Source organism: Mesorhizobium sp. L2C066B000, assembly GCF_000502335.1.
Classification (GTDB): Bacteria; Pseudomonadota; Alphaproteobacteria; order Rhizobiales; family Rhizobiaceae; genus Mesorhizobium.
Genome location: NZ_AYWZ01000001.1, coordinates 679,156 through 907,079 on the forward strand (window position 1 = coordinate 679,156; position 227,924 = coordinate 907,079).

The window sequence follows — 227,924 nt, forward strand, 5'->3', positions numbered from 1 at the left end:
CGATGCCGAGGGGGTAGCCGATTCGGAGGATATGGAACGAGTAATTGGCCCAATATACGGCGATCGAGATGACTAGGAGGGACGCAAAAGCAGCGAGGACGCAGTTAGCGAGACGAGCAGGTCCCGAAGCCATCGACGTGTTGGAGAAAGAGGGAAAAAGAGCGGCCAGAAGGTTGGCCAAGCACACGCCCGACAAGCCGCTGGCGGCAAAAGTCAGAGCCTGATCCCACTGCGAAGTGAAAGTGCTAATGGGCTCTATTAGCGCAACGCCATATACGAAGTTAGCAATTGCCTTGGCTATGAACCCTACGAAGAGGAACAAAGACAATAAGAAAACGAAAAAAGAGGAGGGGAATGCAAGCGATAGGACGAGAGCGGCGCAACCGGAAGCATAGAACCACAGGATGATAGGCACCGAGGGACCGGGATTGCTCGCTAAAAGCAATGAGCACAGAGGGAGGGCTACGATTGCTCCTGTCGCCAGTGCGAAACCTACGATCCTGGAGGATTGGAATTTTGGCAGAGACTCAGTCATGCTCATGTCTATAGGCCGAAATAAACGTGCGGCCCAAGAGAGACTTTCCTTTTCCCCAATTGGCTTAATGGGCGCGCTGCGGGCCTCGTTGCGCAAAGCGTCAGCCTTATGCTATTGGCCATATGCGGATTGGCTTGGTTCGCCGTAACCGGACACAATCAACGCGATGACACTCGCACATCAAATCCTGAAGAAGCCCCTTCATGAAGGACGACCGATTCGAAGACGAGCCACGCGTGGTCGTGCTCGGAGGGACTGGTTTCGTCGGTGAAGCATTTGCTAGGTGTTGGACTGAGTCATCCGCGGCTCGTCCCAGCCGATATCTTTTGCACAGGTCGCGGCCAAAATGGCTCGGCTTGCGGGGGATTGAACTAAACGACGTCAATCTTGCTAACCCAGCTCAAGTGCTGAGCGCGCTTCGCGGCCATGATGTTCTGGTGAACCTTCTGCGCCCCGATGGCAGCGGCTGGTATCGCGGTGCGATGGAAAGCCTGAAGTCGGTCTTTCGGGAATCCGGGATCTATCGCTGCATCCACGCGAGCAGCATTGATGTCTATGCGGGCGTAAAAGACCACTTCATTGACGAGAGTACGAACCCCCAGCCGCTGTCGCCTTATGAGACCGAACATATTGAAGTGGAATCGGTAATAAGGGCGTCATTCCCCGAGACAATCGTGTTGCGATTGGGGGCGGTGTTTGGCCGCGGTGGCCGCAATCTGGTCAGCTTGGCCGAAGAAATGAGCCAGGCGCCGCAGTGGAAAATCGCGCTTCGCCGCTCACTCTATGGCACCAGACGAATGCACCTTGTGAGCGTCGAGACTGTAGCCCGGACACTGGTTCAATTGTCGCTTGACCAAAAGCGCCTTGGCCCTCAGGTGGTGCTCGTTACGGACGACCACGACCCTAAAAACAATTTTGCCTTCGTTCAGGATAGTCTTGCGGCGGCGTTTCATCGTGACCTACCCAAGATTGGCGCTACAGCGCCGAGATCGTTACTGAGGTTGCTCCTTCGTATGCGAGGCCTGCCGGATCGGAACATTGACCGGCGTTTTTCACACAGAAAGGCCTCCGAGCTCGGGTTGCCTTCCGAGGCATTCGCGGACCGATTGGAGCAATATGCTCAGCATCTGGCCGGCGAGATCGGAAGGCGCGCCGAATGAACATACTTCTCACCACCATATCCCTCGATTCCCAAAAAGGCGGAGGAACCGCAGAACGAACGCGGCGCCTGGCGGCTCACTTAGCGGCGAAGGGATGTCGGTGTGAGATCGCTACCATGCAGGACGGTGACTTGGCGGAAAACCTTCGCCAGCGCGGCATCCGGGTATACGCGACGGGTTCAGTTCGCCTGCGTTTCACGGTGCCGTTTATCAACCCTCTTCGGCTCGTCCAAAGCGTGCGCCGAGCAGATGCTGTGCACATTCTTGGCTATTGGAACCTTCTTTCGGTCGCCACCGCGTTTTTGGCATCGCAGTTCGGCAAGCCCTACGCATTCTCCGCTGCTGGCGAGTTCGTTGGCCTCGAGCACCCGCGCCCGATAGCGCGTCTTTTTCACATCCTCTTTGGAAAGCGGGTAATTCGCCATGCCAGCTTGCTGGTTGCGGTTACTCCGCTAGAGCGAGGCCAAATTCTTGAACGATTTCGGCTTGCAGAAGACCGTGTAGCCGTCGTCCCCAACGGGGTGGAGGAGGATGCCGAGGCCGTCTCCCATTCGCCTTCTAGACTGGAAGCACCTTACATCCTGTTCGTGGGACGTCTTGCCGAGGTGAAGGGCCCAGACCTACTTGTCCAAGCCTTCGCAGATGTGGCGTCGGAATACGGCGATGTACGGTTGGTGATAGCAGGACCTGACTTTGGAATGCGCTCCAGCCTGGAGACCTTCGTCAGCGAGAGGCGACTTGGTGATCGGGTCGTCTTCACGGGGTACCTGGGCGAGATTGAACGAAGCGAACTTTATAGGCGAGCTCTGTTGCTTGCCGTGCCATCGCGCGCCGAGGCTATGTCGCTTGTCGCGCTGGAGGCTGGTGTTGCTGGAACGCCGGTGTTGCTTACCGATCAATGTGGGTTTGACGAAGTTGAGCGCATCGGTGGTGGCCTCGTCGTATCGGCGACTGTGGAGGGGCTCCGAGGTGGCCTCCGGTCGATGTTGGCGGATCGTCATTCTCTCGACGAGAAGGGACGAAGCCTTCAAACCTACGTTCGCGGAGAGTTTACGTGGCCATTGATCGTGGATCGCCTAATTTCACACTTCCGAAGCATGCTCGCGAATCGCCTAGATTAGGAATTTTCTTGTCGGGGCATGACAACGCTTAGGGAAGAAGAAGAAGAAACGAAAAGCAATTTCTTAAAATGAGCACACCAAGACAGAATCTCGATACAACGCCCCGCGTTTCTTTAGTGGTCCCCGCGTACAATGCGATGGGATATATCGGGGAGACCATCGAAAGTCTCTTGATCCAAGACTACCCGAACCTTGAGATCATCGTGGTGGATGACGGCTCCACTGACGGCACAAGCGATGTCGTGGCCAGCTTCGGCGCGAAAGTGAAATCGCACAGGCAAGCCAACGCTGGCCAGAGTGCAGCGATGACGGAAGGATGGGCGATGAGCACCGGGGAGGTGCTTGGCTATGTTAGCGCAGACGACCGTCTTCTCCCTGCCGCTATTCGACGATGTGTCGAGGAGTTGATGGCACGTCCTGAAATCGTGCTCGTTTACCCTGACTTTCACATCATAGACGAACGTTCGGTGTTTCGCTCGACGCTGCGACCTCCAGATTATTCGCGACGCGCTCTCTACGCGAGGCTCCATTGCCTGCCCGGCCCTGGTGCGCTCTTTCGGCGCCGCGCCTATGAAAGAGCTGGAGCTTGGCGTTCGGATCTACGTCAGATACCCGATCTCGATTTTTTCCTCCGGATGGGGTTGGAAGGCAGCTTCTATCATCTGCCGGAGGTGCTCGCTGAATTTAGAATGCATAGCGCATCAACGACCTACAGTTCTGTTTCATTCGAGAGAGGAAACGAACCTCAACTTATGATCGATTCCTTCTTTCTGCGGAAAGACTTACCCGACGACATTCGGAGGTGGGAGCGCGAGACCAGGGCAAACGCCAGTCTTCTTTCAGCAGCGATCCATGGCCGTTCCGGTCGAACAGGAGTTGCCCTGCGCCGGCTCGCCGCGGCTTCCTTGCATCCACCGACGCTGGCGTCGCTGAAGGCACTGAAACATATCTTGCTAATAGCGCGCGGCGCGTTTTCCGCGAAGTAAACCCTGCGCCTATTCAGGATCTAGCGCCAACGAACTCCTTTCCTTACCGAGATGTGCGCCGAGAGCAGACACTGCACACTCGTGGTCGGCGCGTTGACTTAGACCTGAGACTGAAATGGCGCCGATCACGCCCACCGCTCGGACACGAATCGGAAAAGCTCCGCCGGCCAAAACATAGTCAGCCGGATCAAGGCCATATCCTGGCGGAAAGGTCCGGTCGGCACGCTGTTGCTCAAGAGCTAAGCGATACGAACTCTTGTGAAACATTCTGACGCTATTGAGCTTGCGTCGCGCCCATTCCGCAGTGAATTGGGCTGCCCCCGGAAGAGCGGCATAGAACAAACCCCGGTCCCACAATCGGAGCTCCACGACGATGGGTTGCTTCTCGACAAGAGCGTCGGCTCGGATTGCGCAGCCGATCTCAAACGCAATCATTTCGTCGAAACGTTCGAAAATAAGAGCCGTTTCCTGGTCGACGATTCTTGCGATGTCCCGTGCAACTCCTGGATTTGGTTCCATAGGCTCATCTCCATCCAATGCAACTCGCCGTTATATGACATCATTCCGATGCACAATGCCCGCTACAAACGCACGGTCTCGCGACACCTTCATATATTTGAAGCTTGCAGACATTTGTGGGTAAAGCCACGCGACATCCCTTTGACTGTCAAAGAGGCTGTTAAAAGCCCATGGCGATTGCTAGACGTTGTTAACGATCGACCGCATCATAAAATTCGAATCGCACGGCGATGGGCACCCAAACATTCTTTGCAATAGTTTTCGTTGGCAGACAGGGTTCCAGCTATTTGCAGGGCCTAATCGACTCTCACCCGGACGCAACTTGCGAGGGTGAGTTATTCTCTCCCACCGTTCGCTTGCTAGCGGATTTGGTAAGGCGTCGCACGATATCGTATAGAAATTCTCGACAACGAGACGTCGCGGCATATTTGAGTCGAAAGCTGCACAAGAAAAAAAGCGCCGCAATCGGCTTCAAAATGCCGTATCTGTCACTGGTCGAGCATCCAGAAGCTAGAGAAGCGTTTGAGGCGTTTGGATACAAAGTTATCCGCCTCTCACGAGACAATCTCTTGGACCAATACATATCATTCAAGCTAGCACAGATTAACAACGCCTGGAGGTCCGACCGCGGTTCAATGAAGATCACCCATTTTGCGGCCGAACCGGCAGATGTGGCGGAAGCGTTTCAAAAATGGACAGAGTGGGATTCGAGACTCGCGCAGATAGTAGAGACTCTGCCCAACCTGCATGTTACCTACGAAGAGTTGGTCGACGGGTCGGGTGTGTTTCGCTCGCTGGAGTTCCTCAATTTGCGCAAAGTTCCGCTGCATAGCCCTTTCAGGAGGCAGCGGTCCGGTTCTCAATCCGATATCCTCGAGAACTACGCGGAGTTGAAGGACCATTTCGCCCGGACGCAATGGGCTAGGTTTTTCGTTGGATGATCGCTGTTCCGAATTGGAGTACCGAACCCTGCATTGTGTGCCAAGGTCTGCCGCTACGGATGTCGGGTCACTCTTTTCCGCTAACGATTTCACCCTGTCAATTTTGCATCGTTTCAGGCCATGTGGCAACTGAATGAACGGCCGGCAGACCGACCCAATCTCTGCCCCGCTTAGAAGAGCAAATTTGCCTTCCATGTTGAGGGCCAGTGGGGCCGCGGCTGCAGGCCGCGTAGCAATACTGGCGGCAGGGCTAGGCAGTTCGCTTCTTCTCCCCCTCGGCCTATCGCAAGACAAGGTCGGCATATACTTCATCGCTCAGATTCTCACATCTGGGTTCGCAATTCTGGCGATGATGGGTCTTACGTTTACGGCCCCAGCACTCGTTTCAGCCGCTGCAGCTCAAGGCGATTTTGGGCGTGCGCGAGACGTCATCATGAAGATCCAAGGCATCGTAGGCGGATTTGGCCTCCTGGTCGCATGCGCTTTTTGGCTTGCCGATCCATGGATTGCATTCGGGAAAGACGCCGCGATTTGGCACGGGGTCCTGGCGATAGTTGCGTTGCAGGTCCCATGCGCCGCACTTGGAGCTGTGCAAGTGGAATTGCTCAGAGCAGTTCATTCGATCAGGAGTTCAGCCTTTCTTATGGCGTTCCCGAGCACGGTGGTCGCTCTCTTCCTGGCTTTCGCCCTAACGACTCGCCTGCAACCAGATTTGCATCAGGTGCTCCTATGCAGCCTTGCCGGATATGCGATTGCTGCGGGAGTTGGAGCCTTCAGCATTTCTTCGTCTTGCCGACGTTGGAGCGAGTTAGCCAATGAACCCATTGGCACGGGAGCAATCATCCACCGGACCCTGCCCAATCTAGCGACCACCTTAGTGTTGTTTGGGCTGTCTCAGGTGGACATGATCCTATTGGCGCTGTTCAGCAGTCTTGAGGAGATCGCGCAATACGGCATCGCCCTGCGGATTTCGACAGTGCTCATCATGCCGTTGAGCATCGCCAATTCGGCCTTTGCACCCACAGCCGTTCACCTCTGGACGCTTAACGATCACACGGGTCTCCAGAAAGCGCTGCGGCCCTTGGTTTCAGTGGCGACCCTACTAACTTTTCTAATGTATGCCGGCCTTGCAACTCTTGGCTACACCCTGGTCCATCTTTGGAATCCACATTATGAAAATTCTCTCTGGCTCGCACTGATACTAGGTGCCGGCCAACTCGGGCACGTTCTCGGCGGTTCCTCAGGTATTTTGCTAATGGTCCTGGGCGACGAAAGGGTCGCCTTTCGCATCACCCTTGTCACGGGTGTCGCAACTGTTGCTCTATGTTGCCTGGGCATTTTGGCTGGAGGCCCTTTTTGGCTCGCCGCTGCAGCGGCGGTGTGCAACGTGCTCCAAGTCTATTTCTTCGCCAAGCGGGTTCGGGAAAGGTTCAACGTGGACGCGACAGTCTTGGCACTGTTGCGCACGAAACCTGTTCCGCACCCACACGCATAGGCAATATGAACCTTAAGCCGAGAGAACCAAAGCGTCATCTTCATCGCCGATGTTCATCTTCGGACGGCAATTCATTGAAGCGATGAGCGCCCGGTTCATCGCCGACGTGACTCAAGCTCGCCAAGAGAACGATTGCTATGCCGATCACGATAACAAAGCCCAGTATAACCAATACCATCCCATTACATCCCACCCCCGAACGTATACTGGGCGGCTGACAAACTGGCAAGCCGAATACCAACTTGGGGTCGAGCCGACGGTTCCGTTGCGGACTTGGTCAAGCCAGAAGAGAGGCATGCAGTTCACTTGCAGTCACTGCTGGCGCTGGCCCACCCGTAACGTCGATGCTGCGGTCGGCCGACATCAAAGATGTCACAAGCCGTCCCCAACGAGAGACGCGCGCCGGCCGAGACTGTTGCCCAAATCCTGGTCTATTCCCGCGTCAGCGCTGCCCCGCTGGGCCGAATAGAGTCCCGCCGGTCTCAGCGCCAGTACGCACCAAAGCAACACGAATATCGGTCCGAAGCCGCGGCCGTTTGCACCTCGAATGAACTCGACTGATCGGTGGGCTATTCGACAAATCTGATAGTCTCTGCTAATTGTCGGCCATGGGGCTGACTATCATTCTCTGGGCGCTCGGCGCCGTCCTGCTGATCCTGTTCTTCGGAATGCTGCTCAGTGCGCCACGAGGCATCAGCGCACTGGTAGAACACGGTCTTCGTCGAAAACCGCCCGAATCCCCGCTAGCCCGCCTCGTTGAAGAACACCGACGTCATCGCGATCCCCGCGGATCCTGAAGCGTCTGTCCGCTCTCGAACAACGTGCGCAGCCCCGCCTCAGGGTAGCTGATGCGCGGCCGGCGGTCGGCAGCCGACCGTGTACGCTGCACCGCGTTCGGCCCTGTCATGATATCCGCAAGTTCGCCCAGGTTGCCGCGCAGCTGCGCGCGCTTCGTCGCGTCACCGGCCTGTGTAATGAAGCTGGTGCCCAGAGACTTAGCGAAATCGAACAGCTTGCCGACCGGCGACGACGCGCCGAGTTCGGACGTGATCATGCGATTTGCTTCGGTCGGGCTGCCCGCCCCGTGCCGGCGCATGCTGGCCTGGAGGACTTCAAGAAGCTCTGGCATGCTCGCCGAAGCTTGGTTGTTCGGTAGAGCGCGCAGAATGGCGTCGAGCAGAGCGCTACGTTCGTCGTTGCCGGCAACGCTCTTATGAAACTTCGCGCCCGCCGTCTCGCGGCTGCCGCTCTGCGTCTCTGTGTGCGCGGCGGAATAGCGATCGGCGAGGTTCTGCCGGACGAGAGCGGCCGTTGTCTCGGGATCTTCTGCAGCGAGCCGCTTGACGGCATCGGCGTTAGGCGCAGCCCCCCCCGGCGAGGGGATCACGGGGCAAGATGGCTTCGCCCGCAGTCCTGGTGTCAGTTGCCTTCGCCACCTGCCCGACCGGGCCTTGCTCAAGCGGGTCCAACTGGGTGCGACGTAGCGCTTCCTGTTCGGCCAGTGCCTGCGCGATCAGGAACATGCCCGCAATCAGCGACGCCCCCTGCTACGAGGGCGCCCGCGGTCTCGCCAGACGAGGAAGACGGCCACACAGACAGGTGGAACGATGGCGCCCGGCAAGGGCACGGGTAGCGCGACCGCCCTTGGAAGCATCATCATGTTGAGCAAGCGTCAGCAAGCGTCAGCAAGCGTCAGCAAGCCACCCAGATCTCCACGCCCGATGATGTTCGCTGTTTGCGTCCAGACCCGAGCTCGAACAAGATACTTGATCTCGCCCGTGAGACGGATTTCGCGCGTGCGCCGCGCTAGGAGGCGATCAACTTCGGCCGATATGGCAGGGTCTTCCTGCGCTTCGACGTGCTAAAACCATGGACCTTCCTCATTCTGGCGGCAACGGGAAAGTTTGCCAGATTATTTTGAAGATTTGACTGATGGCTGACTTGGCGTCCGTGCCGAGGATTGCGCCTGCATCGAACGCAACGGCCCCCGGTGTTCAAACCCAGGGCTTGTCTGTGGGAATCAATCGGCGCTCCAGGTGGTCAGGTTGTCCTGTTGATCGATGTTATCGCAAGGTTCGTCAGCTTGTTGTTGGTGGCCTTCTCCTCGTCGAGGATCTCGCTGAGCATCTTATGCGCCTCGTCATGCCCCAGTTCCTTTGCCCATTCCCTTAGAGAGCCGTACCGGGAAATCTCGTAGTGCTCGACGGCCTGGCAGGCGGCCAGCAGGCCCGCATCGAGGGCCGTACCTGAGGCTTCCTCCATCAGTCCATCGGCTTCCTTGATCAGCCCCTCAATGGCGTCGCACTTCTCGCCAGAGGCCTTCTTGCCGATTGACTTGAACACCTGCTCCAGCTTTTTGATCTGCCCCTTCGTCTCTGCGAGGTGATCCTCGGCCGCTTTCTTCAGCTTGGGGTCATTCGCGGCTGCGGCCACTTTGGGCAAAGCCTTGGTAATCGCGTTCTCCGCGTAATAAATGTCCTGGAGGGTATGTTCAAAAATATCGGCCAGTGTCTTCATGATGATGCTCCATTTGCCGGAAGCGGCTTCGGAAGAAAGTGCCAGCAAAGCGAATGGTTCCTTCGGCTGGAGGAGGAAGACGTGATGTCCGGTATAAGCGGATATGCTGACCTGACGTCCCCGGAACTTTATTGTCGTTCGGCACGTTTCTCGCCGAACCAATCGAGGTTCAAGCAAAAAGGGGGAAATATGGAAAATCCAGGTGTCGGTTGGGTAGCAGCGATTGTCATCGGCGGTGTCGCCGGCTGGCTTGCCGAGATGTTCATGAAAAGCAACATGGGCGTGCTCATGAACATCATTTTGGGGGTCGTCGGCGCAATCGTCGCCAATGTTCTTCTCGGGCTGCTGGGCGTATCGCTGGCCGGCTGGCTTGGCTATCTTGTCGCCGGCTTCATCGGTGCGTGTATTTTGATTGCCGTGGCGCGAATGGTTAAGCGCTGAGCCTGAATCAACCTTATGCACGCAGTTACATGTGGCTGAGACGCGTGATCCCTAGATCACGCGTCATCTTTCGCATCGGAAAATCGAGGTATCAAGATAGGTCGCGTCGCCGGACCGTTCTGCCTTACATGTGGAGGTGACGGCGAAGCAATCTGATTGTTGCGATTGTTCGGCTTTGATTACACGTCGAAAATCGAGCTAAGAATTGGGATGCTTCCCGACCGTATCAAGCGGGACGTTGCCTAGCATGCGGAGACTAAGCCATTCCGGCACCGCAGTTTCGGGCTCGCAAGAATCAATGCTTACGGCAATGGCACGCTGCGTCTCTTCGGGCGCGCCACCATTTCAAGGACTCAGGAGAACGCCGCAGACTAAGGAGAAGATAGTCTGCGAAAGTTCCTTGTCGTCACCACCAACGTTGAGGCGGTCGTATTCAAATCGCCACTTACCGATTGGTTCAGGGCCAACCGGCTGCCCTCTGGTTGAATGACAACCTGCTCGACCGCTGGGTGGTTGGCAACAGACGCGAATATCTGACCCGTCACAGGTTTCTCCACGCATGACGAGCGACCGCTATGCGCGTCAAGTAGGTCATGAGGCATCCCCTAAGCGGACATGCAACCGCACGGCTGGCGCGACGTTCACGCAGGCGGTGCCGCAGAGAGGGCGGTCGATAGGTCCGATCTGTGAGTCTTGGCTGACACTGCGCTAGCAGGTCCCCGTATCGCTTCTCACGACCGAATTCTTTTCTCATTTTCGGCTCTTCGGCGGCAACAGCGCTATAACGTCAGCAGAAGGAGCATTCTAGCGATGACAATGATCAACTGCGGGCTTATCCACGCCTTACCACCATCGAATCGCCGCGTCTTTAGCCGTCCCGAAGCGGCCAGCTTCGTGGGTGCAAGCGTCGGCTATTTCGACAAACTGGTGCGTGCCGGTATTATGCCACCGCCGTTACCGCTGCCTGGCGTCAAGCGCTGGGATGTTCGCGCTCTCGAGAGGGCGCTTGACGGTCTGAGCGGGATTTCCGAGTCTCAAGATTCCGACAACGAGTGGGATCGGCTCGTCCAATGAAGCATAAGCTGCCGAAGCACGTCAAAGCCTTCATTGATCGAACCGGCCGGCCGCGGCACTACTTCAGACTGTCGAACACTACCCTGCCAGGCCTTCCATACTCGACGGAGTTCATGGATGCTTATGAGGCGGCGCTGAAGGCTTGGGAAGCCGGTAGGGCGGCGCCAACAAGCATGATAGGAGCTGATCGAAGCCAACCCGGCACAATCGGGGCGCTGATCCACTCCTATTACGGCAGTGCAGATTTCAGAAATCTCGCAAAGGCCAGCCAGAAGACCTATCGGAACGCACTCGAACGTATCCGTACTGAATACGGCGTCGGCTCGGTCGCCAGGATCGAGCGCAAGCACGTCCTCAGGATGATGGACAAGAAGGCTGAACACCCTGGCTCGGCCAACGAACTGCTGAAGATGATCAAGCTGCTGATGGGGCGCGCCATCGATATGGGAATACGCAAGGACGATCCGACGATCCGGATACGGCGCCTGAAAATCAAGTCGGGCGGGTTCATCACTTGGGAAGAGGATGACATTGTCGCGTTCTACGCGGCGCACGCTGTCGGCACCCGCGCCCGCCTCGCCCTCGACCTTCTGCTGTTTACGGGCCAGCGACGCTCAGACGTGATTGCCATGGGTCGGCAGCACGTCAAGAACGACGTCCTGTCCATTCGGCAGCAAAAGACCCGCACAGCCGTCTCGATCCCACTTCACTCATACCTCAAAGGCATTCTCGATGCCCGACCTCACGACAATCTCACATTTCTCCTGACGCAATACGAAAAGCCCTTCCAGCCCGAATCTTTCACTAACTGGTTCCGGGTCTGTGTCCGCGAAGCTGGTTTGCGGGAGGATCTGGCAAGCGGCGCCATGGGGCTTTCGCCGCACGGTCTGCGCAAGGCGTGTAGCCGACGGCTCGCCCAAGCCGGCTGCACGCCCCACCAGATCAAGGCAATCACCGGGCACAAAAAGCTCGATGAGATCGTTCGCTACACCGAGGCGGTCGATCAAATGCGCTTGGCGCATGAGGCGATGAATGCCATCGCCGGGCACGGAGCAGGAACAAAAACTGTCAAACCAACCAGGTTGGTTTGACAGTTTGGGTCGTAAGTTGTTGAAAACGTATGGTAGCGAACAGGCTATTCTACACTGAGCCGATACCCAATACCGCGCACCGTCTGCAGCCAGACCGGATTGGACGGATCGCGCTCGATCTTGCGGCGCAGCCGGTTGATCTGAACGTCGATGGTGCGCTCGCCGACTTCCGAATCGTCGCCGACAAGTTCATGGCGCGGGATCGTTTCGCCGGCCCGCGCGGCAAAGATCGCCAGGATCTCCTGCTCGCGGTCGGTCAGCTTCAGCGCCTCGCCGCCCCGCTTCAGCTCGCGCCTGGCGATCTGGAAAGTATAAGGGCCGAAGACCAGCTGCTCGACCTTGGGCGTCGTCGCGGGGCCGCCACGGCGCAGGATGTTGTTTATGCGCAGGATCAGCTCGCGCGGGTCGAAGGGCTTGGGCAGATAGTCGTCGGCGCCGGCCTCGAGCCCGGTGATGCGGCTGTCGGTTTCCGATAGCGCGGTGAGCATCAGGATCGGCACGTTCTTCTCCGCCCGCAGCGCCTTGGTGAGGTCGACGCCGGTCTCTCCGGGCATCATGACGTCGAGGACAAGGAGGTCGAAGTCGAGCCCGGCGAGCTTTCGCCTGGCCTCGCCGGCATTTCCGGCGACTGTGACGCGAAAACCGTTTTCGGTCAGATACTGCTTGAGCAAATTGCGAATGCGGGTGTCGTCGTCGACCACAAGCAGATGCGGCGCGTCATCGTCCGGCGCCGTCGGCTGGTCCACCCTCTCAATGGTCTCCATGGCTTTTCCCTGACATGTTTGCAGGCACAATGTCGATCTGCGCCCTTAGTTCCGGATTGACCATGGCTTCCAGGAATCGTTCGATCAAGGGACGCTCGCTGGCTCCGGAATCTTCCAATGCAGCACGGATGCGGCGTGACTGTGGCCGCGCCAGGGCCAGCGCCAGGGCGCGGCCCTTGGCTGTCGGATAGAGCTCCCGCTGGCGGCGGTCGCGCGGACCCTGCAATTGCACGATATGGTCGGTGTCGATCAGCTGCTTGAGCACCCGCGCCAGGCTCTGCTTGGTGATCTTGAGCACGTCGAGCAGTTCGGCGACCGTCAGTCCGGGCCGGCGGTTGACGAAATGCAGCACACGGTGATGGGCGCGGCCAAAGCCGTAATCGGCCAGGATCTGGTCCGGATCGGAAGTGAAATCGCGATAGGCAAAGAAGAACAGTTCGATGATGGCGAAGTCGATGCCGTCCTCGTCGGTGATCGGCGTCTTGATCGGTTTTCCGGCAGCTCGGCTTCGATCCGTCATCATTTCTCCGTCCATAGAGGGATATTATGTCAGTACTATTGACGTAATTTCCCCGCAATGGTAATTTTTGACAAGCTTTTCGGCTGAATGCGAATGAAAAGGCAAGGGAGTGCCGTTTTTCCGGAACTTCCTGAGTTTGCCAGAGTTCGATTCTCCGCTTACGGTTCAAGGGCCGCCCGACGCGGCTGTCGCGCAACAAAAACAACACCAATGATGTGCGGGTCGCCGCCCGCGGGAGGTTTCCATGGCATCCGTTCCCTTCGACCAACTGGACGGCTTCATCTGGATCAACGGCGAGTTCGTCAAATGGGCCGACGCCAAGATCCACGTGCTGACCCACGGCCTGCACTATGCCAGCGCCGTCTTCGAGGGGGAGCGCGCCTATGGCGGTGCCATCTTCAAGCTCAATGAGCACACCGAGCGTCTGCATGAATCGGCGCGCCTGCTCGGCTTCAATATTCCCTATTCCGTGGCCGAGCTCAATGACGCCTCGACCACGCTTCTGAAGAAGCAGGGTTTCCAGGACGCCTATGTCAGGCCGATCGCCTGGCGCGGCAGCGAACAGATGGGGGTGTCGGCGCAGAACAGCCGCATCAACTGCGCCATCGCCATCTGGCAATGGCCGAGCTATTTCGACCCGGCGCAGAAGCTCAAGGGCATCCGTCTCGATCTGGCGGAATGGCGCCGGCCCGATCCGCGTACCGCGCCGTCGAAGTCGAAAGCCGCCGGCCTCTACATGATCTGCACCATGTCCAAGCATGCCGCCGAGGCCAAGGGCTATGCCGATGCCATGATGCTCGACTGGCGCGGCCAGGTCGCCGAAGCAACGGGCGCCAACATCTTCTTCGTCAAGGATGGCAAGATCCACACGCCGAAGCCCGATTGCTTCCTCGACGGCATCACCCGCCGCACCGTCATCGGCCTCGCCAAGGACCGCGGCCTTGAAGTCGTCGAGCGCGCCATCATGCCTGAGGAACTCGAAGGCTTCGAACAGTGCTTCCTCACCGGAACGGCAGCGGAAGTGACGCCCGTCTCCGAGATCGGTCCCTACCGATTCGAGGTCGGCGAGATCGCCAAGACTTTGATGAACGACTATTCTGCTGCGGTGCAACCTAAGCATGCGATAGCCGCAGAATAACGAAAGTCACAGCTTTTTTCGCAAGCAGGGGCGGTTTTGAGGCCGGCCCCTTTATTTCAGCATCTGTGCATTTGACTTTCGTATAATTCAGCGTCTCATGATGGTGTCGGCCCGGGAGGCTGGCAGCTATGGAGGGACTAGGTACATGGATACGAATACGCTCATTGCGCTCGTTGTGCAGGTAATTGCAGGTGTTGTCGGTGGTCAGGCGGTCGGCGTTGCGCTGAAGAATGCGGCGATGGGCCAGCTGACCAAAATCCTCGGCGGCGCCGTTGGCGGCGTCGGCGGCGCGGCGATCCTCGGCAGCCTGCTCGGCGGTACGGCCGACCCGGCAGCGGCTGCCACGGCAGCGGGCGGATTGGGTGATACGCTGAACCTCAAAAACCTGCTCGGCGGCGCCGGCGGCGGCGCCATCCTGACCGGCATCATCGGTGCGGCCATGGGCGCGATGAAGAAGTAAGCCTCTAGATCATTCACCGTTTCACGGCGAATGATCTAGTTTGTTGTTTTACGCAATTCCGGACGGAAAACCGCTTTACACTTTTCCTGGAATTGCCCGAGACTCAGGCTTCGTCAAATGGGCGGCCGTTGGGCCGCCCATTTCTGTTTTGGGACGGACTGTTTGCCTTTCAGCAGTGGACGGCCTTCGCCCGTGCCTCTACATCACGCTGGAACAGCGAAAGGACAATCATGGGTCAGCTCAATGCCGGCATCGTGCCGGTCACGCCTTTCCAGCAGAACTGCACCATCCTGTTCGACATGGATGACAAGCATGGCGTCGTCGTCGATCCGGGCGGCGACATCGACAAGGTGCTGGCGGTGCTGAAGGACAATGCGATCACCGCCGCTGCGATCTGGATCACCCATGGCCACATCGATCACGCCGGCGGCGCCATGGAGCTGAAGGAAGCACTCGGCATCGAGATCATCGGCCCGCACGAAGCCGACAAGCTATTGCTCGACAATCTCGAGAACCAGGGCCAGCGCTACGGCATTACCGGGGTGCGCAACTGCGTCCCCTACCGGTTTCTCGCAGAGGGCGAGACGGTTTCGTTCGGCTCACATATATTCGAGGTGCTGCATTGCCCCGGCCATGCGCCTGGCCATGTCGTATACTACAACCGCGCGGCGAAGTTCGCTCATGTCGGCGATGTGCTGTTTCGCGGCTCGGTCGGGCGCACCGACCTGCCGGGCGGCGACCATGCTGCGCTGATCGCCTCGATCAAGAACAAGCTTTTGCCGCTCGGTGACGAGATCGGTTTCATCTGCGGCCACGGCCCGGGTGGCCGTTTTGGCGAGGAAAGGCGGACCAATCCCTTCCTGACTTAGCGATGTCTTTCTGCCAACAAAAAAAGCGCTGGCCTTGCGGTCAGCGCTTTTTTTGGGGCAGGGAAGCGTCAATTCGCGACGCAGAAATGCTGCTCACCGTCATTGCCGGTGAACGTGCCGCTGCGGGCATTGAAGCTCCGGTAGCGGTCCGAGCAGTATTCGTACCAGTCGCGGGTCCACGGCTCGGCATAGCGGTCGGCATAGACGACCCGCGGTTCGGCATAGTAACGGCGCACCGGCGCCGGCCGCACTTCGCGGTAGTCGTAATCGTCGTCATAGCTGCTGTAGCGCGGCTGCGGGTTGCTCAGCGCACCGGCGATCAGAGCGCCGGCCGCAAGGCCGACGACACCGGCCGCAAGCGCGTCGCCATTATGATGACGACCATGGCCATGATGCCAGCGGTTCCAGTCCTTGGCATTGGCGGCAGGCAAGGTGGCGAGGGTGGTCGCGGCGAGAGCGGCGCCCAGGATGGCGGTCTTGAAAATGCGATTCATTTTGGTCTCCTTCGTGCCGGCCCGGATAGTTTTCGGGGATGCGGTCCAGCCTAGGGGACGATTAATAGAAGACCGTGGCTGAACGGGGGCTGAACGGAATTGGCTGATACGATCCAGTTCTTGCGGCAAAACCAAGCGCGTACGCAAGGCGCTCCGCCTCGTCAATCTCCGTCCGGACTGTCTTGAGCCGGCTTAGCCGACCGACAGGTTGACGGCCTTCGGACCCTTGCCGCGCTTGTCCGGCTCGGTGTCGAATGTCACTTTCTGTCCATCCTCCAGACCGGAAAGACCCGAAGCCTGCACGGCCGAAATATGAACGAAGACATCCTTCTGCCCGTCGTCGGGCGTAATGAAGCCGAAGCCTTTGGCATGATTGAAGAATTTGACGGTGCCGGTCTGCGGCATGGGAAGCTCCCTTTGATCCCATAAAGTCCAGTTTCGGGCCGGCAAATGCCCGAAGGGAAATTTGTCCTTTATTTTAGCGCTATCGGCAAGAGAAAGTTTTGGCCAGGGCGGCAACGCTGAAGGCTGGTCAAATAGATTGTTGCACCGAAGGCAATTCGCGCCAGACGATTGCTCCGGCGATCAGCCACGCCATGGACCGGTGAGCGTCCTTTGCCTGCGGCGACGGCGGACATGAAAAAGGCGCGACCAGAAACGTCGCGCCTTCGAAACTCTGGACGGCTGACAAAGCCGGTTCAAACACGCTTGAGGTGCTTTTTCGAGCGCCCTGGGGCGCGCGGGCACCGCCGGTTCAGGCCGCGCGGAGGTTGACCGCCTTCGGACCCTTGCCCATGCGGTCGGGTTCAACGTCGAAGGTGACCTTCTGGCCGTCGACGAGGGTACGCAGGCCCGAGGCCTCGATCGCGGAAATGTGGACGAACACATCCTTGGCGCCGCCGTCGGGCGTGATGAAGCCGAAGCCTTTGGTCGCGTTGAAGAATTTAACGGTGCCGGTCTGGGCCATTGGGGAAACTCCTTCACCCGTGTCAGTCTTGTGGTTTGCCCGCCGCCTGGCATCGTGGGCAAGTCCCGGTGGTTGCTTCGGCAGTCCTGCATTTGCGCATGGTAAAACCCCCCGCCGAAAACGGGGCCGTCAGAGATTCACAGTATCGGGGAAAGGTCGTCCAAAACGTTCCGCTCTCCGGGTCGCAAATGCCCGAACACAAAATTTATCGCACGGAAACGTGATCGTTGCAAGATAGCGCCGCGGGCCGCGTCCATCGACGCATCCCAACGAAGGCGCTTCGATAAACCTGGGTTCTTAAGAGATCATCGGCCAGAGCCCGGCCACGCATGGTCCAGCGGTCTGGTCCAGGGCCAGACCAATGCGGGGGCGAGCATCGCATGGCTCCCGCGCCGCAAACGGGGGTTGCATTTGGCAAGGGAATGGCGAGGATCGGCAGGCGCGTTTTGCGCCGGGGACGGGGGGCTCGAGGGAGGCATATTCATGAGATTTCTTGCGACGATCTTCTCGCGCCAGGGTTTTATTATTCTCTTCCTGTCGGGTCTTCTTGCGGCCTGCACCGTCGTCGTCGATGACGGGCCGGGACCACGTCCGCGCCCGCCACGGCCGGAACCGGAATTCTGCACCAGGCAATACGAGCCGGTCTGCGCGCGGCGCGGCGGTGACCGCCAGACCTTCGCCAATGCCTGCCTTGCCGAACGGGAAGGCTACCGCATCGTTCGCGACGGCCCTTGCCGCGACGGCGGCGGTGGTGGCGGTGGTGGCGGCGAAGAGCCGACATTCTGCACGCGCGAATACGCCCCGGTCTGCGCCCGCCGCCATGGCGAGCTGCGCACCTTTCCCAACGCCTGCGAGGCCCGTGCCGCCGACTACCGCGTCGTCGAGGACGGCCCCTGCTGATTTTTCCTTCTCCCCTGTCGGGTGAGTCCGCCGGAGGCGAATTCACCGTCCCACTGGCACGATAAAAGGCGGCGAATGCCGGGACCCTGCGAAGCAGCGGGGACCGGGCGGGTGGACCGGACCACCCTTGGTCCTTCGCAGGCTCAGGGCGTTCGAAACTCGAAAAGCCAACAATCGGCTTTTCGTCTGCTGCGCGGATCGCTTCTCACCCCCAAGGGAGAAGGCAAGGTCGCGGATCGGAGTGGTTGCCTACGCCGAATACGCCCCGTCGGCCGGGCCGGCATAAAGCTCTGCGCCGTCCTCGTCGCAAATGCGCAGACGGTCGGGGATCTGCGGCATGGCGAGGCTGTGGAACAGCGCGGTGGCGCCCTGCAGGGCGGCGCGCAGGTTCGGCGCGTCCAGCGATACCTTGTCGAGCGTGGCTTCGTCGACGTCGCGCGAGCGGCTCGACGAAGAACGTCAAGCAAGCCTCCGTTGCAGAGTTTTGGGCGAGATCGTCAGTCCGAGATCGTCAGTCCATTGCCGGCAGGTGCGCCAGGCGCGCCCTGCCTGGTCAGCCCTTCGACTTCGGCTTCAGGCTGCTCTCTGCCTGCTTGACCGAGGAACCGAACGGGGAGGCGGCCTTGGCCACCACCTTGTCTTTCTTGGGCTTGCGCGTTTCGCGATTGCTGCGCTGCTGACCCTTGGCCATCTGTCTGCTCCTTCGTACGTGCTGGGTGGGTGCGGTGTCAGACTGCCTGGCTGTCGGGGACAGCCGGGGCGTCCGCTACTTCGAGGTTGTCTTCCGTGGTGACCCGCTCATAGGTCTCCTCCTCGCTGCGGATGCGATATTGCGGCGAGCCATCCTTGACCGGCAATCTGCTCTTGATCTGAAACAGCTCGGCGGTCTGCTGGGCGAGCCCGCTGCGGCTCTTCATGCGCACGGTCTGGCCGATGGCGAAGAGGTGCGAGGGCGTATCGGTGCGCGGACGCGCATTCTGCTGGAAGCGGATCATGCTGCGTTCTCCTGGTCGCGCCTCAGCGCTGTTTCGAGTTCGAGGTAGTCGATGGCGACAAGCTGGCTGGTGGCCGGGTTCTTCACCGCCCTTGCCGGCAAATGGATGAAGGTGGCGACGCGACGCCAGGCAAGCCGCGACATGCCCTCGATCAGCTCTTCGTCGTGATCGATGTCATAGTCGCCGGCCGGCAGTTGCCCTTCCAGCCCGCTAAGCACGAAGGGTGCCGCGAAATGGGCGATGGAACGGGTGGTGCGATCCGGCATTGGCTTGGCTCTGGTTCGTCGATGCTTTCCGGCATCAACCGGGAACTCAACCATCGGCGATTGGAATGAGTTTGGCGGGTCGAGTATCTCCGACGCCGCTATATGCCAAGCTTGACCCAAAAAACGATCTCAGATCAATAATCCGAAATTGTTGGTTATTCAAGCTGATTTCCGCCACGGCTCGACCGGTATAAAAAATTTCTCGTATAAACCCCTAATAAATCTGCTATCGTGGAACAATATCAGCCAATTTCTTATTTAGAGAGCATCGGAATAATTATTCCGGTTCCCCTAAGATTATTTTTCACGAAAGGCAAAAATATATGAGATTCATGAAAACGCCGGATCGTCCGACCGCAACAATCGAGCCAATCATCCTCTTCCCCAAGGCAATATCAGTGCGCCTGACGATAAGAAGCGACGAAGCGGCACGGCGCAAGATTGCCGACACCGACGGCACGCTACGGCGGGAGCGCCGGCTCGCCGAGAGCCACCGGCTGATTTGAACGCTACATTTTCCTGGAATTCCTCTAGAGTTTCGAAGAGGTCCGCGCCCTTGGCGAGCCCACTCTTCCCTTGAACCTGCAGCGCCGATGGCCTAGATCGCGGCAAGCGGACAAAACACGGCAGGTTTCCCATCAACAGAGATCAGAGAAGAGCGGCGGGTGCTGGAGCTGGCGGACAGGCGCCGCTGGGCCTCGACCAATATGTGCAGCAGGCGCTGCAGCTGCATCAGGCCGGGCGCCGGCAGGAGGCCGAGACGCTGTACCGGCAGGTGCTGGCGCGCAAGGCCAATCACCCGGCAGCGGCGCATTTCCTGGGCCTGTTGCTGCACCAGACCGGGCGCAGCCCCGAAGGGCTGGAGCTGATCGAGCAGTCTGTGCGTCTGCAGCCGAAGAATCCCGATTTCCTCAACAATCTCGGCACGGTGATGCGCGATCTCGGCCGCGTTGCCGCGTCCGCCGATTTCTTCCGCGGCGCGGTCGATCTCAAGCCCGACCAGCTCGCGGCACGCGACAATCTGGGTTCGGCGTTGAAACAGCTCGGCCAGTTCGAGGCTGCGGAGGACATCTATCGCGGCACAATTGGGCGCAATCCCTTCCATGTCCGCGCCCGCATCGGGCTTGCCGAAACGTTGCAGGAAGCCGGTCGTCTGGATGAGGCGCTGGCGACCTTTCGCGAGGCGCTGACGATCCGGCCCAAGGATGCCGACCTGTTGCATGGGCTCGGCGTCGGGCTGATGGAAAAAGGCAAGCTCGATGAAGCGGCAGACCTGTTTCGGCAGGCGTTGGCGATCACGCCAGGCATGGCAAAGGCCTGGCTGATGCTGACGCAGGTCAAGCGCCAGAAGGAGCGCGACGCCGAACTCGCCGGCATGGAGGCCCAGCATGCCAAGGCGCCGGCCGACAGCCTGGCACGCATGCAGCTGTCCTTCGGTCTCGGCAAGGCCAATGACGATTTGAAGGACTATAACAGGGCCTTCGACTATTTCGCTGAAGGCAATGCGATCCGCCGCAAGGGCATCGATTATGATCCGGTCAGGACGCGGGCCGAATTCGAGGCGATGAAGACGGTGTTCAACGCCGGCTTTTTCGAAAAGCACAAGCCAAGTGCAATCTCCGACGACACGCCGATTTTCGTCGTCGGCATGCCGCGCTCCGGCACCACGCTGGTCGAACAGATCATCGCCAGCCATCCACAAGTCTATGGCGCGGGCGAGCTCAGCATGTTGAAAACCGCGGTCGGCAAGCAATTTCCGCTGACCATGCCGGGAGGTTTCCCCTGGGGACTGGTCGATGTATCCGACGCGGAGTTTGCGGAGGCGGGCCAAGCCTATCTCGACATGCTGCATGAGCGCTATCCCAACTTCAGGCATGTCACCGACAAGATGCCCGGCAACTTCCTGCTCATCGGCTTCATCCATATGATGCTGCCGAAAGCCAAGATCATCCATTGCGCGCGCGATGCGGCGGCGACCTGCCTTTCGATCTACAAAGTGCATTTCCGCGGCGACAACCACCGCTACGGCTATGATCTGGGCGAGCTCGCCGATTTCCACAACATCTACACCGACATCATGGCGCATTGGCACGATGTTCTGCCGGGCGTCGTCCATGACGTGCGTTACGAGGATTTCGTGGCCGACCAGGAGGGACAGACGCGGGCGCTGATCGGGCATCTCGGCCTGTCCTGGGACGACAAGGCGCTGTCGTTCCACGAGACCGACCGCCCGGTGCGCACGGCCTCGGCCGCGCAGGTGCGCCAGCCGATGTATCAGGGCTCGGTCGATCTCTGGAAGCGCTATGGCGACAGGTTGAAGCCGCTGCTGGACAAGCTGGACTGAGCAGCGGCTAAAGCTCGATGAAGGGCTGGAAGCCGCCGAAGATCATGCGCTTCATATCGAAGGGCATGGGCCCCAAATCGGGTGTCAAACGGGGATCGGCCATCACCTTGGCCATTACCGCGTCGCGGCTTTGCCTGGACGAATAGACGGCCCAAGCAAAGACGACGATCTCGTCGTCTTTTGCCTGAACGGCACGCGGAAACGAGGTCAACTCACCATAGGGCACGTCGTCGGCGATACATTCGACATAGGCGAGCGCTCCGTGTTCCTTCCATATCGGGCCTGCGAGGTTGGCCAGCTTCTTGTAGTCATCGATATTTGCCTTCGGCACGGCGAGCACGAAACCATCGACATAGGACATCAGGTTCTCCTTGGAGTATCTCACAAAGCTCCTTACCGGCGTCAGCCGGTGAGGAGCTTTGTCAGCGGTGGTCAGTCTTTCTTCGCCGGCGCGTTCATCGCCCATTCGACCCCGAAGGGATCGCGCATGTTGCCCCACTGGTCGCCCCAGAACATCAGCTGCAGCGGCACTGCGACTTCGCAGCCGGCATCGACCGCGCGCTTCCACCAGTCATCGATCTCGTCGGCGCCGAGATGGAGCTGCATGGTATAGCCCTGCGGCTTGACGGCAGGCATGCCGTTTTCGGGGTAGAAATCGGAAATCATCAGCGTCGAGCCGTTGATGTGGAGATGGATGTGCATGGTGCGGCCCTGCTCATCGGGCGGATAGAAGAACACCTGCTCGGCGCCGAAGGCCTTCTTGTAGAATTCGGCGGCCTTGAAGGCGCCGTCCAGCTGCAGATAGGGGGTCAATCCACCGAGAACTTTCGCGGCCGGCTGAATGGGGGTCTGGTCGGTCATGTCTTGTTCCTCTTTGGGTTTGGTCTGGGCGCTTGGTCTGGCCTTTGCGAACCTCAGGACGAACGAGGCGGCGGCAATCCTACATGTCTGATGCGATTTTTTGGGCCGATGCGATTTTTGGGGTGAAATGAACTTGCGTCGGCGGCGCCCAATCAGAGCGCAATCCTCGGTATGAGCAGGCTAGAAAAGGGGACTGCTTCTCCAACCCGCTGAGACGACAATGATCCTCTATTACCAGACCCATTCGCCCTTTGCGCGCAAGGCGCTCGTCTTCGCCCATGAGGTCGGGCTTGCCGACCGGCTCGAGGTCATTCATCACGAGACCAGCCCGACCTTGCGCAATGCCCGTGTCTACGCCGAAAACCCGCTCGGCAAGGTGCCGGTGCTGCTGCGGCCGGATGCGTCGCCGCTCTTCGATTCCGATGTCATCTGCGCCTATCTCGATACGCTGCATGATGGCCGCAAATTGCTGCCGCAGGACGGCGAAGCGCGCTGGCAGGCGTTGCGGCTGCAGGCGGTCGCCCAAGGCCTGGCGCAGACGGGCATAGGCCTGCGCTGGGAGACGGAAAGGCGGCCCGAACAGTTGCGCTATGCAGCGCTTGCCGAAGGCTACCGGGAAAAAATCGAGGCCAGCTATGACTGGATCGAAAGCGCGCTGGACGACGAGACATCGCTCCATGTCGGCCACATAGCGCTTGCCACCACGCTGTCCTGGATGACGTTCCGCCAGCTGCCGTCCTTTCGCGCGCGGGCGCGGCTGACGCGCTGGTTCGAGGCGTTCGAAAAGCGTCGATCGATGCAGGCGACGCCGCTGTCGGGCGATACGCATGACTGAGCAACGGTCGCCCCGCGGCGGCCTGCATCGATTTTCCCGACCGCATGGTCAGGGCGCCCTGCAGATCCGCGGGCCGTTTTGCGCGTCGATGAGGATTTCCGGCCAGCCGATATCCTTGCGCAGTTCGATCGGCAGGGCCAGAAGCTCGCGCTCGCTGCGATAGCGGGCGCGGTTCTGTGCGTAACGGGCGGCGACGCGGCCTATGGATGACAGAATGGACATGATGCGTTCTCCTCAGATGAAGCCGGCATCATCGTGTCGGCATCCCAAGGACGCAGCAGGTTCAGGCGATCCGACAGAGCGCTGAAAATATTTGCGGGAGATGCGAAAGCATGGGCCGCAACACGGTACGGCCCATGGTGGTAGTTCCTCAGCCCGCCGTTTCAGCCACCGAGCGGAAGAAATCCTCGGGGTCTTCGACTTCGGTCAGCTTCCGCTTGTCGATCAGCCAGAAGCGGTTGCCGATGGCGCGGATGAAGGAACGGTCATGCGAGGCGAGCAGGCAGCTCGCCTGATGTTCCAGCAGTTCCGCTTCCAGCGCTTCCTGGCCGTCTATGTCGAGATGGTTGGTCGGCTCGTCGAGCAGGTAGAAGTTAGGGTTGGCGAGCCTGAGCGCCAGCATCATCAGCCGCGCCTTCTGGCCACCGGACAGCACGCCGATCTTTTTCTCCTGCATCTCGATGACCACGCCGGCGCCGGCAAGCAGCGAGCGGGCGCGTTGCTCGCCGACATCGTAGCGGTGCGAGACCAGGGCCAGCGGCGTGTCGTCGCCACTGATGCCGGCCAGCGCCTGGTCGCTGTAGCCAAGCACCGTCGACGGCGTCACCTTGACGTTCGGCACCGTGTCCGGCTCGGCGATGGCGTTGCGGATCAGATCGACGAAACGCGACTTGCCGACGCCGTTGCGGCCGAGCAGCACGATGCGATCGCCCTGGCAGATGTGGCGCTTGCCGGTCTTGAACAGCAGCATGCCGTCCGGCGTTTCCACTGCGGCGTCATCCAGCGTAATCAGCACCTTGGCATGGGTGCCGCGGTTGGCCAGCCGGATCGCGCCGGCCGATTTCTCGCGATGCGCCGATACCGCGGCGTCTTCCAGCTTCTCCGCCCGTTCCCTGAGTTGCTTGGTCTTCATCGTCAAAAGGTCGCTGCCGGAATTGATGCCGATGTTGTTGAGCTTGGCGGCCTGCTTGCGCAGCTGCTGCGCCACCTTCATGTCGCGCTCGAACCGGCGCGCCGTCGAAGCGTCCAGGTCGTCGAGCGCTTGCCTGGCCTTGGAATAGGGCAGTGCAAACACCGGCGAGTCCTCCGGGCGCAAGAACAGCGTGCGGTTGGTGACGGCGTCGAGAAAGGCGCGGTCGTGACTGGCGATGACCACCGGCACCTCGCGGGGCAGCGCGATCAGCCAGCTTTCCAGCTGGCTGATCTTGGCGAGGTCGAGATGATTGGTCGGCTCGTCGAGCAAAAGCACATCCGGATCGGTGACCCAGACGCGGGCGATCAGCGCCAGCCGCTGCCATCCGCCGCTCAGCGCCTGCATCGGCCGTTCGCGCATCGGCTCGGGCACGTCGAGCGAATCCAGCACCACATCGACGCGCCACATCTCGCTGTCGGCCTGCTCGGCCGGCAAGGCATCGGCCACCACCTGATGGAAGGTGCGGCTAAGAAGGGCAGGCGGAACCGACTGCCCGACATGGCCGACACGCAGGCCGCGCGTGCGAGAAATGTCGCCCGAGGTCGGCTCCAGCGCGCCGGTCAGGCATTTGAGCAAGGTCGACTTGCCGCGGCCATTGGCGGCAACGATGCCGAGCCGGTCGCCGGTGCCGATGGTGAGATCGAGGTTGGAAAACAGCGGCGCACTCATGGTGACACCGAGGGATTTGAGGCTGATCAGGGCCATTGTGATTTCTCTGGTCTCGCCGGAGACAACTCCGGATGCACTTTGACGGTGTGCTTGCCGGCCATCAGGCTCAGCTTTGCGCACCACGAAGGGCAGACCAAAAAATCGAAACGGGAAAAAACCCGTGATGTCCCTGGTCAGCCCTGCAAGCGAACTCGCAGGGCAGAAATCGGGCCACGCTGACGATGGTGATCGATAGACACGCAGCCCTCCTTTCAAGACAAAACTTTGAGTGTGTGGAGCGATTACACCAAAGGCGGGGGTGGAGGCAAGTGGGCGACGGATGCGGCGGTGGTGGAGCGCTCTTCCCTTCTCCCACAAGGGGAGAAGGGAAGAGGTGCTATTTCCCCGGCCGTCCCGTCTTGCCCGGCCGGCGCTTTTCGCGGCGGGCGTCGCCTGGGTCTTCGTAGGAGCCGATGCCGGCGCGCTGGCGAATCATTGGCTTGGCGTCGCGATCCTTCGCGCCTGTCCCGCCGGACATCTCCCCCAGCTGGGGGGAGATTGGCTGGGGCTTGGCCGGCATTTTTCCTTCGACCGGCTTTTCGGTCCGCCGAACCGTCATCTCGTCCAGTGAGTTCTTCTTGAACAGGGGCCTAGTCGCGTCGCCCGGAATGCCGAAGTCGGAGCCGTGCGCCTCTTCGGCCGACTGTTTCTTGAACAGCGAGCGCGATACCGCTCCGGCCGGTGTCGGCATGTCGGTGCCTGGGCCCATGTCGTCGATCGAGGGCTTGGCGAACAGTGGCTTCTTTACCGGCACGGCGCCGTCGGCGCCCATTTCGTCGAGCGCCGGCTTGCGGAAGAGGTTGGACCGGGCAGCCCTGGCCGCCTCTTCAGCCGCGCGTGCGTCGTCGAACTTGCGAAAACGCTCCTGTTCCTCAGCCGTACGGTGCTTGGCCACGCCCTTGTTGTGCTTGCCCTTCTCGCGGCCGGAGACCGGGCTTTCCATGTCGGCGTATTTGGCCAGAGGGTCTTCCGAGATGGACAGTTCCATCTCGCGCAGCCGCTTGATCTCGTCGCGGAAGCGGGCGGCCTTCTCGAAGTCGAGATTGGCGGCGGCGTCGCGCATCTGCTTTTCCATGGCGTCGAGATGAGCCTTGAGATTGTTGCCCATCATCGCACCGGCGCCGTCGGTGAACTGCGAGATATCGGCGCGGACATGGTCCTTCTCGTAGACCGAGTCCAGAATGTCGGAGATGCGCGACTTCACCGATTCCGGGGTGATGCCGTTGGCCGCGTTCCATTCCATCTGCTTTTCGCGGCGGCGGTTGGTCTCGGCCATCGCCCGCTCCATCGAGCCGGTGACCTGGTCGGCATAGAGGATGACCTTGCCGTCGACGTTGCGGGCGGCGCGACCGATGGTCTGGATCAGCGACGTCTCGGAGCGCAGGAAGCCCTCCTTGTCGGCGTCGAGGATGGCGACGAAACCGCATTCAGGAATGTCGAGGCCTTCGCGCAGCAGGTTGATGCCGACCAGCACGTCGAAAGCGCCGAGGCGGAGATCGCGCAGAATCTCGATGCGCTCCAGCGTGTCGATGTCGGAGTGCATGTAGCGAACGCGCACGCCTTGCTCATGCAAATATTCGGTCAGGTCTTCGGCCATGCGCTTGGTCAAAACGGTGACCAGCGTGCGGTAGCCGGCGGCCGTGGTGTCGCGGATTTCGCCGACGACATCGTCGACCTGGCTTTTCGCCGGGCGGACTTCGACCGGCGGATCGATCAGGCCGGTCGGGCGGATGACCTGCTCGGCGAACACGCCGCCGGCCTGTTCCATCTCCCAGGCGCCGGGTGTCGCAGAAACCGCGACGGAGAGCGGACGCATGGCGTCCCATTCCTCGAAGCGCAACGGGCGATTGTCCATGCAGGAGGGCAGGCGAAAACCATACTCCGCCAGTGTCGCCTTGCGCCGAAAGTCGCCACGATACATGCCGCCGATCTGCGGCACGGTGACGTGGCTTTCGTCGATGAAGACCAGCGCATTGTCGGGGATATATTCGAACAAAGTTGGCGGCGGATCGCCCGGCTGGCGTCCCGTGAGATAGCGCGAATAGTTCTCGATGCCGGCGCAGGAGCCGGTGGCTTCCAGCATCTCAAGGTCGAAGCGGCAGCGCTGTTCGAGCCGCTGTGCCTCCAGCAGGCGGCCGGCGCGCTCGAGCTCGACCAGCCGGTACTTGAGCTCCTCCTTGATCGACTTGATCGCCTGGTTGAGCGTTGGACGCGGCGTCACGTAGTGCGAGTTGGCGTAGATCTTGACGCTCTTCAGCTCGCCGGTCTTCTGGCCGGTGAGCGGATCGAATTCGGTGATTGCCTCGATCTCGTCGCCGAACATCGAGATGCGCCAGGCGCGGTCTTCAAGGTGAGCCGGGAAGATTTCGATCGTGTCGCCGCGCACGCGGAACGAGCCGCGCACGAAATTGATGTCCTGGCGCTTGTACTGCTGGGCGACCAGATCCGCGAGCAGAGCCCGCTGGTCGAGCCGGTCGCCGATCTGCATCTGGAAGGTCATCGCCGTGTAGGTCTCGACCGAGCCGATACCGTAGATGCAGGACACCGAGGCGACGATGATGACGTCGTCGCGCTCGAGCAGCGAACGCGTGGCCGAATGCCGCATCCGGTCGATCTGCTCGTTGATCGAGGATTCCTTCTCGATGAAGGTGTCGGTGCGCGGAACGTAGGCTTCCGGCTGGTAGTAGTCGTAGTAGGAGACGAAATACTCGACCGCATTGTCGGGGAAGAATTTCTTGAACTCCGAATAGAGCTGCGCGGCCAGCGTTTTGTTGGGCGCCAGGATCAAAGCAGGGCGCTGCGTCTGCTCGATCACCTTGGCCATGGTGAAGGTTTTGCCGGAGCCGGTGACGCCGAGCAGCACCTGAGTGCGGTCATTGTTGTCGACGCCCTCGACAAGATCCTTGATGGCGGTCGGCTGGTCGCCGGCCGGCTCGAAATCCGACACCATCTTGATGGCGATGCCGCCTTCGGATTTTTCCGGGCGGGCAGGGCGGTGCGGCGTCCACAGCACGCCGTCCTTGTGCAAGGGGTTGCCGGATTCGATCAGCGCCGACAGCGCCGCGACCGTTGCGGTGACGCTGCCCGAGGCCATGGTCTCGGCGTCTTCCAGCGAGATGTCGAGACCGGCGACCGGGTTGAGGCCGGCGGCGGTGCGTTCGCGGGCCGTGGCCGCGCCGCCCATCGAGGTGCCGCGCGAACTGCGGCCGGGCGCAGCGGACCGCTCCGGGATCTTTTTCGCGGACTTTGGCGATCTACCATCGCCCTTACCGGTGAGACGGCCTTCCTTCTCGGCCTCCTGCTCGATCTGCTCGGCCCAGTCGGCAATCGAGCCGCTCAGCGGCGCGCCGGTGAAGTCGGCCTGCGGCGCCTCGGCGAAGCCGCCTCTGTGCAGAGGCTCCGAGGCATCGAGGAAATCGGTCAGCGGGCTGCGCCGCTTCGGCGGCGAAGCGCCGTTGTCACCCGCCGAAGACGGTGTCTTTTTGTCAGGGAGTTTGGCCATGCCCCAAATATGGGCAGAGTCCGCCAAAATGGAAAGAGTGCAGTGGCGAAGGGCGCTAAGCGGGTCGAAGCTCCTGACACAAGGGTGTCAGGAGCTGTGTTACGCGAGCCGGGCCGCCTGCTCAATTGAACCACAGCGCGAAGGTCAAAAACCCACCGCCACCGAACTGGCGCTGGATCTGGTCGAACTCGCCGCTGGTCAAGATCTCACCGCTCTCGAGGTAGGGCGCGATGGCCGGGCCGGTAATCGACAGCACGAGGTCGAAAGGCTTCGGTTCTTCGAAGAAACGCTTCATGTTGATGCCCTGGCCGGTGCTGGCCGTGATGCGGAAATGCGGCAGCAGCTTGCGGCCTTCCAAAAGGTCTTCGGCCATGGTCAGAGTGGCGAGCCAGGCCTCGACCTGCTCCTCGCCGACTTCGAGCCCGGTGAGCGGGTTCTCGCCCTTCTGCTGCGGTCCCGGCAGCCATTCGCGGTCATTGTCGTTCTCGGCGCGGATCGCCTTCCAGTCCTCGCGCGACAGCCGGATCATTTCGAGCAGATGGCGGCGCGCCGCTTGACGGCGCTCGGGCTCGACCACCGGCCAGTTCACGAGGTGAACCATGGAGATGAAATCCGCGATGCGCCATTCCGATGAGAAGATGCTGCTGCGCATGTCGCCGGCGGGAGGCACGAGAATGTCCTGCAGCGGCAGTTTGGCGCGCGGAAACAGCATGTGGAACGAGCCGTCGAACATGGTCCTGAAATCATGCGCCAGCCAGAAATCGGCCTGCGCCATCAGGAATTCGGCATAGCCCTGCAGCCAGAAACCGTCGGCGCGGTCGAAGCGGAATGTGAGCGAGGAAGCGGCGCCGTCCGACGAGATACCGCCGCGCGACAGCGAGGCCATGATGGCGGCCATGCTTTCATCCGGCGCGATGGCGCCGTCTTCGTTGAGATCGATGCCGGCATGGGTGAGGTCGACGACCATGCCGATATCGGCATCGGCGGGTACCGAGCCCAGAGTGGCCGCGGATGTCTCCAGCCGGTCGCGGAAGGCGACCAGGATGGCGCGGAACTGCTCATAGGTCAGCGGTTCGGGATTGGGATTGTCCGGAATCGGCAGCCGCATCAGCGGCAGCATGAAGGATTGCGGGCTTTCGAACCCGTGGCGGTGCAGACCGCCGGCGAGGATTTCCAGCGCGGTGAAGAATTCGCCGGCGCCGGCGGCATAGGCTGACGCCGGATCGCCCTGGGCTGCAGCCTCGAGCGTGGTAAGCGCGGCGTTGCGCTCGGTCACCGTTTTGGCCTCGAACAAAGCGGTTGCCGCTTCGGGCGCGGCGGCGCGGGCCGAAGATAAAGGCACCAACAGGAGGAGGGCGGACGCCAGCAGGCCTGCAAAACGTGTCATCTCATCCCTCCACTATGCGATGCGCAGACATTACACGCATTTGGCGCCGTGTCTGCCGGCGGCAGTGTTTCAAGGACTGACGGTCGACACTTCCCGGGCAGACCGTCTACACAAGCTAACCGATTGGGCAAACGATTGGGCGTCGCGTGTCGAATTATCCGCTTTCCTACAAACTGTCATGGCTGCCGCGCTTCCTGAAACCATCTCTCGGCGGCGATGTCAGGGATTTCGCACCGAGGGCGGCGACGACGATCATCGATCCGCCGCCGGGGCGGAAGGTGCGGCTGGCCTTTGTCGGCGATATTTCGGCGGTGGCCAACCGTAGTGCGCCGGAGTGCGATCCGGAAATCGCAAAGCTCTTGGGCTCAGCCGATCTGGTGATCGGCAATTGCGAAAGTCCGGTCGTCGAGCGGCCGAGCGTGGCGTTTGGCACGCGGCTTGGCACTCACCATGCGATGAGCGAGCGGTTTCTTGCCGCGGCGCTTGCCGCCGTAGGCATCGCGCGTGAAAAGCTCGTGCTGTCGCTGGCCAACAACCATGTGCTCGACCAGGGCGTCGCCGGTTTCGACGAGACGGCTGCGGCGCTGAAGCGGCTTGGCATCCGCACCATCGGCACCGCGAAAAAAGGGCCGGTCGAGCAGGTCAAGGCCGGGCCGCTGACGATCGGCTTTGCCGCCTTCACACTGTGGCGCAATGGTGACGCCGGGCCATTCACCGAGCTTGTCTCGATGCAAGGCGATCCGGCGGCATGGCCGAGAGGCGCGGCCGACAAGAACATCGATCTCACCTGTGCGGTGCCGCACTGGGACTGGGAGTTCCGGCATTTTCCGCAGCCGCAAACGCAAACGCTGGCGAGGTTGCTGGCCGGTCACGGCGTGGGGCTGATTGCCGGGCACCACGCCCATGTCGTGCAGCCGGTGCAATGGGTCGGCAAGACGCTCGTGGCTTACGGGCTTGGCGACTTCCTCGGCACGGCGCTGGCGCGGCAGCCCTGGCCCGGCCGCATCGCCGGCATTTTCGTCGTCGATGTCAGCGCAGATCTCGGCATGCGCGGTGCGATCGCCGGGTACCGGATGCATCCCTTCATGCGGCTGCGCGCAGGCGGGCATGAGCGGCTGGTTCCGGTCGAGGCGCTGACTGGCCGGATGAAGGGCAAGGTCCAGGCCAGGCTGAAGGCGATCTTTGGCGACTGACGACTTTCCCGTTATCATAGGTATAATAGGACTTTGCGAGGGGGCGATGGAAGCAGCTGAGTTCATGCCTGATGAAGCGGTGGTCGCCGGCATCAGGAAGAATATCGAGATCTATGAGGCTGGACGGGCTTCGGCCTGCCGCCAGGTGCGCTGGCGGGTGCCGGTGTTTCTGGGGCTGCTGCTGGTTTTTGTCGTGCTGGTGGCCTGGCTGTTCAACAAGGTCGCCGACTTGAACGAGCAATGGTTCTCGACGCCGCATGTGTTCCTCTATGTCGGCGGTTTCTTCGCGGCGCTGCTGCTGTACTTCCTGGCGATCAGGCCGGCGACGCGGCTGCAGCAATCGTTCCGTGACACGCTGCTGCCGATCATCTTCGGCTTCATCAGGGATGTGCGCTATCAGCACAGCGTGACGCCGAATTCCTTCGACCGGCTGCCGCGCGCCGTGGTCGGCGCCTTCAACCGGCAGAGCTTCGACGACATCGTGTCAGGCCGCTACGAGGATTTTCCGTTCGAGCTCTACGAGGCGGAGTTGCGCCAAGGTTCGGGCAAAGGCTCGTCGACGGTCTTCAAGGGCGTCATCGTTGCGTTCGAGACGATCGCGCCGTTCCCCGGCATATTGGTCGCGACGCGCCGCAGCAACGCGGTGGTCGGTTTCTTCCGCGGCATCTTCGCCGGCAAGATGCAGGAACTGTCCAGCGGCGATCCGCTGCTCGACGGCGACTACGAATTTCGCACCGACAATGTCGCCGCCGCGCAGCCGCTGGTGAGCGGCCGGTTGGCGCAGGCGCTGAAATGGCTGCACGAGACATGGCGCGATGATCCGGCGCGGGTGGCACTTAATGGCAGCGATGGTTTCCTGCTCTTGCCGCAGCCGAAGAATTTCTTCGAACTGCCCGCCATTTCCGTGCCGCTCGATTACACCAAGCACATCGCGCCGATGATCGCCGATATGGGCGCGATCCTGGCAACCGCGGCGCTGGTGCGCAAGATCGGCGCGACGGATGGCGAGGCCTAAAGCGCCGCGCGTCGAAACGAATTCATGCGACGCGCTTCAGGTCTTGTTTTCATGCATATCGTTGCGCCAAAACGGCGGTCCTGTTTGGGCGCATGCATTAGCCAGGCTGCCGCTCGTCAGCAGTCGAAGCCGTAGTTCTGGCGATAATATTCGACGTCTTCTTGCGCCATCGTCTTGAACATCACGCAGACGGTGAAGCTGCCGACCTGGCGACCGTTTCTGGTGTAGCCCCAGTCGGAAATATCGTCCCGCTTGAATTCGAGTTCCTGGCCGGCCACGACATTGTGCACCGCTTGCGGCTCATTGGCCAATGTTCCTGCAAAGCCGGTCGCGGTCTTGTGGAAGGGGATGATCCAGAAATGCTCCGAGGCGTCTCCGTCCCTGACCTCGACCTTCAATTTGTAGCTGGTTGTCCCGGCTGGCGGCGCATCCGACAAGGACAGGAATTCATCGAGGCTGGCGCGCGCCTGCGCAATGGCCGCCGCCATGTCCGGATCGTCCCTGGCGACGCCTACAACCTTGTCGCCGCCCTGGCCGGAATCCTGCGCACCGGCCGGAACCGGCGCCAACGCCAGCACCAGGGACAGCACGGTTCGAACTGCATGCTTCATGAAATGGCGCTCCTGCGTGTCGATGCCTGACACCATCATGCATCTATCTGGAGTTTTCAACGGCAGTGCGACAGCGTGGTATGGTCCGAACGGCAGGCCGCTCACAACCCGCTCGGCACCAGCCCTGCCAGCCAGTTCGCGGACCGCTTGGCAATGCCGACCGTTGCCGACGCGACGCGGCCGAGATCTGTCTTGACCACGGCGTAGCCGTTCCTGGTGCGGTAGAGCACGCCTGTTCCGCCATCGACCACTTGCTCGTAGGCGACGGGCCGTACCGCTGCTGCCTCCATGGCCGTCGTCGGGGAGCCGACGGGAACGCTCGGCCGATGGCTCAGTTCCGGCGGCAACGGGGTTTGGACATTCCGGCTGGCCGGCTTCAGTTCCGGGCGGGATGCGGCCGCCGCCAGTTGCGAAGAAGACGCCGACCCCTTGCTGCGGCAGATGCCAGAGACCAGCGGATAGTCGAAGTTCTTCTGGTGCAGCATCTGGCTTTTCATCGCCGCTTCGCAGTCGGCGATAGTCGCCCACTTCGCCGGCGTCTCGCCGATATATTCGCAAAGCTTGGCGTCGCAGTCGCAGCCGACAATGGTCATGGCGACAAGGGCGGTCTTGATCACGGTCTTGTCCTTCGGATTGCCCCCCGGCAGCCAGTCCTTCCATCGCGCGCGAACAAGGCGGGATTTTGGCCGCGATCACGCGATGAGCCGGGGGATGCGTTTTTCGGGTACGGCTCACTATAGGTTGATTTCGAGACACCCGGTAGCAGATAGGGCGGGAGCGTGATGCATTTGCAGGAAGAAGCCTGAATAAATCTTGTCGGCTATGGCCGCGACAACTGTTTCTTGGCCCGGTTTTCTACTACGATACTCATGGGGCGATACAACAATATAGGAGGGGTTTGTCATGGGAAGAATTGTCCGGTCCGCTGAGCCTGTGCCGAAAAGGGATTCAACGCTCGAGGGCATTCCAGGCGATGCTCCGCTCGGCGTCGACGATGACAAGCAAGAAGATCAAGGATCGAAAGGCGGCGACGGCTATCTCGACCGGGTTGCGAAGTACGTGCCTGCCGAAGTCGTGGCATTTTTCATCTTCGTCAACTCCATCCTGGTCAATGCCACTGAGCAGCCGGTTGCCAAGGCGTTGACCGATGCGGTGGCGGAAGAGACCAAAGGCAATCCGAGGGACATTCCGGGTAAGGTGCAGGCAGCCATCTATAAGATTGAAATGGCCGGTATCAGCGTCTGGACCATTTCATGGATCATGTTGATCGTCGCGCTGGCGATGACGCCGGTGTATCTGAAATCGGTCAGCGATTCAGCCGACAATGCGGAGGCTCCGGGAGCCAACATCGTCATGTCGATGCTCGCCTTCCCATTCTGGGCCTATGCCGTCAACGCGCTGGCCCTCAGGCCATGGCATGACGGTGCGCTGGCCAGCATCATGCTCGCCACCTTCACGCTCATCAGCGGCGCCATACGGCCGGAATATATAAACGCTGGCCTCAATTTGATCCCGGGCATCGGCCCGAAGAAGTAGCTTGGCCCGCCGGGCAGGCCGCGGTGCAGGGCGCGTCTTCAGTCGTAGAGGTGTTCCAGCCTCGCGCCTGCTTCGAACAGCGCCGGCAGCACGATGTGCAGCTTGCGCACGGCGACGATCAGCCCGGTGCGACGGGTGGCCGGATCGATCGGAACGGTTGGCTGAACAGCGCCCGGGCGCCTTCGGGCGGAGCGAAGTCTGCCGCCGAAAGCACGGTGAGCATGATCGCGTCATTGCCACCGATCTCGACGAAGGACACGCCTCTGTCGATCAGGCGCGGGATCATGTCGGTGAATTGCTGATCGCGCATGGTGATGAAGATGGTTCCGTCAGCGCCGAAATCGCGTTCCAGCAAAGTATCGGCTTCTTCACGCGTCGCTTCGCCGACCGGACCTTGGCCCAAAAGACAGTCGGCGCCGGGATTTCTCCCAGCGCCTCCCTGTCAGATCAGGACACGGTCGCGGCAGCAACTTCCGCAAAGTCGTCGCGCCATGCCGGCCTTGATTTTGACGGTCCTGCCAGTCACCGCCCGAGGGCAGTGCCCGTTCCAGACCACGCCGTTCTCCACCCTTGCGAGCTTCGTTCGGCGCGCCATCGAAGGTTTTCGCCGTCCTTCATGGCAGCATCGGTCCGCCGTTGGCGTTCGCACGCTTTCCGCGGCCCCGTAGGTCTCGGCATCCGTCCCTCGAACAAGCAAGCCTGCTCTCGCTTCGGGCCGTACGGGCCTCAGGAAATCCGCCTTTTCGCTTTGCCTTTCGGCGTGGCGATCGGTAGCCGCCTGAGATGGTTAAACTTACGCCGGGTAAGGGTTTTGGGGAATGGGCGTGAGCCTGTGGATAACGGGATTATCGGGGATCGTTTGCCACAAAGCTCGGAATTTCGACTCCAGCTGCATTAGACAGCCCGCCCGCTTTTTGGCGCCTGATCGGCTGTGCCCCTTGCTCCGCCGGCTGGCGCGGGCTTCAATGCCGGCAAGCATCGAGCCTATCGGCTCGGTGCGGGGAGGGTGCGCATTGAAAGTCGGGGTGGTGCTCAATCCGATTGCCGGCGGCGGCCGGCTGAAACGGCATTGGCCGGAGGTCGCCGCATCGCTGAAAAAGCATTTCGGCGAATTCGAGCTGCGCGAGACGCAGGCCGAGGGCGACGCCGAAAGGCTGGCGCTCGACCTCGCGGCAAGCGGCTTCGGGCTGGTGATCGCGGCCGGCGGCGACGGCACCGCCAGCGAGGTGGCCGACGGATTGCTGCAGGCATTCGATGAGAGCGGCCGGACAACCGAACTTGCCTTGCTGCCTTGCGGCACCGGCATCGATTTCGCGCGCGGACTTGGCCTGCCGAAAGAGGTGGATGCGGCGTTGAAGCGGATCGCCGAAGCCAAGGCGCGCAAGGTCGATGCCGGGCGCATCTGCTACATCGACGACCATGGCGCGCTGGCCAGCCGGCACTTCATCAATATCGCCAGCCTCGGCCTGTCCGGCGCCACGGACCGTGCGGTCAATGCCGACAAGCGCAAGGGCAGGATGTCGGCCAAGGCGCTGTTTTTCTGGCGCACCGTGGTCGAGTTCATCCGCTACCGCTTCCAGGACGTCAGGATCACCGTCGACGATGGCACCCCGGTCGAGGCGCGCATGGCGCTGGTGGCGGTCGCCAACGGAAAGTTCTTCGGCGGCGGCATGATGATCGCCCCGGACGCCGAACTCGCCGACGGCCAGTTCGACATCGTCATCCTGCGCGCGGCCGGCAAGCTGAAGCTGATCTGGGATATTCGGCTGCTCTATGGCGGCCGGCACCGCAACCATCCGGCCATCACCATATTGCGTGGCCGGAAAGTGGTGGTCGAACCTATCGGCGATGTCGAGAAGAACGGCGCGCTGGTCGACATAGATGGCGAGTCGCCGGGGCGTATACCCGCGACGTTTGAGATCCTGCCCGGAGCGCTGACGCTGAGATATTGAATCAAGGCGTTGAGGGATTGATTCAGGTGGTTTGAGCGGCGATTCCGGCCAACCGGCCAGGGGCCTGAAATCGCAGGACATATTTACCCGGCTTAGCTTTCCAGCTTGGCTGGGAAACCGGGCGCGCGCAGATCCATGTCGACGGCATCCTCGAGCAGTTTGACGATCTGGGTCGACCAGGCGCCGCCGCCATATTCCTGTTTGCCCATCAGGAAAATCTCACTCACAAGCGGCGCCAGTTGGAGTGGCAGTCTGAACTCCCTGCCCATCGCAAGCGCAAAGCCGAGGTCCTTCAGTGCCAGGTCCATGGTGAAGCCAATGTCGTAGGAGCCGTTGAGGATGAGCTGGCTTTCGGTCGCATGGACGAAGCTGTTGCCGGAGGAGGCGACGATGGCGTGGTAGGATTGCGCGAGGTCGAGGCCGCCTTGCTTGGCCAACATCAGCGCCTCGCCGGCGGCGACGAGATGGATGAAGGCCAGCATGTTGGTGATCACCTTGATCACCGCCGCCGAGCCGACCGGACCCATCAGGAACGACTTTGCGCACATCGCTTCGATGGCCGGACGATGGCGCTCGTAAAGCGCAGCATCGCCGCCGACAAGCGCGGTGATCTTTCCGACCGCGGCCAGATGCACGCCGCCGGTGACCGGGCACTCCAGCGTCTCGATGCCTTTGGCCGCGGCGAGGGCGGCGAGGCGCAGGATCTCGTCGCGGCCGTTGGTCGACATCTCGATCCAGGAGCCGCCCCTGGGCAGACCCTCGAGCAGGCCGCCGGCATTCGCCAGCACCGCTTCGCTGACCTTGGGCGAGGGCAGGCAAGTAATGGCATTGCCGGCCTGTGCCGCCGCTTCGGCCGGGCTGGTCGCGGCCGTGGCGCCGAGCGCCACGAGGCGCTCGACGGCGGCGGGGTCGCGGTCGAAGACGATGACGACAAAACCGTTGCGCAACAGGCTGGCGGCAAGGTTGCCGCCGAGATGGCCAAGGCCGATGAAGGCGTAGCGTTCGCTCACGGCATCAGCGGCGTTTGCATCATCTGCAAATGCAGGTCCTTGCCGGTGTAGGGATGCGCGTCGCAGACCGCTTCGTCCAGCTCGACGCCGAGGCCCGGCTCCTTCGATGGAATGACATTGCCGTCCTGCCATTCGATCTTCTTCTTGAGCAGTGTCGCGTGGAAGCCGTCCCACTGCTTCAGCGATTCCAGGATGAGGAAATTGGGCAGCGTCACCGCCAGCTGGATGTTGGCGGCGCCAACGATCGGCCCACAATAGCAGTGCGGCGCGATCTGGATGTGGTATGCCTCGGCCATGGCGGCGATCTTCTTGGTTTCGAGAATGCCGCCGGAACGGCCAAGGTCCGGTTGCAGGATGGTGGCGGCGCGGTTCTCGATGATTCGGGCGAATTCGAACTTGGTCGTCAACCGCTCGCCGGTGGCGATCGGGATCGACGTGCCTCGCGCCACCTGAGCCATCACTTCGGGCATGTCCGGCGGCACCGGCTCTTCGAACCACAAGGGATCGTAGGGCTCGATGGTGCGTGCCATGCGCAGCGCACCCGACGCGGTGAACTGGCCATGCGTGCCGAACAGAATATCGGCGCGGGTGCCGACGGCTTCGCGGATCGCCTTGACCATGCGGGTGGAGACATCGATGTCGATCAGGCGCGGCTGGTGGCCGTCGAAGGCGGTGTTGGGGCCTGCCGGGTCGAGCTTGACGGCGTTGAACCCCTGCTCGACATATTCGAGCGCGCAGGCGGCCGCCAATTCGGGGTCATTGTAGACGTTCCGGCCGTCCGGCGCGTCCTCCGAATGGACGCTGCCGGTGTGCGGATAGAGATAGGTGTAGGAGCGCAGCGTCTCGTGCACCTGGCCGCCGAGCAGTTTGTAGACCGGCTTGTCGGCTTCCTTGCCAACAATGTCCCAGCAGGCCATTTCCAGCGCCGAGAAACAGCCCATGCCGGTAACGTCGGGGCGCTGGGTAAATCCTGAGGAATAGGCGCGGCGGAAGAAGGTCTCGATGTCATGCGGATCGTGGCCGATCAGGTAACGCTCGGCCATGTCCTCGACCAGCTTCGCCGTTATGTGAGCCGAGAAGGTGGCGTTGTAGGCCTCGCCGTAACCGACGACGCCGCCATCGGTGGTCAGCTTGACGAAGATGAAATACTTGCCGCCGATGCCGGGCGGCGGGTTGCCGACTACCCAGGTCTTGACGTCGGTGATCTTCATTTTTGGTCCTCCAGAACCAGTTCGGCGCCCTTCCATCCGGTCATGACCGAGGCGGCGTTGGTGTTGCCGGTGATGTTGGCGGGAAAGATCGAGGCGTCGATGACACGCAGACCTGCGAGCCCGTGCACTTTCAGGCGCGGGTCGACGACGGCGGCCCCGGCGCCCGGCCCCATGCGGCACGTCGAGACCGGGTGATAGACGGTGCCTGAGCGCTTCCTGAAATCCTGGATCAGGTCGGCATCCGATTGGATCGATGGGCCCGGCAAAACCTCCTCAGTGATGATCTCGGCCATGGCGGGCATCGAGGCGATCTTGCGCACGAATTTCACCGCCGCCAGCATCTCGTCGACATCGGCGTTGGTGGAATAGGCGTTGGCGACGATCCTGGGATAGTCCAGCGGATTGCTGGAGCGGATCATGATCTCGCCGCGGCTGGACGGGCGGCAGTTGGAGAGGCCGATGGAAAAGCCCGGCCACGGATCTGGCGTCAGGATCGGCCGCTCGCCGCTCTTCGGAATGACGGTCGAGAAAGCCTGGAAATAAAGCTGCATGTTGGGGCGCGAAAACGCCGGGTCGGTTCGGAAGAAGCCGCCGCCATGGTTCATCGACAGCGACAGCGGGCCGGAGCGGGTGAGGATGTACTGCATGCCGACCAGCAGCTTGCCCCACCAGGGCCGCAGGATTTGGTTGAGCGTCGGCACGTTTCCCTTGAAGGTATAGTTGATGCCGACATGGTCCTGCAGATGCGCGCCGACATTTTCGTTGGCGTGGACGACCGGGATGCCAAGCCCCTTGAGCAGTGACGAGGGGCCGACGCCGGACAGTTGCAAGAGCTGCGGCGAGTTGATCGAGCCGGCGGACAGGATGACTTCGCGGCCGGCCCGCGCCGTCTTGGTCTCGCCGTTCTGCAGATATTCGATGCCGACGGCTCGCTTGCCCTCGAACAGGATTCTGGTCGCCAGCGCATTGGCTTCGACGCGCACATTCGCGCGCTTCATCGCCGGGCGCAGGAAGGCGCGCGCGGCCGACATGCGGCGGCCATTCCTGGTCGAGATCTGGTAGACGCCGACGCCTTCCTGGGCGGCGCCGTTGAAGTCAGGGTTGAGCGGCAGCCCAGCCTGCTGGCCGGCTGCGAGGTAGCGCCTGGTCAGCGGATGGACGGCGTTCGTCGTGTCGGTGATATGCAGCGGCCCGCCGGTGCCGCGCCATCTGTCGGCGCCGGCCTCATTGTCCTCAAGCGCCTTGAAGCCCGGCAACAGATCGTCATAGCCCCAACCGGGATTTCCGGCATCGCGCCAGTCGTCAAAGTCCTCGCGCGCGCCACGGATCCAGACCATGGCGTTGATCGAGCTGGAGCCGCCAAGCAGCTTGCCGCGCGGCCAATGGTCGACATTGCCGGCAAGGCCGGGGTCCGGCTCGGGCTTGTAGTTCCAGTTGACCGCCGGATCGAAGAAGGTCTTGCCGTAGCCGAGCGGCATCTGGACATAGAAGCGGCGGTCGCTGCCGCCGGCTTCCAGCACCAGCACGGAGTAACGGCCGGAAGCCGACAGCCTGTCGGCGAGAACCGAGCCGGCTGAGCCGGAGCCGACGATGATGAAGTCATAGGTCTGCATGATTGGTGTCGGCGGCTCCGCAAAACTGAGCGCAGCGTATCCGCGACGGCTTGGCCGCGCCCCTGCGGCTTCCGGCATGGCTTGTGAAAAAAGCGACCGTGAGACGCCTGGTCGGAAAAGCCACCATGGAACCGACATTGCGCCGGGAGCCTCGCCCGTCGCGTTGACCTCTTGGGTCCATGACGCTACGGGATCGAGGGCTATCGCTTCAGGGGAATCTCGGATGGTGCATTACGCGGACGGACGGCCGATCGGCGATCTGACCTTGCGTACGCTCGCCATGCCGGCCGATGCAAATGCGGCCGGCGACATCTTTGGCGGCTGGGTGATGGCGCAGATGGATCTTGCCTGCGGCATCCGTGCGGCCGAGCGGGCCAAGGGCCGCGTGGTGACGGCGGCGGTCAAGGAAATGTCCTTCGCCAAGGCGATGAAGATCGGCGACACGCTGTGCATCTACACCCATGTCGAGCGCGTCGGCCGCACCTCCATGACGCTCAAGGTCGAGGCCTGGGCGCAACGCTACCTCTCCGACCTGATGGAGAAGGTCACCCACGCCGATTTCGTCATGGTGGCGCTGGATAGCGACGGCAAGCCGAAGCCGATTCCAACCGAAAGTTGACATCGTCGATTCTGCCAAGCTTGCGCTTATGTAACATCCCCCGCGCGGGCGATGCGCTGCGCGACATCCAATGGTTGCCTTCACATCCGATTCTGCGGGCGGCGGAGGGAAGACAATGCGTCAACACATGCTGAACGGCTGGCTCGTGGCGGCCCTCGTCGCGGTGATCTGCCTGCTTGGCACGACCGCTTATACCGAGATCAGGAAAGAGCTTCCAAGCGTTGCCTGCACGCACGACCGGACCGTCGGCAACGAGCGGACTGCCCAGCGGTCTGCAAGGCTAGAGACGTGCGGCGCAGTGTGTTGCAGCAACCCTGCGTCAAAGGCCTGAGGGCCCGTCAGCGGAAGACCTCGTCAGCCTCAAAATGATGATGCGCCGGCGAACGAAACGCTGCAGCTATGTCGCCATGGCGTGACCAACGATGCAAGGGCGGATCCAGTTAAACCCGGGTACGCGTCGTCGACGGCAAAATCCGTAAACTATTGCTGGGCAACGTTTTTCAGGCGTGCACGCCATCGAATCTTTCACGCGCCGCCTGGACCCGCGAGGTGTTCTTCCGCGCCCATTCGCCGAGCGCGCCGACCGGCACCAGCAGCTCATGGCCGAGCTCCGTCAGCTCATAGTCGACGCGTGGCGGGATGGTCGGGAACACGGTTCGGGTGACGAAGCCGTCGCGCTCAAGACCGCGCAAGGTGGTGGTCAGCATCTTCTGCGAAATGCCGCCGACAGCGGCGCGCAACTCATTGAAACGCAGCGGTCCGCCGCCCAGCTTGCCGACGACCAGAACGGTCCATTTGTCGCCGACGCGCTGCAGGATTTCCGAGACGGCGCGGCAGTCTTCGGTGTTGTGCGGGTGCCTCAGTAACATAACGGTGCCTCCTTGCGCTGCCATTTGTCAGTATCTCATATAGCGCCGGTATCCAAACGATACCAGCTTTTGCATATATGGAGAGCCCCATGTCCAAGCCCAAAATCGCCATCGTCGTCGGTTCGACACGCGCCGCGCGTTTCGCCGATGTGCCCGCCCAGTGGATCGCCAAGATCGCGAAATCTCATGCCGACATCGACGTCGAGACCGTCGACCTGCGCGACTGGCCGCTGCCCTTTTTCGACGAGGTCGCCTCGTCCGCCTGGGCGCCGTCGCAGAACGAAGTTGCCCAGCGCTGGCAAAAGAAGGTCGCCGAATTCGACGGCTTCATCTTCACCGCCGCCGAATACAATCATGGCCCGACGGCCGTGCTGAAGAACGCCATCGATTACGCCGCCAATGAATGGAACAAGAAACCGGCCGGTTTCGTCGGCTATGGCAGCGTCGGCGGCTCGCGCGCTGTCGAACATTTGCGTCTTGCCGCGGTCGAATTGCAGATGGCGCCGGTCAAATCCGCCGTTCACATTGCCTGGAGCGATTTCCTGGCGGTGCGCCAGGGCGAGAAGAAGCTCGAGGAGATCGAGCATCTGAACCAGGCTGCCACGGCGCTGGTCAACGACGTTGCCTGGTGGGCCCGCGTGCTCAAGGCAGCGCGTCAGGCCGACGCGATTGCCGGCGAAGCCCAGGCGGCCTGAGCCTTATCCTCCCAAGGATCGATGATTTTTCCAAAGGGCGGCGTTTGCGCCGCCCTTTTCACGTGAAGAGGCGCTCTCGGCTCCCTTGGCCGGATGGTGGAGTCGGACCGGCAAGGTCGCGCTGATGCCTTGACGATCCCGCGCGAAGGATCGCCGCCTGTCACAGCCAACCGCCGGAAAACCCGGCCCGGCGCAGTCCTGTGGTGATGGCCGGCACGCGGCGCATCAATCGCCACAGGAAGTCGGACCGGTAGTTCTCGATCATCAGGGCGATCGGCCCCTGGTTGATGCCGACATGGTCCGGCGATACCCAACCGCAGGCGCGGCCGTCGTCGGCAGCGATCGTCGGGTTGAAGCTCGCGGTGAAGCCGTAAGGGTTGCCGTCGCGCAGGTCCATCTCGTGGAAATGGCGCAGCGCCGGCAGCACGATTTCCGGCGCAAAAGGCAAGGAGGCGATTGCCGCCCATGGCGACAGCGTGCCGTCATCGGGGCCAAACGGTGCGCCGCGGGCGAGATAACCGAAGAAGCGGCGTCCATCGGCTCGCCGCGCGATCGGACCTGGGCCGTCGCTGGCGGTGACGCCCCAGCAATTCTCGCCATAGCCCGCGAACCCCCTCGGATTGCGGATTGCGTAATCGCGCTGCAGATACGTCGCCTGGCGGCTGTTTTCGAAATAGTCGCTGTCGTGATCGCGCATGAAAGCATCGCGGATGTCGCGAAAATCGATCCAGATATGCGAGAACTGGTGGATGAAAAGCGGGCCGGCATAGCCCATCTCGCGGCCGTAGATTGTCTTCCACTTATAGGTGGACAGCCAGGCTGCGTAGCTCTCGGGCGGCAGCGAGTGGGTCGGCGAACCGAGACCCAGAACGTACAGGATCAGCGCCTCGTCAAATCCTTCCCAGCGGTAGCGCAGAAAGCCTTTTCCAGGCCGCCAGCCATGGGTGACGGTGGCGCCGCCGTTCTGCGCCCAGCGCCAGTCGGCACGGCGGTAGAGCGCATCGGCAAGCTTGCGGATTTCCAGTTCGAGCTCATCGTCCTGGTCGAAATAAGCGCCGGCAGCCAGAACACCGGCAAGCAGAAGTGCGGTATCGATCGTGGACAGTTCGCAATTCCAGACGCGGCGGCCGGTCTTCATGTCGAGGAAATGATAGTAGAAACCCTTGTAGCCGGTGGCATCGGGCTCCGGCCCGTGCGGGGCGTTCCAGAAGAAGCGAAGCGTGGCGAGCGTCCGCTCGATTGCGGCATCGCGCGTCATGAAACCGCGCTCGACACCGACGGGATAGGACGACAAAGCGAGCCCGACAGCGGCTATGCTGGCAGGCGACGTTGGCGTGTTGCGGTCGGCGACCAGGCCGTTGGCAGGGTTGGCCTCGTTGAGAAAATACTCGAAGGACAGGCGCTGGATATCTTGGAGAAGCTCGTCGTTTAGCGCGTGTTCGTTCGATGCATCCATGACAATCGATATAGAGGCTTTGGCTGCTTTTGCCATTCTTCCAGCGGATCAATCATGGGTGAGGGCAGGCTGGCGAAAGGCGCTGCCGACGCACCGAATTCAAATCGAGGGGCTGCGAAGATCGGTTGGACCGCCATATGCACGGCCCTGCCATCTGGCCTGGCCGTCCTCCCCTGATATATCCGGCTGCGATCCATCACATGAGCATGCCCCGTGAAGTCACCCAGCCTGTCAGGCGTCGTTTCCCCCATGACCCCGGTGCTGGTCTGTGCACTTGCGATCTTCCTTCTGTCCGCCATGGATGCGGCGATGAAAATCCTGGTGATCGCCGTCGGTGTCTACAACACGGTGCTGTGGCGAAGCATGCTTGCGAGCGTGGTCGCGGGCACGGCCTGGGCGGCGGGGCCGCGTTCCCTTCCCACGCCTTCCGTGCTGCGGCTACACGCGCTGCGCGCCGTGATCGTGGGCATCGTTCTGCTGTCGTTCTTCTGGGGCCTTGCCAGATTGCCGCTAGCGGATGGGATCGGGCTTAGTTTCGTCGCGCCGCTGTTCGCTCTCCTGCTGGCGGCGCTGCTTTTGGGCGAACGCATACAGCGCCAGGCGATCTGGGCGTCGCTGGCAGGCATCGCCGGCGTCGTCATCATCATGGCCGGACAGTTCGGGCAAGGGAACTATACCGGGGATGCCCTGCTTGGCACGGTGGCGGTGCTCGCATCGACGGTGTTCTACGCCTACAATCTGATCCTCTCGCGGCGGCAGGCGCTGGTGGCCAAACCAGTCGAGATCATGCTGTTCCAGAACCTGTGCGTTGCCGCCGTCCTTCTCCCCGCCGCTCCCTGGCTCGCGGTTGCCCTGCCGGGCAATCTCTGGCTTCCACTGGCCGGGGTGACGGCGCTGTCGCTCTCCGGCCAGTTCCTGATGAGCTGGTCCTACGCGCGCGCCGAAGCGCAATATCTAATCCCGACGGAGTATTCCGCCTTCATCTGGGCGATCGTGTTTGGCTGGCTGTTCTTCGACGAGGCGGCGACCTGGACCACGCTGGCTGGAGCGGCCCTGATCGTGGCCAGTTGCCTGATCGCCTCGCGCTCCAATCCGAAGCTTGCCGAACCGATCGAAGCCGCGGTCTGAGGGCGCTATTCGCTTTGACGGCAGAGCGTCAACGCGCCACTTCGCGATGGCCGCTGGGCAGCCGGGTGGCGATCAGCTTGTCGATGCGGCGGCCATCGAGGTCGACGACCTCGAAACGCCAGCCTTGCGCGTCGACGCATTCGCCGGTCGCCGGCAGATGGTGCATGTGCGACAGCACATAACCGGCGACGGTCTCGTAGTCGCGGTTTTCCGGCAGGTCGATACCGAGAACGTCAGCCATCTCGTCGGCTTGCATGTATCCCGCGAGCAGCCATGAGCCGTCCTCGCGCTTGACGGCGTTTTCCTCGTCGCCGGCATCAAGGTCGGCGCGGAAGACGCCGGTGATGGCCTCGAGAATGTCGGCAGGCGTGACGATCCCTTCGAAATGGCCGTATTCGTCATGCACCAGCGCCATCGGCACGTCGGATTCCTTCAGCTTCTGCAGCACATCCAGCGCGTCGGCCTGATCGTAGACGATGGGGGCGGCGCGCACATGCTTGCGCGGATCGAGTGCGCGGCCGGCGAGCAGGGCGGCCAGCACGTCGCGCGTCTGAACAACGCCAACCATGACGTCGACGCCGCCATCGCCGGCCGGCAGGCGCGAATGCTGGGTCTCCATCAAGAGCTTGCGGATGGCACCCTCATCGGACTGCAAATTGATCCAGTCGACCTCGGTGCGCGGCGTCATCACGGCGCGCACGGCGCGATCGCCGAGCCGCATGACGCCGGCGATCATGCGCCGCTCGTCAGATTCGATGGTGCCGTGGTGCTCGGCCTCGGCGACCAGCATCTTGATCTCTTCGTCGGTGACTTTTTCCTCGCTCTCGCCGCGCTGGCCGAGCACCCACAATATGGCGCGGCCGGAAATGTCGAGCAGGAACACCAGCGGCGCGGAGACGGTGGCTAGGATGGTCATCGCAGGCGCCGCGCGGGCGGCAACACGCTCGGGATCGCGCAGCGCGATCTGCTTGGGCACCAGCTCGCCGACGATCAGCGAGAAATAGGTGATGATGGCGACGACGATCCCGACGCCGAGCGGGTCGGCGATGTTTTCGCGCATGCCGGTCGTGGCCAGGTACACCGAAAGCCTGTCGCCCAGCGTGGCGCCGGAGAAGGCGCCCGACAGCACGCCGACCAGAGTGATGCCGATCTGCACCGACGACAGGAATTTGCCGGGATTGGAGCCGAGCGTCAGCGCACGCCCGGCGCCATTGACGCCGCGGTCGATCATCGCCTTGAGCCGCGCCGGGCGCGACGACACGATGGCGAGCTCGGACATCGACAGAAGGCCGTTCACACAGATGAGGACGACCACGGTGGCGATTTCGACGTATAGCATCAGGGCTCAATAGCATTGCGGCGGGCCGCAGGAAAATAGTCCGCGATGATTTTTGGAAAATGACAGTGGTTCAGGGGAATTGCCTGAGCACCCCGACAACAGCCTTGCCGTCGGTGAAATAGGGATCGCCGCCGCCGTTGCGTCCGGTCCTGGTGGCGCCGATGCCCGGGATGTCGCTCGCCGAGGTCACCATGCCGGCCGCCGACAGGTCGTGGATCACGAGATCGCGCTCGGCGTCGATGTCAGGGGCGATATGGTGGGTGATGGCGCCGGTATCGTGGCTGAGACCAACGCCGCGGTCGAAGCTGGCCGAGCCCATCCAGAGCGTTCGGCCGTCGTCGCCGGTCGCATCGCTGCGCCAGAAGCGGACATGATGGCGCCGGTCGGCGCTCCCGCCGACCGGCTTTTCGAAGGCGAGATCCTGGGCGCGGCCTTCGAACAGCAGCCGGCTGACCGGGGCGTCAGGATAGGGGTGGTCGAACAGCACGCTTTCACCGATTTCGATCGCGGTCTTCAGCGTCACGCCATCGGCCGTATCCCATCCGGCCATGGCGAAGGCATGGACCACCTCTTTTTCGGTACCGACAAGGCCGATATTGATCGGGTCGCCCGGAATGCCTTGCGGCGTGTGTGTCACCATCTCGAAAGTCTGCGTGCGAAAGCCGCGGTCGCGAACCGTCCAGAATTCCGGCGCGGCGACATAGGCGAGGGCCAGCCAGACCGCCAGAAGAGCGGCGAGCCAGGTCAATGCGCGTCGTTGCAGGCTTCGTCGGCTCATGAAAGCGGCTCGATCCGTGCGGTATCTGTGCCTGACGGGCCCTGGAAATCAATGGCCAGCGGCGAGCAGCCGTTCTATCGTCCGGCCATCGTTTTTGCGGGGGGTGAGCAGGAATGGATAAGAAGCCGGTGGGTCGCAGCTCGATGGCATTGACCGCGGACCTTGTCGCAAGGGTCGAGCGTGTCGAACCGGATCCGGGTCCCGAGCCCGGAACAACCGAGCATACAGACGCGGAGTTCGATAGTCTTGTCGAGCAACTTCTGTCGGAGCATCGGCCTGAAGCGCTATGGGTCTTTGCCTACGGGTCGCTGATCTGGAACCCCGAATTTGCCCATGTCGAGCAGCGCCCGGCCACGGCGCCAGGATGGCACCGCTCGTTCTGCCTGACGCTGACCCGTTGGCGCGGAACCCGTGATTTGCCGGCGCTGATGCTGGCGCTCGATCGAGGCGGCAGCTGCAACGGCATCGTCTATCGGCTGCCCGCGGAAGACCATGTCGGGCAACTTGGCCAGTTGATGCGCCGCGAGATCGATGCCAATCCGCCGACTAACGTGCCATGCTGGATCAAGGTCAAGACCAAGGATGGGCCGTTGCGGGCCTTGGCTTTCGTCGCCGCGCCAGACGGCAGGGCCTATGCCGGCCGGCTGCCATTGGAGCAGGTTGCCGACACGCTGGCGCGGGCTGCCGGGCATTGGGGCTCGTCGGCTCAATACCTGTTCCGAACCGTCAGCAAGTTGGAAGAGAGCGGTATCCGCGACAGGAACCTTTGGCGCATCCAGGATCTGGTGGCCCAGCAAATCATCGCTTCCATAGGGAACGCCAATCCCGACTGATTTCTGAACGGTGAACGCCTTAGCGGCAGGCGCGGTAGCCGCTTTTGCGGTTCTTGATGTCGAAATGGAAATGGTTGCGGTGATCGTAATTGTAGCCGGGACCGAGCACGGTGGTGAAATACTGGCAGCCGTCGGCGCGCACATTGTTGAGGAAGCCGCGGGTGCGGAAGGCAAACAGGCCGGGCTTGCGCACGTCGATGTCGTCGCCGTTGTTGAGCTCGATGCTCATGACGTCGAGGGCGTTGCCCTTGCCGTGCTCGGACAGGACACCTTCGCCGGCGATGTTGCGGCAGGAATAGCTCGAGCCCTGGTGGATGGTCTTGACGCCCGAGAAATAGCGCCAGCGGGCGGAGGGAACCAGTTCGTTGCTGGTCCAGGCGGCGAAACTTGCGGCCATGTCGCAGGTCAATGTTGCGGCGGGCTTCATCTGGATGCCGCCGATGGCGGAGACCTTGACCGGCCAGTCTATGCCGCACTGTCCCTCATGGATCGGCTGGACATCGGTGTAGACGACGCGAAGGCGCTTCAGCTCGCCACGGCAATCGGTTTCGCTGGCCGGCATCTGCTGCGGCTCCGACTCCGACATCGGCTCGTCCATGCGCGGATAGGCGGCAGTCATATAGGGATTGGACGGGACGAGCTTCTGCATGCCTTCATATTGCGGCACGGCCGCGGTCTGCGAGCCGACATCGACGGCCGGCTGCAGCGACAGCACGCTGCCAGTGTTGCAAGCCGAAACGGCGGCCAGCGCAAGACCGGCGGCCAGTATCGCTGCGCTTTTTGCCTTCGCGGCGCGAAATATTGCGGCCATGGGCGGAATCCTGTCCTTGATCGGTGGGATTTTAACGATCAAGGGTAAAGGAAAACTCAGCGTTCCCGTTCATGCCTGCGGCCGAAATGCGGCAGCCAGACCATCACCGGCATGACGATCACTGGAGGGCCATTACTGGCAGAAAGTGCCACCATTCCGGCGCGGTTCAAGATCGAGATGGAAATGCAGGGAATGGTCCGGGTCCGCGCCCGGCCCAAGCACGGTCTTGAACGGTCCGCAGGCGGCCTTGCGCACCGCATTGAGGAATTTGCCGTCCTTCTCGGGCGGCGTTGGACCGACTTCGATCTTTCTGCCATCCGACAACGTGAAGCTGGCAATATCGAGCGCGTTGCCGAAGGCATGTTCCGACAGATGGCGCGTGCCGTTGCGCGGCCGGCAAACAAAGGCCGATGCCTGGTTGATCGATTTCAGGTCGGCTCCGAACTCGGCTTTCGCCGCCGGCTGTATGATTTCGGCGGCAAAGCGGGCTGCCGCCTCGGCCATCGGGCAGTTGAGTTCGGTCGCGGGGCCGATGGCGATGGATTTTCCGAGCGACTTCAGCACCAGGGGATAGGGGATCGAGCAGCCGATGTCGGGATTGCTTTCCGCCTTATGCTCCTCGAATTCGACACCAAGGGCCGTCAGCCGCTCGCGACAGGCGACTTCCGCCGCCGGCATTTTTGCATCGGGCACATCGGCCGAGCGCGCATCGGGCAGCATCTTCTTGTCGCCGGCATCGGGTTTTTCAGGTGGTTGCGGAGCAACGGCCAGCGGCTGAGCTTCAGGTTCCGAAGTGTCTGGCTTTTGTGTCGGAATCGGCACCGCGGCCGGCGGCTCGGGCTCGCTTTGCTTATCGGTCGACGGCTTCGGGGCTGACGGTCCGGGCCGCGCCTGCTTTTTAAAACGGGACTTTTCTTCGTTGAATCGATCGTCATTGGACCGGTTGGGCGCGCCAAGGGGGTTCGGACCTTCGGCCTTTTGCTTTTCGATCGGTGCCGCGCCGGTCTTCGGCGCCTCTGAAGGACGCGCCTCGGGCAGCGGGACAACGCGCGAGGGCTGCACCGGAACATCGGGCGAGGGCTCTTTATCCGGGGTCTTTTGTTCCACCTGCTTTGGCGTGATGTGCCGCTGTGGCCTGGGCTTCTGGCGGTGTTTGCTGCGCGGCTTAGGATGCGAGTCGACCCGCGGTGAAAACAACTGCTCCAACCGCTGTGACAGCGGCGTGTAATGCTTCTTGCGCTGTTTGGCGTCGGCTTGCGTCAGCAGCAGAGCCGTGACGACCATGACCAGTGCAACCCTGCATGTTCGGGAAAGTACAAAAGACCCCATCGTCCTCAACGGCGCGAACGCCCGGAGGTTGCCTGCGGCCCATCACGAACGGTAACGACGTCGTTACGCGCCAATCGCTTCCAGCCCTTCTTCCAGCCAGTCGGCCAAAAGCGGCATGCCGAGCAGGTATTTCGCCGTGCGCTTGTTGGCGCGGTCGCGCGCGGCGGCAACCGCATCGGACCATTCCGCTGCGTCATAGTCGCCGCGGCCGACCCAGGCCAGCGCGATCAACTCGGCCGCTTCATCGACGTTGAGGTCGTTGATCAGCTCGCGCAGCTCTTCCTCGGTGAGGTCTTCCGCGCTTTCCTCCGCCAGACCGTCATGGTGGTGATTGGCATGTGATTCACCATCGAGCTCGACCTCATGCTCGGCACCGTCGGCATAGTCTTCGTTGACGGCAGCACTCAGTCCCTTTGCCTTGAGAATGAACAGGCGCACGGTGTCCGGGCCGATCGATAGCTCCCATTCCCGCTCACGGCGCTGTTGCACTCTCGGGCACCCCCGCTGATCACTTCCCGAATGATAGCGGATTTGCAGCGCGCGTCACGTCATGTTCTGATCCCTGGCTCCCGCCTTTGACCGAATTCAGGTTAGGCACGGCCGCACAAATAGTTTCGGCGGCTGCGGGTTTCCGGGATGAAAAGTCTGCATCCCGGCGTTAGCTTTTCATTATCGTCATTTTCCCTCAAGATCGTCATTATCCCTCAAGGAGGCTTCGATGCATAAAAGAGTGTTGATCCAGGCGGCTGCGGCGCTTGTGGCGCTGCAGTTCTTTGCGGTTCCGGTGTTTGCGGCCGGCGGCGGTGGCGGTGGTACCGAGACCACCACCCAGTGCAAGAAGGGGCAGGTCTGGGACAAGAAAAAGCAGAAATGCGTCGCGCCGAAGTACGGCATGCTGGACGACGACAACATCTACGATGCTGGTCACGACCTGGCCATGGCCGGGCGTTATGATGAGGCGATCGCCGTGCTCAGCCTTGCCGCCAACAAGCAGGATCCACGCATCCTCAACTATCTCGGCTATTCGCATCGCCATTCCGGCCGTGTCACCGTCGGCCTCGGCTATTACGAGGAAGCGCTCCGCATCAACCCGGATTACACGCTGGTGCGCGAATATCTCGGCGAGGCCCATCTGCAGATCGGCGATCTGGCCGGCGCCCAGGCGCAGCTGGCCGAGATCGAGAAGCGGACGGGCAAAGATTCGCGCGAATACGGCATGCTGGCCGAACAGATCTACCATTTCATGAGAAGCTGACCCCACCCCAACGGCTTCTCTGGGCCGGCTGCGAGCAATCGCAGCCGGTTTTGTTGTCGCAACTGCAACACGCTGCACATGCCGTGACGGCAATTGCGCAAGTCGGCTCATGATTTTTCAAAAAGCCTGCTTTTTCAGCGTGAAAAACGCGCGAGGATCGCTATATTGGGGAAAATTGCGGTGAAACGGTTCCGTTAGCCCGAGGCTGCCGGACCCGTTTTCTTTTTATACCCATCGACAAGGCTTTCCCCGAAATGCGGGGGTGGCGGCAGGAAAGGTCAGGCATCATGAACAAGGTCCCGATGACAGGCGAGGGGTTCGCGTCATTGAAGGAAGAGCTGCGTTGGCGCCAGCAGGAGGAGCGGCCGCGCATCATCGAGGCGATCTCCGAAGCGCGCTCGCATGGCGACCTGTCCGAAAATGCCGAATATCATGCCGCCAAAGAGGCGCAGAGCCTCAATGAGGGCCGTGTCAACGAACTGGAAGACTATATTGCTCGGGCCGAGGTGATCGACGTCACCAAGCTTAGCGGCGACAAGGTCAAGTTCGGCGCCACGGTGGTGCTGGTCGACGAGGACACCGAGGAAAAGAAGACCTACCAGATTGTCGGCGACCAGGAAGCGGATGTGAAATCGGGCCGTATTTCGATCTCCTCGCCGATCGCGCGCGCGCTGATCGGCAAGGAAGTCGGCGACGCCATCGAGGTCAACGCCCCTGGCGGCGCCAGGGGTTACGAGATCGTCCAGGTGCAGTTCATCTAGCACCCTCAGAATTGCTGGAAGGTCCTATGCCGAAGCTTGGAGCTTAAGGGCTAATAGCTTTTCTGCTTCCGGCACCACCTGTGCCGGCATGAGGCGCTCCCCCGCTGCGGCCAGCAACGTTGAGGCATATTGCCCGCGCGGGCCGGTCAAACCCGGCTCGGTCGCCAGGAACACCGCGACCGTCGGCAGGCCGAAGGCGCTGGCGAGGTGGGTCAGACCGGTGTCGGCGCCGATAACCAGCGTCGAGCGGCCAAGGATCGCGGCAATGTCTGCCAGCGGCGATCTCGGCACCACGATCGTTGACGGCACGGCTTTCGAGATCGCCTTGGCCACCGCCTTCTCACGCTCGTTCGACCAGGTGGTGACCGGCGTCATTCCGCTACCAACCAGCAGGCGAGCCGTTTCGATCCAGTCTTCGGCGGGCCATTTCTTGTCCTCGCGGCTGGTGCCGTGCAGCAGGAAGGCCGTCTTGCCGTCAATGCCGGCCAGGCCGCCGGGAGGCGGCACAATCCCGGATGCGAGCTCCGAAAGATCGGGCTCGTAGCCGAGCGCCAGCCCGAACAGCCGGCGCGTGCGTTCGATGGCGTGCAGGTTGCGCGGCACGGCGTATTTGCGCTGGTAAAACAACGTTGCCGAGGGCTCCCGCGCGCTTGCGCGGTCGAAACCTGCGATTGGTGCCGCTGCCTGTTTCGCCACCAGGGCCGATTTCAGCAGCCCCTGCGCATCGATGACGAGGTCGTACTCGCCTGCTTGCAGAGCGCGGCGCAAGCTTGTCGCCTCCCGCCATGTGCCGGCGTTGAACAGATGCTTGCGCCAGCGCCGGATGGCGACGGTATGGATCTTTGCTATCGCCGGATGCAGCGCGACGATGCCGGCAAAGGCCTCTTCGACGCACCAGTCGAAGGCGATATCGGGGCGCTTGCGGCGTGCATCTTCGACGGCGGGGAAGGTGTGGATGACGTCGCCCATCGAGGAGGTCTTGACGATCAACACCTTCATGCGGCGGCCGGGAGTTCCAGCAACCTGTCCGCCGCCGCTGCCACTCGGGCAACGTCCAGCGTCTTCAGGCAGTTGAGGTGGCCGAGCGGACAGACCTTCCGGTGGCAGGGCGAACAGGACAGATGCAACCAGATCAGTTCGCGCTGTTCAGCCAACGGCGGCGTGTTTTCCGGCGAGGTCGAACCGTAGACGGCAACGACCGGCGTGCCGACGGCGGCCGCGACATGCATCAGCCCGCTGTCGTTGGACACCGCCAGCCTGGCCGCGGCGATCAGGTCGATGGCGTCCTCCAGCCGCGTCTTTCCTGCCAGATCGACGACACCGGGCGCGAGTGCTGCGATCTCGGCGGTGACGTCGCGATCGTTCTTCGAGCCGAACAACGCGACCTTGAATCCTTTCGCCATCATCTCTCTGGCGAGGCCGGCATAGCTTTCGCTAGGCCAGCGTTTGGCCGGACCGAATTCGGCGCCGGGCATCATGGCGACGAATTTTCCCGGCTGAAGTGCGAAGCGAGCGAGCAGCTCTTTCTGATTGCCGGCGTCGACGGTGAGCCGCGGCGGCCGGAAATGTCCGCCTTGGGCGAGGCCAAAATAGGCCTGCGCAGTGCGCCGTTTGAGGGCATCGGGCAGCGGCACGATGTCGGTCAGCAGGCCGTAGCGCATTTCCCGGAGATTGCCGAAGCGGCGGGGGATGCGGGCAAAGAACGGGATCAGCGCCGATTTCCAGCTGCCCGGCAGGACGTAGGCCATGTCGTAGCGGCCGCGCAGCAGGCGGCCGAAGCGGCGGCGAATGATGAATTCGAGCGCACCGGGTTGCAGCGGGAAATCGATCTGCTGGCGAATCTCGGGCATGCGCTTGACCAGCGGGGCCGCCCAGGCCGGGGCAAGCACGTCGATGGCGGCGTTGGGATGGAGCTCCTTCAACGCCGAAAACAGGCACTGCGCCATGACCATATCGCCCACCCAGCGTGGGCCGATCACGAGGATCGTTGGGCTTTCAGCCATTCGACATAGTCTCTGACGCCGGTTTCCACGCTGCGGAATTGCCCATTATAGCCGGCTGCGCGCAAGCGGGACATATCAGCCTGGGTAAAACTCTGGTAGCTGCCCTTGAGGTGATCGGGGAATTCGATGAACTCGATCTCGCCCTTGCCCAGCGTATCGATCACGGTCTCGGCAATGGCGCGGAACGGCTGGGCGCGGCCGGTGCCGCAATTGAAGATGCCGCTCGAGCCGCGCTTCCACAGCCACAGATTGACGTCGGCGACATCGCCGACATGAATGAAGTCGCGGCTTTGTTCGCCGGGGCCGAAGCCGTCATGGGCGCCGAACAGCTTTGGGTTTTCGCCGCGCCCGACCTGGTTGAACAGATGGAAGGCGACCGAGGCCATGGCGCCCTTGTGCGCCTCGCGCGGGCCATAGACGTTGAAGTAGCGCAGGCCGGCGACCTGCGAATGATCGGTGTCGAACACAGTGCGCCTGACATAGTCGTCGAATAGTTTCTTCGAATAGGCGTAGACGTTGAGCGGCCGCTCAAGTGCGGGGTCCTCGCGAAACTCCGAACCGCCGCCGTAGACGGAAGCCGAGGAGGCATAGAGGAACGGTATGCGCAGCGAAAGACAGCCATGCAGCAAGCGCTTTGAGAAGGCGTAGTTCACGTCCATCATGAACTTGCCGTTCCATTCCGTGGTGGTCGAGCAGGCGCCCTGGTGGAAGACGGCCTCGACGCGGCCTAGGTCGCCGGCTTCCAAGGTGGCCAAGAATTCGTCCTTGTCGAGATAGTCGGCTATCTGCAAATCGGCCAGGTTGGCGATCTTGTGGCCGTCGGTGAGGTCGTCGACGACGAGGATGTCATCATGGCCTTCGGCATTGAGTGCGGCGACGATGTTGGAGCCGATCATGCCGGCCCCGCCCGTGACGATGATCATGAATGCCTCTGGTTGCTTGCGATTCCGGTCCTTATAAGGGAGGCCAAGCGTACTGTCGATGAAGCACCACGACGCCATAGTGAGACCGCGAAGCGCCCGCTTTATTCGAGGCCCGCAAGCTAGGGGACAAAAAATGCCGTCGACCGAACTGCTCATTGCGTTTTTCGCCACCACGGCGATCTTTGCCTATATTCCAGGACCGGCCATGCTCTATGCTGCCGCGCAGACCATGGCGCGCGGGCGCTGGTCGGGGCTGACGGCGGCACTTGGCATCCATCTTGGCGGTTATTTCCATGTCTTTGCGGCTGCCGCCGGGCTGTCGGTGCTCTTCCATGCGGTGCCACCGCTCTATATGGCGGTCAAGCTCATCGGCGCGCTCTATCTGGTCTGGCTTGGCGTGTCCTTGTTCCGCAAGCGCGGGGACGGTGACAGGGCGCTGCCGGCGATCGAGCGCAAATCGGCGCGCCGCGCATTTTTCGAGAGCATCACCGTCGAAGTGCTCAATCCGAAGACGGCGATCTTCTTCATGGCGTTCCTGCCACAGTTCATCGATGCCTCGGCGGGGTTCCCGGTGTGGCTGCAATTCGTCGTGCTGGGCACCATCGTCAATTTAATGTTCTCTTCGGCAGATATTGTCTGCGTGTTGCTGGCAGGCATGGTGATCGCCCGGCTGAAGCGCTCCAGCCGTGCGCAGCGCATCATGCAGCGGGCGGGCGGGGCGGTGCTGGTCGGACTGGGCGTCCACGTCGCGCTGCAGAAGAGCTGAGGGCCGCCCTGACGTTGCGCTGCGCGGATTTGCGGTATATCGGCTTCGCCATGAACGATCCGGCCCGTAAATTGACAATTTTCAGGGTGATTGAGATCGGCCTTTCCCTCGCATTGCCAGTGACATGATCAAGCACAATCCGCCTTCGCCCGAACCTTTGCACCGCGCCATTGCCCGCTTTGGCGACGTTGCCGTGCTGGTGGTCGGCGACTTCATCCTCGACCGTTTCGTCAACGGCGTCATCGAGCGCATCTCGCCGGAAGCGCCGATCCCGGTGCTGCACGGGCGCGGCGAGACCTCGACGATGGGCGGCGCAGGCAACGTTGTCGCCAACATCGTCTCGCTGGGTGCCAGCGCTATTCCCATATCGGTGATCGGCACCGATGTGGCCGGCGACAATCTGGTGCGGATGCTTGGCGAGTTCGGCGCCGACACGGTGGGCCTGGCGCAGGAGCGCGGTCGCATGACGTCGTCGAAGAGCCGCTTCAGCGCGCTCAATCAGCAGGTGCTGCGCTTCGATGAGGAAGAGATCAAGCCGCTCGACGACAAGGAACGGGCGGACCTGGTCCGGCATTTCCGCGACGCACTGGCGCGCGCCGACATCGTCATTCTGTCCGACTATGGCAAGGGCATCTTGCTCGACGGCGTCGCCGCCGACCTGATCGCCATCTGCCGCGAGGCGGGAAAACCGGTGCTGGTCGATCCCAAGGGCCGCGACTATGCGCGCTATGCCGGCGCGACCGCCATCACGCCTAACCGCAAGGAGCTTGGCGAAGCTGTCGGTCGCCCGGTTTTCGCCGACGACGAGATCGTCGCGGCGGCACGCCAGCTGATTTCGGCACATGGCTTCGACTTCGTCGTCGCCACCCGCAGCGAAAAGGGCATGAGCGTCGTCGGCGCGGATGAGGCGCGCCACATCGCCACCCAGGCGCGCGAAGTGTTCGACGTTTCGGGCGCCGGCGATACGGTCATCGCGAGCTTCGCGCTGGCTCTGGCCGCGGGCGCCGATCGCGTCATGGCCGCCTCCATCGCCAATGCCGCCGGCGGTGTGGTGGTGGGCAAACGCGGCACCGCGCGGCTGACCGTGGAGGAACTCACCGGCGCGCTGTTCCGCTCGCACGGCCCCACCGCTCACAAGGACGCCATCCTCGACGCCGCATCGGCCGCGCGCATGGTGGCGGCGTGGAAGGACGAGGGCCTGAGCGTCGGCTTCACCAATGGCTGCTTCGATATATTGCATGCCGGCCATGTCAGTCTTCTCCACGCGGCGCGCAGCCAGTGCGACCGGCTGGTGCTCGGCCTCAACAGCGATGCCTCGGTGCGTCGGCTGAAAGGCGCCGGGCGCCCGGTCAACGATCAGCATGATCGTGCCTGCGTGCTCGCCGCCCTGGCCTCGGTCGATGCGGTCGTGGTGTTCGAAGAGGATACGCCGCTGGCGCTGATCGAGGCGCTTCTGCCCGACATTCTGGTCAAGGGCGCCGACTACACGGTCGAAACCGTTGTCGGCGCCGATGTGGTGCAGAAGGCGGGCGGGCGCGTCGTCCTGGTCGACCTTGTCGCCGGCAAGAGCACCACCGGCACGATCGGCAAATTGCGCGCCGGCGGCGGTACCAACTGAGGGATTTCATGTCCGGACTGAATGACTATCTGGTCCGCTCGGCGGCCGCGATCACCGCGACAGTCGAGCGTGACCTGACCGCCGAGATGGAACGTGCTGTGAGTGCGGTCGTCGCGGCGCTTTCCTCGGGCAAGGCGCTGCTGGTCTGCGGCAATGGCGGCTCGGCCAGCGACGCCATCCACATTGCCACCGAACTGGTCGGCCGCTTCCTTAAGGAGCGCAAGGCCTACAATGTGATTGCGCTGCCGGCCAACGCGGGCATGCTGACCGCCTGGGGCAATGACTATGGCTTCGACACCGTGTTTTCGCGCCAGGTCGAAGCGCATGGCGCGGCCGGCGGCGTGCTTCTGGCGATCTCGACCAGCGGCAATTCGCCGAGCATTCTGGCTGCCGCCGAACAGGCGCGCATGATGGGCATGACGGTGGTCAGCCTCACCGGCGACGGCGGCGGCAAACTGAAGCCGCTCACCGACATCCTGCTCAACGTGCCCTCGACCTCGACGCCGATCGTCCAGCAGGGACATCTCTGCCTCTACCACTATCTGTGCGAAGTGGTCGAAGCGCGCCTCAGCGATGGCTGACAGCGGCGCCTCCGGCCCATACCCGCTGGCTGCGCCCGGCCTGTGGGTCGAGCGAGTCGGTTCGCGGGTGTTTCCAGCCAACGCACCGGCGCTGTTCCTCGACCGCGACGGCACCATCAATGTCGATACGGGCTATCCCGACGATCCAGCCAAGATGGCGCTGCGCGACGGCATCGTGCCGGTCATCGCGGCGGCCAACCGGCGCCACATCCCGGTGGTGATCGTCACCAATCAATCCGGCATTGCGCGTGGCTATTTCGGCTGGAAGGAATTTGCCGCCGTCAACGGCCGGGTTCTCGAACTGCTTGCCGACGGCAATGCCTTCGTCGACATGGTTCTGGCCTGCGCCTATCATGAGGCGGGCAATGGACCGCTGGCGGTTGCCGACCATCCGATGCGCAAGCCAAATCCGGGCATGCTGTTCGAGGCGCAGAAGCGTGTTGGCCTCGATCTCAAACGCTCGCTGATCGTCGGCGACAAGCCAGCGGATATGGAAGCCGGACAACGCGCCGGCCTGCCGCGCGGCTGGCTGGTGGATGGCGAGGGAAGTAATGAGCCGGGCTTCGAGGTTCTGCCGCTGCGCAACCCCGATGATCTGGAGCGGCTTTTGAGGGCTGTCGAGTCGCTCGGATCGAGACTGATTTAGCTTTCCGGATCTGTTGCGACGCAATCTCAATGGGTTAGCTTGAGCGTTTCACCGTTTCTGCGAAACGGCGAGCCGATCCATTTCTTTGCTTTGACGCTATTCCCCAGGAAAGCACCACGCTCTTTTGCGGAAAAACTGCAGAGATCAGACATCATTCAAGCAAGAAATTTGCAGATGTCATTCCATCGAAGAACGAGGGGAATTCATTGAAGAAAGCAATCTCTGTTGCCGTTGTCTTGTTGATATTGGCTGTGCTTTCAGCCGTGGGGTATGTCTGGCAAAAACACGGCGTGTATGGGCTCAATGCACTTCTTCGCCGCGGCGGAAGCTACTGGATCGCCGTTGCACCCGACGATGCGCGTCTCTCGCCTGCCATGCAGCTTGCGTTGAAATCGGAAATTCCTGATGTGACCGCTGGAGCCAGCTCATGGAATGAAACCGAGCCTGGATTCCAGGTCAGAGAAATCCCCGTCATGGCGGGCGACCGTGAAATTGACCGGCTCTATCTCAACCGTTTCGATCCAGCCAAATTCCGTTTCGTTGCCCGTAACGAGCCCAGTGGTGCCAAGGACATCGACCAGTGGGAAGCGGCACTCAATCCACAAGGCACAGGCGGCACCGTTCTGATCGTCAATGGCAGTTATTTCGGACTGAAGGGCGAAGCCGACACGCCCTTTGTCAGCATGGGTACGAGGCTCGGGCCGGATGAATACGATGCCAAGGCCGGCGCCTAGTTCGTGAATGCCTCCGGCACGCATGTGGTCGATCTCAATTCACGTGACTGGCGCGCAGTCACGGAGAATGCCGAAAACGCTATGGTTTCCTATCCATTGCTTGTCGGTGAGGACGGCCGCAACAATGTACGCGCAAAGAGCAACTGGTTGGCCAACCGCACCTTTATCGCGGAAGATCGTCAGGGCTGGATCATCGTCGGTTCGACCAAGGACGCTTTCTTCTCGCTGGACCGGCTAGCAAACTTCCTGTTGCAGACCGACCTCGATCTCAAGACGGCGCTAAACCTCGATGGCGGGCCTGTTGCCTGCCTCAGCGTCCGCTCCGGGAACTACCGGTTGAAACACTATGCCAAGTGGGAAGCCCAGGTCGCGGATGGCGACGTCTCACTGCTTCAAGCACCGCTAGATGTGCCCTGGGGATTGCCTGTTGTTCTCACGGTGGAGCGCAGGTAGCAGATCCTGCCCTTGGCAGGGTGGGTCAAAGTACTCCCGATTCCGTAGCTGAAACCGGATGGCATATTCAACCTTGGCCGCTCATGTTCACGCAATCTGACCCGGAATACCCTACGATTTCGGCGCCAGAATTCGCTTTCTGGCTCATATTCGTCGTCAACATAATTGTGATCGGCGCGGCGTTTCTCGCGTCAAAAAACATTTTCCGTCTCAAATGATTGCCGCATGTCATCACATTCGTCTGGCTTGCTTGCTCACCTATTTTGCTAGCCTTTTTAGCTTTGCCGGAGATGTCCCCTGGTGAGAGCCCCGGCCCTGGCGACGGCTTCATTCTTTTGCCGGTTGTCGGAGAGGTAGCCGCGTATCTATTGGGGTGTGTCTTGACGGGCGTCGCACATGCTTTTTCGAAGTTAATCTCGCTTATCAGGCGCTGAACGCCACCAGCCCTTCGTCCTTGACGCGGCGGATGGTCAGCGCGGTGCGCACCGTGTCGACATTGGGGGCCGAGGCCAGTTCTTCAATGACGAAGGTCTGGAACGTGCCGAGATCGCTCGCCACGCAATGCAGCAGGAAGTCGGATTCGCCCGAGACCATCCAGGCGTCGCGCACGATCGGCCAGCCGCGAGTGCGCTCGGCGAAAGCTTTGAGCTCCGCGTCGGCTTGGTGATGCAGGCCGATCAGGCAGAAGGCGACGACATCCATGCCGAGCGCCGGCGCGTTGAGCAAGGCGCGATAGCCTCTGATGATGCCGGTTTCCTCCAGCCGCCGGACACGGCGCAGGCAGGGCGGGGCGGAAATGCCGACACGGCTCGACAGTTCGACATTGGTCATGCGCCCGTCGGCCTGAAGCTCGCGCAGAATCTTCCAGTCGATGGCGTCGAGGTCGGCTTTCAGGGGCATGGCGGTCTCGGCTTAGCGCAAGAGTCTTTCGCGCTCTCGTCCTTAAACGACTTTTGTGTCGATGCCAGCCCTTTGGTCGGGCGATTTCGCAACCGTAACGAAAGCGGCCATTGCGCGAATAAGCCTGTAGGCCGAAGCTTTCCGGGGACGACGGCCTGATCGTCTTGCTGGTGTGGTTGGCAACCCTTACATTGCCAGCAACATTTCACGTCGTTTTCCAAGGCACACCCGATTGTCTGCCCCGCAGAGGCTTTAGATGACCACCAAGCACGCGCCTGTCCTTATCATCGGTTCCGGCCCGGCCGGCTATACCGCCGCAGTCTACGCCGCGCGCGCCATGCTCAAGCCGATGCTCGTAGCAGGCTTGCAGCAGGGCGGGCAGCTGATGATCACCACCGATGTCGAAAACTATCCGGGCTTCGCCGATCCGATCCAGGGCCCGTGGCTGATGGAGCAGATGCTGAAGCAGGCCGAGCATGTCGGCACCGATATCATCAACGACATCATCACCGAGGTTGACCTCAATGTGCGGCCGTTCCGCGCCACGGGCGATTCCGGCACCACCTACACGGCCGACGCGCTGATCATTGCCACCGGCGCGCAGGCGAAATGGCTGGGCATCCCCACCGAACAGACCTTCATGGGCTTCGGCGTGTCGGCCTGCGCCACCTGCGATGGTTTTTTCTATCGCGGCAAGGATGTCGCTGTCATCGGCGGCGGCAATTCGGCGGTGGAGGAGGCGCTCTATCTCTCCAATCTGGGGAAGAGCGTGACCGTCATCCACCGGCGCAACGATTTCCGCGCCGAGCGCATCCTGCGTGAGCGGCTGTTGAAAAAGGACAATGTCCGAGTCATCTGGGACACGATCGTCGACGAGATCACCGGCCGGCCCGGCAAGACGCCGCTGCCGCCTTCGGTCGAAGGGCTGAAGCTCAGAAATGCGGTGACCGGCGAGGTCAGCCATCTCCAGGTGGACGGCGTGTTCGTGGCGATCGGCCATGCGCCGGCGGTGGAATTGTTTGTCGGCAAGCTGAAGCAGAAGCCGAACGGCTATCTGTGGACGGCGCCGAATTCGACCCGCACGGACGTTCCCGGCGTGTTCGCCGCCGGTGACGTGACCGACGATATCTACCGTCAGGCGGTGACCGCCGCCGGGCTCGGCTGCATGGCCGCGCTCGAGGCGGAAAAATACCTGGCCGGCATCGAGGTGCACCGCGAAGCGGCGGAATAATATCTATCAAGACGGCGTCGCAAGCCGTTCAAAAGCCTGATTTTTCATTCAGACGCCAAGAACAGAACGAGGGGAATTCAATGGCGTTGGACTGGGACAAGCTTCGCGTGTTTCACGCAGCGGCGGAGGCTGGGTCGTTTACCCATGCCGCCGAGACTTTGCACCTGTCGCAATCGGCGATTTCACGCCAGGTCAGCGCGCTCGAGCATGACGTCGGGGTGCCGCTTTTCAATCGCCATGCCCGCGGCCTGGTGCTGACCGAGCAGGGCGAAATGCTGTTCCGCACGGCGCATGACGTGCTGATGAAGCTGGAGACCATCAAGTCGAAGCTGACCGAGGCAAAGGACCGGCCCTCCGGCGTGCTGAGGGTAACGACCACCGTCGGGCTCGGCGCCGGCTGGCTGACCGAGCGGGTGCAGGAATTCATCGAGCTCTATCCGGAAATCAGCCTGCAGCTGATCCTGGCCAATGAGGAACTCGACCTCACCATGCGTCAGGCCGACTGCGCGATACGGCTGCGCCAGCCGCAGCAGCCCGACCTTATCCAGCGCCGCCTGTTCACCGTGCATTTCCACCTCTATGCCTCGCCGTCCTATGTCGGCAAGCACGGCAAGCCGACCTCGGTCGCCGATCTGAAGAACCATCGCATTGTCACTTTCGGTGTGCCGGTGCCGTCGCATCTGTCGGAGCTGAACTGGCTGGAAACGATCGGCGATTTCGACGGTGGGCAAAGGGTGCCGACGCTGCAGATCAACGACATCTTGTCGATCAAGCGCGCCGTGCAGGGCGGCGCCGGCATCGCCATGCTGCCCGACTACGTGATCTCCAATGAATCGGATCTGGTGCAGCTTTTGCCGGAGACCGAGGTGCCGTCCTTCGACACCTATTTCGCCTATCCCGATGCAATGAAGAACCAGGCCAAGCTGCACGTCTTCCGCGACTTCATCATCGCCAAAGCGCGCAGCTGGTCATTTTAAACATGGCCTTGGGAGGTGCTGGTCACCCCCGCCACGGCGTCAGCCGTGGCAGCCAGCCGGGAACATTGCGGCGGTAGGTCTCGTATTCGCCACCGTAGCGGCGGGCGAGAGTCGGCTCCTCATAGAACCTGACGAAAGAGCCCATGACGATCGCGCCGATGGCGGCATAGGCAGCGACGCTCCAGCTTGAAAACAGCAACGCCTGGCCGAGGATGATCGACAGCACGGCGACGTACATCGGGTTGCGGACATGGCGGTAGACGCCGCCGATCACCAGTCTCTCGGTGGGTGCTACAGGCGCCGGCGTGCCCAGGCCTTCGAGCGCGAAGCGGGCAAAGGAATGGACGAGCAGGGCGATGGCCGCGACGATCAGGATGGAGCCAGCCGGCACGAAGCCGGGCACCGTCGACAGCGGCAGACGGTAGCGGTCCGTCAGCAGCCAGGGCACCAGCCCGGCCACGACACAAGGTGCGGCGATGAAGAAGACCGCGCTGCCGGCGATCGCCTGGGGTGTCCGCATGTCAGGTCTCCCTTCTTCCGGCCGACCCTTCCCATCCCGCTGCCGCAAAAATAAACGCCTGTTGCCCGATTCAACGTCATTCGGCTTTTTGCCCGCGAGCGCGAGAATCAGCCCGAATTGCGGTTCTGCGAAGGCAACAGCACGGTCGCGCCATTCATTTGGCAACTTTTCGTGGTCCTATGGCCCCTAGACATGGGTTAGACCACAGCCTGTACCTTTTTGCATGCGTGTGTTGCAAAATAGATGCTTGTTTCTTGGGCATGAACAGCACATATATAGATCATCTCCTGGGCGCGTTCTCCTCCCATTAGCGCCCTCGAGTGTTCCCCTCTGGAGGTTAGCCTTAACAGGCACTTCCAATCAAACTCAGCCGGATCTTCATTGATCCGGCTTTTTTGTTTCCGGGCCTGCCGTAGCCAGCGAAAAATCGAGCAAAATCGCCGCGTAACAGTGACATGTAACCTCAGGTAACATGCCGCAGGCGCGATTCATCGTTTAAGCAGATCATAGGACGCGGTGTGGTTCGACCGGGAGATGGGGGCATCACTCGGAAGATCCGGGCTCAGGCGGCTACCGCGTCCGAACCTATTCGTCTGTCAGTGCCGTATGGCGCGGCGGATACGTGCGGCGGACCTGCCGTTTTCCTCCCAAGAAGACGGTCCGCAATAAGAGCGGCGTCCGGATCATCCGGGCGCCGTTTTTTGCGCGGATCATCCTTTGGCCTGTCAGGCAGCCTTGCCGTTGGCGTTCATCGCTTCGTCGGCCAACCGTCCGGTCAGCTCGGCCATGTGATCGAAGGCGCAACGATAGCTGGCGACGCCGGAGGTCGCCGAGCGCAGTTCGATGATCAGGCCGCCGATCTCGGCCTGCGGCATGGTCGCCTCCACGACATCCCATCCCGGCCAGTCAGGCCGCGCGTCGTAGCCAAGGATCTGCCCGCGCCGTTGCGGGATCAGCGCGATGATCTTCGAAGTGGCTTCGGACGGCGTGACGATCTCGACCTTCATGACCGGCTCGAGCAGCACCGGCGAGCAGGCCGCCATGCCTTCCTTCATGGCCAGCTTGGCCGCCATCTGGAAAGCCATGTCGGAGGAATCGACGGCGTGGTAGGAGCCGTCGGAGAGGTTGACGGCGACATCGACGACAGGGAAGCCGAGCGGGCCGGATTTCAGATAATCGCGCACGCCGGTTTCGACCGACTGGATGTAGGTCTTGGGCACGACGCCGCCGGTGATGGTGTCCGAGAACTGAAAGCCGGAGCCGCGCGGCAGCGGCTTGATCTCGATCACCACATCGCCGAACTGGCCATGGCCGCCGGACTGCTTCTTGTGGCGGCCGCGCTGCTGCACCGTCTTTCGGATCGTCTCGCGATAGGGGACGGCAGGCGCATGGCCTTCGACCGGAATCTGATTCTTGCCTTCCAGCCGCTCGCGCACGACCCGCAGATGCATCTCGCCATGGCCGGACAGCACGGTCTCGGCCGAGTCCTGGTTGTGGCGCAAGGTGAGCGAGGGATCTTCCTCGGCCAGGCGCTGGATGGCCGCCGACATTTTGACCTCGTCCTTGCGCTCCTTCGGCCGCAGGGCAAAGGCAAAGACCGGCTGCGGCGGCGTCAGCGTGACCAGCGGCTTGATACCGCCCTTCGTGGAGCTCAACGTCTGGCCGGTCTTGACCTCGTCCAGCTTGCCCAACGCCACCGTGTCGCCGGCCTTGGCAGCGGTGAGCTTGGATTGGTCCTTGCCGAGCATCTTGTAGATGCCGGAGACCTTCGCCGTCTCGCCATTCGACAAATAGAGTTCGGCTGCATCGGCGATCTGGCCGGAGAGTACGCGCGACACGGACAGCTTGCCGCCATGCGCGGTGTGGATGGTCTTCATCACCTGGACCACGGTGTGATTGCCGTCGGGGACGCCGAGCCGTTTGCGCGTCGCCTCGACATCCGGTGCGTCATGGCGGATCGCCTTCAAAAGGCGCAGCACGCCGTTGCCTTTTTCGGCGGTGCCGATAAGCACCGGCGTTATGGCGCCGGCGCGCAGGTCGGCGGACAGATCGTCGAAGACCGCGTCTTTCGGCGGCTCGATCTCCTCCAGCAACTGCTCCATCAACTGGTCGTCATGGTCGGCAAGCGTCTCCAGCATGGAGAAGCGAGCCTCCAGTTCGCGCGCCTTGTCATCAGTTGGAATTTCGGCAACCTGGCTTTCGGCATATTCGCGGTAGATGTAGGCGCGCTCTAGCGCCAGGTCGATCGAACCGATCACCACATTGTCCTTGCGCAGCGGAATCTGGCGCAGCAACAGCGGCGCCGCGCTCGTCGGCTGCAGCATCTTCAGCGTATCGCGTACGCCGGCGATTGCCTTGTCGACCTTGTTGAGGAACAGGATGCGCGGCACGCCGAGATCGTCGAGCTTGCGCATGATGAGCTGCAAGGCTGGGATCTTCTTCTCGTCGGCCTCGGCGACGACCACCGCGAGATCGCAGGCTGCCAGCACCGGCTCGGCCTCGAAGGAGAATTCGATCGATCCGGGACAGTCGACGAAGGTGATCTGCTCGCCCATGAATTCGGTGGTGGCAAAGGTCGCCTCGACGCTCATGGCGTGCGCCCGCGCCTCGGGCGAATGATCGGAAACGGTGCTTCCCGATGAAACGGGATTTTGGCGGGGGATGGCGCCCGTACGGGCGAGGATGGCTTCGAGAAGTGTCGTCTTACCGCTTGCAAAGGGACCGACTATGGCAATGCATTTCGGTCCCGTGCGTCGTCCTCCGGCGCGAGTACCCATGGCTGACCTCCACTCAGGCGTTGCCCTTGGAGTGCGATCAGCAAAAGTGGAAACGGTTTTGCGCCGATCGCACCCTGTCGTGAGCGGCGGCCGGCCTGTTCGACCGTCGCGGGCGGGGTTGTTTTCATTTAGCCACCTGCCCAACCCATCGTCCCACGGGTTAGCCGGCAGGGCAAGGAAAATAGAAATCGCGCCGCCGCCAGACGGACGGAGCGAGAGCCGGGGTCAGAACCGTCGGTAGATTTCAGCGGGCCTGGGTGCGGCGCGCCGGCCTGGCTGCACTTTGCTTCACCACCGTCTCGGCGTAGCGCGACAACAGCGGGTTAAACAGGTCTGGGCGTTCCCAGAACGGTGCATGGCCGGCGCCTGATATGACATGGCATTGTTCCCACAGCGAGCCATAGGCCAGCGTCTCGAAGTAGCTCAGCCGCACCAGCGGGTCATGCTCTCCATTGATCACCGCAACCGGGAACGGGGCGTGTTCCACCACCTGTTTCTGGTCGGCGCCCTTGCCGGCAAACATGGAGCGCGCCACGCCGGCGCGAAGCCGGCCGTCGGTGCGCCTGATGGCTTCGCGGAAAGACGGACTGGCGGCGTCGCCGTAGCACAGAGCCTCAAAACGCTCGATGTCGCGTTCGGAGTAGACCTTCTTAGAGGCGAGCAGCATGTCCCAGTTGGCGTGAAAGCCGCGCAGCATGCCGAGCGGCCCCCGCGACACCGGCGGCGCTCCGGTCAACACCAGGCCGCTGACCGCATGGTGGAAGCTGGCAAGTTCGACCGCCACATGGCCGCCGAGCGACCAGCCGAAGATGATCGCGTGGCCGATGCCCAAAGCGTCGAGAAGCCGGGCTGTGGTCTGGGCGAGGCCGGTAATCGTATAGGCGGTTGCCGGGTCGCGGGCATCGGAGGACTCGCCATGGCCGGGAAGGTCGAAGGCGATCAGCCGATGGGCATCGGCAAGCGGGCTGTCGAACTGACGGGCAAACACGGCGCGCGAACTGCCCGAGCCGTGGATCATGACGATGGGCATGCCGGAACCAGACGACTGGCTGAGGCGCAAGTCGGCCTGCGGCGTGCGGATGGTGCGGTGAGTGATGCTCATGCTGGATTAGACCTTGAGATTTGCCTGACCGCCAACATCGCATCGCTGGCTCTATATGTTCTTTAAACATGTGGTTAAGAAAGGATTTCTAAAGAGATAGCCGGCACGATCGCTGGCTCCATGGCAATCACGCGCGGAATCCCGACAATGGAACCAGTCCTCGATCTTCTTGTCTCGATCTGCAGCATCGCGACGGTTGGCCAATATGTCTGGTCGATGCGGGCTCATTTCCAATCCCAGGCGATGTCGCCAGGCGCCATGGTGATATCGGCGGCGGTCATCGCCACGGCGCTGTTCTTTCTCGCCATCCTTTGGATCCAATCGCAGCCGGTTTCGGCAAAGCTCACCGGGCTCGCCGTCGAACTGGCGAGCTCTGCCCTGTTCTGGTGGGCGATTGTCACGTCGCGCAAGGCGCGGCTGCGCTTCGCCTTCGCACCCGACGATCCGCACAGCCTGCTGATCGACGGCCCCTACGGCCATGTCCGCCACCCCTTCTATACGTCCTACATCATCTTCTGGATCGGCTGGGGGATCGCGACCTGGTCGATCTGGGTGGTGGTGCCGGTCGCCGGGATCGCTATCCTCTATGTGTTTGCGGCGCTGGACGAAGAGAAGAAATTTTCGCGCACGCCGCTGGCCGGAGCCTACGCGGACTATCGCGTGCGTGCCGGCCTGTTCTGGCCCCGGCTGGGGTGGTAGCCGGCACCGGAGCAGGGGAGCTTCTGCCAAACTTAGGGAGCACCAGAGATGAAGATCATTGCCTGCGGCAGCGTGCCGACCATCGTCGCACCGGAGAAGTATTTCACCGGCCGCGTGTTGCAGACGCCCATCATCGAGAAGGAAGCGCCGGCCCGGCTCAGAGCCACGCTGGTCAGCTTCGAGCCCGGTGCGCGCACCCACTGGCACACACATCCGCTGGGGCAGACGCTTTATGTCACTTCGGGCGCCGGCCTTGCGCAGACATGGGACGGGCCGATCCAGGAGATCAAGGCGGGCGACGTGATCTCGTTCGAGCCCGGCGAGAAGCACTGGCACGGCGCGAGTCCGAAGACGGCAATGACCCACGTCGCCATGCAGGAAGCGCTGGACGGCGTCCATGCCGATTGGATGGAAGCGGTCACCGGCGAGCAGTATGGCGGCTGAGGTCTGCTCCTAACAAAAAACCCGGCTCGGAGCCGGGTTTCATGTCTCGGTGCCGCCAGTTCAGATCAACGATGCGGTAAAGCGCTGGATGCGCGTGCAGGCTTCCTCCAGCAGCGTCTCCGACGTGGCGTAGGAGATGCGGAAGTTGGGGCCGAGGCCGAAGGCCGAGCCGAACACCACTGCGACACCCTCGCCTTCGAGCAATTCGGAGCAGAAAGTCTCGTCGGTGTCGATTATCTTGCCGGCTTTGGTCTTCTTGCCAATCAGCTGGGCGCAGGACGGGTAGACATAGAAGGCGCCTTCCGGCGACGGGCAGGTTATGCCGCGCGCCTGGTTGAGCATCGACACGACGAGGTCGCGACGGCCCTGAAAGATCGCCTTGTTCCTGGCGACGAAATCCTGCGGGCCGTTGAGCGCCTCGACCGAGGCCCATTGCGCGATGGTGCAGGCGCCCGAGGTCTGCTGGCCCTGGATCATGTCCATCGCCTTGATCAACTGGACGGGACCCGCGGCATAGCCGATGCGCCAGCCGGTCATGGCGTAGGCTTTTGAGACGCCGTTCATGGTCAGCGTGCGCTCGTAGAGTTTCGGCTCGACCTCGGCGATCGTCCTGAAGACGAAGTCGCCATAGGTCAGGTGTTCGTACATGTCGTCGGTCAGTGTCCAGACATGCGGATGCTTCAAGAGCACGTCGGCCAGCGCGCGCAGCTCGGCTTCCGTGTATGCGGCGCCGGACGGGTTCGACGGCGAGTTCATCAACAGCCATTTGGTCTTCGGCGTGATCGCCTTTTCCAGCACGGCGGGAGTGAGCTTGAAACCATTGTCGATCGAAGTATCGGCGAACACCGAGGTGCCGCCGCAGATCGCCACCATTTCGGGATAGCTGACCCAATAGGGGCGGGGGATGATGACCTCGTCGCCTGGGTTCAGCGTCGCCATGAAGGCGTTGAACAGGATCTGCTTGCCGCCGGTGCCGACAATGGCCTGCTCGGGCTTGTAGTCGAGATTGTTCTCCCGCTTGAATTTTTTCGCGATCGCCTCGCGCAGCGGCGCGATGCCCGAAACCGGCGGGTATTTGGTCTCGCCGCGGCGGATCGCCTCGATCGCCGCATTCTTGATGTTGTCGGGCGTGTCGAAATCCGGTTCGCCAGCGCCGAGGCCGATAATGTCGCGGCCGGCATTTTTCAGCTCGCGGGCTTTCTGCGTCACCGCGATGGTGGCGGAAGGCTTTACGCGGGCAAGGGCGTCGGCAAGAAAGGCCATGACCAGATATCTCCAGAGGGGTCGGCGCAACCGCAAACAGCTGCGGCGCTTCTCATGTCGCATCGACCCGGCAAGTGCAAGCATTGTCGGATGAGCCAGGGGTCAAGGACCTGTGAAGATCGGCTTTTGGAGCGCGTGCATGACCGTTTCGCTCTGCGCTGCGGGCTCGGCAATCGATAGGCTTATCCCCGGCAAGAATAAATTCATCAACGGCCGCTAAAACCTTTGACGGCAGGATCGCCAGCCATTTCGCCTGTCTCGCGGAGCGAGGGACCCTTGTCGCGCAGCACCGGGCTTGCCCACATCATCCGTCACGATGACGGCACCGCTTCAGGTGTCTGGGGTCCCTACACGCTGCAGAGCGCCTTTCAGCCGATCTTCGCCTTCAAGGACGGCAAGCTCTCGATCGCAGCATTCGAGGGGCTGATCCGGCCGTTTCGTGACGGCGAGCCGCAATCGCCGATGAACTTCTTCCGCACCTGTCCGGCCGGCGACCGCCTGCATATCGAGGCGCTGACGCGCACGCTGCATTTGCTCAATGCCGGCGCCTGCCTGCCGCAAGAGGCTTCGATCTTCGTCAATTTCGACCCGTCGGTGTTTACCGAGCGCTCCATCGCCGATAACGCGCTGCGCGACATGCGGCTGGTGCTGCACGAAGCCGGGATCGATCCGCGCCGCATCGTGTGCGAGGTGACCGAGCAGAAGTCGGCGTCGCAGGAAACGCTCTACAGCTTTGTCGAGGCGCTGCGGGCCAATGGCTTTCGCATTGCCGTCGACGACTACGGCGCCGATGAATCCGACATCAACCGCATCAAGGAGCTCAAGCCCGACATCGTCAAATTCGATGCGCACTGGATCACGCAGCTCATGGAATCCGGCGCCGGCTTTGCCCTGCTGACTGCCATGGTGACGAACTTCGAACTACAGGGCATCCGGACGGTGTTCGAAGGCATCGAGGAAGGCTGGCAGCTTGAACTAGCCGAGAAATCCGGCGCATCGATGGTGCAGGGCTTTGTGCTGGCAAAGCCGGAACTGGCGCCGACCAGCTTTCGCGCTTTCGGCAAGGATACGCAGCCGTCTGTCGCGGCGGCCGAGCCTGGCAAGACGCCTGCCGGCCCGACTGCAGCGCCTCCGGCGCGGCCGGGCAGGGTGTTCGGGCGCAGGACCGGGCCATGACCGGGCAGCGCGAGAGGCGTCGCGATATCGGCGAAGCGATCTTTGCCGACGAGGTCGGCATCGAATACGGCGTCTATGGCGCGTTCCGGCTGAAGAGCGCCTACCAGCCGATCTTTGCGCCACGCGGTGGCGCGTTGGCCGCGGTTGCCGTCGAGGCGCTGATCGAACCGCAGCGCGCTTCCATGCCGGTTGCACCGGCCATGTTCTTCGACAGCGTCGCGCCGGGCGACCGCCTGTTTGTCGAGACGATGTGCCGGATGCTGCATCTGAAAAACTTCCGCAACATCGGCGTCGACGGGCTCGACCTGTTCTTCAATTACAATCCGATGATCAACGATCATCTCGGGCGGGCGCTGGCCGAGATCCGGCTGATGACGCGGCATCTCGGCGATCTCGACCTGCATGCCGCCATGCTGGTCTGCGAGATCACCGAACAGGCGGCCGACGATAATGTGCTGGCCCCGCTGGTGCGAGAGATGCGGCGCCACGGCATCCGCATCGCCATCGACGATTTCGGCACCGGCCACTCGACCGCGGAGCGGATGAGCCTACTCCAGCCGGATATCGTGAAGATCGACGGCGGCTGGTTCGCCGAATTCTGCCGCCACGCTGCCGCCGAGCGCTTCTTCCGGCCGCTCGTCTCGTCGCTGCACGATCGCGGCGCCAAGGTGCTGGTGGAAGGCATCGAGCAATCCGTGCATCTGCGCGTCGCGCTGGATGGCGGCGTCGACCTGCTACAGGGGTTCCATCTCGGCCGCCCGGCGCTGGCCGGCACGATCTTCAACCGGGAGCCGCTGCCGATCGAGGCGCTGCTTGGCGCCGACAACAAGGTGGTGCCGCTGCATCTGCGGCGCTGATTTTGTCCTCACGCTTGCCGCCGCTTCGCGGCTCGTTCCGGACGGGACGCCAACGGGCGCGATGCCCGGTTGGGCTTGCGGCCTTCGGCCGTACGCGAATGGCTTGGGACTACTTCAGCAGATGATCGTAGTCGGTGTGAGTGCCGATCCAGAACCAGATCACATCGTCATTGTTGCGAATGGCGACAGCCCGATAACTGTCATCCACTCTGGCCGACCAATAGCGTCCGACCTGTTTGAAATGCAGTGACGGGTCAAAGGGGTCATAACGCAATCTGGCAAAACGCCTATCGGCCTTTGCTCTGATCGATAATGGCAGTTTTTCATAGGCCTCCCAGAATGATGGAGAGGCGACGTGGTTCACAGAGGCCGGGTCCGGCCAGCGCGATGGTCAGCCAAAGCTTGTTCGGCATGCTTATCCAACCGGCCCGATTGCGCGTCCGCTTCGATCTGCCGGTCCCACATGTCCGCCTGAAGCGCCTCGAACCACGCGGCAAAAGCCTTCAGTTCGTCAGGACTCAACTCGGCGACAGATTTTTCGATTTGGTCAAGTTTGGTCATGGGCGAATGGTACCACTATTGGGCCAAAAGTACCACCGGTGGGACCATGGCCGCCTATGACCTCTTAAGTCCAGACAAACAAAAAGGCGGGATAAATCCCGCCTTCCCATTTTCGGTAGCCTGATCGGAGCTTTAAGTCCGGGCCGGCAGCTATCTGCTGATCCAGCTTGTCGGGTCTTTCCGCTCCAGCGCGCTTCTCGCGCGACCGTCAGTACATCCGTGACTTGCCGCGCGCCCCGAACTCTCGTCCGGCGCGCGCTATCGCAAAATCAGGCTGCCTTGCTCAGAGAACCAGCGGACGACTTGCCAGTGCGGCGGTCCTGCTCGATCTCGAAGTTGATTTTCTGGCCTTCGACCAGGGTCGACAGTCCAGCGCGCTCGACAGCGGAGATGTGAACGAAAACGTCCGCACCGCCCGAATCAGGCTGAATGAAGCCGAAGCCCTTGGTGGCATTGAACCACTTGACCGTACCAGTTGCCATATGAATAGTCCTCGCATTTGCTTTGGTTTGACCGAACCGAGGTTCAGCCGGTTTGTATCGAGATTTTGGAGATAGACGTCAGCAAACGCGAAGATCGCGAGGCCCGGATCGATCGGCCGAAATATCAATGGAGCTGATATAGGCGGGTTTCGCACCAAAAACAAGATGGCTCGAAAAATGGCGTTGCGGTGGCGCCGCCCAAAGGCCGCCCCAATCGCATGAAAGCGTCGAGCAATCGGGAAGATCGGGACGCCCGACGGCGTTAGTCCGGTTTTGGGAGACTGTCATGAAAACGGTTGTGAAAACCATTCTGCTTGCCGCCTGCCTGACGCTCGCGGCCGCCGAGGCGCAGGCGATCTCGCGCTACGACCCCACTCGTATGAGCTGCGACAGGGTGCAAGGCACGATCGCCCGCCAGGGCGCGGTCATCCTGCGCTATCAGTCCAGGCGCGTGCCGGGGCTGCCGCTCTTCGACCGCTATGTGCAGAGCCAGCAATTCTGCAATGTCGGCGAGGTCAGGAAGCGCGCCTATGTGCCGAGCGCCGACACCGAATCCTGCCCGGTCTATCTCTGCAAGCGGATCGAGAACGACCATTTTCACCGCCGCTTCCTGCGGCGTCATTAGGGCATATTGATATTCAGGTGAGGCCGGCCTGCGAACGATGGTCTTCTGCGCTTCCGGTGTCCACGTACATTAAGTACGTTCCGCTTCGGTTCTCGAAGACCATAGTTTCTCGGTGCGGCCTGACCTGAATCTCAACATACCCAGCCGGCATACCATTCAAGCTCCTAGAACCCGAACGAGACCTGCGCCGCCGGCGGCGGGCCGACGCGCACGCCTTCCATGGCCAGCATCTTTTCCTTGGTGGCCGAGCCGCCGGGCGCCGAGAAGCCGCCGATCTTGCCGCCCGCGGCTAGAATCCGATGGCAGGGGATGACCAGCGGCACCGGGTTGGCGCCCAGCGCTGCCCCGGTTTCGCGCGGCAGGCCGGCTTGGCCGGCGCGCTTGGCCAGTTCGCCATAGGTGGTGGTTTCGCCGTAATGCAGTTTTCGCGCCGCGTCGTAGATGGCGAGACGGAAGTCGTCGACGCCGTCGAGATCGACCGGCACGCCGGAGAAATCGACGTCCTCGCCTGACGCATACGCCTTGATCGAGGCGATCAGCTCGACCACCCATTGCGGCTGCCCAATGTTCGCAGTCGTATTGGCGGCAACACCGGCATGCCGCATCAGCCGGCGCTCCACTGCTTCGCGGCTCCTTTCGGGCAGGCAGAGCCGGATCAGGCCCTTTTCGCTCCAGGCGATGCCCATGAAGCCGATCACTGTTTCTAACACTGCGTGGCCGGCTGTGATCGAAGATGCCGTTTCCATGATGCGCTCCTTTCCGCAAAGCGGCGAAAACCGGGATACCGACCGGTACATATGCAGAACAATATGGCATCTGAGCCCGGCTCTCGCCACCCGAAAACCACCAGATGGTCCCGATTGCCCACTAGGAATCGCTGGTGTAAGGACTTCTTAACAACCGACAAATCGGACCCGCGCGGCTTGCCAGCAAAATTCAACCTTTTCGCGATCTCTGTGATCGTCGGCGCAGCTGCCCTCAGCGGCTGCCAATCGACCTCGCAGATGAAGGCCACGCCTGCGCTGACCGAAACCGCGACCGCTGCCGGCAGCGATGCCGGCTTTACCGTGCCGCTGCCCGATACGGTTTCGGTGCTGCCGCAATCCTCGGGCATAACACCCGTTCAGTCGGCCGAAGCGACGCCGGCCACGCCAGCGCTCGATGCCGCTGCGCAGCCGGTTGCCGCGACCGCGGCCTTTGCCGGCGCGACGCCCACGGCCCCGGCCGTGCCTGCGGTGATGGCCGCCAATGCCTGGCAGGCGCCTGCGCCCGCCAACGCCGGACAGCCGGTCGCGGCGCAATATACGACCGCCAGCCTTGTCATGCCGGCGACCGCCAAGGGCGGCCAGAACGCCATGCCCGGCGTGCAGCAGGTAGCCTATGTCGTGCCGCAGAACCCTGCTTCCCTGGGCCAGTTCCCCGCCGCGCCCCTCGGTCTCCCGGAAGAAGAGCATGCGACCGGCATGCGCGGCGACGTCGACCGGCTGATCCAGAAATACGCTGCTCTCTACGAGGTGCCGGTCGATCTGGTGCGCCACGTCGTCAACCGCGAAAGCACCTACAATCCCAAGGCTTACAATAACGGCCATTGGGGGCTGATGCAGATCAAGCACGCGACGGCGCGCGGCATGGGCTATGACGGGCCGGCCAAGGGCTTGTTCGACGCCGAAACCAATCTGAAATACGCGGTCAAATATCTGCGTGGCGCCTGGCTGGTGGCGGGTGGCAACGCCAAGAAGGCCGATTGGCTCTACCAGACCGGCTATTATTTCGACGCCAAGCGCAAAGGCCTGCTCGAGGCCACCGGCCTCGGTGTCGACCGCAAGCGCCGCCGGCTGCAGCCCGACGCCTGAGCGCGATGCCTGAACCGCGCCCGCCGGCTCCAAACGACATCCGGCTGCGCAAAATCCTCGACGAGACGCTCGTTGCACCGCACTGGCCGGCCGGCTTTACCATGCGCTGCTTCGAACATGGTGACGCGCAGCCCTTGCATGCGCTTTTGACCGAGGTGTTCGACGACGGCACCGACGGCCCGTTCGACGAATGGTGGCCGCGCATATCCAGCGATGCCGAATTCGACCCGGCGCTGTGTTTCCTGGTCATCGACGCCAAGGGACGGCTGGCGGCGGCAGCGCTGTGCTGGACCAGGGCCTTCGTCAAGGACCTCGCGGTCCATCCCGAAGCGCGCGGCAAAGGCATTGGCGAAGCGCTGATGTGGCAGGCTTTCAACGCCTTTCGCGATCGAGGCGCGGCCCATGTCGACCTCAAGACCAACACGGTCGAGAACGCCGCCGCGCTCAGGCTCTACGAGCGGCTGGGAATGGTGCCTGTCGCCTGGGAAGGGTAAGGGCTTTTTTCTTGCCGCAATTCCCTGGGGAAAAGGCTACGCGCTTTTCCCAGGAAAACCGGTTCCCACTTTTCCTGGAATTGCTCGAGCGCTGTTGAAATCCTTCGGATTGTGAACTGCTTCACATAGGCCGCCGCAACCGGATGCTACCTCACCATCCATGCCTTTCGACCGATGGCGGATCGACGACTGGCAGATGTGGAGGGGCTGCACCGGCATGTGTTCAGCCACTCCTTGGCGGGTCCCAGGCGGGGGTTTGGGGCCCGCCAGTCGTTTTACGGCAGCCCTCAGATATCGGGCGCATTGCCGATCTTCTTTTTGAGCTCAAGCGCCCAGGCGCGGCCCTCGTCGCCGCCCCACAGCAGCCAGGCGATATGGCCGGCCGATGGATTGTCTTCATTGCCGTAATTCTTGCCGCGCTTGTCGACCTCGTGGCGGGCGAAGTAGCTGACCATGCGGCGGATAGTGGATGGCGCCAGCTTTTCGCGGTTCTTGAGTTCCGTCGCCCGCGCCACGCCGATCTCGGTGCCGCCCCGGCCGAATTCTCTTCGCAGCCTCAACCCCTTGGCGGCATTGTCGGCCACCACTTGCGGGCAGCGCAGATCGATCTCTTCATCCTCTTGCATGTGTCTCCCCAGCTCCGGAAATCTAACCTGCAGACGCAATACAGGGAAGTGCAACCGGCTCCCAATGCAGCGCCGTCCATTAGGATCAGCGCGCCATCGGCATCTGCGAGATCCTGTGGGACCTTATGGATTTCACGCCTGAGGGTCGGCCGAACTGGAACGAACAGCTGCAATATGGCGAGGCGTGCTGTCCTGGAGGTTTGTCCGCCAGGGGCTCGGGACGGCTCTTCGGCAGATGGTCGCTGACGAATAGTTCTCCGGACGCAACCCTGCCGCCAACGCCGCGTTTGATTAGCCGAGGGAAATTTTCAAATCGGAGACCTCAGATGAAAACGCTTCTCACCATTGCCGCCGTCGCCTTGTTCGCCGGTGCCCCTGCCGCCCTTGCGGCCAACTCGACTGCGGTCGCGCCTGCCATGGCCGCCAGCAAGGTCGATACCCCAACCTTCGTCAAGACGGTGCCTAGCTCCAACGAATTCGAAATCCAGTCGAGCAAGCTCGCCGAGGAGAAATCCAAGGCGGCTGACGTCAAGAAATTCGCCAAGCAGATGGTCAAGGACCACACCAAAGCCGGCAAGGAGTTCAAGGCGGCGCTGAGCCAGGGCCAGACCACCGGTTCGACCAAAGCCGCGGGGCCGGCCCTGCAGCCGAAGGAGCAGGCAATGCTCGACGAGTTGAAGAGCGCAAGCGGCAAGGATTTTGACGCCAAGTACATCCAGATGCAGACGGACGCGCACAAGGAGGCCGTTGCCCTTTTCAGCACCTATGCCAACTCGGGCGACGACCCGGCGATGAAGGAATTCGCCAAGAAGACGCTGCCGACGCTGCAGATGCACGAGAAGCACGTGAAGAAACTCGCGGCGGCGCATCAGGGTTGAGGGCTGGTGACTAGCCACCAATAGCATTCTACGGCGCCCCCTCTGTCCTGCCGGACATCTCCCCCACGAGTGGGGAGATCAGCAGCGTCGGCGCCGTGCTTTTCTTGCGACGGTGAAAATTGGCGAAGGCTGAGGCGACAGCCAATCTCCCTGCTTGTGGGGGAAATGTCCGGCAGGACAGAGGGGGCGCCGTAGAGTGCGACGGCCGATGCCTGCCGTTGGCAAGGCATTGCGGCAAAGTGGCTCTGTGGCTGCGCCGGCAGTGACATACACTGCCGCCACCAATTCAATGGAGCTCCCATGCCCAAGCTCGACCTGTCCACCGTGCCTGTCCGCAAGGGCTCCGGCTACCCCGCACCCTTCGACGCCCCTTGCGCCGAGCGCACACGCCACCGCCTCGGCGATGCCGGCGGCCTCACCGATTTCGGCGTCAACCTGATGACATTGCCATCAGGCGGCTGGTCGAGCCAGCGGCACTGGCACAGCCATGAGGACGAGCTCGTCTATGTGCTGGAAGGCGAACTGGTGCTGGTCGAGGATGGCGGCGAGACGCTGCTCAAGGCCGGCGACTGCGCGACCTTTGCCAAGAACAGTGGCAACGGCCACCACATGATCAACCGCTCGTCCACAACGGCGCGCTATCTCGAGGTCGGCTCGCGCAATCCGGATGATCTCATCACTTGCTCCGACATCGACATGATGAGCCCGAGTTCGGATGGCAGGTTTCTGCACAAGGACGGGACGCTGTATCCGGGGCAGGGGTGAGGGCTGGACCATGCTTCGGCGCTGGTGTTCGCTGGGTGGGGGGATAAGTTCCTCACGATTAAAGGTGGCGCCGGCCCCCTCATCCGACCGCTTCGCGGCCACCTTCTCCCCGCTGGGGAGAAGAGGGAAGCGCTGGCGCTGACCGGCTCCTCTCCCCTCGGGGAGAGGTCAGCCGAGCGAAGCGGAGGCTGGGTGAGGGGGCCTTGGCGCCAGCTTGGCAAACAAAGGGAGCATCACCGTGAAAAAAGAAGTCATCGAAGTGCCCGTCATGTCGGCCAAGGTGCGGGCGCTCGGGCTGCCCTGCTCGACGGCGGTGAGGGCCAATGGCTTCGTGTTCATCTCGGCGACGCCGCCGGTGGACATGGTGACCGGCGAGATGGTGCGCGGCGACATCGAAACCCAGACCGAGGCGTCGCTGAAGGCGCTGAAGCATTGCCTGAAGCGGCCGGCACCTCGCTGGACAATGTGGTGATGGTGCGCATCTACGCCGTCAATTCCGGCTTCTACAACGCCATCAACCGGGTCTATGCCAGGTACTTTTCCACGAACCCGCCGGCGCGGAGTTTCGTGCCGGTGGCGTCGTGGCCGATGGAGTTCGATATCGAGATCGAGTGTGTGGCGGTGGCGTGAGCTTCCCTGTCGAGTTGAGACTGGTCCAAGACAGCGGTGAGACGCTGCTCGAGGCAAGCTACCGCCGCCTTCGCCGGAAACAGCGGCAACGGCCACCACATGATCAACCGCTCGTCGATGAGGACGCGCTATCTGGAGGTCGGTTCGCGCGACCCCGACGATGTCATCACTTGCTCCGACATCGACATGATAAGCCTAGTCGGCTGGTGGTTCCTGCACAAAGCATGGGATGCCGTATCCGGAGCAGGGGTGAGGGGCTATTCTGAAAGTCTTATTTTCGGATTCGTTGCCGTGGGTCGATAACAACACGTGGATGTAGTAGCGCGTTATATGCTCTAATCGACGGTGAGACTCATCCATACGCTCGCACCAAAGGCCAACTATGCAGCCCCAAATTCGCAAGAAATTATCGGAGGTCGCTGCCGAATACGAACTTGGCGAAAACGGCGATTTGCAAGATAGAGCGTATCGTATGATCGAGTACGCCGTTGGGCGCCACGATTGGTATGAAGATCAGCGTGGTAAGTTGTTTCAAGCCGCTCTAGGCATGCTATCATTTATTGCTGCTGCGGCTGCGATAGTTAATTCGGTTGGAGGATCTAGATATTTTGTTTTCTTTCTTGGCTTGGGCTTGATAGTACTCGGAATTACGGCGTGCCGCCTGATCGTGATGTACACTCACGTTTCTGAGAAAAATCATCCCCATAGAAAAGCCGCTGACATCAAAAGCTGGTACTACAGGTATACGGTTTCCGGCGATGTTATAGACGATCTCGACGATCTGTTCGGGCACGACGACAAGGAGGCGGCGGTTGAAGATGTTCGGAGAAATTTTAGAAATTTCTTGAAAGCTATTTCCGGATCTTTAGATCGTGAAGTCATGCTAAAAGAAGATCTCCAGCAGGTATTCATTTTGTACCTTCTGCAGAATTATCGGCAAACCAATCTGAAGAAGATGTATAGTGTCACAAAAAAGGGAACCGTCACGTCGATGTTTTTCTTCGGTTTGGCGTTGGCGGTTCTGATGTGTTCACCCGCAAAAGAAATAATTAATGACTTACGCAATAACGTCAAAATCGGAAACTGGTGCCTGTTGCAGGGCGATCTCCGAAGTTTTTTTACAAGGCAAGCGGGTTAAAAGATCGCTAGAGATAAGCCCTCTAGTTATATTTATACCATATTCACCGGAAAGATTCACATATTTCGCTGAGCGACGCTATGAGTACGGCGAGTTGCTTGGTATTCGGGGACTAAAGGCGATCGAAAGAACGGCTCGTGTCTATACCTCGGAAAAGAATCGAGTTAGCAAACCTAGCTATCGCAGCCGGCTAGAAAATTTTCCCGACACAGCTTCTAGACCTGTCCCGCTAAATGCCATCAACCAAATCGATAAAATAGTAAGCGAAGTCTCAGCGTTTCCGCGTGCTAGTACCCACGTTTTTACTTTCTTTAGGCCTTCTGACTTATACAATAAAAGATGGCCTGGCTACGTCCCTTGTCCTACAAGCGGAGATTTTAAATATAGAGACGGAAAGTTGTCGCTGAACGTCATGTTTCGATCTTGCGATATATTAAACTTTCTTTACAATGACATATACTATCTTCGTCAGATACAATTTTCCATTCTTAGAAAAGCTAAAGAAGCAGATGGTTCAAAGCTGCCGCCGACGACACAACCAGGCCCGTTGAACCTGTTTCTCTCGCGAGCGTTCATTCAGACCTGGGAGATAACCCCAATCCAGAACTTGGTTGAGGTTATAGATAGTACGAAGGAATTTCTGGCACGTGGTTAGAACCACTAGCTGGCATTCGGCGATGCCCTACGCAAAATACTCCTGCAGTGGCCTCACCTCCAGGCTCCCCGCCTTCAGCGCCGTAATCGCCTCGGCCACCGCCGCGGCGCCCGACAGCGTCGTATAATACGGCACCTTCTGCATCAGCGTGGCGCGGCGCAGGGACTTCGAGTCCGATACCGCCTTCTGGCCATCCGTCGTGTTGAAGACGATCTGGACCTGGCGGTTGCGGATGGCGTCTTCGATGTGGGGCCGGCCCTCCAGCACCTTGTTGATCTTCTGGGCGTCGACCCCATTTTCGGCGAGGAAGCGGGCCGTGCCGGATGTCGCCAGCACCTTGAAGCCCTGGCCGGCGAGGCGCTTGACCGCCGGCAGGATGCCGGCCTTGTCCTCGTCGCGCACCGAGACGAACAGCGTGCCGGAGCGGGGGAGATCGACGCCGGCGCCGAGCTGGCTCTTGGCGAAGGCCAGCGCAAAATCGCGGTCGAGGCCCATGACCTCGCCGGTCGAGCGCATTTCGGGGCCGAGCAATATGTCGACGCCGGGGAAGCGGGCGAAGGGGAAGACGGCTTCCTTGACCGCGATGTGGCCGGGGTTTCTCGGGTCGGGCATCGCGCCGTAATGGGCGAAGGCGTCTTCCAGCTTTTCGCCGGCCATGATGCGTGCGGCAATCTTGGCGATGGGCCGGCCGATGGTCTTGGCGACGAAGGGCACGGTGCGCGATGCGCGCGGGTTGACCTCCAGCACATAGACCGTGCCGTCCTTGATCGCATACTGCACGTTCATCAGGCCGCCGACGTTGAGCGCGCGGGCAAGCGCCGCCGTCTGGCGCTCCAGCTCGTCGACCAGCTCGGAAGGCAGCGAGTGAACAGGGAGCGAGCAGGCGCTATCGCCGGAGTGGATGCCGGCCTCCTCGATGTGCTCCAGAATGCCTGAGACGAATGTCGACTTGCCGTCGCACAGGCAGTCGACATCGACCTCGATGGCGCCCGAGAGATAGGTGTCGAACAAAAGCGGGTTCTTGCCCAAGAGCGTGTTGATCTGGCCGGTCTTGTCGTTGGGGTATTTCTGCTTGATGTCCTCCGGCACCAGGCCGGGCACGGTGTCGAGCAGGTAGCTCTGCAGCATGCCTTCGTCATGGATGATCTGCATGGCGCGGCCGCCGAGCACATAAGAGGGGCGCACCACCAGCGGGAAGCCGAGCTCGCCGGCGACGAGGCGAGCCTGCTCGACCGAATAGGCGATGCCGTTCTTCGGCTGGCTGAGGTTGAGCTTGTGCAAGAGCTTCTGGAAACGGTCGCGGTCTTCGGCGAGATCGATCATGTCGGGTGACGTGCCCAGGATAGGGATGCCGGCCTTCTCCAGCGCATCGGCCAACTTCAGCGGCGTCTGGCCGCCGAACTGGACGATGACGCCGACCAATTCGCCCGAGGCCTGTTCGGCGCGCAGGATCTCCAACACGTCTTCGGCCGTCAGCGGCTCGAAATAGAGCCGATCGGAGGTGTCGTAGTCGGTCGAGACCGTCTCGGGGTTGCAGTTGATCATGATCGCTTCATAGCCGGCGTCGCGCAGAGCGAAGGCGGCATGGCAGCAGCAATAGTCGAACTCGATGCCCTGGCCGATGCGATTGGGACCGCCGCCGAGGATGACGACTTTTTTTCGCGACGACACTTGCGCTTCATTGGCCAGCGCGCCGGCGAAGGGCACTTCATAGGTCGAGTACATATAGGCGGTGGGCGAGGCGAACTCGGCGGCGCAGGTGTCGATGCGCTTATAAACCGGATGAACGTCGAGCTTTTCGCGAACCTTTTGAATCACTTCGGCGTCGGTCTTCGTCAGCGACGCGAGGCGGGCATCGGAGAAGCCCATCGCCTTCAGCATGCGCAGATTGACGGCGTCTTGCGGAATGCCGTGCTCGCGGATGCGGGCTTCCATGGCAACGATGCCGGCGATCTGTTCGAGGAACCACGGGTCGATCTTGCACATTGCGTGCACGTCTTCCAGCGAGGTGCCCATGCGGATCGCCTGCGCCACCATGCGCAGCCGGTCGGGCGTCGGCGTGCCGAGCGCTGCGCGGATGGCGTTGCGGTCGTCGGCGTGGTTGGCAGCTACGGCACCGTGGCCGAGGCCGGGGATCTCGATTTCGTCGAGGCCGGTAAGGCCGGTTTCCAGTCCACGCAAAGCCTTCTGCAGCGATTCCTGGAAGGTGCGGCCGATGGCCATGACTTCGCCGACCGACTTCATGGCGGTGGTCAGCACCGGCTCGGCGCCGGGGAATTTCTCGAAGGCAAAACGCGGGATCTTGGTGACGACGTAATCGATGCTTGGCTCGAAGGAGGCGGGCGTGGCGCCGCCGGTGATGTCGTTCTCCAGCTCGTCCAGCGTGTAGCCGACGGCGAGCTTGGCCGCGATCTTGGCGATGGGGAAGCCGGTCGCCTTCGAAGCCAAGGCGGAACTGCGCGAGACGCGCGGGTTCATCTCGATGACGACCAGCCGACCGTCGGCCGGGTTGACGGCGAACTGCACGTTGGAGCCGCCGGTCTCGACGCCGATCTCGCGCAGCACCGCGATCGAGGCGTTGCGCATCATCTGGTATTCCTTGTCGGTCAAGGTCAGCGCGGGGGCGACGGTGATCGAGTCACCGGTGTGTACGCCCATCGGGTCGATGTTCTCGATCGAGCAGACGATGATGCAATTGTCCGCCTTGTCGCGGACGACCTCCATCTCATACTCCTTCCAGCCGAGCACGCTTTCCTCGATCAGCACTTCGGTGGTCGGCGAGGCGTCGAGGCCGGACTGGACGATGTCGTAGAATTCGGCGCGGTTGTAGGCGATGCCGCCGCCTGTGCCGCCCATGGTGAAGGACGGGCGGATGATGGCGGGCAGGCCGACATGGTCGAGCGCCTGGGCGGCAATCGCCATGCCATGGCTGATGTAGCGCTGCTTGCGGTCGCCTTCGCCGAGGTTCCAGCGGGTTTCCAGCGCGTCGAGCGCGGCATCGAGGTCGGCAGGCGCCTCGGCCTTGACGGCGGCGCGCTCGGCCTCATGCGTCTTGCGGTCGGCGTTCTTAACATCGGTGGCATTGGCAAGCATCGACTTCGGCGTTTCCAGGCCGATCTTCTTCATCGCCTCGCGAAACAGCGCCCGGTCCTCAGCCTTGTCGATCGCCGTGGCGTCGGCGCCGATCATCTCGACATTGTAGCGGTCGAGCACGCCCATGCGGCGCAGCGACAGAGCGGTGTTGAGCGCGGTCTGGCCGCCCATGGTCGGCAGCAGTGCGTCGGGCCGTTCCTTGGCGATGATCTTGGCGACCACCTCAGGCGTGATCGGCTCGATATAGGTGGCGTCGGCCAGTTCCGGGTCGGTCATTATGGTGGCCGGGTTGGAATTGACCAGGATGACCCGGAAGCCTTCCTCCTTCAGCGCCTTGCAGGCCTGTGTGCCGGAATAGTCGAACTCGCAGGCCTGGCCGATGACGATGGGGCCGGCCCCGATGATCAGGATCGACTTGATGTCGGTGCGTCTTGGCATCGTTGTGAGTTCCGTTCGGCGAGCGGCTTGCACGAAAAACCGGGACGGGAAGACCCGGCCGGTTGTGCTTGCGATTCTGGTATCAGGCTAGGAGGGCCTTATAGGGAAGAGTTTTGGGAGATGTAACCCCGAAAATGAGGCCAGGCAGTAGGGATTAGGCAGTAGGGATCAGGCAGTGGGGATTGGGCAGGAGCGAGGTTAAGGCGCCTATTGCCCATTCCCTACTGCCCAACACCTAATCCCCCAGCGCGAGCTGATCCGTAATCTCAAACCGCTCGGCAGCGCCGATGCGGATCATGTTGAGGCTGCCTTCCCTTGTGAAGCGGAAGTCCTTGCCCAAATCCGAGCCGGCCGGCATGCCGGCATTGAAGGAGATGACGCGGGTGCCGCCGTCGGGCCAGGTCACGGTGATATCGGCCTTGTCAGTGCCCTTGTGGACGATGTTGACGGGGCAGCGGGTCATCGGCTGGCCGACATAGCGCGCGCAGGGGATGTCGGCGGTGGCGGGCGGGGGTTCCAGCCGTGCAACGGTTTGCGTAGCGGTCGCAGCTTTGGCCTGGTCTGGCCGTGGCGTCGGGGATAGTACCCCCGGCGCGGACGCTGTATCCGGCGCTGCTCCCGCAGACGCGGCGGCGGCGAGTTCCGGCGTCCCTGTGGCCTCCGTTGCCGGAGCCTCTGTGGCAGGGATTTCGTCCGTCGGCGGACTTTCATTCGCTGCGAAGGCAAGGCCGTAAGCATCCTGCATGGCGGTCCTGCCGATCTCGGCGGCGGACTTCGGCGCGCCTGGNGCTGCGAAGGCAAGGCCGTAAGCATCCTGCATGGCGGTCCTGCCGATCTCGGCGGCGGACTTCGGCGCGCCTGGATCCGTACCGCCAAGGCGCTCCGTCAGGTCGAGTGGAGCCGGCGCGGGTGCAGCCGGGGTGGGTGGAGCCTGAGTGGGTGCAGCCGGAGCGGCAGAGGCGGCGGGTGCAGTCGTCCGGGGCGCTGCGGCCACATCGGCCGGCTGCGTCGGCATGTCGGGCGCGAGCGCCGGGCCGCCGGCTTCAGCGCTGGCGGTCACCTGGGGCGGCACGGCGTCAACTTCGACCACGGTCGGATTGTCGGGGATAAGATAGCGCGCGGGCGCCCAGCCTTTGACCAGTGGATTGTCAATCTCCTCGACCTTGCACCAGCGGTGGCCGTCCACTTCGTTGCAGCCGAAATTCCTGACGCTCGAGCCGATCGGCAGACGCGCCTGGGTTCTGCCCACAGGCGACGGCGTGGCGCGGATGTTGAGGAGATCGCCTGGGCCGAGCTCGGTCACTATGGAAACGATGTCGGCAGGCGCGTCCTCGGCATTGGCCGGCAAGCTCACCAACAACGGGCCCACCACCAACGGACCCGCCAACAACCGGGCTGCCCGCAGGAGCGGAGCGCCAGTCAGTCGATGCAAAATGGTTCGGATTGTGCGCCTCATCATTTGGCCGTGCGCCGATTACCCTTGCGGCAGCAGTCCTGCCGTATGCCAAGGCGGTTTTATAAGGGACGATACGCGGCCATGTAAGTCTGAAAATGCGTCCGATGTTTGGTGCCGCGAGGCGGAAGCAGGGCGCAGCCGTGCGGTCAAGCGGAGCCTTGCCAAGAGGGTTTGGGCATGAAGCCGGTCCTCAGCGCATGCGCCCATTCCGGTCGGCCCGCCTGTGCGGCCTGTCTCGCCGCCGCTTCGTGGTCGTAGTCGACGGCGATGGTCTCGAAACGGTCTGGACCATCGCCATCCAAGGTGAGGATGCCGTAGCGCGCATGCGGGCTGCCTTGCTCCGAAACATGCGCCGGGGGCGTGTCATCTTCATAGGCGGGGGCGCCGACGCTGCCGGGATTGAAGAGCAAGGGGCCGCCGGGGATACGGACCAGTTCCGCGCGGTGGCTGTGGCCGCACAGCACGATGCGGCAGGCCGGGTCCAGCGCCTGCAACCGCCGCTGAATAGCGGCAAGCGGCGCGCGCACCAGTTGGCCATCGACGATCGCGTCGAGCAGGTATTTCTCGTCATGGTCGGGCCGCGCATGGAAAGCGACCACGCCGGGAACAATCTCCAGCGTGAAGGGCAGGGCGAGCAGGGCTTCGCGCTGCGCTGATGTCAGCCGTTCCTGCGCATAGCGGTCTGAAGCCCACATCATATCGTCGGCCGGATCGACCGCGACCCGGCGGTCATGGTTGCCGCGCACCGTCGGCAGGTCGAGCGCTTCGAGCCGCTCGAACGTCTCGCGCGGCCAGAGCGGGCCGGAGACACAGTCGCCAAGGTTGACGGTGAGATCGGCGCCGCCGCGCCGCGCTAGATCGGCGAGCACGGCATCCAGCGCCAGCACATTGCCATGGATGTCGGCGAGAACGGCAATGCGCATGCGGCGGGCTCCTTGGTGCAGCCCGTTGAGGCTTGCGGCCCGTCTTCGTTATCAAGCCCCTGCCTTCATTATCAAGCCCTTGAGATCGTTCGAGACAGCCGGGAGCCCCGCCTATCGCGGAAGCACTCCATCTGCTAGCGTCCACGCCGCTCCAGAGTTCATCCGGGGGAGGACAGGCGATGACCCGCGACCAGATGGTTGCCCACCTTCGCGCCGCCAATGACGTCGCGCGCGAGACTGCCGCGCACGGGCACCATCCTTTCGGCTGCGTGCTCGTCGGCCCCGACGATCGCATCCTGATGCGGCAAGGCAACATCAACACCGTGCGCCACGCCGAAACCGAGCTCTCCCGGCGTGCCGCGGACGCCTATCCGCCGGAATTCCTCTGGTCCTGCACGCTGGTCACAACCGGCGAGCCCTGTGCGATGTGCACGGGAACGCTGTACTGGGCCAATATCGGCCGGCTGGTCTACGGCTTCGAGGAGACCAAGCTTCTCGCGCTGACCGGCAATCACGCAGAGAACCCGACGATGAACCTCTCGTCGCGCACAGTCCTCGGCTCCGGGCAGAAGCCGGTCGAGGTCCACGGACCCTTCCCCGAGATGGACGAAGAGCTCCTCGCCCCGCATATCGGTTTTTGGCAGCGCTAGGACCTTGACTTCTAAACCGGTTAGGCCGGCATTTCGATGTCGTGGCCACCGACGATGGGCAGAGCCGGATCATCTCCGGCCGCCGCAATCACGCTGTCGAGCAGGCCGGGGAAGCGGGCGTCGAGGTCGGCGCGGCGCAGCGTGATCATCCGGTTGGTGCCAGCCACTTCGGCGCGGGTGACGCCGGCCTCGCGCAGTTTGGCCAGGTGATAGCTGAGATTGGTCTTGGAGCCGAGGTCGAGGAACCGGCTGCAGTTCAGCGGCACGCCTTCCTTGCTGGCGAGATAGCGCACGATGGCGAGCCGGGTCGGGTCGCCAAGCACGCCGAGCACAACCGGCAGGCTGATCTGGTCTGTATTGGGGTGCGGCAAAGTCATGGCCCGAAACTAAGCACAGTCGGTGGCGATTTCAACGCGTCCATGTTTCGCGGGCATGCACAGTCCGCTTCGCGATTGGCCCAATGGCTGTCCTGACACAGGGCTGTCAGCAGGCTTCAGCTATTTTCACCTGGCTTCATTGACATCACGCCCTGTTATGTCCAATTGTTCAATAACTTTTGAACTAAGGACACGCCCTATGGACAAGCGCCTCTTTTGGCTTGCGCTCGGATCGTTCACGATCTCGACCGAAGGCTTCGTCATCTCCAGCCTGCTGCCTGACATCGCCACCGACGCCCGCATTTCCATTCCGCTCGCCGGCACGCTGATCACCGCCTTCGCGCTGGCTTACGCCATCGGCACGCCGATCCTGGCAACGCTGACCGGCGAATGGGACCGGCGCCGCGTCATCTTGTGGACGCTGGCGTTCTTCGTCATCGGCAATGTGGTGGCGGCGCTGAGCTCGTCCTTCGAGCTGCTGCTCATTGCCCGCATCATCATGGCGCTGTCGTCAGGCCTGTTTGCCGCTACCGCTCAAGGCACGGCGGTGGCGCTGGTCGATGACCACCACCGGGCGCGGGCCATTGCAGTCGTCGTCGGCGGAACCACGGTGGCGGTTGCGCTGGGTGCACCGCTCGGCGCGCTAGTTGCCACGATAGCCGGCTGGCGCGGGACCTTCTTTGCCATTGCCGGGCTCGGCGCGCTGGTCGGCGCCATCCTGTGGTACCGGCTGCCGCGCGGAATTGTCGGCACCAAGCTGCCGCTCAGGCGGCGCCTGGCTGCGGCGCTGCGCCCCGGCGTCATGCCGATCCTGCTGACCACCGCTCTTGCCCTGATCGGCGCCTTCTCGGTGTTTTCCTATATCGCGCCGCTGGCCATCCAGAGCGGCGGCCTCAGCCCGATTGCGCTGCCCGGCATGCTGCTCGCCTTCGGTGTCGGCGCCGTCATCGGCAACATAGCCGGAGGCCAGGCGGCCGACCGTTTTGGTGCGACGCGCACCGTCGGCTGGTCGCTGGCGCTGAGCGCCGTCATGCTGGTGATGCTCTCGGTCATCCCGACCTTCCTGCCGCAGCATCTCGCCGGGCCGGCATTGATGGCCATGATGGTGCCGTGGGGCATGGTCGGCTGGGCATTTCCGCCGGCGCAGGCCAGCCGCATCATCAAGCTGGCGCCCGACGCCGCCCCGATCGTGCTGTCGCTCAACGCTTCGGCGCTCTATCTCGGCGTGGCGCTGGGTGCTGTGGTCGGCGGCGCCGTGCTGCGCTACGGCGTGCCGGCCGATCTCGGCTTGGTCGCCGCCATCTTCCCGCTGATCGGGCTTGGCGCGGTGCTGGCCGGCCGCTGGGCGGCCCGGCCGGTCGCCATGCCGGCCGAATAGATCTTTGCAAAGGACCGGCGGCCGCTCTTTCAGCTTGAAGGGGCGGCCGCGGGCACGTCGTAGTCCAGCGCCGCGACTTCATCCAGCATAGCGCGCAGATCTGCCGCTCGTTGCGGGCCGACCAGGGCCTCGAAGCGCTGCTGGGCAATGGTCCACAATTTCGTCGTCTCCTCGAGCTTGGCCAGGCCTTGGTCGGTCAGCCGCACCCGCTTGACGCGGCGATCGTCCTTGTCAGCGAAGGTGTCGACATAGCCGTCGCGGATCAGCGGCTTCAGCGTGTGGCCGAGCGCCGAGAGATCCATGACCATCGCTTCGGCTATCGTGCCCATCGCCGGCTCATTGCTGACATGGATCTGGTAGAGCAGGCCGTACTGCGTGCCCTTCAGACCCGAAGGCGAGATTACATCGTCATAGAAGCGGCCGAGCTTGCGCGCGGCGCGCCGCAGCGTGGCGTTGTTGCAAAGGCTGAATCCCGGCAGCACGGTCTTGCTCATCACGACTCCTTGCCGGCAAAACCGCTGCCGGCCTGTCGCAGAAATAGTTTCTGCCGCCTCCGTTGACAAGATAGTGGCATATACCTACTTCCAGGATGGTGGCATATACCACTAATTGGAAGTCAGGGCGGGACGAGGGTCATCGACCTGTCTCGCCGGGCAGAAAAAGGAACAGGACAATGAGTGGACAGGACAACAAGGGTACCGCAGTCGTCACCGGCGCATCGGCCGGCATAGGTGCTGTCTATGCCGACCGGCTGGCCGGGCAAGGCTACGATCTGGTGCTGGTGGCGCGGCGCGCCGACCGGCTGCAGGAACTGGCTGAAAAGCTGCGTTATGCCTACAAGCGCAAGGTCAGCGTGATATCAGCCGACCTCGCCGACGACAATGATGTGCGCCGCGTCGAGCAGGCGATCGCAGCCGACGACAGCGTCACGCTGCTGGTCAACAATGCCGGCATTGGCGGCCAGGCCGTGGTGGCAACGGCCGACGCCGACGAGGCCGAGCGCATGATCAAGGTCAACGTCATCGCCTTGACCCGCCTGACCCGCGCCGTTCTGCCGGGGCTTCTTGCGCGCAACCGCGGCGCCATCGTCAACATCGCCTCTGTGCTCGCCTATGATACCTCGTTCGGCGGCATCTACAGCGGTACCAAGGCCTATGTCGTCAACTTCACCGAGGCCCTGCACCGCGAAGTCGCCGGCACCAATGTGAAGGTGCAGGCGGTGCTGCCGGGCGCGACCCGCACCGATTTCTGGGAGCTCGCCGGTGGCGATATCCACAATCTGCCGAAGGAGATCATCATGTCCGCCGACGATATGGTCGATGCCGCGCTTGTGGGCCTATCCAGGGGCGAAGCCGTCACCGTGCCGGCACTTGCCGACACAGCCAAGCTCGACACCTTCCTCGGCGCAAGGCAAGTCTTCTACGGCAGCCTGCACGCCGACAAGCCGGCGGCGCGTTACGCGGCTTGAGAGTAGCTGGTTCGCTTCGCGAACCAGGACCCCCACCCCGCTCACTTCGTTCGCGGCCCTCCCCACAAGGGGGAGGATAAAGTGCGCGCTCCCCTACCTCCCCTTTGTGGGGAGGTCGGACCGCAGGTCCGGGTGCGGTACTGGCGCCGACCTCTGCGTTTACGCTCCCCGCCACATCGGTATGATCGACGCAGCCAGCACCAGCGCCAGCACGATGTTGAGCGCGCGCCATTGCCATTCGGTCTTGAGCAGCCGTGCCAGCACCATGCCCGCCACGCACCAGATCGACAGCGAGATGGCTGCGGTGAAGCCGAAGGTCGAGCCGAGCAGCAGCGCGAGTTGTCCCGGACCGTCGGCAAGGGCTGCGAACGAGGCCGCCGCACCCAGTCCCATCGCCCAGCCCTTCGGGTTCATCCATTGAATGCCGGCGCCGCCGAAGAAGCTGTTGGGTTTTGCCATCGCCACATCGAGATCAGGCGGCCCGGCGCGGCCGATCTTGATTGCCAGCCAGATGAGATAGAGCGAGCCGATGATTTTCATCGCCAGTTGCAGCGACGGCATGGCCAGCAGCAGACCGGCGAGCCCGGCGGCGGCAGCAGCGGTCACGGTGGCGAGGCCGGCAGCGCTGCCGATCAATAGGGGAACGGAACGGCGAAAGCCGAACTGCGCACCTGAAGCAGTCGACAGGGTGGTGGCGATTCCCGGCGTGACGGTGGCCACGAAGGCAAACAGGATGAGCGGAAAGATGGGCTGCAACATGAGGCGTCCTCCATCGAAGGCCCTACGGTAGACTTCTGCATACTTCAGTAAATGCAATGTTTGCGATGGTTGGCATTAGTAGGTATAATGCCAACCATGATCCGTAACCTCGACACAGCGCTGATCCGCACCTTCGTCACTGTCGCCGACAAGGCCAGCATGACGGCGGCGGCGAACGCGCTGCATCTGACGCAAGGCGCCGTCAGCCAGCAGATCAAAAGGCTGGAGGAGGCGCTGGGCTGCAGCCTGTTCGAGCGCGACCGGCGTGGCTTGCGGCTGACGCGGCCCGGCGAGCGGCTGTTCGGCAAGGGCAAACGGTTGCTTGGCCTCAATGACGAGATCTGGGCCGAGATGGCGGGCACCGAGGTCGCCGGCCAGGTGCGGCTCGGTGTTCCCTATGACCTTGTCGGCACCTTGCTGGCGCCGGTGCTGAAAGCCTATGCCGAGACCTATCCGAAGATCGAGATATCCCTACTCTGCGCCGCCTCGCCGGATCTTGCCGCGGCTCTTGCAGCCGGCACCATCGACCTTGCCGTCATCGAGGAACCGGTCGGCCCGTCCGCCGGTGAGTGCCTGGCCATTGACCGGCTGGTCTGGGTGGGGGCCAAGGGCGGCGTCGCCCGCGCCAAGCGGCCGCTGCCGGTGTCGATCGTCGCCGACACCTGCGCCTTCCGCCCGGTGGTGCTGTCGGCGCTGAACGAGCACGGGCTGGAATGGCGCACCGTGTTCGAGAACGGCAACATCGACGCCACGACCGCGACAGTGCGCTCCGACCTTGCCGTCACCGCCTGGCTGGCCTCCACCGTGCCTGCCGATCTTGACATCCTGGCTTTTGATGCCGGGCTGCCGCCGCTGCCGAATTTTTCCATCAATCTGCATTTGCCGAAGTACGGCACGGCGCCGGCAGCGCAGGAGTTCGCGCGGTATATCCGGGGTGGGTTGGCACGGCGGGCTGTGGCGGCTTGACAGAACTTGCATTTCCTCTCCCCCGTCGATCGGGGGAGAGGAAAGGTGCCAAGCCTGTCCCTGTTACTTCCAGTTCTTACGCCGCTCGAGCTCGGCCTCTGACGGCTTCTGCGTAGCGAACGACCCGACCTTGACCTCACCCCCGCGTTCGTAGGTCGCCATGATGACGCCTGTGGTAGTGGCCTGCGACTTGACCAGCTTGAAAGCGGCGGGCATCGCACCACCATCGAACAGCCGCTTGCCCTTGCCCAGCAGCAGCGGGAAGATCATCAACCGGATCTCGTCGATCAGCCCGTTGGCGAGCAAAGTCTGGATCAGCTCGCTCGAACCCTGGATGAGCAGGTCAGGCCCATCTTCCTTCTTGAGGCGGCGCAACGCCGCGACGATATCTTCTCCAAGCCATTGCGTATTTTCCCAGGTGAGCGAATCCGGCCGATGCGTCGCCACACATTTAGTCGCAGGGTTGAAGGCATCTCCGATGGCATCTTTCTGATACGGCCAGTAAGCGGCGAAGATGTCGTAGGTTCTGCGGCCGAGCAGCAGGGCGAAGGGTTTGGAGAACAATTCCTCTATGGCCACCCCCGCCACCTCGTCGAAGTAGTGGAACGTCCAGCCGCCGAATTCGAAGCCGCCAACCGGGTCTTCTTCCGGGCCGCCTGGCGCCTGCATGACGCCGTCGAGGCTGACGAAGGTGGAAGCGATGATCTTTCGCATTGGATTTTCCTTTTCCAGGATCCGCGCCGTCAGGGCCGGATTTCGATCTAAGGACGGACAGGCCGGCGGCCGCCCGACAGGCGTTGGCAAAAAAACGCTGCCGGCCGACAAGGGTACCTACCGCCGTCGCCCGCCGCCAAGCGCCTGCGACGAAAACCAGACGTCGCCGATGATGGCGGTGGCGGTCCGGTCCGGCGCCCTGTCTGATGTCAGCCAGATCGAACGGCTGCGCGCCGCCTTCTGGAGGTCGGGGATTTTGGCCGCCGAACCGGCCGCCGAGGCGCCGACGCAGGGGATGAACCACGAGCGCATGAAGGGGTCGCAGGCAAAGCCCTTGTCGTTGCGGGTTACCATCACGGCCAGGCCGACGCCCTGGGACGGACGCCAGGGAAAGATCATGCGGCCACCGGGTTTCAGCGCCCGCAGCCAGGCAGCCGGCGGTGCGACGACACCGGCATTGACATAGATGATGTCGGACGGCGGCAGATCGCCGGTGACGGCATCGCCGTGGACGACGCCTACATTGCCGTAGGTTTCGAGATTCTTTGTCGCTCTGGCAGCAAGATCTGCCTCCAGTTCGAAGGCGGTCACCGGGCCGGGCGCAACCAGCCGCGCCAGCAAGGCGGTGTAGTAGCCTGTGCCGGCGCCGATATGGGTGACGGCCTCGTCCAGTCTGGGGGCGATCCTGCCTATCCACATGGCGTGCAGGGAGGGTTCGCCATTGTTGATGCCCTTGTCGGCATCGAGCGCCACCAGCACGTCCTGATAGATGTGAACAGGATCGGCGCTCGGCGTCATGATCTTGCCGTTGCCGGTGGTGAGCGCCCTGCCGGCGACTACCGCCCAGGGTCCGGGACCGAGAAAGGCCTCGCGCGGAACGGTGGCGAACGCCTCTTCGAGGCGCGGATCGGCCGAGCCGGCATTGGCCGCCATCAGCTGCGCGTAAAATTTCCTGGCGTCTTCGACACTTGTCATGATGGCCGGTAAGATAGCGCAAGCCGCCGGTTTGTCGCCGTCTTGAGCAATTCCAGGAAAAGTGTGAGGCGGCTTTCCGCCCGGAATTGCGTCAAAACAAGAGATTGAGCAGTTCGCCGTTTCGGCGAAACGGCGAACTGCTCAAGAAGAAACTCAGCCGACGCCGAAGACGGTGTCGTAGAGCAGCTTGAAGTTGAGCACCAGGATGACCGCCGCGACGACCCAGGCGAGGACCGCCACGCCGCGGGGAATGGCAAGGTTGCCCATCTTCTTCTTGTCGGAGACGAACTGCACCAGCGGGATGACTGCGAAGGGCAACTGCATCGACAGTACCACCTGGCTGAAGACCAGCAACTGGCCGGTGCCCTTTTCGCCATAGAGCGCGGTGACGACCACCACCGGGACGATGGCGATGCCGCGCGTCAGCAGCCGGCGCGCCCATTGCGGAATGCGCAGGCGCAAAAAGCCTTCCATGACGATCTGGCCGGCAAGCGTTGCCGTAACCGTCGAGTTGAGGCCGGAGGCCAGTAGCGCCACCGCAAACAGGATGGAGGCGATGCCGAGGCCGAGCAGTGGCGACAAGAGCTCGAAGGCCTGGCCGATCTCGGCGACATCCTGATGACCGGTGCCATGGAAGGCCACCGCCGAGACGATCAGGATCGAGGAGTTGACGAACAGCGCCAGGACGAGCGCGATGGTCGAGTCCGTCGTCGCCCATTTAATGGCGTCGCGCTTGCCTTTTTCGGTCCGTTCATAGGCGCGTGTCTGTACGATCGAGGAGTGCAGGTAGAGATTGTGCGGCATCACCGTGGCGCCGATGATGCCGATGGCGATGTAGAGCATCGCCGGATTGGTGACGATCTCCGTCGACGGCACGAACATCGAATGCAGGATCGAGCCGACCGGAGGGGCAGCGGCAAAGATCTGGATGGCGAAACAGCCGAAGATGATGATCAGAAGCGCGATGACGAAGGCTTCGAGATAGCGGAAACCCTTGTTCATCAAGAGCAGCACGATGAAGGCGTCGAGCGCCGTCAGCAACGCGCCGCCGATCAGCGGAATGCCGAACAGAAGCTGCAGCGCGATCGCCGTGCCGATCACCTCGGCGAGGTCGCAGGCGATGATGGCGAGTTCGCAGGCGATCCACAGCACGAAACTGACGGGACGCGGATAATAGGCGCGGCAGGCCTGGGCGAGGTCGCGGCCGGTGGCGATGCCAAGCCGGGCGGCAAGCGCCTGCAGCAGGATCGCCATCAGGTTGGACAGCATGATGATGAACAATAGCGTGTAGCCGAACTGGGCGCCGCCGGCGAGGTCGGTGGCCCAGTTGCCCGGATCCATATAGCCGACCGAGACCATGTAGCCCGGTCCCATGAAGGCGAACAGGCGGCGGAACCAGACGCCGGACTGCGGCACCGCAATCGTGGAGTTCACCTCGCGCAGGCTGGGAGGATTGTCCTCCGGCCTGTCAAATCGCCAGGATGATCCCAAGGTTGCGTCGGCTTCGGACATGGAGGGCTTTCCATTGGATGGATTGATGTCTCTCATCCTATCTACGCCAGGGCTCAACATTATGCAATAGGCTATATTTCATTGTATGTGCTTCTCATGAGGCAGCCAAGGGCCCAGAAAGGGGGTGATCGCAAACGCCGGTTGCGCCTGCTATGGAATGCAAATAAACGGCTGGAACAGTTAAGCCCGTGCTATGAATGGCAAAGGGCGATTGATTTGTCGAAAGCCAATTCTTGCCAAAAGGTATGAGGGAACACGTATTGGCACTGAAGCATAAACCGGTTCGACGCGAAGAGCCGCTTCCGGATGCCGATGTCCATTCCGAAGGCTTCAGGCAGCAGCGCCAAGCGCGCCGCAGCGCGCTGGTCGAGGACTATGTCGAGCTGATCGCCGACCTGATCGAGGACGGCAACGAGGCGCGCCAGGTGGATATCGCGGCGCGGCTCGGCGTCGCCCAGCCGACCGTGGCCAAGATGCTGACCAGGCTGTGCGCCGATGGGCTGGTCTCCAGAAAACCGTATCGCGGCGTTTTCCTGACCGATGCCGGCCGCAAGGTTGCGGAAGAAAGCCGCATTCGCCACCAGACGGTCGAAGCGTTTTTGCGTTCGCTCGGCGTCAGCGCCGAGACGGCGCGCATCGATGCCGAGGGCATCGAGCACCATGTCAGCGCCGAGACGCTGGAAGCCTTTCGCAAGGCGATGATAGCGCCGCGCTGAGTCGCGCCGGCGCCGCACCACTGGAACCTCCGCACGTCAGGCTCGTTGCTCCTGACGTTGCGCGTGATTGCTGCGCGCCAAGGAGGAAAACATGGGCGTCGAACAGGCACCGACCGCGAAGGGCAAGCAGGCGGCCGAGGGTTTGAGGCAGACAGCGGCAAAGGACGAACGCAAGACCGAGGCCGAAGCCGGCCAGCCGATGAAGAAGGGCGCCGCGCGTTTCGAGGAACGCTCCAAAAGCTCGGACGGCAAAAGCGCCGGCACCAAGCAGAAGATCTGAGTTCTGTTCGCAAGCGGCAACCTGCCGCTCATTCCTCGGTGTCCTGCACCCAACTGCGCGGATGGCCGTCGACGCGGAACTGGAATATGAAATAGGGCGGAATGCAGGAGCCCTTGCCAGGCTTGGCTGCGGCCAAATCGTCGTAGCCGGCGGTGCAGATATAGTCCTCGCGGCAGGGATGCGCCTTGCCGCAGGCGCGCAGGCCGGCGGTCTTGGTGAATTCCTTGGTGCAGAATTTGTGGTCCTTGCCCGACGCGATGCAGTCGTTGAAACCGGTCTTGGCGAGGCGGCCGCAAGTCGCCTCGTCGGGAAGCTTGTCGCAGCTTGCCTTGCGCAGCATGCCCCCGGGAAAGCCACCGGTCTTCTGCTCGGGGTTGTCGTAGCGTTGGCGCGCCGCGCCATAGCCAGCGAGCTTGATTACCGGTTTCTTGTCGCGCGCCGGATCGATGGCGCAGGCTTTTGCGGTGGCCGGCGACAGGCGGCAATATTTGTCGCTGCCCCAGCTCGACATCTTGATCTCGCCGAACTCGACGGGGTCGCCGACTGCGGTGGCCGCCTCGCTGACGCAGGTGCCGAAGCCCGGATGGATGTCGCTTTCATGGACGCCGGCGCAGCGCAGGCTTTCGCCGCAGCTCCAGTCCTTGAAGCTGGCATCCTCGCCGCTGTAGCAGATCGAGCCCCAGCCATTGTAGAGATCGGTGCCTTTCAGCGCTTCGGCGAGTTTGGCGTCCGGACGGGCGGCGAAGCCGCGGGAGAAATCCGGATGGCCGCCTGTGGCGAAGTCCTCGACGATCGCGCGGCGGCGCGGCAGGTCGGCGAAGAACACCGCCGAGCCGGGGACGAAGACGGCGTTGCGGCGCGGCTCGCTGGCCGGATCGGCGCCGGTGTAATGGAAGCCGGCAATGCCGTGCGTCTGGTGGCAGCCGGTGCAGGTCATTTCGTTGAGACGCAGATTGAAGCCGGCCACCGATTTCACGCTGCGCAGCGTGTTGCCCCTGGCGACATAATTCTTCAGCGCCTCGTCGATATCGCTGTCATCGAGCAGCCCATAGGCGATGTTGTTTTGCGATCTGGCCATGCCGCCGGGTGCGACCGAGACGGCGCTTGTCGCCAGGAACTTGTCGTCGATGACCAGCCGGCCGCGATCGAGGTCGTAGAGGTTGCGGTCGGTCAGCAGCCATTTGGCGAAGGCCGGCCGGTCGGCCAGAACCACTTTCCGGTCGATCTGGTTCTCCATCTTCGATTCCTGGAAGGTGGACGTCGTTGGGTCCCATTTGAAAATCTTGAGGAGATATTCGGCGTGGCCGCCGAAGTCGCGGCGGCTCGAGGCCGACAGCCGGAGAACCTGCATGTTCAGCTCAAGCCGCATGATCTGCGACGAATTCAGCATGGCGTTGGAGAGCGGCCCTTCGTCGGAGCGCAGCCAGGCTGCCAGTTGCTCGGGCGCAAGGTTCTTCTGGCCGGCGGCGAGCCAGCGCTTGGCGATTTCGGCACAGGAAATGGCGGTGGCGCTTGGACGGTCTCTCGAAGCGCGGGGGCGAGCCTCGCCGGGCCTGGCGTTGAAGACCAGACTCATGGTCAGCGGCAGCCGCGACGAGATGCGTTGCGCTGTCTTTCCCTTCGTGGGCTTCTCCGCCACCGAATAGTGGAAGCGGTAGATCAGCCTGATCTCGCCGCATTCGGTGTGGCCGAGATAGCCGCGGTCCATGCGGTTGACGATGCCGGTCAGGTCGAGCGTCGAGCCGTCATCGTCGATGTATTTCGGGTTGAATTTCTGGCTGGTGTCCTTCGACTTGGCCATGGCCGCGACGTAAGGATCGGGGCTATTGGCAGGCTCGTCGGCGATCTCCTGCTTGACGGCGTTGCGGACAGGGGTCAGCGCGCGCACCGAAAACAGGCCGCGATTGTCGACCTCGCGCGTGAGACCCAGCGCCGGGCCGAGCAGGCGGCTGATCGAGAGGCCGCCACGCTCAAGCGCCTGCAATGTCTCGGAATCGGTTACGGCGACGCTGGAATCGAGCGTCACGGCGCGCGCCGGCGACGGGCCGAGGCATAGCACCACCGCCAGCAGCAGAAATCGACCGATCGTCCGCAAGTCCCCGACACCCCCGTTCGAACCGGATGCTACAGCACGCATGCCGCCTGGACCAGAGTGCGAACGCGATGCCGCTGCCACGAAAAATACTGTGACTTGGCGCAACCATTGCGATAATTGTCTGTTGGGTCGGACTGGGCCACGACATCGGCCAGGCCAGCCGAAAATTTGCATACGGGGAGTTGCCATGCTCTGGAAGGGCCGCCGTCAGAGTGACAATGTCGAGGACGAGCGCAGCGACAGCGGCGGCGGTGGTGGTTTCGGCGGCGGCAGCCCTGGCCAGTTCCGCATCCCGATCGGCGGCCGCACCGGCGGCGGCGGCAGCATCCTGCTGGTCGTCCTCGTGGTGCTGGCCGGATGGTATTTCGGCTTCGATCCGTCGCAGATCCTGGGCACTGGCGAGGGCGGCGGCGTGCTGCCGGGTGGCGGTGGCCAGATCACCGACAACAGCGGCGGCCAGGACGACGGCGCTGGCACGCCTGCTTCCGACGAGATGAAGCAGTTCGTGGCGACCGTGCTGGCCGAGACCGAAGAGACCTGGACCGGCATCTTCCAGTCGCAGGGCCTGAAATACGAGGACCCGAAGCTTGTGCTGTTCAGCGGCCAGATCCGCTCGGCCTGCGGCTCCGCCTCGACGGCAGCCGGACCGTTCTATTGTCCCGGCGACCACAAGGTCTACCTCGACACCACCTTCTTCCAGCAGCTCGACCAGCAGTTCGGCGCCTCGGGCGATTTCGCCCAGGCCTATGTGATCGCGCATGAAGTCGGTCACCATGTGCAGAACCTCACCGGCATCCTGCCCAAGTTCAACCAGATGCGGCAGTCGATGGGTGAGGCGGAAGCCAACCAGATGTCGGTGCGCATCGAGCTGCAGGCCGACTGCTTCGCCGGCGTTTGGGCGCATTTCACCGCGCAGAAGGGCATTCTGGAACAGGGCGACATCGAAGAGGCGCTCAACGCCGCCAAGCAGATCGGCGACGATACGCTGCAGAAGAAGATGCAGGGCTATGTCGTTCCGGAAAGCTTCAACCACGGGACGTCGCAGCAAAGGCAGACCTGGCTGGCGCGCGGCTACAAGAGCGGCAAGCTGTCGGATTGCAACACGCTGACCGGTCCGGTTTGAGGCGCTCGCAAGTTCCAGCCGACCGCGGTTCAAAGCGCATCCGTCGGCGGGCCGATTCACCACCGGCAACAGATGTCAGGAGGAGAACGCCTGAGGCGTTCTCCTATTGTTCCAAAGTGACGCCTCGCCTATAACGGGCGCCCGCCCAAGGGCGGTCCCAGGGAGCAGACGCCATCATGATCGACCCCAAAACCGCCAGGCGGGGCCTTGCGCTCGTCTTCACCACGCTGCTGCTCGACATTATCGGCTTCGGCATGATCATGCCGGTGCTGCCGGCCTTTCTCAGGGAGCTTTCTGTCGTCGGCATCAGCGAAGCGGCGATCGAGGGCGGCTGGCTGTTCTTCGTCTATGCCGCGATGCAGTTCTTCTTCGCGCCGATCATGGGCGGGTTGAGCGACCGCTTCGGGCGGCGGCCGATCCTGCTTGCCTCGGTGCTAACATTCTCGATCGACAATCTGATCTGCGCCATCGCCTGGTCCTATCCGATGCTGTTCATCGGCCGCGTGCTGGCCGGCATTTCGGGCGCCAGCTATTCGACGACGTCGGCCTTCATTGCCGACATCTCGAACGACGACAATCGGGCGAAGAATTTCGGTCTGCTCGGCATCGCCTTCGGCGTCGGCTTCGTCATTGGGCCGGTGCTGGGCGGGCTGCTCGGCACGTTCGGGCCGCGGGTGCCGTTTTACTTTGCCGCCGGGCTTGCCTTCGTGAACTTCCTCATCGCCATGTTCTTCCTGCCTGAAACGCTCGATGAAAAGCACCGCCGCCGCTTCGAGTGGAAACGCGCCAACCCGGTCGGCACGCTGCTGCAGATGCGCCAATATCAGGGCATCGGCTGGATCGGGCTCGCCTTCTTCCTGATGACGCTCGGCCACATGATGTATCCGGCGGTGTGGTCGTTCGTGTCCAACTACCGCTATGGCTGGAGCGAGCAGCAGATCGGCTTCTCGCTCGGCGCCTTCGGCCTGTGTGGGGCGATCGTCATGGCGACGGTGCTGCCGCGCGTGATCCCCAAACTTGGCGAGTGGAAGACGGCGGTGATCGGCCTGACCTTCACGGCGGCCAGCGCCTTCGGCTATGCCTTCGCCTCGCAAGGCTGGATGATCTATGCGGTGATCGTCGTCGGCTGCCTGGAAGCACTGGCCGATCCGCCGCTGAGAAGCCTCGCCGCCGCCAAGGTGCCGCCATCGGCGCAAGGCGAATTGCAGGGCGCGATGACGTCGATCTTCTCGATCACCTCGATCATCACGCCGCTGCTGTACACCGCGATCTTTTCCTGGTTCACCGGGCCGAATGCGCCCGTGGTGTTCGGCGGCGCGCCCTATCTGGTTGGCGCGTGCTTCCTGACGCTTGCCGTCATTGTCTTTGTAACGAAAGTTGCGAGGCCGACGGCGGTGAAAAGCGTTGCCACCGGCGCTGCGGAAGATGGAGCCCAGATATGAGCCATGACAGCCGCATAAAGCTGACCAACGACGGTTTGTCGCTGTCGCGGCTGGTGTTCGGCGCTGGCGCCTGCTCGACAGCGCCGCGCGCCCGGACGCCGATCAGGTCGCGCGGCTGATCGGCACTGCGGTCGATCTCGGCCTTACCAGCTTCGACCATGCCGATATTTACGGGCATTACCAGGTGGAAGCTGCCTTTGGCGCCGGCTTGTCGCGCTGGAAGGGCAAGCGCGACAGCATCGAGCTGATCTCGAAATGCGACATCATTCTGGCATCGGCCAACCGGCCTCAGAACCGGCTGAAGCATTACGACACCAGTGCGGCCCATATTGCGGCCTCGGTCGACCGTTCGCTCGCCAATCTCGGCACTGACTATCTCGACCTGTTGCTGCTGCACCGGCCGGATCCGCTGATGGATGCCGACGAGACGGCGGCGGCCCTTGCCGGGCTGGTCAAGTCAGGCAAGGTGAGGGCGGTCGGGGTCTCCAACTTCACGCCGTCGCAGTTCGACCTTCTGGCTTCACGGCTGCCGTTTGCCTTGGCCACCAACCAGATCGAGATGTCGGTGCTGAAAACCAATGCGCTGACCGATGGCAGCCTCGATCACGCGCATAGGCATGGTTATNGACCTTCTGGCTTCGCGGCTGCCATTTGCCTTGGCCACCAATCAGATCGAGATGTCGGTGCTGAAAACCAATGCGCTGACCGATGGCAGCCTCGATCACGCGCATAGGCATGGTTATGCGCCGATGGTCTGGTCACCGCTCGGCGGCGGCTTGCTGTTCACCGGCAAGGAAGGGCGCGAGGCGCGGGTCAGGGCGGCAATCGCGGCGGTGGCTGCCGAGATCGGCGCCGGCGACCTCGCCGCCGTCGCCATCGCCTGGCTGCTGCGTCATCCGGCGCGGCTGGCGCCGGTGCTGGGCACGATGAAGCCCGAGCGGCTGGCCGCCATGGTCAAGGCGCTGGAGATCAGCCTCGACCGCCAGCAATGGTTCGCCATACTGGAGGCCAGCGAAGGCCGGCCGGTGGCGTAAGGTCAGATACTAGGCTTCGATCCATTCGCTGGGCACGTCCAATGCCTTCGACAGCATGGTGCTGGTTTGCGCCGATGGCTTGCGGCGATTGGATTCAAGGTCCGACAGGAAGCCCTGGCTGACTCCGATGGCATCAGCCAACTCGGCCTGCGTCAGCTTGCGCCAGTTGCGCAGCGCCTTGAGCCGGCTGGAACCTCGCAAAATATCCATGGTCACCTCGGCGGGCAGGGGCTTTTCAGTTTTGAACTCGGCCTTCCGCTCATCGTAGATCGCCACATCCGCAGCGTCTTCTCTGGCTTCTTCGGCGGCATGCAGCAATGCCTCGTAGTCAGCCTTCGGGATGACGACCAGTTCTTCCCCGGTTGAAGTCCTTATGATTTGCGGAGCGTTCATGATGTGCTGTCCTATGGCCGGCTGTAGGTCGTCGTTTCGCGCTTGCCGATGTAGATCGCTAGGATTGTCGTGCGATCTTCATCAAATATAACGCGGTAGCGACCGATCCGAAGTCTGTAACCGTCTCGGCCGGCAAGACGTTTTACATCGCCACGCCCGCTGATGGCATAAGTGTTCAAACCTTCAGAGACCTGCTCGCGGACATCGGCCGGCAGGTTGTCGAGATCGCGAGCTGCCGACACCGAGAGGATGATCGTCTTCACTCGCGCAATATCGCAGATTTATCGCTCGAGGTTAAGCGATATTATCACTGGTACATAGAGGGCTCAGGCCCGTTCGGCCAGCAGTTCCTCGCCGCGCTTTTCGCGGATCAGATTGACGAAACGGCGGAACAGATAATGCGAGTCCTGCGGACCGGGCGAAGCCTCGGGGTGATGCTGGACCGAGAACACCGGACGGCCGGTCAGCGCGATGCCGCAGTTCGAGCCATCGAACAGCGAGACATGGGTTTCCTCGACGCCATCTGGCAGCGAGTCGGCATCGACGGCAAAGCCGTGGTTCATCGAGACGATCTCGACCTTGCCGGTGGTGTGATCCTTGACCGGGTGGTTGGCGCCGTGATGGCCCTGGTGCATCTTGGCGGTCTTGCCGCCGAGCGCCAGGGCCAGCATCTGGTGGCCGAGGCAGATGCCGAATACCGGGATGTCGGTCTTCAGCAGGTTCTGGATGACCGGCACGGCGTAGTCGCCGGTGGCTTCCGGGTCGCCGGGCCCGTTGGAGAGGAAGATGCCGTCGGGCTGCATGGCCAGGATCTCTTCCGAGCCGGTGCCGGCCGGAACCACGGTGACCTTGGCGCCGAGGCCGGAAAGCAGGCGAAGGATGTTACGCTTGACGCCGTAGTCGATGGCGACGACGTGCATCGACGGCTCGGCCTGTTCGCCAAAGCCTTCGTTCCACACCCAGGGCGTTTCACTCCAGACCGAGGACTGGCCCGAGGTGACTTCCTTGGCGAGGTCAAGCCCGATCAGGCCCGACCAGGCGGCGGCCCGCCGCTTCAAATCGTCGAGGTCGAAGATGCCGTCGGGCGCGTGCGCAATGACGGCATTGGGCATGCCCTTTTCGCGGATCAGCGCGGTCAGCGCCCGGGTGTCGATGCCCGACAGCGCGACGATGCCGCGCTTCTTCAGCCACTGGTCCAGCCCGGTGTCGGCGCGGTAGTTGGACGGGTTGGTGACATCGGCCTTGAACACCGCGCCAACGGCGCCGGCACGGGCGACCGGGTTCAAGTCCTCGATGTCTTCGTCATTGGTGCCGATGTTGCCGATATGCGGGAAGGTGAAGGTGACGATCTGGCCGGCATAGGACGGGTCGGTGAGAATTTCCTGGTAGCCGGTGAGCGCGGTGTTGAAGCAGACTTCGGCAACGGCGGAACCGGTGGCGCCGAGGCCGCGACCCTCGATGACGGTGCCGTCGGCCAGCACCAGGACGGCGGTCGGCTTTTCGGTTGCCCAAGGCGGGGTCAGTTCGGGGGTCATCTCGGCCATGGCGACGCTCCTGTCACGCTGCGCGCTTCGATGGCGGGCCATCTGCGCAGCAAACGGCGCGGCCGATCTCTCGAGCCTGCGCGCATCAATTCTTTGTCTTGTGCAAGGCCGAGTACATAGGGGAAGGCGCCAGAGCGGTCAATGATGCCCGTGCCAAAAACGGCGAGCATTTGTTTCGTCGAACGATATCAGGGCTTTGGCGCGTTTGCTTTGCGGATGGGCCGCGGTTATTGTCCGCGCCGTTCGAAGGAGAAAGCATCATGCGCGCAAAAATCGCCGAATCCCTGAAAAGCGCGATGAAGGCGCAGGACAAGCACCGGCTGCCGACGCTCAGGCTGATCCAGGCCGCCATCCACGACCGCGACATCGCCAATCGCGGCTCGACCAAGGACCCCGCCAGCGACGAGGAGATCCTGCAGATCCTGGCCAAGATGGTGAAGCAGCGCGAGGAATCGGCCAAGGCGTTCGAGGACGGCAAGCGCCCGGATCTGGCCACGCAGGAGCGTGGCGAGATGGAGATCATCCGCGGCTTCCTGCCGACGCAGCTGGACGACGCCGCCGTAACAGCTGCGGCGCGCGAGGCGATCACTGCTACCGGTGCCGCCAGCCAAAAGGACATGGGCAAGGTGATCGCTGTGCTGAAGCAGAAATATGCCGGCCAGATGGATTTCGGCAAGGCCAGCGGCATCGTCAAAGGCCTGCTGCAGTAGGAGCCGACACCACTTCAATGGCGAAGGAGAGCAGGGGCATTACCTCTGGGCAAGAAACGGTCCGCACCGGCTTAAGCGAGCCAAGCCTTGACCTGCCGGAGAGACCCACCATAATCGAAATCGTCAAACCCACGCTCGAACATCTGCCCTCCTACAAGGCGGCGCTCGAGCGCGGCTGGTCGCCGGACAATGTCCGGCTGATGGAAGCGACGCGCGAGCAACTTGCGGCGATCGACGAGGATCCCGCGGCGTTCCTTGCCAGCCTCGACGATCCCGAGGCCAAAGGAGGCCCGATTACCTTGCCGGACGGCACGACAGTGCCGCGGCTGCCGGGCTTCCGGCGCTGGATCTGGGACGGCGAGGCCGCCGGCTCGATCGGCTTTCGCTGGCAGCCCGGTACGGCCGCACTGCCGTCGCATGTGCTCGGCCATATCGGCTATGCCGTGGTGCCGTGGAAGCGCGGACGAGGCTATGCGACCGAGGCGCTGCGGCTGATGCTGGACGAGGCGAGGGCTGTTGGTTTGCCATATGTCGAGCTCACCACCGACCTCGACAATCCGGCCTCGCAGAAGGTGGTGCTGGCCAATGGCGGCCGTGTGGTCGGTCCGTTCATCAAGGACGCCGCGTATGGCGGCGCCGAGAGTTTGTTGTTCCGGATCGATTTGTAGTCCGACGCTATTCGGCCGGTGCCGGCAGCGGCGGCGCTGCCCGGCTGCGCCCCTCCCAGATGTAGGAGGCAAGTGCCACCACCACCGCCACCAGCATGGCGGCAGCGCCCACAACCGGCAGGCTGCGATAGCCGTAGCCGGCATTGAGCATGGCAGCGCCCAGCGACGCGGCGAGCGCGATGCCGACATTGAAGCCGGAGGGGATGAGCGAGGAGGCGAGGTTGGAGGCGTCCGCCGTCCAGGCCAGGATGCGGGTCTGGATCGGCGTGCCTATGGCGAAGTTGAGGCCACCCCAGATAACGATGGCGATGACCATCGGCACGGGGTAGGGGCTGACGGCATAGATCACGCCCAACATCACCGCCTGCAGCGCAAGCATGGTGATCAGCGACGGCATCAGCTTCCAATCGGAAAGCTTGCCGCCGAGAAACACACCGACGGTGGCGCCGACGCCGTTGAGCAGCAGCACCCAGGGGATCAGGCTCTCGTCGAGATGGGTCACCTCAAGCAGTGTCGGGGTGATGTAGGTGAACAGGCCGAACTGGCCGATCATCAACGTCAGCATCAGGATCAGCGAGGTCCAGACTTGCTGGCGCGCCAGCACGCGAACCTCGCTGCCAAGACTGGCGGATGGCCTTGATGCGCCTGTCGTGCGCGGCAAAAGCGCAGCCATGGCGGCAAAGGCTACCACGCCCAGCGCGCACATCACCCAGAAGGTGGCGCGCCAGCCCCAGAGATTGCCGATTGCGGTGCCGGCCGGCACGCCGATGACATTGGATACGGTGAGGCCGGAGAGGATCACAGCCACGGCCATGCCGCGCTTGTCCTCGGGCACGAGGCCGACAGCCACTACCATGGCGACGCCGAAATAGGCGCCGTGTGCGACGGCGACCGCAATGCGCAAGAGCAGCATCGAGGTAAAATCGGGCGCCAGCGCGCAAGCGGCCTGGCCGATGGTGAAGGCGACGGTCAGGCAAAGCAGCAGCGTCTTGCGGGAAATGCCCTTGGTGGCGAGCGCCAGCAATGGCCCACCAACGGCGATGCCGCCGGCGTAGCCGGAGACGAGATAGCCGGAAGTCGGGATCGAAACGCCAAGGCCGTCGGCCACTTGCGGCAATACACCGGCGATGACGAATTCGGTGGTGCCGAAAGCAAAGGCGGCAATGAACAGGGCAATGAGCGGGAGCATGGCGGAAGCGATCCTCGGATAAGGTCGCCTCAAACCATGGATGGGGTTCGTGGGCAATGCAGAAATTATCGACGCCGCTTTAGGTTTTCTTGATCAGCTTGCCTTCAACCGCGACCCACCCAGCAACCCGCGCTCTTCCAGCACCGGGTAGGCCATCGACGCCAGCAGCGAGTTGATCTGCTTCAGGTCGCGGATGGTGTCGAGGTGGATGGAACTTGTTTCGACGCTCTTGGCGGTGCCGTCGCGCAGGCGCACGAAATGGCTGGCGCTGGTTTCCTTTTCGCGGTCGCGCAGCCGGTCCTTTTCCAGCACCAGCTGGCGGGCGGTCTCAGGGTCGCGCGACACCAGCACGTTGAAAGCAAGCCTGGCATTGGCCAGCACCGAGGTGTGAAAGGCGAGCAGCTCGCTCCAGCCCTCGGGCGTGAACTCCAGCCCGCGCTCGAACTTCTTCTTCACATGCACCAGCATGTTGCGCACGATGATGTCGCCGACCTGCTCGAGCTTGACGCAGGCGCCTATCAGCTCCTGGCAGCGCAGCGCCTCGTCCTCTGTGAGCGAGTTCCTGGTCAATTTGGCCAGATAGAGCTTGATCGCCGCGTGCTTCCTGTCGACGCGGTCGTCAAGGGCGGCCAGCGCCTTGATCTTGTCGCCGTCGGCGCTTTCATACAGCTCGATGATGCGCTTGAGCATGATCTCGACCGTCTCGCAGACGCGCACCACCTCGCGGGTGGCGTTGGCCAGCGCCTGGCTCGGAACGTCGAGCGCGCCGTCGTTGAGGGCGGAGAGTTCGACCACATCGAGCTCTGTAGCCGGCGCTGGCTTGGTGCCCATTGCGACGATCTTCTCAGAGGCACGATAGATCAGGCTGGCAAGCGGCAGGCCGGCGAGCAGGATCAGCACATTGAACAGGATGTGGGCGTTGACGATCTGGTCGGGCACGGTGGCGCCGAGGAAGGCGACCGGCGGCTTCAGCGTCATGAACAGGATCAGCATCATCAGCGAGCCCATGCCGCGCATCAACAGATTGCCGATCGGCACGACGCGCACGCCAGGTTCGGCACTTCGGGTGAGCAGCGGCGCGATGATCGACGAGCCGAGATTGACGCCGAGCACCAGCACGATGCCGAGTTCGGGCGGGATGAAGCCGCGGCCGGCCAGCGTGACCATCAAAAGCACGGCGGCGATCGAGGAGTGGAACAGCCAGGTGACGAGCGCGGCGAGCAGATAGGCGGTGACGTAGTCGCTGGAGAAATATTCGATGATGAGCGGCATCAGCGTGCTCTGGCGCAGGGGCTCCGAGGCTTGGCCGATCATCTCCAGCGACAGTACCAGAAGGCCGATGCCGACCAGGATGCGGCCGAACTGGCGCCAGTCGCGCCGCTCGGTGGCCATGAACATGACCGTGCCGGCGACGAGGCAGATCGGCACCAGCAGCGTCAGATCGAAGGTCAAGAGCTTGACCACCAGCGCCGAGCCGATCTCGGCGCCGCGCACCGCCAATTGGCCCGACATGCCCGAGACGATGCCGGCGCCGGCGAAGGAGCCGACGAGAAGCGTGACGGCGGTCGAGCTCTGCAGTGCGATCGACAGGCCGCAGCCAGCCAGCACCGCCATGATCGGATTGCGCATGGTGGAGCGCAGCCGGTGACGCAGCACGTCGCCATAGGCGCGCTCGACGCCTGTCTTGACCATGCGGGTGGCAAACAGCATCAGCGCCACCGAGCCCGCCAGATGCAGCAGGACGACGGAGCCGCTCACTTCGAAACCCGCACGCAGACAGCTACCGCGACGCGGAGGGCGCGCAGTGCAGGGAGGAAAACGGGGCTGCGAATCATGGTCATGACAGTCCTGAACAATATCCGGAATATTTTAGCCGGATAATAAAATCTTGTCGATTTCAAGAGCCGTCGCGGCGCGACAGGGCGTGTCGGAAAATGGACGGATGCGCAAATGGTTGCATGGCGGATCCCTGGCGATGGGAGCGGATCGTCCGATTTGCCGGACTCCCGGCAATCGCCTTTGCGATGATGTTCAAATATCCAGGATAAGCACAGGATTTCATTATGTAAATGTAAGGCTAGTGTTCAGTTTCGGTTCATCCTTCGGGGGCTATTCCCTAGGCATCGACAACCAAGGAGCCCCGCTATGAAACGTGTTGTTCTTCCCGCCCTCGCTTTCTCGATGCTGGCCGCCACTTCGCTTACCGGCCAGGCCGCACCGGTGAACGCACCGGTCGCACCGCAGTCGAATTACACGCGGGTCGACTGGCAGAGGCCCGGCAAGCATGTCGATGTCAGGAAGCGCGTCGTGAAGAAGACGGTGGTCGTCAAGCGCAGCCATTGGCGCAATGGCCAGAAATATTCCAGCTGGAAGCGGCACCAGCCGATCCGCGATTATGGCCGCTATGGCCTGCATCGCCCCGGCCGCGGCCAGGAATGGATCCGCGTCGGCAACGACTATGTTCTGGTCGGCGTCCTGTCCGGCATCATCTTCGGCGCCGTTGCCGCGCAGTAAGCCCGGCCTCGCCGGCGCAATGCCGAGACTTGAAAGGAGGCGGCCCGAAACGGCCGCCTTTCTTTTGGCTGTAGAAACCGGGCTTTTTGGCTGTGGAAACCGGGTATGGTCCGCAATAGGGGTCGTCGGATTCCGCGCGCATGATTATATGAGGGACAAACGAGTTCCCCAATGCGCTTTCCGCCCGCCTTTCTCGATGAGATACGCGACCGTGTGCCGATTTCATCGGTCATCGGCCAGCGCGTCGCATGGGACAGGAAGAAGACCAACGCCTCGCGCGGCGACTATTGGGCCTGTTGTCCGTTCCATGGCGAAAAGAGCCCCTCCTTCCACTGCGAGGACAAGAAGGGCCGCTATCACTGTTTCGGCTGTTCGGTGTCGGGCGATCATTTCAAGTTCCTGACCGAGCTCGACGGATTAAGCTTTCCCGAAGCGGTCGAGAAGATCGCCGACATGGCCGGCGTGCCGATGCCGGTGCGCGACGAGCGGGAAGAACAGCGTGAGAAGGAACGCGCCAGCCTGACCGATGTCATGGAGATGGCGACTGCCTTCTTCCAGGAGCGGCTGCAAGGACCGGAGGGTGCAAAAGCCCGCGCCTATCTCAGGGATCGCGGGCTGACGCCGGCGACGCAGCAATCGTTCCGGCTGGGCTTTGCGCCCGACAGCCGCAATGCGCTGAAGGAACATCTTGCCGCCAAGGGCGTGCCCAAGGCCGACATCGAGGCCTGCGGGCTGGTGCGTCATGGCGACGACATCCCGGTCTCCTATGACTGGTTCCGCGATCGCATCATGTTCCCGATCCCGGATTCGCGCGGCAAGATCATCGCCTTTGGCGGCCGCGCACTGGCACCCGATGCGCTGGCCAAATACATGAATTCGCCCGACACGGAGCTCTTCCACAAGGGCAACGTGCTCTACAATTTCGCCCGCGCCCGCAAAGCGCTGGCGAAAGGCGGCACGGTGATTGCCGTCGAAGGCTATATGGACGTGATTGCGCTGGCGCAGGCCGGCTTCGAGAATGCCGTGGCGCCGCTCGGCACCGCGCTCACCGAAAACCAACTCGAACTTCTGTGGCGCATGGCGCCTGAGCCGATGCTGTGCTTCGACGGCGACCAGGCCGGGCTGAAGGCGGCGTGGCGCGCCGCGGATCTCGCGCTGCCGTCGGTGCAGGCCGGGCGGTCGGTGCGCTTTGCGCTGTTGCCGGAGGGCAAGGATCCCGACGATCTGGTCAAGGCAGAAGGGCCGGACGCGTTTCGTGCCGTGCTGGCGGAAGCGCGGCCTCTCGCTGATTTGTTGTGGATGCGTGAGACATCCGGTGGCGTCTTCGACACGCCGGAGCGGCGGGCGGGGCTGACAAAGACGCTACGCGAACTGACCAGCCGCATCCGCGATGAGAGCCAGCGCTACCACTACCAGCAGTGGATGCGCGAGCGGGAGCTGACCTTCTTCAGCGCCCAGCGCGAAGTGCGGCAAGGTCGCCAGGACTGGAAACCGGGGCAGGGCAAAACGCCCGCACCCGGCGGACAGTTCGCCAAAGGCAGCGGGGCAGGCGCGCGCGCCGCGATCACCGAAAGCCTCGGCCGCTCCGCCATGGTCAAACGCGGTGGCGAGATGATGTCGGTGCGCGAGGCGACGATCATCGTAGCCCTCGTCAACCATCCGGCGCTGATCGACGAGAACTTCGCCCATGTCGAGTTCCTCGATCTCGCCAACACCGATCTGCAGCGGCTGCACGCCGCCATCCTCGATGCGATGGCGCACGACATGGCCAATGACCGTAGCGCGGTGATCGCCACCATCGAACGTGCCGGCTGCAGCGATATCTGGGGGCGCGCCGTGGCGCTCATCCAACGGGCCAGGCAATGGCCCGCGCTGGAAACCGCAGCGCTTGACGATGCCCGCGACGCCTTCAACCAGGCGCTGCACTTGCAGCGCAGCGCGCGCACCTTACATAAGGAGCTGAAACAGGCGGAAGCAGCGCTCGCCAGCGATCCCACTGACGAAAACTACCGGCACCTCATCGAGATTCAGGCGCAATTCCGTGATGTACAAGCAACGGAAGCGCTGATCGAAGGCTTCGGTGTGTCCTCGGGCAGGGGTGGGCGCGTGTAGGTCGAAACCTGCGCAAGAATGGATGATGTACGTGCTGCGCGTCGAATCGACGCCTCTAAGTCGGGTAATTGATTCGCTTTTTTGATGCGAATCATGCGAGAGGCGCTTGACCTTCTGGCAGAATGACGGAATCAGGACGATTCGAAACCTTAACCCGTGCCGGCGTCGATGGAAATGCACTGACGCGAGGTGCTGATCACTGGACAGGCTGTCAGCCTGCCACAGATATCAGGGTTAATCTGGACTTAATGCATATCGCCCAAAAGTGAAAACCGGTTTTGGGGGCACGATATGAACAAACAAAAGAGTTGATTCGGTTACCGGCCCGGTTAAGCGCCACCAGCGCATGTAGTTTGACCGGTGCGGCAGCTACGCGGCTTCGATGCTCGGCCGCTAGGAGAAGATAAAGACTATGGCGACAAAGGAAAAGGAAGAGGTCGAGACCGAACGTGAAGGCGCCACCGATGGGCCTCTGCTCGACCTTTCCGATGATGCTGTCAAGAAGATGATCAAGGCCGCCAAGAAGCGCGGCTATGTGACTCTCGACGAACTGAACGCGGTGCTGCCGTCGGAAGAGACCGATCCGGATCGCATCGAAGACATCAATGCGATGCTGTCCGACATGGGCATCAACGTGGTCGAGGACGACGATCAGAGCGAGGAGCCCGAGGCCGCCGACAGCAATGCCGACGCCGAGGAAGACGCCAACGAACTGGCCGAGCAGACCGGCACCGCCGTCGCCGCTACGACCACCAAGAAAGAGCCGACCGACCGCACCGATGACCCGGTGCGCATGTATCTGCGCGAGATGGGCTCGGTCGAGCTCCTGTCGCGCGAGGGCGAAATCGCGATCGCCAAGCGCATCGAGGCCGGCCGCGAGACGATGATCGCGGGTCTCTGCGAAAGCCCGCTGACCTTCCAGGCCATTATCATCTGGCGTGACGAGCTCAACGAATCCAAGATCCTGCTGCGCGAGATCATCGACCTCGAAGCCACCTATGCCGGCCCCGAAGCCAAGCAGGCGCCGGTGGTCGAGCGCATCGAGGAGGCGCCCAAGGCCGAGGACAAGCCGAGGCGTGGACGCGACGAGGAAGACGACATCACCAATGTCGGCGCCGACACGCGCGGCCTAGTCGATGACGACGAGGAAGACGAGGACGAGGCGAGCCTGTCGCTGGCGGCGATGGAAGCGGAACTGCGCCCGCAGGTGATGGAGACGCTCGACGTCATCGCCGACACCTACAAGAAGCTGCGCAAGCTGCAGGACCAGCAGGTCGAGAACCGTCTGGCCGCGACCGGCACGCTGTCGCCAAGCCAGGACCGCCGCCTGAAGGAGCTGAAGGACCAGCTGATCAAGGCGGTGAAGTCGCTGTCGCTCAACACGGCGCGCATCGAGGCGCTGGTCGAGCAGCTCTACGACATCAACAAGCGGCTGGTGCAGAACGAAGGCAAGCTGCTGCGCTTGGCCGAAAGCTATGGCGTGCGCCGCGAGGAGTTCCTCAAGGAATATCAGGGCTCCGAGCTCGACCCGAACTGGACGCGCTCGATCGGCAACCTGACCTCGCGCGGCTGGAAGGAATTCACCAAGAACGAGAAGGACGCGATCAAGGATCTGCGTTCGGAAATCCAGAATCTCGCCACCGAGACGGCGATCTCGATCCTGGAATTCCGCAAGATCGTCAACCAGGTGCAGAAGGGCGAGCGCGAAGCCGCTATCGCCAAGAAGGAAATGGTCGAGGCCAACCTGCGCCTCGTCATTTCCATCGCCAAGAAATACACCAATCGCGGCCTGCAGTTCCTCGACCTGATCCAGGAAGGCAATATCGGCTTGATGAAGGCGGTCGACAAATTCGAATACCGCCGCGGCTACAAGTTCTCTACCTATGCGACATGGTGGATCCGGCAGGCGATCACGCGTTCGATTGCCGACCAGGCGCGCACCATCCGCATCCCGGTGCACATGATCGAAACGATCAACAAGATCGTGCGCACGTCGCGCCAGATGCTGCATGAAATCGGCCGCGAGCCGACGCCGGAGGAACTGGCAGAAAAGCTCGCAATGCCGCTCGAAAAAGTGCGCAAGGTGTTGAAGATCGCCAAGGAGCCGATCTCGCTCGAAACCCCTGTGGGTGACGAAGAGGATTCGCATCTGGGCGATTTCATCGAGGACAAGATGGCGATCCTGCCGATCGATGCGGCGATCCAAGCCAATCTGCGCGAGACCACAACGCGGGTGCTCGCCTCGCTGACGCCGCGCGAGGAGCGGGTGCTGCGCATGCGCTTCGGCATCGGCATGAACACCGACCACACGCTGGAAGAAGTCGGCCAGCAGTTCTCGGTGACGCGCGAGCGTATCCGCCAGATCGAAGCCAAGGCGCTGCGCAAGCTCAAGCACCCGAGCCGGAGCCGCAAGCTGAGGAGCTTCCTCGACAGCTGATACCGGCAACAGACCAGCATTCGAAAAGGGCGCCGATGGCGCCCTTTTTGTTGCCCGGGTGAAGGCTCTTGTCGCACATCTCCGTCGGGAGGATACTTGCCTGGTCGGATGCATGTTCTGGGCGAAAAACCGGATGTCCGCCCAGGCTGATGTCCTCAGCCGTGCTCCGTGGCGCCGGAGGGAGGTGTGTGATGACAACCTACATCCTGCTGATGAACTGGACGGAACAGGGCGCCAGAAATATCCGAGAGTCGCCGAAGCGGCTCGATGCCGCCAAGAAGCAACTGGCCGACATGGGCGGCTCGTTCAAGGCGTTTTACCTGACTATGGGCGAATATGACATGGTGGCGATTATCGAGGCGCCCGACGATGCTGTGCTTGCTCGTTTCGCGCTGATGCTGGCAACGGGTGGCAGCGTCAAGACGCGAACGCTCAAGGCTTTCCCGGAATTTGCCTATCGCGAGATCGTCACTTCGCTTGGATAGCGCTGGGCGCGGGTCCGTGCGGCTCGGCGTCATATTGCGGGGCCGTGCCGTCAGGGCGATAGTCGCGCCATGTCCAAGCCTGCGCTGACCGTCTGGTACAACACACGCTGCCCCGTCTGCGATGGCGGCATCACCCGGCAGAAACGGCGGCTGATCGAGGCGATCAAGGCCGGGCGGATCGAATTCCGCGACATCAACCTCGAACCGGCGGCGCTCTCTGGCTACAGCGCCTCGCTGGAGGACATACGCCGCCGGCTGCATGCCACCGATGCCGAAGGCAGGCTGCTGGTCGGCGCCGATGTCGCGGTTGCCGTCTGGCGGGCGACGCCGGGCGAGGGCTGGCTGGCGACGCTCTTCGGCAATCCGGTCGCGCTGCCGCTGACGCGCTTGGCCTATGATCGTTTCGCCGATCTTCTCTATGCCTGGAACCGGCGCAAGGGCCGCTGGTAGCGAGGCAAGGCCCGAAGATATCTGCGGGCCTTACCGTCATGGGCGTTACCGGGACGCCGGCTCGCAAAGCCAGCCGACAATGCGGCGCACCGCCGGCAGCACCATGAGCAACGTTGGGAACGCTACCAGCCAGGACAGGCCCCAGGCAGTGAGCCAGACAGCCGGCAAATCAGGTCGCAGTCCAAGGCTTTTCAGCGTCGATATGAACGAGACGATGAAGGTCATCAGCAGCGACAGCACCAGCGGACTGACGATCGCGGCATAGCGCGCCGGCAGCTTGCCGCGCTTACGGGTCGTGGTCATTTTTGGATTTTCCTGAAACATCCGGTCCGTCGCATTTGGCATCCATTGCGCCGGGTTTCCGGCGGAACTGCCCGGAAAGACCGGGGTGGATGCGTTGCTTGACGTCAGACGCTTACGGAGAGGTTTTGGCCCTCACGCGCTTTCTAGCTGCCGGCGGCGGCGAAATCAACCTTCTGGCGCCGCCTTTAGATGCATCGTAAGATATATCTTGACTCGTCGGCGGGGTAAGCCTAATTAAGATGTATCGTAAGATATAACTCAAGGAGCAATTCATGCACAGACATCATCCCTTTGGCGAGCGCGCCGAGCGCGCATTCCTGCACATGGCAGGCAAATTTGGTGGAAGAGGGGGCGGCGGCTTTGGTCCGTTCGGCCACGGCGGACGTGGCGGTGGACGCGGCGGCCCGGGCGACATGTTTCGTGCCGGGCGCATGCTGGCCGACGGCGATCTCAAGCTGATCACGCTGTCGCTGCTGGCCGAGGCGCCTCGCCACGGCTACGACATCATCAAGGCGCTGGAAGAGCGCACCAGCGGCATCTACAGCCCGAGCCCGGGCGTCGTCTATCCGACGCTGACCTTCCTGGAAGAGGCCGGCTATGCGGCTTCAGCCGCCGACGGCAACAAGAAGGTGTTTTCGATCACCGAGGCGGGCCAGGCGCATCTCGCCGAGAACCGCGAGATGATCGACGGCGTGCTGGAGCATCTCGAGCGCTTCGGCCGCAAGATGGCGAAAGCGCGGGACTGGTTCGGCTGGAACGACGACGGCGAGGAAGGCGGACGGCGTGGTGGACGGGGTCGCTCGGATGCCCGCGAGGAGTTCCGCGCCGTGCGCCACCGGCTGCGTGCCGCGCTCGGCGATCTCGTCGACGCGCCGGCTGAAAAGCAGGCCGAGGCGATTGCAGTCCTGGAAGCCGCCGCTGAAGCCCTGGAAGCGCTATCGCGCGGTTGACCCCTGGCGAGAACGCTTGCCCGTTCGACTGAGGAACGGTACTGAAAATCATCCTGCACCGCGAGACGTGGTGCAGGATGATTGCCGTTGGAGGAAGCCCCATGTCTTTTCTGAAGCGTCTTTTCGGTGGTGGCGGCGAGGGGGGCGAGCCCAAGAGCGCAGCACCGGCAAAGCAGGTTGAGCACAAGGGATTTTTGATCAGCGCCACGCCCTACAAGGCGGAGGGGGGCCAATACCAGACCTGCGGCGTGGTTTCGAAGGAAGTCGACGGCGTGATGAAGGAACACAAATTCATCCGCGCCGATCGCTTTGCCGGACTGGACGACGCCGTCGACATCTCGATCAAGAAGGGCATGCAGTTGGTCGACGAGCAAGGCGAGAAGATCTTTGGGTAGGGCCTGCGGTGGCCAACATTTGCACCGGTTGTTTATCTTTTCCGCCGATTTCCGCTCGATAATTTTTCGGCCTATGGCTCCGGCATCCCACTCATCTTTTTGAAACATTCGTCAAACGACAGATTACGACAGAGGTCGCGAAGAACGCCTGCGGGCACTTGTTGTGTGGCATCGGGCCGTGAGAATGTTTTCGCGGGCTCATTTGAGCCAGAAAGCGCGGCAGCAAGTTTAACAAGCACAAAGATGATCATAACCCATACCCACCCGGAAATAGGTGATTGACGCGCCGAACCGGTGGCTTGGCTCGATGGTGCGATCGTTTCGGGCTCAGGGTCCTGTTGCGGCGCGGACGCCATACGATATTGGGGTGCCGTCTCAGGATCGATTAGCGCGTGCAACCAGTCAAGCTGTTGACGCTCCCAATAGTTTGATCCGCGATTGTGTGTCCAGCCAAAGCGTTCGTCAAGCAAGTCAAGCAAGCGCTGCATCATCCAGGGCTTGGCCGACGGACGCTGCCGCTCGCCGAAGCCTGATTGTTCGCAAACATAGGTCCGCATGCGGGTTTCAAACTCTTGAATGTCATCAATCGTCTGTAGGAGCTCGCCATCCAGAATTGCCAGCCAGCTGTCTATTCTCTGCCATTTTCTTGGTTCGGTGATAAGCGACTCGACAGCTTTCATGGCGCGAAGGGCAGGCGCTTCGGTGGCAATTGAAGCCGTGCGGGCTGGAGCCGCTTCTTTCGGTGCATCTGGTTCGATATTTTCGATAAGGAGCGTCTCCATATCATCTTCCATGGCCCGCAAAGCGCGTGCTTCGAGGATAGCGGGAAGCGGACTCTCGTTGGACAGTGGCACGTTCTTCAACGCGGGCGTGTCGGTGTCTTCGGCAATTTGTGTCTCGTCAGGGGAAGTAATTTTCTTGAAATACTCCCGCCGGTTGACCTGATCGCGCGCCTGCTCGAATGCGTGACGCAATGCAATGAAGCTGTCGCGATCCTCATCGACGTTGATTAGTTTGAGCTTTGTAGCGTAGGCGCGCTTGATCTCGCGTTCGGTGACGTCTTCCCGGTCGGATATTCCGAGCATGGAAAACGCATCAATAAACATCGTACTTCTCTAACGCTTCGAGTTTTCCCGTGATTTGGGATCGCACTGCGGCGATTTCCTTGGGATGTTGCCGGGCAAGGATTGCCTCGAATTCCCCAAGCCATGCCGACAACATCTTGCGTTGCGGCCCCAAGGCATTTTCAAAAGCTTTCGTGATGCGCGCGACGAGCGCCGCGTTAAACGCTTCTTCGCGTGGATGGATTTTGATCCGTTCAAGTTCTGCCAGGCGTTGCAGAATGTCTTTTTGCGAAAGAGCGCCCGGATTGCCTTCTATGACAAGTCGATGAGCCTTGCCATTGGTGACGACCGTTGCGATGACTTCAAGCACTCCGGACGTATCGTAGGTAAAGCGAACATCGACCGCTTCATTTGCGTTGCGGTTGACGGGAACAGGAACGCTCAATGTACCTATCTTCACATTGTCGCGTACCAGCGGCGCCTCGCCCTGAAAGACATTGAGTTCCACTTTCTGCTGACCAGGAACTACAGTATTGAAACGCTCAACCCGGCTCGCTGGAATAACCGTGTTGCGCTCGATGATTGGAGCAAAATATCCGGGCAGGGTTTGGCTATTCGGTCCGACTTGATGATTTGTCTCGATACCCAAGGTGAAGGGTGAAACATCGGTCATGACGATGTCGTCGAGCGCCTGATGCCGGGAAGCAAGCCCGGCCTGTACCGCCGCGCCCAAGGCCACGACATGATCTGGGTCGAGATCATGTTCCGGAAAACGCTTGAAAAGCTTGGTTATTGTAGACTTGATGATTGGCATTCTCGTTGCACCGCCAACGAGAATGATCCGGTCGATCTGGTCGTTGCTTAGGTTTGCGTCGCGCATCGCGCGCTGTAAAGGGGCCTTCATCCGGTTGACTAACTGCGTCGTTGCCTCCTCAAAACGATCTGCAGAGACGGAAAGATGCTTCTGTTCGCTGTCCAGGACATATCGGATATCGGCGTCTTTGCTGGTTGAAAGCTTGTGCTTTGCTTCGTCAGCCAGCGCACGCAGCCGTGACAGATCTCCCTTTCCCAAATCTTCACGGCCAAGATCCTTGCCCAACAACGCCACAAGGATATCCGTGAAGTCTTCTCCGCCCAGAAATGCGTCCCCGGCCGACGCTCGCACCTCCATGACGCCAGAAAACATCTCCAGAATTGAAACGTCGAATGTGCCGCCGCCAAGATCCACGACAAGAAAGGTGCTTTCATCGTCCTTGCGATGCAGGCCATAAGCCAAGGCCGCCGCGGTCGGTTCATTGATCAGCCGGCTTACCTTAAGACCTGCGAGTTGTGCGGCAGCGATCGTTGCCTTGCGTTGCACATCGTTGAAGTAGGCCGGCACGGAAATAACCGCATCGTCAATAGGGTGCTGGAAATGCGCCTCGGCGTCCGCTTTCAAGGAGCGCAGAATGAACGCGGACAACTCTTCCGGTCGAAATGCCTTGCGGCCGAGACGAACCATGTGATCCGTGCCCATATAACGCTTGAATCGTGCCGTGCTTATATCGGGATTGGACACGAGCCTGTCCTTGGCTGCCTGGCCGACCAGCAAGTCACCATTGTCGCTAAGCCCCACGGCAGAAGGCGTCAGAAAAGCGCCGATAGCATTGGGGATCAATATGGGGCCTTCTTCGGTAAAATGAGCTACCAACGAATTGGTCGTGCCAAGGTCAATGCCGAGAATTGGGAACTCAGACAAACAAGTCTCCATGAGCGGTTAAGACGTATGTGACTTGCGCATACTGTACTTGGCATAAAACTCAAAATGGAACTTATCTGAATGATAAAACCCATGTGAAGAAAATTCACCCGACAACGCGTACACGGTTACGTGGCGATCTCGCGGCGCGTTTCACTACATGCGCTACTCCGTTCCGGTCGACATTCGTGCAACAACAAAAGAGGCAGGCGCCGGAGCGCCTGCCTTTTTTAATGCAGGTGGGAAGGGCCTGCGCTTACGCCGCTGCAGCAACCTGCTGGCTCGCAGCCACCACGGCATCGACCTTGGCCGTCGCATTGGCGAGCGCGGCGGTCACGGCGTCGGGACCCATGCCGACGCCTTCGATCCGGATGACGTCGACGTCGGTCATGCCGAGAAAGCCGAGCACGCCGCGCAGATAGGGGATGGCGTGATCGAACTGCACGGCCGCACCTTCGGAATAGATGCCGCCCGAGGCGAGTACGATATAGACCTTCTTGCCGGTGACGAGGCCCTTGGGACCACCCTCGCCATAAGAGAAGCTCTTGCCGGAGCGGGAGATGTGATCGACCCAGGACTTCAGGGTCGAGGAGATGTTGAAGTTGATGAAGCCGGTGGCCAGGATCACGGTGTCGGCTGCGAACAGTTCGTCAAGCACGATGTCGGAGACGCCGACGACTTCGGCCTGGCGCGGCGTGCGGGCTTCAACGGGGGTGTAGATGCCGGTCGCATAATCGGTGTCGATGTGCGGCAGCGGGTTGGCCACGAGGTCGCGTACGACGAGCGTATTCGACGGGTCGGCGGCGACGAGCTTTTCAGCGAATTCGGTAGCGATACGGGTCGAGTGCGAGGCAGCGCCGCGCGGGCTCGAGGTTACAAGCAGGATAGACATAGCGGTTCTCTCCAGTGGGAATTGATTTCTCCCGCCTGATATGGGCCTACCGACCCATTCAAAAAACTGGTATATTTTCTATACGATCCATCCATAAAGTAGGTATGCCGTGCAACCCAATCCGACGCTCGACCAATTGCAGATCCTGGTTGCGGTCGCCGACACCGGCAGCTTCTCAGCCGCCGGCCGCAAGCTTAACCGCGCGCAGTCCGTCATCAGCTACGGCATCGCCAATCTTGAAGCGCAGCTTGGCCTGAAACTGTTCGAGCGCGAGGGCACGCGCGAGCCGCAGCTGACCGAAATCGGCCGGGCGATGCTGGAGGACGCCCGGCGCATGGTCGGCGTGCTGCAGCGCATCCGTTCGCGTGCCGACGGTCACCATCAGGGGCTGGAGGCTGAAGTTGCGCTATCGGTTGACGCGGCGCTGCCCTCGCCGGTGCTGGTGCGGGTGCTGAAGGCGTTCGAGGCGCAGTTCCCGACCGTGATGATGCGACTGCATATCGGCACGCTCGGTCTGATCCCCGACCATGTCGTCAGCGGACAGTCGGATCTTGGCATCGGTGGCTTGCTGGGCGAGGTCGACGTGCATCTCGTGCGCATCGGCTTCATGTCGATCGTGCTGGCTGCCGCCCCCACCCACCCTCTGGCACTGCTGCCGAAACCGGTGGCGCTCGAGGATGCGCGAGAGCACACCCAGCTGGTTGTCAGCGACCAGTCGGAACGCACCAAGGGACGCGACTTCGGCGTCTTTGCCTATCGTACATGGCGGCTGACAGATGTGCGTATCAAGCATACGTTGATGCGCGAGGGGCTGGGCTGGGGCGGGTTGCCGCGCTGGCTGATCGCGGACGATTTGGCCAGCGGCAGGCTGGTCGAACTCGACCTTGAACCCTTTAGCGAGGTGCGCTCATCGCTCTATGCCATGCACCGCGCCGACCGCAGCCCGAAACCGGCGGCGGCCTGGCTGATCGACCAGTTCAAACGCCAGCTCGGCTGCTTCAACGAGTTCGACCCGGACGACCTGCCTGAGGATGAGCCGGAGACAGCCCATCGATCAGAGCCATGAGCACGGCGCGATAGTCTTCGGCCGAGGCGCCGGCCTCGACGGCAAGTGCTGCGCGGTCGAAGGCAGCGGCGAGCAAACGGGTCAGCGCATCGGCCGGCAGTCTGGTCATCGACTGTTCGCGCATTGCCGCAACCAGGCCTTCGCGCAGCGACCGGTTGCCGTGGCGATTGTCGATCGCATCCATGGCGGCGCGGCCAAGCACGGCCGGCCCGTCGAGCAGCAAAAGCCGCGTGCGGCCGGGCGCGCGCATGGCGGCGAGATAGGCGTCCGAGCCGGCAATCAGCGCATTGCGGGCAAACAAAGAAGGCGGCGAGGCGCGCTCGATCTCTTGCGCCACCGCCGCCGCCTCCTGCTCGACCACGGCGGCAAACAGCGCCTGCTTGTCGGCAAAGTGGTGATAGAGCGCGCCGCGGGTGACGCCGGCGGCCGCAACGATCTCCGGCGTGCCGGTCTCGGCATAGGACTTTTCGATGAACAGTTTGCGCGCCGCAGCGATCAGGTCGGCGCGCGTCGCTTCGGTGCGGTCGCGGTTGGAGCGGCGCGGGGTTTCTCGTTGCATACATGCAGCCTGTATGTTATTTCGAATTACATGCAAACTGTATGTTGGCTAACGGGAGAAAGAAAGATGAAGACGACGAGCTATTATCCGGTGCTGATGACGGGCGACGTAGCCGGCACAAAAGCCTTCTATATCAATCACTTCCGCTTCAAGCCGCTGTTTGCGAGCAACTGGTATGTGCATCTGCAGTCTGCCGAGGATCGCCGGGTCAATCTCGGTATCGTCCAGGGCGACCACGAGACGATCCCCGAGGGGGGGCGCGGCCGCACATCGGGGCTGCTGCTCAATTTCGAGGTGAGGGATCCTGATGCTGTCTATGAACGGATCGTTGCGGCCGGCCTGCCGATCCTGTGCCCGCTGCGCGACGAACCCTTCGGCCAGCGCCATTTCATCACCAGGGATCCCAATGGCGTGCTGATCGACGTCATCAAGCCGATCCCGCTCAGCCCGGAATTTCAGGCGCAATTCGCGGCGGGCGCGGCGGGCGCCTGAACAATGGCAGCAAATGTCGGCAGCGGCTCCGGCCGCTGTGGCCGGACCCGCACCATGCGGTCTATGTTGGTGATGTTGAAGCTGGGCCTGCCGCATGCGTGACATCTGCCTTGTTCGTGCGCCATCCAATCTCGGCCTTCGGCCCTTGGAGCCGGGCCATGTGCCCGGCACCTGGCGTGCGCCGCAGGCGCTGAGCGAAGCTGGTTTGATCGAGTCGCTGGCGCCGGGGCGGGTGGTCGATCTCGACAGACCCGCCTACAGTACCGAACCGCAACCGGGCACTAGGCTGCGTAATGGTCCGGCGATCCGCCGCTTCAACCTCGATCTTGCCGAGATCGTCACCCGTGCGCTTGGGCAAGGCGAGTTCCCGCTGATCATCGGCGGCGACTGCTCGATCCTGCTTGGCGCACTGGTCGCCGCGCGGCGCTCGGGCGCAGTCGCCCTGATCCATTTCGATGGCCACAGCGATTTCCGCCATCCCGGCAACTACGATGTCAATGCCTCACTCGGCTCGGTTGCCGGCATGGATCTGGCACTTGCCACCGGACGCGGCGAGGCTTTGCTGGCGCAATGGCCAGGTGTTGTCGGTCCGCTCGTCGCCGACGAGGCGGTGGTTCAGATCGGCGAACGCGAGAGCCGCGATGCCGATTTTGCCTGGCCCGACATCAATGCGACCGCCGTGACGCGCATCGACGTCTTTGCCGCGCAGGAACTCGGCGCGGCTGGAGTGTTGCAAAAGACAAGAGCGACGCTGGCGCGCGCCGGCTGTCCCTACTGGCTGCATCTCGATGTCGATGTGCTCGACCAGACGGTGATGCCGGCGGTGGATTCGCCCGGCAGCCCCGGCATCGACCCCGATGAACTCGTTGCCATTCTGTCGGCGCTGGCAGCGGACCAGCGCTGCACCGGCTTGGACATGACGATCTACGATCCCGACCTCGACCCGACCGGTGACCTTGCGCGACTGCTGGTGTCGCTGCTCGGGCGGGTGCTCAAGCCTCGATAAAGGCTTAGCTCGCCCTTGCTACCGGCGTCACCGTCACCTGGCTGACGCCGGTGCGGCGCACCACTGTGCATAGCGTCTCGCGGCCGATGCGTTCGGCGTCGAGCATGCGCACGAGGTCGTCGACGCCGGTGACCGGGCGACCGTCTATCGCCGCGATGATGTCGCCTTCCCTGAGGCCGGCCTTCGCCGCGGGTCCGTCTTTCTCGACGCTGCGCAGCCGCACCGCCGTACTGGTGGTCACCTGCGACAGGAGCGCTGCGCGGCGCGGCAAACTGGTGGTGTCGGCCGAGATGCCGATGAAGGCGCGCCGCACGCGGCCGAAGCGGATGATCTCCGAAATGACGAAGTTGGCGGTGTTGGAAGCGACCGCGAAGGCGATGCCTTGCGCGCCGTGGATCATGGCGGTGTTGACGCCGATGACTTCGCCTGCCGACGACACCAGCGGTCCGCCGGAATTGCCGGGATTGAGCGCGGCATCGGTCTGGACGACATCGTCGATCAGCCGCCCGGTCGAGGCGCGCATCGAACGGCCAAGTGCGGAGACCACGCCTGACGTTACGGTCCATTCGAAGCCGAGCGGATTGCCGATGGCAATGGCGATCTGGCCGCGCCGCAGCCGCTTGGAATCGCCGAGCGGCGCGACTTCGGTGAAGCTGCCATCGGCGCGCACCAGCGCGATGTCGGTGTCAGGGTCGCGGCCTAGCACGCGGCCTTCGCTGGAGGCGCCGTCGGGCATAGAGACGCGCACCGTTTTGGCATCGCCAACGACATGGAAATTGGTAACGACCAGCCCGTCCGGCGCGATGACGAAGCCGGAGCCATGGCCACCTTGGCCACCGACGCGCTCGATGCGGCAGACGGCTGGGCCGATGCGGTCGACGGCGTCGGCGACTGTCGTCGAATAGGCGTCGAGCAGTGTGTCGTCGGTTTCGAATTTGTGGGCGGCGAGGGCCATTGGCGGGGCTCCGTGTTTTCAGGCGCTATGATGACTATATGTGCGGAGCGGCTCGAACTGCCGCGACCTGACCAGATGGCCAGTCAAACCAGTAACTAGCCGTCAGACGAGTACCTCCGGGCGCACTGCCGAGCGATATCTGGGGCATGAGAAAACCCAGGAGATCATCATGAGTGACTTCAACCTTAATGCATTTTCCGAGGCCATCGCCGATCTCGCCGCCAAGGCTGCGCCGGCAACGGCAAGTTTCACCACCCATCACCATCGCACCGCCAGCGCCTTCCACTGGCGTGACGGCTATTTCGTCACCGCCGAGGAAGCGGTCGAGGCCGGTGAGGAGATCGAATTGACATTGGCTTCGGGCGAAGCGGTGAAGGCCGAACTGGTCGGTCGCGATCCGTCGACCGGCGTAGCGCTTCTGAAGCCGGCCGGCGCGGTCGCGGCGCCTGCGCTCGCCAAGGCTGACGCGGTACGGCCCGGCAATCTTGCCATCGCCATCGGCAGCAGTCAGGGTTCGGCGCTGGCCGTCTCGGGTTCGGTCGGCGAGGTCGGCCCCGCCTGGCGCTCGATGCGCGGCGGCAGCATCGATCGGCGCATCAATCTCGCCGTCAATGCCGGCGGCCGTTTCGAGGGCGGGCCGGTGCTTGACGCCAAGGGCGCGCTGATCGGCATGCTGCTGTTCGGGCCGCGTGGTCGTGCGCTGGTCATGCCTTATGAGACGGTCGAGCGGGCCGTGGCGACGCTGCGTGAAAAGGGCCATGTCGCGCGCGGCTATCTCGGCGCCGGCCTGCACCCGATCCGTGACGGCGCGGCGCGCGGCGCCATGGTCATGAGCCTCGACGACAATGGTCCGGCCAAGGCCGCCGGCCTTGCGCTGGGCGACATCATCGTGGCGTGGAATGGCGAGGCCGTGCACGGCCCGCGCGAACTGATCCGAAAGCTCGGGCCGGATAGCGCGGGTGCCGCGGTGACGCTCGGCGTGGTGCGCGGCGGCGAGCAGCGCGATGTCGCGCTGACCGTCGGTGAAAAGCCGCTGAGCTGAGAGGGCCGATGGAAAGCGACACGCTGACAAGGCCGGAGGCGGGTGGGCCGGAGGTGGGTGGGCCGGAGGTGGCGGGCGGCGGACGCCAGCTCGTGGTGCTGATCGCGCTGCACGATGCCGCGCGTGCCGAGCGCCTGTCGGCTTCGCTTGCCATGGCGGACGATCTGCTTCCGGTCGTGGCCGGCAGCGGGATTGCCGACGTCGCTGTCGTCGATGACGCTGTTGCGAACAGTGCGGCCTGGCTCGATCGGGCCGATGGTGGCAACAGCGCAATCCCACGGGTGCTGCTATCCGCGAGCGCTGGCCGGCCAGAAAACCGGGTGCTTGCCGTGCTGCCTTTGGCGTCGGATGCGAATCTGATCGCGGCTGCCGTCAGACTAGCGGCGGCCGGCTACCGGGTGTCCAGGGATGGGCGTTCGACGCCCGCTCGCCACGACGATTTCGATGGCGCCGCCAACGGCGGAAGCCATAGCGGGCTGTTCGGCGAGGAGCTGTTGGACGATGGCGCTACCGCCCGTCCGGCGCTGTCGCCGCGCGAGGCCGAAGTGCTGGCGCTGCTGGCCGAAGGCGCGCCCAACAAGGTGATCGCGCGGCGGCTGAACATCTCCGTGCATACGGCAAAGTTCCACGTCGCCGCGATCCTGATCAAGCTGGGTGCTGCGAACCGCACGGATGCCATCGCGATCGCGATGCGGCAGGGCCTGGTGCTGGTCTAACCCCCTTTTCCGTTTGAGCCTACGTTGCGTAACCCGTTGCAGGCTGCCGAGGCCTTGCGCAGTGCATTGCCGCCGCGCAATGGTTCGCGTCAGTGATGTAGCAAGGGAGGTGCCAAGACATGTCGCTCAAGGGAAAGACGCTGTTCATCTCCGGCGGGTCGCGCGGCATCGGTCTTTCGATCGCGCTGCGCGCTGCGCGCGACGGGGCCAATGTGACGATCGCGGCCAAGACCGCCGAGCCGCACCCGAAGCTGCCGGGCACGATCTACTCGGCAGCTGAGGAGATTGAGCAGGCCGGCGGCAAGGCGCTGCCTGTTTTGTGCGACATCCGCGAGGAGGCGCAGGTGGCTGAGGCGGTTGCCAAGACCGTCGAAAAGTTCGGCGGCATCGATATTTGCGTCAACAATGCTAGCGCCATCCAGCTCACCGGCACGCTGGAGACGGACATGAAGCGCTACGATCTGATGCACCAGATCAACACGCGCGGCACCTTCCTGGTGTCGAAAATGTGCATTCCGCACCTGAAGTTGGCAAGCAATCCTCACATCTTGAATCTGGCGCCGCCGCTCGACATGAAGGCCAAATGGTTCAAGAACCATGTCGCCTACACCATGGCCAAGTTCGGCATGTCGATGTGCACGCTGGGGATGAGCGCCGAGTTTGCCAAGGACGGCATCGCGGTCAATTCGCTGTGGCCGATCTCGACCATCGACACGGCTGCGGTGCGCAATCTGCTCGGCGGCGCGACGGTGGCGGCGATGAGCCGCTTACCCGACATCATGGCCGATGCCGCACACGCCATCTTCATGCGCTCATCGCGCGAGACATCAGGCAATTTCTACATCGATGAAGAGGTGCTGCGGGCCGAGGGCGTGACCGATTTCGCGGTCTATGCGCCGGGCGCGACCGGGCCGCTGGCCGGCGACTTTTTCGTGCCGGACGCGGTATTTGCCAATTCGCCGACGAACGTCAAAAGCATCTACTGACGGAAATCACGGGCCGACGGCGCTGCTTCCTCATCCACCTGCCGGCGTTTTTCGAAAAACCAAGCAATTGGCTTTTCGCCCGCTGTGCGGACCAGCCTCACCTCCCCATGAACGGGGAGAAAGGGGCTCATCACTCCTCGCCCTTCTTGCCTTTGCTCAGTCCCATCAGCCGGTCGATATAGGCCAGCATCAGCGCCGAGACGACGAAAGCGAGGTGGATGATGGTCAGCCACATCAGCTGGTCGATCGTATAGGAAGACGAATTCAGGAACACCTGCAACAGGTGGATCGAGGAAATAGCGACGATGGTCGAGGCGACCTTGACCTTCAGCGAACCGACATCGATCGTACCCAGCCAGTGCACACCGCCATCCTGGTCGTCGAAGCGGCTGACGAAATTCTCGTAGCCGGAGATGATCACCATCACCACCAGCGAGGCGACAAGTGCGGCGTCGATGAGGCCGAGCATCTTCAGGATGGTGTCGGTGTCGTCGAGTGTGAAGGCGACCATGACGAACTCGTAGAGTTTTTTGCCGAAGGACAGCGCATAGACGGCGAGCGCCAGGGCCAGCCCGATGTAGAAAACCACCAGCAACCAGCGTGAGGCGAGGATGATCGATTCGATGGCGAGTTCGAGACGTTTCATGCAGCGGTTCCGGTCAGCTTTCTGAGGTCGACTGGGGTATTTCGATCAGCTTGCCGCAGTTTGCAAGGCAAATTGCGACGCAAAAAAACCCCGCCGGGAGGGCCGGCGGGGTTCGATGCATCCCGCTGGAGTCGGGACGGGGCAGGGAACGCCCAGGGTTGAATCTGGGGAGGGCGGCCGCTCTATTCAATGAGCCGGTTCTAATACCAGTACAATTCTTGCTGAACCGGGATTGCTGTCCGCAGCTCGACCCATCCCGATCTGCCGGGATGGGTCCTTGTTGTCGATCTGATTCCAGAAAGCTGCTCAAGCCATTGGAAAGCAGATCAATTGTTACTCGCCACCGGTGCCACCAGCGAGGTGATGCGACGGATGCCGACACGGCGGTTCTCGCGGTTGGGCGCCGTGGTGTTGACCTTCAGGTATTCCTCGCCATAGCCCTGAGTGGTCAGGTTTTCCGGCGGGATCCCGAAGGCATTGGTCAGCGCTTCGGCGACAGACTCAGCGCGCCGGTCGGACAGAGCAAGGTTTGCTTCCGGCGTGCCAACCGCATCGGTGTGGCCTTCGATCAGGAAGGTTTCGGCCGGGTTCTTCTTCAACAGTTTCTCCATGGCCGTGGCGACGCCTTCCAGTTTCTGCACTTCGGTGTCGGATATCGAGGCCGAGCCGAACTCGAAGTTCAATGTATCGAGGTCGACGCGACGGGCAATGTCGCGCACGCGCGCCGAACGCTTCACTTCGTCGATGGAATAGAGGCGCTGGACCTTCTCCACCGGCGGTTGTTCGAGGAACTCGTAATAATCGTCCGGGCTTTCGACATCTTCCGAATCGAGGATGTACTCGCGGCGCGGGATGGTGAGCCGCATCGGCGGCAGGTCGTCACCGGGATCGCGCCAGTCATTGTCGTCGTCATAGCTGCGCTCGTCGACATAGCTCAGCACATATTCGTGCCCATCCGGCGTGATGCGCGATCGCCTGATGACGTCGCCATTGCGGTTGCGGATGGTGACGATCTGGATGCCATTGTCGCGCTCGACGATTTCCCGAGAGCGATCGCCCGACAGTTCCTCATAGTAAACATTCCTGGCGCCGCGGTGCATGCGCGGAGCGTCATTGCTTTCCACGATCGTCTGGTTGTTGAACTGCAGGATGACGCGGTCGCCGAGTTCCTTGACGACGTCGACGCCTTTCGGACGCCGGCGGTCGCGGACGTTCTCATCGGGTGCACGCTCGACGCGTTTGCCTTTTTCCTCCGTCACCGGGGCGATCTTTTCTGGCTGAATTGCCTGCTGAGCCGACTTGTCGTCGGTGGGCGGCGGTCCCTGGTCGACCGGAGCCGGCTTCGGGGCTTGCGCCTCGGTGCCGCCCTGCGCGGGCTGCTCGCCCGTCTGGCCGCCAGCATTCTGGCCGTTCCCATTTTGGCCGTCGCCATTCTGGCTGTTGCCGCCCTGGTCCTTGCGGTGCTTGCGCCTGGCATCCTTCTGGCTGTCCAGGATGGGTGCTTCGTCGGGGTTGGCCGTGGCTTCGCCTTGCGTCGGCGTCTCACGTTGCGCGGGCTGCTCGGCATTGGCCGGTTGCTCCGCAGGCTGTGGTTCACCGGTCGCAGGCTGCTGTTCGCCCGTCACCGGCTGTTCGCCGACAGTTTTTTTGCCGTGCTTTTTCGCCTGATCCTTCGGCTGTTCACCTTCGGCGGGAGCCGCTTGCTGATCGGCCGGGGGCTGAATCGGCTCGGCCTGCGGCGCGGGCTCTCCGGCAGGCGCAACTTTGACGTCTGGCGCTTTGTCGGCAGGCGCGGCCTCAATCTGCTGATCCTGCTTGCGCTTTTTCTTGCCCGACTTGTTGTCGTTTGCCGGCTCCACCTGTTCGGTGGGCGCTGCCTGCTCGGCAGGCTGCTGGGCCGGCTGTTCAGCGGGCGCCGCTTCGATCTGCTGTTGGTCGCGCTTCTTCTTGCGTGGCTTTAGCGGCTGTTCTTCATTTGCCGGAGCTACCTGTTCGGCCGGTTGTTCAGCCGGTGCTGCCTCGATCTGCTGCTGGTCACGCTTCTTCTTGCGTGGCTTGAGCGGCTGCTCATCGGTCGCCGGCGCTGCCTGGGCGCCGCCCTCATCCGCAGGCGCCGCCTCGATCTGCTGCTGTTGATTGCGCTTCTTTTTGCGCGGCTGCTGTTCCTCGGCGGCAGGTGCGGCCTGTTCGGCCGGGGCCTGCTCGGTCTGCTGCTGATCCCGCTTCTTCCTGCGCGGCTGTTGTTCCTCGGCGGCAGGGGCGGGTTGCTCTGCAGCCGGTGCAGGCTGCTCGGCGGCCGGCGCTGCCTGTTCGGCCTGCTGGCGTTTCTTTTTGCGCGGCAGTTCCTGGTCGGTCTGCTGACCATCTGCAGCAGGGTCGTCCTGGACCAGGATCAGTGGCGCGGCCGTGTGCTGCAAGGGGCCGAAAACGGCGTTGCCCTGCAACGGGGATGCGCCCAACGGCGCGGATGCCATAAGCAGGCCAAGTGCCGTACCTGCCAGTACCCGTGGTTGGCGTTTCATCTTAAATTCTCCTTGTGGGGTCCCATCCCTGCCCAAACTGTCCTTGACCGGATTGGTTCCGGTTTGCAGGCATTACCCGCACCCAAGGACGATTGACCGGCGTTTTGAAGGCAACTTCATGTTTTTCCTATGGTGCGGCCGGAACTTGAAGTCACACAACAGCTTGACCTTGCCGCATGCGGAGGCCACATCTCGACCCATAATGGAAACGCCGTTCTGGAAGACCAAGACGCTGGAAGCGATGACGCCCACCGAGTGGGAATCGCTGTGCGACGGCTGCGGAAAATGCTGCCTGTCTAAACTCGAGGACGAGGATACCGGCGAGATCTACTGGACATCAGTCGGCTGCCGGCTGTTCGATGGGCAAAGCTGCCGCTGTTCGGACTATGCCAACCGGCTGGCGCGCGTGCCGGACTGTGTCGGGCTGACGCCGCAGAATGTGCGCACCATCACGTGGCTGCCGAAAACCTGTGCCTACCGGCTGGTTGCCGAGGGGCACGACCTCTATTGGTGGCACAGGCTGGTGTCGGGAAGTGCCGAGACCGTTCATGATGCCGGCATCTCCATGCGCGGCCGCGTCCGCGCCAGTGAGACCGATCTGGCCGAGCCGGACGATTATTTCGACTATATGCTCGACGACGAGCCCTGAGCATTCTGGAACGGACGTTGCCATAGGGCGTTCCGCGCCATTGGACGTTTTTGACGGTCAGGATCGTTTGCAGCGGTGGAAGGGGCGGTTGCTTTTGACCTGTCGGGCAGATTAACCGAAAATGAACGGCCGGTTCGCGAAGAGTTCAGATTGCAAGGAGCATTCTCCCCCCATCGGTTCGACCAAGACGGGCGCAAGCCCTCAACAAGGAGAGAAGACAATGTTCAACTCATTCAAGACGGCAGCCCTTTCGGGTCTCGTAGCTCTCGGCACCCTTGCCGCAGTGCCCGCCCAGGCGGACTCGATCTATCTCGGCTTCGGCAACAACCATGACCGCCGCGTCGGCGTCTACACCGGCGACGATGAGGACGGCTTTCGCCGTGACCGCAATTGGCGCCGCTGCTCGCCGGACCGCGCCCTCGACAAGGCCGAGCGCATGGGCCTGCACCGCGTCCGCATCGTCGATGTCAATCGCCGCGTGGTGAAGGTCGCCGGCCGCCAGTATGGCGATCGCGTAGTGGTCGTGTTCGCCAATGAGCGCGGCTGCCCGGTTATCTATCGCTAAGAGAACCAGACTGATCTTCTGCGAAGATCAGTCTGGGATACGACCTTCTGCGAAGGTCGATCCGGAGGCATGTTCCTCTGCCAGGATCAGCCTGGAGTACCTGGAGTAGCGGCATGACCCTTCTAGGGTCAGCCAGGAGCCCCTTTCCCTCCGCGGAAAGGTGCGGCTCGAAAAAACCCCGGAGGCCAGTCCTCCGGGGTTTTTCATGTCGGAAATCTGCGGTTCCGGCCGACGGGTTCAGCAGAACCGCGCCCGGCCCGGCGGCCTGCTACTTAAGCTCGAATGTCACTGTTACCTGCACGGCGTAGGCATTCTCGCCGGCCTGCACGGGAACCGCGGCGCCTGCCGCATCGAAGGCCTTTGCATTGATCGGCATCGGCGCCGGCGCAACGTTCTGGTCGGTGATTTCCAGCACCCGGCCTATGCTGACGCCGGCGGCTTCGGCCAGCGTCTTGGCCTTGGCCATGGCATCGGCGACCGCCTTCTTGCGGGCTTCGGTGACGGCAGCTTTCGGATCCTCGTTGGAGAACGAAATGCCTCCGCCCTGATTGACGCCGAGCGACACAGCCTTGTCGAGAATCTCACCTGTTTTGTCGATGTCGCGGATGCGCACCGAGAGTGTGTTGGTCACCTGGTAGGCGACAAGCTCGGCTTCCTGGCTGCCGTCCGGTTTGTTGGTGTAGTTGTAACGCGGGTTGATCTGGATGCCGGCGGTCTGCAGGTCGCGGTCCTTGATCCCTGCCGACTTCATTGCCGCGATCACGGCGGCCATGGCGTCGTTGTTGGCGTCGAGTGCCGCGCGTGCGGTCTTGGCCTCGCGCATGACGCTGAGCGTCAGCAGCGCCAGGTCAGGCGCCACGGTCGACTGGCCTTCACCCGACACGATGATGCGGGGCGGGGGCAGCGAATCGGCAGCGCTTGCCATCGCCGGAAAAGCGATCGCGGCGGCAAGTGCGAGCGGCAAAATATGTCTGGTCATGAAAATCTCCTCGGTCTGCGATCCAGTCGCGCCTGTCGACTAGGGCGCGAATATGGGCTGATTTGGGCGATCTCGGCCAGCCCGTCCGGAAAGCCTTGTGCCGCGCAAGGAAAAACACTAATCCAGCGCGCGTGGGGCCTGTAGCTCAATGGTTAGAGCCGGCGGCTCATAACCGCTTGGTTGGGGGTTCGAGTCCCTCCGGGCCCACCATTGTTATAGAGTGATTCGCCACGAGGTTCGCCGACAGGTTCGCCAAGCATCGGCTTGCGCGTGACCAGCCGCACTACTCGATCCATCCCCGGGACCGCCAGCCGCACCTGCGATGCCTCGCACGAATAGAGCTCCGCATGATCGATATCGTCGTGACCGAGACGTCCATCATCTGCCTGGTGAAGGTCTCGGCCTTCGCCAGATAAACACCGAGCGATTTCCTCAAACCATGCAGGGTAAGGCCGTTCGGAAGACCGGCAAGCTTGCACCAATGCGCATCATTCCAGTCAAGGACTTGGCGGAGAAGGGCTCCCCATAGGCGTTGACCAAGACGGTCTCGCCGCGCCTGTCAGCCGCATCCAGGATCTCGGACAGCATCGGCGTGATTGGCACGAAAAGCCGTTTGCCGCCGGTCCCCTTGTTCTTGGCCTGGACGATATCAAACCCCGTCGAAGTGCGCTCGATCTTGGAACCCCGGATCAGGATCGGGCGAATCGAACAGCTCAACGACGACTTTGAATTCATCGGCGTGACGCTGTCTCAAAGGCCGATCGGATCGCACTGCGAGAAATGCGCCGGCACCTCAGCGTCAAGAACGGCGTGATCTGCATGAGCAAGGACTGGGACAGCCCCTCATGTGGGCGCACTACGCAGGCAGCCATAAGGGTATAGTCCTCGGCTTCGACGTGCCTGAAAAGGCACTCTATGATGTCGACTATGTGAAAAAGCGTCCGACGCTCACTGACATGGGCCTCAACATTCTGGATGAAATCACCCCCGAAGACATCAAACGTCTAATCCGGACAAAGGCCGATGGGTGGCCTATGAGCAAGAATATCGCGCCTACGTCGCGCTCAAAGACGGTGTCGAGGTCAATTGTGAGATGCACTATTTCATGCCCTTCTCGGAGAACATAAGCTGCGCGCGGTGATCGTGGGCTCACGCTACAAAGGCAGGCGGACCGAAATGGTGGCGGCCGTCAACGATCCGAGCGTCGACGTCTACATGGCGCGCGGATCGCTCGAGGCGGATGCATCGTCCGTTTTTCACAGGATGGACAACGCCTGGGATCAGTTTTACGAGTCAGCCCAACCAGCGGAGATGTTCGCGTCCCCAAATGAACAAGATGGACACCCAAAACAGCAAGGGCGGCGACGAGCGCTCGACCGCCACCAGCCTTCTGCGGCTCGGCATACGGTTGAAACTCTCCCGGCAGACGCGTGGGCTGACCTTGAAGGCGCTAGCTGCCGCCGCGAACTGCTCTGAAAGCCTGCTTTCCAAGGTCGAGAACGGCAAGGTCTCGCCCTCGCTTCCCATGCTGCACCGGCTTGTCGAGGTGCTTGGCACCAACATTGGCTGGATGTTCGAGGAATCCGATGGTGAGGAAGGCATCGTCTTTCGGGCTGGATCGCGGCCGTTGATCGCGCTCGATCCGCTTCGGCGCGGCGAAGGCATTTCGCTCGAGCGCGTCATTCCGTATTCGCCCGGCCATCTCCTGCAGTGCAACATCCATCACATCGAGGCGGGAGGTGAGAGCGCCGGCCCGATCCAGCACGCTGGCGAGGAAGTCGGCTACCTCCTGGAAGGTGCGATCGAATTGATGGTCGGCGAAAAGACGTTTCGCCTGTCGGCCGGCGATTCCTTCGTCTTCAATTCCGAACTGCCGCACTGGTACCGCAATGTCGGCGACGAACGCGCCAGCATTTTCTGGGTGAACACGCCGGCAACATTCTGATCGGGCGAGCCCCTCATTTGTCTTCGTTGATGCCAATTCAAGTCACTTGACAAGAAATCAAGCATCTTGAAATATGCTCTGCGCTCAGGCGCCAGGTGAGCCCGATCAAGGGCCTTTTCGAGAAAACCAAGGGGAACCGGAATGCGTCTTACCAAGATCCTTTCAGGCTGCGCCGCAGCCATCGCCATGACCCTCGCCCTCGGCTCTGCTTCCGCCATGGCCGAGACCTATGCGCTGGTGACCATCAACCAGCAGGCCCTGTTCTTCAACCAGATCAATGACGGCGCAACGGCTGCCGCAAAGGCTGCCGGCGTGGACCTCGTCATCTTCAACGCCAACAATGTACCAAGCGCGCAGAACGACGCCATCGAGAACTACATCACCCAGAAGGTCGACGGCATCATTCTCGTCGCCATCGATGTCAACGGTGTGAAGCCGGCCATCACCGCGGCCAAAGCCGCCGGCATTCCGGTCATCGCCATTGACGCGCAGATCCCAAATGGCGACAACGTCGCCTTCGTCGGCGTTGACAACACCAAGGCAGGCGAGGATATCGGCAAGTTCTACGCCGAATACGTGAAGACTAAGCTGAGCGGCACCGCCAAGATCGGCGTCGTTGGCGCGCTCAATTCGTTTATCCAGAACCAGCGCCTCGACGGCTTCAAGAAGGCTGTCACCGACAGCGGCCAGAAGGTCACCTTCCTCGACACGGTCGACGGCCAGAACGTCCAGGACGTGGCCCTGTCCGCCTCCGAAAACCTGATGACCGCCAATCCTGACATGACGACGCTTTACGCGACCGGCGAGCCGGCTCTGCTCGGCGCGGTTTCCGCTGTCTCCAGCCAAGCCCGTACGGGCGACGTCAAGGTGTTCGGCTGGGACCTGACCAAGTCGGCGGTGCAGGGTCTCGAAGAGGGCTGGGTGGTCGCTGTCGTCCAGCAGGATCCGGCCGGTGAAGGCAAGGCTGCCATCGAAGCTTTCGTCAAGCTCAAGAAGGGCGAGAAGATTGACCCGATCATCAACGTTCCGATCACCATCGTGACCAAGGAAAATGTCGGCCAGTTCAAGGACATGTTCAAGTAGTATCCTCCCCGGACCGCTGGGCTGCGCATTGACCCGAGGGTTGCCTGCGCAGCCCGGCGACCAATTGAACATGTCGCGCCCAGAGAATTGGAACCATGATGAGCGATGGCGAGACCTACCGCGTCAGGATGACCGGTATTTCCAAACGGTACGGCCCTATCCAGACGCTGGACGATGTCTCGCTGAACCTGAAGCCTGGCGAAGTGCTCGGTCTGGTCGGCGACAATGGCGCCGGCAAATCCACCTTGAGCAAGGTGCTGTCCGGTGCGGTCATTCCTGATGCCGGCACCATCGAGATCAATGGCAAGGCGGTGTCTTTCTCGTCGCCGGCCGATGCCCGCGCCGCGCGGGTGGAGATGGTCTACCAGGACCTTTCGCTCTGCGACACGGTGGATGTGGCGGGCAATCTCTTCCTCGGCCGCGAGCCGCGTCGCCGCGTTCTCGGCGTCCCCTTTCTCGACAACAAGCGCATGCATGGCGAGACGCGCCAGATGCTCGACCGGCTCGGCATCGTCATTGCCGATACCAAGCTCAAGGTCGAAAACCTCTCCGGTGGGCAGCGCCAGTCGATCGCCATCGGCCGCGCGGCTTCCTTCGATCCGTCGGTGCTGATCATGGACGAGCCGACGGCCGCCCTTGCGGTAGCGGAAGTCGAGGCGGTTCTGGAACTCATCCGCGCCGTCAGCGCCCGGGGCGTCAGCGTCATCCTCATCACCCATCGCCTGCAGGATCTGTTCCTGGTCTGCGATCGTATCCAGGTCATGTACGAAGGCCGCAAAGTCGCCGAGCGCAAGATCGGCGAGACCAGCATCGAGGAGGTCGTCAACCTGATCGTCGGCCGCAAATTCACCGCGCGCTCGGCCCGCGCAAGCCGCGATGAGGGGGTCCAACCATGAACGTTACCTCCGCCGGTGTTGGCGCCTCACCCAAACGCGCTCACAACAGCACGTGGAAGGATGTGGCGTTAGCCAATGGCAGCGTCGTCTCGATTGCGCTGTTCTTCATCGTCGTCTGCCTGGTCTTCTCGCTGATCACCGGTTCCTTCCTGACGACGCCCAATCTGCTCAACATCGCGCGCCAGTCGGCGCCGCTGCTGATCGTTGCGGCCGCGATGACCTTCGTCATCACCACCGGCGGCATCGACCTCTCGGTCGGCTCCGTGCTGGCGCTGACGGCAACGCTGTCGGCGGTTTTCCTGCAGGCCGACCTGCCATGGCCGCTGGTCGTCATCGCCATGCTGGCGCTTGGTGCTGCGATCGGCGCCTTGCACGGCTTCTTCATCGCCTACGAGCGGATACCGCCCTTCATCGTCACCCTTGCCGGGCTCTCCGTCATCCGCGGCGTGGCGTTGCTGATCACCGGCGGCTATTCGATCCCGGTCGAACCGACCAGCTTCTTCGTCAACATCGGCAGGGCCTGGTTTCTCGGCGTGCCGGTACCGGCGCTGCTCGCCCTTGTCGTGCTGATCATTGCCTATCTCGCCTTCAACCAGACGCCGTTCGGCCGCTATGTCACCGGCATCGGCGCCAATACAGAGGCCGTGCGCCGAGCCGGTGTCGATACGCGCTTCATGACGCTCTTCGTCTACATCCTGTCGGGCATGGCGGCGGCGGTGGCCGGCATCATCCTCGCCGCTCGGCTCGGTTCCGGCTCGTCGAATGCCGGCCAGGGTTTCGAGCTCGATGTCATCGCCGCCGTGGTGCTTGGCGGCACCAGTCTGTTCGGCGGGCGCGGTACGATCATCGGCACTGTGCTCGGCGCGTTGACCGTCGCGGTCATCGGCAACGGCTTGATCCTTGCGCATATGTCGCCCTTCCTGACGCCGATCGTTACCGGCACAATCATCCTCGTTGCCATCTGGCTGAATTTCCGGCTGTTCAAGGGCGCAACGCGGAGCCGCTGACATGGATCATCTGTTCGACGACAAGCCAAGGGAACGGGCACCGATCGGTGTTCGCTCCGGCACGGTGATGACCGTTACCGGCCCGGTTGCGATTGTCGATATGGGCGTGACGCTGATGCATGAACACATACTGCTCGATGGCGCGACGTCGTGGAAATGCCCTTGCCATCCCGACGAGAAGAAGATCGCCGAGCAGCCGGTCAGCATGGAGATCATCGGCGAGTTGCGGATGAACCCCTACATGAACCGCGACAACGTCTCGCTCGACGACAGCGACCTAGCCCTTTCGGAGTTGGCGAAATACCGGGCGCTCGGCGGCCATACCGTGGTGGATGCGACCAACATTGGCATTGGCCGCGATCCGGTGAAGCTGGCGCGCATCGCCCGCGCCTCTGGATTGCGGATCGTCATGGGGACGGGCTTCTACCTGCAGCACACCCATCCCGTCTGGCTGAAAGCGATGGACGTTGACGACGTCACCGAATTCCTCGTCAATGATGTCGGCGGCGGGTCGGCGCAGCCCGAAATCATTGCCGGCATTATCGGTGAGGTTGGCGTCAGCAAGGATTTTACCGACGAGGAGCGCAAGTCGCTGCGGGCCTCCGCCCGTGCGGCCAAGATGACCGGCGTGCCGCTGACGATTCATCTGCCCGGCTGGGAGCGGCTGGCGCATGATGTGCTTGACGTGGTCGAGGCAGAAGGCGCGGATCTCCGGCATACGGTGCTTTGCCACATGAACCCCAGCCACAACGATCTTGCCTACCAGCAAAGCCTCGCCGCGCGTGGCGCCTTCCTGGAATACGACATGATCGGCATGGATTTCTACTATGCCGACCAGGATGCGCAGTCGCCGTCCGACGAGCAGAATGCGCGGGCGATCCGCTCGCTGATCGATATGGGACTGCTCGACAGGATTCTGCTGTCGCAGGACGTCTTTCTCAAGATCATGCTGACCCGCTTCGGCGGTTTCGGCTACGGCTTCATCCTCAAGCATTTCGTGCCGAGACTGAAACGCCATGGTGTCGAGCAGTCGGCAATCGACACGATGCTCATCGACAATCCAAAGACTGTGTTCGCCGAGGGCCTCTGAGCCGCGGCTCCAAAACAAGATAGGGAGACTACATGTCCAGGAAGAAGGTTCTTCTCGCAGGCGAGTCCTGGGTCTCGACCGCGACCCACATCAAAGGCTTCGATCAGTTTCCCACCGTGACCTATCACACCGGTGCCGATGAGTTGCTGGCCGCGCTGAAGGACAGCCTGTTCGACGTCACCTTCATGCCGGCGCATGAGGCACAGCGGAACTTCCCGCAGACCATGGAAGCGCTTTCGGCCTATGACGCGGTCGTGCTCTCCGATCTTGGGGCCAACACGCTGCTGCTTCACCCCGATACCTGGATCCACTCCAAACCGACGCCGAACCGGCTGCGCCTGTTGCGCGACTATGTCGGCAATGGCGGCGGCCTGTTGATGTTCGGCGGCTATTACAGCTTTCAGGGCATCAATGGCGGCGCGCGCTATCACAAGACGCCGGTTGAGGACGTTTTGCCGGTCATCTGCCTGCCGGTGGACGACCGTGTCGAGGTTCCAGAAGGCTATGCGCCGGTCGTCGTCGGCCCGCAGACCCATCCGATCCTCAAGGGCCTAGGCAAGGATTGGCCGATCCTGCTTGGCTTCAACGAGGTCACGGTCAAGGACGGTTCGGAAGTTCTCGCCACCGTGTCCTCCGACTACCGTTCGCTGCCACTGCTGGTGGCCGGCAAATATGGTCGGGGCCGCACTGTCGCCTGGACCTCGGATGTAGGGCCGCATTGGCTGCCGCCGGGCTTCATCGCCTGGAATGGCTACAAGACGTTGTTCGAACAGATGCTAGGCTGGGCAACGGCCAGGGATTAGCCATGCGCGTCCATGTCGTCGGCAATGTTTGCGTCGATACAACGTTTCGGTTGGACCGGTTTCCGGCGGCAGGCGAAACGCTGAACGCATCGGAACATGCTGACGGACTTGGCGGCAAGGGTGCGAACCAGGCGCTGGCCGCGGCGCGCACCGGAGCCGATGTTCGCTTCCGTGCCGCGATCGGCAACGATCCCGCCGGAGCCTGGATCGCAGAGCAGTTGAGCCGCGATCTCGATGCCAGCCATCTGGCGGTACTGGCACTGCCCAGCGATCGGTCGACGATCATGGTCGATGCGCGCGGCGAAAACCTCATCGTCACCGGAGCCAGTTGCGCCGCCGCGTACAATCCTATGGCCGACAGCGGTTTTGCCCGATCGATCGCACGCGGCGATATCGTAGTATTTCAGGGCAATCTGGGTCCGGATATCACGGCCACTTGCCTGAAGGTGGCGCGGGGCGCGGGAGCGATGACGATCTTCAATCCGAGCCCGCTTGCGGCCGACCACACACCGGGCTTGAGCGACGTCAGCGTCGTCATCGCCAACGCGGGCGAAGCGGCGCAACTGACCGGGGCTGGCGACCCTGCCATGGCGGCCCGCGACTTGATCCGTCAGGGCGCCGGCGCTGCCATCGTGACGCTTGGCGCACTCGGCTGCCTGGTCGCCGATGGCGAAGGACGGATCGACCGGATCGCGGCGCCCAGGGTGGCCGTGCTAGACACCAGCGGCGCGGGCGACGTCTTTTGCGGTTGCCTCGCTGGTTGCCTTGCGGCCGGCATGGAGCTCCCCGCGGCAGCGCGGATTGCGGTCCGCGCCGCAGCCATCTCGGTCGGGCGCGCCGGCACGCTTGAGTCCTGCCCCGGCAGGCGGGAGATGAAACTGCTCATGGAAACAACAGAAGCGGAAACCGCATGACACAATCCCCCAAACCCGTCGGCCAGGTGACGAATGATGCGCTGCAGTCGATCTTCGGCAGAAGCAAGGTGGTGATCGGCGTGGTTCATCTCGCCCCCCTGCCGGGGGCGCCGCGCTACCATGGCGAGGCGATCGAGGCCATCTATCAACGCGGCCTCGACGACGCCAAAGCCTATTTGCAGGGAGGGTGTGACGGCGTGATCGCCGAAAACCATGGTGACGTGCCGTTTTCCAAGCCGGATGATATCGGGCCGGAAACCTCCGCCTACATGTCTGTCGTCTCAGACCGGATCCGCAGAGAACTCGGCCGGCCGATCGGCATCAATGTGCTTGCCAATGCCTCCATTCCCGCGCTTTCGATCGCCAGTGCCTCCGGTGCTTCCTTCGTGCGCGTCAATCAATGGGCCAACGCCTATGTCGCCAACGAGGGCTTTATCGAAGGCGAAGCGGCGCGCGCCATGCGTTTCCGCGCTAGGCTTCGAGCCAACGGTATCCGCATCTTCGCCGACGCGCATGTCAAGCATGGCGCCCACGCGATCGTCGGCGACCGGCCGATCGAGGAGCAGGTCAAGGACCTCGTGTTCTTCGATGCCGACGCGGTGATCGCCACCGGCCAGCGCACTGGCCACGCCGCCGACCTCAGCTACATCAGGATGATCAAGGACGCCGCCGGACTGCCGACGCTTGTCGGCAGCGGGGTGACACCCGACAACGCCACCGATATCTTGGACATCGTCGACGGCGTCATTGTCGCCAGCTCGCTGAAATATGATGGAGTGTGGTGGAATCAGGTCGATCCGCAACGGGTAAAGGCCTTCATCCGCGGCCTCAAGCGGTGACTTCAGTGCCGGAGATCGACGGCGAGCGGCTGCTGGGCCGGCTCGATGCCTTCGCCCGGATCGGCGCGACGCCAGCCGGTGGCGTAAACCGACAGGCGTTCAGCATCGAGGATCGCGGCGCCCGGCGCCTGTTGGCGGAATTGGCGCTCGCGCGCGGCTTCGCGGTTTTCCAGGACGCCATGGCAAACCTTTTCATCCGCCGCGAGGGCACGGATGCCACCCTGCCGCCGCTGCTGATCGGCAGCCACCTCGACAGCCAGCCGACCGGCGGGCGCTTCGATGGAGCGCTCGGCACGCTTTCCGCCTTCGAGGCGCTCGAAGCGCTGGAGGACGCGAGGGCCGAGACTCGGATGCCGATCGAGGTCGTCGCCTGGGCCAATGAAGAGGGCAGCCGGTTTACGCCGGGTGTCATGGGCTCCATGGCCTTCACCGGAGCCGACATTTGCGCATGGCGGTCCATAGTCGGCAGCGACGGTGCGTCCCTCGCAGAGGAGCTCGGGGCAACGATCTCCGCCTTGCCAGAGGCAACCCTTCGCCCCCTCGGCATGCCGATATCCGGCTACATCGAGCTGCATATCGAACAGGGACCATCGCTGGAAAAGGAGCGGTTGCCGATCGGTATCGTCACAGCCGTGCAAGGTACGCGCTGGCTGGAGGTCTGCATTGAGGGCGCCGCCGGTCACGCCGGCACAACCGGCCTCCCCTACCGTAGGGATCCGATGGTCGCGGCCGTTGCCGCGATTCACAGGCTCCAGACGACGATCATGCCGTTCGACAGCAGGGCAAGGCTGACGGTGGGCCGGGTGACCGCCCAGCCGGGATCGATCAACGCCATACCGCAGTCTGTGGTCTTCGCCGTCGATATCAGGCATCCGCGGGTAGAGCGGCTCGATGCCATCGAAGCAGAACTGCGCCAGGTGTGCGCGGCGGAGGCAGAAGCTCAGCATTGCACGGTAACGATCAGTCGGTCGTTCGACATGCCGGGGGCGGCATTCTCTCCCGATATGGTCAAAACCGTCGAGGAGGCCGCCAATAGCCTAAAGCTGCCGCACAAACAGATGATCTCGGGTGCATTCCATGACGCGCTGTTCCTCGCCCGGGTGGCGCCTGCCGTGATGATCTTTGTGCCGTGCCGTGACGGGCTGAGCCACAACGAGGCGGAATATGTGGAGCCTGCCCACGCGGTTACCGGCGCGCGGGTTCTGCTTCAAGCGGCCACCGTCGCCGCCTCTTAGGCAGCGACGGTGGCACAGGCGTGCTGGCGTGAAGAGGCAACCCGTGGGACTTCCTGGTGCCCGTCCGTCATTTCGTGACGTCGGCGAGCTGCAACGGGTGGTCAAGGCCGCCGAGCTGCGGCGGATTGATCGCGGACTTACGATCGGCCCACATTCAACACCTGACCCAGCAGAAAAGCCCACCAGATCCCTGGGCCGTCATTGACGCCGTGGGTGCTAGGCGGTGACGATCTCGTCGACTTACCGAGATGGACGATCTGCTGGGCTATCGCCTCGGCCACCGGCAGGAAATCCCCACGCCCGCCATAGAGCTTGCCCGTGTCGATCGCGAGCAACTGGCGCCGTCCAGCCGTCCAGCGCTGCTGGACGTTGTCGCACTCGAGGCGTCCACAAGGATGCGTGTGTCCCAACTGTCGCTGCGGTTAATCCTAAAGCCAATGTCGCGCACCATGGAAAGAGACAATCCCGATTGGGCACCCAGAAACTGGTGATGTCGCCGGCAAGGGAAGCCGCTTCGTAGTATTGCGCGACGGCGACGCCAGGCATCATGGCAACGAACCTTATTGCCCAAAGGCATCGGCGCTTTCAAAAATGTCGATAGATGACTGCGAGCCGTTTTGATCCTTCCCGGCCATCGCCAGATGGACGTTGCTACCGCACATTAGCAGAACCGGATTTTTCTCGCCAAAGGCGAAAAATCGAAACGTCGTTCCTTATCTCTATAGATTTTGTCGAATATCGTCTGCCCCGGTTTGGAAATGACCGATGCGCATGCAGGGTCTGGGAGATTGACGAGTTGGCAAGGCTATCGGTTCTCGGAATATCCGGCGGCGTAAGCACGCCATCGCGCACAACCGCGGTGGTGAACGCGCTGGTCAAGGACGTCGCGCTGCGCGTCCCGGCAGACACGGGCCTGATCGAAATCACCGAGGCGGCGCCTTCGCTTTTCGTCGGACTGTCCCGTGGCGCCCTCGGCGCGTCCGGCGAAGCGATCATCCAGCGTGTCGAGAAGGCCGATCTGCTCGTGGTCGGAACGCCTGTCTATCGGGCTTCCTACACCGGCGCCCTCAAGCACCTGTTCGACCTCGTCGACTATCGCGCGCTCGCCGGCAAGACCGTGCTTCTCGCGGCGACAGGCGGAGGTCCTTACCATGGCCTGGTTCTCGAACATCAGCTGCGGCCATTATTCGGCTTTTTCGGCGCCGTCACCGTACCGACCGGCGTCTATGGGGCGCCCGACGATTTCATCGGCGCCGAAATCGTCGGCGAGGCGATACGCGAACGCATTTCACGGGCCGCATCCGAAGCGGTTTCACTGCTCAATTCCAACCATGCAAATGCCGCCGCCGCAGCGCGCGTCGGCTGAGCCAACCAAAAAGGGAACAACGACATGACGTCTCATTCCGACGGCCTGAAATTCGCCTACTGGGTTCCGAACGTCTCCGGCGGCCTGGTCATCTCCAACATCGAGCAGCGGACCGGTTGGGACATCGACTACAACCGCAAGCTCGCCCAGATCGCAGAGGCCAACGGCTTCGACTACGCACTGAGCCAGATCCGCTTCACCGCCGGCTACGGCGCCGACAACCAGCACGAATCCGTGTCGTTCAGCCACGCACTGCTGGCCGCCACCACAACGCTGAAAGTGATTGCCGCCGTCTTGCCCGGTCCATGGAACCCGGCGCTGGCGGCCAAGCAGATCGCCACCATCAACCACCTGACCAATGGCCGCGTGGCCGTCAATGTCGTCAGCGGCTGGTTCCGTGGCGAGTTCGCCGCCATCGGCGAGATGTGGCTCGACCATGACGAGCGCTACCGCCGCTCGGAGGAGTTCATCCGCGCGTTGCGCGGCATCTGGACCGAGGACAATTTTACGCTGAAGGGCGACTTCTATCGCTTCACCAACTACTCGATGAAGCCGAAGCCGATCGATCCGCAGCCCGAGATCTTCCAGGGCGGCTCGTCGCGCGCCGCGCGTGACATGGCTTCGCGGGTGTCCGACTGGTATTTCACCAACGGCAACACGCCCGAAGAGATCAGGAAGCAGGTCGACGATATCCAGGCCAAGGCGAAGGCGAATGGCCACAAGGTGAAGATCGGCGTCAACGCCTTTGCCATTGCTCGCGAAACCGAGGCGGAAGCACGCGCCGTGCTGGACGAGATCGTCGCCAAGGCCAATCCCGAAGCGGTGCAGGGCTTTGCCGACCAGGTCAAGAATGCCGGCAAGGCCTCGCCGGAAGGCGAGGGCAACTGGGCGAAGTCGTCCCTTGAGGATCTGGTGCAGTACAATGACGGCTTCCGCAGCAATCTCATCGGCACGCCGGAACAGATCGCCGAACGCATCCTCAAGCTGAAGGATGCCGGCGCCGATCTGATCCTGCTCGGCTTCCTGCATTTCCAGGAAGAGGTCGAGTTCTTCGGCAAGCGCATCATCCCGCTGGTGCGCGAACTGGAAGCGGCGCGTGACAGGGAGCTTGTCGCCGCCGAATAGGCCAGGGCGCGGCCTGCGGGCCGCGCACTCCTCCAAAATCAGGAACGTGTCATGATTGGTGCTTCGCTGGGAGCCGCCGCATACGAGCGTGCGCCCGAAATCCCCGGCATTCTTGCTGGCGCTGGTCCACTCACGGACACGCGCCCGGCGCGCCTGTCGGCAAAGGTCGATGCGATCCTGACCCTGAGCGGGATTGGCATTTCGTTCGGCGGCGTCACGGCGCTGAGCGATGTCGATCTCGAGGTCAAGAGCGGCGAAATCCGCGCCGTGATCGGCCCCAACGGCGCAGGCAAATCCTCGCTGATCAACATCATCAGCGGCCTCTATCACGCCGACCACGGCAAGATCGCGATCGCCGGCCAGTCATTCTCCCGTGTGCCCGCGAACCGTCTGGCACGTCTGGGCGCCGCGCGCACCTTCCAGAACCTGGCGCTCTTTCCCGGGCTTTCGGTGCGCGACAACATCGCGTCGGGCCGCGTCCACACCAGGCGCGCCAGTTTTGTCGAACATATTGCCGGCCTGCCACGCGCCAGGCGCGAAGACGCTGCGATTGCCGAAAAGGTCGACCAGACAATCGCCTTCCTGCATCTGGAAACGGTCGCCGATCAGCTGGTCGCGACGCTGCCCTACGGCTTGCAGAAGCGGGTCGAACTGGCGCGAGCGCTGGTTGCCGAGCCGAAGATCCTGCTGCTCGACGAACCGATGGCGGGCATGACGGCGACCGAGAAAGCCGAGATGGCCGGGTTCGTGCGCGCCGCGCGCGACCGGCATGGCGTCACCATCATCCTGATCGAGCACGACATCGGGGTCGTCATGGGCCTATCCGACCGCGTCGCCGTGCTCGATTACGGCCGCAAGATCGCCGACGGCACGCCGGCCGAAGTGCGCGCCGATCCGGACGTGATCCGGGCCTATCTCGGCACCGCCGAGGGCGAGGATGGCGAGGGCATCTGATGAGCTACTATGATTTTCTCTTCGTTGTCGAAGTGCTGGTCGGCGGCCTGTTGTCGGGAGTCATGTATTCGCTCGTCGCCATCGGCTTCGTGCTGATCTACAAGACGTCGGGTGTGCTGAACTTCGCGCAAGGGTCGATGGTGCTGTTTGCGGCACTCACCTTTGTCAGCCTGGTCGAACGCGGCATCCCGTTTGCGCTTGCGCTGCTCATCACCTTCGCAGTCATGGTCGCGCTGGGTTTCACCATCGAGCGAACCGTGCTCAGGCCGCTGGTGAACCGCTCGCCGATGACACTGTTCATGGCCACGCTTGGCCTGTCCTACATCATTGAGGGCGCTGCCCAACTGATCTGGGGCACGCAGGTGCACGGGCTTGATCTCGGCATCGACGACACGCCCTTCGAGGTCGGCGGCATCCTGATCTCGTCGTTCGACCTTCTGGCAGCTGGCATCGCCGCAGCGATGGTGGCGGGCTTGAGCGCCTTCTTCTATTGGACCCGGATCGGGCTGGCGTTTCGCGCCGTCGCCGACGACCAGTTCGCGGCCCTTGCCGTCGGACTGCGGCTGCCGCGGATCTGGGGAACGGTGTGGACGGCTGCAGGCTTCGTGGCGCTGGTCGCGGGACTGCTGTGGGGCGCACGCCTCGGCGTCCAGTTCTCGCTATCGCTGATCGTGTTGAAGGCGCTGCCGGTGCTGGTGCTTGGCGGCTTCGATTCCATCCTTGGCGCCATCGTCGGCGGCCTCATCATCGGCGCCAGCGAAAAGCTCGCTGAGGTCTATCTCGGACCCTTCGTCGGCGGCGGCATCGAAGGCTGGTTCGCCTATGCGCTGGCGCTGGTTGTCCTACTGGTGCGCCCCTCCGGCCTGTTTGGCCAGAAAACCGTCGAAAGGGTCTGACCGATGGCCGTGCAAGCGCTCGATGCCGCAAGGGCTCCAATCGACTGGCTGAGCTTCGCCCGGAAATTCGCTTTGCCGGCCGTGGCGATCGTCGTCGTCTACGGCCTGGTCCCGGCCTTTGCGTCGAGCTATCTGGTCGAGGCGATCCTGCTGCCGTTCCTTGCGCTCAGCCTGGCGGCAGTCGGCCTCAACCTCTTGACCGGCTATTGCGGCCAGCTTTCGCTTGGCTCCTCCGCTTTCATGGCGGTAGGCGCCTTCGCCGCATACAATTTCAACCTGCGGGTGGAAGGACTGCCGCTGGCGGCGACCATGATCCTGGCGGGAATTTCGGCCGCCGGCATCGGCGTCATCTTCGGATTGCCGAGCCTGCGCCTGCGCGGCTTCTATCTCGCTGTCTCGACGCTGGCCGCCCAGTTTTTCGTGCAGTGGGCGCTGACCAAGTTCGGCTGGTTCTCCAACGACAATCCGTCCGGGGTGATTTCTGCACCGCACCTTGCCGTAGCCGGTTTTTCGCTCGACGGCGCCACCGGCCGCTATTTGCTTTCCGTCACCACCGTCATCGTGCTGACGGCGCTGGTCTGGCGGCTGGTCAACAGCGCCACCGGCCGCAACTTCATCGCGGTGCGCGACAACGAAACCGCCGCGCGAGTGATAGGCGTCCCGGTGCTTACGACCAAGCTGCTGGCGTTCGCCATTTCATCCTTCATCATCGGCGTCGCCGGCGTGCTGTGGGCCTTCACCTATCTGCGCACGGTCGAGCCGGCCGGCTTCAATCTAGACCGCTCGTTTCAGATCCTGTTCATTATCATCATCGGCGGGCTGGCTTCGATACGCGGTGCGTTTCTGGGCGCCGCATTCATCGTCGTCTTCCCGCTCGTTCTGTCTCGGCTCGGCGCCTTCGTGTTCGGCGGCCTGTTCGATTCTGGTGTGCTCGACATGAGCCAGCGCATCGTGCTTGGCGCGCTCATCATCATTTTCCTCATCGCGGAACCGAACGGGCTGTCGGCCCTCGTCGACCGCCTGAAACGACGGATCGGCTCAAGGTCCAGCTGAGCGCCGCTCGACATTCTCTCACGGACCCAAAACCTCAGGAGACGCAACTCATGACCTTCTTCAGTCACCTCAAGAAAGCGGCGATCGCCACCGCTTTCGTGCTCGGCGCGACAGCCGTGCATGCCGACGAACAATATTTCCCGCTGCAGAGCTACCGCGTCGGCCCCTATGCCGCGGGCGGCACCGGCTTCTTCGGCGGCTTCATCGACTATCTCAACCTGATCAACATCCGCGACGGCGGCGTCAATGGCGTCAAGCTGACCTGGAGCGAGGGCGAAACCCAGTACGAAGTCGAGAAGGGCGTCGAGGTCTACGAACGGTTGAAGAGCAATCCCGGCATCGCCGCCTGGAACCCGCTCTCGGTCGGCATCGCCTATGCCATGATCGACCGCATCACCGACGACAAGGTGCCGCTGATCACCATCAATCACGGCCGCACCGACACCACCGACGGCCGGGTATTCCCTTACGTCTTCCCGCTGCTGCTCAACCCCTACAGCGAAACGTCGGGCATCGTGAACTACATCGCCTCCAAGGAAGGCGGCCTCGATAAGCTCAAGGGCAAGAAGATCGTCGTGCTCTATCACGGCTCGCCCTACGGCAAGGAGACGATCCCTATCTATGAGCTGCTGTCGCAGAAATACGGTTTCGAACTGTCGCAGATCGAGGTCCCGCACCCCGGCAACGAGCAGCAGGCGCAGTGGCTGACGATCCGTCGCGATCGTCCCGACTATGTCGTGCTGCGCGGCTGGGGCGTGATGAACCCGGTTGCGCTCAAGACCGCGCAGAAGACCGGCTTCCCGGCCGATCATATCGTCGGCAATGTTTGGTCCAACTCCGAAGAGGACGTCATCCCGGCCGGCGACGCCGCCAAGGGCTACACCGCCATCACCACCCAGGCGTCTGGCGCCGACTATCCGGTCGTCAAGGAGATCGTCAAGACGGTCTACGACGCCGGCAAGGGCAATCTCGAGGACAAGAGCCGCATCGGCTCGGTCTACCACAATCTCGGCATCGTCAACGGCATCCTCAATGTCGAAGCCATCCGCATCGCCCAGGCCAAGTTCGGCAATCGCACGCTGACCGGCGACGAGGTTCGCTGGGGCTTCGAACATCTCAAGCTCGACCCGGCGCGCGTCGAGGCACTCGGTGCCAAGGGCCTGTTCCACTCGATCAACGTCTCCTGGGACAATCACGAGGGTGATGGCTACGTGACCTTCCAGCAGTGGGACGGCAAGAAGTGGAACGTCGTGTCCGACTGGATCGCGCCGGACTGGAAGCTGCTGCGCCCGATCATCGAGAAGTCGTCCGAGGCCTATGCCAAGGAAAAGGGCCTCAAGATCCGCACGGCCGAAGACGCCGATGCGGTGGTCAGCAACTGAGTTTGACGAACCCACGGCCGGCCCACGGGCCGGCCGTGCCATCCATATTCCCAGCGGAGTTATCGATGTCGAGCCCAGAAAATCCGATCCTGTCGGTCAGCCGCGTCGAGGCCGTCTACAACGGCGCCATCGCCGCCCTGCATGGCGTCGACCTCTCGGTCGGCAAGGGCGAGATCGTGGCGCTGCTCGGCTCCAACGGCGCCGGCAAGACGACGCTGTTGCGCGCCGCATCCAATCTTCTGCCGGCAGAGCGCGGCTCCGTCACTGCCGGCCGGATCATTTTCGATGGCGAGGATGTTTCTAGGGCAAGTCCCTCGCACCTCGTCCGCAAGGGCCTGGTCCAGGTTCTCGAGGGCCGGCACTGCTTCCGCTCGCTGACGGTCGAGGAGAACCTTCTGACCGGGGCGCTCGGGCGTTCATCCTCGCGCGTTGGCGTGAAGGCCGACCTTGAGCGTGTCTACGCGCTGTTTCCGAGGCTTCTCGAGAAACGGCGCACGCGGTCCGGCCTCACCTCCGGCGGCGAGCAGCAGATGACGGCGATCGGTCGCGGACTGATGTCGCGGCCGAAACTCTTCGTGCTCGACGAGCCTTCGATGGGGCTCGCGCCGCTGATCGTCGACGAGATTTTCAGCGCCTTGAAGCGGCTCAATCGGGACGAAGATCTTTCGATCCTTGTCGCCGAGCAGAATTCGGCTGTGGCGCTCAAATATGCCGACCGCGCCACCGTGCTCGAAAACGGAAAAAGCGTGCTGGAAGGGTCGGCTGCCGACCTGCGCCAGCGCGACGACATCAAGACCTATTATCTCGGCGGCGCGCCGCTTCCATCGCAACACTTCCCCCAGGAGACTGCAGCATGACCATCCAATCCAAGCAGCCGTCCGACGCGCGCGTCGCCGTGCCTCCAGTGGAGCGCCCGTCGGCCAAGGCGCATATCATCAAGACCGATGCCGAGGCGATCGCCATCGCCGAAAAACTTGCCATTGAATTCGCCAGGGAAGCGTCGAAGCGGGACCGCGAGCGCATCTGGCCGAAGGAAGAGCTCGATGCGTTTTCGCAGAGCGGCTTGTGGTCGATCAATGTGCCGAAGGCCTATGGGGGGCCGGAGGTGTCCTATGTGACGCTGTCGAAGGTGATCACCATCATCTCGACGGCTGATCCCTCGCTTGGCCAGATTCCGCAGAACCATCTCGGCGTGGTCGCCGCCATCCGCACGGTTTCGGACGAGGCGCAGAAAAAGCTGCTCTTCGCCGAGGCACTGTCCGGCACGCGCTTTGGCAACGCGTTTTCCGAGTTCGGCTCCAAGCGTGCCGCAGACTTCGAGACCAAGTTTGTCGATGCCGGTGACCATGTCGTGGTCAACGGCCAGAAATTCTATTCAAGCGGCGCCCTGCTCGCCCATCTGGTGCCGATTGTGGCGCTCGATGACGAGGGGCGCGCCTGGTATGCCATCGCCGATCGCGGGGCGCCCGGACTGACCGTCATCGATGACTGGTCGAGCTTCGGCCAGAAGACGACGCTCTCCGGCACGGTCCTGCTCGACAATGTGAAGGTGGCGAAGACGCATCTCGTCCCCGGCTACAAGGGGTACGACAAACCGACAGCCGACGGACCCGTCTTCCAGATCATCCAGGCGGCGGTCGATCTCGGCATCGCCAAGGCGGCGATCGACGAGACGGTCAGCTTCGTGCGCACCAGGTCGCGCGCGTGGATCGACAGCGGCGTCGATAATGCCTGGCAGGATCCCTATACGATCCAGGCGATCGGCGACCTTCGCCTGCGCGCCAATGCGGCCGAGGCTATTCTGGAAAAGGCCGGCCTTGCGGTCGACCGCGCCGTGGCCGATCCTAACGAGAAGACGGTCGCGGAGGCGCAGATCGCGGTCGCCGAATCCAAGATCCTCACCACCGAGATCGCCATCACCGCCACCAACAAACTGTTCGAACTCGCCGGCACGCGGTCCACGCTGGCCGAGCACAATCTCGACCGCCACTGGCGCAATGCGCGCACCCACACCCTGCACGATCCCGTCCGCTGGAAATACGCGATCCTCGGCAACTATTACCTGAACGAGGTCAACCCGCCCCTCCACGCCTGGAGCTGAGCGGGAACGCCGTAAAGTCACAAAGGACTATTCATGAGCACTGCCACCCCCGATAGGATCAAGGTCCTGTGGTTCTTGCCCACCCATGGCGACAGCCGCTATCTCGGCACCTCCGAGGGCGGCAGGGCGGTCGACCTGCCCTATCTCACCCAGGTCGCCAAGGCGGCCGACGCCATCGGCTATTATGGCGCGCTGCTGCCGACCGGGCGCAGTTGCGAAGACAGCTGGGTGGTGGCGTCGGCGTTGGCGCCGCTGACGCAACGACTTCGCTTTCTCGTTGCGGTCCGTCCAGGGCTGCAGTCGCCGACGCTCGCCGCGCGCATGACCTCGACGCTCGACCGCATTTCGGGCGGGCGCTTGCTGATCAACGTGGTCACGGGCGGCGATCCGGTCGAGAACAAGGGCGATGGCATATTCCTCAGCCATGACGAGCGTTATGAGGTGACGCGGGAATTTCTCGACATCTACAAGGCCGTGCTCAGCGGCGAAACCGTAGCCTTCGAAGGCAAGCATTTCCGCATCGAAGATGGCAGGTTGCTGTTCCCGCCGGTGCAGACGCCGCACCCGCCGCTCTATTTCGGCGGCTCGTCGGACGCGGCCAATGCGGTCGCCGCCGAGCAGATCGACAAATACCTCACCTGGGGCGAGCCGCCGGCGGACGTCGCCGCCAAGGTCGAGCATGTGCGCGGCCTTGCCGAAAAGGCCGGCCGCGAAGTGAGCTTCGGCATCCGATTGCATGTCATCGTTCGCGAGACCAATGACGAGGCCTGGGCCGATGCCGATCGGCTGATCAGCCGCCTCGACGACAAGACGATCGCCGAGGCACAGAAGGTTTTCGCCCGCATGGATTCGGTTGGCCAGTCGCGCATGAGCCGGTTGCATGGCGGCAGCCGCGACAAGCTCGAAATCAGCCCGAACCTTTGGGCCGGCGTTGGCCTCGTGCGCGGCGGCGCCGGCACCGCCTTGGTCGGTGACGCGGCGACCGTGGCAGAACGGATCGACGAATACCGAAGGATTGGCATCGATACCTTCATCCTGTCCGGCTATCCGCATCTGGAGGAAGCCTATCGCTTCGGCGAACTGGTGCTGCCGCTGCTGCCGCTCGATCACGAAATCTCGACCCGGCCGACGACGGTGAACATGGGACCGTTCGGCGAAACGGTGGCCGGAGATCATCGACCATCGGCGCTGCGCGCGAGCCAGTCTTGAGCGCTTCCCGCAGGGCTGGGAAACTGACGGTCGCCATCATTGGCGGCGGCTTTTCCGGCGCCGCAACCGCGTTTCACCTGGCGCGGCTGCTGCCCGCCGATGCAGCCGATATCGTGGTCGTCGAACCGCGCGAGGCGCTCGGCTATGGTCTGGCCTATTCGACGGCCGATCCCTCGCACCGCATCAACGTGCGGGCGTCCAGGATGACGCTGATCTCAGGTGAGGAGGGCCATTTTTCCGACTGGCTGGAGCAGACCGGCGCTATTCTGGACGATACGCAGGCCATTGCCGCCAGCGGCGCGATTTACCCGCAGCGTCGAGTCTTCGGCCGCTATGTCGAATCCCACCTGCAGCCCTTCCTGCAAAGCAAGGCGATCCGCCATGTCAGGGCCGAAGTTGCTTGGGTCGAGCGCAGTGGCGAGGGCTACCGGCTTGTCCTGTCCGATGGCGCAACGCTTTCCGCCGATGCTGTGGTGATCGCGGCGACGCATCCATTGCCGGCCCTCCCGGCGCCGCTGCGCAGCGTGGCCTCAGTCGCCGGATTGGTGGCCAATCCCTACGATCTCGAACGGCTGCAGGCGATCGGCCGCGACGACCGTGTTCTCATTGTTGGCACCGGTCTGACCTCGGCCGACGTCATTGCAGCCCTCGACCGTAGAGGTCATCGCGGCCGCATCACGGCACTGTCGCGCCATGGCTATCGCTCGCATGTGCAGGCCGCCATGCAGGGCGACCCGATAGGCGACTTCACCAGCCTGCCTTTACGCAGCGCCACGGTGCTGCTCAGGCGCATCCGGGCCACGATCGCGGCAGCGACGCGACAGGGCGAAGACTGGTATCCGGTCCTCGACGCTGTCCGGCGTCAGGGGCAGTTGATCTGGCAGGCCTTGCCGCTCGCCGAGCAGCGCCGCGTGGTGCGCCATCTTCGCGCGCTCTGGGACGTGCATCGTTTCCGCATCGCGCCACAGGTAGCAGTCGTGCTGGATCGCCGCCTTGACGAGGGGACGCTCGCTTATCGCGCCGGATCGATTGTCGAGGCCGAAGAGGCCGACGGACGTATCCGCGTCACGCAGCGGTCAAGGCGCCGACACGACCTCATCGTCGAGACGTTCGACAGCGTGATCGTGACGACCGGGCCGGCGCATGCGGACATTCTTCGCACCAACACGGCGATTGCCGCCCTTGGACATCTGGGCCTGGTCCGTCTTGACCCAACCGGCCTTGGTCTCGACACCGACAGCCACGGCCGCGCGGTCGGTAAGTCAGGTCACCCGGCCGACAATATTTTCATCAGCGGACCGCTGGCGCGCGGCAGCGTCGGCGAGCTGATGGGCATCCCTGAAGTCACCGCCCATGCCGAGAGCATGGCCACCGAAATTCACCAATGGTTGGGTTACCAGACGGCGTTGCGTCGCAGGGCGTCGTGAATGTGCAAACACGATGAGGCTATCCAGATGACACTAGCCGAACGCATTCTGCCGGATGAAACCCGGATTCCCCTGAAATTTGCGATGCGACACCTGGCCGGAGCCGTGTCCGTGGTCACCGCAGGCATCGGCGACGAGCGGACGGGCGCAACAATTACCACAGCCCATTCCTTGTCGGTCGAACCGGAGGTGATGGTCGTCAGCATCAACCTGAGCTCGTCGACATGGAGCCATCAGCCGGCATCGGCACTTCTGCGTGAATGTGCTACGCGCCGACCAGATCGCGGTTGCCGACCGTTTTGCCGGCCGAGGCGGCCTCAAGGGGCAGGCTCGCTACGAGGGTGCACGCTGGTCCACCCTTGCAAGCGGCGCATTGGCGCTCGAAGGTGCGCTTGCCGCGGTCGATTGCACCGTCGAGGATACCATAGTTCGCCACAGCCATGCGCTAATACTCGGCAGCGTCCGGCATGTGGTGAGCGGAGAGCCCGGTCCGGCACTGATCTATCATCACGGCGCCTATGGATCGTCGTGAGCGGGTTGATACGTGTCGTTTTCTGACAGCCATGAAATTCTTGGTCTCATTCAAGGCGGCGAAAGGAACGAAATACGAATTCTCCATAGCCCTTCGCCGAGACGCGCCGCACACACCCAAAATGCGAAAACGCGACCGAGATGGCGCGGGAGCACTATGTGCGATTGTTTGGATGTGAGCCAATACGGGCTTTGCGCGTTGTTGTTGAACTTGCGGAAGCCCTTTTCCAGCCAAGAGGCTTGAGAGGAACAATTCTTCCGTGGCGCGTAGCGGCCAGGCACTGCCGTTGGGCAGCCGATTGCGATTGCTACGGCAACGAAGAAGTCATGCCCGCGCGCATGCGGTGCTTGCCGTTGAAGGCCACGACCGATCTGCCACTGGCGCCCGGCGCCGTCGGTCGCTGCGGTCCAGAGTTGCCGACCAGTAAGGACAAGGCAAAATCTGGTGTTCTCGCGAAAAATGGCGACAAGGCGCGGGTCGCAGGACATCACGCCGAAGCCGAAGAAACGCTAGATTCGCGCCGGCAGCCCTAACTAGCGCTGGCGAGACTGGCATGTCCCGCAGCGGCTTCTTGCGCTTCGGCGGCACATAGGCATCGCTCCGATCTTCTGCTCGAGTGACTTAAACTAGGATTTGCAGTCGCCGTGTTTCTACGTTGTGGTTTCGGCGACATCTGTCGTTCGCAACATCAGTAAGTAAACCAGCTAAACGAAATCAATGAGAAAGATCAGGAAATTGCCCGGTCATTCAATCAGGAATCGTTCGCGTTGTCCTTTGCAGAAGGCCAGCGGATACGCCTATGGCTAGCGAAGGTCGTGCGCCTGTAGGGCGCTGTGGGGCGGCATTGTAGGCATCCAAGCATGAGCGGAACCTAATTTGCAGCCGCAAATTAATGTCCAATGAATGAACTCCCAAACCGGAAAAAACTCGTGCCTGACCCTCAACCTCGGCGGGGCTCCAACAAAGGTGTGTTGCTAGCGGCTGCAGCGCTGCTGTTTGCCTTTCTCGCTCTTATTCTGTTTGGGTTTTTTCAGTAAGTGCGCGCGGCGCCGGCTTCCCAGAGAGGGCAGAGCACCTGCCGACGTGATCTTCGATCCGCTCGCGTCCTTGCGGCGGGGCGACTATCCAAGCCGGCTCGGTTCGTCGCTCCTGACGGGTTCGGCGGTCCCACCACAGCAGGATGATCATTCGGCAATTCTTGGCAGCGCCGGTATTCAACTCACGCCCAAAGCGATTGAACTGAAGCTGGCCGTCGATGTCGTGACTGACGCAGCATGAGCCGAACAGGCGAGGCAAGCGCAAGCCTTGGGGCCCAACCTCAGACAGACGAAGCACACTCGTGCAGTCTGGAGACAGCGCAACGAGTTATTCATTCGGGCGCCTTCGCATCACCAGCGGAACGAAAGGGTTAATTGGCGGTTTACTAGGGAAGGATTGCAGGACGGAAAACATTGAGGATTTCTGCCATGACAATGTTGTTCGAACCACTCGACTCTGAAGGTTACAAGCGCAGCGTGGTCTACCATGCCGCACGCTTGTCCATGCTCCACAATCGAATGCTGAAGCGTTTCGACAAGGTCGATAAAGCGGCTGAAAAGGTTGAAGCCGAGGTGGAGCTGTTTGATGAAGCTGTTCGCACTCTTTACGAATGAGCGGCATGTTGAACGCCGACGTTCCTGCTAGCGCGTATACTGGCGCGGGTCACCGTTGCCCACCAGGGATGTCGCGCCGCGGATTTGGGCTTGATAAGCATGATCTAATGTATACGATTCACCCAGCCGGCCTGGCTCCCCCGCCATCGGGCCGGTCAGGCCCGACGGTTCAACGCACCACCCCAAACGACTGTCGGGCCGCCAGGACGCTCACTGCGCAGCCGGGTTCATGCTTTGCCTTTTTTTCTCGAAAAGCGCGAGCTTGGTCATATAACCAATTCTGATTTTTGCATGGCATTGGGTGCAGTTGAAGTTGGATATCACCTTCAACCACGATCCCTTTTTTATGATGACATGAGAACAGTTTGGACATTCCAGTTCCAGGTACTCGTCCCCCATATCGTTTGAAATCGGCACTACGACACTCCCCAACAGTTGCCCGTGAAACTTGCGCTTCGAGATCGGCCGGCACCTCCGTGCTCAAACCCGAACGTGGGTCCTTGGCAGATGTTCCGCAATCCGACCTCTGGCGACCGGGATCGGACCTAAGTCCAAATCGCCGCCAACAGGCCGAGAAGTGGAACCCCGGCGGATGCTTTTGAACGCTGAATTTCCGTCCTCGACGGTCGTAGTCCGCCGTCCTCCTGGCCAAAGCTCCAATGTTGCCTTGTGTGAAACTGACCTCGCCCGGGCTATCAGGTCGCTAGGGCGCAACTCCGGTAATAATACGGTCGGAGCGAATGTCAGCGCGAAGCTGTGCGCAGGGACGCCAACTCGCTGACAGCAGCAAGGATGACAGCATCGGTTGCCGGCTTCGGCAGGAATCTGCAGTCGCGGAAAGCCGCGGGAACGTCGGCGGGGCCAAATCCCGACAAGAAAGCAAAGGGGATGCCTCGCGCCTGCAATATCCTCGCCACGGGCAGACCCGTTTCACCGTTCAGCTGGATGTCTAGCAACGCCACGTCAATCTTGTCCGATTCGATAAGACGCAGAGCGGCGGATACCGACGGCACAGGTCCGACCACCTGATAACCGGCGCGACGCAGCCGCGCGGCAGTGTCCTGCGCGACTAGCCATTGATCCTCAACAATCAGAACACTCACGCTTTCGCTCACGGCCCCTCTCTGCGATTGACCGGAAATGAGATGTCGATCCGAGACCTTCGGACAGTTGTTTCGACATGTCCGCAAACCTATAGGTAACCTCTCCATGCAGCAAGGTGAGGCTGAGCTGGAGCGGAGGCGCTTCCACCGACCACTCGCTGCTGGAGCCGAAGATTGGCGCGTCAACGAGCGGGGCGCAGTTGAGGTCTCGGAGACTGCGCACAAAAAGTCGAATCCGGCCGGGTCGCCGCCAAGTGCGCTTCCATAGCACAACAGGCCGCTGCGGTCCGCGCCTCCGTTCCATAGAGAGTTGGATAGCGGCGTTTACCCCTCTCCACGATCCGCAAGATCTGAAAGCCTCAGTGCCGTGCCATTGGCTCTGCAAAGCATGAGCAGCACTTCTTCTCTCGAGCGCCTTCAATGCCAATGCGTTGGGGCAAATAGCGCCCAGCAACTTGAGTGCCAGATGGACCAGCAGCGGATTCGGCCTGGTATGCGGACATACGTCCCGGGCTTGGCTTCGAGTTGTCTGGGGCGACCTTGAGATTGCAATCGGTCAATGAGCGTCAGAAGTGCGATGCACCGAGTTTGTGCCTGCAGTTTTTCGAAGGAAAGGCTTGAGAATTCATGATTTCGGAGCAGGTTTGGCTGGCGCATGAGCGCCGCAGATCTATACTGGGGAGATCAAGCGATGGGGTCGGCCATGAGCAAAGAGTTCAGTGTAGCTGATGCCTATGGCGCCGGCCGCGCCATGTTCATGGGACTTGAACTGCTGGTTTCGCCCGGTGCGCTCGTCCCCAGACCTGAGACCGAGTTGCTCGGCAAGACCGCGCTTGGTGTGTTGCATCAGATGAACCTGCCGGCTCCGCGCATAGTTGATATGTGCTGCGGCACTGGGAATCTGGCGTGCGCGATCGCCTACCATGTGCCCAGCGCCCTTGTCTGGGCAAGCGATCTCACCGATGAATGCGTCGAAACGGCACGCCGCAACACCTCACATCACGGCATGGCTGAGCGTCTTTCGGTGCTTCAGGGCGACTTGTTCGACTCTCTCATCGGCCTTGGGTTAGACGGAACTATCGACGTAATCGTCTGCAATCCGCCTTACATTTCTGAAAAGCGGCTCGAGGGCGACCGCGCCCATCTGATCGAGCTTGAGCCGCGCGAGGCGTTTGCAGCCGGCCCTTACGGCCTGAGCATTCATATGCGCGTACTGAAAGACGCACCGCGATACCTGCGGCGTGGCGGCATCCTGCTCTTCGAGGTCGGGCTTGGCCAAGACCGACAGGTAGCGGGTCTGCTGGAACGCAGCAAGGCATTCGAGAACATCCGTTCGGTCTTGAACGAAGCGGGCGAGGGCCGGGTGGTTCTGGGGCAAGTCAAGACGCAGGCATGAATCCTGCGACAATCAGACCAAATACGGGGCTGCTCTGGGCGTTACGCTTACCCATCAGTTCATTTTGCGGATGATGTATTGCTCGATCCCCTGGATGGAATCGAGGTTTTCAGGCAGAAGTTCGCTATCCTCGACGGTAATGCCAAAGGTCTCCTCGATGAAGCCGATAATCTCAAGCACACCCGTCGAGTCGACAATGCCTTGATCGAGCAAGGATGCGTCATCCAGCAATGCCTTGACGTCGCTGACGTAGAAATTCGAAACCAAGAAACTACGAATCTGCTCGCTGTAGATTCCGGTGCGTTCCTTGATGGTCAACATGAATTCGTCCTCCGTGGCGTCACCATTAAATAAGCGACTTGGTTCTGGCCCCGTATCATGACAGCGCCGTTTTCTTGAGTTTTCCCGTGTCCGTCATCGGCAGGTTCGCCACAACGACGATGGATTTCGGGACCATGAAGTTTTCCAGACGCTTCTGGCACTCCTTCTGCAGTTCCCTTTCGCCAATGGCTCTTCCATGCTCCATCACCACAAAAGCTTTCACCGCTTGCCCGAGGAGCTCGTCGGGAACACCGATGACAGCCGCTTCTCGGACTCCTGGAATGTCCATCAGTACGTTTTCCACTTCCCTTGGCGCCACCTTCTCGCCTCGCGACTTTATGATCTCATCCCCACGGCCAACGAAGTAGAGGTAACCCTCCGTATCCATCCGGCAGTAGTCGCCGGTGTATAGGACCTGCTCGCCGGGCAGCGGGCCGGGTTTGAGTTTCCTGGCCGTTGCCTCGGGCTTGCCCCAATACCCGTTCATCACCGTTGCGCCGCGAATGACGAGTTGGCCGACAACGCCTGGGCCTATCCGCCTGTCATGCTCGTCAACGATCCACATCTCCGTATTCGGGATTGCGATCCCTACGCTCAATGGCTTTCGCTCGAGGTCCTCTGGCGGCAAATAGGTGCAACGTTTGCATTCGGTGAGACCGTACATCGAATAGATGCGTGCACCCGAAAACAGCTCGCGAAGCATGAAAATATGCTTGAGGGGTAGGGCTGCGGCAGTGTTTGTGACGTAGCGGATGCTCGAGAAATCCTGGTCTTTGAGGGACCTGAGTTCGGAGAGTGCGGCAAAGATTGTGGGCACGCCGGGAAAGCCCGTAACTCCCTCCTGCCTGATCAACCCGAGGATCTGTGCCGGGAAAGCGAACGAGCGTTCGAGCACCAGCCGGGCGCCGGTACGAAAAGCCATGATCATCTGGTACAGTCCATAATCGAAGGCGAGGGGTAGGACATTGAGGATCACCTCGTCCTCGGCAATCGCCAGGTAGGAAGCGACAGACGCGCACGCGGCCATCATGTTTCTGTGCGTCAGCATCACGCCCTTGGGTTCGCCCGTCGACCCGGACGTGTAGATGATGGCTGCCAGATCAACATCGATGCACTGCCGTGCCGGCGGCGTATCGGCGCCATTGGCGAGGGCGGCGTCCCAGCGCACGGCAAACGGCAGCTGGGCGAGTTCGACGTCGTCGATAGGTCCCGATACGATCACCCGCAGAAGTGACGGGCAGCCGCGCGCCGGCTCGCGGAAGATCGCTTGCAGATGGCCGTCCGTGATGAGCGCCGTCGGCCGGCAGTCGTTGAGCAGATAATCGAGCTTGTCGCTCTTGGTGAGCGGGTTGACGATGCACACCACCGCATTCGCCTTTAGCACCGCCCAGAAGCTAACCACCGTCTCGACGGTGTTGTCGGCGAAGATCATCACGCGGTCACCGCGAACGACTCCGGATGCGGACAGGTCCCAGGCGATCGCGTTGGCTCGCGTTTCGAGTTCGAGGTAGGTGACACGCTGCCTGTTGCACACCAGCGCCACCTTACTTCCGTGTCGGACGGCGGAATGGGCGAGGTAGTCATGCAGCAGTGGTACGGCATCATGCAACATACAGGCGCTCTTCCCGATGTTCGCAGTCGACGTCGACGCTGAGCGTGCATTCGAGCGTTGCACTGGGACAACCCGCGACGAACTGCTGATGAAGAAGTTGGGTCGACAACACGCCGACCAGCGCCATGTTGTCGGCATTGGACAGGTCGCCATCGCCAGTTCTGGCCTGGCATTTGGCAAGCAGGTGCGTGACCGCCTTTGGATCGAAGACATTCGCCTCGCGCAGGGCCGTCTGCGAAACCGCCTCGCGAGCGTAATCCGGAGCGTCTGCGCCGACGAAGCAAAGCGCGTTGGGCGCACGGAAGGGCTGCTTCTTGCGGGCTATGATCTCGGAGGGCAGGATGGGTGCCGCCATGCGCTTCAGCACGTGCTTCTCATCGAGGCCGCGGAGTTTGAAGGAGGGCGGCAGCGAATTCGCGAGCCTCACAAGTTCATCGTCCAGGAACGGGAAGCGGCCCTCGACGGAGTGAGCCATCAGCATCCTGTCGCCTTGCGAGGAGAGCAGATAGCCCGACATCAGTGTTTGGACCTCGAGATACTGGTCCTGCGCAAGAGGGCCCCAACGGGCAAACTGCGCGGGCAGACGGGCGAGCAACTCGGACACGGCGTCGCGGCCCTGCGTTTGAGCGCGCATGTCGGTCGTAAACAAGCGCTTGATGGCCCTGGTGGTTTGCCAGCGCGTTTCATGAGCAAAGCCCGGCGCGTCGTAAGCCTGAATATTTCGCCCGAAGAACTGACGCGCCATCGCCTGCTGTTGCACGGGCGAGCGGGTGAGATAGGGGTAAAGGCGTTCCAGGAGCCGAGAGCGGCGTGTCGATGTCGGGTGGCGCCCCCAGAAGCGGCGGACCTTGCCTTCGCGGAACAGGTCGTAGCCGGCGAACATTTCGTCAGCGCCTTCGCCGGTCAGCACGACCTTGATGCCACGCTCGCGCACCAGGCGCGAGAGCAGGAAGAGCGGCGCCGGGGCAGTCCTCAGTATCGGGCGCTCGGTGTGTTGGATTACCTCCGGAAAGATTCCGGCGATATCTCTGCGCGAAACGACCACTTCATGGTGCTCACTGCCGATCGTCTCGGCAACCATTCGCTGGAAGCGGGTCTCGTCATATTCGGCGTCGGCAAAACGCAAGGAGAAGGTTTGGAAGCGATCGCCCGCGAAGCGCCTCGCGAGCGCGGCCACAAGCGAACTGTCCAGCCCTCCGGAGAGGTAGCACCCGACAGGCACGTCGGCGCGCACCATTCTGAGCGCCGTCGCGGCCTCAAGAGCGCTAGACACGCGGTCCACCGCGTCGTTGGAGGACCCGGGGAACTCGCCCTGCCGCGATCCGAAATTGTCGGGATAGGAAGGCTGCCAAAAAATCCGCTCACGAACGGTGCCATCCTGATAGATGCGGACACGACCCGGCTCGAGTTCGTTGATTCCGTGGAAAACTCCTTGCGGCGGAACGACCGTCCAGAGCGTGAACGTCTGATCGATGCCGGCGGGATCAAAGGCGCGAGGGATGGTTCGATCGGCCGCGAAAATGGCTTTCACTTCGCTGGCGAAATAAAGCCGGTGCGCATGCTCGCTGAAATACAGCGGGCAAATGCCGAAGCGGTCGCGCGACAATACGAGACGATTGGCCACTGAATCCCAGATCGCAATTGCCCATTGGCCGTTCATCCGCTCGAAGGCCGTTTCTCCCCACTCACGATAGGCGTGCAGCGCGACCTCCGTGTCGCTGCGGGTTCGGAAGCGGTGGCCGAGTGCCGTGAGTTTTTCACGCAATTCGACGTAGTTGAATATCTCGCCGTTGAACACGATCCACGTCGTATCGCCTGTATCCGCCATCGGCTGCTGGCCACTGGAAAGATCGACGATGGACAGGCGCACATGCGCCAGCCCCGCGCGTCTGTCCCGGTAGAGACCGCGCCCGTCGGGACCGCGATGCGCCAGCGCGCCCATCATCTGCATCAGCGCCTGCCGCGAAGGAGAAGCCGCTGTGGCATTCAGCGCCACGATTCCAGCGATGCCGCACATGCTCGGTCAATCTCCGCCTTCCGCGGACAGCAAAGGCCGCGCGTGAAGATAGTGGGCCGCCCTTCGTTTCGCTTCGATGTCCTTGAACACTTTCTGAAGCTGGGGCTCGGTGAGGCCAGCAACCGCCGCGAGCTCATTGCTGGCGACCCCGTGGTTCAGGCCGTAGAGGCATAGATCCATCAGGTGATAGGGCAGCGCGAAATAGAATTCTTCCTGGCTTTGGGCCATGGAAAAAGTGTCGGTGGTCGGTGGCCGCCGCCGGATTTCATCATCCACCTCGAGATATTCCGCGAGTTGATAAACCTGGGTTTTGTAAAGGTGAACGATCGGCATCACGTCGGCGGCTCCGTCGCCCTGCTTGACAAAAAAGCCCTGGTCGTACTCGAGGCGATTTGGAGTGCCGACAACCGCGTATTTGAGGCGGTCGGCGTGATAGTATTCCGTCATCTTGCGCAGGCGCTGCTTGTAGTTTGTCGCAGCAACGATCTGCAGATAGGCAGCTGGCGGCAGACGCACGGTATCTACTTTACCCTGCGGATCCTGGACCGTGAGGCGGGTTATATTGAGCCCGCTGCTCTCCAGAACCGACGCGATCACCAGCTTGCATTTCCACCCTTCCCCATAATCGGGAACGACGGTCTGGATCGCCTCGATCTGCCGGCGGTAGGCCCCAATGGCCTCCAGTGCCGGTGCTATGTCCTCAAGGACGCTTTCGATGCCAAGCTGTGCCGCGACGCGGCGGCCAAGTCTCAGGGAGTCACCGGAAGAATCCCGCTCCGGCATGAACAGTCCCAGGACCTTGTCTTTCCCGAACGCGCGCATGCACAAGGTCGCGACGACGGAGCTGTCGATACCGCCGGAAAGACCGACAACCACGCCGCGACGATGCAGGGTGCCGAGAACCTGAGTGCGCAAGGTGTCAACGATGCGATCGACCTCCGCGCCGGCATCGAGCGCCAGCATGTCCTTGCTGAATTCCGGAATTATGTCGATGACAAGTCCTCCCTTTTGCGAGATTCGGCGGGGGAATAGGTCTGCACGATGGCCGTCTCGATAAGCGGACGGTTGGTGGCAAGGTTTGGTTCGACGACAAGGTCGATGTGGCTGCCCTTGATCGAAATGACATCCAGGTGTGCCAAGACGCTGTCCCAGCCCAAGGCCCGCGGCATTCCCTCTCTGCGACATCGGAACAAGGTACCGGAGAGGGGCAGAGCCGGTTTCGGTGCCTCAAGCCACTGGAAGAATGACTTCGCCCTTAAAACCTCCTGCAGTTCCAGTTTGGTCCTGAAGATCGTCGGGTTGAACTCTCCATTGGCAAATCTGTCTAGAATCCTGGCCAGACGCGCTTCGCCGCCCACGGCGACGGTGATCTTCGCAAGGGCTCTGCAAGCCATCCGGTGCGCGGATATGCGGTTGGTGCGAATACGATAGAACGTACGGGTAAGTGTCTCCCCGTGGTTGCTCGGCTCGTGCAGGAGGCTCGTGTCGAGGATGCCCAGGAACCGCACCGTTCGCCCGGCCTTCATGAGCCGTGCGGCAACCTCGAATGCAACCGCGCCACCCAGAGAATGGCCGAGAAGTCGCACGGGGCCCGCAGGTTGGATGCGGCTTATCTGCTCGAGTGCGGCGCCAGCCATGGCGCTTAGGCTGTTGTGTCCGTCCAGTATCGCCGCAAGGCTCGGATATCGGATCGGGCTTACACGGGCGACTTTCGCCATGGCGGCTGCGAACGCAGCCAGGCTCGGACCATAGCCAACGGACCCTGGAAACAGGAAAAGAACCGGGGGGTGGTGCTTCTTTTCGCGCCCTTCGCCCAACCGTGCAGAGACGACCGCCTCAACCATCTCGTCCAAGCTCATGCCCACGGTGAATGCCTCGAGGCCCAGCTCTTGCCCGATGGCGTTTTCGATCGCCATGACGCAGTGCAGCAGCTGCAGCGAATCTCCTCCAGCATCATCCCAGTTTCCCGTGGCAGTGCCTGTGTTGAGAACCTGCGTCCACGCGTGCTGCACTATTTGACGCGTGTCCTTTGCTCCTCCGGCGGGCGGAGCATCGAGAGTGGACGACCGGGCGGCTCGCGCCCTCCTTCCGTGCGAACGATCTATCTCGGCCAGTGTTGCCAAATCGACCTTACCTCCCGACAGGCGTGGGATTGCGTCAACGGTGTGCAATCGCAAGGGACGCAATGGTGCCGGCAAGGTCATTCTGAGGAGCTGGCGAAGGTCGTCTGCAAAAGCGCCGCCTGCGAAGCGCTGGGGAACCGCGAAGGCGATGAGTTCCTGCGCGGCCGTTACCATCACCACGGCATCCGCCACCGAAGGCGCGCAACGCAAGACCCGTTCGAGTTCGGCGGGCTCGATGCGTCGACCATTGATCTTGATCTGGCGCCCTTTGCGGCCGACGATCCTCAAGATGCCATCATCGTCGAGCCGAACGAGGTCCCCGGTCGAAAAAAGCCGAGCCTCGGGATCGTCGGGGTCCGGCTGCGCGGGAACGACCACACCGTTCTCCCAATGACCGAGCAGGACATAGCGGCTTTTGATCAGAAGCTCTCCACTTTCGCCTGGCCCTACATTGCGCTCCGCTTCGTCGACGATAGCGAATGCCATACCAGGGAGCAGCCTGCCGACGGGAACCGACGCGTCTTGCTCGGGCCAGTCAGGCGGCAAGAACCATTGCGAACCGATGGTTTCAGTCGATGAGTAACCGACCTGGATCAGGCACTGGTCCGAAACGGCTTTGCGCAGCAAAGCGATGTCCGTCCATGACACTTTCTCCCCACCGATCCGGGCCACTCTGAGCGGCCAGGAAGCGTCGGCGGGCGCCTCAGCCAGGAGGGCTCGAAGCAGTGCCGGCACAAGATAGGCGATCGTCACACCTTCGGACTGCAATCGAGCGCGCGTAGCGCGCAGGCCGACAGCCTCCACCTCGAGAAGATGCAACGTGGCGCCCGTCAGCAGCGCCGCAAAGATCTCCCGGCAACCGGCGATCGTGGCTGGCCCGGTCAGCGGCAGGAAAACGTCATCCGCGCTGATATGGCACGCATCGACATATTGCCGGACCCGCCATAGCAGGCTTCGTTGGCTGTTGACGATTCCCTTGGGGCGCCCGGTGCTACCTGAAGTGTAAAGCACCAATGCAGGCGCATCGACCGAAACGATAGGGTGCTTATGCTGCTGTTCCGGGTGTTGATCGTTGGGCGCCACGGCGGCGGCAATATCGATCCAGACGATCTCCTGGGCCAATTCGACCGGGCGAACATTTTCGGCGCCTATAATTGCGCCGAGCCGCGCGGCACTGACTATATCGAAAATGCGAGAGGCGGGATCTCTTGTGTTGAGCGGAACCGAAGGCCGTCCCGCCGTCATGGTCGCCAACATCGCCACAGGATACCAAGCGGAGTTTGCTTGCAGGATGCCGATGGCCTGCCCTTCGGGGACGACGGCACCGATATGAGTTGCCAGCGTCTCGACCGCCCGGAAAAGCTCAGAAAAAGTCAGGCGGTTGGCGCCGTCGCTGATTGCGAGCTTGTCAGGATACCGCCTGGCGACATCTCCAAGGTGATCGAAGATTGGAATGTCCGCAAATTTGGCACCCATCTGTCGGTAACGGCGCCAGACTGGCCCCCCTTGGTCAAGATCATATTCGGGAACGACTGACCACCTTCGGGTGGGTCGCAGATCCACCTGTAGGTTTTGATTTGCCACTTCCGAATGCAAACACACTGAGGACATTCAGGGCCCCGCCAAGCTGACGGTCGAACATCGCTCGCCGCGGAGATCTTTTCATCAATCATTCGGATGATGCCTCGATCTTGCCTAGCCAGCGCTTCCCGAGCGTCCTTCAGATGTTTTGCCATTTGTGTCCAGCGCCGGTCGTTTTTCCTTGCAAGCTCCGTGGAGCGCAAGACGGCTTGCCCAGGCGAACGGATGCGATCGGCATCTCCGCTAGAATCCGGGCTCGGTGCCCAGATTCACTGACTGGAACAATCATTCAAATGAACGTTGGTGTGATCTGAAATCCGGCTAAGCTTGATCGGTAGGGGAATGACTGCTCGTTCGGAGACGAGAGCATATGATCATCGAGTTGTTTGGGCCGCCTGGCGCGGGTAAAACCACGCTGCTTCGCGGCCTCTGCCAAGGGCTGGCGAGACACGGCATCAATGTGAAGACAGTAAATGGGTATCGCCTGATTGAACCTGGATCGGTTCAGGATGACGCTCCGGAAATCCGCCACGGCATAGGGCGAATTGGCAAGAAGATTGCCACATCCGGTCCTATCTTGCTGTCGACCTTGCCGAAGGACAGTGTCGCGGCCCGGCTTCTGGCATCAATCCCTCTTCGAAGCCGCGTGTGGTCATGGCGAATGAAGGTCGACATCGCCCAACTGTGCCAGTCCTGGCGCCAAGCGCGGGAGTCGCCCGGTTGCTTCATCTTCGAAGAGGGCATGATTCAGGCTTTGTGTGCGCTGGGTGTGCTGGCTAGAACTCCAAGCCTCGACGCGGTCCGCAAGTGCCTTGCGTTCCTGCCGCGGCCGGATCTCGTTGTGCAACTCGACGCGCCGCAGGAAACGTTACGCCGCCGTCTTGTGGATAGGCATGCGCAGCAACCGCTCCTCGAGGTTATGCTGTTCGAACTTGGCGTGGACAAAGGATTAAGGCAGGCCGAAATCTCAAGAGAGGTCGGCGAGTGCCTGCGCCAGGACCGATGGCCCTTGATACAAGTCAATGGTGCTGAACCTCACGACGTGGACGGGGTCGTCGCGCGCGTTCTGGGAGAGCATGTTGGTCATGCTACCCCCAGGCTGGCCCATGACCTATGATCCATGACACATTTATGCATTTGGCGCCAAGCCGGGCAGCATCTGCCGCCAAAGCGCGCAATCATGTCGAATCGTGCTGATCGAGCACTTCGAGCATGGTCGTCAACATGCTTCCGACTTCCTCAGAGATTTCCTCGGGGCGGATTCCCGCTCTGATGGCATCCGCCGTTGCTTGGTCCGCAAGTTTCGCCGCAAGAACCGGATCGGCCTTGGTGTAGAGTGGGATCTTGTCCTCTACCCATTTCTGCAGGAATTCGATGCCGCGCGCGCTCATACCAAGTACAAGCTCGGCGGGGCTTCTTGGTTCCGTCAGCCATATTCAAGAACGTCAGACCATCTCGCTCAGGCTGACGTTCCCACGGTCACGTCACGATGAACGAGGACGCCGTCAGAGCCAGATGTGGCGATAGAGTGGCAAATTGGATCTGATGTGCGCCGCCCGAGCCGTCGCTGTCAAAGGAAAGCGCGCCGGTCGTGCTGTTATAGACGATGTGATCGCCGCTGTCGTGCGCGGCCCTGCCGGCGTAGAACGCCGAAGAGGGAAGGGTGCCGGTATGCAGGCCGGCAAACACAGTGTGGTCGAGTTGGATCTTGTCGTGGCCCACTTTGAAATCGGTGACCTTGTCGATATTGCCGACCTTGAGAGCCGAATCGAAGACAAAGACGTCGTTGCCGCCATGTCCGGTCAGAACGTCTCTCCCACCACCGCCGTTGATAGTGTTGCTCCCGGAATTGCCATCGATGGTTTGGGCGAATTCGTTTCCCGTGAGCTTGATAGCGGCAGTTCCCAATTTGCTGGTGGTCGCAAGATGCTCGACCTGCGAGCCGGCCGACAGCGCGTAGCTCACCGATGCCAGCACGCTGTCGTTGCCGCTGTGCCGCAGTTCCACCACCTTGTCGCCGGCGTTGTTGACATAGTAGGTGTCGTTGTAGCCGCGGCCCATCATCGTGTCCGCGCCAGCGGTGCCGCGAAGCACATCCGCGCTACCCGTGCCGTAGAAAATGTGATCGCCGGTGCTGGTCGGAGGGACACTTGTGGGCGGAGGCGCTGTGCTGGTAGGCGGCGGCGTCGGTTCGCTGGCCGAAGGACCGCTTGCGGTGCTCTGGTTGTGTTGAAGGAACAGAGCCTGCAGCGTCGGCGAGCTCTCAAGCGCCGTGTCGCCCTGTTGAGAACCCCAAGCATAGGCATAGTCGAAGGCCGGCGAAGGCGCTACCTTGGCCCAGTGGTCCAACATGGTCTTTTCCTGAGCAACGCTGGGCAGGACATAGCGACCGCCCGTGTCGGTCGTCCAGTCGCCGCCGCCGAAGGTCTGATACACGGGAACGACCTGACTGAGCGGGATGCCCGAGGCGACGGCCGCCGCCACAGTCCTGTCGATCATGTTGTAGTCAATCGTGCTTGTTCCGGTCCGTACCGGGTAGGGATCCAAGCCGTAATAGTCGATATGCGTGTTGGCAGGATTGAATGTGTTTGAAAAGTCGGGGTTAGCGGAAGACCCCATGTTCATCATGGTTATGAAGGTCTTGGCGCCGGGCAGGTGGCTGTGGATCCAGTCTGACTCCGCCTTCAGATCAGCGGCGGTGGCATAAGTTCCCCATTTGCCGGTCGGGTCCGGCTCATCGACCAGGAAGAAGCCAAACACTTTCGGATTGCCGATGAAGGGCGTGACCTTCTGGATAAAGGAGGAGGTTGCACCATCGGCTTCATTGAGCCACACCAGGCCTTTCTGGCCGGCCGGCAAGGCGTTGAGCTGGTCCAAGGAAGATACATCAACAAGATTGAATCCGGCTTTCGCGACCTCGGAGGCCGACCCGCCCGAGGCGTAATGGAGTGTTGTCATTGACATGCCCTTCGTCCGATTCGGTAGGCGCCCCACACCTGCCTAGGGAAAGGATCCATTAGCGACAAATCAAATACCGGCGCCCCTTGATAGAATCTTTGATCATACGCCGGAAAACACAACAGCCTCGATGCTACGCTTGCCTCAGAGGTATGTAGATGATCCAAGTATGGGGTGCTCAAGCCTGCAACGAAAGCATTGCAGCGAGTCTGCCGGAGCGCCTTGTGCGTTGCCGTGGCGGCAATCGGCCAATGCGCGCTTCGGTTGCGCGAGCACCGCCCAAATGCGCGCTTCCGCAGGATTTATTTGAGCCCAGGCAGCAAAGGAATCGCGCCCTGGCGAAGAGCCTCCCATTGCAGCCGCTCGATGCTCCTCAACGCGGTCGCCTAGCCGCGGGAATATGCGGCTGGTGGGTCCGACCATATCCAGAGACCGGGTGAAAGCCTGTTTCCAGACGAAGCGATCGGGAGAACTGGCGGTGCGAGTCATCACACCGCCTGGTCGCGATGTTGATCCGGCGAGAGAAGGCGGGCGGAAGTTGCTTTGAACGCGGCGCGCGGACCTTTCGAACACAGCCCTTTTCTATATCCGGCCCGCCGTGTTGTACGCGAAGATGTCGTCCTTGCACCGTCAGACCGGATGAATCCAACTCACTGACCGAGGCGACAGCGGTTGTGGCTGCATTGCCGCATCGTTGATCAGCTTGCTTCATGCAAACAGACGAGGACAGCACGAAAGCGTGCTCCTAGCGTGGGACTGGCTGTTGTGTGTTCAGGGGCGATGAAACCGGCCATGGAAACCGCGGATAGGATCAGCTGTTTTACGCGATTGGGATCGCATCCAGGAGCGACAGGATGAGTCCGCATCTGGTTTGCGTTGGAGGCGAGGATCATAGACTAAGAATCCCGTTCCTTTTGGCGCTTCGCGAAAGGGGTTTTCAAGTCACTGCCGTTTCGAGTGATCTCGGAGCCGCCTTCTCACCCCATGGCATTGCCCATCGCCGATTTGGGTTCGACCGCTTTGGCAGCGGCGGTGCAGAATGGGGTGCTGTCAGCGCGATCCGTGAACTGATGTCCGAACTGCGTCCGGACATCATTCAAAGTTTCGACACCAAGCCCAATATCCTAACTCCACTGGCGGTGCGCGGGCACGTTCCCGTCGTTCGCACCATCAACGGGCTTGGTTGGACATTCTCGTCGCGGGAGCCGCGGGCCCTGGCATTGCGTCCTTTCTTTTGCGGCCTTCAGGGGGTGGCGTCTCGTTGGACAGCCATGACCGTCTTCCAGAATAGTGATGATCAGGCCTTCTTCGAGCGCTACCGGCTGGTGACTCGCGGCAAAGGGCGACTGATCCGGAGTTCTGGCATCGACCCCGATGCATTCTCGATGGCAAGGTATCGTGGTCCTTCGGCTGCCACGATGCGCGAGGAACTTGGCCTTCAATCGGCCCAGGTCATAATATTTGTCGGCCGGCTCACGCGGCAGAAGGGGATTCCAACCCTCATCGAGGCGGTTCCTCGCGTTATCCGCGAGAGGCCCAACGCGCGTTTCGTACTTGTCGGCCCGCAAGACTCCGAAGGTCCGTTTGCCGTCAGCAGAGCCGATATCGAGCGCCATGTTCCCCACGTTGTCGCATTGGGGCCAAGGCGCGACATTCCAGCCCTCCTTGGGATGGCGGATCTGTTTGCGTTTCCGACGCAATATCGCGAGGGAATTCCGCGTGTCCTGCTGGAGGCGGGATTGTCCGGATTACCGATCGTCGCCTCCAACATGCCGGGCTGCAACGATGTGGTTGAGGATGGCTGGAACGGCTATCTCGTGGCGCCGCGCGATGCGGATGGCTTGGCCTCCCGGATAGTCGATATTCTTTCCGACCCCGCCCGTGGCAAGACCATGGGGAGCCGTTCCGTCGGATTCGTGCGGGAGCGGTTCTCGTTGTCGTGGGTCATCGACCAGTATTGCGACCTATACAAGACAATCCTGGGTGGCAGATATCGCAGCAGGCTTGTTCAAGCTGCGCAGGCGAATCCGAGGGAAGAGGCGGTGCCGAGCCCCCATCGACTGGGCGAGGCGCGGCAATGATGCGTGATGCGCTTCTGGCCTTCGGCGTCGCGATGTCCTACGCGGCGCAACTCAGCATCCCAGGGCTGCCCTTCGGCTACAGCGAACTATGCCTCACGCTCTGGATAATGCTGTCGATGACGCGAATCCTTGCTGGCGGCCAACTGGAGGTTACGCCGGCCCTGGCCAAGCTTGGGCTTTTCTGGCTGATCCTGGCGCTTGCCATGGGCGTGGGTTACATCATCGGTTTTCTGACAACCACGTTGTTCCTGGATCCGTTGTTGCACGACACGCTGGCCTATGTGCTGTTGGCGTGCGTCACCTGTCTGGCCGCTGCGGAGCCCAACGCGTCTTTCCGTTTGCGTCGTATCGCCTGGTGGATGGTTGCTATCGCGAATGCGGGCTTCATCATCCAGGTAGGGCTTGGCTTCGGCTGGCTCCATCAGGCTGGGGTCGAGCCCTGGTACTGGGACCGCTTCTGCGGATGGTCCGACAATCCGAACCAGCTTGCGCTCTACTGCGCCCTACTCGGTCCACTGGCCTTGCATCTTGCCACAACCACCAGCAATAAATGGGGAAGATGCCTTGCCCTATGCAGCCTCATATTCACCGTTTACGTCGGAAGGCTGACAAAAAGCGATACCTACCTTTATACCACGGTCCTGGCTTGTCTGATCCTTCTCGGGCTGCGGGTCCGGGCCTGGCTGACGAGCGACGGCAATAAGGCGAGCCTTTCAAGGCAGCTTGCCGTCCTGATGGCCGTTGGCTTCCTGCCGCTGGCCCTGTCTATAGCGCCCTATGCCCTCAGCGAAGCCTCCAGCGCCGAAGACTTCGCCAAGAGCCTGACCAAAGACAAGGGCGGGGAAGCGACTGCCCAAACCGCGGCGCTTCGCCTCTACCTCTGGAATGCAGCCTTGGAGAAGGGGGCACGATCGGGATCGCTTGGACTGGGTCCGGGCCCGCACCTAGATAGTCCGCCCGTGGTCAATCAACAGTTTTTGCCGCGGCCCTTCGAGGCGCACAGCACCATCCTGGATCTCTACACTCAGGGCGGCCTGATTTCGGTTCTAGCCCTGATGTGGATCTTCGGCTCGGCTGCGTTGTCCGCCTGGCGGGCGAAGCTGGACGCTCTGGTGGCGCTCGTGGCATCGATCGCCGTTTTCAGTGCTCCGCATTTGGTCATCCGCCATCCGATCGTGTGGTTCTGTCTGACCCTCTGCCTTGCCGCTGGGACGCCGGAAGCGATCCCCGCGATTGTTCGCCAGAGGAGATGCTAGAATGTGTGGGATCGCCGGAATTTTGTTGGCGCCCGATGCAGCCAACGCAAGTGCGCTCAGGGCCATCGGACCGATGGCGACGGCGCTTCGTCATCGCGGACCTGACGGTGAGGCCTTCTGGGTGAGCCGTGAAGGGGGGGTAGCCTTCGGCCACCGGCGACTGGCCATCGTCGACCTGTCCGAAGCGGGTCGCCAGCCAATGCTCTCCGCGAGCGGTCGGTATGTCATCACCTTCAATGGCGAGATATACAATTTTCGCGATCTGCGCCGTGAACTGGAAGGGGCGGGCCATCATTTCCGCGGCGCCAGCGACACGGAGGTCATGCTGTGCGCGATCGAAAGCTGGGGCCTTGATGCAGCCCTCGCGCGCTTCGCTGGCATGTTTGCTTTTGGGCTGTGGGACCTGAAGAACCGAACGCTTCAGCTTGCCCGCGACCGAATGGGGAAGAAGCCACTCTATGTCGCCTTGACACGTGATGCGCTCGTCTTCGCCTCGGAGTTGAAGGCGATCACTTGCTTCCCAGGCTTCACCCCGGAACTCGATGTCGATGCGACGACGACAATGGTTTCCAAAGGCTGGGTGCCGGATGACCGTTGCATTTGGCAGGGCGTGTTCAAGCTGCCACCTGGATCAGTCCTGTCGGTCACTGCGGCGCAATTCGCCAACGCCCGAGGCAGCGGTTCGCTTGCGCATCGCATTCACCCTTGGTGGTCGCTGGCCGATGTCGCCTGCAAGGGACAGCGCGATCCGATAGCTGCCAGCGACGAGGACCTCGCAACCGAGCTCGACAGCCTGCTCCGCCTGGCCGTCAAGGAACGAATGATTGCAGATGTGCCGCTGGGCGCCTTTCTGTCGGGCGGAATCGACAGCTCGACTGTCGTCGCGCTGATGCAGGCACAGTCCCGAAACCCCGTTCGTACGTTCACCATAGCGTTCGGCGAAGGTGGGTTTGATGAAGCTCCCCATGCGGCCGCGGTGGCTCGGCATCTGGGCACCGATCATACGGAACTTCATCTCTCGCCGGCCGCCGCGCTTGAGGTCATTCCGGAGCTGCCCCGGATTTGGGACGAGCCGTTTGCCGATGAATCGCAGATACCGACGCTGCTGGTGTCGCGGCTCGCGCGGCAACATGTAACCGTGGCGCTTTCAGGCGATGGTGGCGACGAGTGCTTCGCAGGCTATTCTCGACACTTCCTGGCAGCCCGCCTCACAAAGCAGCATGAGCTGCCATTGTCATTTCGCCGGCTGTTGGCATCGGGGGCTGGGTTGCTGGCCCAAGCCTCTCAGAAAGATATCTTCGGCAATCTGCCGCTTTCATCGAATATGCGGCATGGCTTGCGCGGTGACCGCCTGGCTCGCCTTGCCCGCCTGCTCGCGGCGCGAGATGAGGACGAACTCCTTCTGCAACTGACCAAATCTTCAGCCAACGACCTTGTTCATCGCAAGCCGTCGACAGCACCTACCGACACGACAAAGCTCGACGGCCTGCTCTCGCGTCTCCTATTCGCCGACATGACAGGCTACCTACCGGGCGACATTTTGGTGAAGCTCGATCGAGCCACTATGGCCAACAGCCTCGAGGGGCGATGCCCGATCCTGGACCATCGCGTCGTTGAATTCGCCTGGCGCTTGCCAGCCCGTGCCAAAGTCCGAAACGGGAAGGGCAAATGGTTGCTTCGCCGACTGCTTGATCGTTATGTACCACGCCGACTGGTCGACCGGCCCAAGCAAGGTTTCGACGTTCCGGTCGGGACTTGGTTGAAAGGGCCCTTGCGCGGGTGGGCAACCGATATCATTGCCACGATCGGCCGCTCCGGGGACGGGGTCATCGACCGTGAGAAGGTCGACGCATGCTGGCGCAATCATCTGCATGGAAGCCAAGATAATTTCCGCGACCTGTGGCCGGTGCTCATGTTTCAGGCGTGGCGCAACGAAGCCATGCGGCCATCGACGGTCGCCACGCACCCTTCTTACCATATCGAACTGACAGGGGATTGAGATGGAAGGTTCCATAGCCAACCGCGCCCGGCGTCCGCGCGCCAAGCAGATGGAAGCTGGGACACTTGAAACCAATCTGCGCTTGATGCGGCCGCCACGCGAGCCAACGCAATCGTCACCCTTCCACCAGCTCGTCATCATCCTGACGACGCGAAAATGGTTCTTGCTTGCCATGGCCCTTCTGGGCGGCATCCTGGCCGGACTGGCAGGCTTCACCCGCCCGGTGCTGTTCGAGGCAACGACGCAGGTCATTATCGACGCCCCGAGCAGCAGTGCTTCGGGTGGCGTGGCATCCGCCCAGGACTCGCTGGAATCGAACATCGATGATCATCTGACGATGCTCTCCTCGCAAGGCCACCTGCGTCGGGTCCTGGCAGCACTGCGCAAAGCCCAACCAGTCGACGGTAACGGAAAGAGCGTCGTCAATGCCGTCCCGCCCGCGGCTGGCTCGTTCCTCATCGACCTCCTGAACAGGGCCTGGAGACAGGATAAGACAGTGGCGGAAAATCCGGACGCAGCGGACGCGCCCGAGCTGAAGGCGCTACGCAAGGGAATGAGGGTCGGACAAGAGCTGCGATCGCGCGTCATCACCATCGGGTTCACCGATCCAAGTCCGGCGCGTGCGGCACTTGTCGCGAACACGTTCGCCCAAGTCTACATTCAAGATCTGGTACAAAAAAGCCGAGCATCGGATCAGGTTCATCTGGATTCGATAGTCGCCAGCCTTCCGCAAGTACAAAGGGATCTTGTCGAAGCGACAGATCGGCTGGAGACATACCGGCTCACGCATGGCGCCGTCGATCAGACTGCGGCCAACAACGCAGCCAGTGAGACAGCGGAACTCGGCCGGCAGATATTCCTATCGAAAGCCAGTCTTTCCGCGTCGGAAGCGCGCCTTCGCCGTATTGAGGACCTGCGCAAGGCGGGCGCCCCGGTCACGGCCATCGCTGAAGAAATCGGGTCGCCCGTGTTGACGGACCTGGTGACACGCCAGTCGGGTGCCGCCGCCGACGGCGATCTGCGCAACGCGATCGCCCGCGAAATGGAGCAAAGCGTTGCCCGAATCGCTGCCGAGGCAAATGTTTACCGGTCCCAGGCTACGGCTCTTGAAAGTCGCAAAGCGATGCTCGACGCGGCCGTGGCCGACACGGCGAGCCAACTTTCGGGGCTGCGTTCCCTTGAGCCTCGGGTAGCCATCGTGACGCAGCATTACAACGAACTCCTGAGCCGGCAGCAGGACTTGACACGTCGCATCGCCGCTCCTTCCCCAGGCGTAGCGGTCCTTTCGACCGCCTGGCCGCCGTCGACCCCCATGACATTGTCGCCAATTTTCCTGATTCCCCCCGGCATGGTCGTCTTTGGTCTCATGGGGGCGGTCATTGTCCTAGTCCGCAACGGTTTCAACCAAACCTTGCGCAGTGAAGCCGAAGCCGAGGCCGAGCTTGGGGTCCCGTGCGTAGGACTGCTTCCCAGGGTTGCGGGACTTAACGCCAGAAAGCTACGGCATCTGGTTCTGAGCCAGCAGAACTTGCCGTTCAGCCGCGCCGTGACTTCGCTGCTCGTCACTGCGGCGCCAACTCAGGGGAAGGGGCAGCCGCCGCATATCATTCTCGTGACGTCCAGCATCCAGGACGATGCGAAGACCGAGTTGGCATGGAGCCTGGCGCTGGCGGCAACGCGGCTGGGAGGAAGAGTGCTTTTCCTCGATCTCGATCGCAAGGATGTACGGCTCACGAACGGGTTTCGTGGTGAATTCAGCACCGACAAGGCCCGGAACTCCTTCGGCGACTATGTGAATGAACGTTGCGTGCTGAAGGATGCAATCACGAGGATGCCGGAAATCGGTATCGACCTCATGGCCGCTCCAGCACCTTCCGATGATCTCCTGACGCTTCTGTCCACCGTCGACAAATGCCAGTTCACCGAGGAGCTGCGTTCGGCCTACGACGTGGTCATCATGAACGGTCCCCTGGGCCTCGGGGGGCCTGAAACCAGGCTGCTTAAGCGCTGGGCCGATTCGGTGCTTTTTGCCGTTCGCTGGGCAAGGACGAGGCGCAGCATTGCCCGTGGTGCTCTGGATGCAATAGGGGCCGGCGGATCCGCCACCGTTCCAGTAGGGAGTGTGCTCACCCGGGTGAACCTGAAGAGGCTAGCCGGCTCCAGGCTCGGAGACAACGCCGATCTTCTGTTGGAGAGGGTTTGAAGATGCGTCTGCGATCTTCAACAGAATCTCCAGGGAGCGATCGCGTCCCTAAATCGAGCCAGCTACACGATGATCATTGAATTTTTCGGACCTCCAGGATCCGGCAAAACAACCTTCGCACATGCGCTTGCGCAGCAGCTGCGCGGGAAAGGCTATCACGCCAAGGTCGCCCTCAGCTACAAGCCAAGCACCAGGGCCGCCAAATATGATCTCGGAATCTTTCTGTTCATATCACGGATCGTATCGGCGATATTTTCAACAGCCAGAATATTGCTTTTTTCGGCAGGGCGAGCCGATGATATTTCCAATTCCTTTGCAATGGTGAGGATGATACCGCCAAAAAACCGAATATGGCGCGCGCGAATCTGGCGATACATCCTGCACCTTTCGCGTTGCTGGAAGTCTGCGGAGCAATCGCCCGAAATTACGATTTTCGATCAAGGATATGTTCAAGCGATTGGTTCGCTTGCGATGTTCAATGGGAGCACCAACCCCAGAACGCTGGAAAAGGCGCTCAGCCTCGCACCGGCGGCCGATCTCACCATCAGGCTCTTGGTGCCAGCTGCGGTCGTGGAAAGTCGCCTTCGTAGGCGGATGGAGCTTGAGCCGCCGGCGGAACGGATTTTCGAGGCCGACTTGAACGTGAACATGCGCTCGTTCGCCGTTTTTGAAGCGATGCATGACCTCCTGACAACATCTGGCCGGGAAATCATCTCCGTCGAATACACCGATGGTCCATCGACCTTTAAAAGTATTTGTCGGATTGAGAGACAAATACTTTCTGCATTGTCGCGCTTCGATAGGGCGGTCGGCGAAAAGCAAATTGAGTTGCCATCTCATCGCGCAGACGTAACAACTGGTTCAGCAACCACACCGCCGCGCAACAAGGACATGGGATCGCGGCTCGCTTGGGCAAGCATCTTCGCCTTGTTGATCTATATTGGTGGCGCTGGTTTGACCAGTCTTGCCCAGTTGGCAATTGCACGCCTTATCGGACCTCACAACTACGGCATCTATTCCTACGTTCAGGCTTGGACGTCAGTGCTCGCCTATCTGGCAACGCTTGGCTTTAATGTATCATTGTTGCGTTTCCTCCCGGCCTATAGGGCCAGTGGCAGGCTTGATCTGGCCCGCGGGGTGATAAGATTTGCGCTGCAGAGATCGCTGATAGCGGCAACCTTGTTCGGGATGATCGGCGCTGCGTCAGTCCTGTTCCTTTCAGATCCAACGGAAAGAGGGCTTGAGACAAGCATCGTGCTCGGCATGATGGCTGTGCCCTTGGTTACCGCCTATGCTCTCGGAGCCACGCTTGTGCGTGCTTTCGGCGGCGTTGTCTCGGCGTTGTTGCCGGAGCGCATCATGCGAGACGGGCTCCTGCTCGTGTTGGTAGCCCTCCTGGCATTGTCGGGATTTCGAACAGTGGATGCGCCCTCGGTGACGCTGGCGGTGCTTGTGAGTTCCGCTTTCACAGCGGCCCTGGTGTTCATCATCGCGAGGAGGTTTGAACCACCCGACCTGGGACACGCCAAGCCAAGTTACGCCTCGAGGGAATGGTGGCTTGCCGTCCCCCCGCTCATGCTCATCACCGGGCTCGATGTTTTCGTCAGTCGGGCAGGAGTCCTGGTTTTGGGCTGGACAAGCCATATTGCTGAAGCGGGTATTTTCGCGCTGGCCTTGAATGTCGCGATGCTCGTAGGCCTGTCCCGTATCGCCGTGGCAACCATGTTTTCGCCAACAGCAGCCGATCTCTACGTCAGAGGCGATCGCAGAGGCCTACAACAGCTGTTCGCGCGCGCAACCCTGCTTTCTGCTGGCGGTGCCATCCTGGTGGCCGTCCCGATGATGGTGATCGTCGAGCCGTTCTTGAGCTATTTCGGTGAGGGTTATAGCGCGGGAGCGCCGATCGCACGGGTTCTGATTTTGGGATATGTCTTTGTCGCGCTGTGCGGGCCCCAACAGAATCTCCTGACCATGACTGGAAATGAATGGGCTGCGGCAACGACGATGATAGCGGGTGCTGTGGCCAATATCATTGCCTGTGCAGCCGGAGTTGCGGTGTACGGCCTGCTTGGCGCTGCGGTGGGTGTCGCACTTGCACTGAGCATCTGGAGCATTGCCATGGCCGTCTATATCCGCAAGCGACTGAAAATCATGCCAGGCTTGGTTTTTGCCTTGCTGTCGATCAGGCCGAGCGCGGTCGATGCCCGTCAATGGCATTGGTTCTTGAGGGCGAGCAAATGAGAGCACTGTTTTGGCTACGGTGATTGCCGTCGTTCGGGCAGGAAGTCACGAAGCCCGGATCGCACAAAGGCCATAGGGCTGCACAGACGCTTCGGCGTATCTCTGTTCCGGACACCCGCGCGGGCAGCCGATACTTCGCGGGCTGTGTCCGTCATTTGAAGGATGCATCAGTTTCGGAGGCGCCCCAGGGTGTGCTCACAATCTGCGGAGCATTCATGGAACAAGCCCGAATGGCGAGCGCCTCGGCGCCTGCAGTGCGCCGTCGCTCGGAGAGATCGACGCCTGTCGAGCGCAGCCAACGCGAAACCCTCACCCAAGTTCAGGTCCTGCGCGCCCTCGCGGCTAGTTCGGTCGCGCTGCGACACGCCCAGCATGATGCGGCCACCCTGGAATTACAGGCCGGCCGCACCTTTCAGAGCTGGAATCCGATACCATGGAGCGCTGGAGTCGATATTTTCTTCGTGATTTCCGGCCTTATCATGGTGCATACGTCGCGACAGCTGTTCGCAAAGCCCAGGGGCGCGCGTCTCTTCATTTCCCGCCGGATCGCGCGAATTGTCCCGCTATATTGGGCGCTCACCTCGCTCTACATTGCGGTAGCGGTGGCCGCCCCAAATTTTCTCAACCAGAGCTACGTCGATTTCAGGTTTGTAGTCGAATCCTATTTATTCGTTCCGGCCAGTCGCCCTGACGGCGTCGTTCAGCCGGTCTACGAGTTGGGTTGGACGCTCAATTATGAGATGCTGTTTTACGTGTTGTTCACGGCGACGATCGTGCTGCCCATGCGGTGGGCAGTTACGGTCCTGCTCACGATCCTGGTTGGGATGGTGCTCTCGGGCGCTCTTGCGGCTCCTTTGCCAGAGCCCTGGGGTTTCTGGACCAATCCGATCATCCTCGAATTTGCTTTCGGCGCGATGATCGGGGTCATTTGCGCCTCGGGCCTGCGGCCTTCCGGCCCAATCAGGGCCTGTGTCGCCGCAACGGGACTGGGTGCCCTGATGCTTGCGGCGGCGTTTCCCGATATCTCGGCCGGCCTTGGTCGCCCGTCGTGTATGGCATTCCGGCGTCTCTAATAGTTTGGAGTGCTGCCTTGGCACCGCCGGGTAAACTGAGGCATGACAGCCTGGCGGCGAGGTGGGCCGCTGGCGTTGGCGATGCGTCATACGCTCTTTACCTCATGCATCCATTCGTGATCCGCGCCATGCGCATAATTTTCTGGCGTACAGGCTTGATCTTTGTGCTCGGCCCGTGGGCTTTCATCGGTTCGGCCTTGGCGATAACCCTGGGCGTGGCATTTATCACCCACCGTCTGTTCGAGAAGCCGCTCACCCGCTATGCGCGGCGCCTTTTGGGGGTCGGGCACGGCACAGGACGGCAGCTTGGGTCCCTTCCAGTGCCGGCGTATCCCAAGACAGATTGAAGGCGAGCCGCGACCCTGCCACACCTGGGAAACGGCGGCGTTGTGCTCACTATGCCGTTGCCGGAAGGCCAGCTGGTCGCACCTGTCCGACAGGGCGTGCATGGAATTCCCGATACCATTCCACGAAACGTTGCACGCCGTCCTCCAGTGTTGTCGCCGGTGCGAAGCCAACGGCGCGGCGCAGGTCCCTGACATCGGCGCGGGTTTCCAGGACGTCACCTGGCGGTAAAGGTACGTTGACGCGAACGGCGCGGCGACCAAGGGCCGTCTCGATGAGCGCGATCAGATGGTTGATTTCTTCCGGCCGATCATTGCCGATATTGTAGAGCCTATATGGCGCCGAACTGGTGGCAGGATCGGCAGCGCGACCGTCCCAACCGGGATCCTGACACGGTGGTTTGGCGAGCACGCGAACAACCCCCTCTACGATGTCGTCGATATAGGTGAAATCCCGCCATACGCGCCCGGCATTGGCGATTTCGATCGTTCGGCCCTCGGCGATGGCATGGGTGAACGTGTATACTGCCATGTCGGGCCTGCCCCAGGGACCATAGACGGTGAAGAAGCGCAATCCGGTTACGGGCAAGCCGAACAGATGGCTGTAGGAATGCGCCATGCATTCGTTGGCGGCCTTGGTGGCGGCGTAGAAGCTCACCGGATGATTGGCACCATGATGTTCGGAGAAGGGTATGCGTCGATTGGCGCCATATACGGAGCTCGACGAGGCATAAACGAGATGGCTGACGCCGGCGTGTCGGCAGCCCTCCAGAACGTTGAGAAATGCGACAATGTTTGACTCCACATAGGCATGCGGGTCGACGAGCGAATGACGCACCCCGGCCTGGGCGGCCAGATGCACGAAGAGCGATGGCTGGAATTCGCAGAACAGCGCTTTCACCAGCGACCGGTCCGCCAGGTCGAAGCGCATCGGCGTGAACCTCGGCTCGGCGCAGAGCCGTGTAAATCGCGCCTCCTTCAGCTTCAGGTCGTAGTAAGGCGTGAAGTTGTCGACGCCGATGACCTCGGCGCCGAGCCGCAAAAGGCGTGACGCAACATGAAATCCGATGAACCCAGCGGCGCCCGTGACGATGATCGGCCCCGTGTGCGTAAGGTTCGACGCAGCACCATCCTGCAGCGCGTGAACGATATCCGCCAGCTTGTTGACCTTCGAATCTGCTTCGGCCATGGCAAGTCACTCCCGTTTCCAGGTTCCGCGTTCTGCGCTATCTCGGCAGCGCCTTGAACGATCGGAAATGGCGCCGCCGGCCCTGTGATCTACGCGACAGCGCGCTCAATGCGGGCCGCCGCTGTCTGAATCAAAGCGGATGCAGACAGCAGTCGATTTCTCAGGGCAAAACCGAAATGCGCCCCAAAAGAGCCACTAGTTCCGCCTGACGCCTCGTGTCGGTCTTGGCGAACAGTGAGGCAAGCTGAGAGCGGATAGTCGTGCGACTGAGATGCCAACTGCGGGCGATCTCCAGGGGCGCGTCGCCATGGGCGAGGCGTAGCGCCAACTGCGTTTCCGCGCTGGTCAAACCGAACATCCTTTGCAACGTGCGAGGGTTGGCCGCCGATTTGTTATCCCGGTCCAGCAATGCGACGACGGTTGTCCCGTCCGGTGTAACGACGCCCGTCTCGTTCATGGTCACCGGCCTGTCGCCTCTGCTGTGGATCACTACCCATGAGAGTGAGCCCGGCTGGAGGTGGACCGGAACATTCGCGACCAGCCGCCTCAACCCGGCGGCAAGCTCGACGGCTGTATCAGTTGCTTCGCCCTGGCGTGCGAGGGTGTCCCGAGCGGCAGCGTTCCATTCTATTACTTTCTTGTCTCGGTCCAGGACGAGATAGCCGCAACCCATACGATCAAGCATGCCGGTGATGGATTCCAGGCTGCGTCGTCGAGATCCGCCGACCCTTGCGTCCGGTCGGTCCACAAGGCTTATCGGCCGTTCGTGGCGGGTATCGTTCAATACAATGTATTGCCTGCCTGCGAGCGTATCGTTTCGCGTTTCAATCAGTGTCATCGCTTCCACCCAACCCATTGCTACTGACGCAAATCAAATCGGTTGAAGTTGCTGCTTCAACTTGAATTTCCACATACTGCGAGAAATCTGCGAATGGTTTTTCCGCAGCGTCTCTTGGATATACCTTTCTGAAGAGCGCTCCTGACACATGATTTTATTCGCCGGCAAAGTCATGGCAATCGGGCATTGGGATTAGGTGCCACCCCTTCGGCCTAGTCTCGACGGACTAGACCGAAAGTTGTAGTCTTTGCGCATGGGTGCGGACCTGCGCTGGCTCAAATCGAATGTGTCGAGCACTACGTTGGCTCATCTAGCTTCGCTGTTGGTGTTTGCAGCATCGATAGCATTCGAGGCGATAAGTACGGTATATGGCGGCCAGCCGTTGCCGCTTGTTGCGTTTATCCCCATAACCGTTGTCATCGTGTATCTTGAGGGCCGTTTTGTTGCCATCGCAGCAACGCTTCTGATGGCGGTCGCCGGCTTGTGGATGCGACACCTGCTGGACGGTCACCTCACTGGTGGAGACTGGACCGGGGCCGTCTTCCTCCTGGGTTCGGGTAGCCTGATCGCAGCTGTGTTCCACCGCCTGCGACAAGATCTGCACGGTGCGCTCAGGGTGGCAGAAGCGAGGCTCGCTGCCATCGACGCTGCCGCCTTGGGCTTTGCTAATACCAATCGCCATGGCGAACTGCTGCAGTCGAACAGACGGCTTTTGGAGATGACCGGCTACGCGCACAAGGAACTTGCCCAACTCGAGTTGCAGGAACTCATTGTCCCCGACGATCGAGGTACTGTGCGGAAACTTTTGGAAGATTTGGGCAATGGGACCGCGTCTGCGACGGATATCCGCGTTTTGCGCAAGGATGGCACGGCATTCTGGGCTCACCTGGCCCTGTCTTCGTCGCGGCCGGACGAGGCGCCAAATGAGAGCGTATTCGTGGTGGTTGACGATATTTCCGAGCGACAAGCGGCACGCGAGGCCCTTCGGGCTCAGAAGGAATGGCTTGATCTCGCCGTGTCTGCCGGGCGCCTGGGAACATGGCAAATAGACATTGACGATGGGACAGTCGCCGGCTCGAGCAAGTTCTGGGACATTCTTGGTCTGCCTCCGGCCCCAGTCCGCCGCTTGGAAGAACTCTCGGCTGTAATCCATCCCGTCGACTGGCCGAAGTTGTCCGCCTCGGCAAAGCCTTCATCGGCATTGAACTTTGACGTCGAGATTCGTGTCCGGCAAGTGGATGGTCACACACGCTGGATTGCATTGCGTGGACGGCAGGAAGAGCACGGCGACCGCAAAATGCGCATCGGGGTGGCGGCGGATCTGACCGAACGTCGACAAACAACTTTGCTTCGCGCCGCCGTAAAGCGACGCGAGCGCATAATGCGCGAAGAGCGCCATCGGTTCAGCAATGTGTTTCCAGTGATTAGAGCTCTGGTCAACATGATCGATATTCCCGACAATGATGTTGCCAAATACAAGGAGATGTTGATCGATTGGATTCGAACACTGGAGGCGACCCATCGCATCCTTTCTCGTCATGCCAACCTGTCAGGGATGCTCCATGAACTCGTGGACCGGGAATTGCAGCCCTTCAAGGAGACACGCGACATTACGATCAGTGGACCTTCCCTCACTGTGCCAAGCGGCGCCGCCGAGGGCTTGGCGATGATCCTTCACGAGTTGACGACAAACTCGGTGAAACATGGTGCGCTGGGTGACCCGAATGGCAAGGTCGAAGTTAAGTGGCGATTTGCATCCGAGGACGAAGGTGACGACCTCGTGTTCGATTGGGTGGAATCGGGCCGACGGAAGAGTTCAAAAGTCGTACGCCGCGGGTTCGGGTCACTGATAATCGGTGTGGACAGCACGCCGCTTGTCGGTCATTCCCCGAATATGGAAATAACCGAAGATGGCCTTCGATATTCGCTGCGTGTATCGCGCAAAGAAATTGAGGAATTTGGATTGCAATAGAGCCCCTCCAAGTCGAAGCCGAATTGGCCAATTAACGGATGGTGTGGGCCCTTTGCTGCGATTTCCTGCAAGCAAACTCGGGCCGGTTCGAGGGGCATACGTCAACTCGCCTGTCTCGTCAGCCAGCTTTGGAGCAACACAGCTGCTTCGGTACGGTTTCTAACCCCAAGCTCACGCAGCACGGCTGCGGCATGGATTTTCGTTGTCGCCTCGGCAATGTCCAGATTACGGGCAATCTCCTTATTCGAGTACCCCTCTGCCATCAGCTTGAGGACGTCCTTCTGTCTAGACGTCAGCCTAGCGACGTCGCCCGAGCCCTCGTGCCGGCGGCTGGCATTTTGAACCGGAGGTGGGGGGGCATGCGACCTCTGGTCGGCAGACGTTCGAGATAGGAGAGATGGCACATAGATCCGGCCAGCGAGGATTTCGTTTACAGCCAGCACGACTTCTTCGTCGCTCTGCGATTTGACGATATACCCGTGAAGTCCGATCGAAAGCGCGGTCAGTATCTCCGAGCGGGAATCATCCCCGGAAACGATCGCAAAGCGAGTGTCAGGATAGGCAGCCATAAAGTCGCTGAGCACTTCCTGATGGAACAGCCCAGGCATGTTCAGATCGAGGATCGCAAGATCGATGGACGCCTGCTCCTCTAAAAGATTGACCGCGGCATCGAAACACGAAGCTTCGAATATTTCGGCGCTTGGAATTCCAGCCATGAGTGCCAGCCGGAGACCACGCCGATATAAGCCGTGATCGTCGGCAATGACGATCCGAGCCATGCAACTACCCCAACGCGTTACTCGGTTCCCGACGAGAAAACCCGCTGGAACCTCCCATTCGCCTATGATCGACAATCCGTGGTGGTCCTAAAATGGCGGCCATCCACTGGTCAACGCATCACAGTGATGTCCGCAGCGTCCCATCCACGCACATCCAGAACGTCTAATATAATACTAAATTGCGAAGCTCATCCATAGATTTTTAACCCTGGCGTGCGGTGCCTGTCGGCAAAACGATGCCGGTTTCCCATCTCTGGGCCCAAAGCCAGCTGTTCAGGACCATCGTAATCATGTGGCATCTGTTATGTCGCCACCCGCTGTCGCCGGACCTGTAGGCCGGTCCGGCCCTGGCGGATCGCAGCTTTCTTGAAAGCAACTGCTTTCGTTTTATCGGCGTCATGATCAGTGCCCAATCGCGCTTCTGTAGGCTGTTGATCTCGTGGCCATCTAATACCTTGAACGTTTTGAATCCCTGCCATTCGAATGCACGACGACAGCCGCCCCGGCTGTCACATACCTTTTCGCATATGATGTTCGGATTGCCGCCGAGGTTTGGCCGGATTTGAGGGTGTGCCCTGGCCGGACAATGGAACACCGATCCCGAACAAAGCCAACTGCAGATCAGGAGGATCGAATGAAAGCGGTGATTCAATGTGGTGGGATGGGTACGCGCCTTCGACCGTTTACATCGGTCCTGCCGAAACCATTAATGCCGATAGGGGCCAGGCCTGTTCTTGAGTTGCTTTTGAAGTGGCTGCGGCGCAACGGCATTGAAGAGGTATATATTACGACAGGGTATCTAGGACATTTGATCCGGAGCGTCTGCGGCGACGGATCGCAATGGAACTTGAAGATCAAATATACCCAGGAAATGGAGCCGCTCGGCACCGTCGGACCTCTCTCTCTGATTAGGGATGAACTGAACGAAACATTTGTCGTTCTGAACGGCGATGTCCTCACAGATCTAAGCCTGAGCCGGTTTGTAGCCGCGCACCGCTTGCATAGGGATCCCGTTACGATCGCCACGGCGTGCCGTCATATCAAGATGGACTTCGGGGTCATCGACGAGATCGACAATACCGTCCAGCTCTTCCGGGAAAAGCCGACGCTTTCCCATCTCGTCAGCATGGGGATTTACTGCATGAACCCAGATGTCCTGCGGTTCATTCCGTCCGGGATCCCATTTGGGTTCGATGACCTGATGCTGCAGATGATGCAGGGCGGCACGACCGTGCATGTTTACAAGCATGACGGTCTTTGGCTCGACATCGGTCGTGTCGATGACTTCCAGAATGCACAGGCGATTGCCTGGGAAGATCAGTCGTCCTCAATCGAGGTCGCGGCTGCCGCTGCAGCCGCATGAAAGTCTGATGCAGAGGTCTAGCCACTAACAAGGCTTTCAGGAGGTCAAGATGCTCTTGGTGAGCGCCCCGATCCTAGGCGTGCCAGAGAAGGCAGCCCTGTCGCAGGTGATTGATAGCGGCTGGCTTACGATGGGGGACAGGGTACGAGAGTTCGAACAGGCCTTTGCCAGCATGCATGGCGCGCGAGATTGCGTCGCGGTTGGTTCCTGCACCGCAGCGCTCCATCTTCTCCTCCATGCTTTGGGCATCGGCCCTGGCGACGAAGTACTGGTTCCTTCGCTGACGTTCGTGGCGACGGCGAATGCGGTGCTGTATGTAGGGGCGACGCCGGTCTTCGTCGATATCGAGTCCGTCGACGTGCCGTTGATCTCGGTTGCGGAAGCCGAAGCGCGGTGCACGACGCGCACGAAAGCGGTCATTCTCGTTCACTTCGCCGGGTATCTACCCGATCGGGAACAATGGCAGCGGTTCGCCCGGCTTCGCGGGCTGCATATCATCGAGGACGCTGCGCACGCGCCCGGGCTTAGGGAAGTCGGGACCTTCGGCGCCGCGGCCGCGTTCAGCTTCTATGGCAACAAGAACATGACAACAGCCGAAGGGGGCGCCGTGATTGCACGTGACCCCGATCTGCTCGACAGGGTTCGCCTGGCCCGCGGGCACGGAATGACCACGGGGACGCATCAGCGGCTGAACAGTCGTACGCCGCAATATGATGTCACGATGCTCGGGTTCAACTACCGAATGGACGAGATGCGAGCGGCAATAGGGCTGGTTCAGTTGCAGAACCTGCAAGAGTGGAACGAAATCAGGCGTATCATAGCTGTCTTGTACCGACGCCTGATCGCGGACCGTTGCCCAGCTATTGTCATTCCATTTAGCGAACCCCGGACGTCGGCTTACCACATCATGCCGATCGTCCTGCCGCGCTACGTGAGCCGGCAGGATGTCATCGACGAGTTGCGGACACAGGGCATACAAACCACCATCCACTACCCGCCGGTGCACCAAATGACGTTCTACCGCGAGCGCCTTCCCGGCGTGAGTTTGCCCCACACAGAGGATTTCGCTCAGCGAGAGCTCACAATTCCGCTGCACCCCCAGGTCACTTCCGCCGCCGCCGAATCAGTCGTGGCTGCCCTGGCAGCCGCGCTCAAAACAGGCGCGCTCAAAGCAGGCGCCCAAAGAGGAACTGCTGCATGAATGCGTTAGACCCTGCCTTTCACCGGATGTTCGTTCCAAATCCTGATCACGGCTTTGCGAGACGCGCAATCGATCTTGCGGTGGCGGGCATCGCTACCGTCGCATTGGCGCCATTGATGCTGCTGATCGCCGGAGCGCTTCTGCTCGAGGGCGGTGGCTCGATCTTGTTCGCTCAGACCCGCATCGGGGCCGGCGGCCGAACCTTCCGCATGTACAAATTTCGCAAATTCGGTGTGAACTGCGGCTCTCAAGGCCTTGCGCTGACGGTCGTGGGCGATACACGCATGACCACCGTTGGCCGCTTTCTCGCAGCGACGAAGCTGGACGAACTACCGCAGCTGTGGAATGTCCTCAAAGGCGAAATGGCGATCGTCGGTCCACGACCCGAGAGCCTGGCTTTCGCCGATTGTTTCCGGGGCGAGCTTAGGGCCGTGCTGCAATACAAGCCAGGCCTGCTGGGTCCAGCCCAGGTCGTTTTTCGGCACGAAGCACATTACTTCCCCCAATCCGTGGATCCGATCGTGTTCTACCGGGAGGTCATGTTCCCCGCCAAGGCAACACTGGACCTCTCGTATTATCCGCGACGCACCATCGTCTCCGACCTCGCGTGGATGGTGCGGGGAGTGCTGGCAGTGGTCGGTTGGGTTCCGGTACCGCCAATCGACGTTTGAATATCCAAGGGAAGCGTTCCAAACAGCCAAGGGAATGCGCAGTGATGAGCTACAATGGAAAGAAAGTCCTGGTGACCGGCGCGGACGGATTCATCGGTTCGCATGTCACGGAGGCGCTTGTTCGCAACGGGGCAGATGTCACAGCCCTTGCCCTTTACAATTCCTTTGACAGCCATGGATGGCTAGACGATCTGCCGGACACCATCCGCAGCCAGTTGAGGCTCGTCCGTGGTGACGTCCGCGACAGTGCGTTCCTTAACCGGATTATGCGCGGCCAAGCCGCGGTTTTTCATCTGGCGGCGCTTATTGCGATTCCATACTCCTACGCCGCTGCCCAGTCCTATGTGGAAACCAACATCCTGGGCACGGTGAATGTCCTCGAAGCGGCGCGCCTATGGGAGACGGAGCGGGTGATCCATACCTCGACGAGCGAGGTCTATGGAACTGCCCAAACCATGCCGATCGGCGAAACACACCCCCTGCAGGGACAGTCACCATATTCGGCATCCAAAATCGGCGCCGACATGATGGCGGAGTCTTACGCCAGGTCGTTCGATGTCCCTGTGGTGATCATGCGACCCTTCAACACGTACGGCCCGCGCCAGAGTGAACGCGCCATCGTGCCGACCATTATCCGGCAGGTCCTCGACCCGAAATGTCCTGCAATCATGGTAGGGGATACCAGCCCGATCCGCGACCTGACCTATGTCGAAGACACCGCGACAGCGTTCCTGACCGCAGGTCTCGCCCAGCTCGAGTTCGGCCACGCCTACAACGCTGGCAGCCAACGCGCTGCGACCGTCTCGGACGTATTGGCCATTGTTCTTGAGTTGACCGATTGCAAAAAGCCGGTCCGTCGTGATGAAAGCCGCCTGAGGCCGCAAAATTCCGAAGTTCGCGCCTTGCTCGCCGATTCCTCGCGCTTTGAACGTGAGACTGGATGGCGGACACAGACCAGCCTGCGCGATGGGCTGGAGCGAACAATCACGTGGTGGCGCGAGCGCCTTAGTGAAGGCCGGGTACGGCGCGAAGTGGGTTACATGACATGACCCTGGGCGGCCGTCATGCGTTGGCGCTGTTGCTGGCTGCCGGTGCCATATCTCCCAACATCTACGTTGCCGGCGGCCGTCAAAGCAAGGCAGCGGAGGCGGCGGCCACAGCGGTTGTGGACAACCTGCCGGGCTATGTGCACGAAACAAGGGATCCTTGGTCTCGCATGGTTTTCGCACGGATCACTAGACCGGGCGTTCTCGGCCGGGCAGGTGTATGCGGGAAGAAGTACTGCACCCACCGTTACTCAAGCGCACAGGCTTGGAATGCCGACCAGAGCCTGCTCCTGATCGCCAATGGTTGCGGTGGCCTGTGCTTTCTCGACGGACAAACCTACTTGCCTTTGTTCCACCGCAACCGCGCTACCGAATGCGAATGGCATCCCACTGATCCCGAGTTGATGATCTGCGTCGGGGGCCGGCAGATTGCGACATGGGCGCCACGTACCGATCATGAGGACGTCGTGTTTGCCTCCGCAGCGTACTCCAACCTCAAATTTGGACCCAACAAAGGCAATCCGAGCCGCGACGGCAGCCGGATTGCGGTGCGTGCAACGAACAATGACGGCAGAGCGGTGGTCTTTGGCTACGATCTAAAGCTACGGCAGAAATTCCCCGATATCGATCTTGCCGAATTCCCGGGAACAACCGGCTCCTGCTCAATCTCACCACTCGGAATCAACATATTGTGTTCCCAGCAATTACCGGACGGAATCGAAGCGAGTTTCGTCTTCTCCATAGACGGCATATTGCGCCAGAAGTGGATGGAGCACCATCGACCAGGCCATGGCGACATGACGGTCGATTCCGACGGAAGCGAAATCTATGTCGGGATCAGCAAATCGGATCCTGACAAATATCAGGTGATCAAGCGCCGCTTGGCTGATGGCAAGGCTACCTCGCTGATGAAATATGGCGAGGCCATGCATGCGTCACTCAGGTCGCTCGGCAGGCCCGGCTGGGTGTTTCTGAGTTATGGCGGCACGCCAGCCGAACTATCGCAGCACCCGGATTGGGCGCCTTACGCTCAGCAAGTCATTGCGCTGCGTCTAGACGGCAGTGGAGAGGTCCGCCGTGTCGCAGACACGCACAACGCGCCCTTCGACTACTGGAGCGAGACGCATGCCTCTCCGTCTCCAGACGGCACCCAGGTGGTCTGGTCCAGCAACTGGGGCGTGCCCGGTGGCCCGGTATACGATTTCGTTACTCGTGTTGAATGGCCTTTGAAGCCGGTGTTCGACCGGAAGGAGATTGTCGCAAATGACCTTCAGTAGACGATACGTTCTTGGCGCAGTCGTGATGATGTCGCTAACCTCGATGGCTTGCGCAGGCGAGGTCGAGCCCTATCAACTGTCACCTGGCGATACGGTCGAGATAGGAATAGCGCCGATCCCTGATCGGACGCAGCGCGCCGTAGTCCAGATGGATGGCAATATCGCCCTTCCGGAGGCGGGGATGATCATGGTCGCAGGCCTGACGGCGTCTCAATTGCAAAGGCGAATGCAAGAGCTCTTGCCAAGCAAGATTTTTCACGTGCGTCTGACTGACGGGCGGGAGCAGACAGTTACTGTCGAGCCCGACGATGTCACAGCAATCATAGCGGACTATCGCCCGATCTATGTAACGGGCGATGTGCTCACCCCAGGACAACAGGCCTACCGTCCGCTCATGACTGTACGGCAGGCGCTGGCCGTTTCCGGCGGCTTCAGTTTTTTGCGATCACGGGCGGGCCAGGCCGGGCCTGATCCGGTCGATCTCAAGCGCGATTACGAAATGCTCTGGGGAGATTACACGAAAGAATACCTTCACGCTGCCCGCATTCGCGCCGAGCTTCAGGGCCAGGCGGATTTCGACAAGAAGACACCACAGGGATCACCTCTTTCGCCGAGCGTTGTAGCCGCGATGGCTCAGGCTGAAGCAGAGGCGCTAAAGGTTGCGCTGAGTGATTTCCGGCAAGAGCAGGATTTTCTGGAGAAGGGCCGGACGGACGCTGCCGAGCAAATTGGCGTTTTGCAGAAACGCGAACGAGTCGAGGGCGAGAGCGTGAAGGCGGATGAGCAAGATTTGGCGCGAGTGACGAAGGCATTCGATGCAGGCAATCTGACCAACACCCGGCTCGCGGATGTCAGGCGCGCGTTGCTTTTATCTTCAAGCGGCGCGCTTCAAACCTCGGTCGAACTGATGAGGGCGCGGCGCCAGCAGGAGGACTTTGTCAGACAGCACGAACGCAACGACAATCAAAGGAGGATTGGCCTGCTGACGGATCTGAAGGACACCAACGCCCGGCTGGCGGATGTCACCGCCAGGCTCCATGCCGCCAGCGAGAAGCTGCAGCCGACCGGAGCATCCACACAGCCATTGCCGATTGCCGGCGAAACGGTACGGGCCCAGGTGACCATCGTACGCAAGATCGGCAATGAATGGCGCAAGCTGTTGGTTGACGAAGATGCGATTGTGCTGCCGGGGGATACTGTCGAAGCCAGATTCAGCAGTGAACTGCAAAGTGTGGCAGTCCAATAGGGCGTCAGCCGCAGTCCGTGCGGAGCTTACTGTTCTATCGGGGGGGGCGAACCCAACTGAACGGAGATCCAAGGTGAGGCGCATTTTCAACCAGGGAGCGACCCTGACACCCTCAACGAACGCGGATCAGGTGACGCAGTCGTCAAGTTATGCTTTCCATATGCCGTCAGCGCGAATTGTGCGGTCCAGGTCGCGCGCCGGTGAGTCCGGAAATTGGCAGGAATTTACGTCTAGCAAGGAGAGCAATGCGCAGGGCGGCTTCGTGTCGGACGGCTACAGGACCAGCCATTGCGCGCCCGGCTACGGCCTACATTACAACAAAACGCACAGTTCCGGCTATTATGGCGCGCTTTGGGAGAACATCGAAAAGCCCCTGATCCTCGACGTTCTTCGCCCCTTGAGCGGAGCGAGCCGAAACTGCCTTGATTTCGCATGCGGAACAGGCCGCATCGCCGAGGTAGCCGCCGGCCTCTTCAGCGAGGTGGTTGGCGCCGACGTTTCCAGAACTATGCTCGACAGCGCTCAAGTACCGCCCAATGTGAGTTTGCGTCACGTCGACGTGACAAGGGAGCAGTTGGGTATGACGTTCGATGTGGTAACCGCATTTCGTTTTTTCCTGAACGCAGAGGATGAACTGAAATGGCATGCACTGAAAGCGATCAATGAGCACCTTAAAGATGGCGGGCGGCTTGTGTGCAACGTTCACATGAATGCGACGTCGCCCGTCGGCCTGGCGTGCCGGCTGCTCAATCGAGTGTCTCGACGCACCATTCGCAACACGCTGAGCGCAGCGAGGTTCAAGGCCCTCCTGACTGCCTCGGGATTCACCGTCGAGCAGACGATACCGTACGGTTACCTGCCTCGGCCGGGAAACCTGTTGCCAGGGTTCTGTGAAATGATGATGCAGCCTGTCGAGAAGGCCTGCAGAAGGCTTCGCGTTCCTGGCCAGCTGGCGCAACACTTCCTGGTTGTTGCGAGGAAGCGCTAAATCCCGAGAAAGCCCCGAAAACGGCAGGCAGCGGTTTTCTTGGGGTGGCTCGCCCGGCATGAAGCCGGTCTAAATACGGTGGAACGGCAGTTTTCCCCCGATTTAATATGTGGGTTCCGGGTTTCTCGGGTCAGCGCCACGATTTTGCTACATTTTGACTAAAGTCCAATCATGTTAGTGGGGCGTAATATTAGAAGGCTAAGGGGATACGCTCCTGAACAGCAAGAGATTGTCCGTGCCCAGTGGGGCCAGTGAGCTTGCGCAACGATCTCTCACGGGAGGTCGAAACCCATGAACCCTGGTGGAAGGAGTTCGTCGGATCTGCGAGGCGCAATGCTTGGGACCGTGCCTGGCCTGGTAGGCGTCGGCGTCTTCTCGGCAGTCATAAACCTTCTCGCCCTGACCGGCTCGGTCTATATGCTGCAAATTTACGATCGCGTTTTACCTTCGCAGAGCGTTCCGACGCTTGTCGGGTTCACGATCGGAATGCTGGGTCTTTACGCTGTCTACGGGCTGCTGGATTTCGTGCGGCTGCGCCTGCTGGTTCGAGTGGGCAATCGTGTCCATAGGAATTTGAAGCAGAGGGTGTTCGGCCTCTCACTGTCCTTGCCGCTCATTGGCGGGCAGGATGCGAACCGGATACAGCCCCTCCGTGATCTCGATCAGTTACGCGGCTTCCTTTCCGGAATGGGGCCGACTGTCATCTTCGACGCTCCGTGGATTCCATTTTACCTGCTGATCGTCTATTTCCTGCATCCTGCGCTCGGTCTGTTGTCCACAAGCGGTGCGATCATTGTCGTGCTGCTCACGGTCATGGCGGAAGTTCTTGGCCGCACATCGGTGACACGCGCGTCCGAGACGCTGGTGTCGCAACGCAATCTCGCCGAATCCGGACGCCGCAACGCGGAGGTCGTGCGCGCGATGGGCCTTTCCGCACGGCTTGCCCACCGCTGGGGCGAGATCAATAACGCATATCTGCGGCACCAAGAGAGGCTTTCCGACGTCGTCGGCGCCACCGGGGCACTCTCTAGGGCATTGCGTTTGGCCTTGCAGTCCTGCGTTCTTGGACTGGGTGCCTACCTAGTGATAGGAGGCGAAGCCTCGCCAGGCGTGATCATCGCATCCTCCATCTTGCTGGGCCGCTCATTGGCTCCTGTTGACGCCGCTATCGCGAACTGGCGAGGGTTCGCCGCGTTCCGGCAAAGCTATTCGCAACTGGCAACGGCCCTGGCCGCTTTTCCTGACCGGGACGAACATATGGAACTTCCGCGCCCCCAAGCGGAGCTTGCGGTCGAGGACCTGACCATAGCGCCACCGGGCCAGCAAAAACCGACGGTAGCCAATGTCAGCTTCCGCCTGGCTGCAGGGACGGGAATGGCCGTTGTCGGCCCGAGCGGTTCTGGCAAAAGCACGCTTGTGCGCGCGCTGGTGGGCGTCTGGCAGCCACTTCGCGGCACGGTGAGGCTGGACGACGCCTCGCTTGACCAATGGGACCAAGAACACCTTGGCGCGCATATTGGCTACCTGCCCCAGGACGTCGAACTGTTTGATGGAACGGTTGCCGATAACATTTCGCGATTTGGCGGGAAGGGCGACGCCAAGGGCGTGCTTGCAGCTGCCAAGGCAGCGGGCGTCGACAAAATGATCCTGCGATTGCCGAACGGTTTTCAAACACGCATGGGCGAGGGAGGAACAGCCTTGTCGGCTGGACAGCGGCAACTCGTAGGGCTTGCCAGGGCACTTTACGGCGATCCGTTTCTCGTCGTTCTGGACGAGCCGAATTCAAATCTGGACGTCGATGGCGATACCGCCTTGGCCGGCGCGATCCTGGCAGTGCGCAGACGTGGAGGCATCGTCATCGTAGTTGCGCACCGTCCTTCTGCCCTTACCAACATCGACAGGGTACTCGTAATGTCCAATGGGATGCTTCACGCCTTCGGCTCACGCGAGGAGGTCCTGGCCAACGTCATCCGCCCCTTTGCTGCGCCTGCTGAACGCCCGGCAGCGGCCGTCGCGATGCACAAAGGGGTGAGCGGTCACGCATGAGGAATATTTTTTTGTCTGAGGCGACGATGGCTCCATCGGCCCCGATCGGCAATGGGAGCCCGCGCAACGCGATGATTTCGGGCACGCGCGATGGAATCGGGGCCAACCTGATCCTGGGTGCGGCGGTCACGGTTATGTTGCTTGCCGGCGGCGGGCTCTGGCTCGGACTGACCAAGATTGCTGGCGCGGTAATTGCGCCGGCGACCGTGGTGATCGAGAGCAACATAAAGAAGGTCCAGCATCTGACGGGCGGCACGATAGGGGGCATCTTCGCGCAAGATGGGGATCATGTACGGGCCGGCGATGTGATGGCACGATTGGACGACACGCTGACACGGGCCAATCTGCAGATAATTAGCAAGGATCTTGATCGGGCAACGGTTCGGCTTGTGCGGCTGGAGGCAGAGCGGCAAGGCCTGTCGGAGATGCAGCTTCCGTTCAGCCTTCAAGCGCGAATGGGCGAGCCGGAGCTGGCTGCGCTGGTGAACGGTGAGCGCACGCTGTTCGACAGCCGCGCTACGGCCCTCAAGGGGCAGAAGGCACAGTTGCAAAGCCGCTCAAAGCAACTCGAACGCCAAGTTGAGGGCCTCAAGGCGCAACAGACCGCGGAAGAACAATCCGTGGTCCTGCTGGATGGCGATCTTGTCGATGTACAGGCGCTTTTTACAAAGAAACTGGTGTCCAAAGAGCGACTTAGCAACATCAGACTGGATGCCACCCGGGCGCACGGAGAATCAGGGCGCCTCGCGGCGGCAGTTGCCGAGGCGCAGGCCCGGATCAGCGAGACCGAATTGCAGATTCTTCAGCTCGATGAACAAAGGCGTAGTGACGTGACGAGCGAACTTCGTGAAACGGAAGCCAAGCAAACCGAACTCAGCGAGCGCAAGGTTGTGGCACAGGACGAAATGGCCAAAACCACCATCCGCGCTCCGCAATCGGGAACGGTACAGGAATCTTCCATTCACACGATCGGCGGCGTGATTGCCGCGGGCGAGGTTCTCATGATGATCGTACCTGACACCGGCAACCTTGTCGTCGACGCGCTGATTGCGCCGTCGCGCATAGATGACGTTCGTCCAGGTCAGCGGGTCTCGATCCGGTTTCCGGCTTTCGACGCCGGCACTACGCCTACCTGCCAAGGGTCTGTCAAGCGCATCTCGGCGGACCTGATAAAAGATCAACAGCGCCAGCTTTCTTATTTCTCGGCGCGCATCAATGTCGAAGACAAGTCCACCTGTCTGACCGATGCCAAAGTGCTCAAACCCGGTATGCCAGCGGAGGTTCACATAAGTACGGACGAACACAGCGTCTGGTCTTATCTGCTGAAGCCGCTTACCGACCAGATGTCGAGGGCTTTCCGGGAATGACATGGCGGCTGTGAGCGGTCGACCGCGGGAACACGGCAGGCGTGCTTGCTGACATATTAGGGTAGGCGACGTGATGCCACAGGGGTGACGCCTGCGGCCGACGCGCGAGGCTCGTCTGGGACATTGTCCCGGCTACAAGGATGCCCCAACAGGATTTTCCTGGCCGCCTCACCAAGTCCTGCCCCGACAACAGCGTTAGTGTCCTGTCATCTTTTGCGCAACAAACAGCGCATACCGTTCCACGATCATCGAGATGAGCAATTGCCTCACGAGGAGAGGTTCTTTGCTCCTACGACGCGGCGAGGGCCCTGCGGCGGACACGGCGTGCGGCATGCACCGTTCGGTCTGCAGTCACCGCTACATTTGCCACGTCAGATGTATGCGGCAAGGCGTTCGCGCTTCCATGCGACCTCTTGTAGGGCAGCAATTCCCTGACCCGAGCATTGACCGAGGCAATTTCGACCCGCAGGTCCTCGCATTCCTGCCGTCTCACATCGAGTTCAATCTGATCGGACGCCTGCTGCATGGACAGCTGTGCAAAATCTGCGGCGATCTTCGAAAGGTTCACCTTGTTGGTTTCGGCCTCCTCGGTGAGTGCGGCCAACCTTTCGTCGGTCACCTGTTTTTCGGCCAGGGCGTCGCTCCATTGTAGCTGGAGCCTGGCGATCTCGGCCGCGGCCTCGTTGTTTGCGTTTGAGGCGAGTTCGAAGCGCGATTGGAGACTTTGAATTTCTGAGCGCAATCCTCGGTTCTCAGCCTGGCAGCGTTTAAGCTCGCCATCCATGTCCGCCTGCATAATCCTGGCTGCTTCGGTCACCTCCCATAGCTTCGCCTGCGCAACCTCGAGTGAGGTGTGCAATTTGATTGCCTCTTTTTCGCTCTTGCCGAGCGCACTCAGCATTTCGGAATTTCGCGCAGCTTCGTTGGCATGGATCGTCGAGAAGGCATCCAGCCTATGCCGTGCCTCTTCCTCCCGCTTCATGGCCTTTTCCAGGTCAATAGACAGGCTCACATTCTTTTCACGCAGCTGTTTGTTCTCTCGGGAGCGCCTGTCGGCCTCGACATTTGCGGCGGCAAGCATGTTCGTGAGGTCGCCAAATTCCGCTTCGTTCTTTGTGGTGGTGTTCGCCGCTTCGACCAGCTCCAGCCTTGCCGCGGCCAACGCGCCACGGAGCACTTCACACTCCTGAACAAGGCTTGCCTGGCGCTGCTGCAATGTCTCGACGGTGCCTTGACGCTCACAGTACCGTCTGTTCAGGTCATTGAGTGTTTCCGACAAGTTCCTTTGATCTGCGATCAGATTTTGATTCGCCAACTCCAGTTCGTTGGCACGGAGAATGTCCGCGTGAAGGATGTGAAAAAACTCGAACGTCAGTTGACATGTGCTTGTAATTTCGGAGATTTTTGCGTTGATCTCCTCGAAATGGAGCTTGGCATCGTGGAACAAGCCGTTAAACGAGCTCACGGCAGCAATTCGGCTCTGCGTATGTGAGGTCATCCGATGCGCTGGTATCGGCGAGCTATCATCGTCGTCGCCGGCACCGTCCTCGCTTGGTACGCTGTCATCCTGTTCGTTGTTTTCGCCTGCCATGTTTGGCACGTCGGCGACATCCTCCAAATCGAGGCACTGGTCGACAGCGTTAGCCAAGTCAGCTTCGAGATCGTCGAACGACCTCTCCACATTGTCCTCGGCGCGTCTGATCAAATCCCTGAACTTCATGACTTCATCCCCTGCAGCCGCATGCCCGGAACCATTGAGGCACGAGGACTGAGATGCTTTTGTATCGAGAGCTCAACTCAGCGTCTTCGTTCAATCAAACGATGCCAGGGCGCCGGCGCCGCGAGGAGCCGAGAGCTGCGATCGGAAGGCCCTACATCGGTCTAGGTGCCTGCTGACTTATTCTTGAGGACTGCGCGGCTCCCCTTCTTGCCATCGTCTTGGCGTCAATGGTGTGTTGCCTGGGCACATTAACAACTCAGGTGCAGAAGCCCCGACGAACGGCCCGGCACAGCCTCTTGTGGGGCGCATCAGGCGGCCGGGCCTAACCGGCGGTTGGATGTTTTGGTTTGCCGGCTGACTCACCATGCGACATTGGCGAGGCAAGCGCATCATTCGAACGAATTGGGGACCGGCCGCCTGGCCGCTCAATCACACTAAGCTTCCGTTGCCGGAGCTGGCGACGAGGTGCTTTGCCTTGAGCCTTGGTATCTACATACGAAGCGGCAATACGCGCCGATGGAGCAGTGGTCCGACCCGTCAAACTATCGCTGCAAAATGCGCGGCGGAAGGCATCCGAGGATATTCTCCGTTCAGCGGTAGGAGATCGAACGCGGGCGATCTTGCTGAACTCCCCAAACAATCCCGGCGGATATGTGTTCGGCAAGGAGGATCTGGAAACCATTGCCACATTTGCCGAGCGGCACAATCTATGGATCATCAGCGATGAGGTTTACCGCAGCACAGTGTTCGACGGCGAGTTCCTCTCAATAGCATTCAGTCCCGGAATGAGAGAGCGGACGATAATTGTGAACAGCCTGTCGAAGTCTCATGCAATGACCGGCTGGAGGCTAGGGTGGACGCTTGGGCCGGTCTCGGCATCAGTTCATCTGGAAAATCTTGCGCAATGCATGCTCCTCGGGTCGCCGACCTGTATTCAGGATGCCGCAGCGGTGACTCTCGATGAGGCGGTGACGCAGAGATGAGTTTCTTTTCGGACGCCCTTCTGCCGTTGATATTGACCATTGCTGTGCGGATGTTCGCCGGGATATGCGTGAACCTTATCGTCCGCTGCGGCGCTCAATTTGCTTGGGGTTCTTGGAACCGTTCCGAACTTTCTCCTTGCGCCTCCGATCGAGTTGCGCGTGCTCATGCGGGGCGCTGAGGTGTCTCGATCCGCAGTGGCGCGGCACTATGCGACGAAGCCTATCAGCTCAGTTGAAATTTGTCCCCAGCGGACGGGAACGACGCTTGGCCATGTTAGTTGATGTGAATGGAGCAGCTAAGAAAAGATCTGGCATTGCTTACGCGACCCGGCTTCTGGATAGCTTTCGGCATTTTGTTGCTGCTTTACGGGATTCAGGTCTTTTTTCTAATTCGGGCATGCCAATGCCTTTAGCCTGGAACATCGATACCCTAGCTAGCTGAAACGCGGTCTGTCCATCTCCCGGCGGCTGCGCCGATAGCGTTGATCAACGACATATTCATTTATAAGCCTGCTACTGCCGGGGATGCCGAGGTTGGCAGCGCCTGCATCGTTGATTGCGCACGTGGCGCTCCCCTCAAGGTAGGTGGTTACCATTCTCGCGCAGCCGGTGAGCATTGGAGCCCGCACTGTGTTGGACGTGCGCTCATGCGTCGGGAAATTTCTTATAGACAGGGGAGGGTCTATCAGGCTGGAAAATCACAAGCTGCCCCGCGAATGAGGAAGCAAAAAAGGTGCAAGACCAGATCGATTTCTTCCGGGCAACTCGGTCCTCGCATCATCGCCGATCAGCGGCCGTACCGTCGAGAACCAAAATGCGCACGATCTCAGCCGGTCGGCTTCGACCAAAACATGCGGACTACCGGACGGGGACAGTCGGTGCCGCGTCCCGTCCTGTGGCCGGCGCTATGCTGACGCTCCTACGGTATCCCGTTCACCGCCCGCGGCAGGAGGGCGAATTTCCTCCGTCCTGCGCGCGACAACCGTCCACTGTTGCGGCCGCACGCAGGACTGCGGCTTATACGCCGTTCTTCCTTTGAGCGGCGTCCAGTTCGCAGGGCTAAATCACCATTGGTATGCAGACGAGCCTCTCGGCGTCTGGACAGAGATCAATTGCGCTTTGCACCAGGGTTCCTGGATCGTAAGCTCCAAACACGCTGCAGTCGCCTGATATGGTCCACTACGTTGGCCGGCTCATACGGCTTCGCAAGGTGCGGGCCTTCCTGACAAAGGTCGCCCGCCGCGATCGCAGTTCGTTCTACTGCGGCAGAAAGCACTATTTTGACCTCGGGCTTGTTCTCGCGAACCCACTTCGACAATTGGAACCCGTTCATGTTGCCCGGCAGGTCAACGTCACACAAGACGGTGTCGACACCGAACTCCGCATAGTTCAACGCTTGTTGCGCCTCACGTGCGAAATGGGCCTCAATCACCCTGTAGCCACAGTGGCGGAGATAGTCCGCGATGACGCATCGGGCGATGACGTCGCCGTCAACCACGAGGATCGTTTGGCTCTGTTGGTTCGGGGCTTCCATTGACGGAGAACGGTCAGCAACCGGCAGGGTTCCACGCATCATGACCTGCGCGGGGATGCCGACCGAAGATCGCGGCGAGATCCTGCACGAAATGATCCCTGCCGGCGGGCGCATTCAATTCAGCGGAGCGATGCCGCACTGGTGACGCCGTTTGCCACCTGGTCGACGAGACGGGCTAGAAGGCATGGTCTCGAAGCTCAAGGGCAGTCATATCGCAGCGGCAAACGAGCGCTTGGCGCAAGATCAAGTGCTTTGAGGAAAAGGAAATGCAAATCATCGGTGCACAGCGCGAGCGCGGCAAAGCTACCCAGGTGATCATGGCTGAAAAGGGCCTCTACAAAGGCGGCGCACTCGTCAACTTCAATGCCGATGAGCGGCAAGCGCTTTGGGATCGCGTCCAGGGCAAGGTTGGCCGCCCGGTCCCGAAGGGGCATAAAAAGGACAAGGCCGAGTGGCTGAAGCCCGGACTGGTTGGCTGGGTCAAGACCCTCAAAGGCGAAGAGAAGCTGCGGCACGCAAGGCTGCTGGATTTCCGGGAGGATGACACAAATCGCCGTGCCTAAGAAAGATCAGGAGCGCGCCACCTACGCTTGGATGTACGGCGCCCAAGCGTGCAAGGATGGCAAGGAGCGTGAGGTGCCATTACTGGCAGGAACATGCCGACGGGTGGCTGCAGGGTTTTGACGGTGTGGCGANTGGCAAGGAGCGTGAGGTGCCATTACTGGCAGGAACATGCCGACGGGTGGCTGCAGGGTTTTGACGGTGTGGCGATGGACGGTTTTGGCAAGACCAAAACCGTCAACGACGAGATGGAAGCCGAGGTCGACGAAGCCGCCGTCGAGCGCCCCGACGAATAGCCATTTGGCGTATGAATCTGTACGGTCGTTTTTGATTGGAGAAGGCTTTCGTTGGGCCTATAAAGATTGCGTTTACCATTGCCTTTTTAGGGAGAATGCGATGGTTGCAACGCCCATAGAAACCGCTCAAGCGGCCACTGCGACTACGGCCACCTTGCTGAAGTGGCAGAAGTCCATGGAGGAACGCGCCACGTTTCNCCACGTTTCGCCAGAACATGGATCAATCGCGCAGGGCGATCCAAGCCTCACGCGATCTGCTGAAGCGCCTTCGCCAACGTCATCGCGACGAGATGTCGGAAAGTTCGGAAAATGCCGACCCGTCTACTGCGCCGATATCGCAACGCGCCGGCAGCTAGCGGAGGCGACCAGAGCCGATGTGATGGGTAAAGTTTCACTGGCCATTCCTTGGGTGGGCAGGCAAGTTAAACTTTGTCAACCAGCGACTTTTTTCGCCCGCGTGGAAGTGCCACATGTCTTTCGACAAGGCGCACGTGCTCGGCCTCGACAGTCACCAATGGCCGGAGGCTGACGGTTACCTTGTCCCCCGTCGATGCGTGTGACAGGGCCGATCAATTCCATATGCTGGCCAATTACAGCCTTCGAAGTCGAATCGACAACAGAATGCGGGAAGTCGTAGGAGGGGATCGTCACGCTTATGCGATCGGGCGTCACCCGGCCGCGCACAATCGCCGTGACTGCGACCTCGTCGCCAACTTTGATACTTCCCCGAGCCATGCCCAAAACTTTGGAGCAGCCGGCGCCGGCGTCAAGATGAGGGCGAGCTAATAAAACCCTTCCGCGCCGCGATTGTGACGCGGGGCGATCCGATCGCCGCCAGCGACTTAGCGACCAATTGACGACGGCGGCCGAGAAGCCTGGCATCCCTGCCGACCAAATCAACGGCGAAATCGAAAGCGTCTTCGAACTGCTCTTAGAGGTGATGCGGCGCGAGAGTTGCGCGAGGAGAACCAGCCCGGAGGCTTCTCCGGGGCTGTGCCGGTCCTGTCCCGTTCCAGCGGATGAACTGCGCCTTCTGGCCGGTGACCGTCTCAATCGACTTCAACAGGGGTCCATGGGCCTCAGGTAGAGCTTGGCAGTGCTCCCTGTGGTACGCCAGGAGCGGCCCGGCGATGCTCTTGTGCAGCGCTTCGGCTGCCGCCAGGAAGCGCTCGATTTCAGCCCGGGAAAGCTGTTCGGAAGGTTTGGTTCTGGCCATTGGCGATCTCCGCTTGAGGGGGGTCGNAGCTTGGCATGCTCGCTGTGGTACGCACAGCGGCCCGACGATGCTCTTGTGCAGCGCTTCGGCTGCCGCCAGGAAGCGCTCGATTTCAGCCCGGGAAAGCTGTTCGGAAGGTTTGTTCTGGCCATTGGCGCTCTCCATTGAGGGCGTCGCCGCAACGAGGACCATAATCCTACATGCCAGGCCGTCTGACAAGCGCCTCGCCGGTCTTACCTGAAGGAAGACGCAGGGCCACGGCGCCAAGCGGAGCCATCAGGAGCAACCCGCAAAGATGAGCAACGGCAGGCCCGGCGACCTCCTTTGGCACATGGGACAAACAAGAAGGGCGCCGAGCCTTACCGGCGCTGCTTTGTGAGGGAGACGACGCCGGATGATGAGAGTATGCGATCATGCTAATGTCTGCGAACCATGCGAATGAAGGAAAGCCGCGTGGCAGTGCCAATCAACGACGTTGAGACCAAGGTCGGCGGGTGCGATCAGGTTCGGACCATGATGACGGGCTGGTGGGCCTGCACATGGTGGTGGCTACCGCGCTACCGCCTTGCTTTGCGCCAGCCGGCGGCCCATGCCTCTGCCTCGCTGCACAGCCAGCGCTCGCTGTACTGAAACTGATCGTCGTCTTCCAGTAATGCTCCTGCCCTGGAACGTGATAAATCGCTCATCGGTACTGGTGGAAATGTTGCCCTTGATATCGCAGCTCCCCGCGCCGGCCGTGCGGGTGCCACTCAGCCAGCCAGCTGGGATGAGCCGGTCAGGGAACCATCACCAGCGCCGGCAGATATTGCCGTCGCCACATCCACCGCCCCTTTGCGTTCTTGCGCCAGCGGTCGGCCTGATCCGCACCTTGATGACGCTGGACTTTGCCCACGCCCTCTCCCCCGAGTGCAGAATGCTTCCAAAGCGGTAGCGAGTCCAGACCGGAACATTAGCGCCGACTAACGGTTATTTCGGCAGTGTTCCGAACCGTGATTGGTAGAGCGTTGGTGGCACCCTCCTAAAATATGTGGTCGGACGTGCTTTAGAAAGCTTCGCCCCAGCAGGGGCGTGCTTGACGATTTCGGCGAACAGAAAAAGTCGCCGGCTCCGCCCGACCAGGCCGGGAGGCGGTCTTCATGGCCAAGCCTAAGGCCATGCGCGAAATGATCTTGCGCGAATGCAATGACGCGGCAATGAGCAAGCCCTACGCCGAGTTCTGCGCCGACGTGAATTCCCTCCGCGGAATGCAGTAGGTCATTCACGGCGCCGCGCAGTTTGACGACGATGGTGGGCAAATTGCCCTCATCACAATGACTGTCAGCTTCCGCAGGCAACAGCGTAGCCAGCGGTGACCGACGCCGGCCCAGAGACTCCCCAGGCCGCTCCTCGCCAGCCTACAGGCGAGCAGGCCGGCATCGGTCAGTAAGGTCCCGTAGGTGTGCAATATATCGTTCACGCCACGAATTGCGGACGTTCGAAACCGGTGATTGGCCATTTCGTGTGACCAAATTCCGCGACTGTTTACTTGCGATCACAAGGCCCCGCAACCTGGAGGTTCCGAAGCGCCATACTGGAGTACCATTGGCGTGGTCACGCGATTTGAACCCGACAACGGTGCTTGAACCAGACCAGGTTAAACGTCCGTTATCGTTTTTGCGCCAGAAGCGGCCAGTCAGCTTCCGGCCAAATGCGGCAGCGCTCATATTACCATGGTCAAATACAGCTCGCATGAAACTAGTTGTCTTCTTGGTCCTTTGGTTCGCCAGACCATACGAGAGAATACGAGAGAAACGGCTTGGCGAACTATGAAATCCAACGGATCTACGCTCCCCGTCATTTCCTTCGCGAGCGTCAGACGCTCCTCCAGGCGCTGCTCACGCTCCTCGTTCGTGCACTTGAGGCGCTCATGCGCATCCGCGAAAAAGCACTCTACCGTCAAAGCCTTTCCCCACCTCTCGATGAGTTCCGCAAGCTGCTGCTGGCTATCGGCGGATCGTTGATGCGCAACTGTGACGGCGGTCGTGACCGTGGCTCGAGTGTCAGCAGATGTGGTAAGGTTGATTGTCGGCGAGTAGCAGAGGGGCAGCAACAATGACTTTGAGACGAACCAGAGCTTACGGCGGATCCGGCTTGGTTCTGGCGGTTTGCACTGTATTTGCTTGGCAAAACGCCACCGCCGCTCAAGATTGCTACGCAGCCGCGACGCCTGGCGTCAATTGGCAGGAGTGTGACAAAAAGCTTCTCATCCTGGAAGGACAGGACCTGAGCGGGGCAAACCTGTTCGGTGTTGATTTCACTTCGACCGACCTCAGGAACAGCAATCTCCTTGCGGCAAATTTTGAGAAGGCAACGCTTGTGCGCGCTTCCCTGGCCGGCTCGACCGCCAAAGGCGCCCGGTTCGACAAAATCGAGGCTTACAGGACCGACTTCAGCCATATGGACGCGCAGGGCGCCGTGTTTGCGGGCGCGGAAGTGCAGCGCTCGAATTTCCAGGACGCCAATCTGGTCAATGTTGACTTCACAAAGGCGGAATTGGGGCGTGCGCAGTTCCATGACGCCGATATCAGCGGCAGCCACTTTTCGTTTGCCAATCTCGCGCGGGCGGACTTCCGAGGAGCGAAGTTCACCGCACCGATAGACTTTGACGGCGCTTTTTTCTTTCTGACCCGTATCGAGGGCCTCGATCTATCCAATTCGGCGGGTCTGTCCCAGTGGCAGCTCAACATGGCTTGCGGGGACGCCCGGACCGAGTTGCCTTCTGGCATGACGAGGCCAGAAGATTGGCCCTGTCAATTCCAGCAGGAATAGCCCGCCCGTCCGTTTCCCGCCCAAAGGCTGCCGGGCGGCAAAGCGCCTCAATTCAGTCCTCGGCCGCGGGTCAAAGCACGACACTGCGGGACATTTCCGGCAATCTCATTTACCGGCGAACGACAACGACCAAATGGAGGACGGATGCCCAAGGTCAAAGGTGATACCGCTCTGGACAAGGAGCGCGCCAAAACAGAGAAGCTCCTCAAAAAGGTTGGATACACCGCCTTGAAGGAGGCCGGTGTGGTATCCAAGCGACCCGACCTCCCAGATCTAAAGGTTGAAAAGCGAGGGAAATAGCGCGGACACTCGCATGCTGACCTGACGAGGGCACGCCCAAAATGTAGACGTCTGCTTTGCCTTCTCAAGGTAGGAGCGTGCAGGCGGCGCTTGCGAGAACCACAAGGCGGACTGCTGGGGCCGGAAGAAGCTGTCGTATTTCCGCCCCGGTGCGATCCGATACTTCACAACTTTTTCACTTTCAATTGGGGGGCCATATCATATGAACGAAGAGACCGGCGTTCAGAAGTTGGTGCGCACGCTGCGTGCTCGAGCACCTGATGACGCAGCTGAATTGCTCGCTAGAGAGTCTCCCGAGTTCATCCGCGACACACTAAAGCTGTTGCCTGACGGGCACGCCCGTAAGGTGGCCGAGCATTTGCCAGTGCATATGCGGCCCATCAGCTCTCATGATGGTGACATGGGTTTCGCGATCCCCGAGTCGCTCGTCGAGGTGATGGACCCGATCCCCGCCAGCGTTCCTGTCGGGACGACGGTTGCTGCCGCGGTGGAAGCCGTCAGAGGCGCCCAAGTGCCGACCGAGCTCACTTATCTCTACGTCACGGACGAGGGTAATAGACTGGTTGGCCTGGCGGTCCTGCGCGATCTGATGCTGAGCGAACCGGACGCGGTTGTCGATCACATCATGCTGCCCAGGCCGTTCGCTCTTGATGTCGGTCTCTCTTTGAGTAACGCATGCAAGGCGGCGGTACGGCGTCACTATCCTGTCTATCCGGTGGTGGATGCGGAGAACCGGCTGCTCGGGCAGGTTCGCGGCTGGCGCTTGTTCGAGCAGCAAATCATCGAGATTTCCGCCCAGTCTGGACAGATGGTAGGCCTCCAGAAGGAGGAGCGCTCTTTTACGCCGCTGTTTTCAGCCTTCCTGAAGCGTCATCCGTGGCTGCAGTTGAATCTCCTGACGGCCTTCATGGCCGCATTCGTGGTCAGTTCGTTCACAGGCACGATCGAGAAGATCGTCGCCCTGGCGGCGTTTCTCCCGGTCTTGGCCGGGCAGAGCGGAAACACCGGCTGCCAGGCACTGGCTATGACGCTGCGTGGCCTTGCCCTGGGGGATGTGGACAAACGACCGAAGCTGCACTTGGTGATGAGAGAAGGCGCGCTCGCGGCCGCCAACGGCGCGCTCGTCGGCGTTGTTGCGGCTGCGGCGATGTGGTTCTATGCCTCGAGGCAACCGGCGTCGGCGGCGCAGGCGCCGATGCTTGCACTTGTGATCCTGCTTGCCATGTCCGGATCGTGCCTCATGTCCGGCATCTCCGGCGTGCTGATTCCGTTGGGCCTGCGCCGGGTAGGCGCCGATCCGGCGGTCGCCTCGGCGATCTTCCTCACCACCGTGACCGATATTGTAGGCATGGGCCTGATGCTGGGGCTGGCAACCATGCTCGTGCTCTAGACTAGCAAGCTGCGTGCGGTGACGCGTCCCTGGGAGTTCGGGCAATGAGCTGACCTCGCGTTCAAAGAAATTGCAAGACCCGGGCCGAATCGCACACGCCTCGTGAGAAGCACCTTCCGGCAGCTCTCCGGCCTCTTGCGAAACGCGACGGAAGGCCTTTGGAGAAGCCGTGGGTCACCTTGAAGCCTGGTGACCAGACACGCAGAATCGCCCACCCAATATTAATCTTGTCGGCTGTGCGATCCACTACTGATGAGATTTGAGTTTGTTAAGCCTTGGGCCAAATACTTCAATCACGTGCAGCAATGTCGAGAAGAGTTTTTGACAATCAGCGCATCCGAAATAGGAATAAACCCGATATCTTGTTGCGCAGCTGCAACAGCTGCTGAGGACTCGCATAAGTCCGGCGACCGTTCAGTCGCCTTTTTCTTGCAGTCGTGCTAAATCCCTCGCATTAGTCGGGTTTGGGGTGGGTTCTCGGCATGCAATCTTCGTTTCGAACGATCTTCGGCGTCGCCGCAGCGCTGCTTTGTGCCGGCGTGTTGCCGGCCGGCGCACAAGGTCTTTTTGGGGCCTATGACGATGCGTTTGCGGCCCGCATTGCCAGTCCGGCCGACAATGGAACGCTCGCCCAATTCGTCACGGTTGCGGTCAACGCTGGGCAATACGATCAGGCGATCTCCTCGATCGAGCAGTATCTGATCCAATACCCGCGCGATGCGCGCGCCCGGCTTGCGGCCAGCCGGTTATATTATCATGTCGGGTCCTATGAATTGGCCCGGCGGCAGCTGCAGTACGGCATCGAAGTCGGAGGTCTGACCGCAAGTGAGCAACAGGAAGCTGTTCGCCTGCTCGCCCGCATCGAGCGCGCGTTGCGTGGCGTCACCTGGGAACTCGCCCTGACCGGCGGCGTATTCAGCGCATTCACCGATTTTGAGCCAGGCGGGGCGCAGGACGACGACAGCTTCGTCTCGCCTTACGGGCAGGCGGAAGGTTTCGTGCGGTGGGACCTCGGCACGCCAAGTGCCGACGCGCTCGTTCTTTCGGGGTCGTTGACCGCGACTGAGCGTCTTTTCACGGAAGACCTGTCGGTTCCGGGTGGCGAGAAGACTTTTATCCACGGCAACGCAGCGATTACCTGGGACAAGGGACTGCCCAACAGCGGGATCGATTCGCTGCGCCTGCTGCTTTCCGCGTTCACCGTTACGGATCGTTTCGACAGCGACATTTACGAAACCGGTATCGGCCTCAGTGGACGTTTCGTCGTTCGCCCGACGGTCGAGACGACGCTCTTCGCCGGTGGCGGCTACATCGATCTAAGCGCCTCGCAAGGCATTTTCGCGGATAGCAGGGTCTTCTATGAGGCAGGCGGCAGCTACCGCTTCCGCAATGGCCAGGCGCTCGGCTTGCGCTTTGTCGGCTCGAATGACTTCGCTTCCGGATCGGGCGAAATCAGCCGCAGCTATACGGGCGAGGTCCGCTATGGTGGCCTGTTGATGAACGTACCGGATTTTTTCGCATGGTCGCACCAGATCGCCTTATCGGCCGGCCACAGCGACACTCCCGATCTGTCCGTCGGCATCGGCACAAATATCAAGAGCGACTTCTGGCGCATTGCCTCGGAAAGCGATTTTCAGCTGACGGAAGCGCAGAAGATCAGCGTCGATTTCGCCTATCGCAAAACCAACTTCGCCCTCGCCAACCGCGACCGAAAATCGTTCGAAATGCTCATGAGCTATACGTTGACGCTCAATTGAAAGAGGCCGCGATGAGGTATCATCAGATCGTCATTTTTATCGCCTGCCTCGCCTTCGCGGCACCATCCGCCGCTGAGACGGTCGGGTCGATGACGGCCTATCAGACCATCATCGTCCGCAATAACGGCGGGACGATGAACGTTGGCGCCGGCGTCGAACTCGGCGACCAGTTGCGCAGCAATCCCACCGGTCTCGGAATGCTGGTGTTCCGGGATGAATCGAGCGCCAAGATTGGTCCAAACACCAGCCTGACGATCGATGAGTTCGTCTACAATCCGGGCTCCGGGTCGGGAAAGATCGACATCGGGATGAACAGCGGCCTGGCCCGTTTTTATGGCGGCCAGGTTTCGAAAGGGGGCGTCATGCAGGTTGCGACGCCGCACATGGTGCTCGGAGCGAGAGGCGGCATCATCGAAGTGCTGGTGGCAGCCGGCCAGACCGTCGGCATATTGCGCGCCGGCCGCATGACCTGCACGATCAATGGCAAACGGCTGGTCATCACGAACCCGGGCTACGCCTGCACGTCGGACGATGGCAAGCTTCTGGCCGGCTACGGCGGCATCGACGCCTTCCCGATCTTGGACAGTATCGACCGGATAGCGGGAACCGGCCTGCCGGGCGCACCGGGTCCTGGGTTGGACGTAAGCGCAATTTGTACGTCGGCTCTAGGCTCCTCGCTCAAAGTCTGCGGGTCCAGGGACGGCGCACTGCCAGGAGTGGTCATGGAATTCCCTGACAGCCCAACGCCACCTGCGGGCAGCGGGGGCCGGCGGGGCGAGTGTGAGGGTGAGGGTTGCTGCTACTACTACAACTGCGATTAGGCCTTGGCTGCACGAGATGAGCCACTCGGTCGGTAGGCGCTGGGCTGATTGGCGGCAAGCCGGCAGGCGCAAAATATCCGGCCTTTTGGTCGTGCTCCTGCTGCTCGCTTGCCATTTGGCTTTTGACGGGCCGTTGTCGCGCCTGCGTGAGCGGACGTACGACTTTTATCAGTTTCTCGCCCCACGCCAGGCGACGAGCAATCCTGTCGTGATCGTCTCGATAGACGACGACAGCCTCAAGGCACATGGGCGATGGCCCTGGAACCGTGGCCTCTTGGCCGATCTGGTCGATGGCATCACGCAATCCGGCGCGGCGGTGGTCGGGCTTGCGCTGGTACTCCCCGAGGCTGACACCTCGCCTGAGGGCATGGCCGGAGACAAGCGCCTGGCAGCGGCGCTGTCCAAAAATCGAACGGCGCTTGCCGTCAGCCTGGGCAATGAAGCGACGGTTTCAGAAGCAGAACCCAAAGCCGGCTGGTCGATCGTCGGGCAAGTACCCGATACACTTCCCGGCTTCACCGGTCTTACCGGGTCGCTTGCCGAATTCTCGAACGCCGCCGCAGGCCTCGGCGTGATTCGCACCTTGCCCGATCCCGACGGCGTACTGCGCCATGTGCCGCTGCTCTGGCTTCGCAATACCCCTCAACGTGCGCAGCTGTGGCCGTCTTTCGCACTCGAGCTCCTGCGCCTTTACGCTGGACAGGACGGTTACACAGCCCGGATGAATGCAGCCGGGTTCGACGCACTCAGGATGGCAGGCGCCATTGTGCCGCTCGAGCCGGAGGGGAGCATCCGCCTCTGGGAAACCGCCACGGACACGCCTCGCCTGTCTGCCAGCACTATCCTTTCGGGCCATGGCGATCCGCGGCTGCGGGACGCCATCGCCATTGTCGACCTGTCGGCTGTGGGCCTGACGCAGTACCTGCCCACGCCGACGAGTCCAGCGCGACCAGGAGCGGAGATCCACGCCGATGCGATCGGCCAGATGCTTGCCGGGCGCTTCCTGGCAGAGCCAGCGCACGCGCGTATGCTCGAGCGGCTCTGGTTTCTCCTCAGTGCCCTCGTTTTCATCGGGGTTTCCGGAGTGCTCGCCGGGCGTGTCGTGCTTGGCGCCATCTCCCTGGCGCTGCTGGCCGTCACGCCGTTCGTGTTCGGCGCTCTCGAGTACAGCCTGCAGGGTGCACTCTATGACCCGCTGCAGCCGGCGCTTGCAACCATCATGGTTGCGGGCTTCGAAGGCTATGTCCTCTACAGGCGCAGCGAGCAGCGCCGGTCCACCCTGACGCGACAGTTCTCCCAATATCTGTCGCCCTCCGTGGTGCAGCGCCTCGCAAGCTCGGACACCGAGGCAATCCTGTCCGGCGAGAAGCGCGAGATCACAATTTTGATCAGCGACATACGTGGCTTCACGACCATGAGCGAACAGCTCGACACCCAAGAGATCGCCAAGGTGGTCAACCATTTCCTCGGCATTGCGACCGATGAGATCCTCAAGCGCGACGGCACCATCGACAAGTTCATGGGCGATGCGGTGCTGGCCTTCTGGAACGCACCGCTAGATCAACCCGATCATCGTGAGCGTGCGCTCGACGCGGGCCTGGCCCTTATCGAGCGGGTGAGGCGCGAAGACGCCGCCTTCACCGCGGATGGCCATCCCTCCATCGAAATCGGCGTCGCCATCGAGACCGGCATCTGCTCGGTAGGCAATTTCGGCTCCGAACGGCGCTTCGATTACACCGCGATCGGCTCCCCCGTGAACCGCGCGGCACGGCTCGAATCGACGACCAAGAAGCTGGGCATCCCCCTGGTGCTTGGACCCGGCTTTGCGGCAGCAGCATCGATGCCGGTCGTCCAGGCGGGCGCCTTTGAGCTCCAGGGTTTCAAGGGCGAGGTGCCGGTTTTCACCGTTCCGGAGATGCAAGCTGCTCAACAAGGTATGAGCCGCGAAGTAGAGAGCCAACGTGGTGAGCAATCTGGCGCCCCCGCCATGGTGGTTGGTTCGCCGCCATCCGTGCAAATGGCGCCGCTTGACCTGACACCCCGAACCCGGAGCATCCGCTGATCGGATCCAGCGGATCGCAAGATGCAATTGTCACGGGCACAGACGGACATCTTGTTTCGGCGACCATCGAGGGATGCGACGGCTTGCGTCACTCGTCCTTGAAAGTCACCTTCATATGTTTGTGCACCATTGAGGCGAGGTCCTCGGCATCCCAGTTCGTTAGCCTGATGCAGCCGTGAGAGAAGGTCTTCCCGATCTTGCCGGGTTCGGGCGTGCCGTGAATGCCGTAGCTTTCGATGGAGAGGTCGATCCAGATTGATCCCACGGGATTGTTAGGGCCGGCAGCAATGGTGAAGGGCCGCTTGGTTTTGACTCCCTTGAATGCAAAATCGGGATCGTAGTGATAGGTCGGGTTGTGCACCACCCTTTGGATCTCTGCCTGCCCACTTGGTGCCGGCTTCTCGTCGCTCCCGATCGAGGCAGGGTAGACGGCAAACGCTTTATTGGAGGGGTCGAGCACGCGCACCTGATGAGCGCCTTTGTCGACTTCGACGCCGGCAATGGTGGCGGGAGGTTCACCCCGGCCAACATCTGGTACCAGCAGCGTGGTTCCAGCTTTCCTGAATCCGGTGCCTGGGTTTAGCCTCCTGAGCAATGGTTCGCTCACATGGAAGCGCTCCGCCAGCTTCTCGATCGAGTCGTGATAGCCAAGCCTTCTCAGGCGAGCCATCCTCTCCATGCGCCCCGGAATGCGTTTGGTGAAGGGGCCGCGTACATCTTTGCGGGTCAGTTCATAGGTGATCAGAGCTGGGCTGGTGGAGGTTGCCATCAGCTTGTCCCAAGTCGCCTGGGTGAGCTTGCCATCTGGGGCCAGTCCGTTCGACGCCTGGAAGGCCTTGACCGCCTTGGCGAAGTTCTCTCCAAGGCGGCCGTCGATGAGCCCCGGTGAGAAGCGCGCACGATCCAAAAAAATTTGCGCCTTCAGCACGGCAGGATCGAGCCCTTTCGGATCGCCGGCGGAGAATTGCGCCTGATTTACCGCGGCTAGGTCCAGCTTGGCCGCCTCCGTCCCGCCGCATGCGAAGGCGAGTGCAATGGCGAGGAGGAGAAGGAGCCTGATCATCGATGTCACTCCTTACGTTAAATCGCACCTGATCTGCTTCTATGACGCGCTGTGGCAGATCTGGTTCCATTCGCCGGTAGGAGGATCCTAGGCAACCTGCCTTACGCTGCCGACCGGTCCGAGACGTTCGATGCCCGTGACTTGCCCCTCACGAGAGGCGTTGCTGGCCGCGCAGATCGGCAGTGTAAAAATGGTCTGGCCATGTTGACGTGAGCTTCTACCTTCAAACTGCCCACTACCTGGACCGGCAGTCAAATGGTCTCAGGGCAGCAAGTGAGGAGATGCGCTGGGAACCGGCTTGTCGGGCGGGTATTCTATTGATCTTCGGTATCGATAGATCCATGTTCCGTCGTCACTGTGATCGCGTTGTCGCCCGCGATTGCTCTAGCGTATTCGAAGCGCTCCAACTTCTGTTCTGCCGATAGGCCTTTGAACATCGCGGTGGCCGAGTTCGTGATTTTGAAGTCGCCGCAACTCGGACAGCGAAACTCCCGGATATCACCAACTGTCTCCGAATTAACGAGCGCCTGCTCATCTGTAATCGGGCAAATTGCGGCCATCCAAGCCATCGTGGTCCTCCGTCCTAAGGCCGTCCTCGATTACCCAAAAGGCATCGTCGAGTGCAAAATCCATTTCTGCCGACGCTCACCCCACCTGGAGTACTCCACCGAGTCGATTGCGCTCTCCACTCTCCAACCCGGAATGTGGATTAAAGCCAGTTCCTCGGCGAGCGATTTGCTGGTGGGCGGTAGGCGCTCTCGCTCTGGAGCCTCTCCCAAACGATCGGAGATGTTCATGTAGCGTCGGGCAGGACCGAAGGGCCGGAACGTGGCGTTTTCATCTCTTCGGCAATCACCAGTAGCGCCTCCAGAGCGACGGCGATCCCCGACATCACCGTACTTATGTCTGCGCTGCCGCCGAGCGTCGAAAGTTCGGCCGCTCGCGTTTGCATGCTTTGGCTCAGCTCTTGTAACTTCAGGCGCAGCTCGTCATCCATGTATGTTCTCCAAGCTTGACGCTGGAGGAACGCGCCTGCTTACAACCCGTTCCGCCGGTGGCCGCAGAGAACCAGAGACACCGCAGATGCTACAACTTGCGCTTTGGCGGCGCTTAGGATGGGCGGTGGATTGAGCCTCAGCGACTGACCGTCGGCAAATAGCGGATGCTTCAGTCTCGAAAAGGTGCTGGACGGCTCGATATGCACCGCCCCTTGGCCCTGGGTGCTGGTCCCATGCACAGTAAGGCCGTGCAAGTGCGCGCGGCCTCTGGGCTCAACATTCCAGTCGTCATGGTCCAAAGTTGTCCCAAGGTGGGTTCTCACCAAAGTGGGCGGCGAGAAGCGTTACGAAGCTTTGAACTTTGGCGGAAAGATGCCTGCTTGACGGGTACATCGCGTAGATCGACCGGCTTACCGGCTTGAACTGGGGCATCACTGTCTCCAGTTGGCCCGAACGAATGGCTTCTCCAACAAGGAAAGTGGGGCAAAGTACTATGCCTGCTCCACCCAGCGCCGCATCGCGCAGGAGCTGCCCGTTCGTTGCCGTCATCCGTGCAGTGATTTTTACCGCCACTTCCCCCTTTGGTCCGTCGAACCGCCATTTTCCGCGGCTGGCGCGCAACGCGTAGTCCAGACAATCATGGTCGTGGAGATCCGACGGCTTTGTGGGACGCCCGCGTCTGTCCAGATAATCGCGCGAAGCGCAGACCACCTCGCGTGAAGGCGCGATTCGGCGAGCAACCAGATTGGAAACCGTGAGTGGAGCGATGCGTACCGCGACATCCAGGCCCTCTTCCACGATGTCAACCACACGGTCGTCCAACACCAACTCAACCGACACCTCCGGGTAGACCGCGAGATATTCTGCAACGACTCTCCCAAGGTGCATCGCGCCGAAGGAGATCGGCGCGCTGACACGCAGTGAGCCGGTGGGACGTGTCTTGCTCTCGGCCGCGCTCGTACGAACTTCCTCGACATCCTCGATTATGCGCAGACTGCGCTCGTAGACGGAGGCGCCGAGCTCTGTCAGGCTTATGCGCCGGGTCGTCCGGTTGAGAAGGCGTGCGCCAAGCCACTCTTCCAGCATCTGGACATGTTTGCTCACGGCCGCTGGCGATAGTCGCATCCGCTTGGCCCCTCCAGCGAAGCTGCCTTCACTGACGACGTTGGCAAACACGGTCATGCTGGTCAGCCGGTCCAACTGCAATCACCTGTTTCATTCACGTTTCGTGAATTCACCATCCATATTTTCCCCGATTATCAATCCGCAGTGGACAGATTATCTGAAGCCAGGCGGGGATCAATTGCCCGATCCGTCTCTCTAACGTTTGCCCGAAACGTCGGCGTCGAGTGCCTTCTCGCGGGCTGGAGGTGATCATGTCTCTGACCAAAGCAGCCCTTCAGGAGAAACAGGGAGCCACTGTTCGCATGTGGCTCTCCGTGCTCACCGTATCGCTGGGTATTTTTTCGATGATCACTGCGGAGCAACTCCCTGTGGGGCTGATTCCGGCAATTTCTTCCGAGTTGAATGTCTCTATTGGGAGTGGCGGTCTCACGGTGACGATACCCGGCGTAATTGCGGCGTTCGCTTCTATCGGTTTGCCGTTGGCAGTGGGGAGGCTCGACCGGCGTATTCTGATGGCGGGCCTGCTCGCGGCAATGGCTGCGGCGAGCGTGATTTCAGCGCTCGCAACGAACTTTCCCGTTCTGCTCGCGTCCAGGCTGCTCGTCGGGATCACCATCGGTGGCTTTTGGGCGATAGCCGGGAGCATCGCAGTACGCCTTGTTCCTGGACCGTCCGTGCCGCGCGCCATGACTATTGTCTTCGGCGGTGTAAGTGCCGCTGCGGTGCTGGGCGTGCCGGCCGGCACGATCATCGGTGATCTAGTCGGCTGGCGCGGCGCGTTCTGGTCTCTCGCCGGCCTGAGCTTTGCCATATTGCTCGCCGCCCTGCTTGTGCTTCCGAAGCTGGAGGCGGCGGAGCCTGTGGAGGTGAAAGCCCTGCGTGCGCAATTGCGCAATCCCGCCCTTCTGGCGGGCGTGGTTGCGACGGCACTGCTGGTGGCTGCTCACTACGGTGCCTACACCTTCGTGAGCCCGGTGTTGCTGGAGGTCTCGGGCGTCACTGCAGGGAGCATAGGCTGGCTACTGTTGGGGTATGGCATTCTCGGAATGATTGGCAACGCCGTCGCAGGCGTCTGGGCCGCCAAATCCGTCGGTCGCACATTGGCCTGCGTCGTCATTGGGCTCGGCGCCACGCTGGCTCTCTTCCCGTTACTCGGGGTCACGCCGCTCACAGGAACCATCCTGCTGCTGGTGTGGGGCTTCGCGTATGGCGCGGCGCCCATCACGCTGCAGACGTGGGTGCTGAGTGCAGCACCAGAAAGCGCGGAGACCGCGACGGCCATCTACTGCTTCACTTTCAATTTTGCCATCTCCGTGGGTACCCTAGCGACCAGTCAGATCGTCGACACGATGGGCGTGAACAGGGTCCTCTGGGTCGACTCCGCCATCATCCTGCTGGTGCTGCTGCCGGTGTGCCGCGCACCCATGCTTAACCGGAACATCGGAAACTCGTAGACAGCAAGCCATCCTGTGCCGCCCATCTGATGTGATAGGTTGAAGTAGATCTTCGTTTCCTCTGTCTTGAAAGTCACGCGCGTCACATCAAACGCGGGTTCCGCCGCACCGTACGGGTGCCGATGCTTTGCGCCCCCGGAGGACAACTGGCTACTTGAAAAAGGACTTGATCCCCTCGTCGATATGTGTGCTGATATGAGATCGATCTCATGCCGCGCTCTGAATTGCTGTTCTCTACGGGAGCGCGCTCTGGGAAGCATATGTCTGAATGACGATGAAGAGGGAGGTTCAAGTGAGGAAATTGATCGCGTGGCTGGCCTTGGCCACTACCACGCTCGCGTTCGCGTCTGCGGCGTCGGCGGGTGAAACCATCGACCGGGTTACCTCGAAGAAGGCAATGGTGGTCGCCACAAACAGCGGTTGGCCGCCGCAGAGTTTCCTCGACGACAGCAATCAGTTGGTCGGCTTCGATATCGACGTCTCGAAGGAGATCGCACGGCGCCTCGGTGTGGAGGTCAGTTTCGACACGCCGGACTGGGCGACGATGACGGGCGGCCATTGGCAGGGACGCTACGATCTGGGTGTGACGCCGACCAAAGCGCGGGCCAAGGTGATCGATTTCGAAGGCATCTATTATTATAGCCCCTACGTTTACGTGGTTCACAAGGACAGCCCGGCCAAATCGGTCGCCGACCTGAACGGCAAGATCATCGGCGTCGAGACCGCCACCACGTCGGAGGATTTCATCCGTAGACAACTCGAGATCGATGCTCCCGGCCTGCCGCCCATCGAATACAAGCTGGAGCCCGGTGAGATCAGGACTTTCGCCGACTCAATGCTGCCGTTCGACGATTTGAGGCTCGGCGACGGCGTGCGCCTCAACGCGGTCATCGCACCAGAACAGACGGCTCAGAACGCGATAAAGAACGGCTACCCGTTGCGTGTCCTGGAAGGCGGCTATGCCTTCCGTGAGCCACTGGTGGTGATCGCGGAAAAAGGTGATGCCGAGTGGAATGCCAAGATCGGCGGCATTCTCGACGAGATGAAGAAGGACGGTACCCTCGCGAAACTGACCACCAAGTGGTACGGCAAGGATTACAGCTCTGACTGAGAGGCATCGTGGATAAAGCTTGAGCGGGGTGCATTCAATTGAACATCCCGCTCCATCTGTTTTGTTTCAGCCGCATTTCCACGACACCGGGCGGCTCCGCCTGCCTGCAAAATGCTCTAGTGCCGCCACCTCATCATATTGATCATGACATGTCCTGACACATATTACCGACGCACGCTTGCCGACAACACCATCAGACCGCCGCTGAGCGGCGTTTCCGAGTGCGAGACAGTCGTTGTCGGCGGCGGACTGGCCGGCCTGACGACGGCGTTGCAGCTGGCTCGCGCCGGCCAGCAGGTCGTCGTGCTTGAGGCGCAGCGGATAGGATTCGGCGCTTCCGGTCGCAATGGCGGCTTCGTTAATCCCGGTTTCGCCACCGGCACCGACAACATCGCCGCGATGGCCGGCGTCGACGCGGCACAAAAACTGCACCGCCTGTCCATCGAAGGCGTCGACTTCGTGCGGCAGACGATCCGCGATCTCGACGTCAAGGCGGCAGAGCCGCGCTCCGGTATATTGAGCGTGCTTCGCCACGATGGCGGCGCCGTGCTCAAGGCATATGCCGAGCAACTGGCGCGGGATTTCGACTACCGGCTCGACTATCTCGATCGCGACCAGGTGCGAGCGGTGCTGCATTCGGATCGCTACCACCAAGGCCTGCGCGATCCCAGCGCCTTCCACATGCATCCGCTTAACTATCTGCGCGCCGTTGCTGGCGAGATCGAGCGGCTGGGCGGCAGGATATACGAGAGAACGGCTGCCGTTGAAGCCAACCTTGACGGCGCCGAAAAGATCTTGCGTACCGACAGCGGCGAAGTGCGCGCCCGCCAGGCCGTAGTTGCCACCGGCGGATATACGGGCCCACTGGTCGGCCGGCTGCAGCGGGCATTCCTGCCTATCGCCACTTACGTTATGGTGAGCGAGGAGGCGCCTGACCTCATCGCCAAGGCGATTACGACGACCGACGCCGTCGGCGATAACCGTCGCGCAGGCGATTATTACCGTGTTGTCGAAGGCGGCAGGCGGCTGCTCTGGGGAGGGCGCATCACCACCCGGGCAGCCTCATCGGGCGTGTTGGCGAGGCAATTGCGCCGTGAGATGGTCACCACTTATCCGCAGCTCGAACACCTCAAGACCGAACTCGCCTGGTCCGGGCTCATGTCTTATGCCCGGCACATGATGCCCCAGATAGGCCCGTTGCAGCCGGGCGTCTGGTACCTCACGGCTTTTGGTGGCCATGGCATCAACACCACGGCGATCGCCGGCAAGTTGATCGCCGAAGCCATACTGGGACAATCGGACCGTTACCGGCTGTTTGCACCATTCGGCCTTGCCTGGGCGGGCGGCCCGGCTGGACTTGCGGTTGCGCAACTCACCTACTGGAAGCTGCAGGCGCAGGATTGGTGGCGCGAGCGGGCCCGCTGACCGCAGGGAGATCGAAGACGTGATCGGCCGACTATTGCTCAACCACCCGGACGCGGCGCGCCGCGTTGGCGTGTTCTTCGTGCTCGCCGCCATCGCCGCCGGCCTGTATGGGCTCGGCATCAAAGCCAGTTGGCTCGGCAAGCTCGTTCCGGGGTCGGTCGAGTGGCTCGCCGCCAACCCGGACGTCGGGCGGGCGGTCTCGGCGGTGCTGATCGCATTGATCTTGGTGGCGAACTGGAACGCGCTGCGGTATCTCAGCCGCAAACAGCAGATTGTGGCAGTTTGGATAGAGCTGTTCGTGTTGCTAATGTTGTTTTTCTATTCCTTCGACCTGTCCTTCGCGTTCATCGCCAAGAAGATCGGCTTCCTCGTCTCGAAGGGTGTGGTGACGACCCTCTACATTTCGGCCATTTCGATCGCCATCGCCACCCTCATCGCCTTCGTTGGCGCCATCGCCAAACTTTCCCGCAACGGCGTGGTCTATGGCTTGGCGACCTTCTATACCTCTCTGTTTCGTGGCTTGCCGTTGCTGATGCAGATCTACATCATCTATCTCGGCCTGCCGCAGATTGGCTACGTGATCGGCGCCGTGCCGGCTGGCATCATGGCGCTGTCGCTCTGCTACGGCGCGTACATGACCGAGATCTTCCGGGCCGGCATCGAAAGCATCTCGCGCGGCCAGACCGAGGGTGCTACGGCACTCGGCCTTAGCGCTAACCAGACGATGTTCCTGGTCATCCTGCCGCAGGCGATGCGCGTCATCGTGCCGCCGACCGGCAACCAGTTCATTGCGATGCTGAAGGATTCTTCGCTGGTCTCGGTGGTCGGGGTCTGGGAGATCATGTATCTCGCACGCACGCAGGGCCAGACCGAGTTCCGCCACATCGAGATGCTCATCACCGCCTCGATGATCTATTGGCTGCTCTCGATGGGGCTCGAGTTCCTTCAGTCGCGGATCGAGGACCGGTTCGGGCGCTCACTCAAGCGCTGATCGTCATCCGTGATCTTCGCCAAAGCGAGTTGCACAGCACCGCAACAGCCAGCTTCGGAGAGCAGCTGCAGATTGTACGCGACAGCATGCCGTTCGGCGACGTCGTGAGGGGTGAATCAACCCGGTATTTCATCGGCTTAGCCCGATCGGAGGGCAGAATAGAGCAAGTGCTGGACGAGCATGTTCGTTGGCCGACCGCCCGGCAACTACGACCGATTGCTGGATTTCACCCGCGCCAATAAGTTAACAAAATTAATGACTCTAACATGTCTCCGGCCAACCATTATCGCTATGTATCGATGGTAGCCGAGTTCGCCACGTGGTTCGCCAATAGGTTTGTCAGCAGTGGTTTGCGCGTTACCAGCCGCACGACTCGGTCCATGCCCTGCACAGCCAAACGCACCGGCGAGACTTCCCGGGAATGAAGCTCGGCATGGTGTTTCGTTCCTTTGAAGTGGGCGTGGTTGGGGGAAGACCGTAGTCGGCGTGTTCGCGCCCGGTGGAATTTTCGAAGAGTTGTTTCCAACGGCGGGAACGAACCAAACTTCCATGCATTTAGCTCTGGCTTCGTTCATTCACTCTTTCTTCTGGGAGCTGGACCATTGTCATCCGGAGGCTATCTCTTGGCCGACCAACAAACCAATGACGTTTCCATCGTTGATCTGATACCTGCCCTGCGGGCTTTCGCGCGCACCTTCTGCCGCGTTCCAGACGATGCCGACGATCTGGTGCAGGAAACGTTGACCAAAGGGCTCGCCAACATCGACAAGTTCGAACCTGGTACACGCATGAAGTCGTGGCTCTTCACCATCATGCGCAACACCTACTACACCCGGATCAAGATCGCTGCACGGGAAGCGCCAGGCCTTCTCGACTGCGCGTCTTCGAGACCGATTTCGGAAGCTACCCAGGAATGGACCGTTCAGAGCAAGGAAGTTCACGGCGCCATCCAAAAGCTGCCCGAACATCAGCGCGAGGTGCTGATGCTGATCGGCGTTTTAGGAGTGGGCTACGAGGAAACCGCCGAAATCTGCGGCTGCGCGGTAGGGACGGTCAAGAGCCGGCTGAACCGTGCCCGCGCCAACATCCTTGAGCTACTCGGGGAGAGCTCGTTGCAGACATTGATAGAAAGGCGAAATCAGCTGTCGGATGGTCAGCTCGATATAGAGGTCGACAGCCGCAGATAATCAGCTCTTCACGTCTCGCCGACGCTTCTCGACGAGAGCGTTTTGCAATTCGATCGCCAGCTTGGACAGGCGGTCTGGTATCTTTTCCTGCTCTATGGCGGCCAGCAGGGAAGCAATCTCCCGATCTACCGCCATTTCGACAAGCAGATCCGTGGTATCGTCGCTCGAATGAGACATCACGTTCTCTTGATAGCATCCCTAGATCCAAGTCTGATGATGAGCGCTCGGCACTACAAGGCGTTGTCGACCGCCGAGAGGCTCACCGGCGGCCCTTGCACAGTTTTTCCTCCGTGCCGCGGCAAGACGCGGCGCGGTGGCGTCAGTCCTTCAGCAACCGGTTTGCGGCGTGATCCTGAAATTGATCGGACTTGATTCGATTGCCGTCCAGCCCGCGCTCTCGGCCATGTTGCTTCCTGTCGCGGTTGGACAAAACCGCGTTTTCCTCGATCTTGTCCTTGTCCAAGGTGGTCATTGCGCCGGCGCCGGCACCTTTGCCTTGGCTGCCTTGGCCGAAATGCTTTTTGCCGCCGGATGCCATGATCTCCTCCTTCGAATCCAGGACACCGATCGGTGCCGACGCCCGAACCGGCATCGCGCTGTAATGTTCCGTCTCACCCAGCAAGCAGGAAGGCGTCGCCATCCCATGACCGAAACGGCTTCTCGCCGTCGATGACGACCCGCAATTGGTGAGCTTGCGCAAGACGGCCGATGTCGGCCCGGTCCAAAGAAAGCGATCCGCGATAAGAATAGTTCAGCAATGCGAGCCGGCCCGGCCGTTTGAGAACGCGCGCAATTTCATCGAAAAGCCGCTCAGCCATGCCGGCCAGGACCAGGTAGGGAAAGCTGTCGACCGCCAACACGCAATCGAAACTGTCGTCGTCGAAGTCGGCCAGATCGAGACCGGAGGTTTGGCGCAGTTCGACATTGCCGAGCGCTGCGCATTGCTCGGAGGCGACAGAGATCATCCGCGATGATATGTCGATGCCGACCATCCGCTTGAAGGAATTGGACAGCGCGCGCTCGAAACGTCCGATGCCGCAACCGATGTCGAGAATGTCTCGTTCAATTCCGGTGAATTCTCGCGCCTCGAGCCATTCAACGATTTCGTCGGTCATGGCTGTCAGCCGCTCGTCATCGCCAAGGGATCCTAACTGGACACTTGCGGCTGTCGAAATTGCTGCCGCGGCATCAAAACTCGAGGCCAGCCGCGTGACGACGGCAATATCCGTCTCGCCGTTACCGCGTTCATGCCGAACGGCGCCGCCTGTCGCTCGCAAAGTGGCAAGGACGCCCGGTCTGTGGCGCAGCAGTCCAGCGACCTTTCGCAGTCTTTCAGCATCGCCGGTATCCGCCGGACGGACTTTCAGCACGAACTCCGCCAATTCCGCCGCTTCAATTGTGGGCGGCAGGTGAAGCGCCAGCCTGACGAGAACAGCTTCGGCGCAGGCACCATCGGCCATGCAATCTTCGACCGCCCGTCTGACCGATGTCCGGCGCTGCGCGTGCACACTCATGACATCAACTCCGCGTCCAGATCCTCCGCATCGTCCACCTGTCGACGGCGCCCCAGCCATATTTGTAGGCCTCCTGGCCGCGCAGGAAGTCGAACTCGCGCGCATCCTCGCGGATCGACTCCGCGATCGCGTGGCCGATCAGGATCGCCCCTGGGCTCTCCTCGGCATATGCAGGATCTAGGCCGCCGAGATAGGCATAGGCGCGGCCGCGGTGGTGAAATCCGTAATAGGCGGCGACAGTCGTGCCATCGATCGCGAGCAACCAGCATCGGACCAGGCCGTGAGCATCGAGCAAGGGAAGTGAAAGCCCATGGAAGTGCTGCACGGCGGGGTCGGCCAATACACCACCTCCATGTCCAACCCAGCGTGCATGGTGCAGGCGGATCAATTGGTTCAGGAAGTTCTGATCGCCCCGCGCTGACGCCAACGCGAGCCGGCCGCGTCTGGACGCCGCTTGGCGCGCCCGGCGCAACTGGCGCCTGCGCCGAGCGGGAACGCAGCCGGCCAACGTGTCGTCGCCGGCAACAGCAAGCACGGGACAGGCTGCATGAATTACCGGCCTCTCGACCGTTAAACCGGGATGCGCGATCGTAAGACCGGCACTGTTTTGCGGCAGATCAGACAAGATCCATTGTGACCACCCGACCGAGCAGATCGTTTCGGCAATTGTGGACACGATCGCCGCCTCGATATCCCGGACAGCCAGGATGTCCAGATAATCGCTGAGCGAAATACCGACCGGAAGCAGCTTCGAACCGGCCGTTCCATGCTCGAGATAGAGTGGCGCCAGCCCGACCAGATCGCCGCCACGCCAGACCGCGACTGTCGCCAGTTCACCGGGTGCGAATGCGCGCCACCATGGCACCAGCCAGGCGGGGGATTGGAACGGCGTCGCAGAGGAACTCTGCTCCCACAGTTTCCACCAGTGCGGCGTCAAGGCATCGAATTTTACGGGGTCATCGATGATTTCGCTGCGCAACACTGCTTTTCTCACGGTGCCGCAGCGAAGCGCCGGCAATCTGTGCCAAGTTGTGCCAGCGCCTGATAGGCAGCCATATACGACGAGATCATCCGTTCCAGCGAAAACCGCCGTCGCGCCTCCACCCGGCACGCCTCGGCGTCCAGGCTGGGCGCCGCAAGAATGGCTTGGGCCATCTCGTCGACTGTGTTGACGAGAAAGCCCGTCCTGCCGTGCTCGATGACATCCGCAAGCGCACCATTCGGGAATGCGACCACCGGGGTACCGCAGGCGAGGGCCTCCATGGCGACAAGCGAGCTTGTCTCGGCGGCGAGGCTTGGAATGACCAGACAGCGGGCTGCGTTGAGAAAGCGCCTCTTGGCGTTAAAACCGAGCGGGCCCAGGAAGCGGCGGCGAGCATCAAGACGGGATTGGACCTCGTCGCGAAAGTAGCGCGTATGTGTTTCGTAGGGATAGACCTTGCCGCCGATGACCAGGGGCACGCCCGCCTGTTTGGCCGCGTCCAGGGCCAGGTGAATGCCCTTTTCCGGGCAGACCCGGCTGAGAACCAGGGCAAAGTCTCGCTTCGGCTGCACCAGGTTCAATGATTCGATGTCAACGCCGTTGGGAATCGGCGCCACCAGTCTGGCCCCTGGTGGCGCCGTTTGCTGCTGGGTGGACGAGACCGCATGGAGCCACAGGTCGTCGCGCGTCGGTCGCAGAGCCTCGGCCGGATACCAGTCCAAGGGCAGGTGGAGGCTCACCAGGGTCGGGCCATCGTCGGGCAGATAGGCATCGAAATCGATGCCGTGCAGATGGACCACATCGACCGGCCATCGGGCGCGGGCAGCGGCGATCGCTTTGCGATGAGCCTGCTGCGCGCGGCTCTTCGCCGCCTCGTCGAGCACGCCGTCTTCAGCCGGTATTTCCACAAGGTTACCGCTCGCGCTGGAGCCGTGGCAGCCAATGACGATAGAGCGGTGGCCGGCGCGAACCAGCGCCCGATCGAGCATCGACAGAACCTGTTCGGCACCGCCGACAGCATCGGGTCCGACGGGTGCGAGAGGGTAGGCGACATTGAGGACAGTGAGCGCCGCGGCTGGTTGGGCCTCGGTCTCGTACGCCGCACCACCTGTCAATGGTGCCGCTAATTCGTCCAATGTGTCGGGCGTCTGATGCATCGGCAGCATGACATTTCACGCGGCCGAGGCCCGCCGCGTCGGGAGCGAAGCGGACGTCATGCCGGGCGCATAGCGGCGGATCATGGTTGCGCAGAATTCCGCGAACTCCTCCGGCACCAGAGGTGGGCTGGTGTGGTGGGGCATCATTCCGCGATGCTCCGGTGTAAAGCAAAAGGTGACCGTCACGTCGAAATCGGCGAGTGCCTCCATCTGCCGGTCGAACCAGTCCAGCGCGTTCGGCCGGAAGTTGTCTGCCCAGGAAAGCCCCGTGCGCATATTGGTGACGCCCAGCCGCTTCATCCAGGCGACAGCATCGTCCAGCCGGGGGTCCTCGAAATGAAACCACTGCACCAGCCCCATTGCGGGCGAGTAGCGCAGGAACTCCTCCAGCGCTGGTTTTGGCGTGCCGTCCTGGCGCAGCAGCCCCATGTGGAAATGTCGATAGTAAGAAGAGCCCTCCGCCTCGCGATGCCGCGTCGTTGCTTCCCATTCGCGCGGAAGATCGTAGAGGCTGTACCACTGGATGCGTGGTGCGTTGCCAATCAGCAACTCGGCGGTGCGCTTGAGCCCCCAGACCTGGATCTCTTCCGCGCCGAAGGTCGATACGCCGACTTCGCTGACCCAGATGGGAAGGTTGGTGACGGTCGCGATCTCGCCGATCTTCTGTGGCCATTCGTGGATCTGCCACAGGTTCCAGTCGAGCGGAAAGCCGTGCACGGCGACGGCATCGACATGGTCCAGCACGCCGAATTCCTTCATGCGGGTGATAAAGCCCGGATCTATCGGCGAGATGCCACCGAGTACTTTCGTCAAAGACGGGTTCTCTGACGCGATTGCGTCAGCCGACAAGATCGCCATCCTGGCAAAGCGGCTCCAATCGGGATCGAGCTCTGGGTCCCAATGCGATTTGTTGTTGGGCTCGTTCCAGATCATGGCGGCTTCAATCATGGAGCTGTCCTTTCGAGGGGTAGATGGCGCCGCCGCCGGCCGGGTCCCCGGCTGCGCGGCAGAAATAGACCTCCTGCTCGGGGTGCAGAACGATCTCGAAACCGGCGCTGCGCAGCATCGCTTCGGTGCAGGCGCGGTTTGGAATCCACCAGTTGGTGGGATCGTCGGCATAGCGGTGCTCGATGAAATGCAGCTTGGGAAACTGCGGCTGGTCGAACAGGTCATGCGTCCAGAAATGATAGTTTTCTTCCAACTCGGGCAGATCCGCGCTGCCGCGCTGCATGGACTGGAAGATCATCAGGTCACGGGCGACATGTTCGCGGATCAGGTCGAGCGCGAGCAAGGGGTGGCGCAAATGGTAAAGCACCCCCATGAACAGCACGACATCGAACGTCTCGCGCAGCGAGCCGACGTCGTAGACCGAAAGCTTCTGGAATTCGATCTCGCAATCGGCAACCTCGGCGGCAAAGCGAGCCTGCGCCAGGTAGGCGTCATCGAAATCGATGCCGAGGACACGGTCAGCACCTCGCCGCTTCATCTCGATGGAGTAAAATCCTGCATTGCAGCCGATATCGAGTACCGCCTTGCCCGTCAGATCAGCGGGAATGGCATTGGCAAATTTGCGCCATTTGATCAGCGGGTAGTTGCCCAGAAAATGGTTGGGAGCGGTTTCGACGCCGGCAAGTTCCATGTTGTGGAACCACGGGCCGAGCGCATCGATGCGGCGGCGGATTTCGGCATGGGAATGCAGCATGGCTCAGGCTCCTTCGCCAGGAACGACGGGTACATGCGACTGCGCGCCGGGCATGATCATGGTGGGCCGGCGGTGCGCGGATGGGGCGTCGTTTTCAAGCAACCGCAGCGCTGTGCGATAGCCGTTGAAAGTCCCGACATCAACATAGTCCGACCCAGCCCTGACACCAAAAGCTGTACCGCCGGCCGCAATATAGGCGTTGACCAAAGTGCCGATATATTCGTCACTGCGCTCGCGCTCACGCCAGAGTGCCGCAAGCTGATGCAGGATATGGCCCGGCATCTTGAACGCACCCCAAACCCAGTTCGTGGCGGCATCCTGCCGCTTGACCTGGATTTCGATCACGCGCTCGTGGACGTCGATGACGACGGCGTCGAAGAATTCCGGCTGATCCACCGGGAAAAGCAGAAATGAGAGCTGATCGTCGGGCAAATGGCGGAAACCGTCCTCGGGAAACCAGATCGTATCGGGAAGGCCGACCAGGACGACCTCGTCGGGCGCGACGAGGGGCGCCGCCCGGAAGATCGCATCGCACAGACCGACGGGGTTCGGCTGCACCACGAAGAGAGCCGCCGCGTCACCGTAGCCGGCGGCGTAGTATTCAAGGATGTCGGATTTACCCGATCCGATGATGAAGCAAATCTTGTCGACGCCGGCCTGCACCATGCGCCGTACCAGATACTCGCTCACGGCGCATGGACGCTCGGTCTGTCCATCGATCCGGCTACCGACCGGCAGCAGCTCTTTCGAGAAGCCGAGCGGCTGAATGCGGCTGCCGCGCCCGGCAGCGGGTACGATGCCCAACATCAGACCGCTTCCCTCATCGGTTCGCCGGGAGATCTTTGAAAGGCATCGTTCAGGATGCGATCCAGTTCCGCCGCGCGCCGTGCGGAAGTGTGTTCGCCCAAGACCCGGTCGCGGGCACGCCTTCGAATGCCGTCGAGCTCGCACTCCGGCAATTGCAATGCGGCGACCACATCATCGGTGTCATGCGCCAACAATATTTCGCGGCCGGGTTCGAAAAATTCGGCTAGGCCCGGCCATGCATCGGTGACGATGGCAGCCCCACACGCGGCCGCTTCGAAGAGCCGTCCCGACGGGCACCAGCCCTTTTGCGCCATCGCCTCTCGGGTGACGTTCAGTGTCACGCGAGATGATGAGAAGAAAGCCGGATGGTCGGCTGGCGGAAGATGCCTGACAAAGAAGATGTTGTCGCTCCATGGGAATTCCTGCGGATATTGCGCGCCGCCAATGATGAAGCGGTGGTCAGGCAGGCGCGCGGCCGGGCGGACCAGCAGCTTTTCGACGCCGGCCTGGCGATCCGCCGCGTAAGTTCCGAGATAGGACAGATCACCGGCGAATTCGGCCCGCTTCTCTGCCGGCCGGTGTTGGTCGGGATCGACATGCCCATAGAGAGGTACCACGTGACGCGCGCCTAAAACCGACTTAAGCGCCTCGATCGCCGAGCCGCCGGTGTAACTCAAAACGAGGTCGAAATCGGCAAGACCCTCAGGTCCGAAATAGGGCGGACGCTCGCCTTGCTCGATGCGGGCAAGCGTGACCGGAGTGTCGAGATCGTAGAAGACACGCAATCCGCGACCTGTCTGCTGCGCCAGCCGCGAGGCCTCCACGGCGTCGGCACAGTAGGAAGTGACGACGACGACATCCGCTTGCTTCATTGCCCGCTCCGCAACGCGACGGATGTCTTCCCAGTCCGGATAAATGACGACGTTGCCGCCATCGAGCCGATCGAGATCACGCGTCCCGGCATAGTAGGGGGTATCGCGTTCGAAGAAGGTGATGGACCATCCCAGCCGACCCAGGGCGCGGATCAGTCCCCGCCAGAGCGTGGCATGGCCGTTGCCCCATGATGATGTAACGGTGAGACCGAAAATGACCATCTGCATCCGGAAAGTCCTCGTCAGGCAGCTTCGTTCATTCGCAGGAGCTTGGAGCCCCAGTCACCCGACACGATCGTCGTGATCGAGGCTGGATCGATGTCGAAGCGGAAGCAGTCGCCGACCGGCAAGCCAAGCACCTTGCAGACGGCGGCTTTGATCACGTCGGC

General features: G+C 61.6%; 224 protein-coding genes, 1 tRNA gene and 4 pseudogenes (2 of these 229 only partly in view). 132 read left to right on the top strand and 97 right to left on the bottom strand.

Annotated features, from left to right (window positions below):
- Positions 1-535, bottom strand: partial view of a hypothetical protein gene (locus X733_RS162635; RefSeq protein WP_155924140.1) — the start only. 1,064 nt of this gene lie to the left of the window's left edge; the window shows 535 of its 1,599 coding nt (coding positions 1-535); it begins with the start codon at positions 533-535; its stop codon lies beyond the left edge, outside the window.
- Between the two features lie 203 nt (positions 536-738).
- On the opposite strand from X733_RS162635, the gene X733_RS162630 reads away from it, so the two are divergent.
- The 3 genes from X733_RS162630 (at position 739) to X733_RS162620 (ending at position 3,802) form a co-directional block, all read left to right on the top strand.
- A complete protein-coding gene (locus X733_RS162630; protein ID WP_081740577.1) occupies positions 739-1,695 on the top strand; it encodes an NAD-dependent epimerase/dehydratase family protein in 957 nt (318 codons plus the stop codon).
- On the top strand, positions 1,692-2,816 hold the full coding sequence (locus X733_RS162625) for a glycosyltransferase (protein ID WP_023817555.1): 1,125 nt from the start codon (positions 1,692-1,694) through the stop codon (positions 2,814-2,816). Before X733_RS162630 ends, X733_RS162625 begins: the two co-directional genes overlap by 4 nt.
- 68 nt (positions 2,817-2,884) lie before the next feature.
- Positions 2,885-3,802: a glycosyltransferase gene (locus X733_RS162620; protein ID WP_031193002.1), complete on the top strand. Its 918-nt coding sequence runs from the start codon at positions 2,885-2,887 to the stop codon at positions 3,800-3,802.
- Between the two features lie 9 nt (positions 3,803-3,811).
- Here the strand turns inward: X733_RS162620 and X733_RS162615 are convergent, their stop codons facing one another.
- The gene (locus X733_RS162615) at positions 3,812-4,321 is read right to left on the bottom strand and encodes a heme-degrading domain-containing protein (protein WP_023817559.1); all 510 of its coding nucleotides are present in this window, start codon (positions 4,319-4,321) and stop codon (positions 3,812-3,814) included.
- 428 nt (positions 4,322-4,749) lie between these two features.
- Here X733_RS162615 and X733_RS162610 point away from each other — a divergent pair, with 428 nt between their 5' ends.
- Positions 4,750-5,262, top strand: coding sequence for a hypothetical protein (locus X733_RS162610; RefSeq protein ID WP_155924141.1), 513 nt, complete (start codon positions 4,750-4,752; stop codon positions 5,260-5,262).
- A gap of 433 nt (positions 5,263-5,695) precedes the next feature.
- Positions 5,696-6,757, top strand: a complete 1,062-nt coding sequence (locus X733_RS162605; RefSeq protein ID WP_155924142.1) for a hypothetical protein — start codon at positions 5,696-5,698, stop codon at positions 6,755-6,757.
- Between the two features lie 772 nt (positions 6,758-7,529).
- Here X733_RS162605 and X733_RS162600 read toward each other — a convergent pair.
- Both X733_RS162600 and X733_RS162595 read right to left on the bottom strand, forming a co-directional pair.
- The gene (locus X733_RS162600) at positions 7,530-8,144 is read right to left on the bottom strand and encodes a hypothetical protein (RefSeq protein WP_023817565.1); all 615 of its coding nucleotides are present in this window, start codon (positions 8,142-8,144) and stop codon (positions 7,530-7,532) included.
- A gap of 653 nt (positions 8,145-8,797) precedes the next feature.
- Positions 8,798-9,274 carry a ferritin-like domain-containing protein gene (locus tag X733_RS162595; protein ID WP_023817569.1) on the bottom strand — a complete coding sequence of 159 codons (477 nt, stop codon included), beginning with the start codon at positions 9,272-9,274 and terminating at the stop codon, positions 8,798-8,800.
- Between the two features lie 189 nt (positions 9,275-9,463).
- Here X733_RS162595 and X733_RS162590 point away from each other — a divergent pair, with 189 nt between their 5' ends.
- From X733_RS162590 to X733_RS162580, 3 genes are all read left to right on the top strand, one after another.
- Positions 9,464-9,715: a GlsB/YeaQ/YmgE family stress response membrane protein gene (locus X733_RS162590; protein WP_023817571.1), complete on the top strand. Its 252-nt coding sequence runs from the start codon at positions 9,464-9,466 to the stop codon at positions 9,713-9,715.
- 810 nt (positions 9,716-10,525) lie between these two features.
- Positions 10,526-10,789 (top strand): hypothetical protein, encoded by a 264-nt coding sequence (locus tag X733_RS162585; protein WP_023817573.1) that lies wholly within the window; start codon positions 10,526-10,528, stop codon positions 10,787-10,789.
- Complete coding sequence (locus X733_RS162580; protein WP_023817575.1) at positions 10,786-11,880, top strand: tyrosine-type recombinase/integrase; 1,095 nt, start codon at positions 10,786-10,788, stop codon at positions 11,878-11,880. The genes X733_RS162585 and X733_RS162580 overlap by 4 nt, the downstream gene beginning before the upstream one ends.
- A gap of 44 nt (positions 11,881-11,924) precedes the next feature.
- On the opposite strand, the gene X733_RS162575 is transcribed toward X733_RS162580, so the two are convergent.
- A complete protein-coding gene (locus X733_RS162575) occupies positions 11,925-12,644 on the bottom strand; it encodes a response regulator transcription factor (protein WP_023672025.1) in 720 nt (239 codons plus the stop codon).
- Positions 12,631-13,164 carry a MarR family transcriptional regulator gene (locus X733_RS162570; protein WP_023817578.1) on the bottom strand — a complete coding sequence of 178 codons (534 nt, stop codon included), beginning with the start codon at positions 13,162-13,164 and terminating at the stop codon, positions 12,631-12,633. Before X733_RS162570 ends, X733_RS162575 begins: the two co-directional genes overlap by 14 nt.
- Before the next feature lie 244 nt (positions 13,165-13,408).
- Here X733_RS162570 and X733_RS162565 point away from each other — a divergent pair, with 244 nt between their 5' ends.
- The 3 genes from X733_RS162565 (at position 13,409) to X733_RS162555 (ending at position 15,631) form a co-directional block, all read left to right on the top strand.
- Positions 13,409-14,302 (top strand): branched-chain amino acid aminotransferase, encoded by an 894-nt coding sequence (locus tag X733_RS162565; RefSeq protein ID WP_023672023.1) that lies wholly within the window; start codon positions 13,409-13,411, stop codon positions 14,300-14,302.
- Positions 14,303-14,447: 145 nt separating this feature from the next.
- Positions 14,448-14,762: a hypothetical protein gene (locus X733_RS162560; RefSeq protein WP_023817580.1), complete on the top strand. Its 315-nt coding sequence runs from the start codon at positions 14,448-14,450 to the stop codon at positions 14,760-14,762.
- Positions 14,763-14,992: 230 nt separating this feature from the next.
- Entirely contained in the window at positions 14,993-15,631 is a 639-nt protein-coding gene (locus tag X733_RS162555; RefSeq protein WP_023817582.1) for an MBL fold metallo-hydrolase, read from the top strand.
- Positions 15,632-15,699: 68 nt separating this feature from the next.
- On the opposite strand, the gene X733_RS162550 is transcribed toward X733_RS162555, so the two are convergent.
- The 3 genes from X733_RS162550 to X733_RS162540 form a co-directional block, all read right to left on the bottom strand.
- Complete coding sequence (locus X733_RS162550) at positions 15,700-16,125, bottom strand: BA14K family protein (protein ID WP_023672020.1); 426 nt, start codon at positions 16,123-16,125, stop codon at positions 15,700-15,702.
- Positions 16,126-16,317: 192 nt separating this feature from the next.
- A complete protein-coding gene (locus tag X733_RS162545) occupies positions 16,318-16,530 on the bottom strand; it encodes a cold-shock protein (protein ID WP_023672019.1) in 213 nt (70 codons plus the stop codon).
- Between the two features lie 349 nt (positions 16,531-16,879).
- A complete protein-coding gene (locus tag X733_RS162540; protein WP_006202520.1) occupies positions 16,880-17,092 on the bottom strand; it encodes a cold-shock protein in 213 nt (70 codons plus the stop codon).
- A gap of 483 nt (positions 17,093-17,575) precedes the next feature.
- Here X733_RS162540 and X733_RS162535 point away from each other — a divergent pair, with 483 nt between their 5' ends.
- The gene (locus X733_RS162535; protein WP_023748161.1) at positions 17,576-17,992 is read left to right on the top strand and encodes a Kazal-type serine protease inhibitor domain-containing protein; all 417 of its coding nucleotides are present in this window, start codon (positions 17,576-17,578) and stop codon (positions 17,990-17,992) included.
- Between the two features lie 553 nt (positions 17,993-18,545).
- On the opposite strand, the gene X733_RS1000000170115 is transcribed toward X733_RS162535, so the two are convergent.
- Genes X733_RS1000000170115 through X733_RS162525 form a run of 3 tightly spaced genes read right to left on the bottom strand, consistent with a single transcriptional unit; the run spans position 18,546 to position 19,253 of the window.
- A complete protein-coding gene (locus X733_RS1000000170115; protein WP_023683725.1) occupies positions 18,546-18,683 on the bottom strand; it encodes a hypothetical protein in 138 nt (45 codons plus the stop codon).
- A 37-nt stretch (positions 18,684-18,720) separates the two neighbouring features.
- Positions 18,721-18,987 (bottom strand): hypothetical protein, encoded by a 267-nt coding sequence (locus tag X733_RS162530; RefSeq protein ID WP_023728230.1) that lies wholly within the window; start codon positions 18,985-18,987, stop codon positions 18,721-18,723.
- Positions 18,984-19,253, bottom strand: coding sequence for a hypothetical protein (locus tag X733_RS162525; protein ID WP_023701590.1), 270 nt, complete (start codon positions 19,251-19,253; stop codon positions 18,984-18,986). The genes X733_RS162530 and X733_RS162525 overlap by 4 nt, the downstream gene beginning before the upstream one ends.
- Positions 19,254-19,576: 323 nt before the next feature.
- Between X733_RS162525 and X733_RS162520 the strand changes: the two genes are divergently transcribed.
- Both X733_RS162520 and X733_RS162515 read left to right on the top strand, forming a co-directional pair.
- Entirely contained in the window at positions 19,577-19,759 is a 183-nt protein-coding gene (locus X733_RS162520) for a hypothetical protein (protein WP_023817586.1), read from the top strand.
- A gap of 203 nt (positions 19,760-19,962) precedes the next feature.
- Entirely contained in the window at positions 19,963-21,597 is a 1,635-nt protein-coding gene (locus tag X733_RS162515; RefSeq protein ID WP_023724948.1) for a sulfotransferase, read from the top strand.
- Between the two features lie 7 nt (positions 21,598-21,604).
- Here X733_RS162515 and X733_RS162510 read toward each other — a convergent pair whose 3' ends face one another.
- Both X733_RS162510 and X733_RS162505 read right to left on the bottom strand, forming a co-directional pair.
- Positions 21,605-21,958 (bottom strand): DUF1428 domain-containing protein, encoded by a 354-nt coding sequence (locus X733_RS162510; protein ID WP_023683729.1) that lies wholly within the window; start codon positions 21,956-21,958, stop codon positions 21,605-21,607.
- 71 nt (positions 21,959-22,029) lie between these two features.
- A complete protein-coding gene (locus tag X733_RS162505) occupies positions 22,030-22,458 on the bottom strand; it encodes a glyoxalase/bleomycin resistance/extradiol dioxygenase family protein (protein ID WP_023672011.1) in 429 nt (142 codons plus the stop codon).
- A 220-nt stretch (positions 22,459-22,678) separates the two neighbouring features.
- Between X733_RS162505 and X733_RS162500 the strand changes: the two genes are divergently transcribed.
- Entirely contained in the window at positions 22,679-23,293 is a 615-nt protein-coding gene (locus tag X733_RS162500; protein ID WP_023728227.1) for a glutathione S-transferase family protein, read from the top strand.
- Between the two features lie 48 nt (positions 23,294-23,341).
- Here X733_RS162500 and X733_RS1000000170120 read toward each other — a convergent pair whose 3' ends face one another.
- The 4 genes from X733_RS1000000170120 to X733_RS162485 form a co-directional block, all read right to left on the bottom strand.
- Positions 23,342-23,515, bottom strand: a complete 174-nt coding sequence (locus tag X733_RS1000000170120) for a hypothetical protein (RefSeq protein ID WP_023672009.1) — start codon at positions 23,513-23,515, stop codon at positions 23,342-23,344.
- A 148-nt stretch (positions 23,516-23,663) separates the two neighbouring features.
- Positions 23,664-25,190 carry an ABC-F family ATP-binding cassette domain-containing protein gene (locus X733_RS162495; RefSeq protein WP_023817590.1) on the bottom strand — a complete coding sequence of 509 codons (1,527 nt, stop codon included), beginning with the start codon at positions 25,188-25,190 and terminating at the stop codon, positions 23,664-23,666.
- A 340-nt stretch (positions 25,191-25,530) separates the two neighbouring features.
- Positions 25,531-28,695 (bottom strand): excinuclease ABC subunit UvrB, encoded by a 3,165-nt coding sequence (gene uvrB / locus X733_RS162490; RefSeq protein ID WP_023817592.1) that lies wholly within the window; start codon positions 28,693-28,695, stop codon positions 25,531-25,533.
- 121 nt (positions 28,696-28,816) lie between these two features.
- Complete coding sequence (locus tag X733_RS162485) at positions 28,817-30,082, bottom strand: hypothetical protein (protein WP_023724942.1); 1,266 nt, start codon at positions 30,080-30,082, stop codon at positions 28,817-28,819.
- Positions 30,083-30,228: 146 nt separating this feature from the next.
- Here X733_RS162485 and X733_RS162480 point away from each other — a divergent pair, with 146 nt between their 5' ends.
- Both X733_RS162480 and X733_RS162475 read left to right on the top strand, forming a co-directional pair.
- Entirely contained in the window at positions 30,229-31,275 is a 1,047-nt protein-coding gene (locus tag X733_RS162480) for a CapA family protein (protein ID WP_023741082.1), read from the top strand.
- Positions 31,276-31,321: 46 nt separating this feature from the next.
- On the top strand, positions 31,322-32,290 hold the full coding sequence (locus X733_RS162475; protein WP_023728221.1) for a DUF3137 domain-containing protein: 969 nt from the start codon (positions 31,322-31,324) through the stop codon (positions 32,288-32,290).
- A 116-nt stretch (positions 32,291-32,406) separates the two neighbouring features.
- Here X733_RS162475 and X733_RS162470 read toward each other — a convergent pair whose 3' ends face one another.
- Both X733_RS162470 and X733_RS162465 read right to left on the bottom strand, forming a co-directional pair.
- Positions 32,407-32,901, bottom strand: coding sequence for a DUF2314 domain-containing protein (locus X733_RS162470; RefSeq protein WP_023751229.1), 495 nt, complete (start codon positions 32,899-32,901; stop codon positions 32,407-32,409).
- A 101-nt stretch (positions 32,902-33,002) separates the two neighbouring features.
- Positions 33,003-33,518, bottom strand: a complete 516-nt coding sequence (locus X733_RS162465) for a hypothetical protein (RefSeq protein ID WP_023672002.1) — start codon at positions 33,516-33,518, stop codon at positions 33,003-33,005.
- 286 nt (positions 33,519-33,804) lie between these two features.
- On the opposite strand from X733_RS162465, the gene X733_RS162460 reads away from it, so the two are divergent.
- Entirely contained in the window at positions 33,805-34,437 is a 633-nt protein-coding gene (locus X733_RS162460) for a hypothetical protein (protein WP_155924143.1), read from the top strand.
- Between the two features lie 118 nt (positions 34,438-34,555).
- Here the strand turns inward: X733_RS162460 and X733_RS162455 are convergent, their stop codons facing one another.
- Positions 34,556-34,792, bottom strand: coding sequence for a hypothetical protein (locus X733_RS162455; RefSeq protein WP_245271891.1), 237 nt, complete (start codon positions 34,790-34,792; stop codon positions 34,556-34,558).
- A gap of 658 nt (positions 34,793-35,450) precedes the next feature.
- Between X733_RS162455 and X733_RS162450 the strand changes: the two genes are divergently transcribed.
- Entirely contained in the window at positions 35,451-36,389 is a 939-nt protein-coding gene (locus tag X733_RS162450) for a diacylglycerol kinase family protein (RefSeq protein WP_023733332.1), read from the top strand.
- A gap of 92 nt (positions 36,390-36,481) precedes the next feature.
- On the opposite strand, the gene X733_RS162445 is transcribed toward X733_RS162450, so the two are convergent.
- The 3 genes from X733_RS162445 to X733_RS162435 are packed head-to-tail and all read right to left on the bottom strand — an operon-like array spanning position 36,482 to position 40,223.
- Positions 36,482-37,399 (bottom strand): NAD(P)-dependent oxidoreductase, encoded by a 918-nt coding sequence (locus X733_RS162445; RefSeq protein WP_023817597.1) that lies wholly within the window; start codon positions 37,397-37,399, stop codon positions 36,482-36,484.
- Positions 37,396-38,610, bottom strand: a complete 1,215-nt coding sequence (locus X733_RS162440; RefSeq protein WP_023817599.1) for a mandelate racemase/muconate lactonizing enzyme family protein — start codon at positions 38,608-38,610, stop codon at positions 37,396-37,398. The genes X733_RS162445 and X733_RS162440 overlap by 4 nt, the downstream gene beginning before the upstream one ends.
- Positions 38,607-40,223, bottom strand: coding sequence for a GMC family oxidoreductase N-terminal domain-containing protein (locus tag X733_RS162435; RefSeq protein ID WP_023817601.1), 1,617 nt, complete (start codon positions 40,221-40,223; stop codon positions 38,607-38,609). Before X733_RS162435 ends, X733_RS162440 begins: the two co-directional genes overlap by 4 nt.
- A 223-nt stretch (positions 40,224-40,446) precedes the next feature.
- Here X733_RS162435 and X733_RS162430 point away from each other — a divergent pair, with 223 nt between their 5' ends.
- On the top strand, positions 40,447-40,842 hold the full coding sequence (locus X733_RS162430) for an acyl-CoA thioesterase (RefSeq protein WP_023671995.1): 396 nt from the start codon (positions 40,447-40,449) through the stop codon (positions 40,840-40,842).
- A gap of 500 nt (positions 40,843-41,342) precedes the next feature.
- Here the strand turns inward: X733_RS162430 and X733_RS162420 are convergent, their stop codons facing one another.
- Positions 41,343-41,711, bottom strand: a complete 369-nt coding sequence (locus tag X733_RS162420; protein ID WP_023683744.1) for a helix-turn-helix domain-containing protein — start codon at positions 41,709-41,711, stop codon at positions 41,343-41,345.
- Positions 41,712-41,800: 89 nt separating this feature from the next.
- On the opposite strand from X733_RS162420, the gene X733_RS162415 reads away from it, so the two are divergent.
- Positions 41,801-42,406 (top strand): NADPH-dependent FMN reductase, encoded by a 606-nt coding sequence (locus X733_RS162415; RefSeq protein WP_023671992.1) that lies wholly within the window; start codon positions 41,801-41,803, stop codon positions 42,404-42,406.
- 160 nt (positions 42,407-42,566) lie between these two features.
- Here X733_RS162415 and X733_RS162410 read toward each other — a convergent pair whose 3' ends face one another.
- Positions 42,567-43,862: a glucoamylase family protein gene (locus X733_RS162410; protein WP_023817607.1), complete on the bottom strand. Its 1,296-nt coding sequence runs from the start codon at positions 43,860-43,862 to the stop codon at positions 42,567-42,569.
- 249 nt (positions 43,863-44,111) lie between these two features.
- Between X733_RS162410 and X733_RS162405 the strand changes: the two genes are divergently transcribed.
- Positions 44,112-44,990 (top strand): DMT family transporter, encoded by an 879-nt coding sequence (locus X733_RS162405; RefSeq protein WP_023701605.1) that lies wholly within the window; start codon positions 44,112-44,114, stop codon positions 44,988-44,990.
- A 28-nt stretch (positions 44,991-45,018) separates the two neighbouring features.
- Here X733_RS162405 and X733_RS162400 read toward each other — a convergent pair whose 3' ends face one another.
- Both X733_RS162400 and X733_RS162395 read right to left on the bottom strand, forming a co-directional pair.
- Positions 45,019-46,329 carry a hemolysin family protein gene (locus X733_RS162400; RefSeq protein ID WP_023817609.1) on the bottom strand — a complete coding sequence of 437 codons (1,311 nt, stop codon included), beginning with the start codon at positions 46,327-46,329 and terminating at the stop codon, positions 45,019-45,021.
- 70 nt (positions 46,330-46,399) lie between these two features.
- Complete coding sequence (locus X733_RS162395; protein ID WP_023817612.1) at positions 46,400-47,107, bottom strand: LssY C-terminal domain-containing protein; 708 nt, start codon at positions 47,105-47,107, stop codon at positions 46,400-46,402.
- Positions 47,108-47,250: 143 nt separating this feature from the next.
- On the opposite strand from X733_RS162395, the gene X733_RS162390 reads away from it, so the two are divergent.
- Positions 47,251-47,940, top strand: a complete 690-nt coding sequence (locus X733_RS162390; RefSeq protein ID WP_245274372.1) for a gamma-glutamylcyclotransferase — start codon at positions 47,251-47,253, stop codon at positions 47,938-47,940.
- A gap of 19 nt (positions 47,941-47,959) precedes the next feature.
- Here the strand turns inward: X733_RS162390 and X733_RS162385 are convergent, their stop codons facing one another.
- The 3 genes from X733_RS162385 to X733_RS162375 all read right to left on the bottom strand — a co-directional run bounded on the left by X733_RS162385 (position 47,960) and on the right by X733_RS162375 (position 50,569).
- Positions 47,960-48,751 carry an extensin family protein gene (locus X733_RS162385; RefSeq protein ID WP_023733327.1) on the bottom strand — a complete coding sequence of 264 codons (792 nt, stop codon included), beginning with the start codon at positions 48,749-48,751 and terminating at the stop codon, positions 47,960-47,962.
- Positions 48,752-48,883: 132 nt separating this feature from the next.
- Positions 48,884-49,957 (bottom strand): extensin family protein, encoded by a 1,074-nt coding sequence (locus X733_RS162380; protein ID WP_023817616.1) that lies wholly within the window; start codon positions 49,955-49,957, stop codon positions 48,884-48,886.
- Between the two features lie 186 nt (positions 49,958-50,143).
- Entirely contained in the window at positions 50,144-50,569 is a 426-nt protein-coding gene (locus X733_RS162375) for a DUF3775 domain-containing protein (protein ID WP_023683751.1), read from the bottom strand.
- Positions 50,570-50,798: 229 nt separating this feature from the next.
- Here X733_RS162375 and X733_RS162370 point away from each other — a divergent pair, with 229 nt between their 5' ends.
- The gene (locus tag X733_RS162370; RefSeq protein WP_023683752.1) at positions 50,799-51,335 is read left to right on the top strand and encodes a tetratricopeptide repeat protein; all 537 of its coding nucleotides are present in this window, start codon (positions 50,799-50,801) and stop codon (positions 51,333-51,335) included.
- Between the two features lie 287 nt (positions 51,336-51,622).
- Positions 51,623-52,096 (top strand): transcription elongation factor GreA, encoded by a 474-nt coding sequence (gene greA, locus X733_RS162365; protein WP_023671981.1) that lies wholly within the window; start codon positions 51,623-51,625, stop codon positions 52,094-52,096.
- A gap of 24 nt (positions 52,097-52,120) precedes the next feature.
- Here the strand turns inward: greA and waaC are convergent, their stop codons facing one another.
- From waaC to rfaD, 3 genes are read right to left on the bottom strand one after another with little or no spacing between them, the layout of a single operon-like run.
- Positions 52,121-53,095 carry a lipopolysaccharide heptosyltransferase I gene (gene waaC, locus X733_RS162360; RefSeq protein WP_023817619.1) on the bottom strand — a complete coding sequence of 325 codons (975 nt, stop codon included), beginning with the start codon at positions 53,093-53,095 and terminating at the stop codon, positions 52,121-52,123.
- Positions 53,092-54,099 carry a lipopolysaccharide heptosyltransferase II gene (gene waaF / locus X733_RS162355; RefSeq protein WP_023817622.1) on the bottom strand — a complete coding sequence of 336 codons (1,008 nt, stop codon included), beginning with the start codon at positions 54,097-54,099 and terminating at the stop codon, positions 53,092-53,094. The genes waaC and waaF overlap by 4 nt, the downstream gene beginning before the upstream one ends.
- Complete coding sequence (rfaD, locus tag X733_RS162350; RefSeq protein ID WP_023691545.1) at positions 54,072-55,022, bottom strand: ADP-glyceromanno-heptose 6-epimerase; 951 nt, start codon at positions 55,020-55,022, stop codon at positions 54,072-54,074. The genes waaF and rfaD overlap by 28 nt, the downstream gene beginning before the upstream one ends.
- Before the next feature lie 133 nt (positions 55,023-55,155).
- On the opposite strand from rfaD, the gene X733_RS162345 reads away from it, so the two are divergent.
- From X733_RS162345 to X733_RS1000000170595, 6 genes are all read left to right on the top strand, one after another.
- Positions 55,156-55,788, top strand: coding sequence for a LysE family translocator (locus tag X733_RS162345; protein WP_023817624.1), 633 nt, complete (start codon positions 55,156-55,158; stop codon positions 55,786-55,788).
- A 124-nt stretch (positions 55,789-55,912) separates the two neighbouring features.
- Positions 55,913-57,406, top strand: a complete 1,494-nt coding sequence (rfaE1, locus tag X733_RS162340; RefSeq protein ID WP_023817626.1) for a D-glycero-beta-D-manno-heptose-7-phosphate kinase — start codon at positions 55,913-55,915, stop codon at positions 57,404-57,406.
- Between the two features lie 8 nt (positions 57,407-57,414).
- Positions 57,415-57,987, top strand: coding sequence for an SIS domain-containing protein (locus tag X733_RS162335; protein WP_023817628.1), 573 nt, complete (start codon positions 57,415-57,417; stop codon positions 57,985-57,987).
- Entirely contained in the window at positions 57,980-58,633 is a 654-nt protein-coding gene (locus X733_RS162330) for an HAD family hydrolase (RefSeq protein ID WP_023817630.1), read from the top strand. The genes X733_RS162335 and X733_RS162330 overlap by 8 nt, the downstream gene beginning before the upstream one ends.
- A gap of 206 nt (positions 58,634-58,839) precedes the next feature.
- Entirely contained in the window at positions 58,840-59,367 is a 528-nt protein-coding gene (locus tag X733_RS1000000170590; RefSeq protein WP_245274373.1) for a hypothetical protein, read from the top strand.
- Positions 59,368-59,370: 3 nt separating this feature from the next.
- Positions 59,371-59,820, top strand: a complete 450-nt coding sequence (locus tag X733_RS1000000170595) for a phosphodiester glycosidase family protein (protein ID WP_245274374.1) — start codon at positions 59,371-59,373, stop codon at positions 59,818-59,820.
- 423 nt (positions 59,821-60,243) lie between these two features.
- Here X733_RS1000000170595 and X733_RS162325 read toward each other — a convergent pair whose 3' ends face one another.
- Positions 60,244-60,720 (bottom strand): Lrp/AsnC family transcriptional regulator, encoded by a 477-nt coding sequence (locus X733_RS162325; RefSeq protein ID WP_023689719.1) that lies wholly within the window; start codon positions 60,718-60,720, stop codon positions 60,244-60,246.
- Between the two features lie 256 nt (positions 60,721-60,976).
- Here X733_RS162325 and trxB point away from each other — a divergent pair, with 256 nt between their 5' ends.
- Both trxB and X733_RS162315 read left to right on the top strand, forming a co-directional pair.
- Entirely contained in the window at positions 60,977-61,951 is a 975-nt protein-coding gene (gene trxB, locus X733_RS162320; protein WP_023817635.1) for a thioredoxin-disulfide reductase, read from the top strand.
- Between the two features lie 80 nt (positions 61,952-62,031).
- The gene (locus tag X733_RS162315) at positions 62,032-62,928 is read left to right on the top strand and encodes a LysR family transcriptional regulator (RefSeq protein ID WP_023817638.1); all 897 of its coding nucleotides are present in this window, start codon (positions 62,032-62,034) and stop codon (positions 62,926-62,928) included.
- A 22-nt stretch (positions 62,929-62,950) separates the two neighbouring features.
- Here X733_RS162315 and X733_RS162310 read toward each other — a convergent pair whose 3' ends face one another.
- From X733_RS162310 to X733_RS162300, 3 genes are all read right to left on the bottom strand, one after another.
- The gene (locus X733_RS162310) at positions 62,951-63,448 is read right to left on the bottom strand and encodes an isoprenylcysteine carboxylmethyltransferase family protein (protein WP_023689721.1); all 498 of its coding nucleotides are present in this window, start codon (positions 63,446-63,448) and stop codon (positions 62,951-62,953) included.
- A 725-nt stretch (positions 63,449-64,173) separates the two neighbouring features.
- Complete coding sequence (locus X733_RS162305) at positions 64,174-66,225, bottom strand: elongation factor G (RefSeq protein WP_023805975.1); 2,052 nt, start codon at positions 66,223-66,225, stop codon at positions 64,174-64,176.
- 244 nt (positions 66,226-66,469) lie between these two features.
- Complete coding sequence (locus tag X733_RS162300; protein ID WP_023817641.1) at positions 66,470-67,327, bottom strand: alpha/beta fold hydrolase; 858 nt, start codon at positions 67,325-67,327, stop codon at positions 66,470-66,472.
- 147 nt (positions 67,328-67,474) lie between these two features.
- On the opposite strand from X733_RS162300, the gene X733_RS162295 reads away from it, so the two are divergent.
- Both X733_RS162295 and X733_RS162290 read left to right on the top strand, forming a co-directional pair.
- Positions 67,475-68,026, top strand: coding sequence for an isoprenylcysteine carboxylmethyltransferase family protein (locus X733_RS162295; protein ID WP_023817643.1), 552 nt, complete (start codon positions 67,475-67,477; stop codon positions 68,024-68,026).
- A 48-nt stretch (positions 68,027-68,074) separates the two neighbouring features.
- Positions 68,075-68,470 carry a cupin domain-containing protein gene (locus X733_RS162290; protein WP_023817645.1) on the top strand — a complete coding sequence of 132 codons (396 nt, stop codon included), beginning with the start codon at positions 68,075-68,077 and terminating at the stop codon, positions 68,468-68,470.
- 60 nt (positions 68,471-68,530) lie between these two features.
- Here the strand turns inward: X733_RS162290 and X733_RS162285 are convergent, their stop codons facing one another.
- Positions 68,531-69,733, bottom strand: coding sequence for a pyridoxal phosphate-dependent aminotransferase (locus X733_RS162285; RefSeq protein WP_023817647.1), 1,203 nt, complete (start codon positions 69,731-69,733; stop codon positions 68,531-68,533).
- A 276-nt stretch (positions 69,734-70,009) separates the two neighbouring features.
- On the opposite strand from X733_RS162285, the gene X733_RS162280 reads away from it, so the two are divergent.
- Both X733_RS162280 and X733_RS162275 read left to right on the top strand, forming a co-directional pair.
- Entirely contained in the window at positions 70,010-70,909 is a 900-nt protein-coding gene (locus X733_RS162280) for an EAL domain-containing protein (protein ID WP_023683766.1), read from the top strand.
- Positions 70,906-71,766, top strand: coding sequence for an EAL domain-containing protein (locus X733_RS162275; RefSeq protein ID WP_023817649.1), 861 nt, complete (start codon positions 70,906-70,908; stop codon positions 71,764-71,766). The genes X733_RS162280 and X733_RS162275 overlap by 4 nt, the downstream gene beginning before the upstream one ends.
- A gap of 109 nt (positions 71,767-71,875) precedes the next feature.
- Here X733_RS162275 and X733_RS162270 read toward each other — a convergent pair whose 3' ends face one another.
- The 3 genes from X733_RS162270 to X733_RS162260 all read right to left on the bottom strand — a co-directional run bounded on the left by X733_RS162270 (position 71,876) and on the right by X733_RS162260 (position 72,809).
- On the bottom strand, positions 71,876-72,130 hold the full coding sequence (locus tag X733_RS162270; protein WP_023817651.1) for a hypothetical protein: 255 nt from the start codon (positions 72,128-72,130) through the stop codon (positions 71,876-71,878).
- On the bottom strand, positions 72,127-72,327 hold the full coding sequence (locus X733_RS162265) for a hypothetical protein (RefSeq protein ID WP_023817653.1): 201 nt from the start codon (positions 72,325-72,327) through the stop codon (positions 72,127-72,129). The genes X733_RS162270 and X733_RS162265 overlap by 4 nt, the downstream gene beginning before the upstream one ends.
- Before the next feature lie 269 nt (positions 72,328-72,596).
- Positions 72,597-72,809, bottom strand: a complete 213-nt coding sequence (locus X733_RS162260; RefSeq protein WP_015316174.1) for a cold-shock protein — start codon at positions 72,807-72,809, stop codon at positions 72,597-72,599.
- 298 nt (positions 72,810-73,107) lie between these two features.
- On the opposite strand from X733_RS162260, the gene X733_RS162255 reads away from it, so the two are divergent.
- Positions 73,108-73,434, top strand: coding sequence for a hypothetical protein (locus X733_RS162255; RefSeq protein ID WP_023689728.1), 327 nt, complete (start codon positions 73,108-73,110; stop codon positions 73,432-73,434).
- Positions 73,435-73,598: 164 nt separating this feature from the next.
- Here the strand turns inward: X733_RS162255 and X733_RS162250 are convergent, their stop codons facing one another.
- A complete protein-coding gene (locus tag X733_RS162250) occupies positions 73,599-74,180 on the bottom strand; it encodes a methylated-DNA--[protein]-cysteine S-methyltransferase (RefSeq protein ID WP_023671959.1) in 582 nt (193 codons plus the stop codon).
- Between the two features lie 177 nt (positions 74,181-74,357).
- Between X733_RS162250 and X733_RS162245 the strand changes: the two genes are divergently transcribed.
- Positions 74,358-75,287 carry a lytic transglycosylase domain-containing protein gene (locus X733_RS162245; protein WP_023817656.1) on the top strand — a complete coding sequence of 310 codons (930 nt, stop codon included), beginning with the start codon at positions 74,358-74,360 and terminating at the stop codon, positions 75,285-75,287.
- Between the two features lie 5 nt (positions 75,288-75,292).
- The gene (locus X733_RS162240; protein ID WP_023724918.1) at positions 75,293-75,781 is read left to right on the top strand and encodes a GNAT family N-acetyltransferase; all 489 of its coding nucleotides are present in this window, start codon (positions 75,293-75,295) and stop codon (positions 75,779-75,781) included.
- 287 nt (positions 75,782-76,068) lie between these two features.
- Here X733_RS162240 and X733_RS162235 read toward each other — a convergent pair whose 3' ends face one another.
- Positions 76,069-76,407: a hypothetical protein gene (locus X733_RS162235; protein WP_023697061.1), complete on the bottom strand. Its 339-nt coding sequence runs from the start codon at positions 76,405-76,407 to the stop codon at positions 76,069-76,071.
- Between the two features lie 326 nt (positions 76,408-76,733).
- Here X733_RS162235 and X733_RS162230 point away from each other — a divergent pair, with 326 nt between their 5' ends.
- From X733_RS162230 to X733_RS162220, 5 genes and pseudogenes are all read left to right on the top strand, one after another.
- Positions 76,734-77,285, top strand: a complete 552-nt coding sequence (locus tag X733_RS162230; protein WP_023751213.1) for a DUF4142 domain-containing protein — start codon at positions 76,734-76,736, stop codon at positions 77,283-77,285.
- Positions 77,286-77,585: 300 nt separating this feature from the next.
- A complete protein-coding gene (locus X733_RS162225) occupies positions 77,586-78,050 on the top strand; it encodes a cupin domain-containing protein (protein ID WP_023751212.1) in 465 nt (154 codons plus the stop codon).
- 238 nt (positions 78,051-78,288) lie between these two features.
- A pseudogene (locus X733_RS1000000171420) lies at positions 78,289-78,680 on the top strand (RidA family protein).
- 11 nt (positions 78,681-78,691) lie between these two features.
- Positions 78,692-78,983 (top strand): annotated as a pseudogene (locus X733_RS1000000170610) (hypothetical protein); the annotation flags it as partial.
- Positions 78,984-79,062: 79 nt separating this feature from the next.
- A complete protein-coding gene (locus tag X733_RS162220) occupies positions 79,063-79,818 on the top strand; it encodes a hypothetical protein (RefSeq protein WP_031193007.1) in 756 nt (251 codons plus the stop codon).
- Between the two features lie 682 nt (positions 79,819-80,500).
- Here the strand turns inward: X733_RS162220 and carB are convergent.
- From carB to X733_RS162205, 3 genes are all read right to left on the bottom strand, one after another.
- A complete protein-coding gene (gene carB / locus X733_RS162215; protein WP_023817662.1) occupies positions 80,501-84,004 on the bottom strand; it encodes a carbamoyl-phosphate synthase large subunit in 3,504 nt (1,167 codons plus the stop codon).
- A 235-nt stretch (positions 84,005-84,239) separates the two neighbouring features.
- A complete protein-coding gene (locus X733_RS162210) occupies positions 84,240-85,358 on the bottom strand; it encodes an SH3 domain-containing protein (protein ID WP_245274377.1) in 1,119 nt (372 codons plus the stop codon).
- A gap of 248 nt (positions 85,359-85,606) precedes the next feature.
- Complete coding sequence (locus tag X733_RS162205; RefSeq protein WP_023672422.1) at positions 85,607-86,383, bottom strand: metallophosphoesterase family protein; 777 nt, start codon at positions 86,381-86,383, stop codon at positions 85,607-85,609.
- 179 nt (positions 86,384-86,562) lie between these two features.
- On the opposite strand from X733_RS162205, the gene X733_RS162200 reads away from it, so the two are divergent.
- Positions 86,563-87,033: a nucleoside deaminase gene (locus X733_RS162200; RefSeq protein WP_023691527.1), complete on the top strand. Its 471-nt coding sequence runs from the start codon at positions 86,563-86,565 to the stop codon at positions 87,031-87,033.
- Between the two features lie 20 nt (positions 87,034-87,053).
- Here the strand turns inward: X733_RS162200 and X733_RS162195 are convergent, their stop codons facing one another.
- Positions 87,054-87,410, bottom strand: coding sequence for a helix-turn-helix transcriptional regulator (locus tag X733_RS162195; RefSeq protein WP_023683780.1), 357 nt, complete (start codon positions 87,408-87,410; stop codon positions 87,054-87,056).
- Between the two features lie 199 nt (positions 87,411-87,609).
- Here X733_RS162195 and X733_RS162190 point away from each other — a divergent pair, with 199 nt between their 5' ends.
- Positions 87,610-88,788, top strand: a complete 1,179-nt coding sequence (locus tag X733_RS162190) for an MFS transporter (RefSeq protein ID WP_023817667.1) — start codon at positions 87,610-87,612, stop codon at positions 88,786-88,788.
- A 29-nt stretch (positions 88,789-88,817) separates the two neighbouring features.
- Here the strand turns inward: X733_RS162190 and X733_RS162185 are convergent, their stop codons facing one another.
- Entirely contained in the window at positions 88,818-89,282 is a 465-nt protein-coding gene (locus tag X733_RS162185; RefSeq protein ID WP_023691525.1) for a MarR family winged helix-turn-helix transcriptional regulator, read from the bottom strand.
- A gap of 179 nt (positions 89,283-89,461) precedes the next feature.
- On the opposite strand from X733_RS162185, the gene X733_RS162180 reads away from it, so the two are divergent.
- Complete coding sequence (locus tag X733_RS162180) at positions 89,462-90,256, top strand: SDR family oxidoreductase (RefSeq protein ID WP_023683784.1); 795 nt, start codon at positions 89,462-89,464, stop codon at positions 90,254-90,256.
- A 159-nt stretch (positions 90,257-90,415) separates the two neighbouring features.
- On the opposite strand, the gene X733_RS162175 is transcribed toward X733_RS162180, so the two are convergent.
- Positions 90,416-91,015 (bottom strand): LysE family translocator, encoded by a 600-nt coding sequence (locus tag X733_RS162175; RefSeq protein WP_023683785.1) that lies wholly within the window; start codon positions 91,013-91,015, stop codon positions 90,416-90,418.
- Positions 91,016-91,111: 96 nt separating this feature from the next.
- Here X733_RS162175 and X733_RS162170 point away from each other — a divergent pair, with 96 nt between their 5' ends.
- Positions 91,112-91,981: a LysR family transcriptional regulator gene (locus X733_RS162170; RefSeq protein WP_023683786.1), complete on the top strand. Its 870-nt coding sequence runs from the start codon at positions 91,112-91,114 to the stop codon at positions 91,979-91,981.
- A 63-nt stretch (positions 91,982-92,044) separates the two neighbouring features.
- Here the strand turns inward: X733_RS162170 and X733_RS162165 are convergent, their stop codons facing one another.
- The 3 genes from X733_RS162165 to X733_RS162155 form a co-directional block, all read right to left on the bottom strand.
- Positions 92,045-92,695 carry a dihydrofolate reductase family protein gene (locus tag X733_RS162165; RefSeq protein WP_023691524.1) on the bottom strand — a complete coding sequence of 217 codons (651 nt, stop codon included), beginning with the start codon at positions 92,693-92,695 and terminating at the stop codon, positions 92,045-92,047.
- Positions 92,696-92,812: 117 nt separating this feature from the next.
- Complete coding sequence (locus tag X733_RS162160) at positions 92,813-93,670, bottom strand: protein-L-isoaspartate O-methyltransferase (protein WP_023817670.1); 858 nt, start codon at positions 93,668-93,670, stop codon at positions 92,813-92,815.
- A gap of 153 nt (positions 93,671-93,823) precedes the next feature.
- Positions 93,824-95,182: an Nramp family divalent metal transporter gene (locus tag X733_RS162155; protein ID WP_023817672.1), complete on the bottom strand. Its 1,359-nt coding sequence runs from the start codon at positions 95,180-95,182 to the stop codon at positions 93,824-93,826.
- Between the two features lie 260 nt (positions 95,183-95,442).
- On the opposite strand from X733_RS162155, the gene mntR reads away from it, so the two are divergent.
- Together mntR and X733_RS162145 are read left to right on the top strand one after the other, a co-directional pair.
- Positions 95,443-95,898: a manganese-binding transcriptional regulator MntR gene (gene mntR / locus X733_RS162150; protein WP_023705845.1), complete on the top strand. Its 456-nt coding sequence runs from the start codon at positions 95,443-95,445 to the stop codon at positions 95,896-95,898.
- A gap of 91 nt (positions 95,899-95,989) precedes the next feature.
- Complete coding sequence (locus X733_RS162145) at positions 95,990-96,178, top strand: hypothetical protein (protein ID WP_023705844.1); 189 nt, start codon at positions 95,990-95,992, stop codon at positions 96,176-96,178.
- Positions 96,179-96,206: 28 nt separating this feature from the next.
- On the opposite strand, the gene X733_RS162140 is transcribed toward X733_RS162145, so the two are convergent.
- Positions 96,207-98,273 (bottom strand): hypothetical protein, encoded by a 2,067-nt coding sequence (locus tag X733_RS162140; protein ID WP_031193009.1) that lies wholly within the window; start codon positions 98,271-98,273, stop codon positions 96,207-96,209.
- A 187-nt stretch (positions 98,274-98,460) separates the two neighbouring features.
- Here X733_RS162140 and X733_RS162135 point away from each other — a divergent pair, with 187 nt between their 5' ends.
- The 5 genes from X733_RS162135 to X733_RS1000000171250 all read left to right on the top strand — a co-directional run bounded on the left by X733_RS162135 (position 98,461) and on the right by X733_RS1000000171250 (position 101,872).
- The gene (locus X733_RS162135; RefSeq protein WP_023705842.1) at positions 98,461-99,396 is read left to right on the top strand and encodes a neutral zinc metallopeptidase; all 936 of its coding nucleotides are present in this window, start codon (positions 98,461-98,463) and stop codon (positions 99,394-99,396) included.
- A 176-nt stretch (positions 99,397-99,572) separates the two neighbouring features.
- Positions 99,573-100,838: a tetracycline resistance MFS efflux pump gene (locus X733_RS162130; RefSeq protein WP_023748194.1), complete on the top strand. Its 1,266-nt coding sequence runs from the start codon at positions 99,573-99,575 to the stop codon at positions 100,836-100,838.
- Positions 100,835-100,957 carry a hypothetical protein gene (locus X733_RS1000000171245; RefSeq protein WP_023817676.1) on the top strand — a complete coding sequence of 41 codons (123 nt, stop codon included), beginning with the start codon at positions 100,835-100,837 and terminating at the stop codon, positions 100,955-100,957. Before X733_RS162130 ends, X733_RS1000000171245 begins: the two co-directional genes overlap by 4 nt.
- A complete protein-coding gene (locus X733_RS1000000170615) occupies positions 100,957-101,571 on the top strand; it encodes an aldo/keto reductase (RefSeq protein ID WP_280790515.1) in 615 nt (204 codons plus the stop codon). Before X733_RS1000000171245 ends, X733_RS1000000170615 begins: the two co-directional genes overlap by 1 nt.
- Positions 101,522-101,872, top strand: coding sequence for an aldo/keto reductase (locus X733_RS1000000171250; protein WP_196813688.1), 351 nt, complete (start codon positions 101,522-101,524; stop codon positions 101,870-101,872). Before X733_RS1000000170615 ends, X733_RS1000000171250 begins: the two co-directional genes overlap by 50 nt.
- Positions 101,873-101,881: 9 nt before the next feature.
- On the opposite strand, the gene X733_RS162125 is transcribed toward X733_RS1000000171250, so the two are convergent.
- From X733_RS162125 to carA, 3 genes are all read right to left on the bottom strand, one after another.
- Entirely contained in the window at positions 101,882-102,265 is a 384-nt protein-coding gene (locus X733_RS162125) for a helix-turn-helix transcriptional regulator (RefSeq protein ID WP_023748195.1), read from the bottom strand.
- 11 nt (positions 102,266-102,276) lie between these two features.
- Positions 102,277-102,528, bottom strand: coding sequence for a type II toxin-antitoxin system RelE/ParE family toxin (locus X733_RS162120; RefSeq protein WP_023748196.1), 252 nt, complete (start codon positions 102,526-102,528; stop codon positions 102,277-102,279).
- 63 nt (positions 102,529-102,591) lie between these two features.
- A complete protein-coding gene (gene carA / locus X733_RS162115; RefSeq protein WP_081740610.1) occupies positions 102,592-103,809 on the bottom strand; it encodes a glutamine-hydrolyzing carbamoyl-phosphate synthase small subunit in 1,218 nt (405 codons plus the stop codon).
- Between the two features lie 260 nt (positions 103,810-104,069).
- On the opposite strand from carA, the gene X733_RS162110 reads away from it, so the two are divergent.
- Entirely contained in the window at positions 104,070-104,519 is a 450-nt protein-coding gene (locus X733_RS162110) for a GatB/YqeY domain-containing protein (RefSeq protein ID WP_031193012.1), read from the top strand.
- A gap of 110 nt (positions 104,520-104,629) precedes the next feature.
- Complete coding sequence (locus tag X733_RS162105) at positions 104,630-105,187, top strand: GNAT family N-acetyltransferase (protein WP_023672441.1); 558 nt, start codon at positions 104,630-104,632, stop codon at positions 105,185-105,187.
- Positions 105,188-105,194: 7 nt separating this feature from the next.
- Here X733_RS162105 and X733_RS162100 read toward each other — a convergent pair whose 3' ends face one another.
- Both X733_RS162100 and X733_RS162095 read right to left on the bottom strand, forming a co-directional pair.
- Positions 105,195-106,376: an MFS transporter gene (locus X733_RS162100; protein ID WP_023672442.1), complete on the bottom strand. Its 1,182-nt coding sequence runs from the start codon at positions 106,374-106,376 to the stop codon at positions 105,195-105,197.
- Positions 106,377-106,469: 93 nt separating this feature from the next.
- Positions 106,470-108,134, bottom strand: coding sequence for a Na/Pi cotransporter family protein (locus X733_RS162095; RefSeq protein ID WP_023817681.1), 1,665 nt, complete (start codon positions 108,132-108,134; stop codon positions 106,470-106,472).
- Between the two features lie 387 nt (positions 108,135-108,521).
- Here X733_RS162095 and X733_RS162090 point away from each other — a divergent pair, with 387 nt between their 5' ends.
- The 5 genes from X733_RS162090 to X733_RS162070 all read left to right on the top strand — a co-directional run bounded on the left by X733_RS162090 (position 108,522) and on the right by X733_RS162070 (position 114,374).
- Positions 108,522-108,890, top strand: coding sequence for an RcnB family protein (locus tag X733_RS162090; RefSeq protein WP_023731620.1), 369 nt, complete (start codon positions 108,522-108,524; stop codon positions 108,888-108,890).
- 171 nt (positions 108,891-109,061) lie between these two features.
- Positions 109,062-111,002: a DNA primase gene (dnaG, locus tag X733_RS162085; RefSeq protein ID WP_023683795.1), complete on the top strand. Its 1,941-nt coding sequence runs from the start codon at positions 109,062-109,064 to the stop codon at positions 111,000-111,002.
- Positions 111,003-111,414: 412 nt separating this feature from the next.
- The gene (gene rpoD / locus X733_RS162080; protein WP_023672446.1) at positions 111,415-113,439 is read left to right on the top strand and encodes an RNA polymerase sigma factor RpoD; all 2,025 of its coding nucleotides are present in this window, start codon (positions 111,415-111,417) and stop codon (positions 113,437-113,439) included.
- 191 nt (positions 113,440-113,630) lie between these two features.
- Complete coding sequence (locus X733_RS162075; protein ID WP_023672447.1) at positions 113,631-113,924, top strand: GYD domain-containing protein; 294 nt, start codon at positions 113,631-113,633, stop codon at positions 113,922-113,924.
- Between the two features lie 69 nt (positions 113,925-113,993).
- A complete protein-coding gene (locus X733_RS162070; RefSeq protein ID WP_023697082.1) occupies positions 113,994-114,374 on the top strand; it encodes a DCC1-like thiol-disulfide oxidoreductase family protein in 381 nt (126 codons plus the stop codon).
- Positions 114,375-114,419: 45 nt separating this feature from the next.
- On the opposite strand, the gene X733_RS162065 is transcribed toward X733_RS162070, so the two are convergent.
- Entirely contained in the window at positions 114,420-114,677 is a 258-nt protein-coding gene (locus tag X733_RS162065; protein ID WP_023697083.1) for a DUF2798 domain-containing protein, read from the bottom strand.
- Between the two features lie 272 nt (positions 114,678-114,949).
- Between X733_RS162065 and X733_RS162060 the strand changes: the two genes are divergently transcribed.
- A complete protein-coding gene (locus X733_RS162060) occupies positions 114,950-115,627 on the top strand; it encodes a PadR family transcriptional regulator (RefSeq protein WP_023741123.1) in 678 nt (225 codons plus the stop codon).
- A gap of 101 nt (positions 115,628-115,728) precedes the next feature.
- On the top strand, positions 115,729-116,022 hold the full coding sequence (locus tag X733_RS162055) for an HlyU family transcriptional regulator (RefSeq protein WP_023817685.1): 294 nt from the start codon (positions 115,729-115,731) through the stop codon (positions 116,020-116,022).
- 71 nt (positions 116,023-116,093) lie between these two features.
- On the opposite strand, the gene X733_RS162050 is transcribed toward X733_RS162055, so the two are convergent.
- The 3 genes from X733_RS162050 to X733_RS162040 all read right to left on the bottom strand — a co-directional run bounded on the left by X733_RS162050 (position 116,094) and on the right by X733_RS162040 (position 119,716).
- Complete coding sequence (locus X733_RS162050; RefSeq protein ID WP_155924147.1) at positions 116,094-117,128, bottom strand: hypothetical protein; 1,035 nt, start codon at positions 117,126-117,128, stop codon at positions 116,094-116,096.
- Positions 117,118-118,824, bottom strand: coding sequence for a molecular chaperone HscC (locus X733_RS162045; RefSeq protein ID WP_196813689.1), 1,707 nt, complete (start codon positions 118,822-118,824; stop codon positions 117,118-117,120). Before X733_RS162045 ends, X733_RS162050 begins: the two co-directional genes overlap by 11 nt.
- Positions 118,825-119,080: 256 nt before the next feature.
- Positions 119,081-119,716 (bottom strand): FMN-dependent NADH-azoreductase, encoded by a 636-nt coding sequence (locus X733_RS162040; protein ID WP_023740183.1) that lies wholly within the window; start codon positions 119,714-119,716, stop codon positions 119,081-119,083.
- Between the two features lie 109 nt (positions 119,717-119,825).
- On the opposite strand from X733_RS162040, the gene X733_RS162035 reads away from it, so the two are divergent.
- Positions 119,826-120,782 carry a LysR family transcriptional regulator gene (locus tag X733_RS162035; RefSeq protein WP_023683802.1) on the top strand — a complete coding sequence of 319 codons (957 nt, stop codon included), beginning with the start codon at positions 119,826-119,828 and terminating at the stop codon, positions 120,780-120,782.
- Here the strand turns inward: X733_RS162035 and X733_RS162030 are convergent.
- Positions 120,715-121,341: a TetR/AcrR family transcriptional regulator gene (locus X733_RS162030; protein ID WP_023817691.1), complete on the bottom strand. Its 627-nt coding sequence runs from the start codon at positions 121,339-121,341 to the stop codon at positions 120,715-120,717. The genes X733_RS162035 and X733_RS162030 overlap by 68 nt on opposite strands.
- 66 nt (positions 121,342-121,407) lie before the next feature.
- On the opposite strand from X733_RS162030, the gene X733_RS162025 reads away from it, so the two are divergent.
- Both X733_RS162025 and X733_RS162020 read left to right on the top strand, forming a co-directional pair.
- Positions 121,408-121,833: a VOC family protein gene (locus X733_RS162025; RefSeq protein WP_023711210.1), complete on the top strand. Its 426-nt coding sequence runs from the start codon at positions 121,408-121,410 to the stop codon at positions 121,831-121,833.
- Between the two features lie 94 nt (positions 121,834-121,927).
- Positions 121,928-122,839, top strand: coding sequence for an arginase family protein (locus X733_RS162020; RefSeq protein ID WP_023711211.1), 912 nt, complete (start codon positions 121,928-121,930; stop codon positions 122,837-122,839).
- A 4-nt stretch (positions 122,840-122,843) separates the two neighbouring features.
- Here the strand turns inward: X733_RS162020 and X733_RS162015 are convergent, their stop codons facing one another.
- Positions 122,844-123,794: a trypsin-like peptidase domain-containing protein gene (locus X733_RS162015; protein WP_023689759.1), complete on the bottom strand. Its 951-nt coding sequence runs from the start codon at positions 123,792-123,794 to the stop codon at positions 122,844-122,846.
- Between the two features lie 169 nt (positions 123,795-123,963).
- Here X733_RS162015 and X733_RS162010 point away from each other — a divergent pair, with 169 nt between their 5' ends.
- From X733_RS162010 to X733_RS162005, 3 genes are all read left to right on the top strand, one after another.
- The gene (locus tag X733_RS162010) at positions 123,964-124,836 is read left to right on the top strand and encodes a S1C family serine protease (protein WP_023817694.1); all 873 of its coding nucleotides are present in this window, start codon (positions 123,964-123,966) and stop codon (positions 124,834-124,836) included.
- A gap of 8 nt (positions 124,837-124,844) precedes the next feature.
- Positions 124,845-125,552 carry a helix-turn-helix transcriptional regulator gene (locus X733_RS1000000169375; protein ID WP_155924148.1) on the top strand — a complete coding sequence of 236 codons (708 nt, stop codon included), beginning with the start codon at positions 124,845-124,847 and terminating at the stop codon, positions 125,550-125,552.
- 119 nt (positions 125,553-125,671) lie between these two features.
- Positions 125,672-126,538: an NAD(P)-dependent oxidoreductase gene (locus X733_RS162005; RefSeq protein WP_023672462.1), complete on the top strand. Its 867-nt coding sequence runs from the start codon at positions 125,672-125,674 to the stop codon at positions 126,536-126,538.
- A gap of 130 nt (positions 126,539-126,668) precedes the next feature.
- Here the strand turns inward: X733_RS162005 and X733_RS162000 are convergent, their stop codons facing one another.
- Positions 126,669-127,184: a TIGR00645 family protein gene (locus X733_RS162000; protein WP_023672463.1), complete on the bottom strand. Its 516-nt coding sequence runs from the start codon at positions 127,182-127,184 to the stop codon at positions 126,669-126,671.
- Between the two features lie 326 nt (positions 127,185-127,510).
- Positions 127,511-129,706: an OmpA family protein gene (locus X733_RS161995; RefSeq protein ID WP_023817698.1), complete on the bottom strand. Its 2,196-nt coding sequence runs from the start codon at positions 129,704-129,706 to the stop codon at positions 127,511-127,513.
- Positions 129,707-129,908: 202 nt separating this feature from the next.
- On the opposite strand from X733_RS161995, the gene X733_RS161990 reads away from it, so the two are divergent.
- Both X733_RS161990 and X733_RS01000000165825 read left to right on the top strand, forming a co-directional pair.
- A complete protein-coding gene (locus X733_RS161990) occupies positions 129,909-130,355 on the top strand; it encodes a YcgN family cysteine cluster protein (RefSeq protein WP_023672465.1) in 447 nt (148 codons plus the stop codon).
- A 220-nt stretch (positions 130,356-130,575) separates the two neighbouring features.
- Entirely contained in the window at positions 130,576-130,920 is a 345-nt protein-coding gene (locus X733_RS01000000165825; RefSeq protein ID WP_023672466.1) for a hypothetical protein, read from the top strand.
- Between the two features lie 268 nt (positions 130,921-131,188).
- On the opposite strand, the gene X733_RS161985 is transcribed toward X733_RS01000000165825, so the two are convergent.
- Positions 131,189-131,899: an SIMPL domain-containing protein gene (locus tag X733_RS161985; RefSeq protein WP_023672467.1), complete on the bottom strand. Its 711-nt coding sequence runs from the start codon at positions 131,897-131,899 to the stop codon at positions 131,189-131,191.
- A 134-nt stretch (positions 131,900-132,033) separates the two neighbouring features.
- On the opposite strand from X733_RS161985, the gene X733_RS161980 reads away from it, so the two are divergent.
- Positions 132,034-132,109 (top strand) — tRNA-Ile (locus X733_RS161980).
- 65 nt (positions 132,110-132,174) lie between these two features.
- On the opposite strand, the pseudogene X733_RS1000000167565 reads toward X733_RS161980, so the two are convergent.
- Positions 132,175-132,529, bottom strand: a pseudogene (locus tag X733_RS1000000167565) (tyrosine-type recombinase/integrase); the annotation flags it as partial.
- A 697-nt stretch (positions 132,530-133,226) separates the two neighbouring features.
- Between X733_RS1000000167565 and X733_RS161975 the strand changes: the two are divergent.
- From X733_RS161975 to X733_RS25630, 23 genes and pseudogenes are all read left to right on the top strand, one after another.
- A complete protein-coding gene (locus X733_RS161975) occupies positions 133,227-133,844 on the top strand; it encodes a cupin domain-containing protein (RefSeq protein ID WP_023672469.1) in 618 nt (205 codons plus the stop codon).
- A gap of 141 nt (positions 133,845-133,985) precedes the next feature.
- Positions 133,986-134,927, top strand: a complete 942-nt coding sequence (locus X733_RS161970) for a substrate-binding domain-containing protein (RefSeq protein ID WP_023701800.1) — start codon at positions 133,986-133,988, stop codon at positions 134,925-134,927.
- Between the two features lie 98 nt (positions 134,928-135,025).
- Positions 135,026-135,823: an ATP-binding cassette domain-containing protein gene (locus tag X733_RS161965; RefSeq protein ID WP_023701799.1), complete on the top strand. Its 798-nt coding sequence runs from the start codon at positions 135,026-135,028 to the stop codon at positions 135,821-135,823.
- Positions 135,820-136,830: an ABC transporter permease gene (locus X733_RS161960; RefSeq protein ID WP_023817709.1), complete on the top strand. Its 1,011-nt coding sequence runs from the start codon at positions 135,820-135,822 to the stop codon at positions 136,828-136,830. Before X733_RS161965 ends, X733_RS161960 begins: the two co-directional genes overlap by 4 nt.
- Before the next feature lies 1 nt (position 136,831).
- Positions 136,832-137,920 (top strand): phosphotriesterase, encoded by a 1,089-nt coding sequence (locus tag X733_RS161955; protein WP_023817711.1) that lies wholly within the window; start codon positions 136,832-136,834, stop codon positions 137,918-137,920.
- A 32-nt stretch (positions 137,921-137,952) separates the two neighbouring features.
- On the top strand, positions 137,953-138,723 hold the full coding sequence (locus X733_RS161950; RefSeq protein ID WP_023817713.1) for a glutamine amidotransferase: 771 nt from the start codon (positions 137,953-137,955) through the stop codon (positions 138,721-138,723).
- Between the two features lie 2 nt (positions 138,724-138,725).
- Positions 138,726-139,637 carry a ribokinase gene (locus tag X733_RS161945; protein WP_023817715.1) on the top strand — a complete coding sequence of 304 codons (912 nt, stop codon included), beginning with the start codon at positions 138,726-138,728 and terminating at the stop codon, positions 139,635-139,637.
- The gene (locus X733_RS161940; RefSeq protein WP_023817717.1) at positions 139,634-140,476 is read left to right on the top strand and encodes a BtpA/SgcQ family protein; all 843 of its coding nucleotides are present in this window, start codon (positions 139,634-139,636) and stop codon (positions 140,474-140,476) included. The genes X733_RS161945 and X733_RS161940 overlap by 4 nt, the downstream gene beginning before the upstream one ends.
- Entirely contained in the window at positions 140,473-141,711 is a 1,239-nt protein-coding gene (locus X733_RS161935; protein ID WP_023817720.1) for a Zn-dependent hydrolase, read from the top strand. The genes X733_RS161940 and X733_RS161935 overlap by 4 nt, the downstream gene beginning before the upstream one ends.
- A 248-nt stretch (positions 141,712-141,959) precedes the next feature.
- Positions 141,960-142,202 (top strand): hypothetical protein, encoded by a 243-nt coding sequence (locus tag X733_RS161930; RefSeq protein WP_023701792.1) that lies wholly within the window; start codon positions 141,960-141,962, stop codon positions 142,200-142,202.
- Between the two features lie 305 nt (positions 142,203-142,507).
- Positions 142,508-143,077, top strand: coding sequence for an FMN reductase (gene msuE / locus X733_RS0133975; protein WP_031193016.1), 570 nt, complete (start codon positions 142,508-142,510; stop codon positions 143,075-143,077).
- 24 nt (positions 143,078-143,101) lie between these two features.
- On the top strand, positions 143,102-144,202 hold the full coding sequence (gene sfnG / locus X733_RS161925) for a dimethylsulfone monooxygenase SfnG (RefSeq protein WP_023709130.1): 1,101 nt from the start codon (positions 143,102-143,104) through the stop codon (positions 144,200-144,202).
- A gap of 51 nt (positions 144,203-144,253) precedes the next feature.
- Positions 144,254-145,156, top strand: coding sequence for an ABC transporter ATP-binding protein (locus tag X733_RS161920; RefSeq protein ID WP_023817722.1), 903 nt, complete (start codon positions 144,254-144,256; stop codon positions 145,154-145,156).
- Entirely contained in the window at positions 145,156-146,052 is an 897-nt protein-coding gene (locus tag X733_RS161915; protein WP_023706571.1) for a branched-chain amino acid ABC transporter permease, read from the top strand. The genes X733_RS161920 and X733_RS161915 overlap by 1 nt, the downstream gene beginning before the upstream one ends.
- A 3-nt stretch (positions 146,053-146,055) precedes the next feature.
- Complete coding sequence (locus tag X733_RS161910) at positions 146,056-147,105, top strand: branched-chain amino acid ABC transporter permease (protein WP_023817725.1); 1,050 nt, start codon at positions 146,056-146,058, stop codon at positions 147,103-147,105.
- Positions 147,106-147,155: 50 nt separating this feature from the next.
- Positions 147,156-148,487, top strand: a complete 1,332-nt coding sequence (locus X733_RS161905) for an ABC transporter substrate-binding protein (protein ID WP_023817727.1) — start codon at positions 147,156-147,158, stop codon at positions 148,485-148,487.
- Positions 148,488-148,552: 65 nt separating this feature from the next.
- Complete coding sequence (locus tag X733_RS161900; RefSeq protein ID WP_023817729.1) at positions 148,553-149,344, top strand: ABC transporter ATP-binding protein; 792 nt, start codon at positions 148,553-148,555, stop codon at positions 149,342-149,344.
- Positions 149,341-150,588: an SfnB family sulfur acquisition oxidoreductase gene (locus X733_RS161895; protein ID WP_023817732.1), complete on the top strand. Its 1,248-nt coding sequence runs from the start codon at positions 149,341-149,343 to the stop codon at positions 150,586-150,588. Before X733_RS161900 ends, X733_RS161895 begins: the two co-directional genes overlap by 4 nt.
- A 33-nt stretch (positions 150,589-150,621) precedes the next feature.
- The gene (gene ssuD, locus X733_RS161890; RefSeq protein ID WP_023817734.1) at positions 150,622-151,797 is read left to right on the top strand and encodes an FMNH2-dependent alkanesulfonate monooxygenase; all 1,176 of its coding nucleotides are present in this window, start codon (positions 150,622-150,624) and stop codon (positions 151,795-151,797) included.
- Entirely contained in the window at positions 151,794-153,224 is a 1,431-nt protein-coding gene (locus X733_RS161885) for an FAD/NAD(P)-binding protein (protein ID WP_023817735.1), read from the top strand. The genes ssuD and X733_RS161885 overlap by 4 nt, the downstream gene beginning before the upstream one ends.
- An 84-nt stretch (positions 153,225-153,308) precedes the next feature.
- Positions 153,309-153,756, top strand: a pseudogene (locus X733_RS1000000167575) (flavin reductase family protein).
- A gap of 1,083 nt (positions 153,757-154,839) precedes the next feature.
- Positions 154,840-155,034, top strand: a complete 195-nt coding sequence (locus tag X733_RS161875; protein ID WP_023697124.1) for a hypothetical protein — start codon at positions 154,840-154,842, stop codon at positions 155,032-155,034.
- 188 nt (positions 155,035-155,222) lie between these two features.
- Positions 155,223-155,408: a hypothetical protein gene (locus X733_RS25630; protein ID WP_023681021.1), complete on the top strand. Its 186-nt coding sequence runs from the start codon at positions 155,223-155,225 to the stop codon at positions 155,406-155,408.
- Positions 155,409-155,577: 169 nt separating this feature from the next.
- Here X733_RS25630 and X733_RS0133985 read toward each other — a convergent pair whose 3' ends face one another.
- Complete coding sequence (locus tag X733_RS0133985; RefSeq protein WP_155921622.1) at positions 155,578-155,781, bottom strand: hypothetical protein; 204 nt, start codon at positions 155,779-155,781, stop codon at positions 155,578-155,580.
- A gap of 370 nt (positions 155,782-156,151) precedes the next feature.
- Positions 156,152-156,523, bottom strand: a complete 372-nt coding sequence (locus tag X733_RS161870) for a response regulator (protein ID WP_023817741.1) — start codon at positions 156,521-156,523, stop codon at positions 156,152-156,154.
- 691 nt (positions 156,524-157,214) lie between these two features.
- Here X733_RS161870 and X733_RS161865 point away from each other — a divergent pair.
- Complete coding sequence (locus X733_RS161865; protein WP_023817744.1) at positions 157,215-157,907, top strand: class I SAM-dependent methyltransferase; 693 nt, start codon at positions 157,215-157,217, stop codon at positions 157,905-157,907.
- Positions 157,908-157,961: 54 nt separating this feature from the next.
- Here the strand turns inward: X733_RS161865 and X733_RS161860 are convergent, their stop codons facing one another.
- The 5 genes from X733_RS161860 to X733_RS161840 are packed head-to-tail and all read right to left on the bottom strand — an operon-like array spanning position 157,962 to position 165,456.
- Positions 157,962-158,228 carry an acyl carrier protein gene (locus X733_RS161860; RefSeq protein ID WP_023670883.1) on the bottom strand — a complete coding sequence of 89 codons (267 nt, stop codon included), beginning with the start codon at positions 158,226-158,228 and terminating at the stop codon, positions 157,962-157,964.
- A 55-nt stretch (positions 158,229-158,283) separates the two neighbouring features.
- On the bottom strand, positions 158,284-159,840 hold the full coding sequence (locus X733_RS161855; RefSeq protein WP_023830100.1) for an AMP-binding protein: 1,557 nt from the start codon (positions 159,838-159,840) through the stop codon (positions 158,284-158,286).
- Positions 159,830-161,857 carry an asparagine synthase (glutamine-hydrolyzing) gene (gene asnB, locus X733_RS161850; protein ID WP_023817746.1) on the bottom strand — a complete coding sequence of 676 codons (2,028 nt, stop codon included), beginning with the start codon at positions 161,855-161,857 and terminating at the stop codon, positions 159,830-159,832. Before asnB (X733_RS161850) ends, X733_RS161855 begins: the two co-directional genes overlap by 11 nt.
- Before the next feature lie 6 nt (positions 161,858-161,863).
- Positions 161,864-162,844 carry an NAD(+) synthase gene (gene nadE, locus X733_RS161845; RefSeq protein ID WP_280790516.1) on the bottom strand — a complete coding sequence of 327 codons (981 nt, stop codon included), beginning with the start codon at positions 162,842-162,844 and terminating at the stop codon, positions 161,864-161,866.
- Positions 162,841-165,456: an AMP-binding protein gene (locus tag X733_RS161840; RefSeq protein WP_348625854.1), complete on the bottom strand. Its 2,616-nt coding sequence runs from the start codon at positions 165,454-165,456 to the stop codon at positions 162,841-162,843. Before X733_RS161840 ends, nadE begins: the two co-directional genes overlap by 4 nt.
- A gap of 475 nt (positions 165,457-165,931) precedes the next feature.
- Here X733_RS161840 and X733_RS161835 point away from each other — a divergent pair, with 475 nt between their 5' ends.
- Positions 165,932-166,678, top strand: coding sequence for an AAA family ATPase (locus tag X733_RS161835; RefSeq protein WP_023817751.1), 747 nt, complete (start codon positions 165,932-165,934; stop codon positions 166,676-166,678).
- A gap of 61 nt (positions 166,679-166,739) precedes the next feature.
- Here X733_RS161835 and X733_RS161830 read toward each other — a convergent pair whose 3' ends face one another.
- Complete coding sequence (locus X733_RS161830) at positions 166,740-166,952, bottom strand: DUF768 domain-containing protein (RefSeq protein WP_023817752.1); 213 nt, start codon at positions 166,950-166,952, stop codon at positions 166,740-166,742.
- Between the two features lie 88 nt (positions 166,953-167,040).
- Positions 167,041-168,519, bottom strand: coding sequence for a calcium-binding protein (locus X733_RS161825; RefSeq protein WP_023817753.1), 1,479 nt, complete (start codon positions 168,517-168,519; stop codon positions 167,041-167,043).
- A gap of 854 nt (positions 168,520-169,373) precedes the next feature.
- Between X733_RS161825 and X733_RS161820 the strand changes: the two genes are divergently transcribed.
- The 7 genes from X733_RS161820 to X733_RS1000000167045 all read left to right on the top strand — a co-directional run bounded on the left by X733_RS161820 (position 169,374) and on the right by X733_RS1000000167045 (position 179,719).
- Complete coding sequence (locus X733_RS161820; protein ID WP_023689774.1) at positions 169,374-170,600, top strand: glycosyltransferase family 4 protein; 1,227 nt, start codon at positions 169,374-169,376, stop codon at positions 170,598-170,600.
- Complete coding sequence (locus tag X733_RS161815) at positions 170,597-171,856, top strand: polymerase (RefSeq protein ID WP_023681031.1); 1,260 nt, start codon at positions 170,597-170,599, stop codon at positions 171,854-171,856. The genes X733_RS161820 and X733_RS161815 overlap by 4 nt, the downstream gene beginning before the upstream one ends.
- A 1-nt stretch (position 171,857) precedes the next feature.
- Positions 171,858-173,855 carry an asparagine synthase (glutamine-hydrolyzing) gene (asnB, locus tag X733_RS161810; RefSeq protein ID WP_023817754.1) on the top strand — a complete coding sequence of 666 codons (1,998 nt, stop codon included), beginning with the start codon at positions 171,858-171,860 and terminating at the stop codon, positions 173,853-173,855.
- A 1-nt stretch (position 173,856) separates the two neighbouring features.
- Positions 173,857-176,058, top strand: coding sequence for an exopolysaccharide transport family protein (locus X733_RS161805; protein WP_023733255.1), 2,202 nt, complete (start codon positions 173,857-173,859; stop codon positions 176,056-176,058).
- A 69-nt stretch (positions 176,059-176,127) separates the two neighbouring features.
- The gene (locus tag X733_RS1000000167040) at positions 176,128-178,299 is read left to right on the top strand and encodes a polysaccharide biosynthesis C-terminal domain-containing protein (RefSeq protein WP_031193022.1); all 2,172 of its coding nucleotides are present in this window, start codon (positions 176,128-176,130) and stop codon (positions 178,297-178,299) included.
- A gap of 215 nt (positions 178,300-178,514) precedes the next feature.
- Complete coding sequence (locus X733_RS01000000165850) at positions 178,515-179,372, top strand: acyltransferase (protein WP_155924150.1); 858 nt, start codon at positions 178,515-178,517, stop codon at positions 179,370-179,372.
- A 17-nt stretch (positions 179,373-179,389) separates the two neighbouring features.
- Positions 179,390-179,719: an acyltransferase family protein gene (locus X733_RS1000000167045; RefSeq protein ID WP_023817757.1), complete on the top strand. Its 330-nt coding sequence runs from the start codon at positions 179,390-179,392 to the stop codon at positions 179,717-179,719.
- 49 nt (positions 179,720-179,768) lie between these two features.
- On the opposite strand, the gene X733_RS161800 is transcribed toward X733_RS1000000167045, so the two are convergent.
- Both X733_RS161800 and X733_RS161795 read right to left on the bottom strand, forming a co-directional pair.
- Entirely contained in the window at positions 179,769-180,905 is a 1,137-nt protein-coding gene (locus tag X733_RS161800; protein WP_081740583.1) for an NAD-dependent epimerase/dehydratase family protein, read from the bottom strand.
- A 160-nt stretch (positions 180,906-181,065) separates the two neighbouring features.
- The gene (locus X733_RS161795; RefSeq protein ID WP_023706589.1) at positions 181,066-181,743 is read right to left on the bottom strand and encodes a helix-turn-helix transcriptional regulator; all 678 of its coding nucleotides are present in this window, start codon (positions 181,741-181,743) and stop codon (positions 181,066-181,068) included.
- Between the two features lie 253 nt (positions 181,744-181,996).
- Between X733_RS161795 and X733_RS161790 the strand changes: the two genes are divergently transcribed.
- Positions 181,997-183,715 carry a PAS domain S-box protein gene (locus tag X733_RS161790; protein ID WP_023817759.1) on the top strand — a complete coding sequence of 573 codons (1,719 nt, stop codon included), beginning with the start codon at positions 181,997-181,999 and terminating at the stop codon, positions 183,713-183,715.
- Between the two features lie 101 nt (positions 183,716-183,816).
- On the opposite strand, the gene X733_RS161785 is transcribed toward X733_RS161790, so the two are convergent.
- Entirely contained in the window at positions 183,817-184,494 is a 678-nt protein-coding gene (locus X733_RS161785; protein ID WP_023681040.1) for a response regulator transcription factor, read from the bottom strand.
- 634 nt (positions 184,495-185,128) lie between these two features.
- Here X733_RS161785 and X733_RS161780 point away from each other — a divergent pair.
- The 9 genes from X733_RS161780 (at position 185,129) to X733_RS161740 (ending at position 195,699) form a co-directional block, all read left to right on the top strand.
- Positions 185,129-185,857, top strand: a complete 729-nt coding sequence (locus X733_RS161780) for an NDP-sugar synthase (RefSeq protein WP_023681041.1) — start codon at positions 185,129-185,131, stop codon at positions 185,855-185,857.
- Between the two features lie 49 nt (positions 185,858-185,906).
- Positions 185,907-187,058: a DegT/DnrJ/EryC1/StrS aminotransferase family protein gene (locus tag X733_RS161775; protein ID WP_023711225.1), complete on the top strand. Its 1,152-nt coding sequence runs from the start codon at positions 185,907-185,909 to the stop codon at positions 187,056-187,058.
- The gene (locus X733_RS161770) at positions 187,055-187,729 is read left to right on the top strand and encodes a sugar transferase (protein WP_023681043.1); all 675 of its coding nucleotides are present in this window, start codon (positions 187,055-187,057) and stop codon (positions 187,727-187,729) included. The genes X733_RS161775 and X733_RS161770 overlap by 4 nt, the downstream gene beginning before the upstream one ends.
- A gap of 44 nt (positions 187,730-187,773) precedes the next feature.
- Positions 187,774-188,778 (top strand): SDR family NAD(P)-dependent oxidoreductase, encoded by a 1,005-nt coding sequence (locus X733_RS161765; protein ID WP_023681044.1) that lies wholly within the window; start codon positions 187,774-187,776, stop codon positions 188,776-188,778.
- The gene (locus X733_RS161760) at positions 188,775-190,052 is read left to right on the top strand and encodes a hypothetical protein (RefSeq protein WP_023817760.1); all 1,278 of its coding nucleotides are present in this window, start codon (positions 188,775-188,777) and stop codon (positions 190,050-190,052) included. Before X733_RS161765 ends, X733_RS161760 begins: the two co-directional genes overlap by 4 nt.
- The gene (locus tag X733_RS161755; protein ID WP_023815058.1) at positions 190,039-191,298 is read left to right on the top strand and encodes a polysaccharide biosynthesis/export family protein; all 1,260 of its coding nucleotides are present in this window, start codon (positions 190,039-190,041) and stop codon (positions 191,296-191,298) included. The genes X733_RS161760 and X733_RS161755 overlap by 14 nt, the downstream gene beginning before the upstream one ends.
- A gap of 73 nt (positions 191,299-191,371) precedes the next feature.
- Positions 191,372-192,286, top strand: a complete 915-nt coding sequence (locus X733_RS161750; protein WP_023706596.1) for a class I SAM-dependent methyltransferase — start codon at positions 191,372-191,374, stop codon at positions 192,284-192,286.
- 333 nt (positions 192,287-192,619) lie between these two features.
- The gene (locus X733_RS161745) at positions 192,620-194,332 is read left to right on the top strand and encodes a type I secretion system permease/ATPase (protein ID WP_023691485.1); all 1,713 of its coding nucleotides are present in this window, start codon (positions 192,620-192,622) and stop codon (positions 194,330-194,332) included.
- Between the two features lie 71 nt (positions 194,333-194,403).
- Positions 194,404-195,699 carry an HlyD family type I secretion periplasmic adaptor subunit gene (locus X733_RS161740; protein WP_348625857.1) on the top strand — a complete coding sequence of 432 codons (1,296 nt, stop codon included), beginning with the start codon at positions 194,404-194,406 and terminating at the stop codon, positions 195,697-195,699.
- 289 nt (positions 195,700-195,988) lie between these two features.
- Here the strand turns inward: X733_RS161740 and X733_RS161735 are convergent, their stop codons facing one another.
- A complete protein-coding gene (locus X733_RS161735) occupies positions 195,989-197,419 on the bottom strand; it encodes a hypothetical protein (RefSeq protein WP_023681049.1) in 1,431 nt (476 codons plus the stop codon).
- 482 nt (positions 197,420-197,901) lie between these two features.
- On the opposite strand from X733_RS161735, the gene X733_RS1000000167050 reads away from it, so the two are divergent.
- Positions 197,902-198,402, top strand: coding sequence for a pyridoxal phosphate-dependent aminotransferase (locus X733_RS1000000167050; RefSeq protein ID WP_081740584.1), 501 nt, complete (start codon positions 197,902-197,904; stop codon positions 198,400-198,402).
- Positions 198,403-199,510: 1,108 nt separating this feature from the next.
- Here the strand turns inward: X733_RS1000000167050 and X733_RS161730 are convergent.
- Positions 199,511-200,050 carry a response regulator gene (locus X733_RS161730; protein WP_245270919.1) on the bottom strand — a complete coding sequence of 180 codons (540 nt, stop codon included), beginning with the start codon at positions 200,048-200,050 and terminating at the stop codon, positions 199,511-199,513.
- Positions 200,051-200,202: 152 nt separating this feature from the next.
- Between X733_RS161730 and X733_RS25475 the strand changes: the two genes are divergently transcribed.
- From X733_RS25475 to X733_RS161690, 10 genes are all read left to right on the top strand, one after another.
- On the top strand, positions 200,203-200,499 hold the full coding sequence (locus tag X733_RS25475) for an ATP-dependent DNA ligase (RefSeq protein WP_023817768.1): 297 nt from the start codon (positions 200,203-200,205) through the stop codon (positions 200,497-200,499).
- 144 nt (positions 200,500-200,643) lie between these two features.
- Entirely contained in the window at positions 200,644-200,793 is a 150-nt protein-coding gene (locus X733_RS1000000170620; RefSeq protein ID WP_245274378.1) for a hypothetical protein, read from the top strand.
- Between the two features lie 1,669 nt (positions 200,794-202,462).
- Positions 202,463-202,639: a hypothetical protein gene (locus X733_RS1000000170125; RefSeq protein WP_155929682.1), complete on the top strand. Its 177-nt coding sequence runs from the start codon at positions 202,463-202,465 to the stop codon at positions 202,637-202,639.
- 1,165 nt (positions 202,640-203,804) lie between these two features.
- A complete protein-coding gene (locus tag X733_RS1000000169380) occupies positions 203,805-204,104 on the top strand; it encodes a hypothetical protein (protein ID WP_155924152.1) in 300 nt (99 codons plus the stop codon).
- Positions 204,101-204,817, top strand: a complete 717-nt coding sequence (locus X733_RS161710) for a pentapeptide repeat-containing protein (RefSeq protein ID WP_023817776.1) — start codon at positions 204,101-204,103, stop codon at positions 204,815-204,817. Before X733_RS1000000169380 ends, X733_RS161710 begins: the two co-directional genes overlap by 4 nt.
- Before the next feature lie 144 nt (positions 204,818-204,961).
- On the top strand, positions 204,962-205,117 hold the full coding sequence (locus X733_RS1000000169385; protein ID WP_023817778.1) for a hypothetical protein: 156 nt from the start codon (positions 204,962-204,964) through the stop codon (positions 205,115-205,117).
- 202 nt (positions 205,118-205,319) lie between these two features.
- Positions 205,320-206,507, top strand: coding sequence for a magnesium transporter (locus X733_RS161705; protein WP_031193026.1), 1,188 nt, complete (start codon positions 205,320-205,322; stop codon positions 206,505-206,507).
- A gap of 482 nt (positions 206,508-206,989) precedes the next feature.
- A complete protein-coding gene (locus X733_RS161700; RefSeq protein ID WP_023817782.1) occupies positions 206,990-208,264 on the top strand; it encodes a tetratricopeptide repeat protein in 1,275 nt (424 codons plus the stop codon).
- An 11-nt stretch (positions 208,265-208,275) separates the two neighbouring features.
- The gene (locus X733_RS161695; protein WP_023817785.1) at positions 208,276-209,085 is read left to right on the top strand and encodes a FecR domain-containing protein; all 810 of its coding nucleotides are present in this window, start codon (positions 208,276-208,278) and stop codon (positions 209,083-209,085) included.
- Positions 209,086-209,101: 16 nt separating this feature from the next.
- A complete protein-coding gene (locus X733_RS161690) occupies positions 209,102-211,147 on the top strand; it encodes an adenylate/guanylate cyclase domain-containing protein (RefSeq protein ID WP_081740585.1) in 2,046 nt (681 codons plus the stop codon).
- A gap of 88 nt (positions 211,148-211,235) precedes the next feature.
- Here the strand turns inward: X733_RS161690 and X733_RS161685 are convergent, their stop codons facing one another.
- The 4 genes from X733_RS161685 to X733_RS161665 all read right to left on the bottom strand — a co-directional run bounded on the left by X733_RS161685 (position 211,236) and on the right by X733_RS161665 (position 214,408).
- Positions 211,236-212,210 carry a L,D-transpeptidase gene (locus tag X733_RS161685; protein WP_023736093.1) on the bottom strand — a complete coding sequence of 325 codons (975 nt, stop codon included), beginning with the start codon at positions 212,208-212,210 and terminating at the stop codon, positions 211,236-211,238.
- Between the two features lie 314 nt (positions 212,211-212,524).
- Entirely contained in the window at positions 212,525-212,779 is a 255-nt protein-coding gene (locus tag X733_RS161680) for a hypothetical protein (protein ID WP_023699977.1), read from the bottom strand.
- A gap of 224 nt (positions 212,780-213,003) precedes the next feature.
- A complete protein-coding gene (locus X733_RS161670; protein WP_023667962.1) occupies positions 213,004-213,207 on the bottom strand; it encodes a hypothetical protein in 204 nt (67 codons plus the stop codon).
- A gap of 289 nt (positions 213,208-213,496) precedes the next feature.
- Entirely contained in the window at positions 213,497-214,408 is a 912-nt protein-coding gene (locus X733_RS161665) for a LysR family transcriptional regulator (protein WP_023736092.1), read from the bottom strand.
- Between the two features lie 176 nt (positions 214,409-214,584).
- Here X733_RS161665 and X733_RS161660 point away from each other — a divergent pair, with 176 nt between their 5' ends.
- The 5 genes from X733_RS161660 (at position 214,585) to X733_RS161640 (ending at position 220,501) form a co-directional block, all read left to right on the top strand.
- A complete protein-coding gene (locus tag X733_RS161660; RefSeq protein WP_023736091.1) occupies positions 214,585-215,787 on the top strand; it encodes an MFS transporter in 1,203 nt (400 codons plus the stop codon).
- Positions 215,788-216,079: 292 nt separating this feature from the next.
- Positions 216,080-216,898: a transporter substrate-binding domain-containing protein gene (locus X733_RS161655; RefSeq protein WP_023817793.1), complete on the top strand. Its 819-nt coding sequence runs from the start codon at positions 216,080-216,082 to the stop codon at positions 216,896-216,898.
- Between the two features lie 144 nt (positions 216,899-217,042).
- A complete protein-coding gene (locus X733_RS161650; protein WP_023687784.1) occupies positions 217,043-218,323 on the top strand; it encodes an FAD-binding oxidoreductase in 1,281 nt (426 codons plus the stop codon).
- A 19-nt stretch (positions 218,324-218,342) separates the two neighbouring features.
- Positions 218,343-219,314, top strand: coding sequence for an amino acid ABC transporter permease (locus X733_RS161645; RefSeq protein WP_023687785.1), 972 nt, complete (start codon positions 218,343-218,345; stop codon positions 219,312-219,314).
- A 623-nt stretch (positions 219,315-219,937) separates the two neighbouring features.
- Complete coding sequence (locus X733_RS161640; protein ID WP_023667968.1) at positions 219,938-220,501, top strand: sigma-70 family RNA polymerase sigma factor; 564 nt, start codon at positions 219,938-219,940, stop codon at positions 220,499-220,501.
- Here the strand turns inward: X733_RS161640 and X733_RS1000000167600 are convergent, their stop codons facing one another.
- The 10 genes from X733_RS1000000167600 to X733_RS161595 form a co-directional block, all read right to left on the bottom strand.
- Positions 220,502-220,678 carry a hypothetical protein gene (locus tag X733_RS1000000167600; protein ID WP_023704587.1) on the bottom strand — a complete coding sequence of 59 codons (177 nt, stop codon included), beginning with the start codon at positions 220,676-220,678 and terminating at the stop codon, positions 220,502-220,504. It lies immediately after the preceding gene.
- Positions 220,679-220,820: 142 nt separating this feature from the next.
- The gene (locus tag X733_RS161635; RefSeq protein WP_023681089.1) at positions 220,821-221,039 is read right to left on the bottom strand and encodes a hypothetical protein; all 219 of its coding nucleotides are present in this window, start codon (positions 221,037-221,039) and stop codon (positions 220,821-220,823) included.
- Between the two features lie 73 nt (positions 221,040-221,112).
- Positions 221,113-222,015 carry a class I SAM-dependent methyltransferase gene (locus tag X733_RS161630; RefSeq protein ID WP_023817797.1) on the bottom strand — a complete coding sequence of 301 codons (903 nt, stop codon included), beginning with the start codon at positions 222,013-222,015 and terminating at the stop codon, positions 221,113-221,115.
- 4 nt (positions 222,016-222,019) lie between these two features.
- Positions 222,020-222,997: a GNAT family N-acetyltransferase gene (locus X733_RS161625; protein WP_245274379.1), complete on the bottom strand. Its 978-nt coding sequence runs from the start codon at positions 222,995-222,997 to the stop codon at positions 222,020-222,022.
- An 8-nt stretch (positions 222,998-223,005) separates the two neighbouring features.
- Positions 223,006-224,163 (bottom strand): glycosyltransferase family 4 protein, encoded by a 1,158-nt coding sequence (locus X733_RS161620; RefSeq protein ID WP_023817801.1) that lies wholly within the window; start codon positions 224,161-224,163, stop codon positions 223,006-223,008.
- 6 nt (positions 224,164-224,169) lie between these two features.
- Positions 224,170-225,102 (bottom strand): beta-xylosidase, encoded by a 933-nt coding sequence (locus X733_RS161615; RefSeq protein ID WP_023817802.1) that lies wholly within the window; start codon positions 225,100-225,102, stop codon positions 224,170-224,172.
- The gene (locus X733_RS161610; protein ID WP_023687791.1) at positions 225,095-225,856 is read right to left on the bottom strand and encodes a TIGR04290 family methyltransferase; all 762 of its coding nucleotides are present in this window, start codon (positions 225,854-225,856) and stop codon (positions 225,095-225,097) included. Before X733_RS161610 ends, X733_RS161615 begins: the two co-directional genes overlap by 8 nt.
- Before the next feature lie 3 nt (positions 225,857-225,859).
- The gene (locus X733_RS161605) at positions 225,860-226,663 is read right to left on the bottom strand and encodes a sugar phosphate nucleotidyltransferase (RefSeq protein WP_023817803.1); all 804 of its coding nucleotides are present in this window, start codon (positions 226,661-226,663) and stop codon (positions 225,860-225,862) included.
- Positions 226,663-227,763: a glycosyltransferase gene (locus tag X733_RS161600; protein WP_023817804.1), complete on the bottom strand. Its 1,101-nt coding sequence runs from the start codon at positions 227,761-227,763 to the stop codon at positions 226,663-226,665. Before X733_RS161600 ends, X733_RS161605 begins: the two co-directional genes overlap by 1 nt.
- Positions 227,764-227,777: 14 nt before the next feature.
- Positions 227,778-227,924, bottom strand: partial view of a histidine phosphatase family protein gene (locus X733_RS161595; protein ID WP_023667978.1) — the final stretch only. 450 nt of this gene lie beyond the right edge of the window; only the last 147 of its 597 coding nucleotides appear in the window; the start codon falls outside the window, past its right edge; the stop codon is at positions 227,778-227,780.

Coding starts and splice junctions, on each gene's coding strand:
- X733_RS162630 (WP_081740577.1), top strand. CDS start 739: ATGAAGGACGACCGATTCGAAGACGAGCCACGCGTGGTCGTGCTCGGA.
- X733_RS162625 (WP_023817555.1), top strand. CDS start 1,692: ATGAACATACTTCTCACCACCATATCCCTCGATTCCCAAAAAGGCGGA.
- X733_RS162620 (WP_031193002.1), top strand. CDS start 2,885: ATGAGCACACCAAGACAGAATCTCGATACAACGCCCCGCGTTTCTTTA.
- X733_RS162615 (WP_023817559.1), bottom strand. CDS start 4,321: ATGGAACCAAATCCAGGAGTTGCACGGGACATCGCAAGAATCGTCGAC.
- X733_RS162605 (WP_155924142.1), top strand. CDS start 5,696: ATGAAGATCCAAGGCATCGTAGGCGGATTTGGCCTCCTGGTCGCATGC.
- X733_RS162595 (WP_023817569.1), bottom strand. CDS start 9,274: ATGAAGACACTGGCCGATATTTTTGAACATACCCTCCAGGACATTTAT.
- X733_RS162590 (WP_023817571.1), top strand. CDS start 9,464: ATGGAAAATCCAGGTGTCGGTTGGGTAGCAGCGATTGTCATCGGCGGT.
- X733_RS162585 (WP_023817573.1), top strand. CDS start 10,526: ATGACAATGATCAACTGCGGGCTTATCCACGCCTTACCACCATCGAAT.
- X733_RS162580 (WP_023817575.1), top strand. CDS start 10,786: ATGAAGCATAAGCTGCCGAAGCACGTCAAAGCCTTCATTGATCGAACC.
- X733_RS162575 (WP_023672025.1), bottom strand. CDS start 12,644: ATGGAGACCATTGAGAGGGTGGACCAGCCGACGGCGCCGGACGATGAC.
- X733_RS162570 (WP_023817578.1), bottom strand. CDS start 13,164: ATGACGGATCGAAGCCGAGCTGCCGGAAAACCGATCAAGACGCCGATC.
- X733_RS162565 (WP_023672023.1), top strand. CDS start 13,409: ATGGCATCCGTTCCCTTCGACCAACTGGACGGCTTCATCTGGATCAAC.
- X733_RS162560 (WP_023817580.1), top strand. CDS start 14,448: ATGGATACGAATACGCTCATTGCGCTCGTTGTGCAGGTAATTGCAGGT.
- X733_RS162555 (WP_023817582.1), top strand. CDS start 14,993: ATGGGTCAGCTCAATGCCGGCATCGTGCCGGTCACGCCTTTCCAGCAG.
- X733_RS162550 (WP_023672020.1), bottom strand. CDS start 16,125: ATGAATCGCATTTTCAAGACCGCCATCCTGGGCGCCGCTCTCGCCGCG.
- X733_RS162545 (WP_023672019.1), bottom strand. CDS start 16,530: ATGCCGCAGACCGGCACCGTCAAATTCTTCAATCATGCCAAAGGCTTC.
- X733_RS162540 (WP_006202520.1), bottom strand. CDS start 17,092: ATGGCCCAGACCGGCACCGTTAAATTCTTCAACGCGACCAAAGGCTTC.
- X733_RS162535 (WP_023748161.1), top strand. CDS start 17,576: ATGAGATTTCTTGCGACGATCTTCTCGCGCCAGGGTTTTATTATTCTC.
- X733_RS1000000170115 (WP_023683725.1), bottom strand. CDS start 18,683: ATGGCCAAGGGTCAGCAGCGCAGCAATCGCGAAACGCGCAAGCCCAAG.
- X733_RS162530 (WP_023728230.1), bottom strand. CDS start 18,987: ATGATCCGCTTCCAGCAGAATGCGCGTCCGCGCACCGATACGCCCTCG.
- X733_RS162525 (WP_023701590.1), bottom strand. CDS start 19,253: ATGCCGGATCGCACCACCCGTTCCATCGCCCATTTCGCGGCACCCTTC.
- X733_RS162520 (WP_023817586.1), top strand. CDS start 19,577: ATGAGATTCATGAAAACGCCGGATCGTCCGACCGCAACAATCGAGCCA.
- X733_RS162510 (WP_023683729.1), bottom strand. CDS start 21,958: ATGTCCTATGTCGATGGTTTCGTGCTCGCCGTGCCGAAGGCAAATATC.
- X733_RS162505 (WP_023672011.1), bottom strand. CDS start 22,458: ATGACCGACCAGACCCCCATTCAGCCGGCCGCGAAAGTTCTCGGTGGA.
- X733_RS162500 (WP_023728227.1), top strand. CDS start 22,679: ATGATCCTCTATTACCAGACCCATTCGCCCTTTGCGCGCAAGGCGCTC.
- X733_RS1000000170120 (WP_023672009.1), bottom strand. CDS start 23,515: ATGTCCATTCTGTCATCCATAGGCCGCGTCGCCGCCCGTTACGCACAG.
- X733_RS162495 (WP_023817590.1), bottom strand. CDS start 25,190: ATGGCCCTGATCAGCCTCAAATCCCTCGGTGTCACCATGAGTGCGCCG.
- uvrB (WP_023817592.1), bottom strand. CDS start 28,695: ATGGCCAAACTCCCTGACAAAAAGACACCGTCTTCGGCGGGTGACAAC.
- X733_RS162485 (WP_023724942.1), bottom strand. CDS start 30,082: ATGACACGTTTTGCAGGCCTGCTGGCGTCCGCCCTCCTCCTGTTGGTG.
- X733_RS162475 (WP_023728221.1), top strand. CDS start 31,322: ATGGAAGCAGCTGAGTTCATGCCTGATGAAGCGGTGGTCGCCGGCATC.
- X733_RS162470 (WP_023751229.1), bottom strand. CDS start 32,901: ATGAAGCATGCAGTTCGAACCGTGCTGTCCCTGGTGCTGGCGTTGGCG.
- X733_RS162460 (WP_155924143.1), top strand. CDS start 33,805: ATGGGAAGAATTGTCCGGTCCGCTGAGCCTGTGCCGAAAAGGGATTCA.
- X733_RS162440 (WP_023817599.1), bottom strand. CDS start 38,610: ATGAAGATCACCGACGTCAAGACCTGGGTAGTCGGCAACCCGCCGCCC.
- X733_RS162435 (WP_023817601.1), bottom strand. CDS start 40,223: ATGCAGACCTATGACTTCATCATCGTCGGCTCCGGCTCAGCCGGCTCG.
- X733_RS162430 (WP_023671995.1), top strand. CDS start 40,447: ATGGTGCATTACGCGGACGGACGGCCGATCGGCGATCTGACCTTGCGT.
- X733_RS162420 (WP_023683744.1), bottom strand. CDS start 41,711: ATGTTACTGAGGCACCCGCACAACACCGAAGACTGCCGCGCCGTCTCG.
- X733_RS162415 (WP_023671992.1), top strand. CDS start 41,801: ATGTCCAAGCCCAAAATCGCCATCGTCGTCGGTTCGACACGCGCCGCG.
- X733_RS162410 (WP_023817607.1), bottom strand. CDS start 43,862: ATGGATGCATCGAACGAACACGCGCTAAACGACGAGCTTCTCCAAGAT.
- X733_RS162405 (WP_023701605.1), top strand. CDS start 44,112: ATGACCCCGGTGCTGGTCTGTGCACTTGCGATCTTCCTTCTGTCCGCC.
- X733_RS162400 (WP_023817609.1), bottom strand. CDS start 46,329: ATGCTATACGTCGAAATCGCCACCGTGGTCGTCCTCATCTGTGTGAAC.
- X733_RS162395 (WP_023817612.1), bottom strand. CDS start 47,107: ATGAGCCGACGAAGCCTGCAACGACGCGCATTGACCTGGCTCGCCGCT.
- X733_RS162390 (WP_245274372.1), top strand. CDS start 47,251: ATGGCATTGACCGCGGACCTTGTCGCAAGGGTCGAGCGTGTCGAACCG.
- X733_RS162385 (WP_023733327.1), bottom strand. CDS start 48,751: ATGGCCGCAATATTTCGCGCCGCGAAGGCAAAAAGCGCAGCGATACTG.
- X733_RS162370 (WP_023683752.1), top strand. CDS start 50,799: ATGCATAAAAGAGTGTTGATCCAGGCGGCTGCGGCGCTTGTGGCGCTG.
- greA (WP_023671981.1), top strand. CDS start 51,623: ATGAACAAGGTCCCGATGACAGGCGAGGGGTTCGCGTCATTGAAGGAA.
- waaC (WP_023817619.1), bottom strand. CDS start 53,095: ATGAAGGTGTTGATCGTCAAGACCTCCTCGATGGGCGACGTCATCCAC.
- waaF (WP_023817622.1), bottom strand. CDS start 54,099: ATGGCTGAAAGCCCAACGATCCTCGTGATCGGCCCACGCTGGGTGGGC.
- rfaD (WP_023691545.1), bottom strand. CDS start 55,022: ATGATCATCGTCACGGGCGGGGCCGGCATGATCGGCTCCAACATCGTC.
- X733_RS162345 (WP_023817624.1), top strand. CDS start 55,156: ATGCCGTCGACCGAACTGCTCATTGCGTTTTTCGCCACCACGGCGATC.
- rfaE1 (WP_023817626.1), top strand. CDS start 55,913: ATGATCAAGCACAATCCGCCTTCGCCCGAACCTTTGCACCGCGCCATT.
- X733_RS162335 (WP_023817628.1), top strand. CDS start 57,415: ATGTCCGGACTGAATGACTATCTGGTCCGCTCGGCGGCCGCGATCACC.
- X733_RS162330 (WP_023817630.1), top strand. CDS start 57,980: ATGGCTGACAGCGGCGCCTCCGGCCCATACCCGCTGGCTGCGCCCGGC.
- X733_RS162325 (WP_023689719.1), bottom strand. CDS start 60,720: ATGCCCCTGAAAGCCGACCTCGACGCCATCGACTGGAAGATTCTGCGC.
- trxB (WP_023817635.1), top strand. CDS start 60,977: ATGACCACCAAGCACGCGCCTGTCCTTATCATCGGTTCCGGCCCGGCC.
- X733_RS162315 (WP_023817638.1), top strand. CDS start 62,032: ATGGCGTTGGACTGGGACAAGCTTCGCGTGTTTCACGCAGCGGCGGAG.
- X733_RS162310 (WP_023689721.1), bottom strand. CDS start 63,448: ATGCGGACACCCCAGGCGATCGCCGGCAGCGCGGTCTTCTTCATCGCC.
- X733_RS162305 (WP_023805975.1), bottom strand. CDS start 66,225: ATGGGTACTCGCGCCGGAGGACGACGCACGGGACCGAAATGCATTGCC.
- X733_RS162300 (WP_023817641.1), bottom strand. CDS start 67,327: ATGAGCATCACTCACCGCACCATCCGCACGCCGCAGGCCGACTTGCGC.
- X733_RS162295 (WP_023817643.1), top strand. CDS start 67,475: ATGGAACCAGTCCTCGATCTTCTTGTCTCGATCTGCAGCATCGCGACG.
- X733_RS162290 (WP_023817645.1), top strand. CDS start 68,075: ATGAAGATCATTGCCTGCGGCAGCGTGCCGACCATCGTCGCACCGGAG.
- X733_RS162285 (WP_023817647.1), bottom strand. CDS start 69,733: ATGGCCTTTCTTGCCGACGCCCTTGCCCGCGTAAAGCCTTCCGCCACC.
- X733_RS162275 (WP_023817649.1), top strand. CDS start 70,906: ATGACCGGGCAGCGCGAGAGGCGTCGCGATATCGGCGAAGCGATCTTT.
- X733_RS162265 (WP_023817653.1), bottom strand. CDS start 72,327: ATGACCAAACTTGACCAAATCGAAAAATCTGTCGCCGAGTTGAGTCCT.
- X733_RS162260 (WP_015316174.1), bottom strand. CDS start 72,809: ATGGCAACTGGTACGGTCAAGTGGTTCAATGCCACCAAGGGCTTCGGC.
- X733_RS162250 (WP_023671959.1), bottom strand. CDS start 74,180: ATGGAAACGGCATCTTCGATCACAGCCGGCCACGCAGTGTTAGAAACA.
- X733_RS162240 (WP_023724918.1), top strand. CDS start 75,293: ATGCCTGAACCGCGCCCGCCGGCTCCAAACGACATCCGGCTGCGCAAA.
- X733_RS162235 (WP_023697061.1), bottom strand. CDS start 76,407: ATGCAAGAGGATGAAGAGATCGATCTGCGCTGCCCGCAAGTGGTGGCC.
- X733_RS162230 (WP_023751213.1), top strand. CDS start 76,734: ATGAAAACGCTTCTCACCATTGCCGCCGTCGCCTTGTTCGCCGGTGCC.
- X733_RS162225 (WP_023751212.1), top strand. CDS start 77,586: ATGCCCAAGCTCGACCTGTCCACCGTGCCTGTCCGCAAGGGCTCCGGC.
- X733_RS162220 (WP_031193007.1), top strand. CDS start 79,063: ATGCAGCCCCAAATTCGCAAGAAATTATCGGAGGTCGCTGCCGAATAC.
- carB (WP_023817662.1), bottom strand. CDS start 84,004: ATGCCAAGACGCACCGACATCAAGTCGATCCTGATCATCGGGGCCGGC.
- X733_RS162205 (WP_023672422.1), bottom strand. CDS start 86,383: ATGCGCATTGCCGTTCTCGCCGACATCCATGGCAATGTGCTGGCGCTG.
- X733_RS162200 (WP_023691527.1), top strand. CDS start 86,563: ATGACCCGCGACCAGATGGTTGCCCACCTTCGCGCCGCCAATGACGTC.
- X733_RS162195 (WP_023683780.1), bottom strand. CDS start 87,410: ATGACTTTGCCGCACCCCAATACAGACCAGATCAGCCTGCCGGTTGTG.
- X733_RS162190 (WP_023817667.1), top strand. CDS start 87,610: ATGGACAAGCGCCTCTTTTGGCTTGCGCTCGGATCGTTCACGATCTCG.
- X733_RS162185 (WP_023691525.1), bottom strand. CDS start 89,282: ATGAGCAAGACCGTGCTGCCGGGATTCAGCCTTTGCAACAACGCCACG.
- X733_RS162180 (WP_023683784.1), top strand. CDS start 89,462: ATGAGTGGACAGGACAACAAGGGTACCGCAGTCGTCACCGGCGCATCG.
- X733_RS162175 (WP_023683785.1), bottom strand. CDS start 91,015: ATGTTGCAGCCCATCTTTCCGCTCATCCTGTTTGCCTTCGTGGCCACC.
- X733_RS162170 (WP_023683786.1), top strand. CDS start 91,112: ATGATCCGTAACCTCGACACAGCGCTGATCCGCACCTTCGTCACTGTC.
- X733_RS162165 (WP_023691524.1), bottom strand. CDS start 92,695: ATGCGAAAGATCATCGCTTCCACCTTCGTCAGCCTCGACGGCGTCATG.
- X733_RS162160 (WP_023817670.1), bottom strand. CDS start 93,670: ATGACAAGTGTCGAAGACGCCAGGAAATTTTACGCGCAGCTGATGGCG.
- X733_RS162155 (WP_023817672.1), bottom strand. CDS start 95,182: ATGTCCGAAGCCGACGCAACCTTGGGATCATCCTGGCGATTTGACAGG.
- X733_RS162145 (WP_023705844.1), top strand. CDS start 95,990: ATGGGCGTCGAACAGGCACCGACCGCGAAGGGCAAGCAGGCGGCCGAG.
- X733_RS162135 (WP_023705842.1), top strand. CDS start 98,461: ATGCTCTGGAAGGGCCGCCGTCAGAGTGACAATGTCGAGGACGAGCGC.
- X733_RS162130 (WP_023748194.1), top strand. CDS start 99,573: ATGATCGACCCCAAAACCGCCAGGCGGGGCCTTGCGCTCGTCTTCACC.
- X733_RS1000000171245 (WP_023817676.1), top strand. CDS start 100,835: ATGAGCCATGACAGCCGCATAAAGCTGACCAACGACGGTTTGTCGCTG.
- X733_RS162125 (WP_023748195.1), bottom strand. CDS start 102,265: ATGAACGCTCCGCAAATCATAAGGACTTCAACCGGGGAAGAACTGGTC.
- carA (WP_081740610.1), bottom strand. CDS start 103,809: ATGGCCGAGATGACCCCCGAACTGACCCCGCCTTGGGCAACCGAAAAG.
- X733_RS162110 (WP_031193012.1), top strand. CDS start 104,070: ATGCGCGCAAAAATCGCCGAATCCCTGAAAAGCGCGATGAAGGCGCAG.
- X733_RS162100 (WP_023672442.1), bottom strand. CDS start 106,376: ATGCTCCCGCTCATTGCCCTGTTCATTGCCGCCTTTGCTTTCGGCACC.
- X733_RS162090 (WP_023731620.1), top strand. CDS start 108,522: ATGAAACGTGTTGTTCTTCCCGCCCTCGCTTTCTCGATGCTGGCCGCC.
- dnaG (WP_023683795.1), top strand. CDS start 109,062: ATGCGCTTTCCGCCCGCCTTTCTCGATGAGATACGCGACCGTGTGCCG.
- rpoD (WP_023672446.1), top strand. CDS start 111,415: ATGGCGACAAAGGAAAAGGAAGAGGTCGAGACCGAACGTGAAGGCGCC.
- X733_RS162075 (WP_023672447.1), top strand. CDS start 113,631: ATGACAACCTACATCCTGCTGATGAACTGGACGGAACAGGGCGCCAGA.
- X733_RS162070 (WP_023697082.1), top strand. CDS start 113,994: ATGTCCAAGCCTGCGCTGACCGTCTGGTACAACACACGCTGCCCCGTC.
- X733_RS162065 (WP_023697083.1), bottom strand. CDS start 114,677: ATGACCACGACCCGTAAGCGCGGCAAGCTGCCGGCGCGCTATGCCGCG.
- X733_RS162060 (WP_023741123.1), top strand. CDS start 114,950: ATGCACAGACATCATCCCTTTGGCGAGCGCGCCGAGCGCGCATTCCTG.
- X733_RS162055 (WP_023817685.1), top strand. CDS start 115,729: ATGTCTTTTCTGAAGCGTCTTTTCGGTGGTGGCGGCGAGGGGGGCGAG.
- X733_RS162050 (WP_155924147.1), bottom strand. CDS start 117,128: ATGTTTATTGATGCGTTTTCCATGCTCGGAATATCCGACCGGGAAGAC.
- X733_RS162040 (WP_023740183.1), bottom strand. CDS start 119,716: ATGTCTATCCTGCTTGTAACCTCGAGCCCGCGCGGCGCTGCCTCGCAC.
- X733_RS162030 (WP_023817691.1), bottom strand. CDS start 121,341: ATGCAACGAGAAACCCCGCGCCGCTCCAACCGCGACCGCACCGAAGCG.
- X733_RS162025 (WP_023711210.1), top strand. CDS start 121,408: ATGAAGACGACGAGCTATTATCCGGTGCTGATGACGGGCGACGTAGCC.
- X733_RS162020 (WP_023711211.1), top strand. CDS start 121,928: ATGCGTGACATCTGCCTTGTTCGTGCGCCATCCAATCTCGGCCTTCGG.
- X733_RS162015 (WP_023689759.1), bottom strand. CDS start 123,794: ATGGCCCTCGCCGCCCACAAATTCGAAACCGACGACACACTGCTCGAC.
- X733_RS162010 (WP_023817694.1), top strand. CDS start 123,964: ATGAGTGACTTCAACCTTAATGCATTTTCCGAGGCCATCGCCGATCTC.
- X733_RS1000000169375 (WP_155924148.1), top strand. CDS start 124,845: ATGGAAAGCGACACGCTGACAAGGCCGGAGGCGGGTGGGCCGGAGGTG.
- X733_RS162005 (WP_023672462.1), top strand. CDS start 125,672: ATGTCGCTCAAGGGAAAGACGCTGTTCATCTCCGGCGGGTCGCGCGGC.
- X733_RS162000 (WP_023672463.1), bottom strand. CDS start 127,184: ATGAAACGTCTCGAACTCGCCATCGAATCGATCATCCTCGCCTCACGC.
- X733_RS161995 (WP_023817698.1), bottom strand. CDS start 129,706: ATGAAACGCCAACCACGGGTACTGGCAGGTACGGCACTTGGCCTGCTT.
- X733_RS161990 (WP_023672465.1), top strand. CDS start 129,909: ATGGAAACGCCGTTCTGGAAGACCAAGACGCTGGAAGCGATGACGCCC.
- X733_RS01000000165825 (WP_023672466.1), top strand. CDS start 130,576: ATGTTCAACTCATTCAAGACGGCAGCCCTTTCGGGTCTCGTAGCTCTC.
- X733_RS161985 (WP_023672467.1), bottom strand. CDS start 131,899: ATGACCAGACATATTTTGCCGCTCGCACTTGCCGCCGCGATCGCTTTT.
- X733_RS161975 (WP_023672469.1), top strand. CDS start 133,227: ATGAACAAGATGGACACCCAAAACAGCAAGGGCGGCGACGAGCGCTCG.
- X733_RS161970 (WP_023701800.1), top strand. CDS start 133,986: ATGCGTCTTACCAAGATCCTTTCAGGCTGCGCCGCAGCCATCGCCATG.
- X733_RS161965 (WP_023701799.1), top strand. CDS start 135,026: ATGAGCGATGGCGAGACCTACCGCGTCAGGATGACCGGTATTTCCAAA.
- X733_RS161960 (WP_023817709.1), top strand. CDS start 135,820: ATGAACGTTACCTCCGCCGGTGTTGGCGCCTCACCCAAACGCGCTCAC.
- X733_RS161955 (WP_023817711.1), top strand. CDS start 136,832: ATGGATCATCTGTTCGACGACAAGCCAAGGGAACGGGCACCGATCGGT.
- X733_RS161950 (WP_023817713.1), top strand. CDS start 137,953: ATGTCCAGGAAGAAGGTTCTTCTCGCAGGCGAGTCCTGGGTCTCGACC.
- X733_RS161945 (WP_023817715.1), top strand. CDS start 138,726: ATGCGCGTCCATGTCGTCGGCAATGTTTGCGTCGATACAACGTTTCGG.
- X733_RS161940 (WP_023817717.1), top strand. CDS start 139,634: ATGACACAATCCCCCAAACCCGTCGGCCAGGTGACGAATGATGCGCTG.
- X733_RS161930 (WP_023701792.1), top strand. CDS start 141,960: ATGGACGATCTGCTGGGCTATCGCCTCGGCCACCGGCAGGAAATCCCC.
- sfnG (WP_023709130.1), top strand. CDS start 143,102: ATGACGTCTCATTCCGACGGCCTGAAATTCGCCTACTGGGTTCCGAAC.
- X733_RS161920 (WP_023817722.1), top strand. CDS start 144,254: ATGATTGGTGCTTCGCTGGGAGCCGCCGCATACGAGCGTGCGCCCGAA.
- X733_RS161915 (WP_023706571.1), top strand. CDS start 145,156: ATGAGCTACTATGATTTTCTCTTCGTTGTCGAAGTGCTGGTCGGCGGC.
- X733_RS161910 (WP_023817725.1), top strand. CDS start 146,056: ATGGCCGTGCAAGCGCTCGATGCCGCAAGGGCTCCAATCGACTGGCTG.
- X733_RS161905 (WP_023817727.1), top strand. CDS start 147,156: ATGACCTTCTTCAGTCACCTCAAGAAAGCGGCGATCGCCACCGCTTTC.
- X733_RS161900 (WP_023817729.1), top strand. CDS start 148,553: ATGTCGAGCCCAGAAAATCCGATCCTGTCGGTCAGCCGCGTCGAGGCC.
- X733_RS161895 (WP_023817732.1), top strand. CDS start 149,341: ATGACCATCCAATCCAAGCAGCCGTCCGACGCGCGCGTCGCCGTGCCT.
- ssuD (WP_023817734.1), top strand. CDS start 150,622: ATGAGCACTGCCACCCCCGATAGGATCAAGGTCCTGTGGTTCTTGCCC.
- X733_RS25630 (WP_023681021.1), top strand. CDS start 155,223: ATGACAATGTTGTTCGAACCACTCGACTCTGAAGGTTACAAGCGCAGC.
- X733_RS0133985 (WP_155921622.1), bottom strand. CDS start 155,781: ATGTCCAAACTGTTCTCATGTCATCATAAAAAAGGGATCGTGGTTGAA.
- X733_RS161865 (WP_023817744.1), top strand. CDS start 157,215: ATGAGCAAAGAGTTCAGTGTAGCTGATGCCTATGGCGCCGGCCGCGCC.
- X733_RS161860 (WP_023670883.1), bottom strand. CDS start 158,228: ATGTTGACCATCAAGGAACGCACCGGAATCTACAGCGAGCAGATTCGT.
- X733_RS161855 (WP_023830100.1), bottom strand. CDS start 159,840: ATGTTGCATGATGCCGTACCACTGCTGCATGACTACCTCGCCCATTCC.
- asnB (WP_023817746.1), bottom strand. CDS start 161,857: ATGTGCGGCATCGCTGGAATCGTGGCGCTGAATGCCACAGCGGCTTCT.
- X733_RS161840 (WP_348625854.1), bottom strand. CDS start 165,456: ATGGGTGCCAAATTTGCGGACATTCCAATCTTCGATCACCTTGGAGAT.
- X733_RS161835 (WP_023817751.1), top strand. CDS start 165,932: ATGATCATCGAGTTGTTTGGGCCGCCTGGCGCGGGTAAAACCACGCTG.
- X733_RS161830 (WP_023817752.1), bottom strand. CDS start 166,952: ATGAGCGCGCGCGGCATCGAATTCCTGCAGAAATGGGTAGAGGACAAG.
- X733_RS161825 (WP_023817753.1), bottom strand. CDS start 168,519: ATGACAACACTCCATTACGCCTCGGGCGGGTCGGCCTCCGAGGTCGCG.
- X733_RS161820 (WP_023689774.1), top strand. CDS start 169,374: ATGAGTCCGCATCTGGTTTGCGTTGGAGGCGAGGATCATAGACTAAGA.
- X733_RS161815 (WP_023681031.1), top strand. CDS start 170,597: ATGATGCGTGATGCGCTTCTGGCCTTCGGCGTCGCGATGTCCTACGCG.
- asnB (WP_023817754.1), top strand. CDS start 171,858: ATGTGTGGGATCGCCGGAATTTTGTTGGCGCCCGATGCAGCCAACGCA.
- X733_RS161805 (WP_023733255.1), top strand. CDS start 173,857: ATGGAAGGTTCCATAGCCAACCGCGCCCGGCGTCCGCGCGCCAAGCAG.
- X733_RS1000000167040 (WP_031193022.1), top strand. CDS start 176,128: ATGATCATTGAATTTTTCGGACCTCCAGGATCCGGCAAAACAACCTTC.
- X733_RS01000000165850 (WP_155924150.1), top strand. CDS start 178,515: ATGGAACAAGCCCGAATGGCGAGCGCCTCGGCGCCTGCAGTGCGCCGT.
- X733_RS161800 (WP_081740583.1), bottom strand. CDS start 180,905: ATGGCCGAAGCAGATTCGAAGGTCAACAAGCTGGCGGATATCGTTCAC.
- X733_RS161795 (WP_023706589.1), bottom strand. CDS start 181,743: ATGACACTGATTGAAACGCGAAACGATACGCTCGCAGGCAGGCAATAC.
- X733_RS161790 (WP_023817759.1), top strand. CDS start 181,997: ATGGGTGCGGACCTGCGCTGGCTCAAATCGAATGTGTCGAGCACTACG.
- X733_RS161785 (WP_023681040.1), bottom strand. CDS start 184,494: ATGGCTCGGATCGTCATTGCCGACGATCACGGCTTATATCGGCGTGGT.
- X733_RS161780 (WP_023681041.1), top strand. CDS start 185,129: ATGAAAGCGGTGATTCAATGTGGTGGGATGGGTACGCGCCTTCGACCG.
- X733_RS161775 (WP_023711225.1), top strand. CDS start 185,907: ATGCTCTTGGTGAGCGCCCCGATCCTAGGCGTGCCAGAGAAGGCAGCC.
- X733_RS161770 (WP_023681043.1), top strand. CDS start 187,055: ATGAATGCGTTAGACCCTGCCTTTCACCGGATGTTCGTTCCAAATCCT.
- X733_RS161765 (WP_023681044.1), top strand. CDS start 187,774: ATGAGCTACAATGGAAAGAAAGTCCTGGTGACCGGCGCGGACGGATTC.
- X733_RS161760 (WP_023817760.1), top strand. CDS start 188,775: ATGACCCTGGGCGGCCGTCATGCGTTGGCGCTGTTGCTGGCTGCCGGT.
- X733_RS161755 (WP_023815058.1), top strand. CDS start 190,039: ATGACCTTCAGTAGACGATACGTTCTTGGCGCAGTCGTGATGATGTCG.
- X733_RS161745 (WP_023691485.1), top strand. CDS start 192,620: ATGCTTGGGACCGTGCCTGGCCTGGTAGGCGTCGGCGTCTTCTCGGCA.
- X733_RS161740 (WP_348625857.1), top strand. CDS start 194,404: ATGATTTCGGGCACGCGCGATGGAATCGGGGCCAACCTGATCCTGGGT.
- X733_RS161735 (WP_023681049.1), bottom strand. CDS start 197,419: ATGAAGTTCAGGGATTTGATCAGACGCGCCGAGGACAATGTGGAGAGG.
- X733_RS161730 (WP_245270919.1), bottom strand. CDS start 200,050: ATGCGCCCGCCGGCAGGGATCATTTCGTGCAGGATCTCGCCGCGATCT.
- X733_RS25475 (WP_023817768.1), top strand. CDS start 200,203: ATGCAAATCATCGGTGCACAGCGCGAGCGCGGCAAAGCTACCCAGGTG.
- X733_RS161710 (WP_023817776.1), top strand. CDS start 204,101: ATGACTTTGAGACGAACCAGAGCTTACGGCGGATCCGGCTTGGTTCTG.
- X733_RS1000000169385 (WP_023817778.1), top strand. CDS start 204,962: ATGCCCAAGGTCAAAGGTGATACCGCTCTGGACAAGGAGCGCGCCAAA.
- X733_RS161705 (WP_031193026.1), top strand. CDS start 205,320: ATGAACGAAGAGACCGGCGTTCAGAAGTTGGTGCGCACGCTGCGTGCT.
- X733_RS161700 (WP_023817782.1), top strand. CDS start 206,990: ATGCAATCTTCGTTTCGAACGATCTTCGGCGTCGCCGCAGCGCTGCTT.
- X733_RS161695 (WP_023817785.1), top strand. CDS start 208,276: ATGAGGTATCATCAGATCGTCATTTTTATCGCCTGCCTCGCCTTCGCG.
- X733_RS161690 (WP_081740585.1), top strand. CDS start 209,102: ATGAGCCACTCGGTCGGTAGGCGCTGGGCTGATTGGCGGCAAGCCGGC.
- X733_RS161685 (WP_023736093.1), bottom strand. CDS start 212,210: ATGATCAGGCTCCTTCTCCTCCTCGCCATTGCACTCGCCTTCGCATGC.
- X733_RS161680 (WP_023699977.1), bottom strand. CDS start 212,779: ATGGCTTGGATGGCCGCAATTTGCCCGATTACAGATGAGCAGGCGCTC.
- X733_RS161670 (WP_023667962.1), bottom strand. CDS start 213,207: ATGGATGACGAGCTGCGCCTGAAGTTACAAGAGCTGAGCCAAAGCATG.
- X733_RS161660 (WP_023736091.1), top strand. CDS start 214,585: ATGTCTCTGACCAAAGCAGCCCTTCAGGAGAAACAGGGAGCCACTGTT.
- X733_RS161650 (WP_023687784.1), top strand. CDS start 217,043: ATGACATGTCCTGACACATATTACCGACGCACGCTTGCCGACAACACC.
- X733_RS1000000167600 (WP_023704587.1), bottom strand. CDS start 220,678: ATGTCTCATTCGAGCGACGATACCACGGATCTGCTTGTCGAAATGGCG.
- X733_RS161635 (WP_023681089.1), bottom strand. CDS start 221,039: ATGGCATCCGGCGGCAAAAAGCATTTCGGCCAAGGCAGCCAAGGCAAA.
- X733_RS161630 (WP_023817797.1), bottom strand. CDS start 222,015: ATGAGTGTGCACGCGCAGCGCCGGACATCGGTCAGACGGGCGGTCGAA.
- X733_RS161620 (WP_023817801.1), bottom strand. CDS start 224,163: ATGCTGCCGATGCATCAGACGCCCGACACATTGGACGAATTAGCGGCA.
- X733_RS161615 (WP_023817802.1), bottom strand. CDS start 225,102: ATGATTGAAGCCGCCATGATCTGGAACGAGCCCAACAACAAATCGCAT.
- X733_RS161610 (WP_023687791.1), bottom strand. CDS start 225,856: ATGCTGCATTCCCATGCCGAAATCCGCCGCCGCATCGATGCGCTCGGC.
- X733_RS161605 (WP_023817803.1), bottom strand. CDS start 226,663: ATGTTGGGCATCGTACCCGCTGCCGGGCGCGGCAGCCGCATTCAGCCG.
- X733_RS161600 (WP_023817804.1), bottom strand. CDS start 227,763: ATGCAGATGGTCATTTTCGGTCTCACCGTTACATCATCATGGGGCAAC.